General features: G+C 69.4%; 194 protein-coding genes, 2 tRNA genes, 1 pseudogene and 1 riboswitch (2 of these 198 cut by a window edge). Of the genes and pseudogenes, 98 read left to right on the top strand and 99 right to left on the bottom strand.

Annotated elements, in window-relative coordinates; all coding sequences use genetic code 11:
• The 4 genes in view from U9J66_RS14025 to U9J66_RS14010 are tightly spaced (at most 22 nt apart) and all read left to right on the top strand, a layout consistent with a single transcriptional unit that may run on beyond the window.
• Window positions 1-763 carry the 3' portion of an ABC transporter permease gene (locus U9J66_RS14025; protein ID WP_041561815.1) on the top strand. 227 nt of this gene lie to the left of the window's left edge, so 763 of the gene's 990 nt are visible here — the last part of the coding sequence; the start codon falls outside the window, past its left edge; its stop codon occupies window positions 761-763.
• A gap of 22 nt (window positions 764-785) precedes the next feature.
• On the top strand, window positions 786-1820 hold the full coding sequence (locus tag U9J66_RS14020; RefSeq protein ID WP_014909579.1) for an iron chelate uptake ABC transporter family permease subunit: 1035 nt from the start codon (window positions 786-788) through the stop codon (window positions 1818-1820).
• The gene (locus U9J66_RS14015) at window positions 1817-2572 is read left to right on the top strand and encodes an iron ABC transporter ATP-binding protein (protein WP_017534471.1); all 756 of its coding nucleotides are present in this window, start codon (window positions 1817-1819) and stop codon (window positions 2570-2572) included. Before U9J66_RS14020 ends, U9J66_RS14015 begins: the two co-directional genes overlap by 4 nt.
• Before the next feature lie 19 nt (window positions 2573-2591).
• Complete coding sequence (locus U9J66_RS14010) at window positions 2592-3464, top strand: aminoglycoside phosphotransferase family protein (RefSeq protein ID WP_326337891.1); 873 nt, start codon at window positions 2592-2594, stop codon at window positions 3462-3464.
• A 16-nt stretch (window positions 3465-3480) separates the two neighbouring features.
• Here U9J66_RS14010 and U9J66_RS14005 read toward each other — a convergent pair whose 3' ends face one another.
• Window positions 3481-4398 (bottom strand): alpha/beta fold hydrolase, encoded by a 918-nt coding sequence (locus U9J66_RS14005; RefSeq protein ID WP_017534469.1) that lies wholly within the window; start codon window positions 4396-4398, stop codon window positions 3481-3483.
• Between the two features lie 332 nt (window positions 4399-4730).
• Between U9J66_RS14005 and U9J66_RS14000 the strand changes: the two genes are divergently transcribed.
• From U9J66_RS14000 to U9J66_RS13965, 8 genes are all read left to right on the top strand, one after another.
• Entirely contained in the window at window positions 4731-4901 is a 171-nt protein-coding gene (locus tag U9J66_RS14000; protein ID WP_014911087.1) for a hypothetical protein, read from the top strand.
• A 113-nt stretch (window positions 4902-5014) separates the two neighbouring features.
• Window positions 5015-7912, top strand: a complete 2898-nt coding sequence (locus tag U9J66_RS13995; protein ID WP_326337890.1) for a DUF4040 family protein — start codon at window positions 5015-5017, stop codon at window positions 7910-7912.
• A complete protein-coding gene (locus U9J66_RS13990; protein WP_014912702.1) occupies window positions 7909-8217 on the top strand; it encodes a sodium:proton antiporter in 309 nt (102 codons plus the stop codon). Before U9J66_RS13995 ends, U9J66_RS13990 begins: the two co-directional genes overlap by 4 nt.
• Window positions 8214-9737, top strand: coding sequence for a monovalent cation/H+ antiporter subunit D family protein (locus tag U9J66_RS13985; protein ID WP_161111086.1), 1524 nt, complete (start codon window positions 8214-8216; stop codon window positions 9735-9737). The genes U9J66_RS13990 and U9J66_RS13985 overlap by 4 nt, the downstream gene beginning before the upstream one ends.
• Window positions 9734-10111, top strand: coding sequence for a Na+/H+ antiporter subunit E (locus tag U9J66_RS13980; protein WP_014909985.1), 378 nt, complete (start codon window positions 9734-9736; stop codon window positions 10109-10111). Before U9J66_RS13985 ends, U9J66_RS13980 begins: the two co-directional genes overlap by 4 nt.
• The gene (locus U9J66_RS13975; RefSeq protein WP_014913592.1) at window positions 10111-10368 is read left to right on the top strand and encodes a monovalent cation/H+ antiporter complex subunit F; all 258 of its coding nucleotides are present in this window, start codon (window positions 10111-10113) and stop codon (window positions 10366-10368) included. The genes U9J66_RS13980 and U9J66_RS13975 overlap by 1 nt, the downstream gene beginning before the upstream one ends.
• Window positions 10365-10727 (top strand): monovalent cation/H(+) antiporter subunit G, encoded by a 363-nt coding sequence (gene mnhG / locus U9J66_RS13970; protein ID WP_161111085.1) that lies wholly within the window; start codon window positions 10365-10367, stop codon window positions 10725-10727. Before U9J66_RS13975 ends, mnhG begins: the two co-directional genes overlap by 4 nt.
• A gap of 114 nt (window positions 10728-10841) precedes the next feature.
• Window positions 10842-12065 carry an MFS transporter gene (locus tag U9J66_RS13965; protein WP_161111084.1) on the top strand — a complete coding sequence of 408 codons (1224 nt, stop codon included), beginning with the start codon at window positions 10842-10844 and terminating at the stop codon, window positions 12063-12065.
• A gap of 146 nt (window positions 12066-12211) precedes the next feature.
• Here the strand turns inward: U9J66_RS13965 and U9J66_RS13960 are convergent, their stop codons facing one another.
• On the bottom strand, window positions 12212-13774 hold the full coding sequence (locus U9J66_RS13960) for an SLC13 family permease (protein ID WP_326337889.1): 1563 nt from the start codon (window positions 13772-13774) through the stop codon (window positions 12212-12214).
• 257 nt (window positions 13775-14031) lie between these two features.
• On the opposite strand from U9J66_RS13960, the gene U9J66_RS13955 reads away from it, so the two are divergent.
• The gene (locus tag U9J66_RS13955; RefSeq protein WP_161111082.1) at window positions 14032-14982 is read left to right on the top strand and encodes a TAXI family TRAP transporter solute-binding subunit; all 951 of its coding nucleotides are present in this window, start codon (window positions 14032-14034) and stop codon (window positions 14980-14982) included.
• 10 nt (window positions 14983-14992) lie between these two features.
• Here the strand turns inward: U9J66_RS13955 and U9J66_RS13950 are convergent, their stop codons facing one another.
• The 4 genes from U9J66_RS13950 to U9J66_RS13935 form a co-directional block, all read right to left on the bottom strand.
• A complete protein-coding gene (locus tag U9J66_RS13950; RefSeq protein WP_326337888.1) occupies window positions 14993-16396 on the bottom strand; it encodes a sensor histidine kinase in 1404 nt (467 codons plus the stop codon).
• 1 nt (window position 16397) lies between these two features.
• Complete coding sequence (locus U9J66_RS13945) at window positions 16398-17066, bottom strand: response regulator transcription factor (protein WP_017534458.1); 669 nt, start codon at window positions 17064-17066, stop codon at window positions 16398-16400.
• A 182-nt stretch (window positions 17067-17248) separates the two neighbouring features.
• A complete protein-coding gene (locus U9J66_RS13940; RefSeq protein WP_161111080.1) occupies window positions 17249-17683 on the bottom strand; it encodes a DoxX family protein in 435 nt (144 codons plus the stop codon).
• Between the two features lie 189 nt (window positions 17684-17872).
• Window positions 17873-18379 carry a MarR family winged helix-turn-helix transcriptional regulator gene (locus tag U9J66_RS13935; RefSeq protein ID WP_326337887.1) on the bottom strand — a complete coding sequence of 169 codons (507 nt, stop codon included), beginning with the start codon at window positions 18377-18379 and terminating at the stop codon, window positions 17873-17875.
• 609 nt (window positions 18380-18988) lie between these two features.
• Between U9J66_RS13935 and U9J66_RS13930 the strand changes: the two genes are divergently transcribed.
• Window positions 18989-19231, top strand: a complete 243-nt coding sequence (locus tag U9J66_RS13930; protein ID WP_014913016.1) for a hypothetical protein — start codon at window positions 18989-18991, stop codon at window positions 19229-19231.
• A gap of 92 nt (window positions 19232-19323) precedes the next feature.
• On the opposite strand, the gene U9J66_RS13925 is transcribed toward U9J66_RS13930, so the two are convergent.
• Both U9J66_RS13925 and U9J66_RS13920 read right to left on the bottom strand, forming a co-directional pair.
• A complete protein-coding gene (locus U9J66_RS13925; protein ID WP_014908885.1) occupies window positions 19324-20145 on the bottom strand; it encodes a hypothetical protein in 822 nt (273 codons plus the stop codon).
• A gap of 173 nt (window positions 20146-20318) precedes the next feature.
• Window positions 20319-21605, bottom strand: coding sequence for a L,D-transpeptidase (locus tag U9J66_RS13920; protein ID WP_014911396.1), 1287 nt, complete (start codon window positions 21603-21605; stop codon window positions 20319-20321).
• 328 nt (window positions 21606-21933) lie between these two features.
• Between U9J66_RS13920 and U9J66_RS13915 the strand changes: the two genes are divergently transcribed.
• Both U9J66_RS13915 and U9J66_RS13910 read left to right on the top strand, forming a co-directional pair.
• Window positions 21934-22257: a DMT family transporter gene (locus U9J66_RS13915; protein ID WP_017534454.1), complete on the top strand. Its 324-nt coding sequence runs from the start codon at window positions 21934-21936 to the stop codon at window positions 22255-22257.
• A 31-nt stretch (window positions 22258-22288) separates the two neighbouring features.
• A complete protein-coding gene (locus tag U9J66_RS13910; protein WP_014912109.1) occupies window positions 22289-22912 on the top strand; it encodes a TetR/AcrR family transcriptional regulator in 624 nt (207 codons plus the stop codon).
• On the opposite strand, the gene U9J66_RS13905 is transcribed toward U9J66_RS13910, so the two are convergent.
• From U9J66_RS13905 to U9J66_RS13880, 6 genes are all read right to left on the bottom strand, one after another.
• On the bottom strand, window positions 22892-24934 hold the full coding sequence (locus U9J66_RS13905; RefSeq protein WP_017534453.1) for an ABC1 kinase family protein: 2043 nt from the start codon (window positions 24932-24934) through the stop codon (window positions 22892-22894). The genes U9J66_RS13910 and U9J66_RS13905 overlap by 21 nt on opposite strands.
• Window positions 24935-25117: 183 nt before the next feature.
• Entirely contained in the window at window positions 25118-26725 is a 1608-nt protein-coding gene (dacB, locus tag U9J66_RS13900; protein WP_014909165.1) for a D-alanyl-D-alanine carboxypeptidase/D-alanyl-D-alanine endopeptidase, read from the bottom strand.
• A 234-nt stretch (window positions 26726-26959) separates the two neighbouring features.
• A complete protein-coding gene (locus U9J66_RS13895; RefSeq protein WP_017534451.1) occupies window positions 26960-29185 on the bottom strand; it encodes an ABC transporter ATP-binding protein in 2226 nt (741 codons plus the stop codon).
• Entirely contained in the window at window positions 29182-30108 is a 927-nt protein-coding gene (locus tag U9J66_RS13890; RefSeq protein WP_014911617.1) for an ABC transporter permease, read from the bottom strand. The genes U9J66_RS13895 and U9J66_RS13890 overlap by 4 nt, the downstream gene beginning before the upstream one ends.
• The gene (locus U9J66_RS13885; protein WP_014911460.1) at window positions 30101-31111 is read right to left on the bottom strand and encodes an ABC transporter permease; all 1011 of its coding nucleotides are present in this window, start codon (window positions 31109-31111) and stop codon (window positions 30101-30103) included. The genes U9J66_RS13890 and U9J66_RS13885 overlap by 8 nt, the downstream gene beginning before the upstream one ends.
• Before the next feature lie 82 nt (window positions 31112-31193).
• Window positions 31194-32900, bottom strand: coding sequence for an ABC transporter family substrate-binding protein (locus U9J66_RS13880; protein ID WP_202421506.1), 1707 nt, complete (start codon window positions 32898-32900; stop codon window positions 31194-31196).
• 639 nt (window positions 32901-33539) lie between these two features.
• Between U9J66_RS13880 and U9J66_RS13875 the strand changes: the two genes are divergently transcribed.
• Window positions 33540-34013: a hypothetical protein gene (locus U9J66_RS13875; RefSeq protein ID WP_326337885.1), complete on the top strand. Its 474-nt coding sequence runs from the start codon at window positions 33540-33542 to the stop codon at window positions 34011-34013.
• Between the two features lie 145 nt (window positions 34014-34158).
• Entirely contained in the window at window positions 34159-34773 is a 615-nt protein-coding gene (locus tag U9J66_RS13870) for a rhomboid family intramembrane serine protease (RefSeq protein WP_014912491.1), read from the top strand.
• 77 nt (window positions 34774-34850) lie between these two features.
• Here U9J66_RS13870 and U9J66_RS13865 read toward each other — a convergent pair whose 3' ends face one another.
• From U9J66_RS13865 to dcd, 5 genes are all read right to left on the bottom strand, one after another.
• Entirely contained in the window at window positions 34851-35783 is a 933-nt protein-coding gene (locus tag U9J66_RS13865; protein WP_017534449.1) for a glycine betaine ABC transporter substrate-binding protein, read from the bottom strand.
• 584 nt (window positions 35784-36367) lie between these two features.
• Entirely contained in the window at window positions 36368-37297 is a 930-nt protein-coding gene (locus U9J66_RS13860; protein ID WP_014912923.1) for a glycine betaine ABC transporter substrate-binding protein, read from the bottom strand.
• Between the two features lie 49 nt (window positions 37298-37346).
• Window positions 37347-38567: an ABC transporter permease gene (locus tag U9J66_RS13855; RefSeq protein ID WP_017534448.1), complete on the bottom strand. Its 1221-nt coding sequence runs from the start codon at window positions 38565-38567 to the stop codon at window positions 37347-37349.
• A complete protein-coding gene (locus tag U9J66_RS13850; protein ID WP_014910182.1) occupies window positions 38564-39592 on the bottom strand; it encodes a quaternary amine ABC transporter ATP-binding protein in 1029 nt (342 codons plus the stop codon). Before U9J66_RS13850 ends, U9J66_RS13855 begins: the two co-directional genes overlap by 4 nt.
• Window positions 39593-40009: 417 nt before the next feature.
• The gene (dcd, locus tag U9J66_RS13845; protein WP_014911499.1) at window positions 40010-40600 is read right to left on the bottom strand and encodes a dCTP deaminase; all 591 of its coding nucleotides are present in this window, start codon (window positions 40598-40600) and stop codon (window positions 40010-40012) included.
• Between the two features lie 136 nt (window positions 40601-40736).
• On the opposite strand from dcd, the gene U9J66_RS13840 reads away from it, so the two are divergent.
• Window positions 40737-40810: transfer RNA gene (locus tag U9J66_RS13840), tRNA-Gly, on the top strand.
• Window positions 40811-40921: 111 nt separating this feature from the next.
• On the opposite strand, the gene U9J66_RS13835 is transcribed toward U9J66_RS13840, so the two are convergent.
• The 6 genes and pseudogenes from U9J66_RS13835 to U9J66_RS13810 form a co-directional block, all read right to left on the bottom strand.
• Window positions 40922-41938 (bottom strand): tyrosine-type recombinase/integrase, encoded by a 1017-nt coding sequence (locus U9J66_RS13835; protein ID WP_326337883.1) that lies wholly within the window; start codon window positions 41936-41938, stop codon window positions 40922-40924.
• Window positions 41939-42074: 136 nt separating this feature from the next.
• Window positions 42075-42299 (bottom strand): excisionase family DNA-binding protein, encoded by a 225-nt coding sequence (locus tag U9J66_RS13830; protein WP_326337882.1) that lies wholly within the window; start codon window positions 42297-42299, stop codon window positions 42075-42077.
• Window positions 42299-43994, bottom strand: a pseudogene (locus tag U9J66_RS13825) (replication initiator). Before U9J66_RS13825 ends, U9J66_RS13830 begins: the two are co-directional and overlap by 1 nt.
• Window positions 43995-44235: 241 nt before the next feature.
• Window positions 44236-45666 (bottom strand): FtsK/SpoIIIE domain-containing protein, encoded by a 1431-nt coding sequence (locus U9J66_RS13820; RefSeq protein WP_326337881.1) that lies wholly within the window; start codon window positions 45664-45666, stop codon window positions 44236-44238.
• Entirely contained in the window at window positions 45666-45926 is a 261-nt protein-coding gene (locus U9J66_RS13815; protein WP_326337879.1) for a hypothetical protein, read from the bottom strand. The genes U9J66_RS13820 and U9J66_RS13815 overlap by 1 nt, the downstream gene beginning before the upstream one ends.
• 92 nt (window positions 45927-46018) lie before the next feature.
• Window positions 46019-46420, bottom strand: a complete 402-nt coding sequence (locus tag U9J66_RS13810; protein ID WP_326337878.1) for a plasmid replication, integration and excision activator — start codon at window positions 46418-46420, stop codon at window positions 46019-46021.
• A 290-nt stretch (window positions 46421-46710) separates the two neighbouring features.
• Here U9J66_RS13810 and U9J66_RS13805 point away from each other — a divergent pair, with 290 nt between their 5' ends.
• Both U9J66_RS13805 and U9J66_RS13800 read left to right on the top strand, forming a co-directional pair.
• Complete coding sequence (locus tag U9J66_RS13805; RefSeq protein ID WP_326337877.1) at window positions 46711-47448, top strand: DUF5919 domain-containing protein; 738 nt, start codon at window positions 46711-46713, stop codon at window positions 47446-47448.
• 14 nt (window positions 47449-47462) lie between these two features.
• Entirely contained in the window at window positions 47463-47936 is a 474-nt protein-coding gene (locus tag U9J66_RS13800) for an NUDIX hydrolase (protein ID WP_326337875.1), read from the top strand.
• 705 nt (window positions 47937-48641) lie between these two features.
• Here the strand turns inward: U9J66_RS13800 and U9J66_RS13795 are convergent.
• Window positions 48642-49193 (bottom strand): HD domain-containing protein, encoded by a 552-nt coding sequence (locus U9J66_RS13795; protein WP_326337874.1) that lies wholly within the window; start codon window positions 49191-49193, stop codon window positions 48642-48644.
• 10 nt (window positions 49194-49203) lie between these two features.
• The gene (locus U9J66_RS13790) at window positions 49204-49689 is read right to left on the bottom strand and encodes a GntR family transcriptional regulator (protein WP_326337873.1); all 486 of its coding nucleotides are present in this window, start codon (window positions 49687-49689) and stop codon (window positions 49204-49206) included.
• A gap of 1306 nt (window positions 49690-50995) precedes the next feature.
• Here U9J66_RS13790 and U9J66_RS13785 point away from each other — a divergent pair.
• A complete protein-coding gene (locus tag U9J66_RS13785) occupies window positions 50996-51730 on the top strand; it encodes an XRE family transcriptional regulator (RefSeq protein WP_326337872.1) in 735 nt (244 codons plus the stop codon).
• Here U9J66_RS13785 and U9J66_RS13780 read toward each other — a convergent pair.
• Together U9J66_RS13780 and U9J66_RS13775 are read right to left on the bottom strand one after the other, a co-directional pair.
• Window positions 51727-52809, bottom strand: coding sequence for a helix-turn-helix domain-containing protein (locus U9J66_RS13780; RefSeq protein ID WP_326337871.1), 1083 nt, complete (start codon window positions 52807-52809; stop codon window positions 51727-51729). The genes U9J66_RS13785 and U9J66_RS13780 overlap by 4 nt on opposite strands.
• A gap of 27 nt (window positions 52810-52836) precedes the next feature.
• A complete protein-coding gene (locus U9J66_RS13775) occupies window positions 52837-53511 on the bottom strand; it encodes a hypothetical protein (RefSeq protein ID WP_326337870.1) in 675 nt (224 codons plus the stop codon).
• Window positions 53512-54500: 989 nt separating this feature from the next.
• Here U9J66_RS13775 and U9J66_RS13770 point away from each other — a divergent pair.
• The 3 genes from U9J66_RS13770 (at window position 54501) to U9J66_RS13760 (ending at window position 56215) form a co-directional block, all read left to right on the top strand.
• Window positions 54501-54680, top strand: a complete 180-nt coding sequence (locus tag U9J66_RS13770) for a hypothetical protein (protein ID WP_326337869.1) — start codon at window positions 54501-54503, stop codon at window positions 54678-54680.
• 746 nt (window positions 54681-55426) lie between these two features.
• Window positions 55427-55750, top strand: coding sequence for a MerR family transcriptional regulator (locus tag U9J66_RS13765; protein ID WP_014911489.1), 324 nt, complete (start codon window positions 55427-55429; stop codon window positions 55748-55750).
• A gap of 156 nt (window positions 55751-55906) precedes the next feature.
• Window positions 55907-56215 (top strand): hypothetical protein, encoded by a 309-nt coding sequence (locus tag U9J66_RS13760; RefSeq protein ID WP_017534445.1) that lies wholly within the window; start codon window positions 55907-55909, stop codon window positions 56213-56215.
• Between the two features lie 7 nt (window positions 56216-56222).
• Here the strand turns inward: U9J66_RS13760 and U9J66_RS13755 are convergent, their stop codons facing one another.
• On the bottom strand, window positions 56223-57143 hold the full coding sequence (locus U9J66_RS13755; RefSeq protein WP_326337868.1) for a nucleoside hydrolase: 921 nt from the start codon (window positions 57141-57143) through the stop codon (window positions 56223-56225).
• A 337-nt stretch (window positions 57144-57480) separates the two neighbouring features.
• Between U9J66_RS13755 and U9J66_RS13750 the strand changes: the two genes are divergently transcribed.
• The 8 genes from U9J66_RS13750 to U9J66_RS13715 all read left to right on the top strand — a co-directional run bounded on the left by U9J66_RS13750 (window position 57481) and on the right by U9J66_RS13715 (window position 63661).
• Entirely contained in the window at window positions 57481-58101 is a 621-nt protein-coding gene (locus U9J66_RS13750) for a hypothetical protein (RefSeq protein WP_326337867.1), read from the top strand.
• A gap of 311 nt (window positions 58102-58412) precedes the next feature.
• The gene (locus U9J66_RS13745) at window positions 58413-58667 is read left to right on the top strand and encodes a hypothetical protein (protein WP_238543887.1); all 255 of its coding nucleotides are present in this window, start codon (window positions 58413-58415) and stop codon (window positions 58665-58667) included.
• Window positions 58668-59077: 410 nt separating this feature from the next.
• A complete protein-coding gene (locus U9J66_RS13740) occupies window positions 59078-59371 on the top strand; it encodes a lactococcin 972 family bacteriocin (RefSeq protein ID WP_017534441.1) in 294 nt (97 codons plus the stop codon).
• Between the two features lie 16 nt (window positions 59372-59387).
• The gene (locus tag U9J66_RS13735; RefSeq protein WP_014912390.1) at window positions 59388-59690 is read left to right on the top strand and encodes a lactococcin 972 family bacteriocin; all 303 of its coding nucleotides are present in this window, start codon (window positions 59388-59390) and stop codon (window positions 59688-59690) included.
• 19 nt (window positions 59691-59709) lie between these two features.
• Window positions 59710-60012, top strand: a complete 303-nt coding sequence (locus U9J66_RS13730) for a lactococcin 972 family bacteriocin (RefSeq protein WP_326337866.1) — start codon at window positions 59710-59712, stop codon at window positions 60010-60012.
• 57 nt (window positions 60013-60069) lie between these two features.
• The gene (locus U9J66_RS13725) at window positions 60070-62121 is read left to right on the top strand and encodes a bacteriocin-associated integral membrane family protein (protein WP_326337865.1); all 2052 of its coding nucleotides are present in this window, start codon (window positions 60070-60072) and stop codon (window positions 62119-62121) included.
• A gap of 19 nt (window positions 62122-62140) precedes the next feature.
• Window positions 62141-62827: an ABC transporter ATP-binding protein gene (locus U9J66_RS13720; protein WP_017534438.1), complete on the top strand. Its 687-nt coding sequence runs from the start codon at window positions 62141-62143 to the stop codon at window positions 62825-62827.
• A 96-nt stretch (window positions 62828-62923) separates the two neighbouring features.
• Complete coding sequence (locus tag U9J66_RS13715) at window positions 62924-63661, top strand: hypothetical protein (protein ID WP_017534437.1); 738 nt, start codon at window positions 62924-62926, stop codon at window positions 63659-63661.
• A 24-nt stretch (window positions 63662-63685) separates the two neighbouring features.
• Here U9J66_RS13715 and U9J66_RS13710 read toward each other — a convergent pair whose 3' ends face one another.
• The 4 genes from U9J66_RS13710 to U9J66_RS13695 form a co-directional block, all read right to left on the bottom strand.
• The gene (locus tag U9J66_RS13710; RefSeq protein WP_014913090.1) at window positions 63686-64807 is read right to left on the bottom strand and encodes a PQQ-dependent sugar dehydrogenase; all 1122 of its coding nucleotides are present in this window, start codon (window positions 64805-64807) and stop codon (window positions 63686-63688) included.
• Between the two features lie 34 nt (window positions 64808-64841).
• Complete coding sequence (locus U9J66_RS13705) at window positions 64842-66005, bottom strand: FUSC family protein (protein ID WP_161111067.1); 1164 nt, start codon at window positions 66003-66005, stop codon at window positions 64842-64844.
• Window positions 66006-66074: 69 nt separating this feature from the next.
• Window positions 66075-66668, bottom strand: coding sequence for an O-methyltransferase (locus U9J66_RS13700; protein WP_017534434.1), 594 nt, complete (start codon window positions 66666-66668; stop codon window positions 66075-66077).
• A gap of 275 nt (window positions 66669-66943) precedes the next feature.
• Window positions 66944-67645 carry a Crp/Fnr family transcriptional regulator gene (locus tag U9J66_RS13695; protein WP_014912800.1) on the bottom strand — a complete coding sequence of 234 codons (702 nt, stop codon included), beginning with the start codon at window positions 67643-67645 and terminating at the stop codon, window positions 66944-66946.
• 367 nt (window positions 67646-68012) lie between these two features.
• Between U9J66_RS13695 and U9J66_RS13690 the strand changes: the two genes are divergently transcribed.
• Entirely contained in the window at window positions 68013-69317 is a 1305-nt protein-coding gene (locus U9J66_RS13690; RefSeq protein ID WP_326337863.1) for a hypothetical protein, read from the top strand.
• A gap of 54 nt (window positions 69318-69371) precedes the next feature.
• On the opposite strand, the gene U9J66_RS13685 is transcribed toward U9J66_RS13690, so the two are convergent.
• Genes U9J66_RS13685 through U9J66_RS13665 form a run of 5 tightly spaced genes read right to left on the bottom strand, consistent with a single transcriptional unit; the run spans window position 69372 to window position 76742 of the window.
• Window positions 69372-70553: a vWA domain-containing protein gene (locus U9J66_RS13685; RefSeq protein ID WP_326337862.1), complete on the bottom strand. Its 1182-nt coding sequence runs from the start codon at window positions 70551-70553 to the stop codon at window positions 69372-69374.
• Window positions 70550-72865, bottom strand: coding sequence for a DUF5682 family protein (locus U9J66_RS13680; RefSeq protein ID WP_326337861.1), 2316 nt, complete (start codon window positions 72863-72865; stop codon window positions 70550-70552). Before U9J66_RS13680 ends, U9J66_RS13685 begins: the two co-directional genes overlap by 4 nt.
• Complete coding sequence (locus U9J66_RS13675; RefSeq protein ID WP_014910453.1) at window positions 72865-73995, bottom strand: ATP-binding protein; 1131 nt, start codon at window positions 73993-73995, stop codon at window positions 72865-72867. The genes U9J66_RS13680 and U9J66_RS13675 overlap by 1 nt, the downstream gene beginning before the upstream one ends.
• Window positions 73996-75498 (bottom strand): DUF5691 domain-containing protein, encoded by a 1503-nt coding sequence (locus U9J66_RS13670; RefSeq protein ID WP_326337859.1) that lies wholly within the window; start codon window positions 75496-75498, stop codon window positions 73996-73998. It abuts the gene before it with no gap.
• Window positions 75495-76742 carry an SWIM zinc finger family protein gene (locus tag U9J66_RS13665; protein ID WP_081536565.1) on the bottom strand — a complete coding sequence of 416 codons (1248 nt, stop codon included), beginning with the start codon at window positions 76740-76742 and terminating at the stop codon, window positions 75495-75497. Before U9J66_RS13665 ends, U9J66_RS13670 begins: the two co-directional genes overlap by 4 nt.
• A gap of 560 nt (window positions 76743-77302) precedes the next feature.
• Between U9J66_RS13665 and U9J66_RS13660 the strand changes: the two genes are divergently transcribed.
• Both U9J66_RS13660 and U9J66_RS13655 read left to right on the top strand, forming a co-directional pair.
• Entirely contained in the window at window positions 77303-78685 is a 1383-nt protein-coding gene (locus tag U9J66_RS13660) for a cytochrome P450 (protein ID WP_017534426.1), read from the top strand.
• Window positions 78686-79335: 650 nt separating this feature from the next.
• Entirely contained in the window at window positions 79336-80520 is a 1185-nt protein-coding gene (locus U9J66_RS13655; protein WP_014908254.1) for a carboxylate-amine ligase, read from the top strand.
• A 105-nt stretch (window positions 80521-80625) separates the two neighbouring features.
• Here the strand turns inward: U9J66_RS13655 and U9J66_RS13650 are convergent, their stop codons facing one another.
• Window positions 80626-81621, bottom strand: coding sequence for a carbohydrate kinase family protein (locus tag U9J66_RS13650; RefSeq protein WP_326337858.1), 996 nt, complete (start codon window positions 81619-81621; stop codon window positions 80626-80628).
• Entirely contained in the window at window positions 81618-82889 is a 1272-nt protein-coding gene (locus tag U9J66_RS13645; protein WP_326337857.1) for an AGE family epimerase/isomerase, read from the bottom strand. The genes U9J66_RS13650 and U9J66_RS13645 overlap by 4 nt, the downstream gene beginning before the upstream one ends.
• 179 nt (window positions 82890-83068) lie before the next feature.
• On the opposite strand from U9J66_RS13645, the gene U9J66_RS13640 reads away from it, so the two are divergent.
• Complete coding sequence (locus U9J66_RS13640) at window positions 83069-83917, top strand: SDR family oxidoreductase (RefSeq protein WP_014912361.1); 849 nt, start codon at window positions 83069-83071, stop codon at window positions 83915-83917.
• Here U9J66_RS13640 and U9J66_RS13635 read toward each other — a convergent pair.
• From U9J66_RS13635 to putP, 5 genes are all read right to left on the bottom strand, one after another.
• The gene (locus U9J66_RS13635) at window positions 83910-84743 is read right to left on the bottom strand and encodes an alpha/beta fold hydrolase (protein ID WP_014909098.1); all 834 of its coding nucleotides are present in this window, start codon (window positions 84741-84743) and stop codon (window positions 83910-83912) included. The two genes, U9J66_RS13640 and U9J66_RS13635, sit on opposite strands and share 8 nt — an antisense overlap.
• Window positions 84744-84828: 85 nt before the next feature.
• Complete coding sequence (locus U9J66_RS13630; RefSeq protein WP_442789853.1) at window positions 84829-86190, bottom strand: acyltransferase family protein; 1362 nt, start codon at window positions 86188-86190, stop codon at window positions 84829-84831.
• A 561-nt stretch (window positions 86191-86751) separates the two neighbouring features.
• Entirely contained in the window at window positions 86752-87582 is an 831-nt protein-coding gene (gene nadE, locus U9J66_RS13625; protein WP_017534421.1) for an ammonia-dependent NAD(+) synthetase, read from the bottom strand.
• Between the two features lie 108 nt (window positions 87583-87690).
• A complete protein-coding gene (locus tag U9J66_RS13620) occupies window positions 87691-88275 on the bottom strand; it encodes a putative glycolipid-binding domain-containing protein (protein WP_026124985.1) in 585 nt (194 codons plus the stop codon).
• A 123-nt stretch (window positions 88276-88398) separates the two neighbouring features.
• Window positions 88399-89973: a sodium/proline symporter PutP gene (gene putP, locus U9J66_RS13615; RefSeq protein WP_326337856.1), complete on the bottom strand. Its 1575-nt coding sequence runs from the start codon at window positions 89971-89973 to the stop codon at window positions 88399-88401.
• Between the two features lie 395 nt (window positions 89974-90368).
• Between putP and U9J66_RS13610 the strand changes: the two genes are divergently transcribed.
• Window positions 90369-90548, top strand: a complete 180-nt coding sequence (locus U9J66_RS13610; protein ID WP_014912394.1) for a hypothetical protein — start codon at window positions 90369-90371, stop codon at window positions 90546-90548.
• 87 nt (window positions 90549-90635) lie between these two features.
• Here the strand turns inward: U9J66_RS13610 and U9J66_RS13605 are convergent, their stop codons facing one another.
• From U9J66_RS13605 to U9J66_RS13580, 6 genes are all read right to left on the bottom strand, one after another.
• Window positions 90636-91856, bottom strand: coding sequence for an acyl-CoA dehydrogenase family protein (locus tag U9J66_RS13605; RefSeq protein WP_326337855.1), 1221 nt, complete (start codon window positions 91854-91856; stop codon window positions 90636-90638).
• Window positions 91857-92124: 268 nt separating this feature from the next.
• A complete protein-coding gene (locus tag U9J66_RS13600) occupies window positions 92125-93201 on the bottom strand; it encodes a ribonucleotide-diphosphate reductase subunit beta (protein WP_014908832.1) in 1077 nt (358 codons plus the stop codon).
• A gap of 104 nt (window positions 93202-93305) precedes the next feature.
• Window positions 93306-95846: a ribonucleoside-diphosphate reductase subunit alpha gene (locus U9J66_RS13595; protein ID WP_326337854.1), complete on the bottom strand. Its 2541-nt coding sequence runs from the start codon at window positions 95844-95846 to the stop codon at window positions 93306-93308.
• 144 nt (window positions 95847-95990) lie between these two features.
• Window positions 95991-96190: riboswitch (cobalamin riboswitch) on the bottom strand.
• Between the two features lie 319 nt (window positions 96191-96509).
• On the bottom strand, window positions 96510-97082 hold the full coding sequence (locus tag U9J66_RS13590; protein ID WP_014908700.1) for a hypothetical protein: 573 nt from the start codon (window positions 97080-97082) through the stop codon (window positions 96510-96512).
• 26 nt (window positions 97083-97108) lie between these two features.
• Complete coding sequence (locus U9J66_RS13585) at window positions 97109-98809, bottom strand: NYN domain-containing protein (protein ID WP_017534417.1); 1701 nt, start codon at window positions 98807-98809, stop codon at window positions 97109-97111.
• A gap of 187 nt (window positions 98810-98996) precedes the next feature.
• Window positions 98997-101906, bottom strand: coding sequence for a sigma-70 family RNA polymerase sigma factor (locus U9J66_RS13580; RefSeq protein WP_326337853.1), 2910 nt, complete (start codon window positions 101904-101906; stop codon window positions 98997-98999).
• Window positions 101907-102136: 230 nt separating this feature from the next.
• Between U9J66_RS13580 and U9J66_RS13575 the strand changes: the two genes are divergently transcribed.
• Window positions 102137-102898, top strand: coding sequence for a hypothetical protein (locus tag U9J66_RS13575; protein ID WP_017534416.1), 762 nt, complete (start codon window positions 102137-102139; stop codon window positions 102896-102898).
• A gap of 2091 nt (window positions 102899-104989) precedes the next feature.
• Here the strand turns inward: U9J66_RS13575 and U9J66_RS13570 are convergent.
• The 5 genes from U9J66_RS13570 to U9J66_RS13550 all read right to left on the bottom strand — a co-directional run bounded on the left by U9J66_RS13570 (window position 104990) and on the right by U9J66_RS13550 (window position 108959).
• A complete protein-coding gene (locus tag U9J66_RS13570) occupies window positions 104990-105862 on the bottom strand; it encodes an ATPase (protein WP_326337851.1) in 873 nt (290 codons plus the stop codon).
• An 11-nt stretch (window positions 105863-105873) separates the two neighbouring features.
• Window positions 105874-107199: a type VII secretion integral membrane protein EccD gene (gene eccD / locus U9J66_RS13565; protein WP_014913391.1), complete on the bottom strand. Its 1326-nt coding sequence runs from the start codon at window positions 107197-107199 to the stop codon at window positions 105874-105876.
• Between the two features lie 84 nt (window positions 107200-107283).
• Window positions 107284-108261, bottom strand: coding sequence for a TNT domain-containing protein (locus tag U9J66_RS13560; protein ID WP_014910336.1), 978 nt, complete (start codon window positions 108259-108261; stop codon window positions 107284-107286).
• Between the two features lie 49 nt (window positions 108262-108310).
• Window positions 108311-108604 carry a pore-forming ESAT-6 family protein gene (locus tag U9J66_RS13555; protein WP_014912421.1) on the bottom strand — a complete coding sequence of 98 codons (294 nt, stop codon included), beginning with the start codon at window positions 108602-108604 and terminating at the stop codon, window positions 108311-108313.
• A 25-nt stretch (window positions 108605-108629) separates the two neighbouring features.
• A complete protein-coding gene (locus U9J66_RS13550) occupies window positions 108630-108959 on the bottom strand; it encodes a hypothetical protein (RefSeq protein ID WP_014909589.1) in 330 nt (109 codons plus the stop codon).
• Between the two features lie 463 nt (window positions 108960-109422).
• Here U9J66_RS13550 and U9J66_RS13545 point away from each other — a divergent pair, with 463 nt between their 5' ends.
• The 9 genes from U9J66_RS13545 (at window position 109423) to U9J66_RS13505 (ending at window position 122615) form a co-directional block, all read left to right on the top strand.
• Entirely contained in the window at window positions 109423-109692 is a 270-nt protein-coding gene (locus U9J66_RS13545; RefSeq protein WP_326337850.1) for a hypothetical protein, read from the top strand.
• Window positions 109693-109724: 32 nt separating this feature from the next.
• Window positions 109725-110066 (top strand): DUF6507 family protein, encoded by a 342-nt coding sequence (locus U9J66_RS13540; RefSeq protein ID WP_326337849.1) that lies wholly within the window; start codon window positions 109725-109727, stop codon window positions 110064-110066.
• Window positions 110067-110207: 141 nt separating this feature from the next.
• The gene (locus tag U9J66_RS13535) at window positions 110208-112757 is read left to right on the top strand and encodes a hypothetical protein (protein WP_326337848.1); all 2550 of its coding nucleotides are present in this window, start codon (window positions 110208-110210) and stop codon (window positions 112755-112757) included.
• Window positions 112750-113457 (top strand): pentapeptide repeat-containing protein, encoded by a 708-nt coding sequence (locus U9J66_RS13530; RefSeq protein ID WP_326337847.1) that lies wholly within the window; start codon window positions 112750-112752, stop codon window positions 113455-113457. The genes U9J66_RS13535 and U9J66_RS13530 overlap by 8 nt, the downstream gene beginning before the upstream one ends.
• Window positions 113458-113554: 97 nt before the next feature.
• The gene (locus U9J66_RS13525; protein ID WP_326337846.1) at window positions 113555-114322 is read left to right on the top strand and encodes an immunity 49 family protein; all 768 of its coding nucleotides are present in this window, start codon (window positions 113555-113557) and stop codon (window positions 114320-114322) included.
• Between the two features lie 276 nt (window positions 114323-114598).
• A complete protein-coding gene (locus U9J66_RS13520) occupies window positions 114599-115486 on the top strand; it encodes an immunity 49 family protein (RefSeq protein WP_326337845.1) in 888 nt (295 codons plus the stop codon).
• Window positions 115487-115594: 108 nt separating this feature from the next.
• A complete protein-coding gene (locus U9J66_RS13515; RefSeq protein ID WP_326337843.1) occupies window positions 115595-117040 on the top strand; it encodes a DUF6177 family protein in 1446 nt (481 codons plus the stop codon).
• Window positions 117041-117206: 166 nt separating this feature from the next.
• A complete protein-coding gene (locus U9J66_RS13510; protein WP_017534406.1) occupies window positions 117207-121190 on the top strand; it encodes a type VII secretion protein EccC in 3984 nt (1327 codons plus the stop codon).
• 852 nt (window positions 121191-122042) lie between these two features.
• Complete coding sequence (locus U9J66_RS13505; protein ID WP_017534404.1) at window positions 122043-122615, top strand: hypothetical protein; 573 nt, start codon at window positions 122043-122045, stop codon at window positions 122613-122615.
• 21 nt (window positions 122616-122636) lie between these two features.
• Here the strand turns inward: U9J66_RS13505 and U9J66_RS13500 are convergent, their stop codons facing one another.
• Genes U9J66_RS13500 through cutA form a run of 3 tightly spaced genes read right to left on the bottom strand, consistent with a single transcriptional unit; the run spans window position 122637 to window position 124266 of the window.
• The gene (locus tag U9J66_RS13500) at window positions 122637-123293 is read right to left on the bottom strand and encodes a GNAT family N-acetyltransferase (protein ID WP_161111046.1); all 657 of its coding nucleotides are present in this window, start codon (window positions 123291-123293) and stop codon (window positions 122637-122639) included.
• 53 nt (window positions 123294-123346) lie between these two features.
• Complete coding sequence (locus U9J66_RS13495; protein WP_161111045.1) at window positions 123347-123928, bottom strand: hypothetical protein; 582 nt, start codon at window positions 123926-123928, stop codon at window positions 123347-123349.
• The gene (gene cutA / locus U9J66_RS13490) at window positions 123925-124266 is read right to left on the bottom strand and encodes a divalent-cation tolerance protein CutA (RefSeq protein WP_326337841.1); all 342 of its coding nucleotides are present in this window, start codon (window positions 124264-124266) and stop codon (window positions 123925-123927) included. The genes U9J66_RS13495 and cutA overlap by 4 nt, the downstream gene beginning before the upstream one ends.
• A gap of 123 nt (window positions 124267-124389) precedes the next feature.
• Here cutA and pyrE point away from each other — a divergent pair, with 123 nt between their 5' ends.
• Window positions 124390-124923 carry an orotate phosphoribosyltransferase gene (gene pyrE, locus U9J66_RS13485; protein ID WP_017534400.1) on the top strand — a complete coding sequence of 178 codons (534 nt, stop codon included), beginning with the start codon at window positions 124390-124392 and terminating at the stop codon, window positions 124921-124923.
• A gap of 59 nt (window positions 124924-124982) precedes the next feature.
• On the opposite strand, the gene U9J66_RS13480 is transcribed toward pyrE, so the two are convergent.
• Window positions 124983-125369, bottom strand: coding sequence for a RodZ domain-containing protein (locus tag U9J66_RS13480; protein WP_026124979.1), 387 nt, complete (start codon window positions 125367-125369; stop codon window positions 124983-124985).
• Window positions 125370-125784: 415 nt separating this feature from the next.
• Between U9J66_RS13480 and fbaA the strand changes: the two genes are divergently transcribed.
• The 8 genes from fbaA to U9J66_RS13440 all read left to right on the top strand — a co-directional run bounded on the left by fbaA (window position 125785) and on the right by U9J66_RS13440 (window position 134914).
• On the top strand, window positions 125785-126807 hold the full coding sequence (gene fbaA / locus U9J66_RS13475; protein ID WP_014912124.1) for a class II fructose-bisphosphate aldolase: 1023 nt from the start codon (window positions 125785-125787) through the stop codon (window positions 126805-126807).
• A 140-nt stretch (window positions 126808-126947) separates the two neighbouring features.
• Window positions 126948-127364 carry a DUF3151 domain-containing protein gene (locus U9J66_RS13470; RefSeq protein WP_014909881.1) on the top strand — a complete coding sequence of 139 codons (417 nt, stop codon included), beginning with the start codon at window positions 126948-126950 and terminating at the stop codon, window positions 127362-127364.
• A gap of 204 nt (window positions 127365-127568) precedes the next feature.
• Window positions 127569-128852 carry an adenylosuccinate synthase gene (locus U9J66_RS13465; protein WP_014912392.1) on the top strand — a complete coding sequence of 428 codons (1284 nt, stop codon included), beginning with the start codon at window positions 127569-127571 and terminating at the stop codon, window positions 128850-128852.
• A 45-nt stretch (window positions 128853-128897) separates the two neighbouring features.
• Window positions 128898-130148, top strand: coding sequence for a phosphoribosylamine--glycine ligase (purD, locus tag U9J66_RS13460; RefSeq protein WP_326337840.1), 1251 nt, complete (start codon window positions 128898-128900; stop codon window positions 130146-130148).
• A gap of 85 nt (window positions 130149-130233) precedes the next feature.
• Window positions 130234-131139, top strand: a complete 906-nt coding sequence (locus U9J66_RS13455) for a phosphoribosylaminoimidazolesuccinocarboxamide synthase (protein ID WP_042282528.1) — start codon at window positions 130234-130236, stop codon at window positions 131137-131139.
• A 373-nt stretch (window positions 131140-131512) separates the two neighbouring features.
• Window positions 131513-132808, top strand: a complete 1296-nt coding sequence (murA, locus tag U9J66_RS13450; protein WP_014911077.1) for a UDP-N-acetylglucosamine 1-carboxyvinyltransferase — start codon at window positions 131513-131515, stop codon at window positions 132806-132808.
• Window positions 132809-133058: 250 nt separating this feature from the next.
• The gene (locus U9J66_RS13445) at window positions 133059-134324 is read left to right on the top strand and encodes a hypothetical protein (protein ID WP_026124978.1); all 1266 of its coding nucleotides are present in this window, start codon (window positions 133059-133061) and stop codon (window positions 134322-134324) included.
• An 80-nt stretch (window positions 134325-134404) separates the two neighbouring features.
• Complete coding sequence (locus U9J66_RS13440; RefSeq protein WP_326337838.1) at window positions 134405-134914, top strand: hypothetical protein; 510 nt, start codon at window positions 134405-134407, stop codon at window positions 134912-134914.
• A 17-nt stretch (window positions 134915-134931) separates the two neighbouring features.
• On the opposite strand, the gene hisC is transcribed toward U9J66_RS13440, so the two are convergent.
• Window positions 134932-136014 carry a histidinol-phosphate transaminase gene (gene hisC / locus U9J66_RS13435; RefSeq protein ID WP_326337837.1) on the bottom strand — a complete coding sequence of 361 codons (1083 nt, stop codon included), beginning with the start codon at window positions 136012-136014 and terminating at the stop codon, window positions 134932-134934.
• Between the two features lie 114 nt (window positions 136015-136128).
• Between hisC and U9J66_RS13430 the strand changes: the two genes are divergently transcribed.
• Window positions 136129-136830, top strand: coding sequence for a hypothetical protein (locus tag U9J66_RS13430; RefSeq protein ID WP_014909434.1), 702 nt, complete (start codon window positions 136129-136131; stop codon window positions 136828-136830).
• Window positions 136831-136860: 30 nt separating this feature from the next.
• Here U9J66_RS13430 and U9J66_RS13425 read toward each other — a convergent pair whose 3' ends face one another.
• Both U9J66_RS13425 and U9J66_RS13420 read right to left on the bottom strand, forming a co-directional pair.
• A complete protein-coding gene (locus U9J66_RS13425) occupies window positions 136861-137856 on the bottom strand; it encodes a MauE/DoxX family redox-associated membrane protein (RefSeq protein ID WP_014912118.1) in 996 nt (331 codons plus the stop codon).
• 3 nt (window positions 137857-137859) lie between these two features.
• On the bottom strand, window positions 137860-138822 hold the full coding sequence (locus tag U9J66_RS13420; protein ID WP_326337985.1) for a hypothetical protein: 963 nt from the start codon (window positions 138820-138822) through the stop codon (window positions 137860-137862).
• Window positions 138823-139209: 387 nt separating this feature from the next.
• Between U9J66_RS13420 and U9J66_RS13415 the strand changes: the two genes are divergently transcribed.
• The 3 genes from U9J66_RS13415 (at window position 139210) to U9J66_RS13405 (ending at window position 142175) form a co-directional block, all read left to right on the top strand.
• Complete coding sequence (locus U9J66_RS13415) at window positions 139210-139737, top strand: SigE family RNA polymerase sigma factor (RefSeq protein WP_017534394.1); 528 nt, start codon at window positions 139210-139212, stop codon at window positions 139735-139737.
• 301 nt (window positions 139738-140038) lie between these two features.
• A complete protein-coding gene (locus U9J66_RS13410; RefSeq protein ID WP_326337835.1) occupies window positions 140039-141982 on the top strand; it encodes an ABC transporter ATP-binding protein in 1944 nt (647 codons plus the stop codon).
• A 106-nt stretch (window positions 141983-142088) separates the two neighbouring features.
• Window positions 142089-142175: transfer RNA gene (locus U9J66_RS13405), tRNA-Ser, on the top strand.
• A gap of 82 nt (window positions 142176-142257) precedes the next feature.
• On the opposite strand, the gene U9J66_RS13400 is transcribed toward U9J66_RS13405, so the two are convergent.
• Together U9J66_RS13400 and U9J66_RS13395 are read right to left on the bottom strand one after the other, a co-directional pair.
• Window positions 142258-142512, bottom strand: a complete 255-nt coding sequence (locus tag U9J66_RS13400) for a hypothetical protein (RefSeq protein ID WP_161111040.1) — start codon at window positions 142510-142512, stop codon at window positions 142258-142260.
• Entirely contained in the window at window positions 142509-143357 is an 849-nt protein-coding gene (locus tag U9J66_RS13395) for a hypothetical protein (RefSeq protein ID WP_161111039.1), read from the bottom strand. The genes U9J66_RS13400 and U9J66_RS13395 overlap by 4 nt, the downstream gene beginning before the upstream one ends.
• 281 nt (window positions 143358-143638) lie before the next feature.
• On the opposite strand from U9J66_RS13395, the gene U9J66_RS13390 reads away from it, so the two are divergent.
• Window positions 143639-144028 carry a DUF2267 domain-containing protein gene (locus U9J66_RS13390; RefSeq protein ID WP_014912504.1) on the top strand — a complete coding sequence of 130 codons (390 nt, stop codon included), beginning with the start codon at window positions 143639-143641 and terminating at the stop codon, window positions 144026-144028.
• 69 nt (window positions 144029-144097) lie between these two features.
• Here U9J66_RS13390 and U9J66_RS13385 read toward each other — a convergent pair whose 3' ends face one another.
• A complete protein-coding gene (locus U9J66_RS13385) occupies window positions 144098-144901 on the bottom strand; it encodes an aminotransferase class IV family protein (protein ID WP_326337834.1) in 804 nt (267 codons plus the stop codon).
• A 25-nt stretch (window positions 144902-144926) separates the two neighbouring features.
• Here U9J66_RS13385 and U9J66_RS13380 point away from each other — a divergent pair, with 25 nt between their 5' ends.
• The 5 genes from U9J66_RS13380 to U9J66_RS13360 all read left to right on the top strand — a co-directional run bounded on the left by U9J66_RS13380 (window position 144927) and on the right by U9J66_RS13360 (window position 148628).
• Window positions 144927-145304, top strand: coding sequence for a MerR family transcriptional regulator (locus U9J66_RS13380; protein WP_326337832.1), 378 nt, complete (start codon window positions 144927-144929; stop codon window positions 145302-145304).
• 82 nt (window positions 145305-145386) lie between these two features.
• Entirely contained in the window at window positions 145387-146460 is a 1074-nt protein-coding gene (locus tag U9J66_RS13375) for an NAD-dependent epimerase/dehydratase family protein (protein WP_326337831.1), read from the top strand.
• Between the two features lie 70 nt (window positions 146461-146530).
• On the top strand, window positions 146531-147289 hold the full coding sequence (locus U9J66_RS13370) for a glycosyltransferase family 2 protein (protein WP_042282549.1): 759 nt from the start codon (window positions 146531-146533) through the stop codon (window positions 147287-147289).
• Window positions 147286-147951, top strand: a complete 666-nt coding sequence (locus tag U9J66_RS13365) for a TIGR04282 family arsenosugar biosynthesis glycosyltransferase (protein WP_326337829.1) — start codon at window positions 147286-147288, stop codon at window positions 147949-147951. The genes U9J66_RS13370 and U9J66_RS13365 overlap by 4 nt, the downstream gene beginning before the upstream one ends.
• Complete coding sequence (locus tag U9J66_RS13360) at window positions 147948-148628, top strand: class I SAM-dependent methyltransferase (protein WP_326337827.1); 681 nt, start codon at window positions 147948-147950, stop codon at window positions 148626-148628. Before U9J66_RS13365 ends, U9J66_RS13360 begins: the two co-directional genes overlap by 4 nt.
• Before the next feature lie 49 nt (window positions 148629-148677).
• Here U9J66_RS13360 and U9J66_RS13355 read toward each other — a convergent pair whose 3' ends face one another.
• Both U9J66_RS13355 and U9J66_RS13350 read right to left on the bottom strand, forming a co-directional pair.
• On the bottom strand, window positions 148678-149124 hold the full coding sequence (locus tag U9J66_RS13355) for a hypothetical protein (protein WP_326337826.1): 447 nt from the start codon (window positions 149122-149124) through the stop codon (window positions 148678-148680).
• Between the two features lie 8 nt (window positions 149125-149132).
• Window positions 149133-150464 (bottom strand): molybdopterin-dependent oxidoreductase, encoded by a 1332-nt coding sequence (locus tag U9J66_RS13350; protein ID WP_326337825.1) that lies wholly within the window; start codon window positions 150462-150464, stop codon window positions 149133-149135.
• 186 nt (window positions 150465-150650) lie between these two features.
• Here U9J66_RS13350 and U9J66_RS13345 point away from each other — a divergent pair, with 186 nt between their 5' ends.
• Window positions 150651-152045, top strand: a complete 1395-nt coding sequence (locus U9J66_RS13345; RefSeq protein WP_326337824.1) for a hypothetical protein — start codon at window positions 150651-150653, stop codon at window positions 152043-152045.
• 63 nt (window positions 152046-152108) lie between these two features.
• On the opposite strand, the gene U9J66_RS13340 is transcribed toward U9J66_RS13345, so the two are convergent.
• The 11 genes from U9J66_RS13340 to eccD (U9J66_RS13290) form a co-directional block, all read right to left on the bottom strand.
• Window positions 152109-155393, bottom strand: a complete 3285-nt coding sequence (locus U9J66_RS13340; RefSeq protein ID WP_326337822.1) for a right-handed parallel beta-helix repeat-containing protein — start codon at window positions 155391-155393, stop codon at window positions 152109-152111.
• Between the two features lie 94 nt (window positions 155394-155487).
• The gene (locus U9J66_RS13335) at window positions 155488-157101 is read right to left on the bottom strand and encodes a hypothetical protein (protein WP_326337821.1); all 1614 of its coding nucleotides are present in this window, start codon (window positions 157099-157101) and stop codon (window positions 155488-155490) included.
• Between the two features lie 92 nt (window positions 157102-157193).
• Complete coding sequence (locus U9J66_RS13330; protein WP_326337820.1) at window positions 157194-168668, bottom strand: WXG100-like domain-containing protein; 11475 nt, start codon at window positions 168666-168668, stop codon at window positions 157194-157196.
• 11 nt (window positions 168669-168679) lie between these two features.
• On the bottom strand, window positions 168680-169042 hold the full coding sequence (locus tag U9J66_RS13325; protein ID WP_161111032.1) for a hypothetical protein: 363 nt from the start codon (window positions 169040-169042) through the stop codon (window positions 168680-168682).
• 81 nt (window positions 169043-169123) lie between these two features.
• Complete coding sequence (locus U9J66_RS13320; RefSeq protein WP_274517537.1) at window positions 169124-169429, bottom strand: YbaB/EbfC family nucleoid-associated protein; 306 nt, start codon at window positions 169427-169429, stop codon at window positions 169124-169126.
• A complete protein-coding gene (locus U9J66_RS13315) occupies window positions 169350-172487 on the bottom strand; it encodes a hypothetical protein (protein ID WP_326337819.1) in 3138 nt (1045 codons plus the stop codon). The genes U9J66_RS13320 and U9J66_RS13315 overlap by 80 nt, the downstream gene beginning before the upstream one ends.
• Before the next feature lie 87 nt (window positions 172488-172574).
• Window positions 172575-172976 carry a hypothetical protein gene (locus U9J66_RS13310; RefSeq protein ID WP_161111030.1) on the bottom strand — a complete coding sequence of 134 codons (402 nt, stop codon included), beginning with the start codon at window positions 172974-172976 and terminating at the stop codon, window positions 172575-172577.
• 106 nt (window positions 172977-173082) lie between these two features.
• The gene (locus tag U9J66_RS13305; protein ID WP_017534384.1) at window positions 173083-173379 is read right to left on the bottom strand and encodes a WXG100 family type VII secretion target; all 297 of its coding nucleotides are present in this window, start codon (window positions 173377-173379) and stop codon (window positions 173083-173085) included.
• Window positions 173380-173447: 68 nt separating this feature from the next.
• Window positions 173448-173777, bottom strand: coding sequence for a WXG100 family type VII secretion target (locus U9J66_RS13300; protein WP_014911019.1), 330 nt, complete (start codon window positions 173775-173777; stop codon window positions 173448-173450).
• A 25-nt stretch (window positions 173778-173802) separates the two neighbouring features.
• Window positions 173803-175254 carry a type VII secretion protein EccB gene (eccB, locus tag U9J66_RS13295; protein WP_326337818.1) on the bottom strand — a complete coding sequence of 484 codons (1452 nt, stop codon included), beginning with the start codon at window positions 175252-175254 and terminating at the stop codon, window positions 173803-173805.
• A gap of 25 nt (window positions 175255-175279) precedes the next feature.
• Window positions 175280-176677, bottom strand: coding sequence for a type VII secretion integral membrane protein EccD (gene eccD, locus U9J66_RS13290; RefSeq protein ID WP_326337816.1), 1398 nt, complete (start codon window positions 176675-176677; stop codon window positions 175280-175282).
• Between the two features lie 355 nt (window positions 176678-177032).
• Between eccD (U9J66_RS13290) and eccCa the strand changes: the two genes are divergently transcribed.
• From eccCa to U9J66_RS13270, 4 genes are all read left to right on the top strand, one after another.
• Window positions 177033-180980 (top strand): type VII secretion protein EccCa, encoded by a 3948-nt coding sequence (gene eccCa, locus U9J66_RS13285; RefSeq protein ID WP_326337981.1) that lies wholly within the window; start codon window positions 177033-177035, stop codon window positions 180978-180980.
• 69 nt (window positions 180981-181049) lie between these two features.
• On the top strand, window positions 181050-182186 hold the full coding sequence (locus tag U9J66_RS13280; RefSeq protein ID WP_014910055.1) for a S8 family serine peptidase: 1137 nt from the start codon (window positions 181050-181052) through the stop codon (window positions 182184-182186).
• A 158-nt stretch (window positions 182187-182344) separates the two neighbouring features.
• Complete coding sequence (locus tag U9J66_RS13275; protein ID WP_326337980.1) at window positions 182345-183244, top strand: ABC transporter ATP-binding protein; 900 nt, start codon at window positions 182345-182347, stop codon at window positions 183242-183244.
• The gene (locus U9J66_RS13270; RefSeq protein ID WP_326337815.1) at window positions 183241-184062 is read left to right on the top strand and encodes an ABC transporter; all 822 of its coding nucleotides are present in this window, start codon (window positions 183241-183243) and stop codon (window positions 184060-184062) included. Before U9J66_RS13275 ends, U9J66_RS13270 begins: the two co-directional genes overlap by 4 nt.
• A 43-nt stretch (window positions 184063-184105) precedes the next feature.
• Here the strand turns inward: U9J66_RS13270 and U9J66_RS13265 are convergent, their stop codons facing one another.
• Together U9J66_RS13265 and U9J66_RS13260 are read right to left on the bottom strand one after the other, a co-directional pair.
• Window positions 184106-184711 carry a response regulator gene (locus U9J66_RS13265; RefSeq protein ID WP_161111025.1) on the bottom strand — a complete coding sequence of 202 codons (606 nt, stop codon included), beginning with the start codon at window positions 184709-184711 and terminating at the stop codon, window positions 184106-184108.
• Window positions 184708-185901, bottom strand: a complete 1194-nt coding sequence (locus tag U9J66_RS13260) for a sensor histidine kinase (protein ID WP_326337814.1) — start codon at window positions 185899-185901, stop codon at window positions 184708-184710. The genes U9J66_RS13265 and U9J66_RS13260 overlap by 4 nt, the downstream gene beginning before the upstream one ends.
• A gap of 508 nt (window positions 185902-186409) precedes the next feature.
• Between U9J66_RS13260 and U9J66_RS13255 the strand changes: the two genes are divergently transcribed.
• From U9J66_RS13255 to xdhC, 3 genes are read left to right on the top strand one after another with little or no spacing between them, the layout of a single operon-like run.
• On the top strand, window positions 186410-187873 hold the full coding sequence (locus tag U9J66_RS13255; protein ID WP_326337813.1) for a xanthine dehydrogenase small subunit: 1464 nt from the start codon (window positions 186410-186412) through the stop codon (window positions 187871-187873).
• Window positions 187870-190257: a xanthine dehydrogenase molybdopterin binding subunit gene (gene xdhB / locus U9J66_RS13250; RefSeq protein ID WP_326337811.1), complete on the top strand. Its 2388-nt coding sequence runs from the start codon at window positions 187870-187872 to the stop codon at window positions 190255-190257. Before U9J66_RS13255 ends, xdhB begins: the two co-directional genes overlap by 4 nt.
• Window position 190258: 1 nt before the next feature.
• The gene (xdhC, locus tag U9J66_RS13245; protein WP_326337979.1) at window positions 190259-191068 is read left to right on the top strand and encodes a xanthine dehydrogenase accessory protein XdhC; all 810 of its coding nucleotides are present in this window, start codon (window positions 190259-190261) and stop codon (window positions 191066-191068) included.
• A 312-nt stretch (window positions 191069-191380) separates the two neighbouring features.
• Here the strand turns inward: xdhC and U9J66_RS13240 are convergent, their stop codons facing one another.
• From U9J66_RS13240 to U9J66_RS13220, 5 genes are all read right to left on the bottom strand, one after another.
• The gene (locus tag U9J66_RS13240; protein ID WP_014908989.1) at window positions 191381-191548 is read right to left on the bottom strand and encodes a BldC family transcriptional regulator; all 168 of its coding nucleotides are present in this window, start codon (window positions 191546-191548) and stop codon (window positions 191381-191383) included.
• Window positions 191549-191634: 86 nt separating this feature from the next.
• Window positions 191635-192138, bottom strand: coding sequence for a helix-turn-helix domain-containing protein (locus U9J66_RS13235; RefSeq protein ID WP_326337810.1), 504 nt, complete (start codon window positions 192136-192138; stop codon window positions 191635-191637).
• Between the two features lie 140 nt (window positions 192139-192278).
• Window positions 192279-193112 (bottom strand): SAM-dependent methyltransferase, encoded by an 834-nt coding sequence (locus U9J66_RS13230; protein ID WP_326337809.1) that lies wholly within the window; start codon window positions 193110-193112, stop codon window positions 192279-192281.
• On the bottom strand, window positions 193102-193440 hold the full coding sequence (locus U9J66_RS13225; protein ID WP_326337808.1) for a hypothetical protein: 339 nt from the start codon (window positions 193438-193440) through the stop codon (window positions 193102-193104). Before U9J66_RS13225 ends, U9J66_RS13230 begins: the two co-directional genes overlap by 11 nt.
• Window positions 193437-193811 carry a hypothetical protein gene (locus U9J66_RS13220; protein WP_326337977.1) on the bottom strand — a complete coding sequence of 125 codons (375 nt, stop codon included), beginning with the start codon at window positions 193809-193811 and terminating at the stop codon, window positions 193437-193439. Before U9J66_RS13220 ends, U9J66_RS13225 begins: the two co-directional genes overlap by 4 nt.
• A 459-nt stretch (window positions 193812-194270) precedes the next feature.
• Between U9J66_RS13220 and U9J66_RS13215 the strand changes: the two genes are divergently transcribed.
• The 3 genes from U9J66_RS13215 to U9J66_RS13205 all read left to right on the top strand — a co-directional run bounded on the left by U9J66_RS13215 (window position 194271) and on the right by U9J66_RS13205 (window position 195733).
• Window positions 194271-195092 carry a helix-turn-helix domain-containing protein gene (locus U9J66_RS13215; protein WP_326337807.1) on the top strand — a complete coding sequence of 274 codons (822 nt, stop codon included), beginning with the start codon at window positions 194271-194273 and terminating at the stop codon, window positions 195090-195092.
• Between the two features lie 12 nt (window positions 195093-195104).
• Window positions 195105-195293 carry a DUF397 domain-containing protein gene (locus tag U9J66_RS13210; protein ID WP_161111019.1) on the top strand — a complete coding sequence of 63 codons (189 nt, stop codon included), beginning with the start codon at window positions 195105-195107 and terminating at the stop codon, window positions 195291-195293.
• A 254-nt stretch (window positions 195294-195547) separates the two neighbouring features.
• Window positions 195548-195733 (top strand): DUF397 domain-containing protein, encoded by a 186-nt coding sequence (locus U9J66_RS13205; protein WP_326337806.1) that lies wholly within the window; start codon window positions 195548-195550, stop codon window positions 195731-195733.
• A gap of 226 nt (window positions 195734-195959) precedes the next feature.
• Here the strand turns inward: U9J66_RS13205 and U9J66_RS13200 are convergent, their stop codons facing one another.
• Complete coding sequence (locus tag U9J66_RS13200; RefSeq protein ID WP_161111017.1) at window positions 195960-196181, bottom strand: hypothetical protein; 222 nt, start codon at window positions 196179-196181, stop codon at window positions 195960-195962.
• 339 nt (window positions 196182-196520) lie between these two features.
• Here U9J66_RS13200 and U9J66_RS13195 point away from each other — a divergent pair, with 339 nt between their 5' ends.
• The 7 genes from U9J66_RS13195 to U9J66_RS13165 all read left to right on the top strand — a co-directional run bounded on the left by U9J66_RS13195 (window position 196521) and on the right by U9J66_RS13165 (window position 201944).
• A complete protein-coding gene (locus U9J66_RS13195; protein WP_161111016.1) occupies window positions 196521-197033 on the top strand; it encodes an RNA polymerase sigma factor in 513 nt (170 codons plus the stop codon).
• An 836-nt stretch (window positions 197034-197869) separates the two neighbouring features.
• Complete coding sequence (locus U9J66_RS13190; protein ID WP_161111015.1) at window positions 197870-198376, top strand: flavoprotein; 507 nt, start codon at window positions 197870-197872, stop codon at window positions 198374-198376.
• Between the two features lie 14 nt (window positions 198377-198390).
• Window positions 198391-199602, top strand: a complete 1212-nt coding sequence (locus U9J66_RS13185; RefSeq protein WP_326337804.1) for a helix-turn-helix domain-containing protein — start codon at window positions 198391-198393, stop codon at window positions 199600-199602.
• Window positions 199603-199875: 273 nt separating this feature from the next.
• The gene (locus U9J66_RS13180) at window positions 199876-200028 is read left to right on the top strand and encodes a hypothetical protein (RefSeq protein WP_161111014.1); all 153 of its coding nucleotides are present in this window, start codon (window positions 199876-199878) and stop codon (window positions 200026-200028) included.
• An 80-nt stretch (window positions 200029-200108) separates the two neighbouring features.
• Window positions 200109-201209 (top strand): cyclophane-forming radical SAM peptide maturase AmcB, encoded by a 1101-nt coding sequence (gene amcB / locus U9J66_RS13175; RefSeq protein WP_326337802.1) that lies wholly within the window; start codon window positions 200109-200111, stop codon window positions 201207-201209.
• Window positions 201210-201212: 3 nt separating this feature from the next.
• Window positions 201213-201380 carry a multiple cyclophane-containing RiPP AmcA gene (gene amcA / locus U9J66_RS13170; RefSeq protein WP_202421497.1) on the top strand — a complete coding sequence of 56 codons (168 nt, stop codon included), beginning with the start codon at window positions 201213-201215 and terminating at the stop codon, window positions 201378-201380.
• A 9-nt stretch (window positions 201381-201389) separates the two neighbouring features.
• A complete protein-coding gene (locus U9J66_RS13165; protein WP_161111013.1) occupies window positions 201390-201944 on the top strand; it encodes a pentapeptide repeat-containing protein in 555 nt (184 codons plus the stop codon).
• A gap of 478 nt (window positions 201945-202422) precedes the next feature.
• Here the strand turns inward: U9J66_RS13165 and U9J66_RS13160 are convergent, their stop codons facing one another.
• Window positions 202423-202725: a hypothetical protein gene (locus U9J66_RS13160; protein WP_161111012.1), complete on the bottom strand. Its 303-nt coding sequence runs from the start codon at window positions 202723-202725 to the stop codon at window positions 202423-202425.
• A 207-nt stretch (window positions 202726-202932) separates the two neighbouring features.
• Here U9J66_RS13160 and U9J66_RS13155 point away from each other — a divergent pair, with 207 nt between their 5' ends.
• From U9J66_RS13155 to nshR, 3 genes are all read left to right on the top strand, one after another.
• Window positions 202933-203496 (top strand): RNA polymerase sigma factor, encoded by a 564-nt coding sequence (locus U9J66_RS13155; RefSeq protein ID WP_161111011.1) that lies wholly within the window; start codon window positions 202933-202935, stop codon window positions 203494-203496.
• Complete coding sequence (locus U9J66_RS13150) at window positions 203484-204563, top strand: CU044_5270 family protein (RefSeq protein ID WP_326337801.1); 1080 nt, start codon at window positions 203484-203486, stop codon at window positions 204561-204563. The genes U9J66_RS13155 and U9J66_RS13150 overlap by 13 nt, the downstream gene beginning before the upstream one ends.
• A gap of 165 nt (window positions 204564-204728) precedes the next feature.
• Window positions 204729-205550 (top strand): NshR/TsnR family 23S rRNA methyltransferase, encoded by an 822-nt coding sequence (gene nshR / locus U9J66_RS13145; protein ID WP_014913237.1) that lies wholly within the window; start codon window positions 204729-204731, stop codon window positions 205548-205550.
• Window positions 205551-205592: 42 nt separating this feature from the next.
• On the opposite strand, the gene U9J66_RS13140 is transcribed toward nshR, so the two are convergent.
• Both U9J66_RS13140 and U9J66_RS13135 read right to left on the bottom strand, forming a co-directional pair.
• Window positions 205593-207560, bottom strand: coding sequence for a M3 family metallopeptidase (locus U9J66_RS13140; RefSeq protein WP_042284708.1), 1968 nt, complete (start codon window positions 207558-207560; stop codon window positions 205593-205595).
• A 223-nt stretch (window positions 207561-207783) separates the two neighbouring features.
• Window positions 207784-209334, bottom strand: a complete 1551-nt coding sequence (locus U9J66_RS13135) for an ABC transporter substrate-binding protein (protein ID WP_326337799.1) — start codon at window positions 209332-209334, stop codon at window positions 207784-207786.
• Between the two features lie 380 nt (window positions 209335-209714).
• Here U9J66_RS13135 and U9J66_RS13130 point away from each other — a divergent pair, with 380 nt between their 5' ends.
• Window positions 209715-211376, top strand: coding sequence for an ABC transporter ATP-binding protein (locus tag U9J66_RS13130; protein WP_326337976.1), 1662 nt, complete (start codon window positions 209715-209717; stop codon window positions 211374-211376).
• The gene (locus U9J66_RS13125; RefSeq protein ID WP_326337798.1) at window positions 211373-213115 is read left to right on the top strand and encodes an ABC transporter ATP-binding protein; all 1743 of its coding nucleotides are present in this window, start codon (window positions 211373-211375) and stop codon (window positions 213113-213115) included. The genes U9J66_RS13130 and U9J66_RS13125 overlap by 4 nt, the downstream gene beginning before the upstream one ends.
• 56 nt (window positions 213116-213171) lie before the next feature.
• Here U9J66_RS13125 and U9J66_RS13120 read toward each other — a convergent pair whose 3' ends face one another.
• Window positions 213172-213573 carry a glyoxalase gene (locus U9J66_RS13120; protein WP_014908709.1) on the bottom strand — a complete coding sequence of 134 codons (402 nt, stop codon included), beginning with the start codon at window positions 213571-213573 and terminating at the stop codon, window positions 213172-213174.
• Between the two features lie 91 nt (window positions 213574-213664).
• Entirely contained in the window at window positions 213665-214231 is a 567-nt protein-coding gene (locus U9J66_RS13115; RefSeq protein WP_326337797.1) for a GNAT family N-acetyltransferase, read from the bottom strand.
• Window positions 214232-214372: 141 nt separating this feature from the next.
• Between U9J66_RS13115 and U9J66_RS13110 the strand changes: the two genes are divergently transcribed.
• Window positions 214373-214942 carry a DNA-3-methyladenine glycosylase I gene (locus tag U9J66_RS13110; RefSeq protein WP_041561793.1) on the top strand — a complete coding sequence of 190 codons (570 nt, stop codon included), beginning with the start codon at window positions 214373-214375 and terminating at the stop codon, window positions 214940-214942.
• Window positions 214943-214988: 46 nt separating this feature from the next.
• Here U9J66_RS13110 and U9J66_RS13105 read toward each other — a convergent pair whose 3' ends face one another.
• Window positions 214989-216629 carry an ABC-F family ATP-binding cassette domain-containing protein gene (locus U9J66_RS13105; protein WP_017534352.1) on the bottom strand — a complete coding sequence of 547 codons (1641 nt, stop codon included), beginning with the start codon at window positions 216627-216629 and terminating at the stop codon, window positions 214989-214991.
• A gap of 151 nt (window positions 216630-216780) precedes the next feature.
• Here U9J66_RS13105 and U9J66_RS13100 point away from each other — a divergent pair, with 151 nt between their 5' ends.
• From U9J66_RS13100 to U9J66_RS13085, 4 genes are all read left to right on the top strand, one after another.
• The gene (locus U9J66_RS13100) at window positions 216781-217413 is read left to right on the top strand and encodes a TetR/AcrR family transcriptional regulator (protein WP_026124969.1); all 633 of its coding nucleotides are present in this window, start codon (window positions 216781-216783) and stop codon (window positions 217411-217413) included.
• Between the two features lie 154 nt (window positions 217414-217567).
• Complete coding sequence (locus U9J66_RS13095; protein WP_326337796.1) at window positions 217568-218545, top strand: ATP-binding cassette domain-containing protein; 978 nt, start codon at window positions 217568-217570, stop codon at window positions 218543-218545.
• A complete protein-coding gene (locus tag U9J66_RS13090; protein WP_326337795.1) occupies window positions 218542-219405 on the top strand; it encodes an ABC transporter permease in 864 nt (287 codons plus the stop codon). The genes U9J66_RS13095 and U9J66_RS13090 overlap by 4 nt, the downstream gene beginning before the upstream one ends.
• 358 nt (window positions 219406-219763) lie before the next feature.
• Window positions 219764-220534 (top strand): TetR/AcrR family transcriptional regulator, encoded by a 771-nt coding sequence (locus U9J66_RS13085; protein ID WP_041562160.1) that lies wholly within the window; start codon window positions 219764-219766, stop codon window positions 220532-220534.
• A gap of 31 nt (window positions 220535-220565) precedes the next feature.
• Here the strand turns inward: U9J66_RS13085 and U9J66_RS13080 are convergent, their stop codons facing one another.
• The 4 genes from U9J66_RS13080 to zwf form a co-directional block, all read right to left on the bottom strand.
• The gene (locus U9J66_RS13080; protein ID WP_014908675.1) at window positions 220566-221072 is read right to left on the bottom strand and encodes a thioredoxin; all 507 of its coding nucleotides are present in this window, start codon (window positions 221070-221072) and stop codon (window positions 220566-220568) included.
• A gap of 200 nt (window positions 221073-221272) precedes the next feature.
• Window positions 221273-221911, bottom strand: coding sequence for a bifunctional 4-hydroxy-2-oxoglutarate aldolase/2-dehydro-3-deoxy-phosphogluconate aldolase (locus U9J66_RS13075; protein ID WP_017534347.1), 639 nt, complete (start codon window positions 221909-221911; stop codon window positions 221273-221275).
• Between the two features lie 79 nt (window positions 221912-221990).
• Window positions 221991-223811, bottom strand: a complete 1821-nt coding sequence (edd, locus tag U9J66_RS13070; protein ID WP_326337794.1) for a phosphogluconate dehydratase — start codon at window positions 223809-223811, stop codon at window positions 221991-221993.
• Window positions 223808-225289 carry a glucose-6-phosphate dehydrogenase gene (gene zwf, locus U9J66_RS13065; RefSeq protein WP_326337793.1) on the bottom strand — a complete coding sequence of 494 codons (1482 nt, stop codon included), beginning with the start codon at window positions 225287-225289 and terminating at the stop codon, window positions 223808-223810. The genes edd and zwf overlap by 4 nt, the downstream gene beginning before the upstream one ends.
• A gap of 207 nt (window positions 225290-225496) precedes the next feature.
• On the opposite strand from zwf, the gene U9J66_RS13060 reads away from it, so the two are divergent.
• The 3 genes from U9J66_RS13060 to U9J66_RS13050 all read left to right on the top strand — a co-directional run bounded on the left by U9J66_RS13060 (window position 225497) and on the right by U9J66_RS13050 (window position 229823).
• On the top strand, window positions 225497-226684 hold the full coding sequence (locus tag U9J66_RS13060; RefSeq protein ID WP_326337792.1) for an ROK family transcriptional regulator: 1188 nt from the start codon (window positions 225497-225499) through the stop codon (window positions 226682-226684).
• 274 nt (window positions 226685-226958) lie between these two features.
• Window positions 226959-227648, top strand: coding sequence for a hypothetical protein (locus tag U9J66_RS13055; RefSeq protein WP_326337791.1), 690 nt, complete (start codon window positions 226959-226961; stop codon window positions 227646-227648).
• A 465-nt stretch (window positions 227649-228113) separates the two neighbouring features.
• The gene (locus tag U9J66_RS13050; RefSeq protein WP_326337790.1) at window positions 228114-229823 is read left to right on the top strand and encodes an LCP family protein; all 1710 of its coding nucleotides are present in this window, start codon (window positions 228114-228116) and stop codon (window positions 229821-229823) included.
• Between the two features lie 240 nt (window positions 229824-230063).
• Here U9J66_RS13050 and U9J66_RS13045 read toward each other — a convergent pair whose 3' ends face one another.
• Window positions 230064-230686, bottom strand: the 3' portion of a protein-coding gene (locus U9J66_RS13045; RefSeq protein WP_017534342.1) for a hypothetical protein. It continues 424 nt past the right edge of the window; only the last 623 of its 1047 coding nucleotides appear in the window; its start codon lies off the right edge, out of view; it ends in the stop codon at window positions 230064-230066.

The raw sequence follows: 230686 nt of genomic DNA, 5'->3' as shown, positions 1-230686 counted from the left end.
CCTGGTCATGCAGCTGCTGACGCAGAACCGCTTCGTCGAACCGACGACCACCGGCACCACCGAGTGGGCCGGGCTCGGGCTGCTCACGGTCATGATCCTGGTGCCGGGCGCGAGCATCACCACACGCATGTTCGGCGCGGTCCTGGCCGCGTTCATCGGCACGATGGTGTTCTTCCTCTTCCTGCGCCGCGTCACCCTGCGCTCCTCGTTGATCGTCCCGATCGTGGGCATCATGCTGGGCGCGGTGGTCAGCGCGGTGTCGACCTTCATCGCGCTCCAGACCGACATGTTGCAGAACCTGGGCGTATGGTTCGCCGGCAGCTTCACCTCGGTCCTGCGCGGCCAGTACGAACTGCTGTGGATCGTGGCCCTCGTGGCGGTCGCCGTGTTCGTCATCGCGGACCGGTTCACGGTCGCCGGCCTGGGTCAGGAGATCTCGACCAACGTCGGTCTGAACTACAACCGGATCATCCTGCTGGGCACCACGCTCATCGCGATCGCCACCGGTGTGGTGACCGTGGTCGTGGGCAATCTGCCCTTCCTCGGGCTCATCGTCCCCAACGTCGTGTCGATGCTGCGCGGCGACGACCTGCGCAGCAATCTCCCCTGGGTGTGCCTGCTGGGGATCGGGATCGTCACCGTGTGCGACCTGATCGGCCGGACCATCATCATGCCCTTCGAGGTCCCCGTCTCCCTCATCCTCGGGGTCGTCGGGGCCGCCGTCTTCGTCCTTCTCCTGTTGAGGCAGCGTCGCCGTGGCTGAGATGACCGCTTCCCGCTCTCGCGTGACCGAGCCGCCCGCCGCGGCGCCGTCCCCCGCTCGAACCTCCCGCACCCTGTCCACCGGGCGTGCCCGCCGCCGCTACTGGACCATCGTCACGGTCCTCTCGATCCTCGCGGTCGGCTTCGCCTTCGGGCTGCTCGCCTGGAACAACCCGATGCCCGTCGGGTCGGACGGCTTCTGGCGCATCGCCGAGATGCGCTCCACCAACCTGGTGGTCATGATCGTGGTCGCGATCTGCCAGGCCGTGGCCACGGTGAGCTTCCAGACCGTCACCAACAACCGCATCATCACCCCCTCGATCATGGGGTTCGAGGCCCTCTACATCGCGATCCAGACCACCGCCGTGTACTTCCTCGGCGTCGCCGGGATCATCGCGATCCAGGGGGTCTCGCAGTTCCTGCTCCAGATCGCGCTCATGGTCGGCCTCTCGATGCTGCTGTACGGCTGGCTGCTGTCCGGCAGGTACGGCAACCTCCAGGTCATGCTGCTGATCGGCATCGTCATCGGTGGCGGCCTGGCCTCGGTCTCCACCTTCATGCAGCGGCTGCTCACCCCGAGCGAGTTCGACGTGCTCGCCGCCCGCCTGTTCGGCAACATCGCCAACGCCGACGCCTCCTACCTGCCGATCGCCGTCCCGCTGTGTCTGGGCGCGACCGCCGTGCTGCTGTGGAGTTCGCGACGGCTGAACATCGTCGCGCTCGGTCGTGACGCCAGTGTGGGTCTGGGGCTGAACCACCGCCGCGAGACCATGCGCGTGCTGTTCCTGGTGTCGATCCTGATGGCGGTCTCGACCGCCCTCATCGGCCCGATGACCTTCCTCGGGTTCCTCGTGGCCACCCTCGCCTACCAGTTCGCCGATACCCACGACCACCGGTACGTGTTCCCGGTGGCGGTGCTGACCTGCTTCGTCGTGCTCAGCGGCGCGTACTTCGTCATGCGGAACATCTTCTACGCGAACGGCGTGGTCTCGATCATCATCGAGCTCGTCGGCGGTCTGGTGTTCCTGTTCGTCATTCTCAGAAAGGGCCGGCTGTGATCACGCTGAAGGGTGTGCGCAAGGACTACGGCGGCGAGGTCACGATCGGCCCCGTGGACCTGGAACTCCCCAAGGGCGGCCTGACCGCGCTCGTGGGCCCCAACGGTGCGGGCAAGTCGACCCTGCTGACCATGATGGGCCGGCTGCTCGGTCTCGACGAGGGCACCATCGAGATCGCCGGGTACGACGTGGTCGAGACCGCGTCCAAGGATCTGGCCAAGATCGTGTCGATCCTGCGGCAGGAGAACCACTTCGTCACCCGCCTGACCGTGCGCCAGCTGGTCGCCTTCGGCCGCTTCCCCTACTCCAAGGGGCGCCTGACCGTGGCCGACGAGGAGATCATCAGCCGGGCGATCGACTTCCTGGACCTCACCGACCTGGAGCACCGCTATCTCGACCAGCTCTCGGGCGGCCAGCGCCAGCGCGCCTACGTGGCGATGGTGCTCTCCCAGGACACCGAGTACGTCCTGCTCGACGAGCCGCTCAACAACCTCGACATGCGCCACTCGGTGCAGATGATGAAGCACCTGCGCCGCGCGGCCGAGGAGCTGGACCGCACGATCGTGATCGTGCTGCACGACATCAACTTCGCGGGGCACTACGCCGACCGGATCTGCGCGGTCAAGGACGGTTCCGTCGTCGAGTACGGGACCCCGGAGCGGATCATGACCGACGAGGTTCTGACCCGGGTGTTCGAGACCCCGGTGACCGTCGTGGACGGCCCCAACGGCCCCCTCGCGGTCTACTACTGAGCCCGGTGACACTGGAACCATGCGCACCCCCGAAGCGGAGGTCGACGTCACCCCCGCGCTCGTCCGTTCCCTCCTCCACGACCAGCACCCCGACCTGGCCGACCTGCCGATCGAGGCCGTCGCCCACGGTTGGGACAACGTCCTGCTGAGGCTGGGCGAACGGTTGTGCGTGCGCATGCCCAGGCGCGAGGCCGGCGCCCGGCTCATCGTGAACGAGCAGCGATGGCTTCCCGAGGTCGCCGCGCGGGTGGGCGCGCCCGTTCCGGTCCCGCTGCGCACGGGCTCACCCGGTCGGGGCTACCCCTGGTCCTGGTCGGTCGCCCCATGGTTCGAGGGACGTACGGCGGCGGAGGCCCCGGTCGGCGAACGCGGCGCCTTGGTCGAACCCCTCGCGCTCTTCCTGGAGCGGTTGCACGTGCCCGCGCCGGAGGAGGCGCCGAGGAACCCGGTCCGAGGCGTCCCCCTGCGCGATCGCCACGCACGGATCGTCGAACGTCTCACCGGGTCCTCCCACCCTCGAGCGGTCGAGCTCCTCGACCTGTGGAACTCGCTGGTCGACACCCCGGCCTGGAAGGGGCCCGCCCTGTGGCTGCACGGCGACCTCCACCCGGCCAACGTCCTGGTCGACGACACGGGACTCGCGGCCGTACTGGACTTCGGCGACCTCACCTCGGGAGACCCCGCCACCGACCTGGCGACCGCGTGGACGACCTTCGGCCCCGAGGACCACGCACGGCTGCGCGACCGGATCACCGGAGTGGACGACCACACCTGGTCCCGGGCCCGTGCCTGGGCGGTCGTCTACGCCTCGGTGCTCATCACCACCACCGACGACCACCCTCTCCTGGCCGCCATCGGCGAGCACACCGTCGTTCGCCTCCTGGACCGCTGAGGCGCGCGGAGTCCCCTCAGGGGGCGGTGGCCTCGTCCTGAGCGATCCCGTCCCCTCGACCGTCGGCGTGGGTGACCAGCTCCCGGACCTCCTCCGGGAACTCGTAGGGGGCCAGATGGCCCGCGCCCGGCAGGACGCACAGCTCGGTGTCGAGGAACCTGCGGGCCGGAGCGTGCAGCCGGGACGGCGGGAAGAACGTGTCGTCCTCACCGGTGACCACGGCGACGTTGTGGCCCTGCCAGGCCAACAGCGCCTCGGTGGACAGCGGCCCCGGCGCCAGGCTGGTACGGCACTCACGGCCCACCATCGTCATCCACCCCGCGAACGGATGGACGGGGTGACGGAAGTCCGGTCCGCTCATGAGGTTCAGCAGCCTGCTGCTCTTGTCGTCGCGGGGGCCGACCATCCACGGAAGGGCGACGCGCATCAGTTCGGGCGAGGTCGCGGCGTGCGTCAGCCCCGCCGGGCCGACCAGGACCAGCCCCTTGACCAGCGCGGACGGAGTCCCGGCCAGGGCCACGGCCGCGCCGAGGGAATGACCGAGCACGATCGCGGGGCGGTCCACCAGCGTGGGCAGCACCTCGTCGAACCAGGCGCCGTAGGCTCGGGCCCGGTGGCCCTTGGGGCGGACCCCACAGCTCAGCCCAGGCTGGCCGGGCAGGTCGACCAGGACGACGTCGCGTTCCTCGCTCATGTCCGAGGCGGGGGAGGCGCTGAGCGCGCTGTTGAAGTTGGTGCCACTGAGCACCACCACCGGCGCGCCGCGACCACCATCGAAACGGAAGGCCCGCGTGGGGCCGAGCGAGGTGGGGATCTCGGGGAGGGAGCGCAGATCGGGGTACTCCGAGAGCCGGTCCTCGCACCAGCCTCGGATTCTTCTCTCCGCCGACTCCGAGCGGTAGACGCGCGCGCCGTGAACGGTGGTCTCCGACATGGGCACCTTGGTTTCGGGTAGGGGACAACGCCTTCGCCGACCAGTCTTCCCGGCACACCTGAACAGGACCATATGCCCTCGAAGCTCCGGTGTACCCAGGTTGAGGCCATCCGATGCCGAGTCGTGGGCGAAGGGTTATTTTACCTGTTCAGGGGTTATATTGAAGGGAACGCCCACGCGTTGACGAGGGATTTTCCCAAAGAGAAACCATCTCGAACTGGACATACTCCCTCGTATCAACGAACATGGGCGCGGCGTCACTCGCCGCTCAAGGTGTGCCGGGAAGACTGGTCGGCGTCCTGACCGACCCATGTCACCGGAGCGACCAACGCATGACGCCCGACCTCTCCGCGCCCCGCCGCGCCCTGCGGCGAAGCCGCTTCTCAGAGCCGTCCGTCCTCCCGGACCAGCACGGCCTTCCCCTCGGCACCAACGGATACGTGACGTCCTGGGGCACCAACGCCCACGGCGAGCTCAGTGCCTGCCCGCCGGGGTCCGTCTGACGTCCAGACCCCCCGAGAACCACCTTCCGCTCCGTCACACCGCGTCCGTCGGCCGGGCCCTCATCGGCTCCCCCGGCCCGCCTCGTGGTGCTCAGCCGTGAAAGGACAGTGGCGTGGTGCTGCTGCTTCTCCTCATCGTGCTCGCCGTGACCGTCGCGAGCACCCCTTTACTGAACAGGTACCTGGGGCGTGACTCCGGATGGCCCATAGCCGCCGTGTTCCTCGCCCTGACCGTGCTGGTCGCCCTACAGGCGCCCCAGGTCCTGGGCGCGGGCACTCCGCTGGAGTTCTCCCGCCCCTGGATGCCACAGATCGGGGTCGAGTTCAGTCTGCGGATGGACGGCATCGGTTGGCTGTTCACCATGCTCGTGACCGGTATCGGCTCGCTGATCATGGCGTACTCCACCCGGTACTTCCCCTCGGGTCCCAGGCTCGGCTTCTACTTCCTGATGTCCCTCTTCGCGTTCGCGATGACGGGACTGGTGCTGGCCGACGACATCGTGCTGCTCTTCGTGTTCTGGGAGCTCACCACGATCGCGTCGTTCTACCTGATCGGACTGTCCGGCCCCTCCGCGAGCCGGCCGGCGATCCGCACCTTCCTGCTCACCGCCATGGGCGGGCTGGCCCTGCTGGGCGCGGTCGTCCTCTTGGTCGTGCGCACCGGCACCACCAGCCTGAGCGAGATCCTCGCCGACACCTCGTGGACCGGTGACACCGCCTTCGTCTCGGTGGTGGCCCTGCTGGTGATCGTGGCGGTCTTCACCAAGTCCGCCCAGTTCCCCTTCCACTACTGGCTTCCGGACGCCATGGCGGCCAGCACCCCCGTCAGCGCCTACCTGCACGCGGCCGCGATGGTCAAGGCCGGCATCTACCTGGCGATGCGGTTCACCCCGGCCTTCGGCGACGTCCTGCTGTGGAACGTCGTGCTCATCACCGCGGGTCTGATCACCGCTCTGATGGGCGCGATCTTCGCCCTCCAACAGACCGACCTCAAACGGTTGGCGGCCTTCTCGACCGTGAGCCAGCTCGGTCTGCTGGTGGCGGTCATCGGTGTGGGCACCCCGGCCGCCCTCGTGGCCGCCGCCGTGCACACCGTGGCGCACGCCCTCTTCAAGTCGGCCCTGTTCATGGTCGTCGGTCTGGTGGACATCCGAACCGGCACCCGTGACCTGCGCAGGCTCGGCGGCCTGCGGCACCGTATGCCGGTCACCGCGACCGTGGCGACGCTGTCGGCCCTGTCGATGGCGGGCATCCCGCCGCTGCTCGGCTTCATCAGCAAGGAGAACCTGTTCGAGTCGTTCCTGCACGCCCCCGGACCGGGCTGGTTCGGCCCGCTCGCCGGTGTCGTCGCGGTCGGCGCCTCGGTGTTCACCTTCGCCTACTCCTTCCGCTTCGTGTACCGGACCTTCTTCGGTACCTCCCGTAGCGAGGAGGGGAGCAGGGAGGCCGCCGCCACGGAGGCCGGTTCCGGCTTCTGGCTCCCGGCGGTCATCGCCTCCTTCGGCGGTCTGCTGCTCGGCCTGACCGTCCCGGCGCTGGACCCGATGGTCGACGAGGTGGCGTTCAACGCCACCCACCAGGCGGCCGACGCCCACCTGCTGCTGTGGCACGGCTTCAACGCCGCGTTGTTCATGTCGATGGCCGCCATCGGTATCGGCGCCCTGGTCTCCTGGCGCCTCCGCGTCGGCGACACCGTGGCGGGCCGGGACCTCATCCCCTTCACCGGGGTGAACGTCTTCGAGGCGATCCACAGTGGGATCATCCGCCTGGGCCGCCGCACCGGCGACCTCACCCGCAGCGACTCGCCCGCCTTCCACCTGGGCGCCCCCACCGTGCTGATCGTCGCCCTGGCCGCGGTCGTGGCGGTGTTCGGTCTGGACCTGCCGTCGCCCGCCGGACAGACCACCATGGGCCTGGACTGGGTCCTCGTGGGCCTGATGGCCGTCGCCGTCCTGGCCGCGACCATCACCCGCTCCCGGATGGCGGGTCTGACCCTGGTCGGCGTCGCCGGCTTCACCGTGGCGCTGTGGCTGTTCTTCCTCGGCGCCTTCGACGTGGCCCTCACCCAGTTCCTCGTGGAGATCCTGACGGTGGTCGTCGCCGTCCTGGTCCTGCGTCGACTGCCCCGCCGGTTCCACCCGGTCAAGGCCGGACGCAAGGCCCTGACCGCGGTCATCGCCATCGCGGCCGGGCTGAGCGCCGGTGTGGCGGCCTACGCGATGACCGGACGTCGAGAACTGTCCGCCGTCGCGGAGTACATGCTGGAACACGCCCCGGCCGACACCGGCGGCACCAACGTCGTCAACACCATCCTGGTCGACTACCGTGCGCTGGACACCTTCGGCGAACTGGTCGTCCTGGGCGTGGCCGGGCTCATCATCATCGCGGTGCTGCGCTCCAGCGACCTGCTGCCGGTGCACGCCTCCCGCCAGGTCGTGGTGAGCACCGACAACGCCGCCTACCCGGCCGCCGACAACACCGTCCTGATGCGGACGGTCGGCCGTTACCTGATGCCGCTGCTGGTCGTGTGGTCGCTGTACCTGCTGTTCCGTGGACACAACGAGCCCGGTGGCGGTTTCATCGCCGGTCTCGTGGGGGGTTCGGCCTTCGCGCTCCTCTACCTCGCGGCGCCCAGCGACGCCAGGGCCCGTATCCGACTCGCCTACCCGGCGATCATCGGTGCCGGTGTCGTGGTCGCGGCCTTCTCCGGGTTCCTCGGTTTCGTGGACGGTTCCTTCCTCAAGCCGCTGCACGCGGAGATCCCGCTGGCCTGGGGCGACTACTTCCACTTCACGACCGCCTTCGTGTTCGACGTCGGCGTCTACCTGGCGGTCATCGGTGTGCTGCTCACCGCGCTCAACGAACTCGGTCTCGAACGCGGCACCCCACCGGGCCGCTCCGGGACCACGACGGCGCCGTCGAAGGACGAAGGCGACGACGAGGAGTCCGCTCCCGCGGTCGAGAGCGACGCCACCGTCCTGAACGGCTCCACCTCCGGAGGTAAGCGATGACCCTCGCCATCACCATCGGGATCATGGTCGCGGGGGGCGTCTACCTGATGCTCCAGCGCGGCATGGTCCGCATCGTCCTCGGCCTCCTCCTGGTGGGGCACGCGGTGAACCTGCTGATCATGTCGGCGGGCGGCGTGTTCCGCCGGGACCAGCCCCTGGTCGGGTCCGGGACGACCCCGTTCATGGCCGACCCGTTGCCCCAGGCCTTCGTGTTGACCGCGATCGTGATCGCCTTCTCCATCGCGATCTACATGCTCACCCTCGCCGCCTCCGGTAGCGACGACGACACCGAGGACGCCTCATGAATTCCGCGTTGCTCCCTCTCTTCGTCGCGGTCCCCCTGGCTTCGGCGGGGCTGCTGACCTTCCTACCGGGGCCGCTGTGGTTGCGCAGGACCCTGTTCCTCGCCCCCAGCGCGTCCGTCATGCTCGCGGCCTCGTGGCTGATCTGGCTGACCCGTGACGGCGCCGTCTACGCCCACAACGTGGGGCTGTGGCCGAACGGGATCGCGATCCCGTTCGTCGCGGACGTCTTCAGCGCGCTGATGCTGTGGACCACCTCGCTGTTGGCCCTGGTCTGTTCGATGTTCGCGGTGGCCACCGGGGACGACAGGAAGACGTTCTTCGCGCCACTGGTGCTGGTGCTCACCGCCGGTGTCTCCGGCGCCCTGCTCACCGGCGACATCTTCAACATGTTCGTGTTCATCGAGGTCATGCTGTTGCCCTCGTACGGACTGTTGGCGATGCTCGGCGCGTTGGGCCGCCTGCGCGCGGGCCGCATCTACGTCACCGTCAACCTGCTCACCTCGACGATCTTCCTGGCCGGCGTGGCCTTGGTCTACGCCGCCGCCGGCACCGTCCACCTGGGCGAGCTCGCCGGAGCCGCCAAGGAGTCGCCCATGGTCGCGGTCGGCATGGGCGTGGTCATCCTCGCCCTGTCGATCAAGGCCGCGGTCGTCCCGGTGCACGGCTGGCTGGCCCGCACCTACCCCTTCGCCTCTCCGGCCATCACCGCCCTGTTCTCCGGGCTGCACACCAAGGTCGCGATCTACGCGATCTACCGCCTGTACGCCCTGGTCTTCGACGGCGACTCCAAGTTCCTGTGGATCGGCGTCGTCGCCTTCACCCTCACCATGCTCATCGGTGTGCTGGGGGCCGTCGGCGAGAACACCACCCGCTCCATCCTGGTGTTCCACATGATCAGCCAGATCGGCTACATCCTGCTGGGCGTGGCCCTGTTCACCGAGATCGGCCTCATGGCCGGTGTGTTCTACCTGATCCACCACATGATCGTGAAGGCGTCCCTGTTCCTGTCGACGGGGGCGATCGAGCACACCCACGGCACCGGGGCCCTGGATCGATTGGGCGGGATCGCCAAACGCGAACCCCTCCTGGCACTGGTGTTCATGGGTGCCGCCTTCTCCCTGGCCGGGCTGCCGCCCTTCTCCGGCTTCGTCGCCAAGCTGACGTTGGTCATCGCCGCCGTGGACGACGCCCAATGGACCGTGGCGGTCGTGATGATCGGGGTCAGCCTCATCACCCTGATGTCGATGCTGAAGATCTGGGGCGGTGTCTTCTGGGGCAAGGATCCCCAGGAGGAGAACGGTGACGGGACCCCCGTCGCCGTCGGCTCGAACGGCTCCACGGTCACCGAGACGATCGCCCGACCGAAGATCAAGACCTCCCTGATCATCCCGGGCCTGATCCTGACCGCGACCACCCTGTGCATCGGCCTCGGCGCCCAGGTCCTGCTGGACCTGAGCGCGCAGGCCGCGGCCGGACTGATGGACACCTCCGGATACGTCGAGGCGGTGCTGGGACGATGACCTACCTGACATGGGCGCTACGGCTGCTCTGGTTCCCCTTCTACGCCGGAGGGGAGATCGTGAAGACCACCTTCCAGGTCATGTGGGACATCGTGACCCCGGGCAGTTCGGCCACCCCGGCCTTCGTCGAGGTACCGATCCGCGCGACCGGCGATCTGGAGGTCACGATGCTGGCCAACCTCATCTCCCTGACCCCCGGGACGGTGACGGTGGCCGTACGGCGCGACCCCTCCACCCTGTGGGTGCACGGCCTCTACGTGGAGGACCGGGAGTCCTTCCAGAAGGAGATCCACGCCATGGAGGACCGCATCCTGGCGGTCACCCGTCCCAAGGGCGCCCCCGAGGGCGCGAAGAGCAAGGGGGGACGTAGCTGATGGAGATCATCGACATCGGTATCGGCGCGATCGTGCTGGCCATGGCCGTCGCCACCTACCGCATCCTGATCGGCCCCTCGGCCGCCGACCGGGGAGCCGCCTCCGACGTGGTCTTCTTCGGGTTCGTCGGCCTGGTCGCCATGATGGGCATCCGCCTGGACACCGACCTGGTCGTGGACATCGTGGTGGTGTGCTCCCTGATCGGGTTCCTGGCCGCCCTCTCCCTCGCCCGACTGATCACCGGAGGCAAGCGATGAGCGTGCTGAACATCCTCGCGGTCGTCTGCATGATCGCCGGCGCCCTGGTGTTCCTGGTCGGCGCGATCGGCCTGCTCCGACTGCCCGACTTCTACGCGCGGCTGAGCGGGGTCACCGTCGCCGGCGCGCTGGGCACCGCGCTCCTGCTGCTCGGGCTGTTGCTGCACTACCCGTCGGTGGAGAACACGATCAAGATCGGCCTGGCCCTGCTGATCCAGTTGGCCACGGCGGCGGTGGGCGGCAACGCCATCGCCCGCGCGGGCTACCTGACCAAGGTGAAGCCGACCGAGATCACGAAGTTCGACGATCTGGCCGGATCCTCCGCCGGAACCCCGGCCGAGGGCGACGGCAAGGCCTGAGACGGCCGCCACGAGGGCCCCACCCCGTTCCCGGGGGTGGGGCCCTCGTCCCGTTCTCCACGGTCGGGGCTAGCCTTCCGGGGAACCCTCTCCGCCCCTCCCCGACGAGGTCGTATGCGCAACCCCTCCACCGATCGCTCCGGGCCGCAGGCCGTCCTGGCGCTCGTCGCCCTGTTCATGGTCGCCGCCTCCCTCCGTCCCGCGTTGACCGGCGTGGGCGCGGTCCTGGAACAGATCGGGGACACCACCGGTCTGTCCTCCTCGGCCCTGGGCCTGCTCGGAGCACTGCCACTGCTCGGTTTCGCGATCGTCTCCCCCCTGGTCCACGGTCCGGCGAACCGGTGGGGCGTGGACCGGCTGGTACTGGTCGCGTTGGTGGTGTTGTGCGCGGGGATCGCCGTCCGTTCGCTGCCGCCGATGCCGGCCCTGTGGATCGGCACCGCGATGATCGGTGTCTCCGTGGCCGTGGGCAACGTGCTCGTTCCGGTCATCATCCGACGCGACCGGCCCACCCACATCCCCCTGCTCACCGGGGTCAACACGGCGGTGATGAACTCCTCCGCTGCGCTGGCCGCGGGGCTGGCCTTCCCGCTGTCCCTGGTCCTGGGCGGTTGGCGCCCGGCCCTGGCATTGTGGGCGGGTCTGGTCGCGGTGGCGGCCCTGGTCTGGGCGACACGGATGTACCGCTTCCCCACCCCGGCGATGTCCGTCCCCGCCCCCGTGGCGGGGCGGCCGGCGCCCGCCCCCGAACCCGAGGCGTCGGTATGGCGTTCGGCGAAGGCCTGGCAGGTCACGCTGTTCATGGGGTTGCAGTCGACGAGCTTCTTCACCCTCATCAACTGGCTGCCGACCGTCGAGGCCTCGCGTGGGGTCGCCCCCGCCACCGCGGGCTGGCACCTGTTCGGTTTCCAGATCGCGGGGATCCTCGCCGGGCTGGCCGTCACCGCGGTGATGGGGCGTCGGGCCGAACAGACCCCCGCCTGCCTGGCCGTGAGCGTGCCCATGGTCGTCGCCATGGCCGGCCTGCTGTGGCTGCCCCAATGGAGCCTGGTGTGGATCCTGATGGCCGGTGGGAGCACGGGCGGAGCCATCGTGGTCTCGCTCGCCCTGATCGCGCTGCGCGGAGGCACCCACCTGCGCACCGTCCGACTCTCCGGGATGGCGCAGTCCATCGGCTACCTGTTGGCCGCCGGCGGCCCGGTGGCGGCCGGCGCCCTCGGACAGGCCACCGGCCGGTGGGAGACCGTCCTGCTGCTGGTGGGAGCGGTGGGCCTGGCCCAGACGACGGTCTCCCTGGCCGCAGGACGTCCCGAGCGGACCGAACCGTCCCGGACATGAGGAGGGGCGCCCCGCCCGCCCCCGCCGGACGGAGGCGGAAACGGGCGGAGCGCCCCTGAGGTCCCGGGGGGTGTCGGTGCGGAGGGGGACACCACCCGAGGCGGGCCGCCCGGCTCTCTCTTCCGGGCGGCCCTGGTTCGCGATGGCTACAGGGAGATCCCCAGAGCCCAGGTCATCAGGCCGTACATCGTGCCGAGGACCAGGAAGAGGGCGGTCAGGTTCAGCCACAGGCCGCCCTTGATCATCTCGCCGATCTTGACGTAGCCCGAGCCGAAGGCGATCGCGTTGGGCGGCGTCGCCACCGGGAGCATGAAGGCCATCGTGGCGGCGAGCGCGACCGGCACCACCAGGGCGAGGACGTCCATGTCCATGCCCATCGCGACACCGCCCATGATCGGCAGGAAGGTCGCGGCGGTGGCCGTGTTGCTGGTGAGCTCCGTCAGGAAGAGGACCAGCGCGGTGACGGCGAGGATCAGCACCCAGGTGGGCACCCCGGACAGGAAGGAGACCTGGCCACCGACCCAGGCGCTCAGCCCGGACTTGGTGAACTGGGCGGAGATCGCCAGACCGCCGCCGAACAGCAGCAGGATGCCCCAGGGCAGCTTGACCGCGGTGTCCCAGTCCAGGAGCTGCGTCTTACGGTCCACCGGGATGAGGAACAGCAGGACCGCGACGGTCATGGCGATACCGGCGTCGCTGACGCTGCCCAGCCACGGGGCGACCGAGGCGACGGCCCCGATGTCGGCGATCATCGGAATGAAGATCCAGGACAGGGCGGCGAAGGCGAAGACCGCCAGGACCAGCTTCTCGCCACGGGACATGGCGCCCATCTTGTCCAGCTCTTCGCGGATGAGCGTCTGCGCGCCCTCGACCTTCTTCACCGACGGCGGGAAGAGACGGGTCAGCACGAACCAGGCGATGAGCATGAAGACGGCGGCCAGCGGCACACCGGCCATCATCCACTGACCGAAGCCGATGTTGATGTCGTGGTTGTCGGCCAGGTAGCCGACCATCAGGACGTTGGGCGGGGTACCGATCAGGGTCGCGACCGAACCGATCGACGAGGAGTAGGCGATACCCAGCATGAGCGCGGTCGCGAAGTTCGCGTCCGTACGACCGCCCCGGAACTGGGCGATCAGCGCGATGACGGAGAGGCCGACCGGCAGCATCATCACGGCGGTGGCGGTGTTGGACACCCACATGGTGATGAACCCGGTGGCGATCATGAAGCCACCGATGAGACCGACCGTGTTCGAGCCGACCTTGGAGACGATCGTCAGGGCGATGCGCTTGTGGAGGTTCCACTTCTGCATCGCCAGGGCCAGCATGAAGCCGCCCATGAACAGGAAGATCGTGTCCGATCCGTAGGAGGAGGCCACGTCGCCGATGGCGGCGCCCTCCACCATGAGCGGGAACAGCACCAGCGGCATCAGCGAGGTGACCGGGATCGGGATGGCCTCGGTGGCCCACCAGATCGCGATCCACGCGGTGATCGCCGCGACGACACTGCCGTTCGCGGACAGGACCGGCTCGCCGCCGTCGTCACCGATCGGCAGCAGGATGTCCGGCATCGCGAAGTAGATCGCGAGACCGAGCAGCGGGCCGAGGGCGAGTCCGACCAGACGGGTCCGGTTCATGCCGGTGGAGGACTGCTCCTCCTGTGTGTTCGACGATGCTTCCGGAGCATCGGCACCCTGCTGGGTGGCCATGGATCTTCCTCCTGGTGGGGCCGGGGGGATGCGCCCTTAGCCGGAGGCCGTCATGGGGCAAGCGGGTTGCCGCGTGGTCTCCTCCGGGTGACTTCCATTGATCGACCACATGGTGTTCATCCCACGGCAATGTGCGCAACGCCACTGGGGGAGAGTTGGGATTCCTCTGACATAGGGCGACCGTCGGTGTAAAGGAGGGGACGCAGTGTGAGGCGTAGGCCACAACATCCACTCGCCCGGCTGTCTAAGCTGCGAGTATGCGATCGACCGGACCGAGTAGACGGGCCGCCCTCCTGGGCGCGGCCGGAGCCTTCGTCGTCGGCTCCCTGAGCGGTTGCGCGCGCGACCCCGCCCCCGGCGTCGACCGACTCGTGATCGCCACCGGCCCGCCGGGGGCCGTCTACCGAGAGATCGGCGGGGTGCTCGCGAGCCTTCTCGACCGGCGTCTACCCGACCAAGAGGTGGTCACCGTGGAGACCGGCGCCTCCCACGACAACCTGATCCTCCTGGACCGCGGAGACGCCGACCTCGGCCTGGCCAACCTCGACTCGATCCTGGACACCGACATCGCCGTCGAAGGGTCACGGGTCAGCGCCGTCGGACGGCTCTACGACAGCTTCGTGCACCTGGTCGTCACCGCGGACTCGCCCATCCGCTCGCTCGGGGACATCGAGGGGGCACGCGTATCCATGGGGACGGTCAACTCCGGAACCGAGTTCACCGCCGGACAGATCCTCGACGTCCTCGACGTGCGTCCCGAGGAGATCCGGCTCGACCAGGCCGACTCCGCCGCCGCCCTGGCCTCGGGAGAGATCGACGCGATGTTCTCCCTGACCGGGCTGCCCACACCCGCCATCGCCGACCTGGCCGAGGAACGGCCCCTGCGACTGGTCGACCTGGCCGACGCGGCCCACACCATGGTCAGTACCTTCCCCGAGGCCTACTTCCCCGCGACCATCCCGGCCACCACCTACACCGGGATCCCCGCCTGCCCCACCATGTCCATCCCCAACCTGCTGCTCTGCCGCGAGGAACTGCCCGACGAACTCGTCCGACGGATCACCGACGCGGTGTACACGGGTGCGAGCCGCCTCGCCGAACAGCGTCCCGAGGCCGCCCAGATCAACGTCCGCACCGGCATCTCCACCGGTATCGTGCCCCTGCACCCGGGCGCCGAACGGTGGTACCGGGAGAACAAGCCGGCCTGACCCCGCCCGATCACGAGGGCGAGGGCGGATCGGCCGGAGGCAGGGTGATGACCACTCCGAAGCCGCGCCTGCCCTCGTCGGCCAGGCCGTCCCCGAGGGTGAGTCGACCGCCCGCCTCACGGACCAGATCGGCGACGATCGCCAGACCGAGCCCCGTCCCCTCGGTGTTCTGATGCCGAGGCGAACGCCAGAAACGGTCCAGGGCGGCCTCCCGTTCCTCCTCCGTCAGCCCCGTCCCGTTGTCGAGCACACCGATCCGCACCTCTTCACCGTCCTCGGCGCGGACCTCGATACGGGTCCCGCCGGACAGCCGCAGGGCGTTGCTGAACAACTCGTCCAGGATGCTGCCCAGCCCGCCCGCCGGGGCCAGCGCCCACACCAGGTCCGGCAGGTCCGTGGTCACCTCGATCCCCCGGGCCTCCCCCAACGCCCGCCACCGGGCCTCCCTGGTCTCCACCACCCCGGTGACCTCGACCGCCTCGGTCCCGGTGACACTCTCCAACCGGGTGGCGGCCAGCAACGAGTTCAGCATCCGGTGCATCATCGTCGTCTCGTCGATCGCCACCTCGTGCGCCTCTCGCGCCTCCGTCCCCTTGAGGTAGGGTCCCAGGTTCTCCACGGCCAGACGCAGGCTCGCCAGGGGGTTGCGCAGCTGGTGAGAGGCCTCCGAGACGAACGAGCGCTGCCGGTCGAGGGCCCGCCGCACCACGTCCACCATCGTGTTGAAGGACTCCGTGAGCCGACGCAGCTCCGGAGGCCCTCGCTCGGCGTCCACCCGCACGTCGAGATCGCCCGAGGCGACCGCCGTGGTCGCCTCGTCCAGCCGCCGGATCGGCTGGAGCACCCACCGCGACAACGGCATCGCCGCCGACACCAGCAGCGCCAGCGGCAACAGACTGATCAGCGCCATCCATCCCCAAGAGGTGAGGACCCCCGCGCTCAACCGATCGGTGGGGGCGACCAGCACCACCGCCCCGGCCACCTCGCTGTCCCGACCGATCGGCTCGGTGATGACCAGCGGATCGGTGTTCCACGGCCATACGGTGGTCGGCGGTTCGGGGCGTTCACCGGCCAGGGCCGCGGTGACCCCGCCGGTCGCGGTGGCGATCTCCAGCACCGTCTCCATCCGCGCCCGGTCGCCCGACCCCGTCACGACGGTGCCGTCGGGCGCCACCACCACGGCGGGGATCCCGTACAGCTCCTCGTAGCGGGACATCTCCTGGACCAGGGCGTTGCGCCGTTCGCTCTCCAGCGCGGTTCGGGCCAACGCCGCGAACCGGCCCGCGTCCGCGAGCCGGTCGACGTAGACCTCCTGGGTCTGCTGCTGGGCGATGACCGCCCCCAGGGGGGCCAGCACCGCGCCGACCATCACGAACGCCACCGGCAGCAGGATCGCCAACAGACGCCGGAGCACGTCAGACCCCGTCGAGCATGTAGCCGACCCCGCGCACCGTACGGATGCGCACGGCGTCGCCGACCTTGCCGCGCAGAGAGGCGATGTGGGTGTCCAGGGTCCGGGAGGAGGCCTCCCAGGCCGCGCCCCACACCTGGTCGAGGATCTGGTCCCGGGCCACCACCCCGGGGGAACGCGAGACCAGGAGCCGGAGCAGGTCGAACTCCTTACGGGTCAGCTGCAGGACGCGGTCCCCCACCCGGGCCTCACGCGAGGCGACGTCGACGACGAGGTCGCCCACGCCGAGCGGCGGATCCTTCGGCTCGGGTTCGGCCCGCGCGTTCCTGGTCCGGCGCAGCACCGCCTCGATCCGCGCCAACAGCTCGGCCACCCCGAAGGGTTTGACCACGTAGTCGTCGGCTCCGGCACGCAGCCCGCGCACCCGGTCCCGTTCCTCGCTCCGGGCGGTCACGGCGATGATCGCCGTCTGCGGACGTTGCCGCAGCCGGCGCAGCAGGTCGATCCCGTCGGCGTCGGGCAACCCGAGATCCAACAGGACCACGTCGGCGGCGGGCGCCGAGAGAGCCCGCTCCGCGGTCGCCACCCGCTGGACTTCGAAGGAGGCCGACCGCAGCGCGGTCACCAGACCACGGGCCACACGATCGTCGTCCTCCACCACGAGAATGCGCATGGCTAGACATAGTAGGCACAGTTCAGACCCCCCGCCCCCGCCCACGCCCCGTCACTTCAAGGGGATATGACGGACCGCCCTCGCCCGGACCGCTCTCTTGGGGGACCGCCGGGCGTGTGTTCCGGTGGAAACGAGGGCGGCCGCCCACCCGGTCCGTGGACGGCCGCCGTTCGACGAGAAGGTCAGGAGACGGACACCGTCTCCCGCGTACGCCTGCGGTTCCAGGGCAGAACGGTGTCGAGGGCGTAGCGACCCCCGGAGAAGCCCAACGCCAGGGAGACGACGCCCAACACCAGGAGCAGCTCAAAGCCGCCGAGCAGGGGGTCGCCGACGTGGGCGAAGTAGTAGGCGTTGCCCATCATGGCGGCGAGGAGCACACCCGCGAAGGGGAGGAGGAGACCGATCATGAGCGCGGCGCCCGCGCCCACCTCGATGGCCACGGCCAGCGCGGCCGAGAAGCCGGGGAAGGGAACGCCCATGGCGTCGAAGCCCGCGGTGGTCCCCGCGAAGTCCGTGGTCTTGGCCATTCCGTGGGCGATGAAGACGGCTCCGACGCAGACCCTGGCCAGCAGGGCGGTCAGGTCACCGATCCTGTTCCTGAGTGTCGGTTCGTTCATGATGGGTTCCTGTTCTGTAGCGGGATGGCCCCGGCGTCGTGGTCCGTGTCGAACAGCAACACTTGAGCTCACAACCTTTTGCCGGGAAGTCAGATGCTAATACGCATCCGCCCGAACACCTAGAGTGCGTGCGGATAAGTTGAGAACGCCACACGATCGCCCAGGTCGGAACGGTCGACGGAATCAGGGTCAGTCGGTGGCCCGAGGATCTTCCGGGTCCGGGTACCGGGGCTCCTCCCCCTGAGGGTCGAGCGCGCCCAGCATCGACTCCGAGATCTCACGGAGCTGGTGGACCTGCTCATGGGTGAGCGTGTCGAAGACCAGCCGCCGCACCTCCCGCACGTGACCGAAGGCCGCCTCCTCCAGGGCCTTCATGCCGGAGTCCGTGATCTCGACGATCGTCGTGCGCCGGTCCTCCGGACGTTTGAAGCGACGGATCATCCCGTCCGTCTCCAAACGCGCCGCGGCATGGGACAGACGGCTCGGCGAGGAGCGCAGCAGTCGCGCCAGCCGGGTCATCGTCAGTTCCCGCTCAGGGGCCTCGGAGAGCATCGCCAGGATCTGGTAGTAGGCGTGCGGTATCCCGGCGTCATGTCTGAGCTGCCGGTCCAGGGCACCGTCCAGCAGATGGACGGCCATGAGGAAGGTCCGCCAGGTCCGCTGCTCCTCACCGTCGAGCCATCGTGTCTCGATCATCGGACCCACGCCCTCCCACAGAATACTTGAGCGTTCAATTGTTTTCGCGCTTCCGATCGCCGACTCCTCAAGCCCGGGCGACCACCCAGAAGGCACACCCGTGGCAGGACTCGAACCCACCACGAACCGAGGCGCGAACCCGGTCGACCGCCCACTCGGTCGTCACCGGCCCGCCTCGACGCGGACGATCCTCGCCCTCTCCGCGCACACGAGGGCGCTCCTCCCGCCCTCGACCACGCCGCGGCTCCCACCCCGCCGACCCACGCTCACCGGGGGTCTCCGCAACGCTACTACGACGTAATGTCCCCTATCCCGGGCGTTCCGGAACCCTCCGACACACCCGAAGATCCCGGCACCGTGCCAGGTGGGAGACACCGACCGGGCCACCCGGCCGGCCGAAACGAGCCCCGTAAGACCGTTTCGTCCGTTACCGATCCAGTGTTCTCTCTGATTTCACCGCCGATCCGCGCCGTTCACCCCTTACAGCGCACCTCACCGCCATAGAGTTCCGGCACGCGGAGAGACACGGAGCTCCGACGCCACGGCCGCGTTCTCACTCGCGGCACGGAGCCGCACCCTCGTGTCCTCCAGGACCACGAGGAGGCTCCTATGGCCTATTACCGCATCCGACTCAACGACGGCACCTCCCACACCCTCCAGGCGGCACGTATGCGCACCGACGCGCGCAGCCTCTACCTGGAGGAACCCGTCGCGGGAGACTGGCGCGAGGTGTTCAGCAACCCGATCATCGATATCGACGCGATCCAGCGCCGCTTCACCGAGAACGACGGAAGCCAGACCTGGCTCCCCGAGTACCTACCCGCCCCCGTCGGCGGTGTCCGCGCCTGGTGAACCCACCACCCGCGGGTCGATCTCCCGCGGAGACGGTGAACACCCGGGGCGGCGCCTCGGAAAGCGTGAACGCCCGTCGAGACGCGCCTTGTTCAGAGCAGAGAACGGGCGAGGGAACGGGCTCGAGGGGCCAGCCGGGCGTGGGTCGCGTCGTCGCGCTCGGCTCGGACGACCCGCGCACAGGCGATCAGGTGCGCGATCCGCCCCTGATCGCCTTCGAGAAGGTCACGGAAGACCGTACGGACCCGGGCCGCCGTCCGAGGCTGGGTGAGCGCGTAGACGTGCAGGGTGGCGGCGTCCAGCCCTCGGGGGGCCACACCCCAATCGTTCCAATCGACCAGACCCAGCGGATCGGTCACGTTGGCCCAGTGCAGCCCTCCGTGGGCGCTCTCCCAGACCTGGACCGTCAGATCGACCCCGCGCGCCTCCGGCAGTACCTCGGGGATCGCGAGGATCTCCTCCCGGGTGACGCTGCGATGACCGGAGGGGCTGGGAACCCGGCTCAGCCGGTCCAGACAACCGCGCAACCCCCGCCACCACCGGGCCCCGAGTTCGACCGGCCGTTCCAGGGCCCGGGTCGACGAGACGGGACGGCCGCCGAGACGTTCGGTGAGCAGGGCGTGAAAGGGGCTTCCCGCGACCGACGTGTAGTCGACCAGCAGCCTCGGGTGCGGGATCTCGTCGCCGATCAGGTCGTCCAGGACCCAGGCGCTCATCCAGCGTTCGAAGTCCGGTTCCGGAGCGGTGACCACGCGCAACCAGGCCGGTTCCCCCTCCGCGGTGACCACGGGCCCGCTGAGCGTGTGTCCGGAGAGCCCTCGATGCAATCGCGCGCCGCGTGCGGGGGTGACGTCCAACTCGCCCAGGGCCTCGTACCAGGCACCGGTGAGCCGGGTGATCGCGGTGGTGTCCACTCCCCTATCCTGCCCCGGAGTCCGTGTGGGAAGGGCCGTTTTCGGTCAACTCGTCGCGGAGGCCACGAACCGGGTCGCCGGGCCCGCACACGCGAAGGGGCGCCGCGATGCCGTGGCACCGCGACGCCCCTCACGTCGTTCCGATCCGGGCCCGTGGGCCGGGGATCCGGTCGTTACAGGTCCTCACCGTGAACGGAGCCCGGGGTGCCGTAGGTGGTGGTCTGCGGCGTCTCGGTCACGCTGCCCTCCATCCACTCGTCCCAGGACTTCTGCCAGTAACCCCAGCCGTTGTCCCACTCGAACTCGCGGTCGGTGCCGGTGGTGTCGAGGATGTCGCCCATCAGGGTGTTGTCGAAGAACCAGCGGGCGTCGTCCATGCGCAGGTTGGTGCACCCGTTGGAGGTGTTGGCCGAACCGATGTTGCCGTTGTAGGAGGCCTCGTGGACGAACTCACCGCTGTTGGAGGTACGGACCGCGTACTGCACGTCCACCAGATAGGAGCCCGGGGCGTCGGAGGGGATGCCCACGGTGCTGGAGTCCATGGTCAGCTGCTCATAGCGCTCCATGAGGACGTGCGTGCCGGTCGTGGTGGTGTCGAATCGACGGTTGGCCGCGCCGTTGCTCACCTCGATGGTGCGCTCGTGCTCACCGTCGATCTCGACGACCATCTCGTGGTCGGGCACGTGCATGGTCGCGATGAGCTCACGGCCGATCTCGAAGTTGATCTGGTAGTTGCGCACGCCGTAGACGCCGTCGGAGGCCTCGACGCCCGCCAGGTTCAGGTCGACGGAGACCTGCTGGTAGGGGTCCCAGTACTCCTCGGGGCGGAAGACCGCCATCTGGTCGGTGACCCAGTTCCAGGCGCCGGAGATCTCCTGCTCGGCGACCACGTTCATGGAGTTCTCGACCTGGGCCTTGTTGGCGACCGGCAGGTCGAAGTTGATGACGATGGGCATCCCGACGCCGACGGTGTCACCGGAGCTCGGGAAGTTGGAGACCAGTTCGAGGCTCTGGCCGGGGGTCGCGGCCAGGGTGGTGAACTCGGCGGCGAACTCGTCCTCCTCGCCGGCCTCGTTCTCGCCGGTGGCGGTGACCACGATCTCGGCGCCGGGCCGCAGGTTCCAGTCACTGACCCACTCGGTGCCGTCCTCGTTGAGGGTGCCGGTCATCTCGTACAGATCGGCGTCCTCGGAGTCCTCACCCTCCTCGTCCGGCACGACCTGGTCGATCTTGACGTCGGTGATGGTGCCGTTCTCGGCGTTGACCCGAACGGGGGTGTTGGGCGCGATCTCCTCGCCGCCTTCGCCGGGGGTGATGCTCAGCTCGACCGGATCGGCCGTGCTGTCGGTGGTCCCCTGCGTCTCAGCGTCATTGGACGTACAGGCGGTCGCGGCGAGCGCGAGCGCTACAAGTCCGATACCGAACCGGCGCGTCATCGCCGACTGGGTCATGCCCGTCACGTCTGAACCTCCATAGCTGAGAACTCGAACCCGGCCCACGCCCTGCTTAGATGCACGAGTTCGGAAAAGGTTCTGGAAACTCGCGTATCGGTCTGGTGCGGTTATCGGATGGTGTCCGCCCACCTTGCCCGGAACCGCCGAGAATACAGCCAGGGGGTACATGGCCGGTCCGTCGGGGGGTGAGGTTCCGGCCACCCGAAAGCCGCTCCTCTTGCCCTTCCATGATGCCCCGCATAGAATCTTGTTCGTTCGCTCAGGTTTCTGGGGGCGAAAAGTTGTTCACTTGACCAGGTTTCTCTGAGGCAATCGAACGAGAAGGAGCACGGATATGCCGTGGATGTGGCTGGCAGGGGCGATCGTCCTTGAGGTGCTCGCCACCACCTCGCTGAAGCTCTCCGAGGGGTTCACCCGTCTGGTGCCGTCGATCATCGTGGCCCTCGGATACATCGGCGCCTTCTACGCCCTGGCCCAGGCCCTCGATAGAGGTATGCCGCTCGGGGTCGCGTACGGGACGTGGGCCGCGATCGGCATCGCCCTCGTCGCCATCATCGGAACCGTCGCCTTCGGTGAATCGCTCACCTGGGTCCAGATCGGCGGCATCGCCCTCGTCCTCGCCGGGGTCATGGCCCTGGAGTTGGGAGGACAGCACTGAGACCCACGACCTTCCGGCAGGATGGGATGCCGTGAACACCGCATATACCTCCGATGATCCGGAGAACATCAGCGACGGCCGGCTGCGCAAGGGAGAACAGCGACGTCGGCTCCTGGTGAACGCCACCATGGACGTCATCACGAACGAGGGCGTCACGGCGGTCAGCCAGCGTCGGGTGGCCGCCGAGGCCGGGGTGCCGCCGAGCACCGTCACCTACTACTACGCGACCATCGACGACCTCCTCGTCGACGCCCTCACCCGGGTCAACAACGCCTACGTGGCGGTGGTGGAGGGTCTGCCCGAGGACCCCGACGAGGCCCTGCGCGGCTTCGCGACGCTCATCGCCGAGGGCGTCGGCCCCGACCGGGCCCACGCGCTCGCCGAGATGGAGCTCTTCCTCCTCGCCGCCAGACGGCCCGCCCTCGGCGAGCAGGTCGACTGCTGGTACGACGCCGTCGACGCCTTCTTCGCGCTCTACCTGCCCGATCCGGCCGCCCGTGCCGGGGTGATCGCGGCCTCCGACGGTTATCTCCTCCGTTGCTGTGTCATGGAGCCCCCGCCCTCCGCCGATGAGGTGTACCGGGCGCTGCGTCGCCTGATCGACCGGGAACGCGACGCCGGGACGACCCCGGCCTCACCCTCCGCGCCGGTCTGATCGGCGCCGGGCCCCCTCCGCGCCGTCCTGGACCATGTCCACCAGCAGACGCAGCACGAACATCGCCGTGGTCGCCAACAGGACCCAGGCCAGCAGGTTGAGCGCCTGAGTGTGCGTGGCCAGCTCCTCCCAACGCACCCCCGGACGCTCCGTCACGTTGAACAGCCCCACCGACATGAACCCGGTGACCACGGCCAACACGGTCATGACCGCCCGCCGCACCACCGAGCGCAGCAGTCTCCGGTCCTCCGGATGGGCGAACATCCTCGCCTGCACGGTGAACCGGCCCTTGTGCAGTTGATCGGTGATCCGGTCCAAGCGGCGCGGCAGTCGGCGCAGCGTCGGCATCAGCGCCAGCAGTTCGCCGACGGCGGCCTCTCTCAGGTTGTCGGTGCCCAACCGCTCCGACATGTGCGCTCCGGCGTACCGTTTGGCCTCGGAGACGGTGTCGAAGCCCGGCGCCAGGAACACCAGGGTCCCCTCCAGGGTGGCCAGGGCGCGGAACACCCCCGCCAGTTCGGACGGCAGGACCAGACCGAACCGGGCGACCAACAGCAGCAGCTCGGTGAACATGCGCATGCTGGTCGTGGTCCCGCTGTGCAGGTACCGCGCCATGAACTGCCCGAGCGACCGGCGCAACCGCTCGGCGTCGATCTCCCCCGGGTCGTCCACCACGTCCAGAAGGGTGTCGGTGAGCAGTACGGCGTCGCCCCGGTCGATGGCCAGGAGCATCATCTGGAGCGCCTCGCGGGTCTGGGCGTCCAGCCGCCCGACCGAGCCGTGGTCGAGCAGCCCCACCCCGCCGTCGTCGAGCAGCAGGATGTTGCCCGGGTGCGGGTCGGCGTGGAAGATCCCGCTGGCGAGGATCTGCTCCAAGAGGCAGTCCAGGAGCGCCCGGGCCACCTCCTCGCCCTGTTCCTCCGGCAGTTCGACCCCGTCGATCTGGCGTCCGTGCAGCCGTTCCATCACCAGGACCCGTCGGCTGGTGTAGGCCTCGTACACCTGGGGGATCCGCACCGGGGAGTCGGCCGCCGCCTCGGCGACCGCGACGATGTTGGCGGCCTCCACCTCGAAGTCGAGCTCCTCCAGAAGCGCCTCACCGAACCCCTCGGCGAGGTCGCGCACCCCGATCGCCGGTCCCCAGTCGGTGTGCTCGTCGACGCGTTTGGCGAGTCTGCGGATGATGTCGAGGTCGCGTCGGACCACCGGGCCGATCCCCGGCCGCTGGACCTTGACCACCACCTCCTCTCCCGTGCGCAATCGTGCGGCGTGGGCCTGGGCGATGGAGGCCGCGGCGAGGGGTTCGGGGTCGAACTCGGCGAACACCTCGTCGATGTCCCGGCCCAGTTCCAGTTCCACGCAGTCGCGGATCCGCTCGTAGGGGACCCGGGCGGCCTCGCTGTGCAGCCGCCCCAGCTCCTCGATGAACACGGCGGGCAGCAGCTCTCTGCGGGTGGCCAGCACCTGCCCGAGCTTGACGAACACCACCCCGGCCTCCTCCATGGACCGGGCCAGGGAGCGGGCCGACCTGCGCTGGGCCGAGGTGTCCTCCATCCCTTCCCTGCGGCCGATGACGTAGCCGCCGAGGCCGTGCCGGACCAGGATCCACACGATCCTCCGGTAGCGGCCCAGGCGACCGAACAGGTCGGTGGCCTCCCGGACCATGGCGACCGGCCGGACCCGGGTCCCCCGCGGCAGCAGCAGTTCCAGGGCGACGAAGGCCAGCATCGAACCGACGGCCATGCCGAAGAGCATGAGCGCCAGAGAGCCCGGCTGTTCCATGTCCATCGGGTGGTCGCCGGTGAGCACGTCCAGGGACCCGTAGTAGGCCAGGATCGCCCCCACGGCCCCGACCGGGGCCCCGAACAGCGCTCCCAACGCCAGCCGGGGCAGGTTGAACGGCACGTTCATGAGCCTGCTGGCGATCTTGCCCAGCCCGAACAGGACGAGGACCAGCACGGCCAGGGAGACGACCTGTTCGATGATCATGCCGAAGACCGAGGCGACGGTCAGTGGTTCCATGACGCCTTTCCTACTGACGAGGATCGAGAAGGGGGAGGCGGGACGACGGGAGGGGTCGCGTCGGGGTCCCAACAGTGCCGGCTTCTCCGGCGGGACGGTACCCCGCGTTCTCAGCCTGTGGACAAGTGGCACACGAAGGGCCCGCCGGTTCGACCGACGGGCCCTCACCTCGATGTTCGTCCGTTAACAGGCGGCTTCCCAGGAGCATTCCAGGTCTCCGCCGACCGTCACGGGGACGTCCTGCCGGAGGGTGGCCGCCCGTGCCCCGTCATGGCCCAGGTACTCGGCCAGGCGCACGACGATCGCGTCCTGGACGTGGAGGGGCGCCGACCCGGCGTGACCGTTGTTGACCACGCTGAAGTACAGCTCGCCGCCGTCCGGCCCTTGGACGTAGCCGGACAGGGCGCTCACCCCGCTCATGGTGCCGGTCTTGCCCTGGGCGACCCCTTCGGCCGGCGTGCCGCGCATCCGGGAGGCCAGGGTCCCGCCCACGAACGGGTCCTCGTCCCCGGCCACCGGCAGGGAGTGGTGCCAGACCTCGTACCACGGAGCGTCCTGGACGCGGTCGAGCAGGTCGACCACGGTCCCCGCGGTGACGCGGTCGGTCCTGGACAGCCCCGAACCGTCATTGAGCACGAGGCCGGAGGTGTCGACGCCGATCCCGCGCAGCGCCTCGTCCATCCCGGCCAGCCCGGCCGCCCACGTGCCCTCGTCGGCGGTGTGGCGACCGATGCTCTTGATCAGCATCTCCGTGTGGCCGTTGTTGCTGAACTTCATCAGGGGGACGAGCACCTCTTCCAGCGGCATGGAGGTGTGCTCGGCGACCACGCCGGGGTCGTCCCACTCGGCGGGGACCTCGCCTTGGGCGATCTCCCCTTCGACCGTGACGCCGTTCTCCTCCAGCGCGCGGGCGAACACGTGGCCGGCCATGCCCGCCGGTTCGTCCACGGTGCGCAGCGCCACCGAGGGGGCGGCGTCGGCCGGCAGGGTCCCGGTCACCGTGATGGTGTTGGTGCCCACCGGGCGGTCGATCGAGAGGGTGTTCCCACCGCCGGCCGGTCCCGTGACCGCCCGGTTGTCGACCTCCACGTACCCTTCGGCGGCACCGGGGGCGACCTCGACGGGCTCTCCCTCACCTCCGGCGGTGACGGTCACCTCGGTCACCCCGGTGTCGTAGCGGTCGCCGTGGGCCACGGTGAGCGCGGAGATCTGGGCCGAGTACGCGTACGGCTCGTCCTCGGGCCACCAGTCGTCCACGAGCCGCTCGTCGTCGAACCAGGTGTCGTCCGCGTACAGGTCGCCCACGGAGGTGACCCCGGAGGCCGCGACCTCGGCGGCCATGGAGTCGAGGTCGTCGGCGCTCAGCGTCGGGTCGCCGCCGCCGACCAGGTACAGCTCGGGGACGTTCGGGCCCTGTTCCTCCGCCACGACCTCGGTCTCGAAGGTGTGGTCGGGGCCGAGCACGTCCAGGGCCGCGGCGGTGGCGAAGAGCTTCATGTTGGAGGCGGGCAGCAGGGAGGCGTCGGTGTCACGCGAGTACAGCACCTCGCCGCTGTCCGCGTCGGTGACGACGACGCCGGAGGTCGCCCCCTCCAGCGCGGGGTCCTCCAGGATCGCGTCGATGTCGGAGCGCAGTTCGTCCACGAGCTCGTTCGTGGCGTGCTCCGTCGCCATCGCCGGGGCGGCGGAGGCGATCACGGAGAGGGGGATCAAAGGGACGGTCACCAGTGAGGCGGTCAGCCATCCGACGTCGCGTCGTCTGGCCCGCCGATGGGGGTTGGCCGGTGCCACGGGGTTCTCCTTCACAGGAAACCGATCAAAGAACAGGAGCCGGGTCGAAACTAGCCGAACCGGACCCCTCACACCAGAGCATTCCCATTACCCAGCGTGTCGCAACATGTACTATTTGTTGTTATTTCTGTGGAACGTAAAGCTCAACGGGCCGGTGCCCGGAGAAGGATCTCTCCGGGCACCGGCCCGTTCTCATGGACGGTTCACCACCGGACGAACCGGTGGCGAGGCGGGTCAGATCAACTCCACCGCCTGGGAGTAGTGGCAGGCGTCCTGGTGCCCGGTCCCCCGGTCCCGCAGCTCCGGAGGCTCCTCCACGCACTTGGTGCGCTCCGCCTCGGACAACTCTCCGGCGAACTTCGGACAGCGCGTCCGGAAGCGACAGCCCGAGGGGGGATCGGCGGGGCTGGGGATGTCACCGGTGACGATGATCCGCTCCCGGGTCCGCTCCTTGACCGGGTCGGGCAGCGGGATCGCCGAGATCAGCGCCTGGGTGTACGGGTGCGCCGGAGCACTGAACAGCTGCTCCGTCGTGGCCGTCTCCACGATCCCGCCGAGATACATCACGGCGACGCGGTCGGCGATGTGCTTGACCACCGACAGGTCGTGCGAGACGAACAGGTAGGACAGCCCCAGTTCGTCCTGAAGGTCCTCCAGCAGGTTGATCACACCCGCCTGAATGGACACGTCCAAGGCCGAGACCGGCTCGTCCAGGACCAGGACCTTCGGGTTGAGCGACAGGGCGCGGGCCACACCGATGCGCTGCCGCTGACCGCCGGAGAACTCGTGCGGATAGCGGGAGCCGTGCTCGGGGTTGAGCCCCACCAGCTCGAGCAGCTCCTTGACCCGCCTCCCGGCGTCCTGACGCCCGCTCCCGTGGATGCGCATCGGCTCGGCGATGATGTCCGTGACCGTCATACGCGGGTCCAGCGAGGCGAACGGGTCCTGGAAGACCAATTGGAGGTCCTTGCGCAGCGGACGCATCCGCCGATCGGACAACCCCTGGATGGGCCTCCCCCGGTAGCTCACCTCACCCGAGGTGAGCCGGATGAGGTTGAGGAGCAGCCGGGCCGTCGTGGACTTGCCGCACCCCGACTCGCCGACCAGCGCGAGGGTCTCCCGCTCGCGCAGATCCAGGGAGACGCCCGAGACGGCCTGCACCGCTCCGACCTTGCGTCGCAACAACCCCTTGGAACGGATCGGGAAGTGCTTGACCAGGTGGTCCGCGCGGAGCAGGATCTCGGGCTCGGCGGAGGTGTCGGCGGTCTCCGCCGCCCCGTCCTCGTCGAGGTAACCGTCACGGGCCTCCGAGACCAGGGCCTCGGCCCGTTCCACCTCGGCCACGGACTCGGCCCCCTCGGTGTCCACCGAGGTGACCTTGAACAGGTCGGTGGCGTCGACCTCGATCAGTTCCTCGCTGAAGTGGCAGGCCGCCGAGTGGAGATCGACCTCCCCTTCTCCGGCGGGACGCCTCTCCTCCCCCTCCTCGACGAGGAGCAACCGCGGCTCCTCCTCGTGGCACCGGTCCCTCGCCATCGGGCAGCGCGGGGCGAACCCGCACCCCGAGGGCAGATCCCGCAGCGAGGGCGGGGCGCCGAGGATGGGGGTGAGCCGGTCGCCCCGATCTCCGTCCAGACGCGGCAGCGAGCCGAGCAGGCCCAGGGCGTAGGGCATGCGCGGCCGGTAGAAGACCTCCTCCACCGACCCCATCTCCATGATGCGACCCGCGTACATCACGCCCACCCGGTCGACCTGGCCGGCCACCACGCCGAGGTCGTGGGTGATGAGCACCAGGGCGGCCCCGGTCTCCCGACGGGCCCGCTGGAGGGCGTCCAGGACCTGTGCCTGGACGGTCACGTCGAGCGCCGTCGTGGGTTCGTCCGCGATGATCACGTCCGGGTCGTTGGCCATCGCGATCGCGATCACCACGCGCTGGCGCATACCGCCGGACAGCTCGTGCGGGTACTGCTTGAGCCGCTGCTCCGGCGAGGGGATGCCCACGATCTCCAGAAGCTCCAGCGCTCGTGCCAGAGCCTCCTTCCTACTCACCTTGCGGTGTGCGTGCACCGCCTCGGCGATCTGGTATCCGACCGTGTAGACGGGGTTGAGCGAGGTCAGCGGGTCCTGAAAGATCATCGCGATCCTCTGCCCCCGGACCTCGCTGATCCGCTTGTCGTCGAGCCCGATGATCTCTCGGCCCAAGAGCCGGGCGGACCCCTCCACCTTGGCGTTCCTGGGCAGCAGACCCATGATCGCCATGGATGTCACGGACTTGCCCGACCCCGACTCCCCCACGATGCCCAGGGCCTCGCCCCGGCGCACCTTGTAGGAGACCTGTCGGACCGCGGGCAGCGGGCCGTCGTCGGAGGGGAAGGTGACGCTGAGGTCGCTGACCTCCAGCACCACGTCGTCGGTGTCCGCCACGGCGGTGTGTCCCTTGTTCTCGTACTCAGTCGTCATCGCCGCACCCTGGTCTGTCGGGGGTCGAGGGCGTCCCGGAGGCCGTCACCGATGAAGTTGATCGTCAGACAGATCAGCACCAGCAGCACGCCCGGCGGATAGAACAGCCATGGACGCGTGGACACCGCCGTGCGCGCGCTGCCGATCATCTGGCCGAGGGAGATGTCCGGCAGCTGGATGCCCAGCCCGAGGAAGGACATGCCCGCCTCCGCGAGGATGGCCACCGCCACCAGAAGGGTGGCCGCGACGATGATCGGTCCGGCCGCGTTGGGCAGCAGGTGGCGGAGGATGATCCACGGCGCCGAGGCCCCCGACGCGCGGGCCGCCTCCACGAACTCCTGTTCCCTCAGCGACAGGACCACGCCGCGCACCACTCGGGCGATGGTGGCCCACGAGAAGATCGAGATGATCAGCGCGATCGCGGACCAGGAGGTCCCGGCCCCGCTGTTGCCCGCGATCGCCGCGGCGGCCACGAGCAACGGGACGATCAGGAAGATGTCCACGACGCGCATCATGAACGCGTCCACCCGGCCGCCGTAGTATCCGGCGGTGGCGCCCCACACGGAGCCGAAGGCCGTGGACAGCAGCGAGACGGTGAAGGCGACCTTCAACGTCTGCTGGGCACCACGCATCAGCTGGCCGAGGACGTCGTGTCCGGCGGCCGAGGTGCCCAACGGGTGGGTCCCGGAGGGCGGCTGGTTGCTCGGGATCTCCTTGTAGACCGTGTGGTCCCAGGTCCAGAGGAAGGGCCCGAGGAACGCGAACAGGGCGATGATCCCCAGGAGCACCAGGCTGATCATCGCGGGCCGGTGTCGGCTGAACCGGATCAGGATGGTCTGGAGCTGGGTCTGGTCGGCGCTGCTCTTCTTCCGCTTCTTCGCCGGGTCACGGCGCGCGCTCTTCGACATGCCGTTCTCACTCATAGCGAATCCTCGGGTCCAGCACGGCGTACAACAGGTCGGCCACCAGGTTGGCCAGGATGACGATGGTGCCGCTGAGCAGCAACCACCCCATCAGCGCGAAGGAGTCGTTGTTGTCCACCGCGGTGATGAAGAAGTCACCCAGACCGCGCCACTGGAAGACCACCTCGGTGAGGATGGCGCCGTCGATGACGCCCGCGACACCGATGGCCACCACGGTGGTCAGCGGGATGAGCGCGGTGCGCAGCGCGTGACGCCGGATGACCGTGTGGTTGCGCAGCCCCTTGGCCCGGGCCAGACGCACGTAGTCGCTGTTCATCACCTCCAGCATCGAGGTGCGCTGGTAGCGACTCCACGAGGCGAAGCTGATCAGCATGAGCACGATGGTGGGCAGCGCCATGTGCGCGAAGGCGTTCAGGAACTGGTCCCACAGCGGCGCGCCCTCGGCTCTGAACCGCCCGTCACCGATGGTGGCGAAGATCTGGTCGCCCACCAGCTGGTTGAACTTGACGCCGGCCGCCTGCATGATGCCCGCGAACCAGAAGGTCGGCAGGGCCAAGGCGAGGAAGCCGACGAAGGTGAGGGTGTAGTCGAGTTTCGAGTACTGGCGCAGCGCGCTGATCACACCGGTGATGATCGCGAGGCCGAGCGCGAAGACCATGGCCGCGCCCACCAGGCGCAGGGTGGTCCACAGGCGTTCCGCGATGGCGGCGCCGATGTCGTAGTGGGGGCCCTGGGTGGAGGGGCCGAACTCCCCCTGGAGCAGGCCGATGTCGCCGTTTCCACCGATTCCGGTCACCCACAGCCAGTACCGCTCCGGCATGGAGCGGTCGAGGTAGAGCCGCTCCTCCGCCTGTTGCAGTACTTCCTCTGTGGGCGGTGGCTGGGCCATCCGGATGTCGGCGAGCGGGTCACCGGAGACGTCGATCATCACGAAGGTGAGGATGGATGCGAGGACCAGGACGGGAAGAGCGCCCAGGACGCGCCGCATCGTGTAAACGAGCATGGGAGTGATCCTTCAGGGGTGGACGAGGACCGGCCCGGCCCCGGGAGGGTGTCCCGGGACCGGACCTGGGTGGTTCGCCGAACTAGCCGGCGACGTCCCACTCACCGATGTTGTACGTGGCTCGGTAGCTGGACTGAAGGTTGTCGTGGACGTTCACGAGGCGGTCGGAGTTGGCGAAGAAGTAGTTCGGCTCCGCCATGATCGGGAGGACGTAGGCCTCCGGGACCAGGATCTCCATGGCCGCGTTGGCGTGCTCGGCCGCGGTGTCCAGGTCGGGGGCGTTGGCCACCTGGTCGGCCAGGTCGTCGACCTCGTCGTTGGAGTAGCCGCCGAAGTTGCTGCCGCTCTCGGAGTGCCAGAACTGGTCCGGGTTGCCGGTGAAGTACGGGGAACCCGACCAGCCGTACTGGACGATGTCGTACTCCGCCGCGGCGAGCATGCCGCCCAGGTCGTCGGTCATCTCGATGTTGGTCGTGATGCCGATCTCGGAGAGCTGGGCCTGGATGAGCTGGACCGAGGTGTTGCGCACGGTGGAGTCGGTGCTGCGCAGACGGAACGGACCGATCTCCTCGCCGTCGAGGGTGAGGGTCCCGCCGTCGAGCTCGTAGCCGGCCTCCTCAAGGATGCTCTTGGCCTCGTCGATGTCGCCGGTGCCCTGCGTCTCGCCCTCGAAGTGGTCGACGTAGTAGGGGCTGTCGCTGCCGAAGACGTGGTTGTTCTTCAGCTCGTAGTCCGGGTAGCCGGCACCGAAGTTGCGGTTGGCGATGTCGTCGCGGTCGATCGCGGTGAAGATCGCGCGGCGCAGCTCGACGTCCTGGAGCGTCTCGTTCTTCAGGTTGAGGTCGACGTGCTCCCAGGTGGCGCCCTCGGCGATGGTCACCTCGGCGTTGGCGACGTCCTGGAGCTGGAGGATCACGTCCTCGCTGTAGTCCGCCGGGTTGCCCCCGTCGATCTCACCGTTGATGAAGGCGTTCACGAAGGTGCCCTCGTCGGTGTTGTACGGCATGGTGATCTTGTCGAGCAGGGGCTCCTCACCGAAGTAGTTCGGGTTCGGCTCCTTGACGACCTCGTTCTCCAGGTCACCGGCGGTGATCATGTACGGGCCGCCGGACCACTCGGGGCGCTCGGCGTGCAGCCAGTCGTAGTACTCGCCCAGCTGGTCGGCGTCGTCGACGTCCCAGCCGTTCTCCTCCGCGAGGTGGGCGGGCAGGAAGCCGCCGGACTGGCTGTGGGCGTCGAACAGGCTCATCCACTCCGGGTCGGCGAGCCCCTCCTTCAGTCGGAAGGTGGCGGTCTTGCCGTCGGCCTCGACGGACTCGACCTTGTCGAAGCTCGCGGCGGCGCGGGGGTCGCAACCGCCGCAGTAGCCCTCGTCGGGCGAGGTGCCGAGCATCCAGGAGACGCGCAGGTCCTCACCGGTCATCGGCTCGCCATCACTCCACACGGCGTCCTCGGCGAGGGTGATGGACCACTCGAACGGACCCTCGTCGGGGTCGTCGTTGATGAGCTCGGGCTCCTCCGCGAGGACGTTCATGTCGTACTCGTAGGTCCCGTCCGGCTGCCACTGGCCGGTGTAGGGGAGCACACCGGAGAGCATCTGGACGACGTAGACACTGCCACCCGCGAGGCTGGTGGCCTGCCAGGCGCCGGGGAGGCTGTTGATGACCCAGGTGACCTCCTTGGGCCCACCGTCTCCACCTCCTCCGTCACCACTACCGCAGCCACCGACCACCAAGACCGTCGACGTCGCCGCGGCGGCGAGTGCCAACGTCTTTCGACGTTCGAACATGGTCACACCCTTGATCACTCATGCGAACAGGACACGGGGTGACACCTCACCGGCACACCCCACAAAAATAGGCGATTGGTCGATAAGAAGACCATTGAGTGAAATATATGTACAGCCCCACTGCCTATTTCGTGACACATCCGCAACCGGTCCGCCTCCACCACTCCCGCCCATGATTCACACATCCTTGACATCCCGGCAACACTCGATATCGATCGACGTCCCCGCAGGCCAGGAGTGACCAAGACGACCGGTAAAACGCCGGGGATTCGGACAGCGGAGAAAGGATTTGCGGCCGAATCTCGACATCGAACTGCCACGACTTAAAAGTCAACAATGTTTAACTACAGGCCAGACAGAACCGATCACAAAGAGAGAAACAGACAGAACGCATCTTTTGCGACAGAAGACAGCAGACAAGGATCTTTCACCACCTCATGTCGGCCCGATGAAACATGGGATGAGCCGATCATTAACCCTTCCAGCACCTGGAACCCGCAGCCCGAGCCCCCGGCCTGTCCTGAACCCCGGTGACGGGATGACCGAAACCGAGGCCCCCATACCCGCGAAGCGGATAGGGTTCCGTGTGACGACCTCCGTCATCCTCAACGCCCCGCCCAAGCGAGAGAGGCATCCGCCGTGTCCGAATCAGTCCGCCTGGTCTGCCCCGCGGGCCGCAAGTACGTGGAGACGTGGGCTGGTTACGCTCTGGTGATCCTGGGCCTGGTGACGGTGATCGTCGACCCCGGCCACTGGGCCAACATCACCCTCGGCGTCCTGCTCGCGCTCGGAGGCATCGCCTCTGCCGTGCACGGCCACATGATCAAGAACCCGGTCTTGGAGTTCGACGGCGAGGAGCTGCGCTACGAGCGTGGGAACTACGTCGTCGAGGTGGCCTTCCGCGACATCGGCTCCTACCACCTGCTGCCCGGGCGCATCCGTTCCCTGGGCCTGTACGACCGCACCGGACGCCCCAAGCTCTTCCCCTCACTGGCCGGCCGCCGCACCGCGCGCCGCTACCTGCCGCTGACCGGCATCACCAACCCGGCCAAGGTCGAGACCTTCATGTCCGCCGCCGGGATCCCGCCCCACCAGCGTTCCCTCTCCGGCTGATCGCCCGCCTCGAAGATCCGGGAGATCCCGCGTGACCCCTCAGAGCCACTGAGCGAACGCGGATCGATCGGACATTCGTCCTCAATCGCCACACACACCGCGCAGGACATACCACCACAAGAGCTGTTCCTTTACGCTCAACAGTGTGAAGCAGTCCAGAATCACCGCCATCCTGACCGTAGCGGGGATGCTCGCGGCCATGTGGGTCTTCGAGATCCTCGACACCCCTCTCGGGGGCCGACTCGACCAGCAGTTCGGGGTGCGCGCATGGGACATGGGCGCACCCTGGACCGTGCTGACCGCGCCGTTCATGCACGGTAACTTCGCCCACCTGATCGGTAACTCCCTGCCCTTCCTGGTCCTGGGGTCCCTGGTGGCCTTCAGCGGCCTGGGCCGGTTCCTGCTCACCACCCTGATCGTGGCCGTCGTCAGCGGCGTCGGCGTGTGGCTGCTCACCCCCTCCGGGGTCGTCACCGTCGGAGCCAGCGGCCTCGTCTTCGGCTATTTCGGCTACACCGTCCTGCGCGGCATCATCGAACGCAGGACCGTCGACATCGTCATCATGATCTGCGTGGTCATCTTCTACGGGACCATGATCTGGGGCGTCCTGCCCCAGCATCCCGGGGTCTCCTGGCAGGCCCACCTGTTCGGCTTCCTCGGCGGCCTCCTGGCCGCCTACGCGCTACCCAGGCGCGAGAAGCCCGGGCGCCGGGTCGACCAGTGGAACACCGGGGCCCAGGGCGGCTACTACGCCCCCTGATACCGACCGCGCCTTCGAGCACACGACGGGGCCCTCTCCAGAGCGGAGAGGGCCCCGTTCCCGTTCATCGAGGTCCCCTAGAACTCCAGGCCCTCGGCGTCCTCGCCCAGGGTGCGCTCCAGGAACAGGGGGTTCTCCGCCAGCCAGGCGCGGGCGCCCTGCTCCGGATCGGTGACGTCGGGGCCGACCGTGAACGCCTCCAGCGAGGCCAGCTCGTCGTCGGTCATCGTCCAGTCCTCGATCCAACCCGACAGCTCCGGATAGTCCGCGCCGAAGCCCTCACGTCCGAGCGCGTGCAGGCTCTCCACCCCGCCCATCAGCCCCTGGGGGTCCTCCAGGTCCTTCAGGCCGTACTGGGCGTAGGCCGGATGCGGACGCCACAACGTCACCACGATCGGCTCCCGCTCCGCGATCGCCGCGTCCAGTTCGGCCATCATTCCGGCGCCCGAGGAGGTGACCAGTTCGAAGTCCTCGTCCAGGCCGTAGCCCGGCATGGTCTCCTCCCGGGTGACACGGGTCAGACCGGCGCCCGGGTCGATGCCGACGATCCGATTGTCCAGCTCGTCGGCGATCCCCGGCAGGTCGTCGATGGAGTAGACGTCCTCCATGTAGTCGGGGACCGTGAGGGTGAGCACGGCGTTCTCGTACCAGGAACCGAGGCTCTCGGTCCGATCCCGGATCTGTTCCATGTACTCGTGATGGGTGACCGGAAGCCAGACGTCCAGGTAGAGGTCGCTGTCCCCCTCGGCCACGCCCTCGAAGGCCGCCTCCACGTCGACGTCGGTGATGGTGACGTCGTAGCCCTTCTCCTCCAGGATCGCCCGCCACATGTGGGTGACCGCGACGTCCTCTTCCCAGGCGATCATCGCGATCTCGATCTCGTCGAGGTCCTCGGGCCCCGAGCCGAGGCCACCGATGAGGTTCCCGTCCCCACCCGAGCAGGCGGTCAGCAGGAGCAGACCGGTCAGACCGGCGGCGACCGGACCGACCACACTCTTACGGCCGTACATCGTGGGTTCTTCCTTCCCTCGTGCTTGTGCGGCACCGGCCCATGCCGAGGGACGACCCGGATACACGGACGCACGACGACGGCCATGGTCGGGGTCGACTGCGGGAACGGGGGCCGGGTTCCAGCGGACCAACTCCCACCGGTGCGGGCCGGAGCACACACCGGTGACATCACGAACACGGCGGCCGTGACCGCCCGAACGGAGATCGATTCATCCTAATCCGGACTAAAAACCCAAAAAGCCCTATAGCTCCGGGCCTTCGACGTCATCGGCCGAAGCGGGCCCCGTGACCCCGGCCCTTTGAGGGGCGACAACCGGTCCCCCATCTCTGGAACACCGCCGTACCCGTCGATGACCTGGTCCGACGTTCCGGAGGACCACCCCTACGCCCCTGATCGGGCTCACCGTCGATCCGCCCGACAGTGCGCAAAAGCACGCCGGGGCGTGCCGACCTCCACTCCGCCGCGGAACCTTCCAGGTTCCACGAACGGAGGACGCGATCGGCACACCCCGGCGGGATGCGATGGACCGGGCGGCCACGGCCGCTCCGGGAGAGGCGGTCGCCCGGTCCGAGAGGAGAACTCCTAGAACTCCAGACCCTCGGCGTCATCGCCCAGGACACGCTCCAGGAACTCGGGGTTCTCCGAGAGCCACACGCGGGCACCCTCCTGGGTGTCGTCGGCGTACTCCTCCAGGGCGAGCGCCTCCAGCGAGGCCAGCTCGTCGTCGGTCATCGTCCAGTTCTCGAGCCAGCCGGACAGCTCCGGGTAGTCCGCGCCGAAGCCGTCGCGGCCGACCGCGTGGATGGTCTCGGCGTCGCCCATCAGGCCCTCGGGGTCCTCGAGGTCCTTCAGGTCGTGCTTGGCGTAGGCCGGGTGCGGACGCCACAGCGTCACGACGATCGGCTCCTCCTCCGCGATGGCGGAGTCGAGCTCGGCCAGCATCGCGGCGGTGGAGGACTCCACCAGCTCGAAGTCGTCCAGGCCGTAGCCCGGCATGGCCTCTTCCTTGGTGACGCGGGTCAGACCGGCGCCCGGGTCGATGCCGATGATCTGGTTGTTCAGCTCGTCCGCGTACTCGGGGAGGTCCGCGATGCTGTTCACGTCCTCCATGTACTCGGGGACGGTGATGGTCAGCACCGCGTTGTCGTACCAGGAGCCGAGGTCCTCGAGCTGGTCCCCGTAGTCCTCCCAGTAGTCGGCGTGGGTGGTCGGCAGCCAGGTGTCCAGGAACAGGTCCACGTCGCCGTTGGCGGCGCCCTGGTACATCGGGGCCACGTCGACGTCGGTGACGGTGACGTCGTAGCCCTTCTCCTCCAGGATGACCTCCCACATGGCGGTGGTGGCGATGGCCTCCTCCCAGGCGATCAGCGCGATGTTGATCTCCTTGTTGTCGTCACCGCCGCCCTCGGAACCGCCGGTCAGGTCCTCACCGTTGCCTCCGCACGCGGTCAGCAGGAGCACACCGCTCATGCCGGCGGCGGCCAGGCCTGTCATTCGCTTACGGCTGTACATCGTGGGATTCCCTTCCCTAGTGCTTCTGTGGAACCGGCCTGCCTCGGGATCAAGCACCGACGCGGGCCTGCGGGCTGTTACGGGTGACGGCGGCGGTGAGGCGGTCCAGGAAGATCGCCAGGATGACCACGGCGATACCGGCCTCGAAACCGAGCGCACCGTCGTTACGGGTGATGCCCTGGTAAACCTGGCTGCCCAGGCCGCCCGCGCCGACCATGCCCGCGATGACGACCATGGACAGGCCCAGCATGATGACCTGGTTGACACCGGCCATGATCGTGGGCAGGGCGAGCGGCAGCTGGATACCGGTCAGGATCTTGTGCCTGGGGGCGCCGAAGGACTCGCCCGCCTCCACCAGCTCCTTGTCGATCCCGCGGATGCCGAGCTCCGTCAGACGCACGCCCGGGGGCATCGCGAACACGATGGTCGCGACCACACCGGGCACCGTGCCGATGGAGAAGAAGAAGATCGCGGGGATCAGGTAGACGAACGCCGGCAGCGTCTGCATCAGGTCCAGGACCGGCTTGACGATCTTGCTGAGAACGTCGTTGTAGGCGGCCAGGATGCCGATCGGGATCGCGATGACCACGGCGATGAGGCTGGCCACCAGGACCAGGCCCAGGGTGTCCATCGCGTTGGACCACTGGCCCACCGAGGCGACGACGGTCAGGGCGATCAGCCCGAAGAGACCCATGCGCCAACCGGCCACCGAGAGCGCGAGCAGGCTCAGCAGCAGGATCATGAGCAGGGACATCGGGTTGGTGACCAGCATCGGCAGGAACAGCCAGCCGAGCAGCACCAGGACCAGCCAACCACCGGCGACGATCCCCGTACGGACGCGGTTCGCGCGGTCCACGAGCCCGAGCGCGGTCACCGCGATCAGGAAGACCAGAGAGATCACGAAGTAGGGCTCGACCGTGGTGTCGAACAGGTCCATCGCCCACAGGAACAGCATCGGAACGCTGTTGATGATGGTGGTCGCGAGCTCGAACTGCGCCTGACAGATGTACAGGGCGGAGACCACACCGATGATCACCATCAGCGGGATGCGACGCGAGCGCACCAGCGGCACCGCGATGATCACCGCGGCGATGAAGGCGAGCTGGCCGGCCGCCGGGTCCACGAAGAACCCGGACAGGACGGAGACCGCCCAGCGGATGAAGTCACCGGTCAGCTCGAAGAACAGACCGAAGTTGGACTTGAGCCAGGCGTTGAACGCCTCGAAACCGGCCCCCAGAGGAAGGCTCGGCGGGAAGTCGACGGGTGTCACTTGTTCTCCTCCCCGTTCGCGGTGGCGCCGAGAGCGGCGAGCACGGACTCACGGGTCACCATGCCGAGGACCTCGTTCTCCTCGGTGACCACACGAAGGCGGTCGGCCGAGGAGACGCTCGGGTACAGGTCGGCGACCAGCGTGTCCGCGGTGACCGCGGGCGCACCGGAGTCGACGGCGATGTCGGCGTCGATGACCGACGAGGCGGTGAGCACCCGTGTGCGGTCGACGTCCTCGACGAAACGCTCGACGTACTCGTTGGCCGGAGCGTTCAGGATCTCCTCGGCGGCGCCGATCTGGGCGACACGGCCGTCACGGAGCACGCAGATCCGGTCGCCGAGGCGCATGGCCTCGTTCAGGTCGTGCGTGATGAAGATGATCGTCTTGCCCAGGCTCTTCTGGAGTTCCAGGAGCTGGGTCTGCATGTCGCGGCGGATCAGCGGGTCGAGCGCGCTGAAGGCCTCGTCCATGAGGATGATGTCGGTGTCGGCCGCCAGGGCGCGGGCCAGGCCCACGCGCTGCTGCATACCACCGGAAAGCTGCTGTGGGAGCTTGTCCTCCCATCCCTCCAGCCCCACCAGGGCGAGGGTCTCCTTGGCCTTCTCGAAGCGCTCGGCGCGCGGGAGACCGCGCAGCTCGAGGCCGTAGGCCGCGTTCTCCAGCACCGTGCGGTGCGGAAGCAGGGCGAAGTGCTGGAAGACCATGCTGATCTTCTCGCCCCGCAGCTTGAGCAGGTTCTTCCTGTTCAAGGCGGTGATGTCCACCCCGTCGACCTCGACCGTACCCGCGGTGGGTTCCAGGAGGCCGTTGAGCATACGGATCAGGGTCGATTTACCCGATCCGGAGAGTCCCATGACGACGAAGATCTCGCCGGGTCGGACCTCGAAGGACACGTCGATGACCGCAGCGGTCACGTCGAGGTCGGCGATGGTGTCGCGGTGACTTCCGTCGGCGAGCCGTTCCACGGCCGCCTTCGACTGTCTACCGAACACCTTGTACAGATGGTCTGCGCGTACTGCTGGCACGGTCTCCTCTACGGGGCTTTCCCAGCCGCTAAGGCGCGCTGGGGAAGTTCACCCCCACCGTCTGCCTGGCGGTTCCCACAGGTGAGTGGTCCGCGCAGAGCCCCCCGTGCGCGCCCAGAACGGGCTAAACCACCACCTGGTTCACGTCGGGAGGCAACCTTACCGAGATATGAACGCACAGCTCGGGCCGCATGTCACTAGCAGATAACATGTTTAAGCAAGGTAAAACGTGTCTTCCGACCTATGACACGGGTTGCAGAGCCTGCAAGATGCCGCAATGTGATCTATGCCACAGCACTTTTTCGGGCGATGAGGGTCACAATCGGGTGACAGGCATGATATGCCACAGAAAGTGTCAGCCCATGACCGTACCGTAAGGCCTTCTCGGGGGCCGGGGCGCCCCCGATCCGGCCTCGATCAGGCGTTCTCGCCGTTGACCTTCGTCCGCACGAAGTTCTGGAACGAGCGCGACGGCGTGGGACCGCGTTGCCCCTGGTACCGGGACCCGTAGGCGGCGGATCCATAGGGGCGTTCCGCGGGAGACGTCAGCTGGAACATGCAGAGCTGTCCGATCTTCATCCCCGGGTAGAGCTTGATCGGCAGCGTCGCCACGTTGGACAGCTCCAAGGTGACGTGCCCGGAGAATCCCGGGTCGATGAAGCCGGCGGTGGAGTGGGTGAGCAGCCCCAGACGCCCCAGGGAGCTCTTCCCCTCCAGACGGCTCGCGATGTCGTCCGGCAGGGTCACCACCTCGTAGGTGGAGGCGAGCACGAACTCCCCCGGGTGCAGGATGAAGGCCTCGTCCCCATCGGTCTCCACCAGCCGGGTCAGGTCCGGCTGTTCCGCCGAAGGGTCGATGTGCGGATACTTGTGGTTCTCGAAGACCCGGAAGAACCGGTCGAGCCGAACATCGATACTCGACGGCTGGATCAGAGAAGGGTCGAAGGGATCGATCCGGACCCGCCCGGCGTCGATCTGCTTGTTGAGGTCACGATCGGAGAGCAACACGCTCCGAACCTACCGCCTGCGAGAACGGCCGGGACGGGCTTCCCCCACGGCCACCGTCTCGCGCCGACTTGCCCAGTCGCCCCGAAGTTGGGCTAGGATAGCCATCGTTGGCCGCCACACCCCCGGCGCGACCCACGCGGATGTAGTTCAATGGTAGAACTTCAGCTTCCCAAGCTGATAACGCGGGTTCGATTCCCGTCATCCGCTCCACGACACACAAGGCCAGGTAGTTCGAGGCGACTCGGACCCTGGCCTTTCGCGTTCCCGGGGGTCTGCCCGAGGCGCCGTCCCACACACGTGCCACACGCGCGGACGCCGACCTCAGCGACGGGCACCTGTGGAGGACGGTTCCTCGCCGTCGTCCTCGGCCCGGTTCGCCCTCAGCTCCTCGGCCACTCTCTCCCCCAGCCGGTCCGCGATCTCGCGTTCGCGTTCGTCCCGTGCGTGGAGGTAGATCATCGCGGCCCGCGTGCTGTAGTGCCCCATCCTCCGCATGAGTTCGCGCACGGAAGCCCCCGCCTCAGCCGCGTAGGTGTTCCCGGTGTGCCTCAGGTCGTGGAGGTGGACGTCTTCCAGGCCCACGGCAGCGCAGGCGTCCGCCCAATACTTGGAGAAGTTGCCCCGCCGGAGCTGGTTGCCGCGCACACCCACGAACACGAATCCGTTCGGCCCCGGGGCAGCGAACTCCTCCAGGTGGCGCCGCAGGTCCGGAACGATCAGCTCCGGGAGTGACACGGTCCGGTATCCCGCCTTGGACTTGGGCTTGCCCTTGTACAGCCCGCCCACGTCCGAGACCGTCTCGCGCACCCGCACCGTCCGAGCTTCCACGTCCAGGTGCCGACGGCGCAGACCAGCCAGCTCGCCCCACCGTATACTGCCGAACGTCGCCAGCAACACCAGGGACCGGTACCGCGGCTTGATAGCATCCGCCAGTTCGAAGACCTCCGAGACCGACAGCACCGGGCGTTCCTCGGTGTCCTCCAAGCCCGCGCCGTCGATCTGGCAGGGGTTCTCGCGGATCAGCCTGTCCTTGACGGCGGTGTTGAGCACGGCCCGCAAGAGCCGGTACGCCTTGGGCACCTGGGCCTTCCCCCGCTTGCGTCTGAGCCGGGAGGAGCGCCAGCGGCGGATGTCGGCCTCCTTGATCTCGCTCAGGAGTATGTTGCCGAACGTCGGGACCAGGTGGAGGCGGAGCAGGTCCTCATAGGTACGGCGGGTCTTGCGCGTCAGGTCGCGGTGCTCGATCCACTCGGCCGCGTACTCACCGAAGGGCAGGGCACCGACCTCGGGGACGAACCAGTCCCCTGGGCGACCTCCGCCTCCTTGAGCGCCAGCCAACGCTGTGCGGCCTTCCTGGTCTCGAAGGTGATCGGGGCAGGCCTCAGCTGCCCGTCGGGGCCCCGGTAGCGGACTTGGAAGCGCCCCGAGGCCAGGGGACGGATGTTGCCGAACGCGCGCTTCCTCTCCCCCGCCATCACGCCGCCCTTCCGGCCCACAGGCGGACGGGTTCGACCGTCCCGGAGGCGATCAGTTCGTCCAGGCACGAATCCGGGATGCGGACGTGTCGGCCGATCTTGACGAAGGTGATGCGCCGCTCCTCGATCAGGCGACGGGGGTAGCGCTCGGAGGTGTTGAGGCGTTCAGCCGCCTGCGCGACGGTCAGGAGACGGCCGGTCGGACGGGTCTTCTTGCTTGTCATCAGGCAGCCCTTTCCGTTGCCGAGGGGACGGGGGTTCGTGCGGCGGCGAGTTGGGCGCGGCGTTTGAGGGCTTCGCCCACCGCGCGGAGGAGGCGTTGTTCTCGGGGAGCCACGTCGGGGTCGGTGGGGCGTGCGAGTTCCCAGGCGTAGTCACCGGAGTCGACCGAGGTCAGGGCCGGGGGACGCGGGTGTTCGTTGTTGCCCCGGTCCTCGTTGGTGGGTCCGCTCTTAACGCCGTTAATTCCAAGCGCTTCCAGGACCCAGGCCAGGCGGTCCGCCTTGTGGTCGGCCAGGGTCTTGCCGGACCACTTGCGGGAGACCAGGACGCGGCGGCCCGCGTAGCCCCAGGTGTTCGCGGCGATGGGCCTTGGAGCGGCAGAACCCCGGACGAAGGCCCGCTTTGGGGTCTTGGGGCTGAATGCCGTAGCGAAGCCAGTTCGAGCACCGCGGTGAACAGGGTTCGAACCGCAATGTCTCCATGAGCCGATCCACGTGCTGTTCCTGCCGGATGGTCTCGGCGGCGTGGCAGTCGGCGATGTCCTTGGTCAGGTACTTGGCCAGGTAACGCACACACCGAGCGGCGTCCTCGGTTCCGGCCACGACCCCCTTGGCGTCCACCTGCCTTCCGAAGCGGACCACGTGGAAGGGTTCAGGATCGGGATCGGCGTCGATCTCGTCCAAAGCCTCATCCCAGGTGGGCAGGATCTCCCCCGTCCCGGGATCGAGAAAGGTCCCCGCAGTCTCGTCCCAGACCGGCAGATGGTCACCCTCGAAGCGAACCGTGTCGGCGTTGGGCCACCACACCTGGTGATAGGTGGCGGCGGCGATCTGACGCAGTTCGGCCCGGGGCAGGGTGCCGCGCGTGGCCATGTGCAGGTGAGGAGCCAACCGGCGTTGGGGTTCCACCGAGGCGAAGTACTGGACGTCGAACCCGGCGACGCGACGCAGGTTCTGCACGAACCGGTCGATGAGCTTGGAGAAGTGCAGGGTGTCCCGTGCGGCCCGGCGGTAGTCGTACGTGGAGGGATCGACGGGGGTACCGTCCGAGAACACTCGCCCGTACGAGGCGAGGGTGAGCGTCAGGAACAGAGAAGGGCGGAACACCTTTCCCGAGGAAGGATCGGTGAACGCACGACCGACCGTCTTCCTCGTCATCGGCCGTCTGGGCAGGTCGGGAACGTCCTGGCGGCGTTTGGTGGAGCGCACCCGACGCGGCCCCGAGGTCGCCGAAGCGGAGCGGGTGACCGAACCACGGAGCCCGGAAGCGGTGATCTCCTCGTCCAGATCCGCGATAGCGGCATCCAGGGTGGCGAGCTGTTCGGGATCAGCCGTCCCGGTAGCGGCCAGGCGATCGCGTTCGGCGGTGACCATGGCCCGCTGCTCCACCCACCCTTGTTGTTCTTCGGTAGGCGGGTCGGGTTCCACCACGGGTTCGGTGGTCAGGTGCCAGCCCTCTTCGCACTGGGAGCGGCGCAGGGACCGCTTCCTCTTCGCGCACGCCGGACAGCGCGATTCCAGAGTGGAGCCGCACGGGACGTCGATCACCTCGGTCCGACCGGTCCCGATGTCGGTACGCCGAAGAGAGACCGGCCGGATACACACACCATGGTCGGCGGCGACCTGTTCGGCCACCTCACGGGCCAAGGGTTGCGCGAGTCGTTCGGCCCAGGTGGACTTACCGGTAGGAGTCGGCATCAGATCACCTCCACAACCGAAGAAGAGGAACCGTTCAGAGCATGAGTCCACAAGCGCCTAGACCTGGTCTGCTTTTCCATTGGGTCGGGTGCATGGTGGCCATCCCACCGTTGGGCTGGTGGTTGTGGAGTTGGCAGAGTCCCGCGTGGTCGGTGCTGCCCCTGGTGTTCCTTCTCTTCGGCTGGTACACGATCCGTGACGGGCGTTCCTACCTGCACGAATTGCGGGAGTATCGGGCACATCAGGCAACATCTCCCACTGATGAAGAGCCCCCCGTATAGCCGTCCACCATCGCGGTGATGTCCTCATCGGAGATGAACGTGGCCCGCACCCGTACCGGGGACGGTGAGGTCTCCAGACGGACGTAGGCCACCCCGGGAAGGGTGGGGTCGATCAGGTGCGCCTCGGCCCCGCGTTCTCTCGCTCCCTCCCCGAGGACCATGTCCACTTGTGATGCCTCATCCAGGCGCAGGACGATCTTGTCCGGGAAGAGGTTGCGCAGGTTCATGACCTCCTTCCGGGGATCCTGGAGCGCGGCCAGGACGCAGAAGCCGACCGAGCGCCCCTGAGATGTGAGGGTGGCGATGGCGTTCTCCGAGCGGCGACGGATGTCCCGGGCAGGGTGGTAGGCGGTCAGGAACGCGACCTCGTCCAGGACCACGACCACGAACGGATCAGCCGTGGTGGGGATGTGCGAGCGCTGCTTACCGGCGTAGCGTTCGGCACGTTCTTGCATCTGGGATACGGCGTGTTCGAGGAGTTCCACCGCGGATTCCCCGGTGTCGGCGTAGTGGGTGAACAACTCGCGCCCGTAGGCCAGCTCCATGCGTTTGGGGTCGATCGCCCATACCTGTGCCGTGCCTTCGGAGAGAGCGGGGAGCATGGCGCGGATCGCCGACCAGAGCACGGAGCCCTTTCCGGCCCCGGTGACACCGACGATGAGCACGTGAGTGTTGTGCAGGCGGAGCTTCCACAGGGTGCCGTCCTCGCGCTTGCCGACCGGGAGCGCGCCGAGTTCCACGTGGTGGGTCATCGGGAAGGCGTCGAGGGGTTCGGCCAAGGTGTCGTGCCGGGGGAACTCCAACGTGATGTCACGGGGTCCGTTGACCGTCACACGGCAGGAGGGAGCGGCGAACCCGTGCGCCAACTCCACCACCCGGTGTTCGAAGTCGGTCGGTGAGGTGCCGGCCACCAGCGAGACACGGACGTAGTCGGCACGGGCGTTGCAGGCGACCCGGCGGATACGCGGAAGGTAACGGTGTTCCTGGTAGGACTCGGCCAACCCGGAGATGACCAGCACCGGTTGCCAGTGACGCCGATACACGGCCAGGTACCGCCACCACGCCAACAACCGCCAAGTGACGCAGTACCGGTAGGAGTCGGGCCAGGTCCGCCACCAGATGAGGGAAACCACCGAGACCCCACAAGCGAGCACGGCCAGACCGGCCCACCCCGAATACCACCAGCAGAGGGAGACGGTCACCGTCGAGGCGACCATGACAGGGAAACGGAACGGCAGCAGCACCAGGAGCCGCACGAACCGGTAGATCCACGACCCCAGCACGACGATGCCGGGGGTCTCCACGATCGGGGTCGTCCACCGCACGCCTTGCGCCGGGGTCGGGAGGGTCGGCGAGGACTGAGAGGCCCCGATCCTGGGTTGGCGGGTCATCACCGAACACCACCGTTCAGAGCCTCCGCCGCAGCGACCTCGGCCCACAAAAGGTCGGAATCGGCTTTGGCGCAGGCGGCGAATCGGGCGGCGTCGGGGTTGCCGTCACGCATGGCGATCGCGGCGAAGACACGGGACTTGAAGTCGAAGAACTCCGCTCGTTCCTGCGGGGTGGTGCGGGACTTGTCGTACTCGGCCAGGAGGATCCGGACCAGTTCGGGCCCGGTCAGGTAGGACAGATCGGTTCGCTTCTCGGACATACTGGGGGCACCTCTTCTGAGATTTCGCAGTCCAGCAGGGGGTTCAGGGGCGGCTAGGTGTTGGAGCACCAGGCCGCCCCGCTTTCGTCAGGTCAGGCGGCGTCCTTGAGCGGGGTCTTGCGTCCCGAAGGGCCGGGAGCCTTCACGCCCCGAGCCCGCAAGGAATAGGCCACCCGAGGTCGGCGACCGGAGTCGTCGATGTAGGGCATGACCGCCATCGCCTCGAACTCGATCGGGCGGAACGGTAGGCCCGGGACCTCGTCCGGCAGGGACGGGCACACGTCGGCGGCGACCTTGACCTTCACTGACTTGGCCTTGCCTCGTGCTTCCGGATCGGCGTCGATCACGTCCACCGCCCACAGCGGAAGCCCGGAGTCCTTGTCCGTTTGAGGGCGTTTGGTCTCGAAGTCGGTGATCGCCTCGACTCCGAGCGCGAACGCACCGTGGGGGAAGACCGTGCCGAACTCGATCGGCAACGCACCCTGAATAGCCATCTGACCAGCCTTTTCTCATTGTTCGTGCAGTTCAGAGCGGTGATCCCGAGCCGATGAGGTCACTCTGATCAGAATTCGATACATGTATAGCATGTATCGAATTTATTGGTCGAGGTTCACCGGATGCCCGCTGTCCGCTCCGGCTTCTCCCCGCCCTACCTGGGCAGGTTCTCGGTACGGTTCCAATGTGGCCCGAAGGGCCGGGACAGGATCACTACATGGCTGGACGTGTTCAGGACGTCTCGATACTGTGAGCGCGTCCCCACACGTCCTAACGAACCCCGAGGTCCATGGCGAACGAGAGGTTGCGAGCCGCGCTGCTCCAGCGTGCTGCCACCCCGGCCGATCTCGCCCGACACATCGGCGTGGACGCCAAGAGCGTGGAGCGTTGGATCACCCAAGGGCGCACTCCCTACCGACGGCACCGGTACGCGGCCGCGGCCTACCTGGGTGTGGAGGAGAACTATCTGTGGCCGGAGGCGTTGCCTCCCGAGCAGCACAAGGCCGCGTCGCAGAGCGAGATCGTCGAGATCTACCCGCATCGGTGGAGCGTGCCCACCGACCTGTGGAAGCGCCTGTTCTCCGAGGCGCGGCAGGAGATCTCGATCCTGGTGTTCAGCGGATTCTTCCTGGCCGACGACCCGGGCATGCTCAAACTGTTGGCGGACAAGGCCAAGGCCGGAGTCCGAGTACGGATCATGCTGGGCGATCCCGACAGCGAGGCCGTCGCCCAACGAGGTCGTGACGAAGGCCTGGACGAGTTGCTCGCCGCCAAGATCAGGAACGTGATCGTGCTCTATCGGGGATTGCGCCAGGTGGAGGGCGTCGAGTTCCGTCTACACGGGACGACGCTGTACAACTCGATCTACCAGGCCGATGACCAGGTGATCGTCAACACCCACGTCTATGGCGCTATGGCCTCAGAGGCCCCGGTGTTCCACCTGCGCAAGATCCCCGGTGGGGGCATGGTGAATACCTACCTGGAGAGCTACGAGAAGGTCTGGCAGCTCGCGACCCCGCTCGACTGAGGAAGGCCGCACCCATGGGCAAGCGGATTGACTACTACGACGACCCCCAGGCCCCGGCGGCCAACAGCCTCGTCCCCTCGGTGAACGTGTTCGTGGTCAACGAGCGCGACGAGGTCCTGATGATTCGGCGCACCGACAACGACAACTGGGCGGTCCCCGGAGGCGCGGTGGACCTGGGCGAGTCCGTGCCCCAGGCCGCGGTACGCGAGACCCTGGAAGAGACCGGGGTGACGTGCGAGATCACCGGCATCGCAGGGATCTACAGCGACCCGAAGCACATCATCTTCTACACCAGCGACGGCGAGGCCCGCCAGGAGTTCTCGTTGGTGTTCACCGCCCGGCCGCTGGCGGGTGAGCCCACCCCGAGTGACGAGTCCAAAGAAGTCGTCTGGGTACCCAAGGCCGAGCTGACCGGGTACCGGATGGACCGGTCCATGCGCCTGCGCGTGGATCAGTTCCTCAGCGGAGGCCCCGCCCACATCGGGTAGGAGGATCAGGGCGCCATAGTCGCCAGATGTGGGCCCATGTAGTGGTGCTGGCGACTATGGCATGGGCCTACCTCTTCCCAGGGAAACCTCGAAGAAGATTTAGGACCCTCTCCGCCGAGCGGCGCCGCTCAGGGCGTCCCGACCATACGGCCGGGTACACGACACCCAGGATGAGCAGTACAGCTACCACCAGAAGGGTGACAACGATCGACGGCGACCCAAAGGCCAACAGGTGCCCGAGCCACTCAGTTGGCTCACTCAGGTTCGCACTGACATGGCGAATCCCCTCACTCTGCACTACGATGGCCATCACCTTTGCCTCTCCGTTTCATGAAGCAGGGTTTTAAGCGGCCTCTCGACGCCACGAGAGGCCGCTTTTTGCTGCAATACGCAACATTCTCAAAATAGTGCAATCCAGGCGAGGTGCACCTCATCCCCGCGTGCGCGGGGAGCACAATGGACGGAAAACGCCGTAGAGGACCATCCCCGCGTGCGCGGGGCAACGAAAGGTTTGAACCTACGTCGTTTACCTGTCAGGCACGCTTTCTCTTAGCGTACAGCAGTTTTCAGATCGAAGTGCAGCGCAAAGAAGGTGAGGTGTGACAGGAAGGAGGCTTCAAGGGGATTGTGTAACTCAATGTACTTATTGGCGATAAGTGCATAGAAGTCGATCTTTATCGTTGTTGCGATCATGAACGAGTGGGTTCAGTCCGCTTCACCGAGACGCTGTTGCACCGAGTAGACCGAGGCCGTCAACAGCGGTGAAGCTCGAGAGATGGAGCGGTGCACCAGATGCTCAGGCGGGTAGCGGTCCAGGATCTCCGACAACCGTTGCTCCACTGGTACGTGGGTTCCATCCGGACCGGTGGTCATGTCCGAGTAGGTGAGCGCGTCCAACAGGTCGCCCGGAGGCGGAGCGAACTCCTCCTTGAGCACCTCTAGCAGCCCACGTTCCTCGGCCTCCACCACCGCACAGGAGTGGTAGGCCACCAAGGACACGAGGAGTTCGTCCGCCTCTTGGACGTCGCGTAGGTAGCGGGCCCCGTCGAGCGGGTGAAAACCCGTGATCGCCAGGTCGGGTGAGTATCCGATGTCGTGCAGCCAGGCGGAGGACTCCACCAGGTCGGCATGTTCCTTGAGCACTGACCGCAGAGACCGTGCCTGTTCGGCTACCCCCTGGGAATGAGCCCAGCGACGGGGAAGCGGTCCTTCGAGCAGTTCTCGCGCGAGCTCCCGCGCCCAGTGAACATGTCCCACATGTACCAGGCTAGCCTGTGGGTTTTTCCGACCCTTGAACGAACCGGCCTTTCCCGTGAACGGCGACGACAAGCCCGGTCCCTTCCAGCTCGGACAGGGCTTGCCGCGCCGTCCCGCGGGAGACGCCGTACTCGCGCACCAAGGCGGCCTCACTGGGCAGGGCATCCCCCAGGGAGAGGTCACCGCCGGCGATCTTCTCCCGGAGTTCCGCGGCGATGCGCCGGTACTGGGCAAGCGGGGTTCCGTCGCCCGAAGGGCTCTTGCGTTCCTCGACGGTGCACACGACGCGCCCTGTCCCCGGAAGCGCCCTGATCAGACGCTCCGACTCCAGTTCAGCCAGAGCCCGGCGCACCGTCGTGCGAGCCACCCCGAACTCCTGGCCGAGAGCGGCCTCGGAGGGGAGCGCGTCACCCGGCGCCAGGTCCCCGCTGGTGATGCGGGAACGCAGGGCGTCTGCGATCTGGTGGTACGTCCCCCAGGGGGTGCGCGGACTCAAGCGTGTTCCTCCTGGATGGAATCTGGCGAGCTACTATGCACACGCCTCACAGGGGAGCTTCGTGGTGTGCGTGCATGCACCGCAAATTCAACGTCCTCAAGTTGCATGCATGCAAGTCGCCCTGCATGGGCGTGAGCTTCTTAGTAAGCCTCTGAAGTCCGTGCTGATCCCCTGGTTACGACCAGAGCCATGTGTCTGGCGTCTGGGCTGAGGTCCGCAGGCATCGTCCGCAGACAACATCGGCAGTAACTCGCTCACGTGCTCGGGCTGCCATCGGCGGCCTCAGGGCTTGAGAGGCGGGTATGGCGCGGGTGCCGTGCGTCCTGTTCGGTCTGCCAGGCCATGTAGCGTCCCTGACGCTCCACAGCCGCCACCTCCTCAGCCGTCAGGGGTGCGTCATCGGGATCGATCAAGTCGGCCTCCGAGGGGTTGGAACTACGGGGCTAGGAATACTTCGAGTACGCAGGCGCTCTTCCAGCTGCGCTGGAGTGGGTTCGATCTCGGTGCGCCAAGGAGCGGTTCGAGCGCGAGCGGTGGCGACCCACAACGACCCTGTCCACGAGATCCGGTGCGTAGCACCCCAGGTCTGGTTCAACCGGGCCTACGTCAGCCGTGGGGGTTCCCAGCACTCTCCCTTGCGGTCCTGGTGATCGCCTTCATGGCCCTGATCGAGTACACAGGTGCAGCGGTATCCGTGTACGTCTAAACCGTTCTCGGAGCACTGCGGCAGCATCAAGGGACCTCCAGGCTGCGCAGGCCGTCCAGGACAGCCCGCAGGAGACCCTCTGTGGGAGCCGCAGGGAGCACCGGATGGGGAAACGAACCGGAGCCTGCTGTCAGTGCCGAACTTCTTGGACTGATGTAGGTGCGCACTCGGGAGGCCTTGCGAGGCCGGCGGTGGCGCAGTGCCTCCGAGGCCAAGTAGCGGACAGCCATCAGGGCTGAGGAGCTGAGGTATCGCGCACTCATGCTGCTTCGACCTCCGGACCAGAGGTCTTCAATAGCGTCTTCGGGATGGGCGAGGACGGATCAACTGGCCTAGCCACGTTCCGAGTCTTCGGGTGGCAACTCACCGGGGGCATGGTCGGTCCACGTGTCCACAGGTGTGAGGTCTGGTTCCACGTGGTGCTCCCTGCTCAGGTCAGGTGAGGCTCACACCCACGCCGAATGGCGTGCCGGAGCCTGCTTACATGCGGAAACGATGCTCTGAGTGAGCGGACATGTGTACCACGCATCAGACAACTTGAGGGAGGTCTAGGGACGTCTTCTGTTATCGTCGGGTCCCCGCACACCGGAGGACACTGACGTGAACGCTGCACTGCGCAAGGCGCTGGCCGCAGCCCAACTCACCGAGACCGACGTGGCTGCACATCTCGGCGTAGACCCCAAGACCGTCCGCCGCTGGTTCTCAGGGCAGCGCCCCTACCCCCGTCACCGTTGGGCACTGGCCGACCTTCTCCAGGCCAACGAAGCCGACCTTTGGGCGCAGGAAAACCAGACCGCTGCGGCCCAGGCCCCCAGATCAGAACATGTACAGAGCGTCTATGCGCATCGCTGGCAGGTGCCACGAGAAGTGTGGTGGGACCTGTTCAGTTCAGCGAAAAAAGAGATCGGCATACTGGTATACAGCGGTCTATTCTTGGCGGATGACGCAGGAATTCTTGGGTTACTGGAGCAGCGTGCACGAAGCGGAGTGAAAACTCGAATCCTCCTGGGCGACCCAGCGTCAAAAAAACTCGCGCAACGTGGCAAGGAAGAGGGCGTGGGAGAAGCAATATCCGCAAGAGCCAGAAATTCGATGCTTCTGTTAATGGCTCTTGCGGATGGTATTGAAGTTAGACTTCATTCGACAGTTCTATACAGCTCCATATTCCTGCCAGAGAGTCAGGCAATCGTCAATCATCATGTATATGGAATTCCAGCTTCGAAGTCTCCATTGGTACTTGTTGACAAGCACGAGAATCCAGAAATTTCAAAAATTTACCGGAGTAGCTTCTACGGTGTTTGGGATTCTTCTCCAGTCTTCCACGGCTGCCCTTAGACGAGCCGAAGATGATCCCTCTTCGATGATGTTGACTCTCCTGATCCCTGGACAGGGAGTGGGACTAGTCCGAAGAAATATTTATGGATCTCTGTTTCATGCAAATTGACATCTTCTGCCATTTCTCCAAGGCGGATACCCTCTTGGCGCAACGCCGACATCACCTTTTGGAGGAGTTGAGAAGTTTCTCTCGGTATCCCCCCTGGCTCTGCAGACCGGTATCCAAGTTGCGAAAGGCGTTTAACTGACGATCGGTAAGACCATTCAGAAGCCAGCTCCAAATCCTTCAAGCGATACGCTAGGGCAAGTGCTGAAACTCCCCATTTTTTCTTTGCGCGTATTATTCGCTCAGAATCTGCATTGCGCAACATTTGGGCCAAGATCCCTGACCGTGGCATCAGGAATGCACTAGCGAAGCGATTGGCCTCTTGTTCGGCGTTGGGGCCACTGGGGATCCTGTGCTCCGAGTGCATTATCAAATGACCAAGTTCATGCGCGGCGTCGAACCTGCTTCGCTCGCTGCTTTTTTTTTGCGAAAGCACAACGAACTTTGCGCCAGATGAAGATGAGAAAGAGAAAGCATCGACTGATTCACAGTTGGCAGGTAGAGAAAATACCCGTATGCCTTTTGATTCCAACAAGTGAATCATATTTGGTATCGGCGCTTCTCCCAGGCCCCAGGCCGACCTTACTCGAAATGCAGCCTCTTCAGGAGGGACTCTTGGAAGCGTGGGAAGGGAAGGCTGAGGAAGGTTAAACCTGTCTTCTAGCCAAGCATTAATCTCGATGCAAATGTCGCTTACTGACCGGGCGGATTCCCTCTCTGAGGCGCTCATCTTGGAGAGGGCCCTGAAGCTAATTGCCTCGGTGGGGATATTCTCTGCATCGGGCGCTGTAAGGAAACCAGTTGGCACGGAAAGTGCTTCAGCTAGAATCTGCAGAGTTGCTGGCGTAGGGACCTTGCTGCCATTCTCATAAGCTGTGATGCTCCGAGAAGAAATGCCAGACATTTCAGCAAGACGTGCCAAAGTCATGCGACGCATTTTTCTTGCTAGAACCAAACGTGTGGGCGTCAACATGACTTTGGCACTCCTGCTTCTTAAAGTCTAGACTGCACGGCGGAACTCAACCTGAACCTCGGGCGACTCCGGAGAATCGTCAGGCTTGTCGAGGTCATCGTGAATCCCGTTCGGGAATCCCTCTTCGGGCAAACTGACGAGAATTCTCTCGCTGAATTTGTCAACGTAGCCTCCTGTCATCTCGACAGGCATCGACAATTCGCAGCGAATCTCCCCCTTTTCTCTCTTGAAAAGAAGGAACCACGTTGGAACCAGATCGACAGCCGGGGACCGATCTTCGATTCCGGAAACTCTGAAAAGAGGAAGCTGATTGTATTCCAGCATCTTCTTGATGGCTTTGCCTTTGGGGTTCTTTGCCTTGATCTCGCCGTTTTTGGCGCGAGATTCCCCGATTCTGCCCGAGCCGCTCATGACGGTGATTGCAAAATCATAGGAAGGGTGGATGCAGCGCAAGATCTGGTTGCGGTTACTGAATCCCCATCCTTGTGCGATCTTCTGTTCCCGGAAGTTTCGATTGCTCCGGGACCACATAAGGAAACCAGCCGTGGCATCCCCGTCCAGCTCCGTACACGTACGTGCTTCAGCGAGGCCTTCATGAAGTGCGCGCCAAAGCTCTTCAGGCGTGACATCGAGCTGCCGCAGCCGTTCTTCTGCTGCCGCTCCAACGTGGCAGATCGGCTCAGGCCAGGACTCGGGTTCCAAGGGGGGCCTCCCATCATCGGTTCCTAGAACTTTACCTCAGATGAGGGCCGATTTTTGGAACCGGCCACATCGAACACTAGTACGACTGTGCGTGTATGTCAAGGCAGATGGCTCATTCTGGCACGATATGCTTGTCAAGTGGTGTCCATGCAAGCGAAACGGGTTCAATCTCACCTAAAAGAAACGAAAAGTTTTTGTTGCGGATTGCCGAATAAGGCTGTATGGGGTCAAGGCGACGGCGCAAGCGCCGTCGCGGCGGCTCGCCGCCCGGCTCGGGCTGCGGGCTCACGCCCGGTCCCTCGCACGGTCGGCAGCCACACCGTCCCAGTTCCACGCAGCAACCCCACACGAGCGACGGAGTCGGTCAAGGACCAGTGGTACCAAGGGGCTCGCGCCCCCTGGCCCCCCCCGGGCCCACATGGAACCTGGCGCGGCACAGGACGTGCGGGAGTACAGACCGATCGCGCCAGAACCCATGCGGGACCAAACCCGTGGTTAAGCACCGCCGGGGTTACTGGGGCGGTGGAGCACGAAAACGCGAACGGACCCGGTTCCGGGAATCCAGCTCATCCCGTCCGAGGCATGCCACACACGTGCCACACGGTGCGGGCAACTGCGGGGAACCACGGGGACTCGCGGGCAGCCAGATCACGTCAACGCAGGTAGGCGAGTCGCAAGGTCAGCCACCAGAGGCGTTCTCGGCTTCCCAAACTGATAACGCGGGTTCGATTCCCGTCATCCGCTCCACGACACACAAGGCCAGGTAGTTCGAGGCGACTCGGACCCTGGCCTTTCGCGTTCACGGGGTCCCGCTCCGGTCGCCGTACCGTCTCTTGGGCCAGGGTTCACGCGAGTCGTTCGGCCCGCGGCGCCTTACCGTTAGGAGCCGACATCGGTGCCACACCTGACCACAGAGCGGGAGCCCCCACCTCATGTCTTTCTCTTGGGCGTCACGACCTTGGTTTCTGGCTGTGAGTGTCCTCCTCACCATGGCCGGAGCCGTAATGCTCTGGCTGGATCCCGACATCATGGTGCCGTTCCAAATGTGGATGTTCACGATCGTGTGGGCGATGAACGTGGTGGGCTGGGTCGCCCTGTACGTGCTCCATCGAGTTCGTTCCCGGGATCGTCAGCAGATCTCGTCTTCCAGCGAAGAGCCTGATCTGTAGCCCTCGGCCATGGCGGTGCCATCGATGCCCGACGGGGTCGTGACGAACGTCTGGACGAGTTGCTCGCCGGACGTGTTCCGGTCGCCCCCGCCGACGAAGCCGAGTGGATCACGAACGGCACTCCCCTTCGTCGACCGTGCGCACGAAACGGGGCGGACCCGGGAGGGGTCGGCGCCCCGGGCAGGCCGGACCAACGGAGAACCGGTCTCGACGAGAACCGAAAACCTACAGCGGCCACAGTAGACATAGACCTTCCGCCCCGGTATATTTTCTGTCGTAGCCACAGAGATACACGGCTTGACCACCGGATACGCCGGTGGAGAGCAGGACGGCTCGACGGTGTGCACGTGCTTCAAGACACCGGGGCCGGTAGTACCGGTCTCTCGCTCGCACAGGGGGGACCACAGCAGGAGAAGTACGCGGTAGGGCTCGACCGGCGCACGGTTGTCAGGCGTCGGGAGCCGGTAGGACCGCAGTCGAAAGTAACGCACGAAGTGAGAAGCGAGAGGAGTAGATGCCATCAGGATCGCCCGGGCGAGGAGAGGTTCCGCTCGGGTACCGCAGGCCCCTGATTCGGAAGAAGGTGGTCCACGGTCACACAACCGCGATCCCCGCGATCCCGTTTCGGCTTTACCTCGGGAAGCGGAAGACCGGCAGCGACCGGTAGGTGGTATTGAACTCTCGGGCCCCGGTGCCGTACGGCACTGGGGCCCTCGACGTGCGTTCAGGAGAAGAAGGACACGCACTTGCCCCGTCCCGAGACCGGTAATCGGTTCGACGATGACGACTATCCCGCTTACACCGTGGGCGCAGCGGCGGAGATGATCGGCGCCACGCCGGCCTTCCTACGCGCCCTAGGCCAGGCCAAACTGATCGAACCCCTGCGTTCGGAGGGCGGCCATCGCCGCTACTCCCGCTACCAGCTCAAGATCGCCGCCCGTGCCCGCGAACTCGTGGACGAGGGTACGCCGATCGAATCCGCCTGCCGCATCATCATCCTCGAGGACCAGCTGGAGGAGGCCCGGCGCATCAACGAGGAGTTGCGCGCCACCGACCCGCCCCGGACGTGAGGCCGCACCGAGGCCTGCGGCGGAACGGGGATCACAGAGGTTCTCGCCCGGAGATCGTGCCATATGCCCTGGTCCGGGACGTTCAGGTGCGGCTTCGGGGGGAACAACCGTGGAAGAGACCACGCTGGTGAGTTCTTCGGGAAGGAGGGCCACGCCATGACCCTCTCCATCACCGCATACGTCGGATACAGCCACCTCTTCCCCGGGGCCCGGTTGTGGCTCGAGACCTCCGGAGAGAGACTCGAACACATGCCGGAGGTGTTCGCCTTGGAGTTCTCCGACGGCTCCTGGTCGAGCGCGCACCTGTTCCATGAGCCGGGCGACGGCTCCTGGGAACTCATCGTGGAGGGCTATTCCACGAAACGGGGGACCCCGGTCGACGAACGGGTCTGGACCGTCACGGCGGCCGAGGCCCTCGAAGGAGGCCTCGAGCTGAAACTCGGCTCCCGCCTCCCCTCGGGGTGATCGCCCACTACCATCGCTCGGCCCCGACCGGTTCTCCGGCGGGGTCGAGCCGTGTGTACAGCCAGGACATGAAGGCGCGGTAATCGGCGGACGCGCTGACGCGCACCGGGGTCCCCCGCTCGGCCTCGGTGGTGCGACCGATGGCGTCCACGGTCAAGGGCATGGGGGTGAAGTCCACGAAGGGCTCCCCCAGGGCGACGCTCAGGGTCAGGGCGTCGTGCTGCCTGGTGGACGGGTGGAACCCGGCGAACCATCGGTCGAGGTGGTCGACCAGTAGGGACGCCCAGGCGGGGGTGTTCGGCGCGCTCAGCGCACGGTACAGAGGATGGTCGGCGGCGATCTCGGTGTCGGGGACGAACGTGATCTCGGAGGTGACGAACTCCGGGGGTTCCAGGCGTCCGTCGGCGGTGGCCCCGAAGACCGTGTGGACCGCGGCCACGTCGAGCCGGAAGTTGTGTTCGGCGCGTTCGGGCGCTCGGTAGCGCAGGGCTCCGCCCATCTGGGTGACCCGGAGTCTCGGGGCGACCTCGGGGGCCCGTTCGAGCAGGAGGGCGAGGTTGCTCAGAGGCCCCATTCCCACCCAGCGGATCGGACCGGGGCGGGTGGCGGCGATCGCGCGGACCGCGGCCACGACGTCGGTGTCCTGGGGCGGGATCGTGTCGGGGACGAGGTCTTCGACGCAGTGGTGGCGGGTGGGCGAGAGCGCGGCTCCGGCGACGACCGGAACGTCGGCTCGACCGATCTCGTTCAGCAGGTGCCGGGCGAACCTGGCCCGGCCTCCCTCCCCTTGATCCCCCGTGGTCTCGTCCGAGGTGAGGATCAGGGCCAGGTCGGGGACGTGGCGGGCCGCCGCCGCGACCGCTATGGCGTCATCGGCGTCGCCCCCGATGTCGGTGTCGATGATCAGGGCACCTCGTCGAGACCCCATCGCGCTCTTCTCCATCCGTTCCCTCCTCATGGTCGCTTCGTCGTTCTCCGGTCGGGACGGGCCCAGGCGACGATCGTGTGGACGGGCCGGGGCACGGGGATCTCTCACGCCGGGGGTGTGATCCGTGGTCACCCTAGAACCCGGAGTGTCACGTGGGGCAGGCGGGGTTCGCGACCCCGGACGCCCCGCACCCTCACCGGAGAATCGGCTGGTCACGAACACGCGAAGCGACCGTCCGCCACCACACCCCGTTCACCAGCGCAAACGCCGTAACCCCAGTTGAGCGGCGTTTCGCGCGGGGGCCCGGGGGCAGAGAAGGTCGCAGGAGGTACCCCCCGTGGAGACCCAGACCGTCATCATCGTCGTGATATCCGTCCTGGTCGTCCTCGCCGGAGGAGCCGCGTTCCTCCTCGCGCGCAGGCTCCTTCCCGCCCGGCGGACCGCACGGCTCAGGGAGCGTTTCGGCGCGGAGTACGACCACGCCGTCCGAGCCCACGGGGACCTCGCGGAGGCCGAGCGTGACCTCTCCGCACGTCTGGACCGGAGGAGGGGGTTCTCCCCGCGGCCCCTCTCCGACGAGGAGAGACGGGACCACGGAGACACCTGGTCCGTGATCCAGCAGGGTTTCGTGGACGATCCGGTCGGCGCCGCGCGCGACGCCCGAGGTCTGGTCGAGACCATCATGACGGACCTCGGGTACCCGGGCCTCCCCTCTGGAACCGATGACGACGCGGGGTTCGAACGCGTGGCCAGAGCCTTGTCCGTGGACCATCCGGAGGCCGTGGCCGTCCTCCGGCGGGCCCACGCGGCCGGGCGTCCGACCATGGACGACCGGGAGCGCACCGAGAACCTCCGTGAGGTGCTGATCGCCTACCGGGGGCTGGCCGACGCCCTGCTCGGAGGCCTGCCGACCACAGGAGACGCATCGCGCGGAGAGCGGATCGAGGAGGCGGATTGAGCGGTTTCGACGATACCGATCAGACGGCGCCGGAGCGGCGTGAGGTCCGTTGGACCCTGCGCGCTCGGGAACCTCGTGTGCCCGGGCAGAGAACGGACCCTTCCGCTCCGTCCGAGAGCCGAGGGCCACGGGACACCGGAGTGGAGCGGGAGGCGGAAACGGTGGAGCGACCCACGAGTGCGGTCCGGGACGACGAGAGTCCTCGGCCCGGATCGAAGGAGGCGACCCGTCCTCGTGAAGGTGAACGGGCCGACGATCGGAGAACCCCCGCACCCGACTCCACCGGCTCCCGATCTCTCCGGCCGCACGGGATGGACGCGGCAGAGGTCCGGAGGCGTTGGCGAGAGATCCAGGGCGGCTTCGTCGACGGTCCCGGAGAGTCCGTGCTGGAGGCCGACGCTCTGGCCGCGGAGATCACCGAGGCCCTGGTCACCGCGTTGGAGCGGCGACGAGCGGCACTCCGCGCCGCCTGGGACGGCGACGAGAAGGCCGATACCGAGACGCTCCGGCTGGCCCTGCGCGAATACCGTGCCTTCATCCAACGACTGAACGGCGACGAGGGCTGACCTCTCTCCTCGGAGGGCCCGTGCCTTGGAGCGCGGGCCCTCCGACCGTTGCCCGCTTTCTCTTACCGGGGTGAGGGGCGTCGTACCCGACCGGTGCATCGGGCGGATGCTCGTGGTCGTCCTTCCCTCTCCGGGGCCGTTGGACGCCTTCCCTGAGTGCTGCTCAGATCGACGCCCTCTGCCCAGAAATTCCTGTTTTCGCGATGATTAACCCCTTTTCACTCGCCGCTTTTACCTTGAACACGGACCCGCTTTTTGATTCTGGCCGCATACGGCCAGAAAAGAGAAGTAGCGAAAATCCATGGCAAGACTGGTTTTCAAGGGAGGGCGAGAAGGGGTCCTCATCGACGGTCCCCTTTCACACCTTCTCGCACGATTCCACAGGCGACCATCACGGAAGGAAGACCGCCATGAGGAGGAGTGTCCTCGGAGGGTCGATCACGGCCCTCCTCACCACCGGAGCCCTCGCCGGCGCCATGGGCGCCGCCCTCGCCGCCACCTCCATCGGAGGCGGAACCTGGCATCACGGTGTCACGGAGACCAGCGTCTACTCGAACTATCACCACCCGTACAACTGCCACGGCTCCACCGCCGTGGGCACCTACACGGACCGTTCCCGGAACACCGAGCCCGGACGCACCTCCCACGCGGGAGCCCCCAAGGCCTGGACCAATAACCAGTCGTACTACCGCAACGGTTGTTGAACCGAAAAGGGACGCCGTGAAAAATCTCGAGAACCTCCTCCTCGTTCTCCTTCTCTCCATCGGAACCCTCATGGGGGTCTCCGGAACCGCCCACGCCGCCTATTCCCTCATCGGGGGTGGGGAATGGAGCCGCGGGGTCACCGGAGCCCCCGGCGCCGGCACGGTCTACTCCCGCTATCTCCACGGCACCGCCTGCCACGGGGCCACCGCCGTGGGCACCCGTACCGTCCGCGTCGACGAACAACCCGGCCGCTGGGCGCACGCCGTCGCCCCCAGGGCCAACGCCAACAACCAGACCTACTGGCGTAACCACTGCTGACCCGCGAAGGGGTACCTCCGTGTCCACCCTCGAACGTCTCGTCATCGCCGTACTCGTCACCGCGGGGATCACCGCGGGCTCCGTAGGCACCGCGCACGCGGCACGCTCCCATGTCGGAGGCGGGGTATGGGAGCGCAGCCTCACCGGCGTCCCCGGCCAGGGCCTGGTCCGCTCGCACTACCACCATCCGAAGAACTGTCACGGGGCCACCGCCGTGGGCACCCATACCGAACGTGTCGGCGCCCCGGCCGGCACCTGGGCCCGGGCCGAGGCCTCCCGCGCCCTGGCCAACAATCAGCAGTACTGGCGTAACGGCTGCTGATCACGGAGGCATCCGCGGCCCTCGACCCCCTCCCGCCCCCATGAACAGGACCGCCAGGTGCCCGACCGGACCCTCTCCTTCGCCTACACGGCGTGCGTCGTGTTCGCCGTACTCGTCGCCTTCCTCCTGGCCGCCACCGCCGAACGGACCATCTACGTACTCGACGACGCCGAACTGATCTGGATCACCGAGAACGACGGCACCCACGCGACGGACGAGGTCGCGCGGACCGTCCAAGAGGTCGCCGACGCCCATGGGGCCGCGATCGGCTACAGCGTCCTCGACGTGGACGAACCCTCCTCGAAGGCCCACATGTACCTGGCCGTCTCCGACCCCGACTCCCGCTACGCCGACTGGCTGCGCGACGGCTACCCGTCCTTCGGCCGAGGCTTCACCGTCCAGACCCACCCCATCACCGACTTCGGCCGGGTCGGCCCCAACGGCTACTACCTGTTGTTCGGAGCCCCTGAGGCCGAACCGGCCCTGCGCGCGGCCTTGGCCGAGCACGGTCTCCACGAGGCTCCGGGCACACGGACGACCCGGCTGTGGCATTTCTTCTCCGGCGGCCCCCTGCTCCACCTCGTGGTGATCGCGCTGCTCGGCACCATGACGGCCACCGGCGCCGGGGTACTGCTCGGCTCACGTGAGCACGCCGTCAAGCGGTTGCACGGGTGGTCGCGAACGCGCGTACTGCTTTCCGAACTGGTCCGGATCGCCCGCCTGTGGGCCGTCGTCCTCCCGGTGACGGCCGTCCTCACCCTGATCCTGCTGTGGTTCTACAACGGGGGGAACCAGTTCGGCTTCCACGCCCGCCTCACGGTGCTGTTCCTCGTCGTGTTCACCCTGCCGTGCCTGGTGGTGCACGCCTGCGCGCTCGCCCTATCGCGGACGGTCGGGATCCTGCCCGCTCTGGAGGGAAGACTCCCCGTCCTCGGCGCCCTCGTGGCGATCAACGCGGTACGGATCCCCGCCCTGGTGCTGACGCTGGTCGTCCTGGGCACCGTGGTCTCGACCGCGCAGAGTGTCCGCGACCAGCGTTCGGGGCTGGAGGTCTATGAGAGGTACGGCGACACCTCGCGCCCCGCGCTCAGCGCCGACTACGGCTGGGCCGACGCGGAGGCGGTCGACGGGTTGCTCGGTCCGTGGCTGCGGCGGGTCGACGTCACCGGGGACATGGTGTTGTCCGTGCTCCTCTCCCCCGGGGAGTTCCTCCCCGTCGGGACGGACCCTCCCGTCATGGACACCCCGATCCTCGTGGTCAACGACGGCTATCTACGCGCGGAGGAGGTCCTGTCCCCCACCGGAGAGCGTTACGGCCCGGACGAGAGCGTGCGGCTGCTCCTGCCCGGTCCGGCTCTCGAGCACGAGGCGGACCTGCGCCAAGGGGCGGCCGGTTGGCTCGCCATGAACGGCGAGGAGGGTCGGGAGCCACCGAGGATCGAGACGGCGCCCCTCGCCGACGATCGGAGCGTATTCGTCTACGGGGCGCAGGAACGTCTCGGTGGTACGAGCCCCCTGGTGGAGGACCCGGTCCTCGTCGTGCTGCCCGCCGGAAGGGTGCTCTCCGACAGCGGCTACGTCGACCACATGTCCGCCCGGCAGACGATCTTCCCCGACCCGGACGTGGTGGAGACGTTCCGTTCCGGGGACCCGTGGGCGGCCCGCTACATCTCCATGGTCGAGACGCTGGCCACCAGCGCGCACAGGACGTACGACCTCACGTCGGGGATCCTGCGCGACTCCCTGCTCAACCTGGTCGGAGCGGGCGCGATCCTGCTGTTGACCGCCATGGCCGCGTGCGTCGTCCACGTCCGCGTCCACGCGCAGAGGATCTTCGCCCGGCACCTCTGCGGCCACTCCTTCCTCACCACGCACCGACGCCTGTTGGCGGTCGAAACGGCGATCGCGCTGGGTTTCGTGGGCTGGACCGTCCTCGATGCCCTCCGTACCGGTGCCGGACCGCACGACCTCGCACCTCTCTCGGCACCCGACGGAGGCGCCGGACCGCTCCACGCGGTGGGCATCGTCCTGCTCTCACTCGCCCTCACCCTGGGCACCCTCCTCCTCTTCCACCGACGCATCGTCCGCGAAGGCTCCTCCCAGGCCTGACCCGACCCGAGGGAACGACATGATCACCCTGGAAGCTCTCAGCAGGTCCCACGGCTCCCGTGTCCTGTGGAAGGACCTGGATCTCGCCGTCGAGGCGGGGCGAACACTCGCCCTGGTCGGTGCCAGCGGGTCGGGCAAGACCACCCTGCTCAACTGCATGGGGCTGTTGGACGAACCCGACTCCGGGCGGATCCTGTTCGAGGGCACCGACCTGACCCGGGCCGGCCCCGGACGGCGGCGCCGGTTCCGCCGCGACCACCTCGGCTACCTGTTCCAGGACTACGCCCTGGTCGAGAACGCCACCGTCCGAGCCAACCTCGACATCGCCCGCCGGCGGGGTTCGGGCCTGGATCACGAGCGGGCGTTGGAGCGGGTCGGTATGGCCGGACGCGCACGAGAGCGGACGCACCACCTGTCCGGGGGCGAGCGTCAACGTGTCGCCCTGGCCCGTCTCCTGGTCAAGGACCCGTCCCTGGTACTGGCGGACGAACCGACCGGGGCCCTGGACGAGGGCAACACCGGCGCGGTCGTGGAGCTTCTCCACCGGATGAGCCGAGAGGGCCGCGCGGTGGTCATCGCCACGCACGACGAACGCGTGCGCGACGCCTGCGACACCGTCCTCGATCTGGGCCCGTCACGAAACACCGTCGTCGGGGCCGGTTCCGGCAAGCCCCTGAAAGGTGGGGATCACGGCTCGGAGGGGTAGCATCGGGGACGATTCTCCCCCGTCCGCGTGCCCCCGGCCTCCGGAGCCGGCGGGAGCCGTGCGACGGATCGACCCCGGGACACGGAAACGGACGGCATGGACGCTGAAGAGACCCAGGTCATGGCCAGGACCGCTGAGTTCACCATCACCACGAGTTGGGAGACCCAGGTCCGGGGGCGTGTGGCCGCCGCCGTCGACCGGTTCCGCGGCCCTCTCACCGAGCTGGTGGAACGCGACGCAAACGACGGTGACACACGACTGCTCGTCGCCGACTTCTTCGATGTCGGGCTGAACTTCAGCAAATACCAGGACCTGACCACCGAGTTCCGCACCAGCGGCGACTCGATCGACTACGCGATCGTCCTGGAGGGCGAGCTCTTCGCCCCCATCGACGTTCGTCGGATCGGGCAGGAACTGGACCTGCGCAACATCCAGATGTCGCGGCGCCTGGCGGCCGAGCGGGGCGCGGAGTGGGTCTTCCTGACCAACGGTCGGGTCTGGCGGGCCTATCACCTGCGTCCCGACGGTGACGGTCACACCCCGATCCCGATCATCGACGTCGACATCCTCGACGAGGAGGGCTACGACCGCGCCGTCGACGGACTGTTCCACATGACACGCGAGTCGGTGGAGCACGAACGTCTGGAGGCGCTGCGCCGTTGGCGGGAGGCGGTCGAGGCCGCGCCCCTGGCCGAATCCCTGGTGAGCGACGAGGTCGTGGCCGCGATACGTTCCCGGCTGCGCGAGGACTCCGGGCACCGCGGCCACCTGGGCGAGGACGAGGAGATCCGACGCGTCCTCACCGAGGAGGTCGTCTCACGCGGCCTGCTCTGACCTCGCCGCCCTTCGGTCTCCGCCTCATTCCAGGGGTACTCCCAGGACACGGTCGTCGCCCTCGGCGGGCGTGCCTCGGGAGTCCCGGTTGCTGGTGGTCACCCACAGGCCGTCGCCCTCGGGGGTGGCCACGACGGTGCGCAGGCGTCCGTACTCCCCGACGAGGTGGTCGCGGGGTTCGCCGACCGTCCCGTCTCCGGTGAGGGGCACCTCCCAGAGGCGTTGACCGCGCAGGGCCGCGACCCAGAGCGAGTCGCCGGCGACCGCCGCCCCGCTCGGAGAGGCCTCGGACGGTTCCCAGGTGAGCAGCGGGTCGGTGTACTCGTCACCGCCACCGGGACCCTCGACCACCGGCCAGCCGTAGTTGTTCCCCGGTTCGATCAGGTTGACCTCGTCCAGGGTGTCCTGACCGAACTCGATCGCGTACAGGTTCTCCTCGTCGTCCCAGGCCAGGCCTTGGACGTTACGGTGCCCGTAGGTGTACACGAGGTCGTCGAACGGGTTTCCGGGGGCGGCCTCCCCGTCCGTGGTGATCCGCAGGATCTTCCCGGCGAGCGAACCGGTGTCCTGGGCCGCCTCTCTGTCCTGGGCGTCACCGGTGGCGACGTACAGGTGGCCGTCGGGGCCGAAGGCGATCCGTCCCCCGTTGTGGGTGGAGGCCGCCGGGACACCGTCGAGGATCACCTCGGCCTCGCCGAGTCTCCCGGTGTCCTCGTCGTAGTCGACCCGGGCGACCCGGTTGTCGGATGCGGCGGTGTAGTACACGTAGACATGGGGGTTCTCGGGGAAGTCCGGGTCCACGGCCAGTCCGAGCAGTCCGCCCTCACCTCGGGGCGAGACCCCCTCGACCGTTCCCGCCTCCGAGCGTTCCCCCTCTCGGTCGACCAGGGCGACCTCCGCGGAGTCGCGTTGGGCGATCAGCGCCGAACCGTCGGGGAGGAAGTCGATCCCCCACGGTACTTCGAGGTCGGTGACCAGGTCGCTCGGTTCACCGAGCGAGGTGCTCCCGCCTTCGGTGCCCTCCCCCGTGCCCGTCGTGACCGCCTCGTCGGTGGAACAGGCGGTGAGCAGGAGTAGGGATCCCAGAACGGCGAGGGGGCCGGTCGCACTTCGTTTCGTCCGGATGCGCGTTCCTATGCGTGTCATGTCGCAGATCTGCCCACTCTGCGCGCGCGTACCCTCACTCGAGGTCGCCGCGTTCCCCTTCCCGGGTGGTGTTCTCGTACCCCTGATGGAGCTCCTCCAGCAGACGTTCGGTGTCGGTGAGCAGGGCGCTGTACACGGGCCAGCAGGCGTCGTCCCACCTCTCGCGCACCTGCTCATGGTTCTCGTCCACCCCGCGCAGCGTGTCCTCGATCAGGGACCGTAGCTCCTCGGAGACGACCCGATGTTCCGGCTCCTCCTGGTCGTGGACCAGCCGGAAGATCTCGGAGGCCCGCTCCAACAGAGGCGCGAGCTCACGAAGGAAGGCGTCGTCGGGCGCGGGGAAACGGGAGCCCTCGCGCACCGTGGTGCGCAGTGTCCGCACCAGCGACTGCACGTGACGAGAGGACCTGCTCAGCGCCTGGATCCAGTCCCGATAGACGTCCAGACCTCCGTCCGGGATCCGCCGGGGGGCCACGAGGCGTCGTGGGTTGAGCCGGAACCGGTCCTCCTGCCTGCGTACGGATTCCAACGCGTTGCTCACGACCCCGTCGAGCCCCTCGGCGGCGTCGCTCCATTGGTCCAGGTCCAGCCCGTCCTTGCCCTTGGACAGACCGTCGGCGATCTCGCCCGTGAGGGAACGTAGGCTCGACGCGAAGTCCAGCACGGCGTTCTCGGCGTCCTTGAACCTGATCGCCGGGGCCAAGAAGACGTTGGTGAGCAGGGCGCAGACCGCGCCCACGCAGACCATCGACAGGAGGGAGCCCAGATCCTGGGCATCGGTGGCGGTGCCGCCGGCCAGGGCGAAGGCCGCGACCACCGGGATCTGGGTCCCCTGTTCACCGAAGAACCGCACCTGCCCGAAGGCCAGCGCCACCAGGACGACCAGGGCGAACGACCAGACGGTGGCACCGACGGTGAGGCCGGTGAGCCCGGCGACCAGGGCGCCCGCGAACACCGCGGCCACGTACCGACCGGACTGGAGCACCGACCCGTACACGCTGGGCCGGACGACCAGGAGGGCGGTGAAGGGCGCGAAGCCGATCTGGGTGGACGCGCCCAGAAGGTAGGCCACCACGTAGGCGAGCGTCGCGGCCACCGCCGACTTGAGGATGATGACCGCGGTCTCGCGCTCGAACCCACGTCTGCTGTAGACCCGGTCGAGCCTGCGCCGCAACCTCCGCAATCGTGTATCGATCATGCTTCTCCCGACCGCACTCGGATCCGGACGGGAGGACCCGCCCGGTACGCTCACGAACGTTCGAAGGCGTTACTTCCGCACCATGACCAGCACGCCGCAGGACCAGCCGAGCAGAGGAAGGCGCTCCCAGCCGGCGCGCGACTCCAGGTTCTCCAAGAGCCCTTCCACCGCCAGGCAGTGGTCCTCGGGCTCGGAGGTGCGCTCGGGCTGCCTGGCGAGATCGTCCACCACGTAGAAGCCGCCCCGGTCGACCAGGGAGAGGGCCTCGTCGAGGTGGGTGAACTTGCCCGGGCCGGTATTGGCGAACACCATGTCGTATCCGGGTCCATCGTCGGTGGCCCGATCGGAGAGCCAGGTGCCGCCGTCGGCCTCGAAGATCGTCACACGAGGGTCGGCGGTGTGGTGGCGACGCGCCACGCCCAGGCACTCGGGGTCGTTGTCCAGGGTGTCCAGCCGGGCCCGCTCGTCCATCCCCGCCAGAAGCCACGCGGTGCCCACCCCGGTTCCGGTCCCCAGTTCGAGCACCCGGCCTCCGGGCTTGGAGGAGACGAGGGCCCTCAGGAGGTGACCGACGGCCTCCTCGCAGGACATCCCCAGGCCGAGACCCTCGGTGTCGACCTCGATGGCGTCCAGGGTGCGGGGTCGCGGAACGGACTGTGTCATGGACACGAGGCACTCCCTGGTCGGTGCGTGCAGGTCCGTCCAGGCTAAGCCCGACGAGCCCGATGATCCAGGAGGTGGGGGCCGCCGGAATGGTGCCGTCCTCACCACTCCGGCGACCGTCACCACTCGGATCCCCCGGGTAAGCGACGCCGGAGGACTGAGCGCTACCCGAACGGGGGTGAGAGGTCGGGCATGGTGCCCGAGAGCATTGTGCCCGGTTCGGCGGCGGGAAACCACCGACCAGTCCGCAATTCGGACATGAGGGCCCCGGACCCTCACGCGTTCTCGTAGACCCCGTTCAGCCTCTCCATGTCCACGATCACGACATTGCGGTAACTCGACACCAACAGCCCCTCGGAACGGAACCGACGGATCGCGTTGCCGACGGCGTCGGTACGGGCCCCGATGAGCTTGCCCAGATCCGTGTGCGAGAGCCGAACGCCCAGGTCGGTGCCGAGAGGGGTGGACGTGCCGTGCCGCTCGGCCAGGTCGACCAGCACCCGGGCCAGTCGGGCCTCCACCTCGTAGCCCACGAACTCGGCCCGATGCCGGTCCGCCCACTCCAGACGCTCCCCCACCATCGCCAACAGCGCCCGCCAGGCCTCCGGGTGCTCCTCCAGGAACGACTCGAACACCGAGTGCGGGAAGACCCGGACCGACAGGGCCGAGCACGAGGTGACCGTCGCGATGGCCGGGGTGTCGCGGAACATGCTCAACTCACCGACCAGGTCGCCGCGCAGCCGGATCCCGAACATCGCCTCCGTGCCGTTGCGCAGCACCGAGGTGACCTTCACGCAGGCCGCGTCTCCGGGTTCGTCCTCGGGAGGTCCCAGCAGCATGACCTGCTCGTCCTCGTCGCCTTGGGCGATGAGGACCTGGTTCGCGGGCAGATGGCGCGGTGGCGCCAGTGAGAGCAGTCGGGAGGCCGCGAGGTCCCCGACTCTGGACATGAAGGTGCCCGCCGGCCAATCGGTCATGCGTCCTCCCCCTCGATCCCCCCTTCATCATGCCCGTGTGTCCCCCGAAGCCACGGGAGGGCGCGGAAAACACGAGAACTCGTGACTTTGGTCCGGAATCCCCAGGTCAGGACTTCGCATCGACCATCGGGGAGAAAGGGGCGAACCTCTGGGGGCAGGGCGGGGACACCTCCATCGATCCCTCGCCCGCGAACGGTGGCCGCGCCCGGGGAGTCGTAGGCTTCCCCCGTCCCCCAGCCGACGAGGTTCGTACATGCGTTTCTTCCCCATCCGTCTACGACCGCGGAACATCGCTCGACAGCCCGGGCCGCCCCCGCCACCTTCCTCTGAACCGTTGCAGGGGGAGTTGCCCCCGTACCACGACCACGTGGTGCGTATCGGAGTGGAGGTCGAACCTCGGGACGAGGCCCACTTCCTGGCGACGGTGGGCGGTCGACCCTGGCAGTACCGACGCCTGGACGAAGGCGAGTACGACGTGCACATCGCGGTCTCCGGCGCGACGTTGGGCTCCACCGGAGCGGCCCTGGCCGAGATCCACCACGTGTTGGCCCGGTCCGGCGTGAGCGCCCGGGTCGTGTTCGCGACCCGACTGCGCCCCCGCCCCACGCCGTTCCGCAGGTACCGGGTCCTGCCCCGTGGATGGTCACCCGCCCGGGAATGGCTCGCCGCCCCGATTCGAGGGCTGATGTTCTGGAGGTCCAAGGGAACACTTCAGGCGACGTCGCTCACCGAGGCACGATCCCGGTTGGACGACTTCGTGGCACGCAACCCGCAGGTCGGACGAGCCGACCGTCTCATGGTGGTCGGTCCACCGGGCCCTTCCGGCGTGACGGGCGCGAGCGCCGACCGGGCGGAGGATCCGATGGACGGTCTGCTCCTCCCCTCGGCCATCGTTCTTCTGGTCGGGGCCGGAGCGGTCTTCATCGGCCTGTGGGCGACCCTGTGGCGGCCCGAGGGATCGTCGACCCGGCACGCCGTCGCGTTCCTGATCTCCCTTCCCTGCCTGTTCGGTGTATGGCAGATGTTCCGCCGGATCCCCGAAGGGCGCATCAATACCTGGCTCCCCTTGGGGTTGACCGCCTTGGCGGCCCCGTTGACGATCGGCCTGAGCAACTTCAGCCGGGACGTCTACCTCCAGGCGTTCGGGATCTCTCCCGGGGACGTCCCGCTCTCCGGCCAAGGTCGGCTCTTCGCCGTGGCGGACACCCTGCCACTGGTGATGTTCTCCCTTCTCCTCTCCCTGGGGGTGTTCGGGCTCCTCCGGTACTTCCACTTCACCGTTCGTGGCGACCTTCGGCTACTCCAGTGGTCGATGGCCCTCCTCGCCGTCCTCCTCTACGGACTCACCTCCGTGACGGTCCTCCTGGAACGGGACACCCGGCGAGGCCTGGACCATGTCGCCCACTACCAGGCCGAGGGCGGTCCCGCCCGAGGACATACCGGTCTCACCCCGTCCGTGGTGTGCGTGGAGACCGGCACCGACCCGGTCCATCGGATCGGACCGCCGCTCACCACCGATCGCCCGGTGCTGTACTTCGACGGGGCGAACAACGTCGATCTCCTCTGGGACCGTGAACACGGTCTGACCAAGGTCACCCGCTTCTCGGTGAGTCTCACACCGGTGCCCGATCTGAACGCGGACTGTCCCGAACCGGGATCCGCCGACGACTGATCGCCATGGAGGGTGGGCGGGGCCGCGGAGGATCCGGCCCCGCCCTGGAGCGGTCTACTCGTCGAGGTGTTTGTCGACCCAGGCATCGAGGGGACGGCCCTGGATGGCCGCCGCCATGAGCTCCGGGAACATGTCCGGAGTGCAGGCGAACGCCGGCACGCCCAGCTCCGCGAGGGCCGCCGCGTTGCGGCGGTCGTAGAACGGCGCGCCCTCGTCGGACAGCGCCAGCAGGACGACCACCTGCACGCCCGCGGACTTCATGGCCGAGACCCGCTTGAGCATCTCCGCGCGGACCCCGCCCTCGTAGAGGTCGCTGATCAGGACGAAGATCGAGTCCTGAGGCCGGTCGATCAGCCCCTGGCTGTAGGCGATCGCCTTGTTGATGTTGGTCCCGCCGCCCAGCTGGGTGCCGAACAGCACCTCCACGGGGTCGGTGAGCTGGTCGGTCAGGTCGACGACGGCGGTGTCGAAGACGACCAGGGAGGTCTTGAGCGTGCGCATCGAGGCGAGTACCGCCCCGAAGACGCTCGCGTAGACCACCGAGGAGGCCATGGAGCCGCTCTGGTCGATGGCCAGCACCACGTCCTTCTGCACCCCTCGGCTACGGCGCCCGTGCCCGATGAGGGTCTGCGGGATCACCGTGCGGTGCTCGGGCAGGTAGTGCGCGAGGTTACGGCGAATCGTGGCGTTCCAGTCGATGTCGGAGACGCGACGCGGTCGGTGGGTCTTGGTCGAGCGGTCGATCGCCCCGCCGATCTCCGAGCGGGTCTTCTGCGCCACCCGCTTCTCCAGGTCCTCGACGACCTTGCGCACGATCTCCCGAGCGGTCTCACGTGCCTCGGCCGGCATCACCCGGTTGAGGGAGAGCAGGGTGCCGACCAGATGCACGTCGGGTTCGACGGCCTCCATCATCTCGGGCTCGAGCAACAGTTGGCCGAGCCCCAGCCGTTCCATGGCGTCGGTCTGCATCACCCGGACGACGGACGTGGGGAAGTACTCGCGGATGGCGCCCAACCATCGGGCCACACGGGGCGCGGATCCGCTGAGGTCGGCACCCCGTTCACCATCGCCCACCCCGCTGCCGGTGGTCCGGGAGCCGCGGTTGTACAGGGCCGCGAGGGTCGAGTCCATCGCCTGGTCGCTCCCGCTCAGGGTGGCGCAGTCGGCGTCCCCGCCCAGGACCAGACGCCAGCGTCGGGCCCGTTCGGTGTGGCCGACCTCGGTGGTGGCGTTCACGCGCCGCTCCTTTCGAGCAGTCCCAGTACGGCGGCGACCGCCGGAGCGGCCCGCCTCTCGTCCACGGGTCGTCGTTCCCGGACTCGAGTACCGCCGCCGGTGTCGAGCCTGGTCACGGCGGTACCGATCTCCTGACGTTCGCCTCCGCCGAAGGCCCCGAAGGTACGGCGCAACAACGGCAGGATCGCGACGAATCGCTCCTCGGAGAGCCCCAGGAGCCAGGTGTCGATCAGACCCAGCAGTCGGTCGTCGTGCACCAGGATCAGCCCGCTTCCCTGAAGGAAGCCCTCCAGCCAGGCGACCGCCCGGGTGGGTTCGACGCCCGGGGACATCACCAGCCCCAGGCGTCGACGCAGTTCCTCGGCGTCGACCCGCCCGGCGTCGGTGAGGATGCGATTGACCCGACCGGCGATCCGCCCGGGCACGTTCTCCCGTACGGCCAGGTCGGCGAGGGTGTCGAGCCATTCGGCCAGGTCGTCGCCGAGCAGGGTGGCGGCGCCGTTGGTCTCGTCGATCGCCTGGACGAAGCGGCCCGCGGCGTCGTCGTCCAGTCCGCGTACCGCGCCGACCAGACCGATCCGTACACGGGTCAGGATCTCGCGGGCGACGGAGCGCAGGTGGCCGCCGTCGGTTCCGCGCACGTCGCCGTAGCGGGTGGAGCGGGCCAGCGGTGGCAGCGCCGACATCAGGTGGGTGATGTCGGCGTCGGTGGCCGCCCGATCGGTGAGCCGGGCGAGCACCTCCGGCAGGGCCTCGCCGAGATCGGCGAACAGGCACTGTTCGGTGAGCTTGGTGAGGGTGGGCAGTTCGGCCGCCTCGGCGATCTCCACCGTGCGCGCGACCGCGGCGGAGGAGACGGTGGTGCCCCACCGCGCGGCCTCGATGAGGGCGACGTCCATCTCGGGGTGCCAGCGCAGTCGCCAGCTCTCCCGGAAGGTGCCCCGGCCTCCGCCTCCGTGCGGGGTCGGGATCCCCCACTCGACCCCGAGCAGGCGGAGTCGGTGCAGCAGCACGCTACGTGCTCGGTGGCTCTCCTTGCGCAGGTCCAGGTCGAGGTCGCGTTCGAAGGCCTCGGGCTTGAGGCGCAGCCTCTTCTGTTCGGCGATGAGGTCGCGCTGGAGCGGCACCATCGGGGTCTCCGGCGGCACCGACCCGAGTCGTTCCCCGATCGCCATCCGGCCGTGCACCAGGGCGGCGCGTGTCCCCTCGCCCTCGCACAGGACCGCGGTGACCGCCTCGGAGACCTCGTCGAGTCCGGCGAGCGGGCGCCCGCGCAGCACGGCGAGGGTCTCGGCCAGCCGCACGCCCTCGATGACGTGGGAGGAGGACACCTGCTGCCCCTCCTCCCTCAGCAGCCGGGCGGCCTCGGTCAGCCACCGGTGCACCGGACGATCCGGAGCGGTGAACAGGTGGTGGTACCAGCCCGGGGAGGTCACCCCGGCCCCGTATCCGCCGGCGGACGCCAGACGTCCGTGGGTCCACGGCACCCAGGTCGCCGCCGTCTTCACCTTGGGCAGCCCCTTGAGCAGGGCGACGTCGTCCTTGACCTTGTAGTCCGCCAGGTCGCGCAGGGCCGGGGCGTGCCAGGCTCCGCAGACCACGGCGATCCGCTCGTGCCCCTGTCGGAGCGCGGCGCGCAGGGTCTGACGCATGTGGGCCTCGCGGCGCGCCTCACGGCCGGTGGCGGGCCCGGCCTCGGCCCGGACGGCCGCCATGGCGTCGGCGATCGCGGGGAAGGGAGAGGGCTCCCCGTCTCCACGCTGTTCGACGACGTCGTCCCACCAGCGTTCGGCGTCGTCGTAGCCGGCCGCCGAGGCGAGCACTCCGAGGGGGTCGACCCGTTCCCGTGGGGGTTCGGTCTTCTCCTGTTCCTCTTCCTCGCCGTCGGTCGTCTCGGCCGCGGCGAGCCGTTCGGCGAGGGTGTGGGAGGCGGGCAGGTCGCAGAAACGCACCGGCACGCCGTTCTCGTGGGCGTGGCGCAGGGCCGCCCACTCGGGCGAGAAGCTCGCGAACGGCCAGAACGCCCATCCGTCCGTGGAGCGTCGGCGCGCGGTCTCGGCCGCCTCGGCGTCCCGTTCGGCGTCCTTGCCCTTCGCCTTGGGTGTGTCGGCCAGGTGCACCAGCAGTGCCACCGGCGGCTCGAGGCCGCCGACCAGGGAGGTCAGGGCGTCGGCCTCGGGCGGTCCCTCGATCAGGACCAGGTCGGGCTCGATCTCGTCCAGGGCGGCCACCACGGCCCGGGCCGAACCCGGACCGTGGTGGCGGACTCCCAGGACACTCACCTTGGAGGTGTCCGTACGGGACGATCCCATCAGGCGCCCACCTCGCGGCAGGCACGGTAGAAGTCGGTCCAACCCTCGCGCTCGCGGGCGACGGTCTCCAGGTACTCGCGCCACACGACCCCGTCGGCGACCCGGTCCTGGACGACGGCGCCCTGAATGCCGGCGGCGACGTCGGCCGGTCGCAGGATCCCGTCGCCGAAGTGCGCGGCCAGGGCGATCCCGTTGGTGATCACCGAGATCGCCTCGGCGGTGCTCAGGGTGCCGCTGGGGGACTTGAGCTTCGTGCCGTTGTCCTCGGTGACTCCGGAGCGCAGCTCGCGGAAGACGGTCACGACGCGCTGGATCTCGGTGAGGCTGGTCGGCACCTCGGGCAGTTCCAGGGAACGGCCGAGCTGCTCGACCCGCTGGGTGACGATGCGCACCTCGTCCTCGGCGCTGTCCGGCACCGGCAGCACCACGGTGTTGAAGCGGCGGCGCAGCGCGCTGGACAGGTCGTTGACGCCCCGGTCGCGGTCGTTCGCGGTGGCGATGATGTTGAAGCCACGCTGTGCCTGGACCTCGATGCCGAGCTCGGCGACGGGCAGGGCCTTCTCCGACAGGACGGTGATGAGTCCGTCCTGCACGTCGGAGGGCATGCGGGTGAGCTCCTCGATGCGCCCGATGGACCCGCGGGCCATCGCGGTCATGACGGGGCTGGGCACGAGGGCGGCCTCGGAGGGGCCCTCGGCGAGCAGCCGGGCGTAGTTCCACCCGTACCGGACCGCCTCCTCGGAGGTACCGGCGGTGCCCTGGACGAGCAGGGTGGAGTCACCGGCGATGGCGGCGGCCAGGTGCTCGGACAGCCAGGTCTTGGCGGTTCCGGGGACACCGATGAGCAGCAGGGCGCGGTCGGTGGCCAGGGTGGCGACGGCGACCTCCACGACCCGGCGCGAGCCGATGTACTTGGGGGTGATCTCGGTGCCGTCGTCGAGGGTGGCGCCCAGCAGGTACCGCGTGACCGCCCACGGGGACAGCTTCCAGCCCGGGGGACGCGTGCGGTCGTCGACCTCGGCCAACGCCTTCAGTTCGGCGGCGTAGGTCTGTTCGGCGTGGGGGCGCAGAGCGGTACCGGCCCGGGCGGCGGACTCGGTGTCGGCGGGGGAGGCTTCGATGGTGGTCAACTAGAGCTCCTTGTGCATGTCTTGGCGAAGGCGGAGGGTCTCGCGGAGGCGGAAGTAGACGTCGGCCTCCTTCTCGTACGGCGCCTGCTCCGGGAGGAGCGCCAGGTGTTCGGGGGGCATGTGGGCGGCGATGGTCTCGTAGAGCAGCCTGTGGCCGCGTACTCGGCGCCGTTCGGTGGTCCGGGCCGTCCATCGGGCCACGCCCTCGGACAGCCCGGGTGTCCAGGGGGCGTCGATGGCGAGGAGCAGCCGGCCCAGGGCCTCGGGGTAGGTGATCCCTTCCAGGAGGGCGAGGACCCGGTCGCAGCGTTCGGCCGCCGGGAGCGGAGCGAAGAGTACGCGCAGACGCTGCCGTCCCCGTCCGTCGGCGTCGTCGCCCGCCACGGCTGCCAGGCCGATCTCGGGGTCGTCGAGTACCGCGCGGGACCAGTCGGCGTCCCCTCGCAGACAGACGGCGTCGACGAGCGCGTCCCTCGTCTCGGGGTGGGCCGCGGCCAGGGCCAGGACCCCCGCCGGGTCGGTGTCGAGCCGTTCGGTCCACACGTCCAAGGGGGTGTGGACGATCAGGACCTGGACGCGTTCCCGGCGCTCTCTCGGGCTCTCCTTCGTCTCCGTCGGCACGGCCAGGGCGAGGTCGCGGAACAACCCGGTCTCCGAGGCCTCCGGGGTGTCGACCTCGAACACCCACGAGGTGCCGCGATCGACTCTCAGCCGACGCCGCAGATGGTCGCGGAGCCGATGGGCGTGGGCGCTGTCGGGCAGGCGGGAGAGGAGGGCCAGGGCACGACCTCGGACACCGGCGCCGCGGTCGTCCAGCGCCGTCTCCAGCAGAGGTTCGTCGTCCGGCCCTAGATGGGGTTCGAGGGCGTCGAGGAGGGCCTGCCGGACCTCGACCTTGGACTCTCCAGGCCAGGCCTCGGCGAGCAGGGTCCCGGCCGTGGCCGGGTCCTGGGCCCTCAGCGCGAGCAGGGTCCTGCGACGCTCTTCCGGCCCACCGGCCTTCCAGGTCTCCTCGTCGAAGGTGTCGCCCGGCAGGGGTTCGGCCGTCACGAACGACCAGACCGGGTTGAGTCCGGCCAGCCAGGCGCCCCGGGGGCCCGCGGCGGCGGCCACCGCGGGGCGCAGAACCGCGGTGCGGTAGGCGCGGTCGAGCAGGTCGGGAAGCCGCTCGTAGGGGACGCCTCGTCCGGAGCGGGCCGCCAGCTCCAACCATTCGGGCAGAAGGTCGGGGTGGGAGGACAGGACGAGGTCGAGGAGTCGGGCCGCCGTGTCGCCGACCCTGGGCCGAGGGTCGGGCGCGTCGGGAGCGATGGGGGTGGCGGCGTGCGCCGTGTACCCGGCCTGCCGGCGGATCGTGTCCAGGGCGGCCAGGTCGAGCAGGGCCTCGGCGTCCTCGTCGCGAGCGGGCATGCCGGCCACGGTGGCGACCGAGCGTCGGGTGGTGCCGATCAGGGCGGTGGAGACCAGGTGTTCCCAGTCGGGGGTCTCGGGGGCGGGGTTCACAGGACGGTCGCCTTTCCGTCTTCGTCCCACAGAGTCATGGGGGTCAATCCGGTCCTGGGGGACCATTCGGCGGCCACGGTGGCGGGACGCCCTCCGGTGACCGCGAGGTGGCTCCACAACGTGGCGGTGTCCATGGGCAGCGCGGCCCCGTTCCGATCCGCCAGATACCAGCGCTCCTCTCGGGCGGGCGCGGCGGCCTCCAGCACGACCGGCCACGCCTCCAGCCACGGATCCGCGGCCAGGGCGAGGGCGTAGGAGTCCAGAGCGGCCTCCACGTCCCCTCCCTCGGGGCACGAGACGGGGCGCTCGGTCATGGCGTCGGTCCGGACCGCTCGGAGACCGTCGGGGTGGAAGGCGAGCTCTCCCTCGACCTCGATACCCCCTCGGAAGGGGGGCTCCGGGCTCTCCCCGGGACGGAAGAAGGTGAGGGTCAGGGCCCACCGGTCGCTCTCCGCCCCGCGCAGCCAGGTCCGGAGAAGACGCATGCCGTCGGGGGTGAGCCCCTCGCGGTGACCCAGGACCCGCCAGGTGTCCTTCACCCGCTCACCGGATGACAGGACCTCCTCGGTACGGGTGCTGATACCCACGCGTGAGCGCAGCACCGCCCGGGTCCGCTCGTCGACGCCGTCCCTGGAGAGGTAGCCGTCGACCAGCAGGTGGAGCAGGCCGAGTCGTTCCAGCACACGGTCGGGCCAGTGCTCGCCGCCGCCCCGCTGGGGCAGCATGGTGACCAGACCGGCCGCGCCTCCGGCCTTGGCGTCCACCAGCCGTTTGGCCATCCGGTCCCAGTGGCCGTACTCCAGTCGGGGCACCTCGGCCAGGCCGCTGTCGACCTGGTCGTTCAGCCACACGCGCAGTTCCTCGATCCCCGCGGCGACCGTCTCCTCCCTGGCCCGCAGGGTGGCGGCGGCCTTCTCCGGGTCGACGGGGGTGGCCGCGGCCACGGCCGCGCGCTGTTTCCGCGCCGCCCTTCCGGAGAGCCAGGAGTTGACCCATTCGGGCTTTTCGTCCCTCTTTTCGACCTCTCCTCCACTCCACAGAGCGAGGAGGGCCAGAACGTGTTTGCAGGGAATCTTCCGGCTGGGGCAACTGCATTTATAGGCGGGCCCCTCACCGCCGTCCAGATGTACGGCTGCCAGGTACGGTTTGGACCCGCTCCCTTTACACTCACCCCACACGGCGGAGGTCCCGCCGCCGTCGGCGGCGACCGTTCCGCACTCGGGCCAGGAACCGGGCCGGGCCACCTTGAGTGCCGCCTTGTGTGATGAGGAATCCGGGGCCAGAGCCCACACCTCGTCGGTAGTCCATCGATCGCTCACACAGACGACACTAGAGGGCACCACCGACATTCCGGCGGTTCGCGGACCGCCCCCGCACACCTCTTCCGACGCCCTTTCGCGGGCGCTCCGACCGGCGAGGTCTCGACGTCCGCGCCACCCACCCCGTCCCGCCCGGTACGCCGTACGCCGCCCGTCACCGTCCGTGGGCGTCGAAGCGTCGGACGTCACGGCCGCCCCCGATCGTCCCGGAAAACGGAGATATCACCACAGAGGCCGAGAAGAACATACTTGTAACACGGCGACCCATAATGCAATCACGATAAATGAATGTCTGAATTGCTGAACGACCCTCATTAACTTAGAATGAGCCACCCTCGGCCGCATATCCCTACACGAACGCACAACCGAACATCAGAGGCCGGTTCAACCCCGTTTCCCCCTTCACATCACCATGGCATCACCTCGTCTTCTCGAAGGGAGCGAAGCGGACCACGAATCCTCATTCCGGTAGTCCGCGCACCCGTATGACCACCACCCGAAACGACGGCGAGACCCCCGCGTCCGTCTCCGGTTGCCCTGCCGACATCACCCGCCTGTACGGGAACTCTCCGCCCGGCGGCCGCGACGACCTGTGGAAGCGCCTGCGCGAACGACACGGCCCCGTCGCACCGGTCGAACTCGAACCCGGTGTTCGCGCCTGGCTGCTGCTCGACTACCAGGAGAACCTCACCCTCCTCCAACAGCCGCACCTGTTCTCCCGGGACACCCGCCGTTGGCGCGAGGCCATCGAAGGCCGCGTCGATCTGGCCAAGACCCTCCCGATGATGTCCTGGCTCCCCAACGCCCTCTACGCGGACGGCGCCGAGCACACTCGACTGCGCGCCCCGATCATGGACGGTCTGGCCAAGGTCGACATGACCGCGACGGCCCGCATGGTGCGCCAGATCGCCGACGAACTGGTCGACGCGTTCGTGGCCCGGGGCAGCGCCGACCTGATCGGCGAATACGCCTCCCCACTGCCGACCCTGGTGATCAACCGGCTCTTCGGCCTGCCCGACAGCTACGGGCACATGCTCGGCGACCTCACCACCTCCGTGTTCGGCGAGGACGCCGAACGCGCCGAGGAGGCGGTCGCCCGCATGCAGCAGTACTTCGCCGGTCTGGTGGCGCGCAAGGCCGACAAGCCCGGGCCCGACCTGGCGAGCCGAATGCTCGAACACCCGTCGGGCCTGTCCCCGAACGAGGTCGCCTACCAGGCGGCTCTCATCATCAGCGCGGGCCACATGCCCACCACCCACCTCGTCGGCAACGCCATGCGCACCCTGCTCACCGACGAGGTCATCCGCGCCGCCCACGCCGACGCGCGTCTGCCCACGCACGATCTCCTGGACCACGTGATGTGGACCAACACCCCGCTCCAGGTCCTGGCGGGGCGGATCGCGCTCCGGGACGTGCGGATCGGCGAGACCCAGATCCGCGCGGGCGACGCCCTGCTGCTGGCGATCGACGCGGCGCACCGCGACCTGACCCTGCGACGCGGGCAGACCGCGCCCGACACCGGCCTGGCCGCCGGAAGCCGCGCCCACCTGGCGTTCGGCGCGGGTCCGCACAGTTGCCCCTCGCGCGACCTGGCCAGAATGATGGCCTCGATCGGGGTCTCCGTACTCCAGGAGCGCCTGCACGGCCTGCGGTCGGCGGTGCCCCCGGAGGAGCTGCGCCTGATGCCCTCCCCGTTCCTGAGGGGACTGCGCGAGCTTCCGGTCACCTTCCAGCCCGACACACCGAAGGGCGCTCCCGGGCCCCTGACCCAGGAGATGGAGCCGGTCCAGGCCGTGGCGGAGGAGGAGACCCCTCCGGAGGACCTGCTCGGACGACTGTTGAGCTGGTGGCGCGGCCTGCGCGGCTGACCCCGGCGCCCACCGGCCCTCGAGGACCGGTGCTCACGACGAACGCCCCCGTACCGGGGCCGTGTTCGCGATACGAACGGGGCGAACCGGAAGGATCCCGGTCCCCCGACACCGAACCCTCCTTCGACGAGGGCCCTGACCCACGACGGCCGCGCCGTCCGTGGACCACCGCCGTCCGAGCCGGAGGAAGACCCCGCTCCGAAACCCTCTTCCCCTCCCGTTCCCCGCCGCCGACCGGACATCGAGGACCAGGGTCGACAGACGGGCGCGCACTCGCCGCCCGGGGAGAAGGGAAGAGGGGCCTTTCGGAAGGCCCCACGTGCTCGCCCTGGTGAACGAGGACCCTTGTGAGAGAGGGGAGAATTCGAAAGCCCGGTGTGGAAGGCGTTTCCTTCGGCCTGGAACACGTCCCCGAAGAAACGTGATGACGATCACCACCGCTTTCCCATCCTCCTCCGATCCGCCTTTCGTCACCCCTTTTCCGGAGGATCACGCTCCGACGCTGCACCGACACCTCATCGATGAATGCGGCAAACGCGACATACAACTCTCTGGATAGCTTTTTCTTCTCTTCTGGACACTGTCGTGGCCTCTCGGCACGGGATATCCAGTGCGGGACACCCCAGGACGGAACGGCAGAGAGGACCCGCATGAAGAACCACTCCCTGACCGCGGTCGACCACCGTGCCCCGGTCGAGGCCGCGGACCGACCCCTCACCTTCGGTGTGGAGGAGGAGTTCTTCGTCGTCGATCCGCGCACCCGCCGGATCCTGTCCCGAGCCCCCGACGTCCTGGCCCGCGCACGCGGCCTCACCGACCGGCTGTGCGGGGAGTTCACCGACGCCCAGGTCGAGGCCAACAGCCCCGTGTGCGCCACCGCGGAGGACGCCCGCGACTTCCTGACCGCCGCCCGCGAGGAACTGCGTCGGGCGGCCGACGAGGTCGGGCTGGCCGTGGCCGCCACCGGAACACCGATCCTCGGCGACCCCGCGTCGGCCCGGGTCAGCAAGGGCAGGAGGTACTCCGACATCTCCGCCCGCTTCGGCACCCTGCGCGAATCCCACGTGGTGTGCGGCTGTCATGTTCACGTGGGCATCCCCGACCGGTCCACGGCCGTGTCCGTCAGCGATCACCTGCGCCGTTGGCTCCCGTTCCTGGTGGCGCTCTCCGCCAACTCCCCCTTCCACGACGGCCACGACAGCGGCCACGCCAGCTGGCGAACGGTCACCTGGAACCGGCTCCCCTCGGCCGGACCGCCCCCGCTGTTGCGTTCTCTGAGCGAGCACGAACGCGCGGTCCACGAACTGTCCGACACCGGGGCGATCCTCGACCGCCACATGGTCTACTGGGACATCCGCCTCTCCGACCACCTGCCCACTCTGGAGATCCGGGTCGGCGACGTGGCCGCGACCGCCGAGGAGGCCCTGCTCTTCGCCACCCTCACCCGCGGTCTGGTCGGCCGGGCCCTGATCGAGGTCGGGGACGGTGCCCCGGCCCCCGATATCTCGGGCCAGACCCTGCGCGCCGCCGTCTGGCGGGCCGCCAGGGACGGACTGGAGGGGTTGATCCCCGATCCGTTGACCGGCGAGACCCTCCCCGCCGCCACCGCGATGGAGCGGCTGCGCCGGGCCGCCTTACCCGGTTTGGCTCTCACCGGGGACACCGACCTCGTCTCCGAACTGCTCGAACGGGTTCTGGCCGTGGGTTCGGGCGCCGCCCGCCAGCGTGCCGTGTACGCCGAACGGGGGCGGATGAGCGACGTCGTGGACCATGTGCTCGCCCAGACCCGGGAAGGGCTGGCGGCCGCCCCCCGTCGCGGACGTCCCCTCCTCTGAGCCTCGGGACGCCCGAGGGCCGAAGACCCGCCGGCCCCGGGCTTCGAGGGTCGTCGGCGGCCCGACCCGGGGCGGGCGTCCTCCGCGCCCGCCCCGGGTCCGTCCCTAAGAGGCGACGCCGTTCTCCGAGAGAGCGGCGTCCAGCTCCGCACGAGTGGGCGGGTCGGCCCCTTCACGGGTGACCGTACGCGCCGCCGCCGTGGCGGCGTGGGTCAGCAGGGAGACCAGATCGCCCTCGGTCAGCCCCGAGAGCCGTGCGCGCGGGTCCTCCCCCAGACGTCCGTCCAGGTCGAGGCGGTGCAGCAGGGCGCCCATGAACGAATCGCCGGCGCCCACCGTGTCCACCACGTCCACCACGGGAGCGGGCACCGAGGCCGACACCCCGTGCGAGAGGGCGAAGGCGCCCTTCCCGCCCAGGGTGACCACGACCAGAGCCGGACCCAGGGCCGCCAAGGCCTCGGCCGCCTTCTCCGGGGAGCGGTCCGGGTAGAGGAAGTCCAGGTCCTCGTCGCTGGCCTTGACCACGTGCGCCCGTGCGACGTGCCGCAGGACCAGGGACCTGGCGGTCTCCGGATCGCCGATCACCTCACGCCGGATGTTGGGGTCGAGGGAGACCGTCACCCGTCCCCGAGAGTGCTCCCGGCTCAACAGCCCCTCGATGAGGGCCGCGCCCGGCTCCCGGAACAGGGCGATCGAGGCCGCGTGCAGGGCCACGACCTCGGTGTCCAGTTCCCTCGGCAGTTCCTCGGCGCGCCAACGCCAGTCGGCGGCGTCGTCCATGCGGAAGTCGTACACGGCGGCCCCGTCCGCGCCCAGGGTCGCCAACGCCAACGCCGAGGGCTCCTCGGCGTCGATCAGACCGGCCGGGTCCAGCCCCTCGGACAGCAGTCGCTCACGGATCATGGCGCCGAACCCGTCGGAGCCGATCCGGGCGAGCAGCCGGGTGGGGATCCCCAAGCGGGCCGTGGCGACCGCCGTGTTCGCCGGCCCCCCGCCGGGAGAGGCCTTGAGGGTGCCCGGACCCCGCCCCGCGGGCAGCAGGTCCATGACGTTCTCCCCGATCACCACGAGGCGGGGCGAGGCCCCCTGTCGGTCGCTCATGTGTGCTTCCTGTTCCGTCCGTCGGCCGGCAGCGCGGCCGCGATCGAGGTGGACAGGCCGATCTGCGGCAGGAGAACGGCCTGATAGGGGTGGTAGACGTCGGGTTTGCCCGCCCACACCGAGGCGGCCGGGCTCCCGTCCGGATCCAGTTCGTGTCGCCAGCCGCCGTGTTCACGGTCGACGTGGAACCGGTCGGCGTAGGCCCACCAGCGTTCCAGATGTTCGCCGTAGGAGGCCTTCCCGGTCCTCTGACCCAGGGTCCAGGCGGTCATGGCGGCCTCGGCGATCACCCAGTGCATGCGCTGACGCACCACCGGACGGTCCTCCCAGTCCAGGGTGTAGACGAAGCCGTCGGTGCCGTCGGTGGCCCACCCGCGCCGTACGGCGTTGTCGAAGAGGAGTTCGGCGTCGGTGAGCGCCCAACCCGGCACCGGCTCCCCCGCTCGCTCCAACGCCTTCTCCAGATGGACGAGCAGACGGGCCCATTCCAGCAGGTGGCCGGTGGTGCTGCCGAACGGCCGGAAGGGGTGGTCCGGACGATCGCGGTTGTAGTCCGGAAGCGGTTCCCAGTCGGGGGTGAAGTGCTCGGGAAGCCGCCAGTCGTGGGCGGCGGCGACACCATGGATCAGACGCTCGGCGATGGCGGCGGCCCTGCGGACCCACCGTGTGTCACCGGTGACGTCGGCCGCGGCGAGGAAGGCCTCCACACAGTGCATGGCGCTGTTGGCCCCGCGGTAGGACTCGGTGGTGGTCCAGCCGGCGTCCCAGCTCTCGCGGACGCAGTCGGCCGAGGGCTCCCAGAAGTACTCCTCGATCACCCCGAGGGCCTCGTCGAGCAGCTCCCGGGCCCCCGGACGCCCCGCGTGCGCGGCGCTCGCCGCCGCGAGGACCACGAAGGAGTGCGGGTAGGCGGCCTTCCCCGGAAGGGTTCCGGAGCGCTCTCGTACGCTCGCGGCCCCGCCCTCGGGAACCTCGTCGAACCAGCCCCCCGCCTCGGCGTCGCGTAGCGGCCCGGTCAGGGCGGCCACCCCGTGGTCCGCAAGAGCCGCCGCGTCCGCGTCTCCTCGCAGATGAGCCAGCGAGAACACATGCGTCATCCGAGCGGTGATCCAGGTGGCGGTCGGCCTCCCCGACTCCACCCCGCCCCGCGCGTCCAAGTGGCCGAACCCGTCGGGGACCACGGACCCGGCGGCGAAGCGGACCAGACTCCGCTCCTGCTCCTCCAACCATGCGGCCCCACCCGGAACCGGGCGTGTCGATGCGCTCAAACCAGTGCCTCCTCGGGGGTCGTTCAGCGCGTAACGCTATCCCCCGCCGGCCGCCCCGGGAAAGCCCTCACGGCGCCGTCTCGGATCCCGATCGGGTACACCCTCGAAAAACCGGTCGCCCGACGCCGACCGGGCCGGCAGGATCCTTGCGACCGAGCGGCGCGAACCGAGGAGACCACATGACCCAGCAGGAACGGCCGGACCGGGAGGACACCGCGGCCGCCCCGCCGCTCGCTCGGGATCCGCTCCCCCTTCGAGGAAGGACCGCGCTCGTCACCGGCGCGGGACGGCGCGGCGGTATCGGCTACGCGGTGGCGCGGCGACTGGCCGCCTACGGGGCCTCCGTCATGCTCCACCACTTCCGCCCGCACGACGAGGCACAACCCTGGGGCGGGGACGACATCGACGCGGTGGTCGAGGGGGTACGTTCGGTCCTGGCCTGCCCCGAGACCGGGGTGGAGCAGATCGAGGCCGACATGGCCGACCCCCGGACCCCCGAACGGGTGGTCGAGGCGACCATCGCCGAGTTCGGGCACCTGGACATCCTGGTCGCCAACCACGCGCGCAGCGGAGGGGACGGCTCTCTGGCCGAGGTCACCGCCGAGATGCTCGACGGACACTGGGCCGTGGACGCCCGATCGCCGCTGCTCCTGGCCAAGGCCTTCGCCGAACACCACGACGGTCGCCCGGGTGGCCGGGTGCTGTTCATGACGTCGGGACAGTCGCACGGCCCCATGCCCGGCGAGGTCGCCTACGCCTCCGCCAAGGGCGCTCTGGCGCAGATCACCCCCACCATCGCCGCCGAGTTGGGGCCGAGGGGCATCACCGTCAACACGGTCAACCCCGGACCGGTGCAGACCGGCTACATCGAGGGCGACCTGCTGGAACGGGTGGTGCCCATGTTCGCTCTGGGACGTTTGGGAGAGCCGGACGATCCGGCTCGTCTGCTGTCCTGGCTGGCCACCGACGAGGCCGCGTGGATCACCGGTCAGGTGATCAGCTCCGAGGGCGGCTTCCGGTTCACCTGAGCGGTCGGAGCCACGGGTGTTCGTGCGGTCCCCGGTCGGCGGCGTTGCAGGTCCAACGGATGTGCTCGGCCACGGTGAGGGGGTCGTCCGCCATCGGGATGTGACCGACCCCCAACATCGACACCATGCGCGCGTTGGGCACGCGCTGATGGGCGTGTTCGGCGCTGGAGGGCAACAGGGTCCGGTCGCGGTCGCCCCAGGCGATCGTGACCGGGCAGCCGATCGGGCGGGCGGAGAAGTCGTAGTCGGCGATCTTGGGCACCATGCGCACGTACGGGGCTCCGGGTTCGAGCCCCTGGACACCGAAACGGGTCGCCTTGGCCTCGGGCGAGGAGGGGTCCCCCCGCAACGCGATCCGGGCCGCCGCGCGCGCCGGCGGTGTGTCGGCCAGACGCTCCTTGAGCGGCATGGGAAGCCGGGTCGCCAGGTTGGCGACCATTCCCACGGTGCGCATGCCCCAGCGGGCGAGGGTGTCGGAGAAACCGGCCGGGGAGAAGACCGTGACCGATCCGGCCACCCCTTGGACGCCCAGTTCCAGCGCGATCGAGCCGCCCAGGGAGTTGCCCGCCAGGTGGGGGCGCTCGATGCCGTGCAGTTCGCAGAAGTCGCGCACGACCCGCACGAGGCTGTACACGTCGTAGTGCTCCTTGGGCCCGGGGGCCGGGGACTCCCCGAACCCCGGCAGGTCGAGGGAGAACACCTCGTAGTCGTCGACCAGCCGGGGCGATACCGACCGCCAGCTCTGTCTCCGATCACCGAGCCCGTGCAGCAGAACGACCGGGCGGCCGTTGCCGTGCCGCTCGAAGGCGATGCGTCCGGGGTCCATCAACCCTGTCTACCCCCTGCCGTCCGCAACGCCACTCGACGTTGGGACGAAACTGAACAAAAGGTGACCTTCGCTTGACCCGGGATCACACTCCGAGCGGAACCCGGGCCCGTCGCCGAGGCGCCGCCGTCAGCAGCAGACCCACCACGATGGCCGACAGACCGAACACCGGCGCGGAACCGAAGCCGAGCCCGGTCACCGTCAGGGTCAGCAGTCCCCCGCCGAGCAGCGCGGCCGCGATCAGCACCCTCGGCAGACCCGGGTCCCCGCTGAGCACCCGAGGCGGTTCCTCGAAGCGCACGGCCCAGTGGGCCAGCGGAAGGATCAGGGGCACCAGGACCACCAGTCCCAGCACTCCCCACAGCAGCCACAGGCCGGTCATCGGCTCAGGGGTATCGATACCCAGTCCGAACACCACCACACCGGCGACCACGCTGATCGGCAGCATGTGCCACAGGTACACCGTCATCAACTGAGGACACACACGGTCCAGCATCCGGGCCGGTCCGGGACGATTCGACCAGGCGACGATCAGGTCGCGGAGCAGCACCGCCACCCCGATCTGCACCGCGCCCAGAGCCGCGAGGACCAGGGTCGGCGGGGCCACGTTCGAGGTCTCGGCCGCGAACACCCCGGTCATGTTCAACGAGTAGGGGCCGAACGCGGCCAGGGCCAGAGCGGCCACGGCCCCGGTCGCCGCCAGACCGAGCGCGTGCGGGCGCCCGATCGCACCCGTCACGTAACGGAGACCCAACTGGTGCACGCCCAGCCAGACGAAGGCGATGTTCAGGTAGCCGAACCACTCCACACCGAAGTTGAAGCGGACCGTGTCCACGACCACGGCCCCCGCGAGCAGCGCCGCCGGAACCCACCAACCGAACCGTTCCTGCGCGGCGACCAACAGCGGGGTCGCCATGACCACCAGCACGTACACCGCCAGGAACCACAGCACCATGCCCGCCGCGCCCGCGCCGACCAGGACCGGCTGGGCCGGGGCGCCGCCCAGGACCGCCAGGTGACAGGCGAGGATCCACACCACCGCCAGGGGCACGACCGGCCAGGCCAGCCGGCGCAACCGCTTGGCCCACCAGATCCGGGCCGGAACCCCCCGCTTCGAGGCCGCCCGCCAACTGATCAGATTGGCCGCGCCGCCCACGAAGAAGATCAACGGCATGACCTGGGAGATCCAGGTCAACGCGAACCCGCCGTCGGAGCTGAGCACACTGCCCGCGGCCAGTTCGCCCTGGGTCTGCACGCTCAACACCGGCAACCACCAGTGCTGGACGACCACCAGGGCCATGACGAACAGGCGGAGCACGTCGAGGAAACGGTCCCGGGCGGGCTTCGAGTGGGCGGCGGGCTCCACGGCCGGGGCCGCGGAGGAGGTGGGCGGCCGGTCTCCCACGGGGTCGACGGTCACGGTCATCGGCGGTCGCTCCTTGGTCATCCCGAGAGCGAACGGCCGCGCGAGGGCGCCTTCGGTCACTCCGAACGGGAACAGAAGTGTCGACACGTCCCCGTGTTCCCCGGGGATCGGGACCACGAGTGGCAATCGATGACGCGTCGTCGATCATGACCCTAGGCGTGACGGCCGTTCGGCCGCGATGGCGCAGGATCCCCTCCCGAAGGGTGGCCGGCCCACCTTGGTGGGGTAGTGCCGGCACCACCATCTACTCGGAGGGGCGAGTGACGGGAGGGCTTGGTGTGCAAGGTACCGGATGCGGTACTCCCCCCGGGACCGGGAAGCCGGCACACCCGGCCTCCTACACCGGCCACGGGGGGTTGCCCGTTCGGGCGCCGGCGGGGTTCTGGAGGTGCCGCAGGTGGGGTCGCGAGGAACGAGTGACCACACCGTAGGTGCCGAAGGTTCCCGCCTCCCCTGGCGCCCGAACACGGCCCGAAGCGCCGGCGGAGGGCCAAAGCAAACACTTTCGGACCCCGACCACAGCAGGGAGTAACCCGCACCCGCCATCCCACCTCAACCCCCCGGGGGGGGCACCCGAACCGCTCAGGGCGCGGTGGGCAGGGCCCGCTTGTGGGCGGTGACGCGGTAGCGGTCGATGAGCGCTCGGGCGACCTCGTCGTCGACGGGGCGACCCTCCAGGAAGGCGTCGATCTGGTCGTAGGTGACGCCGAGCGCCTCCTCGTCCGGCTTCTGGGGGCTGAGCGTCTCCAGATCGGCGGTGGGCACCTTGTTCACCAGGTCGTCCGGGGCGCCCAGGGTGGCGGCGACGGCCCGCACCCTGCCCTTGGTGAGGCCGCTCAACGGGATGACGTCCACGCCTCCGTCGCCGTACTTGGTGAAGAAGCCGGTGATCGCCTCGGCGGCGTGGTCGGTGCCGACCACCAGCCCGCGGAACCCGCCGGAGACCGCGTATTGGGCGATCATCCGCTGGCGGGCCTTGACGTTGCCGATGACGAAGTCCTCGGCGGCGTGGTCGGTGTAGGTCATGCCGCCCTCGGTCAGGGCGGCCGCCATGGCGTCGGTGGCGGGGCGCACGTCGACGGTCAGGCACCGGTCGGGGGCGACGAAGTCGACGGAGCGGGCGGCGTCCTCCTCGTCCTTCTGTGTCCCGTAGGGCAGGCGCATGGCCACGAACTCGGCCTCGTATCCGGCCTCGCGGGCCCGGTCGACGGCCAGGCGGCACAGGCGTCCCGCCGTGAGCGAGTCGACGCCGCCGCTGATGCCCAGGACCAGGGCACGGGACCGGGAGGCGACGAGCTGATCGGTGAGGAAGGAGACGCGACGCTCGATCTCCGCGGCGACGTCGAAGTCGGCGGTCACACCGAGGTCGCGGATGATCTCATCGCGGGCCCGGCTCTGTTCGGTGTCGCTCACGTGCGCTCCCTCTGTGTACTGCGTGTGCCCCTCCGATTATCGCCTGCCCTGGTCGGTGGGGTGCTACGGCCGTGTGAACTCTACGCTCCCGCCCCGCCGTCGTCCCGCTCAGGGGTCGGGGCTCCAGCGTCGGACGAAACGTTCGTAGTCGACCACCACCCCGTCCCCGTCGACGGAGATCCGGTACTCGCCGTGGAGGGGGTCGCGGTAGGTGTACAGCTCCAGCCCGTTCTCGGCGTGATGGCGGGTGTAGCGCTGACGGACCCGGCGGATCCGCAATGAGGGGATGTCGATCCACACCACCGCGATATCGCGGTGTTCGCCGGGGCGAAGGCCCAGGCGGCGGATGGGGAGGGTGTTGGTGAGGGGGGTGGCGGCGATGTCGACGTCGAGGCAGCCGACCAGCTCTCTCAGTTCGCCGCCCTTCCCGTCGCTCCAGTGGCCGCCCTGGGCTTGGAGGGTGACCGTCTCGGTGCCCGCCGCGGACAGCACCTCGGCGTGGACCCGTGTGGTCGCCCAGGCCAGGTCGGTCCACACGGTGAAGCGGGTGAGGAAGCGTTCCTCCCGTGCGAAGACGGTCTCCCCCGCCTCCAGCCGGAAACCGTCCGGTTCGGGAAGGAGCGTGCCGATCCCCATCCCTTCCGGAACGTCCGTGCGGGCCCACGCTGTCGGGTGTTGCGGCGGTGACGACATGTCACCGTTCTACCGCTACGGGGCATGCGGGCGCCAGAACGCCTTCCGGGCCCGTGCGTTGACACGCACGGGCCCGGAAGGCGTTGAGCGGCGGGGAGAGGGACTTTCTCCCCACCGACGGGGTCAGACGGCGGCGGTGGGCTTCTCGTCGTGTCCACCGGACTTGAGCTCGGCCTCGACACGGTCGAAGTCGGCCTCCATCTGCTCGCTGACCTTGCCCAGGCCGTTGAAGAGCAGGATGGACAGGAAGCTCAGGGCGACCGCCGGGACCATCGCGTACAGGCCGGTGCCGAGGTAGGCGCTGTCGAGGATGTCCCAGAGGATGGCGGACGAGCCGCCGACGATCATGCCGGCGAGAGCGCCCGCCCAGGTCATGCGCTTCCAGAAGAGGGCGAGCAGCAGGACCGGACCGAAGCCCGCGCCGAAACCGGCCCAGGCGTAGCCGACCAGGTCCATGACCGAGCTGTTGCCGTACAGCGCGACGAGGGCCGCGATGACGGCGACGGCGACGACGGTGCCGCGGCTGATCCACAGCAGCGAGCGGGGCGACGCCTTCTCATCGACGAAGGCCTTGTAGCCGTCCTCGGTGAGCGCGGAGGCCGCGACCAGGAGCTGGGAGTCGGCGGTGCTCATCACGGCGGCGAGGATCGCCGCCAGCAGGACGCCCGCGACCAACGGGTTGGTCAGGGACGCGATGAGGCTGGGGAAGACCTGCTCGGGGTCGCCGAGCGGGGTGTCGAAGTAGGCGATGCCGATGAAGCCGACCAGGACCGCGAGGATCATGGCGCTGACCGCCCAGGCGACGCTGATACCGGCGGCCTTGGGGATGTCCTTCACGGAACGGATGCCCATGTAGCGGGCGAGGATGTGCGGCTGACCGAAGTAGCCGAAGCCCCAGGCCAGGCCGGAGACGATGACGACCGCGCCGAGGGTCTCGGTGGTGAGCCAGGCACCGGTGTCGGCGTCGAGGGAGGTACCGCCGAACGCCGACATCAGCCCTTCGGCCTTGTCGGACACACCATCGGTGAGGCCGCCGAAGCCACCGAGCACGCTGATCGCCATGATGGGCACCACGAGCAGCGCGATCCACATCATCACCGCCTGCACCACATCGGTGTAGGAGACGGCGAGGAACCCGCCGAGCACGGTGTAGAGCACCACGATGGCCACGCCGATGGCGATGGCCGGCGCCGGGTCGAGTCCGAAGACCATGTCGAAGAGCGAGGCCATCGCCACGAGGCCGGAGGCCACGTAGAAGAAGTAGAAGACGATGATGAGGATCGCGGACACGGCGCGCAGCAGGCGCGTGCGGTCGTTGAAACGGTTCTCCAGGAAGGAGGACAGGGTGAGGGAGTCGGATTCGGCTCCGGTGCGGGAGTCGGTGACACGCTCGGTGTAGACGCGCAGGCGCGGGGCGATGATGAGCCAGCTGCCCGCGAAGCCGGAGGCCAGACCGACGGCGATCCAGGCCTCTCCCAGACCCGACACGTAGATGGCGCCGGGAAGCCCCAGCAACAGCCAACCGCTGAAGTCGCTGGCGTTGGCGCTCAGACCGCTCACCCAGCTGTTGAGGCTACGACCGCCGAGTACGAAGTCGGCCTGCGAGACGGTGCGCTTGTAGACCCAGAGCCCGATACCGACCATGCCGGCGAGATATACGCCGAAGATCACGATCGACCCGATCGAGGAGTCTTCCACCCGTCACTCTCCCTTCCCTGACAAGCGCATTCCTGACTCAACGCGCTCTTTACGAACTTTGACCGCGATCATGGAGCCTTGTAGCACCGGACACAATGCCTTGTGTGCGGAACAACATCTGTTCGAGACCCCACCGAGTCATTGACCAGGCATGATTGTTCGGATGGCCAGCGCCTTACACTCCTCTTTGTCGTATCGGACATAAGAGGAGCGGATCGTGACGAGGCGTACGCTCCGCGACAGATCGCGTTCTCGCGCCGGACACCTCCACCGCGCACCCGCCACGCTCCCCGGAACACCCGGCTCCGGACGGCGACGAGAGGGAGCCGAGGATCGATCCACCGCGACGATCCGTACGAGTAGTGGGAAGAGCCCGAGCGGGCTACCGTGGCCGCATGGACGCACAACCCGCCGCCATCCGCGCCCGCAGCATCGGCCCCTCGGGGATCTGCCCCCGGGGCGAGCACGACTGGAAGCCCTCCGCCCCCGGCTCGGCCCGCCACCTGTGCACGAAGTGCAATTCGATGATGACCCGCAACTACGAACCCGAGGTCGCCGAACCCGCCGCGGACTGACGGCGTTCGTCGCCCGGCCGATCCACACGGGCACGGCGGAGACGTGTACGCCCCTCCCGGCTCCGCCGCCCCGTTCCTCCCTCGGCCCTACGCCACGAGCGGTGCCGCCACGGGCCCCGACTCGGAGACGGCCACCCGATCCGCGAGTCGCTCGGACCACTGGCCCCGGTCCACGCCCAACGCCGCCTCGCCCAGCCTGAGCAGCTGCACGTCCGAGGTGCCCGCCGGGGCGAAGATGTGGTGGGCGTCGCGCAGATAGCGCTCGATCGGACGATCCGTGTACAACCCGCGGGCCGCGTGGATCTCCATGGCGTTGCGCGCCGTGTCCAAGGCGTACTCGACGTTGACGAGTTTGGCGTTGATCAGCTCGTGGTCACAGGCCGCGCCCCGGTCAAGCAGGGACACCGCGTGGTACAGCGACAGCGTCGCCATCATCAGTCGGGACTGCATCTGCCCCAGTTTCAACTTCACCGAGGGCACCTCGCACAAGGGCCTGCCGTAGCGGTGCTGTTCGGAGGCGTAGGCGCAGGTCTCCTCCACCAGGGCCCGATGGATGCCCAAGGCCACCGCGGCCAGGTTGGCCCTGCCGTACAGCACGCTGGACGAGTAGGCCACCGCCAGCCCGTCCCCCTCCTCCCCGAGCATGTTGGCGGCGGGGACACGGCAGTCCTCGAAGATCAACTCCCCGAAGCTGAACCCGTGCAACCCCATCGTGCCCTCGTGCGGGCCCAGGGAGAAGCCGGGCCGATCCGACTCGACCAGGAACGCGGACAACCCCCGCGACCCCTCCCCGGTCCGGACCACCACACCGTGCAGATCGCCGACGTGGCTGTTGCCCACGAAGACCTTCCGCCCGTTGAGCACGTAGTCGTCACCATCGCGAACGGCGCCGCCGGTCATCCCCAGGACGTGCCCGCCGGAGCCGTACTCGGTCACCGCGATCGTGGGCAGACACCGCCCCGCCGCGACCCTCGGCAGCCAGGCCGCGCGCTGGGCCGCGTTCCCGAAGTGCACGATCTTGGCCACCCCCAACTGGGAGGCCTGGACCATCGCGCCCATCGCCCCGCTGACACGGGACATCTCCTCGATGATGATCGTCTTGGCCAGATGCCCCGCGCCCATACCGCCGTAGGCCGGGTCCACGGTCACACCGATCCACCCCTGCTCCGCGATGAGCCGGGACAGTTCGTGGTCCACATGGCGGCGCCGCTCCATCTCGGGGATGCGGGGGGCCACCTCGTGCTCGGCGAACTCACGTACTTCAGCACGCAGTCGCCGGTGCCGCTCGTCTCCGAAAACGTGATCCATTGCGGGTTCTCCCTCGGTATGGGGGGACTACCTGGTCGCACCCTGGTCCGATGCCTTCGGAGGGGATTCGTTCACGCTCTGGCCTGCCCCGGCCATGACCTGGCCGGAAGCGGTCGGCACCCCGATATCCATGCGACGGAGGAGTCGGGGGTGGCCGAACGCGAAAGAGGCCCGGGGCGCGCGCCGCCCCGGGCCCCGGCAAGGGAGAGAAGGAGGAAGAGGATCCGTCCTACGGATCACGGCGGAGGCGCCGAACGCCCCCGAAAGGTCAGTCCCAGTCCAGACCGCCACCGGTCTGGTACTCGATCACCCTCGTCTCGAAGAAGTTCTTCTCCTTCTGGAGGTCCATCATCTCCGACATCCACGGGAACGGGTTCTCCGTCTCACCGAAGATCGGGGCCAGACCGATCTGCTCGGCGCGGCGGTCGGTGATGAAGCGCATGTACTGCTCGCACAGGTCGGCGTTGAGCCCCAGGACCCCGCGCGGCATGGTCTCGCGGCCGTAGGCCACCTCCAGCTCGCAGGCCTCCGTCAGCATCCGCCGGACCTCCGCCTGGAACTCCTCGCTCCACAGATGCGGGTTCTCGATCTTGATCTGGTTGATCACGTCGATGCCGAAGTTCAGGTGGATCGACTCGTCGCGCAGGATGTACTGGTACTGCTCGGCGATACCGACCATCTTGTTGCGACGACCCAGCGACAGGATCTGCGCGAAGCCGGTGTAGAACCACATGCCCTCGAAGATCACGTAGAACGCGACCAGGTCCCGGAGGAAGGCCTGGTCGGCCTCGGGCGTGCCGGTGCTGAAGTCCGGGTCCTCCAGGTTCTGGGTGTACTTGAGGGCCCAGGCGTCCTTCGCCGTGATCGAGGGGACCTCCCGGTACATGTTGAACAGCTCGCCCTCGTCCAGGCCGAGGCTCTCGCAGATGTACTGGAAGGTGTGGGTGTGCACGGCCTCCTCGAAGGCCTGACGCAGCAGGTACTGGCGGCACTCGGGGTTGGTGAGCTGACGGTAGACGGCCAGGACGATGTTGTTCGCGACCAGCGACTCCGCCGTCGCGAAGAAACCGAGGTTGCGCTTGAGCATGAGCCGCTCGTCCTCGGTCAGCCCGTCCTTGGACTTCCACAGGGCGATGTCCGCCTGCATGGCCACCTCGGTGGGCATCCAGTGGTTGTTGCAGCCGGCGAGGTACTTCTCCCACGCCCAGGTGTACTTGAGGGGAAGAAGCTGGTTGACGTCCGCGCGGGCGTTGATCATCGCCTTGTCGTCGACGTTCACACGGGCGGCGTCGCGCTCGATCTCGCCGAGGCCGGTCGTGTCGTTGTTCTCGGAAACCGTGGTCATGCTCGGTACTGGTCCGTTCTCCGGTCGAGCCGGGTCTTCTCTGCGGGGGCGGAGTGCGAGGAAGGAGGGGCGTCCGCGTCCGCGCGCGGACGCCCCCGACCGGATTACTGGCAGGCCTCGCACTCGGGGTCGTCGATGGAGCACGCCTGGTCCTCGACGATCTCGAACTCCTCCTCGGCCGCCGTGGGCTCGGCCACCGGCACCGGGGCGGGACTCGGAGAGGGAGCGGGCGCGGGGGCCGGAGCGGGCGCCGGGGTCGCCGACACCGCGTTCAGCCGGCCGTCGGTGCCCTTGAGCGTGCTCTTCTCCACGTGCGTGGCGCTCTGCGCGCGCAGGTAGTACGTGGTCTTGAGCCCCGAACGCCAGGCCTTCCTGTACAGGGCGTCCAGCTTCCTGCCGCTGGGGGCCGCCATGTACAGGTTCAGCGACTGGGCCTGGTCGATCCACTTCTGACGACGCGAACCGGCCTCCACCAGCCAGGACGGGTCGACCTCGAACGAGGTGGCGTACAGGTCCTTCAGGTCGTCCGGCACCCGGTCGATCTCCCCCAGGCTGCCGTCGTGACGCTTCAGCTCCGCGACCATCTCCTCGTCCCACAGGCCGCGCTCCTTGAGGTCGCGGACCAGGTGGTCGTTGACCACGGTGAAGTCGCCGGACATGTTCGACTTGACGTACAGGTTCCGGTAGACCGGCTCGATCGACTGGTTGACGCCCGTGATGTTGGCGATGGTCGCGGTGGGGGCGATCGCCATGACGTTGGAGTTGCGCATCCCCGTGGTGCGCACCCGCTCGCGCAGCGAGTCCCAGTCCAGCGTCTCACCGCGGTCCATGTCCAGGTCGCCGCCGCGGGCCTCGGCCAGCAGCCGCAACGAGTCGATCGGCAGAACGCCGCGGCTCCACAGGGAGCCCTCGAAGGTCTCGTAGGAACCGCGCTCGGCGGCCAGCTCCATGGACGCCTCGATCGCGTAGTAGCCGATCAGCTCCATGCTCTCGTCGGCGAAGCTCACCGCACCTTCGGAACCGTAGGGCGTGCGGAGCTCGAACAGGGCGTCCTGGAACCCCATGAGCCCCAGCCCGACGGGACGGTGACGCATGTTCGCGCGTCGGGCCTCGGGGATCGTGTAGAAGTTCACGTCGATGACGTTGTCGAGCATGCGCACGGCGGTGCGGACGGTACGGCGCAGCCGCTCGACGTCGATGCCCTCGGCGCTCACGTGGCGGGCCAGGTTGACCGAGCCGAGGTTGCAGACCGCGACCTCGTCCTTGTCGGTGTTCAGCGTGATCTCGGTGCACAGGTTGGAGGAGTGCACCACACCGACGTGCTGCTGCGGCGAACGCAGGTTGGACGGGTCCTTGAAGGTGATCCAGGGGTGGCCGGTCTCGAACAGCATGGTGAGCATGCGACGCCACAGGTCGACGGCGGGCAGCGTCCGGTGGACCTTGATCCGCCCGGCCCGCGCCTCGGCCTCGTAGCGCTCGTAGGCCTCGACGAACTCCAGACCGTACTTGTCGTGGAGGTCGGGGACCTCGTCCGGGGAGAACAGGGTCCAGCTCCCCTGCTCCTCCACACGCTTCATGAACAGGTCCGGAACCCAGTTCGCGGTGTTCATGTCGTGGGTGCGGCGGCGCTCGTCGCCGGTGTTCTTGCGAAGGTCGAGGAACTCCTCGATGTCGATGTGCCAGGTCTCCAGGTAGGCACAGACCGCGCCCTTGCGCTTCCCGCCCTGATTGACCGCGACGGCGGTGTCGTTGGCGATCTTCAGGAAGGGGACGACGCCCTGGCTCTTGCCGTTGGTGCCCTTGATGTGGGAGCCCAGGCCGCGGACCGGGGTCCAGTCGTTGCCCAGACCGCCCGAGTACTTCGACAGCATCGCGTTGTTGCCGATGCCGTGGAAGATCTCCTGGAGGTCGTCACCGATCGTGGTGAGGAAGCAGGAGGAGAGCTGCGCGCGGACCGTGCCCGCGTTGAACAGGGTGGGTGTGGAGGCCATGAAGTCGAACGAGGACAGCAGCTCGTAGAACTCGATCGCGCGGGCCTCACGGTCGTCCTCGTTGAGTGCCAGGCCCATGGCGACGCGCATGAAGAAGGCCTGCGGCAGCTCGTAGCGGACGTCGTCGCTGTGCAGGAAGTAGCGGTCGTAGAGGGTCTGGAGGCCCAGGAAGGTGAACTGCTCGTCGCGATCGGCGTGCAGGGCCCGCCCCAGCACGTCCAGGTCGAACCCGGCCAGGGCGGGGTCGAGCTGGCCGAGCTCGACACCCCGGCGCACGTAGGCCGCCAGGTAGCCGGCGTAGCGGTCGCCCATCTCGGTCTGCCCGGCGGTCTCGTGGGCGTCGAAGACGAAGCTCAGCGCCTCGGTGCGGAGCTTGTCGAGCAGCAGACGCGCGGCCACGTAGGAGTAGTCCGGGTCGACCTCGACGAAGCTGCGGGCGGCCATGACCAGGGCGAGCTCGACCTCGGAGTCGGCGATGCCGGGGTAGAAGCCGCGCCGCGCCTCGTCGAGGACCTTCTCCGCCGAAACACCGGTGAGACCCGCGCAGGCCTCGGCCACCACGTGTTCGATCCGGTCGATGGCGGTGCCAGGGCCACCCTCGTGGGTCTGCGTGGGCCGAACGGATACGGGCGCGGCCTCGACGTCAAGGGTCATAAAGCGGCTCCAACCTCGGTAGAAGAGTCCCCGGGGGCACACGAGTGAGCACGCGGCACGCAGCAGTGGAGGTGTACGTCGAACCTGTACGGTCCACCGGTGGGTCGCGGCGGCTCTCCCTCGAAGCCCCGTCGTCGTACGCACCTGAGGTGCGTGCGGGTGGCAGGTCTTCGGACTCGTGGGCTTCCTACTCCACCGTCGCTTCCCAGGGCCTGAACGGCTCCCAGTGCCTATGACGGCTTTCGTTCCCACTCACCGCTGCGGGGCAGTCCCGGATTCGCACCGGGTTCCCTCTTGCCTCACCCGCCCCGGAGGGCCGGTGAACCACCAGCGGGAGCGATACTACATCTAGGGGATGGTGGGTTGGTACACCGCAAGATGATGGCGTGTCGCGGGTTCTTCGGACGTATCGACCGTGGCCGGATCCCGCCGCCGAACATGGTATGAGGGGGGCGAGACGGCCCCGCCCGGGGCCGCTCTCACCCGGCGGGATCGATGCTCCCACAGGGCGCGGGGCGGTCGGGACCACGCCCGAGAACCCGCCGCAGGCCCCCTCCTCCCCCTCGCGTCGCTCGGGGCGGGGAAGGAAAGCTCACACGAAGCCGGCCGCCTCCGGTCGCGGGCCCGGGGTCGTCGACGCTCCGGGCCGCGGATCGGCCGGGTTCACACCTCGTCGAGGATGAGGTCCAGGTCGTCCTCGGGCCTGCCGAGGTCGGATCGGATACGGAACCGGATTCTCAGCAGTTCGAGGAAGAGGTCCTCGACGTAGGGGCTCCGCGAGCATCCGGCGTGGAAGCGCGCGCCCGCGGTGGCCCAGCGTTCGGCCCCCTCCAGGTCGTCGTGCGCGTACAGCGCCTCGGCGACGTGGATGAGGGTGGGCAGCCCGGCGGGACCACCCGACTCCAGGCGTTCCAGGTGGTACTCGGCCTGGCGGCGTTCGTCCAGTTGCAGGAGGGCGCCCGCGCTCAGGGCGTGCGGGTCGATCACGGTGACGCCGCCGTCGTCGATCGCCCGCTGGTAGGCCGAGCAGGCACGCTCGAACTCTTGGGCGATCTCCCACTGTTCGCCCGCGCGCACGAACAGTTCGGCGCGGCCGACCTCGCTTCCCGCGTCGACCCGGTTGGCCAGGTCCAGTAGTTGGGCGGCGATCCGACCGTGCTCACCCGACCGGACGGCGTGGAATTCCAACCGGTCGAGTTCTGCCGTCGTCACGTGGGTCAACCGCATCGCCCCCATCCCCTACTCGCACTCCCGCGCGCCGATCAGGTCCTGGCACGCTCCAGGGCCTGCCAGAACCCTTGGCGCAGTCCGTCACGGACCTCGTCGCGCAACAGGTGGTCGATCGGGAGCGAGGAGCCCTGAAGCAGGCGGGCCTCCAGGTCGGAGGGCATTCGTGGCCGTCTGGCCAGAACCGCCTCCACCCATAGGGCCGGAGCCTCGCGTGCGATCGACTCCGCGAAGTCGTTCCCTTCCCTGTGCGCGACATGCACCGCTTCATCAACGGTATGCGGGGCGGGGCCCGTCTGCTGGGCATATCCAGGACTGGGGGCGGATTCCTGGTGTCCCCTGGGGCCGAATCGGTCGTCGTACTCGGGACCAGTAGGCCGCCGCTCCCCGAAACGGGGGTCGGCGCCACCGCGGCGTGCGGCGTCAGCTTCCGTACTGGTCCCATAGGTAGGGTTTGGGTCCGACCCACCTCCGAAACCCTGGTCCTCGCCGGGGCCGCCCCCGTATCTGGGGTCGGGTGCGGGTGGGGTTCTGCGGGGCGGAGGTCCCTGGGGGGCGTCGGTGGCGAAGGAGACCTGCGGGCCCGTTCCGGGGTCGAAGGCGGCCTGGGGGCCGGTACCTCCGAAGGCCGGTTGGGGTCCGGTGCCACCACCGAACCCGGGCTGGGGTCCGGTGCTGTCGTAGCCGGCAGGGCCCGTACCGAGGCCGGGGGCCGTGCCGTTCGGGGGCGCCGAGGGAAGGCCGTAGCCGTTCGGTTCGGCGCCGCGCATCGACTGGTGGGCGCCGGTGCTCGGGGGCGGGTAGGGGGTCTGGCCGTTCTGGCCCGCGGGGGAGCCCGGGTAGGCGGCGGCGCCGTTGACCGGCTGTCCCCCGGTGGGGAAGCCGTTGGCGTCGATGCCCCCGGAGGCCCTGTTCTCTCCGCCGGAGCCGGCCAGGTGGTCGCCGCGTTGCTGGGCGAGGGAGCGTCGCATGGCGCGCAGTTGCTCCATGGCGCTGCCCTGGGGGACGGACTGTCCGCCGGTGCCGGCGAACATGGCCTCCAGTCCGCCGGTGGAGGTGTCGGCGGGCTGTTCGGGCTGGGCGCGACGCCCTCGTTCCGCGGAGCGGGGGCGGGCGGGCGCCTGCTCGGGGACCGGTGTGGCGCGCCCGTTGGCGAAGGGGGTGGTCGTCTTGGCGGCGTTCTCCTGGGTGGATCCGCCGCCGGAGAGCAGTTCGACGTGGGGGCGCAGGTGGCCCGCGCCGATCTCGATGAGGTCGTCGCACTCCTGGCGCAGGGACCGGGAGATGGTCCAGTTGCCCTCCACCGAGATGTGCACGACGGTGACGCGCACGCCCATCTCCTGGACGTCGGCGACCACCGGGGCCATGTCCTCGTCCCCGCTGACCAGGACCGCGTCGCACAGGACACCGGTCCGGGCGAGTGTGGTCAGGTCGCGTTGGACGTAGCTCTCCACGCCCTCGCGGCGCCCCGGGCGGATCCGGGCGGCTCTGAACTTGATGCCGGGGATGTCGGCGATGCCGTCCTGTTCCTGGGTCCTCCGGTCGTCGGCGATCGCCTCGTACCAGTAGCAGCGCAGGAGCGGCAGCCCCGTGCGGTCTCGCGCGACCTCGTTGAGGAACTGGACGAGACCGGAATAGTCCCAGGCGACGGAATCCCGGTTACGGGTTCCGTGTACGGCCATCGCGCCGTCGGCGAGAAGGTATCCCGCGTCGACGAACAACGCGCAACGGTCCACGTGACACCGCCCCCTTCCCTGTCGATCTCTGGGGCCATATCCATGACCGGGGCACAGCCTAGCCAAATCCGTCTGGTTTTGCGTTCCGCCTGTGAATACCCACGGTTATGGTCTTGCTACTCAACGGCGATTCCCCTGGATGTCCGTGGTTTTCCGAGCGCTGTGAACAGCGCCTCGATAACCGGGATCAGGTGCGCATAGGGGCCGCGAGTGCGATGACCCCCACCAGTAGCGCGTCCTGTTCGGAGAGGATTCGGATTTCCGATTCCCTGCCGAGCACCGCGTCGAATCGCGTCACGTCGGTACCGAAGGTCATCGGATCCCCGTCCGCTCCACGCGCGGAACCCACGAAGGCGTTGTCGACGGTTCCCGGCCCTTCGGAAGGGGCGTGGGGGACACCGTCGATCAGGACACGGTCGCCGCCCAATTCGGCGTCCCCTTCCCAGGCGACCACGTCGACCCCGGTCCGGACCGCCGTCGGGAGCAGCCCCGAGACCGGGAAGGCCGCTCCGTTCGAGTCCTGGAAGACCGCCGAGGTCTCGTCCAGGACCATCGCCTGCTGGTACCCCTCCACGGCGGGGTCCTCCAGGACCAGGACCAGGCTCCAGCCCGCGTAGACGCCGCGCCCCTCTTGGGCGGGGACGTCGGCGACCCACCACTGCCCGCCGCCGGAGGCGCGCACCAGGTCGGTGACGTCGGCGAACGACTGGTAGGCCGAGTAGGCGGGCAGGTCGGCGGAGCGGGTCTCGGTGGCGGTGACGGTGGTGTAGGCGGCCATGCCCGGCCCCTTCACCCGCGCGGTCGGCACGCCCGGGTCCCCCGAGGCGGAGAAGTACAGCCCGGCCCAGCGGACCGAACCGCCCTCGGGAAGGGACCAGGTGGCGGAGCTGGAGGAGGTGGTCGTGGGGTCCTGGTCGCGGTCGAGCGGGGCCATCACCCAATTGTCGTTGTCGATGCCCTCCCCGGAGCGGGCGCGGGCCTGGGCGCAGTCGCCCTCCTCGTGCTCCTCCGGTTCGTCCTCGTCGTCCTCGTCCCGGTGGTCTTCGCCCGGGTCGGTGGGTTCGACGGTCTCCCCGGGAAGCTCGGGGGGGTCGGGTGTCAGGGGAGGTCCGGTCGGAGCGGGGTCCTCGTCCTCGGGGGACGGCGCCTCCGGGGTCGGGTATCCGGGCGGTCCGTCGGGTGTGCCTTCCTCGCCTCCGCCGAGCAGGTCGTCGAGGGCCTCGCCCGCGTCCTCGGGAGAGACGTGGTCGGCGGGGGCCCGCCCGAGGTCGGCGTCCTCCTGTTCGGGGAGCGGGAGGGTGGGCCCGGGGTCCTCCGTCGGGGCGGGAGGGGTCGGCCCGGGAAGGGCCTCGGGGGTCTCCGGGATCCCGGGGGTGCCCCACCAGGGCCACGGCCAGGTGGGCTTTTTCGACTCCTCGGGTTCGGTACAGGTCATGAGGGAGTTGCCGACGGCCTCCGTGCGTACCTGCCCCGCCGTGGCGTACCGGGCGGGGATCCCTTCGGAGGTGACCCCGCGTTCGCCGGTGGCCCGATGGCTCACGTTCCCAGAGGAGATCACGACCCCGGCGGGCACGTCCACGTCGGCGTCGGGGGCCACCCGAACGTCGAGGAAGTGGGTGCTGCTCTCTCCCGCGGCCATGCCCGAACGCACGCATTCACCGCCGCCGCTCCCGGCCGAACAGCCCCAGTCACCGTTACCGGAGGCCATCGGGACCGCGTTGCCGGCTCCGCCGGAGGAGATCATCTCCACTCCGGGAGGGAGGGTGATCTGGGCGAGGACGTCCTCGGCCGTGTCCTGCCCGGTGTTGAGCACGTCGAGGACCATGATCCCCTCGCTGCCCGGCACGAGCGACCCGACCGGGTCGATGCCCACGGCGAACTCGGGCAGCGGTTCCTCGGGGGCCGGTTCGGGTTCGGGCTCCTCGGGGGCGGGCGGCGGGGGCGGCGGGTCCTCCTGGGGGTCCTCCGGTGCCGGGGCGTCCGGTTCCTGGGGCGCGGGCGGGTCCGGGACCTCCTCCGGGGGAACGTCGGCGGGCGGGGCCGGTACCGGAGCGGGCTCGTCCGGCGTGGCGGGCGGCGGGTCGTCGGGGGTGTCCTGGGCCGGGGGCGACGGGTCCTCGGCGGGGGCGTCGATCGGCGGTGCCGCGGCCGGGGACGGCTCCTCGGGGATCGGTGTGTCCCCGCCGACCAGGGCGAAGGCGACGGCGACCGCCATACCGGCGGCCGCCGCGGCTCCGGCCGTGGCCTGCTGCCCTCTTCGGGACATCCGATTCCACCAGGCGCCGCCGGCCGTCGCGCCGGGGACGGAGGCCAGGTAGCCCGTGGCGCCGAAGCCGACCACCAGGGGCAGCATGACCCCGCGCAGTCCGACGTTGACGTCCATCAGCTCCGCGTACACCTCACGGCACTCGCCGCAGTCGTCCATGTGCCGGTCGACCTTGGTGGTGTCGCGTTTGGACAGACCTCCGCGCACGTAGGCGCCCAGAAGGCCGATGGTGGGACGGCAGGCCTCCGCGGTCCCACTGCCCGCCAGGTGCATCTGGAGGTAGGCCTGGCGCAGCCCCTCTCGGGCGCGGTAGGCCAGGGCCGCCACCCCGTTGGGGTTCATGCCGAGGATGGTCGCCGCCTCGGCGGGTTTGACCCCTTCGATCTCGGTGTGCCACAGGACCGACTGCCAACGTTCGGGCAGGGAGAGGAAGGCGCGCGCGATCAGCGAACGTTCCAGCCCCTCCAGTGCCGGGTCGACGAAGGGCTCTCCGGCGTCGAAGCTCTCCATGTCGTCCGTGACGACCTGGCGCTTCTCGCCTCTCCCCCGGTCGTAGGCGGCGTTGCGCACCGCCGTGAGCAGGTAGGGGCGGAAGGCGTCGGTGGGCCCTCCCCCTCGCTGTATGACGCTGAGCACCTTGGTGAACGCCTCGGCGACGGCGTCCTCGACCTCGGCCTCGCCTCTCAGGAGCTGTCTGGCCAGCCCTCGGGCCGCTCCGGCGTGACGCTCGTAGAGGGTTCCGAAGGCCGCGTTGTCACCGGCTTTGACCTGTCGGATGATCTCGGCGTCCCCGAGAAGCGTCTCTGTGTACTCCCCATCGGCGTCGGTCACCCCGCGGCGCCCTTTCAACTCTTGGGCCGCCCCCGCCACACGCCGGAACCGGGTTCGGGGGGCGGGGGTTATCGGCGTCCGAAAACACGTGCTCGAAAAAATATCCCGTATCCGCGTCATGGGCGCCACCGATCTCCGTGATTAGGGGTGAGGGCGAACGGAGACGGCCCGTCGCGGGGGCGCGGGCCGACTTCGTTCACCTGGGAGAACGACGACCGGGAGCGGAAGCAATGGGCGAGACCGAGGTGGGTTCCGGAGCGCGGGACCGAATGCTCCATCGTGCCCGGGAGCTGCGTGCGCCGTGGAGACGTCGATCACGTGAGGTGGGTTGGGGCCGGTTCGAGGACTGGTGGACGCCTTCGGTGGACGCCCTGTGCACGGCTCATGTGGCCGGTGACGACCTGTCCGGTCCCTGCGCCCGTCTCGGAGAGGCGCGGGCCCGGGCAGGGTTCGGTATCGGTCCGTCCTTGGAGGATCTCGACGCCTTCGCCCGGGCCGTCGGCTGGGAGCAGGTGCCGCTCCCCCTGGCCCGTTCGCTGGCGGAGGGCTGGGAGCGGGGCGGCCGTAGCCGGGGCGACTGTCAGGACCCGTTGACCGGTCTGGCCAACAGCGAATACCTGCGCACCCGGGTGGGGGAGCTCTATCGGGGTGTCGAGGACGGGGTCCCGGCCGCGTTCGGGCACCACCTGGTCGTGGTGGCCCTGGACCCGGCGCTCGACCCCTGGCGGCGGACGGCACGGCTGATCGTGCTCGGCCACGAACTACGTCGTTTCTTCACCCGTGGAGAGTCGGTGTGCCTGGTCAATCGGGCGCGGATCGCGGTGATCGCCACCGAGGACCCGGACGCGAACGGCTCCCTGACCCGGTTGAGGGACGAGGTCTGCTGGGAGCACGGGGCCGCGGTGTGGTCGGCTCCGCTCCCCTCGTCCCACCGTGAGGCCTCGGCTCTGCTCGACTCCCTGGACGGCGGGGGTGACCGCGCCGACGTATGACCTTCCGACCGCCGTTCGGCGCGTGAGGGCCCTCCTCGAGGGGGAGGCGCCCGTGCCGAGCGGCACCGCCGACCGCCGCGCGACGCTGAGGGGACGGAGCGTGGCCGGTCGGCGGCCCCGTCCGACGGTGATCCTCGGGTCTTCTGGCCCCCTCGAGAGGGCGGCCCGGGACACCGTCGGACGGTGGGCGCGGACGTCCGCGCCCCAGGGGCGCGTTCGCACAGGGGAGGCGGACGCGCCCCGCCCGTTCACTCGGGCCGAGGCGCTCCCGTGCGGTTCAGCCGACCTTCAGGCGTCCGAGGCTCGCTCGGAAGAGCGTCCTTCCGACGAAGGACGTGGGGACCGGAGGCACGTTCGCCACGCGCTCCTCGAAACCGCCCGGTATCGGCGCGGATCGGTCCGTCTCAGAGGCGGGGCCGGTCCACGACACGAGACCCGGTTCGTGGAAACCCGGGACCGCGGCCTCTCCGTCGGGGGCCGGGGTCCCCTCGACGAACGGGGCCGGAGGCTCCACCGGGGCGGGGGCCGGGGCCGTCTCCGGTGAAGGCGCGGGTGGGGGCGTGACCGTCTCCGGTGCGGGGGACGGCGGAGACGCGAGCTCCTCCCGTGGAGGGGTCGCGGGAGCCGCGTCCGCCTCTCGAGGAGGGGACGGCGGGTCCGTCGGCCGCGGGCCCGCGGGGGTGACGGCCGGCTCCGGTGTTCCCGGCGTGGCCGGAGGGACCGCAGGGCGGGGCGTCTCGGAGGGCCCCGGTGGTGCGGAGGGTGGCGTCACCCCTCTGGGAGGCGTGGGCGGGGGCCCGTGGTGCGGTCGAGGCGTCTGGGGCCCGGTGTCCGGCCGCTGTTCCGGTGGGACGTCCCTCGACGGCCCGGTGGGCGCCGTGGGGGCGACCGGGGTTCCCATGAGGAAGGCCTCGGCCATCGTGTCCAGAGAGAGGTCGCGTGCGGGCCCGGCGGGGCTCTGCGGACCCGACGGGGCCTGGGCCTCGGGCGGCCCGGGAGGTCGCTGCGGCCCGGACGGCGCGGAGCCGGCCCCGGGCGGCCCGGCGAGCGGACGTCGGGGACCCGAGGGCGGCTGCGCGGGGAACCGACCCGGAGGGTTCTGCGGACCGGAGGGCACGGAGGCGGGGCCGGGCGGCCCGGCCTGGGGACGTCGCGGACCTGGCCGAGGAGGTCCTGGAGGGTTCTGCGGACCCGACGGGGCCGAGGCGGGAGGGACCGGCCCGGCCGGAGGACGCTGCGGACCCGACGGGGCGTGCTGCGGACCCGACGGGACGTGCTGAGGGAACCGGCCCGCGGGGTTCTGCGGACCGGACGGCGCGGAGACGGGACCGTGCGGGCCGCCGGGAGGAGGCTGCGGACCCGACGGAGCCGAAGCGGGAGGGACCGGCCCGGCCGGAGGACGCTGCGGACCCGACGGGGCCTGGCCCGGAGGGGGCCCGGGAGGCCGTTGAGGGCCCGAGGGCGCCTGGGCCGGAGATCTCCCCGGAGGGTTCTGCGGACCGGACGGCGCCTGCGAGGACGGAGGACGCTGCGATCCCGAGGGGATCCGAGGGCCGGAGGCCGGTGGGGAAGGGGGCCCGGGGTGCGGTCGAGGACCCGAGGGCGCGCCGGCGGGACCGTGCGGCCGTTGCGGGCCGGACGGCGCCTGCGGCGGCTGAGGTCCCTGCCGTTCGGAGGGGCCCGACGGGGTCCGCCCCGCACCGGGAGAGGCGCTCGGAGGGCGCTGGGGACCCGAGGGTTCCGGTGCGCGCTTCGGTCCCTGCGGCTTCTGCGGTCCGGACAGGGGCAGGGCCGGGCGCTCCATCCGCACGGTGACGTCGTCGGCGTCCGGTTCCTCCGGGGAAGGCGGCGTGGCCGAGGGCTCGGGGTCCCGCTTCGGCCCCCGCGCCTCCCGAGGGTCGGACAGGGGCAGGGCCGGCCTCTTCATGTGGACGGTGGTGTCGTCGGGGTCCGGTCCCTCCACGGGGTCCTGCTCCCCGGAAGGAGCGGAGAAGGAGGTCGGGAACGTGTGCCAGTGCCCTCCCTCCGCGTTCTCGGAGGTGGCCGCCCCCTCTTCGGGGCGGTCGTCCTCGGGCGTGCGCTCGTCCGCGCTCATCGTCCACCCTCCGTGCTCGATCCACCGTCGACGGCCCGGGCCAGCGCCTCTACCGCCACCGCCTGCACCAGCCGGTGCGTACTCTCCGCGATCCGGTCGGGCAGCGCCTCGATCCGCTGCTCCAGATGGCGATCGGGCGGTAGGACGATCACCGCCGCCCCGCTCTCCTCGATGATCCGCGCCGTGCGCGTCACGTCGAGGTCCTGTCCCGTGTCCTGTTCCCGGGCCAGGACCACCACGGTCCGAGCGAGTTCGGCCGCGTTCTCGCCCGAGGCCACATCGTCGAGTTCCCGCCCCAGGCGCACCACCGCCTCGCGGGTCGCCCGCACCACCCGGACCCGGGAGTGCGCGCGGGCCGCCATCGTCTCCAGGAACCCGCCGCCCCGTTCACCGGCCACCAGGGTCACCCCGAAGAACCGGGACACGGGCAACAACCCCGAGGCGTACGTTCCGCCGTCCTCGGGGTCGGTGCGCGCCGTCCACAGCCGATCGGTGACCTGCCCGAGGCCGTCACGGACCGTTTCGAACGCGGCCGCGTCGGTCGCGCCCAGGTCCCCGGGCTCAGAGGCTCCCAGCCGGGTCGCCAACGACGGCTCCCCTGTCTTGGCGTCCACCACCAGCACCCGGTCGTGCCTCAGGTGCGCGAGCGCCCGCGCCATGAGCGCGGCCACCACGGTGGCGTCGGCCCCCGTACCCACGTCGTCCACGGCGATCCGGCGTCCGGTCACCGTGGACCGCTGCAACCCGGATCCGAGTTCGACCGCGCGGGCCACCCCGTCCACCGGCCCCAGCGGCCGGAACAGGAGGCGCCCGACCCGCCGGGCCCACCCGTCTCCGAAGACCGGCCTCACCCTCTGTTCGACATCCATCGTTCCCCCGCTCAGAACGTCTCGAGGAGACGCTGGTAGGTCCCGAAGGCCCCCACCGCCAACGGCACCAGCACGATGACGGCGACCGCCTCGCATCTGCTGGTGATCCCGCGCAGGCGGGCCCGCACGTGTTCGGGCTGTTCGACCGACAGCACCACGGCGGGGATCGCCGCGACCGCGGCGACCGTCCCGAGGGCGGGCCAGATCCCCCACGCGTACGTCTGGGTCAGGGCCAGGAGGAAGGCTCCCGCCACCACCAGGCTCGCCACGACGAGCACGGCCTTCTGCACGGTCAGCGGGAAGAGCCGGGAGCGGCTGGCCACGACCACGGCCAGAGCCACCGCCAGCCCCGCGGTCCACGGGTCGAGCTGCGAGGCCAGCCCGACGCCGGCGGTGACGGCCGCCGCCGCCACGGCCACTGTGGCGATCACGAGACTACGGTGCGCGTCGGCCACGGAGGAGAGCACGTCTCCCCTGGCCACGTCCTCGCCCGCGTTACGCCGATCGTCGAAGACCGCCAGGCCCGAGAACATCAGGGCCAGCCTCAGGATCGTGCTCAGCAGCACCACGCAGGCCACCGTCATGACGGCGGCGACCTGATGGGCCGGAAGGCCGAAGGCCGCCGCGCCCGACCAGACCACGGCCAGGGCTAGCCCGGTCCCACCGCCGATCAGACCGCCCCGGCCCAGGCCGGAGGTGAGCCCGAGCATCAGGACCAGGCCGGCGACCAGAGCGACCGATCCGCCCCAGCGCGCCCACTCCGGCCAGCCGAAGAGATCGCAGGCGAGCCACAGGGTGAGTACACCGACCGCCGCGCCCGCCATGGACAGCGCCGTGCCCAGCGGTTCCCGCCAGAAGGCGCCCAGGGCCGCGCCCGCGACCAGGAGCAGGGCCGCGACCACCGCGAGGCCGGTCATCCCTCCGGTGGAGGGAGAGTGCAGATGACCGAGCCAGGCGCCGAGGACCGCCAACGCCACCAACGCGGCGGTGGCGGTCCAACGGGCCGCCGACGGGGTCCATCGCCCGCTGTGGTCGTCGATGGCCTGGGAGACCGCTTCGGGCACTTCGTGCACGACCGGGGCGGGAACCGGGTCCTCGGCCCGCACCAGCCGCAGCACCGCGCCGTCGGCCACCTCCCGCTCGGCGAGGGTGGTCTCCCCCACCAGGGCGGTCCCCGATGTGGTGACCAGGTGGCGAGACCGGGCCGGGTTCTCCACCGGGTCGCCCAAGAGTTCGAGTACCTCGGGCATGAGGGCGCCCACAGGCTCGTCGGCGGGCAGAACCGCGTCGACCCTGCGCTCCTCGCCCACGAGCGTCACGCGGCTCCAAGCGGTCATGGTCCTCCTATCCTGCGGGATCGTCATGGTCGTGTCGGGGGTCGCGGCTCCGGGGCGGTCCGACCGCGCCGCCCCGGGCCGAGGTCAATCGGGCACTTCGGTGACGGCGACGCGTTCGACGTAGCCGTTCCCGATGAGCCAGCGCAGGGTCGGCGCCGGCGGGGTCTCGCCGAAGCCGGCGGTGTCGAGGGTGAAACGGATGCCGCCCCCGGGCAGGTCGCCCTCGGCGGGCGCCGTCGTGGCGGTCACCTGGAAGGGGTGGATCACCCGGTAGCGGTGGTAGAGGGGTTCGCCGTCGGGGTCGGCCCGCGCGTGCTCGGGAAGGCCGCGCTCGGCGAAGGGCGTGCCGTCCGGGCCGAGGTGACGTCCGCTCTCCTGGCCGAAGGCGTCCACCAGGTCCCCGGGTTCAAGGGTGTGCAGGTAGGAACCGCCGCTGCGCTGCTCCAGCTCGTCGCGGACCTTGTCGGCCAGCGCGGTGCTCGCCGCGGCGGCCTCCGTCTCCTGCGAGGAGGTGAGGGGCGCGGGGTCGGCCTCGACCGTGGCCAGCTCCTGGTGGAGCCAGCGCGCCGTCTCGTCCTCGGTACGGAACTCCGCTCCGGGGCGGCCCTGGTCGTGGTCCATGACGGACACCGAGAGGTAGCCCTCGGAGTCCTCGGTGATCAGGTAGTAGCTGTCCACCGTGCCGGGGTCGGGGCGCGGGTCTCCGGGGAGCACGTAGAGGCTCGGCGCCACCCCGGCCTCGTCGAGTTCGGCGCGCAGTTGGTCGAAGGTGACCTCGCTGCCGACCCAGTTCCCCGGGGTGGGCGGAAGGGCACGGGTGGCCGGGCCGGAGGCGGCCTGCTCCTGCTCGACGCGTTGCGTGCCGAGCCGGTGGTCGATGAAGGACCAGCCGACCGATCCTCCGCAGACCACCGCGGCCAGGCAGACGCTGCCGATCACCTTGGCGATGTTCTCGTCCAGGCGCCGCCGCGTGCGTCCGCCTCCGAAGAGCACGGCCTCGCGCAGGCGTTGTCGGCGTACGGCGACGGACTCGAGCAACTGACTGTCGTAGTCGCGTGCCACCCGTGCTCCTCGCTACCTCTCGTCGCTGAATGCCCTCAGGGGGCGGGGGTCAGATGCTCTGGACCGCGCTGTTGGCCCGGCTCAGTGTCTCCTGGGCGGTGGAGTCGTTGGTCTCCAGGGTCTCGCGGACGAGGCGGATGATCTCCCGAACCTCGTTGGCCGCGTTGTGCCACTTGAGTTCCTTCTCGCTGTACTCCTCGGAGACCCCGGTGGCCTCGAACTCGGACATCGCGGTGCTCACGTCGGTGTCGCGCTCGCCGATGATGCCTTCGAGTCGGTTCATGATGGTGTTGATGTTGCCCTGGGCCTCCTGGGAGGCGCCGAGATCGTAGGCGTTCTTCATCTGGTCTCTCCTGTGGGGGTGAGGATCAGCGGAACTTGGCGCCGTCGAAGTTGGCCGCGCCCATGTTGGCGTTGGCGTCGTCGGCCATGGTGTCGGCACCGCCGACGAAGGCCGCGTTCATACCCTCCTGGCCGACCTGGATGGAACCGAGGCCCGCGCGCAGGTCGGACGCGATGCCGTCGGCCCGCGCCTTGAAGGAGTCGAAGGCGGCCTTGCCCGCGCCGTCGAACTTGCCGGCGAGCGGCTCGGCGGCCTGGACGAGTTGCTGGACGAGCGAGCTGAGTTCGTCACCCGAGCCCGCGGTGTTCTGTCCGAGAGTGGTCAGCGTCGCGTCGCCGACTTCCCAGCGTGACATCCGTTCACCTGTTCTTTCTTCGGGGGGTCTTCGCGAGGCCGTCGCCTCCCGTACCAGGGATGACGCGCGCGAAGCACCGACGGTTCGGAAGAACAACAAAGCCGTACAAGAAACACGATGCCCCAGAGAGGGAGAAACCGCATCCTACAAGTGGGCGGTGACGGAAAAGGAGACGGGCCGGCCCCGTAACTCGGGAGGCCGGACGAGGCCGGTGATCACCGAAGAGACATCCGGCGACTCCTGAGACGAACGAAGAAAGGCGGAGCGAGATGCACGCCACCTCTCCCCTATTCGCGCAGGTAAGAGCGGGTTTTGGAAACTCCCCCCTCGTACCGGCTTCTCCCGTCTTTCCTGGTTGTGCCAACATCGGCGACGAACCTTCCTCCCACTTCGCCCGGATGCCCCTCGAGGACGAGGGAGGAACGAGAACCGATCCGTCCTGTCACACGTCTGAGAGAACATCGTGAAGTTCGAGTTGATCGATCTCCCAGAACCGACGCCCTCCTCATCCGACGAACCCACCGAGCACGAGCCGGGCCTCCCCCCGGTGAGGGTCGTCGCGGAGCGGGCCCGCGGGCGTGTGCGCGCGGAGTCCGAGGCCCTCCGCGTCACCCTCGACCGGATGTGGGAGACCATCGCCTCGACCAGGACGGAGCGCTCCCCCGCGACGACCACCCCCTCGGTGGTACCGACCGGCTTCCGTCCCGAGGCCTTCTCACGCCGCGATGACTGAGGCACCGCCACGTACACGAGAGGAAAGATTCCGTGTCCCAGTGGAACATCCAGCCCGAGGCCGTGGGCGGCGTCCTACAGACCGTCATCGGCCACTTCGGTGAAGAGGGAAGCGGGGAGGGCTTCGTCGGCATCTTCGACAAGCTCCAGGACAACCTCGAGCAGGCCGGCGAGGCCTCCGCCGACGCCGCCGTCAACATGGCCCTGATGGAGTTCGCCGGGCACTACTTCGGCATCCTCGGCGACATGGCGTCCCTGACCATGTCCGCCGTCTCCGGGGCCAGTGAGGCCACCACCCACTACGTCAACGGCAACCTGGAGATGGCCGAGGAGGCTCAGGAGAACGCGGGTGTGATCCCCGACCCCGAGCCCTAGCCGAAACCGCCCCGTCCTCCTCCGGGGTCCCCCACCCCGCCACGAGTCCTCCCTCTCCGGACCGGCCGTCCCGCCCCGTCGGCCGGGCCCCTGTCCCGGGAGCCCCACGGTCCTCCCCTGAACAGATGATGGTGACCCCCTTTGTCCGATCTGATCGATCCGAGCAGCTTCCCCATCCCCGAGACCAAGACCTACACACTCGACTACGTGGCGGGAAAACTCACGCGCCAAGGCGACGAGGTCACCACCGTGACCGGGGACATCACCAGCGCGTGGAGCGGCCTTGAGGACTGCTACTCGGCGCCCGAGAGCGCCGATCTGTACACCGTCCTCAGCCCGCTCACCGGTGACGCCGAAGAGGTCGCCACCGCCCTCTCCACCACGGGCGACGCCCTCAGCACGTTCGCCGAACGCGTCGCCGAGATCAAACGGGACTGGTACGCCCTGCGGACCGAGGCCCGCGAGTTCCTGAGCAGCATCGACTACGGAGAGAAGGAGGGCTGGCGCGACGGCAGTGGGATCTGGTTCTGGAAGGAGGAGAGCCCCGACGTCGTCAAGCACAACGAGCTGATCAAGCGCGGAAACGACCTGGTCGAGGCGTACGAGGAAGCCGCACGCGACTGCGCCAACGCCATCACCTCGCAGTTCGACGGCACCGTGTTCGTCCCCAACTCGGCCGACGGCACCCCGCCCGGAGAAGGCCAGTTCGCCTACGGTTTCGACGGTTCAGTCGACGTACCCACCGAATGGGGAAGCGCGCAGAAGACCGACCACGCCTGGTACAACGACGCCGGCGACGCCGTCGGCGACTTCGTCGTCGGGATCGGAGAGGACCTGGGCGGCGCGATCGGCATCCACAGCGCCACCAACGGCTGGTTCGGCGCCAGCTGGGGGGACAACCTCGCCGAATACTGGGGGGACGCCTTCTACGGCGCGGCCGCCATGGCCGGTTTCAGCCGCGATGAGGAGGGCTGGGGCTGGTCCGGTTCCACGATGAAGGACTCCTGGCGGGACGCCGCGCACGCGATGGTGCCGTGGGAGGAATGGGGCGAGCGGCCCTGGTACACCATCGGCACCGCGGCGCTCAACATCGGCTCGGTCGTGGCCGGTGTCGCCCTCAGCGCCACCGGCGTGGGCGCGGTCGTGGGCGCTCCGTTGCTGGCCTGGCGGGGTTCGAAGGTGCTGAGCTCCGTGGGCGGCGGCCGCACACCGGACCTGGACACCCCGGACACCCCCCGACTCAGTCAGGCCGAACTGGCACGGATACCCCGCTACGGCGACGGGCCCGTCACCCCGGTGGACCTGAGCGGAGTGGACGCCGCCAAACTCGACACCTCCGCGCTCGGCCGGATGAACGAGTCCCTGGAACGGCTCTCCGCCGCCCGCAGCGGTGGCGGCGACGGCAGCGGCTCGGGGAGACCCGGCGGTTCCGAGACCGACACCCAGGGGACCGGCGCCCGCCCCACCACCGCGGGCAACACACCCGACACGGAACGCACCGAGCGACGCTCCCCCACCGGCCGCAAGGACGACGAGACCGAGAACCCCACCGCCGGACAGCTCGAGGACACCCAGGACTTCCTGGACGGCATCGACCAGGAGTCGACCAACTCCGTCCGCGAGGGCGCACAGCGGGAACAGGACAAGTGGGTCGCCGAGCAGACCGTCCCCGACGACGCGTCGAGCCTCTACGACACCCCGGTGCAGCGCTACGAGAGCGAGCCCTCTCGGGTCGAGGCACCGGTTCAGGAGAAGGTCGCCGTCGACAGCGCGGGCAACGAGATCAACGCCCACGACAACAGCCGCGTCACCAACAGCACCGACACCAACGGCTCCCCCATGGACACCCCCCGCACCGGCGGTAGCGGTGGCGGCGGACACCACCTTCTCGGCTCCGACTCCGGCCGCGGCGGCACCCTCGGCGGCAACGGGGGCAACGGAGGAGGCGGCGGTACCGGCGGCCCCGGCAACGGCAACGACGGCGTCCCCGGCGGCCGGCTCCCCGACGACCCCAACTCCTCGGACCGCCCCAACGACCGGTCCGACGCAGAGGACCGACCCAACGACCGGTCCGATGCAGATAAGCCCGGGGATCCAGATCGATCGGAAGCGGGAACAAAGCCATCAGAGTCTAGAGACGGGGATGACTCTGGAAGCGAGGAAGGGTCATCAAACCACAATGACCAGACCAACGACACCAACACATACCAAAGCCCAGAACCAGGAAGCCTCGAATATGAGCACAGAATAAATGAATTGTCAGAAGACCCGGCAAGCGGACCAGCGAACACAGAGCACAAAAAAGCCGCCAACAACAGAGAAGCCGAAGTGGGGCTTGCAGCAGAAAGACAAGGCCTGGTTAAGCCGCCGATCAAAAGAGGAGACGTAGAACACTCCAATGGAATCACAAAAGACAGGGGTGATTTTATTGACGCAGAAGGCCAACCCTGGGACGTCAAGGGATTCAGAGACACAATCCCCCACGGACCCATGGCAGGAAAACCCACAACAGGGAAGAGTGCATTCACGACAGCCAAGGCGGAACAATCGATCAACCGAGAGCTAGAAGGAGGAAAAAATGTGATACTAGACATGAATGCACTCTCCGACCCCACAAACAGGGAAATACTAAAGAACTTCGTTGAATCAAACCCAGACTGGGACGGAAAGGTCATCTTTATCTATGTTTGATTACCACGGAGAGCGACTCCAAAATCCCACCGCATGGCCAACAGACCCCACGGCAAAAGAAATTCTTAGAGAATACGTAGTATTCATAAACAGCAAAGATGGCAGCCATGGAAGTGAACTGAGTGGCCCCTACGATTTTCGCGGTGCAGACCTTCGGAAATTCCAAATGCAGTGGCAGTTTCTCTGGGGATCCAACTTCTCGGGAGTAATACTGGATGGAGCAGATCTCTACAAAGCAGAAATGGTCGAAGTGGTTCTTCGTGAAGCTTCCCTCAAGGATGCAAACCTACATAAGGCAGACATTAGTGCCTGCGAAGCACAGCGGGCATCCTTCGCCGGGGCGAACCTCTTGAACACCGATCTCTCTGAGTCCGATCTCAGAGAAGCAGACTTCAAGGAGGTTTGGGCAGGCGGCACACTGTTCTTTAACTCCGACCTAAGGGGTGCAGATTTCCGGAGGGCGAGGTTCGGCACAGAAAAAGCCGGAGTATGGACAGACTTCAGTGGAGCAAAAATCGGAGGCGCTCTATTTTCAGGGGTGGAGGGGACAGTCCTCGGACCGATCGATGTCGGCGAGAAGAGCAGAAGCATTCTGGACGGCCTCGACCTTGAAAAGTGGTTCGCGGACCAGGGTGCACCCGAAGTGAGAGTCAGAAAACTCAAAAAAAGGATGACTCCCGATCGACATCCCCAAGCATGACACCGGAAAGCCGCATTTCTGGGACTACATGGAGTTCTTTGAAAAAAGGATAGAAAAAAGAGTCTCTTGGCTGATAAATAGCCCAATGATGGCCGGTATGGCCATGGACGCCGTCGGCCTAGAGTCCTTGAATTATCTGTCCGTCGACCGCAGGGCCTCAGAGATTACGACTTGGGAGGCCTGGACCACCTGGATGCAGGTCGCCGAAGCACCCTTCGCCATGTGCACTCTGGAGCCGGGGCAGACCACAGAACGCCTCATCAACCAGAAGACCCGCACCCTGAAATACCTCCCACCCAGCAACGCATGCGATGCCGGAGGTTGGTTGACCGCCTTCTTTCTCGCCGTCACCTGCCGGGATGAAAAGCGCGTCTTCTCCCTTTGCCAGATCTCTCCAGAGTTCCTACGTGAGGCCTCCGAGATCGAGGGAGGAGGTTACGACGATTACATCTATCCCTGGATCGCAGCGGTTCAAGATTTCATCCTCGATCGCCCCACTCTGGGCGAGAACCTCTACCAGGCCATGGATCTTTCCCAGCCGCAGAATGCCACCATCAGCAGGGCCGAGGTTCTGGATTCACTGGTCTTTCCGGTGATGAACGCCTTCTATCGATTTGTCCAACAGGACACCGCTAAGTTCAACGAGGCCATGGAACAAGGCCTACGCCTCTTCCACTCCTACTACACCGCCGATGAGGAACGAGCCGAGAACATCTACGGCACCATCCCGACCCACCTCTTCGGAATCGCCTGCCTGGCCTACGACCTCGCCCAGGTAGTGCCCGACTTCAACCCCGACCTCGACACCCCCTACTTCCCCGTACATATCCTCCACCGAACCCGCCGCAACGACATTCCTATCTGACCCGAAATTCCGAAGGAGTGAAAGCACCGGCCAACACGAATTAGCCCCTATGGCTTGACTGAAATCAACGAAGCCTCAAAATACCCGAGACATCCTTGATGGATGCCTCTCCCACCTCGACCCCGCTCTTTCACCAGAGGAATCGGGAGACGCCTCCTGGTGTCATGCCATGGCATGACACCAGGAGGCGATCATTATTTTCTATTGCCATCGAATCTTTATAATGGGGAGAATACAATGACGAGAGCCCCTCCCCTCCTCTAGGAAGAGACCGAATTGCTAGCCGACATCCCCAAGCGTGACACCGGTATGCCGCACTTCTACCGGCTCATGGAAGGTTTCCCAGAAGAAGCCGAGGGCGAGGTACAGAGCCTGATCGGCAAGCCCTGGCTGGCCGGCATGGCCGGAGACCTACTCCGCTCGAACGCCATGACCTGTCTGGCGATGGACCCCAGGGCTGCGGAGATCCTGACCTGGGAGACCTGGACCACCTGGATGCAGATCGCCGAAGCACCCTTCGCCATGTGCGTCCTGGAACCGGACCAGACCACTGAACGCCTCATCAACCAGAAGACCCGCACCCTGCACCACCTACCCCTCGGCTACACCTGCGGCGCGGGCCCCTGGCTGAACGCCTTCTTCCTCGCCCTCACCTGCCGAGACGAGCAACGCGTCGACTCGCTCTGCCGGATCTCCCCGGAGTTCATCCGTGAGGCCAGTGAGCACAACGGCGGAGCCTATGACGAGTACGTCTATCCCTGGATCGCCGCGTTGCAGGACTTCATCCTCAACAGGCCCACCCTGGGCGAGAACCTCTACCAGGCCATGGACCTGTCCCGACCGGAGAACGCCACCATCAATGACGCCGAAGGCCTGAACTCGCTGGTCTTCCCGGTGATGAACTCCTTCTACCGGCTCGCCCAACAGGACACCGCCAAGTTCGACGAGGCCATGGAACAAGGCCTACGCCTCTTCCACGCCTTCTACACCGCCGACGAAGAACGAGCACGCAAGTCGGAGGGCACCATCCCGCTCGCCCTCTTCGGAATCGCCTGCCTGGCCTACGACATGGCCCAAGGCACCGACTTCGACCCCGACCTCGACACCCCCTACTTCCCGAAACACATCCTGGAACGCTCCCGCCACGGTGAGATGCCCATCTGACCCTTCGGCCACCGATAGCGCACGCGGTCGCCGAGGGCGGAGGGGCAGGCGTTAGCGTGAGCGTTCAGCCCCTGTCCTCCCACCCCGCCGAGCCCTGAGGAGCTCCCTTTGAGCCGTAACGTGGTCGCCTTGGTGCCCACCGCCCCCGACCGACGTGCCCTGATCCACGCGCTCGCCGCCGCCGACCGGGATCTGCGCGTGCGGATGGTCGCCGACGGCGCCCTGGTGGAGCTCCTCGACGAGGAGGGCCGGGTGGTGGCGAGTATGCAGGCCGCCCAGCGGTTGACCCTGGCGACGGAGGCGGATCGTCTGCTCGCCTCGGAGATCGCCGACGATCTGCCCGCGCAGCCGTACTGGGTGGAGGCGCGCGGGACGCATCTTCCCGGGGTGGACCCCACCGGTGTGGTGTCCCGTTTCGCGCGTTCCCTCACCGATCGGCTCGGTGGTGTGGTGTGGACGCCCGAGCCGGCGCTGCCGTCCCCGGCCCCCTTCCTGACCGGCTCTTCCGAGCGGCCGGCGATCGCGGCGGTCACCGAGCGGGCCGCGGTGATGGTGGAGGACCGTCCCCTGGTCCCGCTGTCCCCCTGGGTGGTGGACGCCATGTCCCACCACTCCCAGGAGGAGACGGGGTTCCAGCTCCTCACCCCGCATACCGCCCGTCTCACCCACGCCCTGGCCAGAACCCTGCGTTCGCCCGCCGCCCGTTGGGTGGTCCAGGCCCCCGGGAACCGCTACTACGACGGTTTCTCCGGGCTTCCGCTGCGTTGGGACGAGCGGGAGGCGTTCGTCGTGGACCGGGAGGCGGCGGAGGAGGGCCCGCTCGAGGAGTACCGGCCCGACCGGGCCGATCACGCCTCCCAGCTGCTCGTGGATCTGACCGTGGAGCATCCCGCCGAGAACGGGCTGGTGTTGGGCGAGGCGGTGGAGCTGATCGGCGAGATCCTCGCCGGGGCCGGCCCGGCGGTCTGGGGTACGGCCGAACCGCTCACCCAGGAGTGGCGCCGCGCGGTGTTCACCCGGACCGTCCGGATGAGGGCGCCCCGCCCCACGCTGGCCGTGTTCTCCGGGCTTCGGGGTGAGGGGGTCCGCCCGTTCGAGGGGACGGTTCGGGTCAGCCGGACCGCCTCGGGGGTACGTGAGGCGATCTCGTGCGTGATCGGTTTCCCCGAGGGTGAGGAGCACGACCCGTCCGCGCTTCCCGCTCTGGTCAAGGCGCTCACCGAACGGGAGCTGCTGCGGACCTTGACGGTGCACCGGCTGCACGGCCGGTCCGACCTGACGTACGCGCCGCACTGGGTGGGGCCGCCCATCCCGGTGGGGATCGCGTTGGGGGTGGAGGCGGTGTCCGAGGTCGGCACCGAGCACGCGGTCAAGGCCCCGGTCCGTCCGGTCCCCTTCGGTTCTCCGATGGCCCCGGCGCTCTGGTACTCGGTGGGCACGGGGATCGAGGAGGAGTCCTGGCCGCGGTTCCGGGCTCTGATGACGCATCTGACCCCCGACTCGGTCTCCTCGCCCGGGTCCTCCTCCGAGAACGCACCCGCTCCGGGGGACTGATCCCGGGCGCCGTCGGCCGTGCGTCCGGGAGAACGCTCCGCCCGGCGTCTCCCCTTCCATGACGGAAGGCCCGCGGAGTCCTGTTCGGTAGGGTTCTCACGAACCCCCGGGCGCCGCCCCGTCTCAGCCCGCCCACCCCCGTCAGGCACCGCCGAGAGGAACGCCGATGAGCCTTCGCGTCGTGCACCGCCCAACACGCACCGTGCACCCCGCACCGGCGCAGGAGCCCCACGAGGTCGAGGCCCCGCCGACCCTTCCCGACGGCAAGGCGCAGGGGAATCCGCTGATGACCATCATGCCGGTGGTCGGCATGATGGTGTCGATGACCGTCATGATGGTCATGCGCAACCCGGCGTTCATCGCGCTGGGCGGTGTCATGTTGGTGGTGGCCCTGCTCGCGGCCGCCGCCATGTTGTTCTCGCGCCGTGGACAGGTCGGCCGTCAGCGCCGTCAGCAGCGGGATCTCTATCTTCAGTACCTGGAGGAGCTGCGCGAGGAGCTCACCGGGTGGGAGCGGTCGACCCGTTCGCACGCCCGACTGTTGGATCCGCCGCCGGAGGCCCTGTACGACGTGGTCCGTGATCCCACCCGGTTGTGGGAGCGTCGCCGTAGGCACCGCGACTTCCTGCGCGTGCGAGTGGGGACCGGTCTCACCGAGGGGCGTCCGCTGCGGCTGGCCGAGCAGGGCACCGCGCTCACCCCCACCGACCCGTTCATGCTCTCGGAGGCTCAGACGGCGATCCGGCGGTTCGAGACGATCCCCGACATGCCGCTGACGTTGCCCTTGGACATGGCCGGGGACGTGAGCGTGGTGGGTGAGCGCGAGGACGTCATGCGGCTGGTCCGGGCGCTCATGGCCCAGTTCGGCGCCTTCCACGCGCCCGAGGACGCCGGGCTCGCGGTCTCCTATCCCGAGGAGCGCGCCGAGGACTGGGCGTGGCTGCCCTGGCTGCCTCAGGTGTTGGACCCGCAGCGGCGCGAGGGCGGGGCGGCGGTCCGCCTCATCGCCCCCACCCCGGCCGAGCTGGGCGGTCTGCTCGCCGACGAGCTGCGCGCGCGCACCGACTTCGCGTCCGAGGTGCGACGGGGTATGGGCAAGCGCGAGGCCTATCAGATGATGCGTCGTCTCCTCGTCGTCCACGACACCCACGGCGAGGTCGCCTCCGAACTCGTGCGCCCCGATGAGGCGGTCGACCCCGGTTCGCTCGCGGTCACCGTGCTGCACCTGGTGTCCCGACAGGTGGACGAGCCCGGGGACGTGAACGTGCGGATCACCGTGGAGGGCGACCGGATCCGGATGGAGGAGCTGCGCGGCTCCGACCCCGTGGTGACCGTCGGCACCCTGGACGATGTCTCCGACGCCGTGCTGACCGGTCTGGCGCGCATGCTGGCGCCTCTGAGGCTGTCCCCGGAGTCGGTGGAGGAGACCGCCCAGGAGGGCGGCTCGGTGGACTTCCCCGCGATGATGGGCGTCCAGGATCCGGGTGCGATGGACGTTCCGAGGATGTGGTCGCCGCGGAGCGAGCGGGCCTTCCTGCGGGTGCCCATCGGGATGGACGACATGGGGCGCCCGGTCATCCTGGACCTGAAGGAGTCCGCCCAGTTGGGCATGGGCCCGCACGGGCTGTGCGTGGGCGCGACCGGTTCGGGTAAGAGCGAGATGCTGCGCACCCTGGTGCTGGCGTTGGCGGCCGGGCATTCGCCGGAGCAGGTCAGCATGGTGCTGGTCGACTACAAGGGCGGTGCCACCTTCGCGCCGTTCGAGAGCATGCCGCACGTGGCCGGGGTGATCACCAACCTGGAGGACGACGCGGCCCTCATCGAGAGGGTGTACTCGAGCCTGTCGGGCGAGGTGCAGCGCCGGCAGCAGGTCCTGCGCGACGCCGGGAACGTCCCCAATATCGGCGACTACCTCTACAAGCGCCGGCACGATCCGAGTCTGCCGCCTCTGCCGCATCTGCTGGTGATCATCGACGAGTTCGGTGAGCTGCTGACCGCCAGGCCCGACTTCATCGACCTGTTCCTGTCGATCGGCCGGATCGGCCGCAGCATCGGTGTGCACCTGTTGCTGTCCAGCCAGCGGATCGAGAGCGGGAAGCTGCGCGGTCTGGAGACGTACCTGTCGTACCGGCTGGGGTTGCGCACGTTCTCCGAGGAGGAGAGCCGCACCGTCCTCAACACTCCCGACGCCTTCCATCTGCCCTCACTGCCCGGCTTCGGGTATCTGAAGGTGGACACGAGCGTGTACCAGCGGTTCAAGGCCGGGTACGTGTCGGGGGCCTACCGAGGCCCGGTGGCCGAGGAGGAGCCGGACGAGGGGCGACCGTCGGTGCGCCTCTACACCGCCTACAACGAGGACCCGGAGGAGGCGGTGGACACCGGGGGCGGCGCGCAGGAGGAGAGCCCGATGCCCTCGCGCACCGTCGGCCCGACCCTGCTCGACGTGATGATCTCGCAGTTCGGCCGACACGGGGATCCGGCACGGTCGATCTGGCTGCCGCCGTTGCCTCACGCCGCGGCCCTGGACACGCTCGTGGGGGCTCCCGAGCGCGGCGACTCCGGGCTCCGGCTGCCCGGGGACCGCGAGGCGCTGCACGTGCCGATCGGCCTGTTGGACGACGCCACCAAGCAGTGGCAGGGCGTGTGGGAGCTGGACCTGACCGCCTCGGGCGGGCACGTCGCCGTCATCGGTGGTCCGCAGAGCGGTAAGACGACGTTGCTGCGCACTCTCGTGCTGTCGCTGGCGATGACCCACACCCCGCAGCAGGCCGCGGTGTACTGCCTCGACCTGATGGGCGGCGGTCTCCAGGCGTTGTCGTCCCTGCCGCACGTGGGCGGGGTGGCCGCGCGGACCGACGGCGAGCGGGTGCGGCGGACCGTCGAGGAGGTCCAGGGCATGCTGGAGCACCGTCAGGAGGTGTTCCGGGAGCGGGGCATCGACTCGGTGGCCCAGCTGCGTCGCAGGCACGCGCGCGGTGAGGTGCCCGAGTTGACCAGCGCCGACGTGGTGCTGGTCATCGACGGGTTCGGTGCGCTGCGCAAGGACTTCGAGGACGTCGACACCATCGTCAACGATCTGCTCCAGCGCGGTGGCGGGTACGGGGTGCACGTGGTGGCGGGCATGTTGCGCTGGAACGACGTGCGCATCGCCGTGCAGTCCAACTTCGGGCAGAAGCTGGAGCTGCACCTCAACGACGCCTCCGAGTCCACGATCGACCGCAAGCTCGCCGAGACCATCAGTGCGAAGGCCCCCGGGCGGGCGCTGTCCGACTCGGAGTTGTTCGGTCAGGTGGCGTTGCCCCGCATCGACGGGGTGGACACCGACGACGAGCTGGGCGAGGCCGTGGAGAGCGCCGTCCGGGAGATCGACGGCGCCTGGGCGGGCCGTCGGGCGCAGAGCGTTCGGGTGCTGCCGCACCGTCTGTCGGCGCGGACCCTGCCCACCCCCGAGTCCGAGTCGCGTCTGGTGCCGATCGGGGTGGACGAGCGGGCCCTGGATCCGGTGATGCTGGATCTGTTCGATCGGGATCAGAACCTGCTGGTGCTGGGGGACGGCGAGTGCGGCAAGACCAACCTGCTGCGGCTGATCGCGGAGGGGCTGGTGGCCCGCTACTCGTCGGACGAGGTGGTGTTCGCGGTGATGGATCCGCGGCGGACCCTGCGCGAGGTGGTGCCCGAGCCGTACATGGGCGGGTACGCGAGCAGCCCCAAGGTGTGCGCGGGGCTGGCCGCCGGTGTGGCCAAGGAGGTGGAGGCGCGGGTTCCCGAGGACGGCGACCTGGACGCCTTGGAGCCGGGGTCGATCAAGGGGCCGCGCATCGTGGTCCTGGCCGATGACTACGACGTGCTCACCACGGCCGGTCAGAAGCCGCTGGCCCCGTTCGTGCCGTTCGTGTCCAACGGACGCGACATCGGCCTGCACTTCGTGGTGGCCCGGCGGGTGGCCGGTGCCGGGCGGGGGATGTTCGACCCGCTGGTGCAGGCGGTCCGGGAGATCGGGACGAGCGCGCTGATCATGTCCGGCGACCGTTCCGAGGGCCAGCTCCTGCCCCGGCTGTACGCGAGCGCGCAGCCTCCCGGCCGTGGCCGGTGGGTCCGCCGCGGTGGCAGCCCCCACCTGATCCAGACCGCTCTTCGCGACGAGGACTGAGGAGCGGGTCGACGCCCCGGGTTCAGGCCTGGCCCCCGGGCCTGTCTCCGGGGCCGAAGGTGCGGTAGGGGTCGGTGGCGTAGGAGGGGGCCGGGATGTGGAAGGGGCCGTTCGGCGGCATCGTCGGACGGGCGGGTTCCGGCCGTTCTCGGGGCGCCGAGTCCCACGGGGCGGCGACCGGTCGCTCGCCGTACCGCGTATCGGCTCCGGGGCCGGTGTTCCACCGGTCGGACCGGCCCGCAGTGGGTGCGGGCCGTCCCGGAGGGTTCTCCCCGGGGCGAGGCCGCGCGTTGAGGAAGGCGTCGGCGTAGACGTCGCCGGCGATGACCGGTGGCCGCCGGGGCGGCGTGGGGGCCGATGGCCGGGGAGGCAGAGGTCGTGCCCCCGATACCGAGGGTCCGGTCGGGAACGAGGGGGGTCCCGAGGCCGGAGGGCCCGGCGGGACCGGGGCCGAAGGGCGTGGGGCGGCGGGCGCGCCGGGGTTCCACGCGGGGTGGGCCCCCGTGGGCCCCGTGGGCCTCGGGGGGTGGGGCCGGGGAGGGAGCCGAGGTTCCGGAGGGGGTCCGGGATAGGCCGGCCCGGTCGGAGGAGCGCCGATCCCGGGCCCGTTCTCGAAGGCGACCGGTGGTCGGGGGCCCGGGTCGGCCCGGACGTGCGGAGGCCGGGGTGCCTCATCCGGTTCTCCGGCCCTCGACCCCCGCGTCGCGTGTTCGCTCATGGGCTCTCTCCCTCGTCAGCCCTCACTTCGTGTGAGCCTCCCCAGGAAAGCACACCCGTGTTCGTGTTCGACAGACGGTCGACCTGACCCATAAAAGGATCAAAACGTACATTTCGGGTCGTTATTATCAGTCAATGTTCACACGATTCTCGGGGTTCCTCATCGGGTCGTTCTTCGGCCTGGTGTTCGTTCTGGTCAACGTCGGACCCCCGCTATCCCCCGCCCTGATCTGGGGGATCCGCGTTCTCGCGGTGACCATGGCCGCGGCCGTCATCGTCCTGATCATCCTCATCTCCCGCCGAGAGTCCACTCAGAACGCACAGCCCCCTTCCGACGCCGAACCGGAGGAACCGCGGTTCGGCCCCTTCTTCGGCGTCGTCGTCCTCATCGAGTTCGCCCTGATCTTCGCCGGGGCCACTCTGATCGGCCGTCTCGGTCTCCCTCCCGAGACCGGGGTCGCCTGGGTCGCCCTCGTCGTCGGCCTGCACTTCTTCCCGCTGGCCTGGAAGTGGCGACAGCGTGAGCTCGTCTTCGTCGCCTGGTACGCGACCGTGCTCGGCGCGATCGGGCTGGCCCTGGTCGCCGCCGGTCTCCCCGCCTGGGCCCCGCTCGTCAGCGGCGTGGTGACCGGCTGCGGGATGCTGCTCGGCTGCCTTCTCGGGATCGTCCCCCTCTACCGGCGGGCCCTCGCTCCCTCCGAAGCCTGACGTCCGCCCGCCGGCCCCGTCCTATTCGGGGAGTTCCCCCACCCCGAAGTAGGGCAGGGCCGGCTCCAGTCCTTCGATCTCGACCGGGACCGTGCGGTGCTCCTCCCAGTCCCGCCGGGTCAGCCGGTAGCGCAGTTCTCGGACCCGCCGCCCACGCACCTCGAGGTGGTCGATCCCGTCCGGGCGATAGCCCAGACGCCGGGACACCCCGATGGAGGCCGCCGAGGTGTCGAAGGCCTCGGTGACCGCGTCCAGCGCGCCGAGCCCCTCGAAGGCCAGATGCAGGATCGCCGCCCGCATCTCGGTGCCCAGGCCCCTGCCCTGATACTCCCGGGTCAGCCAGGATCCGCTCCCCACCTGGCGGGTGACCGCGAAGTCCTTCGCGTTCATCTCCTGGAGCCCGATCACCCGCCCCTCGAAGATCACGACGGCGTTGAAGGCCCACCGTTCGGGGGTCCAGGCCGCCATGGTGCTCCAGTTGTGCTGGATCACCGCCCGTCCCAGCCGCTCCGGGCCCTGGTCCGTCCAGGGTTGTCGGAACGGCATGGTCTCCGGGTCGTGGACCCCTCGGAGCGCGGCGTCGGCCAACGCGGAGAGGTCGGCGTCGGTGGGCATGCGCAGACGGAGGCGGGGCGTGCTCAGACCCACTCCGAGCGGCGGGAAATGGTCGCTGATCATGCCCCCGCATTCTTCTGCCCTCCGCCACCGGATGTCACCCGGTTTATCGGTGCTCAGCGAACGAGTTCGTCGATGAGCGCCGCCAGTTCCGCGGCCGTCCGCCCGGGTTCGGCGACCGCGTCCCGTACCGCCCATCCCCGCATCCCCGCCAGATGGGCGGGGTGCGCGTAGGCGGGATCGGTGAGCAGGTAACCGCAGGGCGCGTCCGGCCAGTCCGGGACCGTGGGCAGACGTTCGGTGCGGTAACCGGCGGGTTCGTCCGCACCGGCCGGGATCCCCGTCAGATCCTGGTCTCGGGAGATCTCCTCACGTGTGGGGCTGCCGGGACGCGGCAACGGGGCGTCGACCAGCACGTAGCCGAGGACGGGCCGGTGGGCCGCCCGTTGGGCCGCGCCGACCGCTCCGAGCAGGGGGCCCGAGTCGCCCCGGGCCACCAGGACCGTGGGCTCGTCGGTCGCGACCAGGCGGTTGATCTCCAGGCTCGCCCGGGCCACGTAGCGCGCGGCGTGGGGCGCTGTGAAGTCGTCCGTCACCTCGGGCAGGACCGCCGCGCGGCCGAGCGCGTCGAGGTCCCGGTCGATCCCCGGCGGGGAGAAGGGGGCGCCGAGGGTGGGGGGTAGAAGGACCGTGATCACGCGGGTCCGCCCCCGCGTGTCTCGTCCCGGACCCAGGCGAGGTAGCCGGGGTTGCCCCCGACCACCGGCAGGGCCACGACCTCGGGCACGTCGTAAGGGTGGATCTCGACCAGGTGGGCGACCAGGTCGTCCAAGCGGTCGGACGCGGTCTTGATCACGACCTTCCACTCCTCGTCCGCCCGGACCTCCCCCTCCCAGCGGTAGAAGCTGCGGTGCGGACCGCTGACCTGGGCACAGGCCGCCAGTCGGTTCTCGATGACCGAGCGGGCCAGCGCCTCGGCCCCTTCCCGGTCGTCGATGGTGGTCTCCACCCTGACGACATCGGCACGTTCTGACATGGTCACCCCATCGGGACGGTGTTGTTCCGGGTCGGGCGGGGTCGTGCGAGGTCGCCGGTTCGACGCCCCGCCCCTCGTCGTCCGGTCCGAGGGGCCCCACCCGGTGTTCTAGGCTCACTGATCATGAGCGAACGTGATGAACTCCTGCGTCAGATCAACGATAAGGCGGTCGTGCGCGGGAAGGTGACCCTGTCCTCCGGCCGGGAGGCCGACTACTACGTCGACCTGCGCCGGATCACCCTGGACGGGGAGGCCGCGCCGCTGGTCGGCTCGGTCCTGTTGGACACCGTCGCGGACCTGGAGTTCGACGCGGTGGGCGGTCTGACCCTCGGCGCGGACCCGGTGGCCACCGCGATGCTGCACGCCGCGCACGCGCGGGGACGGCGCCTGGACGCCTTCGTGGTGCGCAAGGCGGGCAAGGCCCACGGGTTGCAGCGCAGGATCGAGGGTCCGGACGTCAAGGGGCGGCGTGTGCTGGCTCTGGAGGACACCTCCACGACCGGTGGCTCGGTGATGACCGCGGTCGAGGCGTTGCGCGAGGCGGGCGCCGAGGTGGTGGCGGTCGCGCTGATCGTGGATCGCGGCGCGCGGGCCCGACTGGAGGAGGAGGGCCTGGAGTACCGGCCGATCTTCGAGGTGTCCGACCTGGACGTGTGAGTCCGGCCTCTCGGTGCGGGCGGGGTCGATGCCGGCCCCGTCCACCGGGGTCCCGGGACTCAGGGGTTCAGGGTGAAGGAGTATCCGGGGTCGCGGTCGGAGACGTCGCGCGGTTCCCCGTTGACGTAGAGCTCGACGGCGGTCGGATCGCCGATGGCGACCTCCAGGCCGTCGGTGTTCTCCCGGTAGTGCACCGAGTCGCCCTGGACGACCTCCTGGTCGAGGAGGACGTCACCACCGGGCACACGGACGAAGACGCTGGTGGACTCGCCCACCACGTCGATGTACAGGGCACCGGTCTCGGTGGTGTCCACCGGTTCGGCGGCGACCTCGGACGCGTTGACGCCCTCGGAGGCACTGCCGGTTCCCGGGATCGAGCGGTACAGGAAGTACCCGCACAACGCCACGAGGGCCACCAGGAGCGCGACGGTCCCGACGATGGCCATCACTTGGCCAACGCCCTTCGGATCATTCCTATGCCGTCCCACGGCGATGAATGTAGCGCGTATCACGGCAAAAAGCGACAGCAGTCGTCCTGAAGACCCGCTTCCACCACTGGAAACCACAAAACGGTAGGTAAACCGCTTTTCTTCCCGACCCCTCCGTCGTCCTCTCCGACACCCCTCGTAAGCTGCGGGTACGTCGACATTCCCGGCCGTTTTGGTCTAGACCTTTCAATCGGCTCCGGGGATTCGAGATACTTGAACGACACCTGGTGGACACCCCGGACGAACGGCCCGCCTCCCGGGCCTCCCCTCACGACCGGTCCCTCCACCGGGGCAACGCACACGGGGTGCCGTCGGCACGCAGAGTAGGCGCCGGCGGACGCTCGCTCCAGGCCGAACCAGGGAGAGTCAAGCCATGCCCATCGCCAGCCCCGAGGTCTACACCGAGATGCTGAGCCGCGCGAAGTCCCAGGGCTTCGCCTACCCGGCGATCAACGTGACCTCCAGCCAGACGCTGCACGCCGCGCTGCGCGGCTTCGCCGAGGCCGAGACCGACGGCATCGTGCAGATCTCCACCGGTGGTGCCGAGTTCCTGTCCGGCGCCTCGGTGAAGGACATGGTCACCGGCTCCGTCGCCTTCGCCGAGTTCGCTCGCGTCGTCGCGGACAAGTACCCGGTGAACGTCGCCCTGCACACCGACCACTGCCCGAAGAACAAGCTCGACGGTTTCGTCCGTCCGCTGCTGGAGATCTCCAAGGAGCGCGTGGCCAAGGGCCGGGAGCCGCTCTTCCAGTCCCACATGTGGGACGGCTCCGCCGTGGAGCTCGAGGAGAACCTCCAGATCGCCGAGGAGCTCCTGGCCGCCTCCAAGGCCGCCCGGACCATCCTGGAGATCGAGGTCGGCGTCGTCGGCGGTGAGGAGGACGGCATCGTCGGCGAGATCAACGAGAAGCTGTACACCACCCCGGAGGACGCCCTGCGCACCGCCGAGGTCCTGGGCCTGGGCGAGAAGGGTTACTACATGACCGCCCTGACCTTCGGCAACGTGCACGGCTCCTACAAGCCCGGCTTCGTGAAGCTGCGCCCCGAGGTGCTCAAGAGCGCCCAGGAGGCCATCGCCGAGCGTTACGGCAGGACCAAGGCCTTCGACTTCGTCTTCCACGGTGGCTCCGGCTCCACCCTGGAGGAGATCCACGAGGCCATCGACTACGGCGTCGTGAAGATGAACATCGACACCGACACCCAGTACGCCTTCACCCGCCCGGTCGTCGACCACATCATGAAGAACTACGACGGTGTGCTCAAGATCGACGGCGAGATCGGCAGCAAGAAGGCCTACGACCCGCGCGCCTACGGCAAGGTCGCCGAGGCCGGCATGGCCGCCCGCGTGGTGGAGGCCGCCCAGCACCTCAAGTCCGCCGGCAACAAGATGAAGTAGGACCCGGAGTCCTTCGCGGTGCCCGGTGGCCTCGGCCGCCGGGCACCGTTCGTCTCCCCCCTTCCCCGGGCGCCGACCGGGCTCCGACGTGGACCGGACCGTCCTCCGGAAGGGTCTCGTCCCGGTGGCAGGATGGAGGCATGAACCTGCACCGGAACCTGCTGAACGAGCCGCCCGAGACGCGCCTGGCCGACGACGCCGAGGCGCGCGAGGCCCTGGCCGCCTCCGACGACCCCACCCCGGTCGCCGGCCGTTTCCCGTCCTACTCCGCCGCGTGGGCCCGTCTGGCCGAACTCGCCCTGGCCGACGGCCGGCCGGTCGCCGCCTACGCCTACGCCCGCACCGGGTACCACCGGGGCCTGGACCAGCTGCGTCGCTCGGGCTGGAAGGGCCACGGCCCGATCCCGTGGGAGCACGAGCCCAACCGGGGCTTCCTGCGCGCCCTGCACTACCTGGGCAAGGCCTCCGAGGCCATCGGCGACACCGAGGAGGCCGAGCGCTGCTCGACCTTCCTGCGTGAGTCCAGCGCCGAGGCCGATCGGGCCCTCAACGGCTGATCCGCTCCGATCCTCGCGTGCCGGGCGTTCCGGGAACGCCCGGCACGGTGTGACACGGGCACCCCACGGCCGCTCTCAACCGAGATGCGCAGGTCGTGTACGCTCAATACGCAACGGCCCCTGTCGCTGCCTTGCGCCAGGGGTTGATCCATGTCCGGGGTGGGAAAAGCCCTGTTCAGGTGTCGAGCGAAGAGGTAGAGACCAATGCCGGCGATCACGCTCGTGGGTGCCCAGTGGGGCGACGAGGGCAAGGGCAAGGCGACCGACCTGGTCGGTGAACAGGTGGACTACGTGGTCCGCTACCAGGGCGGCAACAACGCCGGCCACACGGTGGTCATCGGAGACCAGAAGTACGCCCTGCATCTGCTGCCCTCCGGCATCCTCTCCCCGAACGTCGTTCCGGTCATCGCCAACGGCGTCGTCATCGACCCGGGGGTGCTGTTCGAGGAGCTGCGCGGGCTTCAGGACCGGGGTGTGGACACCTCGCGTCTGCTGGTCTCCGCCAACGCGCACCTGATCATGCCCTACCACCGGGCCCTGGACAAGGTCAGCGAACGCTTCCTCGGCAAGGGCAAGATCGGCACCACCGGTCGCGGCATCGGCCCGGCCTACGCCGACAAGGTCTCCCGCCAGGGCGTGCGCGTTCAGGACATGTTCGACGCCAAGATCCTCACCAAGAAGATCGAGTTGGCGCTGCACGACAAGAACCAGCTCCTCACCAAGGTGTACAACCGGCGCGCCCTGGAGGCCGGGCCCATCATCGAGGAGTACCTGGGCTACGCCGAGCAGCTCCGCCCCTACGTCGCGGACACCTCCCTGATCCTCAACAAGGCGCTGGACGAGGGCAAGACCCTCTACCTGGAGGGGTCGCAGGGCACGCTCCTGGACATCGACCACGGCACCTACCCGTTCGTCACCTCCTCCTCCCCCACCGCCGGCGGCGCCGCCGCGGGCGCGGGCATCGGCCCCAACCGCATCTCCAAGGTCGTGGGCATCCTGAAGGCCTACACCACGCGTGTGGGTTCGGGCCCCTTCCCCACCGAGCTCCTCGACGAGCAGGGCCAGTGGCTGCGCACCCAGGGCGGCGAGTACGGCGTGACCACCGGTCGCGACCGCCGCTGCGGCTGGTTCGACGCCCCGATCGCCCGCTACGCCACCCGGGTCAACGGCGTCACGGACTTCTTCCTGACCAAGCTCGACGTGCTCACCGGCCTGGAGCGGATCCCCGTGTGCGTGGCCTACGACGTCGACGGCGTGCGTCACGACGAGATCCCGATGACGCAGACCGACTTCCACCACGCCACCCCGATCTACGAGTACTTCGACGGTTGGACCGAGGACATCACCGGTGTCCGGGAATTCGACGATCTCCCCGAGAACGCGCGGGCCTACGTGCGTACTCTGGAGGAGATGGCGGGCGCCCCGATCTCCGCCATCGGCGTCGGACCGGGCCGTGAAGAGACCCTCGAACTGCGTCCCCTGGTCTGACCCGGCGACCACCGTCCCTCCAGACAGAAGAAGAGGCCCCCTTCAGTGAAAGCCCTCGTTCTCGGCGGCGGAGGCCGCGAACACGCACTCGTCCGCGCCCTGTCCCTGGATCCGGGCGTCACCGACATCCACTGTGCCCCCGGTAACCCGGGCATCTCGGAGATCGCGGAGAACCACGTCCTGAACGTGACGGACGGGTTGGCCGTGACCGAGCTGGCCGCGCGCATCCGCGCCGAGCTGGTGGTGATCGGTCCGGAGGCCCCGCTGGTGGCGGGCGTGGCCGACGCCCTGCGCGACCGGGGCATCCCGGTGTTCGGCCCGGACCGTGAGGCCGCCCGTCTGGAGGGCTCCAAGGCCTTCGCCAAGGAGATCATGGAGGCGGCCGGGGTCCCCACCGCCAAGGCCCGCGTGTGCCGCACGCCGGGTCAGGTCTCCGACGCCCTGAACGAGTTCGGCGCCCCGTACGTGGTCAAGGACGACGGACTGGCCGCCGGTAAGGGCGTCGTGGTGACCGAGGACCGCGGCGCGGCCGAGAGGCACGCCCGCGAGTGCGGCCGTGTCGTCATCGAGGAGTACCTGGACGGCCCCGAGGTGTCGCTGTTCGTGCTCACCGACGGCGCCCACGCGCTGCCGCTGCTGCCCGCGCAGGACTTCAAGCGCGCCTACGACGGCGACCAGGGCCCCAACACCGGGGGCATGGGCGCCTACGCCCCGCTGCCCTGGGCCCCTCCGGGTCTGGTCGACGAGGTCATGGAGACCGTCGTGCGACCGACCGTCTCGGAGATGAACCGTCGTGGGCTCCGCTACCAGGGCCTGCTCTACGTGGGTCTGGCGCTGACCTCCCAGGGGCCGCGCGTGGTGGAGTTCAACGCTCGGTTCGGCGACCCGGAGACCCAGGTCGTGCTGGACCGTCTGGCCACCCCGATCGGCGCGGTCCTCCAGGCCACCGACACCGGCGGGCTGGGCGCGATCGGCTCGCTCCAGTGGAAGAAGGGCGCGGCGGTGACCGTCGTGGTCGCGGCCGAGAACTACCCCGGTGACCCGACCAAGGGCGACCTCATCGGCGGGCTGGACGCCGCCGGGTCCATGGAGGGCGCCTACGTGCTGCACGCGGGCACCGCCTGGGACGGGGCACGCGAGGTCAAGTCCAACGGCGGCCGCGTGCTGAGCGTGGTGGGTACGGGAGCGGACCTGCGTCAGGCCCGCGAGCGCGCCTACGAGGCGGTCGGGAAGCTGGACCTGCGCGGTTCCTTCCACCGCACCGACATCGCCGAACGCGCCGCCGCCGAGCTCTGACTCGTCGACTCCGACAGGGAGGGCCCGGCCTCGTCGACCCATGGGGCCGGGTCCTCCTTCCAGGCAGAAAGCCGGAAGGAACATCATGAGCGGTTTCGTCACCGTGCCCGAGCCCGTCCAGGTGCCCGGACTGACCCACCTGCACACCGGTAAGGTGCGCGACCTGTACGCGACCGCCTCCGGCGACCTGGTCATGGTGGCCAGCGATCGTATCTCGGCCTTCGACTGGGTCCTGCCCACGGAGATCCCCGGTAAGGGGCGTCTGCTCACCCAACTGTCCCTGTGGTGGTTCGAGCGTCTGGGCGATCTGGTCCCGAACCACGTGGTCTCGGACACGCCGCCCGAGGGCGCCCCGGCCGACTGGGCCGGCCGTACGCTCGTCTGCGAGCGGCTGGACATGGTCCCCGTGGAGTGCGTGGCCCGCGGCTACCTCGCCGGTTCCGGACTCGCCGAGTACTCGGTCGACCGCACGGTCTGCGGGGTTCCGCTCCCCGAGGGGCTGACCGACGGTTCGGAGCTGCCCGAGCCGATCTTCACCCCGGCGGTCAAGGCGGCGGTCGGCGATCACGACGAGAACGTCTCCTTCGACGTCGTGGCGGCCGAGCACGGTGAGAGGCTCGCCACGGAGCTGCGCGAGATCACCCTGCGTGTCTACGGGCGCGGTCGGGACGTCGCCCGGGAGCGAGGGGTGATCCTCGCCGACACCAAGTTCGAGTTCGGACGGGATTCCTCCGGCGCGCTGGTCCTGGCCGACGAGGTGTTCACCCCGGACTCGTCGCGTTACTGGCCGGCCGACGAGTGGAGCCCCGGACACGCTCAGCCCTCGTTCGACAAGCAGGTACTGCGCGACTGGCTGACCTCGGGCGATTCCGGTTGGGACCGGGCTTCGGAGACCCCTCCGCCGGAACTTCCGGACGACGTGGTGGAGCGCACTCTGTCCCGCTACAAAGAGATCCATGAGCGCTTGACCGGGACAAAGCCGGTGCTCTGACACGCGGCGCGCGAGTGATTCAGCGCACGCGGTCACCGAATGGGCCGCGAAAGCGCGTATGGTGGTGGAGTCGTGCGCAATGCCGGAGTAACGGTCAGCCATACGCGCGACCCTTGGTCTCTCCCTCAGGCGTAACGCCACTTTGGTCGTTTGGCGGGACTCTATCCGCGATCTGCGGGTATACCACGTTCTGGGCCGGTATGCGCCGGCGGTTGCTATAGAGTCTTCGCGAACCGAACGGTTCAATGGCCGCGCAGGTCACACGCAAGATGGTCGCAACGTTCCAGGGGAAACCCGCGTCTCAACCTCACATAGGCGAAACCCGACGAGGGTGACCTTTTTTCACATCTGCCTCACAAAGGAGCACATGAGCATGGGCCAGGAGGTTCGTTACCGCGTCCGCGGCGGACGCCCCCTCAGTGGAACGGCGTTCATCCAAGGCGCGAAGAACGCCGTCCTGCCGATGATCGGGGCCGCCCTGCTGGCGGCCAAGGGCCGTACTGTGCTGCGGAACGTTCCGGTCATCGAGGACGTCTACCGCGCACTCGAGCTCGCCGAACACGTGGGCGCCAAGGTCGCCTTCCACGAAGCGGAACGCACCGTCGTCATCGACGCCTCCGGCCTCAACGACCCCGAACTCGCGGTTCTGCCCGCCGAGATCGCGGCCCGCTTCCGCGGCTCCGTGCTCTTCGTTCCGGCCCTGATGCACCGCACCGGCCGTGCGCGCATCGAGGGCGTCGGCGGATGCAACCTGGGCAGCCGGAACCTGGACTTCCACTACCGCGGCTTCGCCCGTCTGGGCGCCGAGGTGACCGAGGACCCCGAGCGCAACCACATCAACGTGGAGGCGAGCAGGCTCCGCGGCGGTCGGCTGTACCTGGACACGCCCTCCCACACGGGCACCGAGAACCTCATCATGGCCGCCGTGCTCGCGCCCGGCACCACCGTGATCGAGCACGCGGCCCTGGAGCCCGAGGTCCTCGACGTCATCGCGTTCCTCAGCGCCATGGGCGCGAAGATCAGCGGTGGCGGCACCGGTCTGATCACCGTCGAGGGCGTCGAAGAGCTCACCGCGGTCGAGCACACGATCATGTCGGACCGCATCGACGCCGGTGTGTTCGCGATGACCGTCGCCGCGACCGGTGGCGAGGTCAGCCTGGTCGGCGCCAACCTGGACCACCTGGGTGTCGCCCGCTGGAAACTGGAGCAGATGGGCGTCGGCTTCTCGCAGGAGGGCGCCGTCCTGCACGTCCAGCGGGACCCGTCCGTGCCGCTGCGGCCGATCAACGCGGTCACCTCGCCCTTCCCGGGCTTCGCCACCGACCTTCAGTCTCCGCTGATGGCCCTGGCCACCCTGGCCGAGGGTGAGAGCTACATCCACGAGGCCATCTACGACGGCCGCTTCGCGCTGGCCGACGAGCTCAACAAGATGGGCGCCAAGATCGAGGTCGAGGGCACCCGCGCCATCGTGCACGGTTCCACGAACCTGCGCGGCGCCGAGGTGATCGCCCACGACCTCCGTACCGGTGCCGCCCTGGTGCTCGCCGGACTGGTCGCCGAAGGTGAGACAATCGTTGCGCCTGGTTATCTGGTGGACCGCGGTCACGCCCAGTTCGCGCAGCGTCTCGCCACGCTAGGCGGCGACGTGGAGCGCGTCACCGTCTCGTAGCTGTCGTAAGCGCAGTTCAAGCCGGGGTGGGAGGCCTCCTCCCACCCGGGCTTTCGGCGTTGATATGGAAAACGATCTTCTTTGGCCCCGCACAATGGGTACGATCTCGGCAATCATGCCGTGACAGAGATCGGGTCGGGAAACCAGTGGGCGCACATAGTGAAGAGCGTGGAATGGTAGCGGGGAGCAACCCGAGGTGAGTGCCCAGCGTACTGGCGATTTGACGATCGGCGTCATAGGACCCCATGAGGTGGTCGAACGGGTCATGCTCATGGGTCCTGGGTCAACAGGACCTCTCAACGCCAGACTCATCGCCGCCGCGTACCGAGATGAGCAAGAGGCGACGGACAAGGTCGTCAGGCTGGGTTCGGCGATCGATGCCTATCTGTTCGCCAGCCCTGTCCCCTACGAGTTCGCACGGAAGGCGGGCGTGTTGACCATGCCCGCGACCTTCGTGCCGCTCGGCGGGGCGAGCCTGCACGAGGCCCTGCTCCGAGCGACCCTCGACGATCGCTACGACCCCACCAGAGCGAGTCTGGACGTGCTCGGCAGGGCCGACGTGGTGGAGGCCTACTCCGAGGTCGACCTGCCGGTGGACGGTATCCACGTGCACGAGGAGCTGACCAACACCGCTCAGCTCACCTCGTTCCACGAGGGGTTGTGGCGGCGCAAGGCCACCAGGATGGCGATCACCTGCGTCCGCGGTGTCGCCGAGCGCCTGGAGGCGATCGGGGTGCCGGTGATCCGGCTGCGCCCCACCAACGCGGGGGTGCGCAGCGCTCTACAGACCGCCGGTCTGCTGGGTGCCCACCACCGCCTGGAGGAGGCCCAGCTGGGCGTCGTCGTGGTCGACGTGCCCACCCTGCGCGACTCCTCTCGCCGCTCCACGCCCCGTTACTGGCGTGAGGAGCTGCGACTGTCCCTGCACCGTCTGCTGCTCCAGGAGGCGCACCGGATCAACGCGACCGCGCACCGCCTGGACGACCACTCGTTCATGATCACGGCCACCCGCGGTTCCCTCGTCACCGCGACCGAGGGGTTCCGGCAGCCGCCGTTCGTGGAGCGGATCAAGGCGGAGCTCGGGATCGCGATCGAGGTCGGCATCGGCATGGGACGCACCACCCAGGACGCGGAGTCGCACGCTCGCGCGGCCCTGAACCGCGCCCAGGCCTCGCGACAGAGCTTCGCGGTGGACCGTGAGGGTCGTTCCCTGGTCCCCGCCCAGCGCGCGCCCGCACGGCAGTCCTCCGAGCCCCTGCGCACCAAGGGACGCGAGACCCTCATCCGTCTCTCGGAGAAGATCGCGGAGGAGGACGGTCCTCTGGTCGTCGACGCGGAGAACGCCGGGCGCATGCTCGGGGTCACCTCCCGGACGGCCCGACGGCTGCTGCGCACCCTGGTGGAGGAGGGGTTGGCCTGGCCGCTGCCGCCCAACCGCACCCTCCAGCCGGGACGCCCGCGGCAGCTCTACCGGCTGATCGTGGAGAAGTTGGACAAGGACGCGGCCGGCAAGTAACCGGTCGACCACGTGGAAGGGCGGTCCCCATCGGGGGCCGCCCTTCGCGCGTCCTCGGGCCGTCGGAAAGAATCGCCTCCATGACGCGACGACGGCTCACCACGCTCGCGATTCTGGAGACCGCCAACGTCTTCTGGTTCGCGCTGCTGTTCTTCGGCCTGCTGGGAACACCGACCACCGGTGCCAACCTGGCGGGTTTCGCCGTGTGCTCGGTGTTGTTGATCCAGGGTTCGGCCTACTGGTACCTGAAGTTGCGGCAGCTGGACCGGGGCGAGCGGCTCCCCGCCGGGATGGCCGTGTTCGGGGTTCTGCGCGTGGTCAACCCGATCCTGCTGCTCGTCTCGGGCGCCTACATCGGATGGACGCTCCTGGGCGGGGTCTCCTGGTGGACCGAGGTGCTCCTCGGGATCGTCCTGTGGGTGCTCGCCGTCCTGGAGCAGGTGAACTACTTCCACGTCCAGTTGTCCTACGACAACCGTGCCGACCTGAGCAGGCTCATGCGGACGCGACGGCTGCGCCGCTCGCACCTGGCCCGTGATCTGGGTCGTGCGCGACGGGCGCCGGAACCGGTCGGTCCTCGGCGCCCGTGACGAGATCCTTCGAGGGGTCAGCGACGGCCGGGGAAGACGGTCGCGACCGCGAGGAAGGCGTCGTTCTCCTCGGGTGAGGCGATGGTGACGCGGGCGCCCTCCCCCTGGAAGGGGCGAACCGCGACACCCACCTCGGCGCAGGCCGCGGCGAAGTCCAGGGTCCGCTCTCCCAGACGCAGCCACACGAAGTTGCCCTCGGTGGGGGGAACCGTCCAGCCGGCGTCCAGAAGGGCGCCACGGACGCGCTCGCGCTCCGCGACGGTGGCCTCCACGCGCTCCAGGAGTTCCTCCTCGGCGTTCAGGGAGGCGATCCCGGCCGCCTGGGCCAGGTGGTTGATCGCGAAGGGCACGAGGGTCTTGCGGACCGCGCCGGTCACCTGCGGGTGCCCGACGAGGAAGCCCAGACGCACGGCGGCCAACCCGTAGGCCTTGGAGAAGGTGCGCAGGACGGCGACGTTGGGCCGGTCCCGGTACAGGGAGATCCCGTCGGGGACCTCCGGGTCGCGCACGTACTCGCGGTAGGCCTCGTCCAGGATCACCAGGACGTGGTCGGGGACCCGGTCGAGGAAGTCGACGAGCTCCGCCTCGCGCACGGTGGTTCCGGTCGGGTTGTTCGGGTTGCAGATCAGCACCATGCGCGTGTTGGCGTTGATCGCCTCCAGCATGGCCTCCAGGTCGTGCCCCTCCTCCTTGAGCGGCACCTTGACCGAGGAGACCCCGGCCAGTTCGACCAGCAGGGGGTAGGCCTCGAAGGAGCGCCAGGCGTAGACGACCTCGGTTCCCGGCTCGCCGACGGCCTCCAGGAGCTGCTGGAGCATGCCGACGGAGCCGGCGCCGAGGGCGACGTGGTCCTCGGGCACGCCCAGACGTTCGGCGAGGCGGGTGACGAGGGCCTCGGCGGCCGGGTCCGGGTAACGGTTCAGGTCGGCCGCCGCCTCGGCGATGGCCTCACGGACGGACGGGAGCGGACCGTAGGGGCTCTCGTTGGAGGACAGCTTGATGGAACGACCGTCGGGCCCGACGATCTTGATCCCCGCCCGGTAGGGAGGGATGGACTCCAGTACCGCCCGCAGATATGGCGATTTCGACTCCGACACCATTGTCCTTCCTCAATACTTTGTGCTAGCCCCGCGACACTCTCAGCTATGACAGGTCCGGGTCGGTCACCGCTCCAAGTGGAAATATCGCACGAACCAGGAGATATCACCATGCCTATGTCCCGCACCGCCCCCACCACGCGAGCCGTGGCCGCGGCCGTCCCCCTGGCGGTCCTCCTGGCCGCCTGCGGCGGTCCGGAACAGGAACAGAACGACGGCCCCGACACGGAGGCCGCCTCGGCACTGCACGAGGCCCAGCCGTTGAACGTCAGGGACGCGACCCCGATGCCCGAGGGCAGCGAGAGCGGCACCTACTCCGACCTTGTCACAGTCCAGTACTCCGAGGAGGTCCGGGCCGCGACGGTGCTGGACAAGCCCGAATGCCTGGACGCCGCCAACCGGTGGGGGGAGTTGGACGCGGTGCGCGAGGCGCCCGCCTCCGTGGCCGCCTACGAGTGGGAACCCGGCACGATCTCGCACATCCTCGTCCAGCTGGACGAGGGGGCCGCGACCGAGGCGCTCGCCACCGAGCCCCCGGAGAGCTGCTCGGAGTACACCGCCACCTACGAGGACGGCACCAGCTCCGATTACGGGGTCGCCGACCTGGACCTGCCCGAGGTGGGCGACGGCTCTCGGGCCTTCACCGTCCAGGTGACCGACGACAGCGGGGAGAACCACATGTACACCGTCATGTACCGCAATGGTGGTCTGCTCGGCACGGTCTCGATCATGGGACAGGGCGACCCCGCCGAGTACGAGCGGATGCTCATGGACTTCAGCGAGGCCGCCATCGACCGACAGGAGCAGATGCTGGGGTGAGGCACCGCCGAGGGCGGGCCCCGCCCCCGCTCAGGCCCCGGCGCCCTGGATCTCCTTCGAGGGGCCGCCCGGCATGCCGCGACCGGCCTCGCCCGGAGGCTCCTCCGCCAGGGTTCCGGGCTTGGGTCCGCCACGCCCCTCGGCCTCGTCCCTCTTGGCCGCCTGACGCGGCTTGGGCAGCCTGCGCGGCGGCCCCTGGAGGTCGAGGGTCGTGACCGCTCCGAAGGTGGCGATCACCGCGCCGCTCTCACGGTCCACCAGGGCCGCGCGCACGCCGGTCCGGCGCGGTCCGCCGATACGGACCGCGTAGACGACGTCCACCCGACGCCCATGACGCATCCCGTCGTAGCGCAGGAATCGCCAACAGCCGTGACGCCAGGTGTCCTCCGGCTCGTCGGCCAGCATCACCTTGGCGTTGGTCCGCCAGACGTCGCTACGGCGCAGACGCCTCAGGGAGCGACGTGGAGACCCCTCCCGCAGTGCGCACGGCTCGCCGGTGGTCGCGCGCGAGAACACCTCGCGCAGCTCGGGGCTGAGCAGCCCCAGCAAGAGCAGCTCCACCCCGAGGACGATCCCGTGGGTCACGGTGGGTTCCGAGGCCGACGTCCATCCGTTGGGACCGAGACCGATCGTGGTCGCCGCGGCCACCGCGAGCAGGGACGCCCGGGAGAGCGTCCGCCACCCGATCGGTTCGCGGCTCAGCCCGCCGAAGCAGCCGCAACCGGCCTCCGGGTCGCGCCGCCGGACCACGAGCAGAACCCCGACGGACACGGCGAAGAGCAGCACGGTGAGGCAGCGGACCACGTCGGCCGCCGGCCCGGTCAGGGTCAACAGACCGACCGCGAGTCCCACCTCCGCCAGACAGGTGGCGAGGGTGACGGGACGGCGCAGTCGCTGTGGAACCAGGAGCGCGGCCCCCGTGCCCGCGGAACGCGGAGAGGCCTTGGCCGCCGCGCCGAGCAGGAGCAGCGCCGCCAACAGGGGCGCCTGCACCTCTCTGATCGCTTCGAGGATCTCCGGGAACATCGATCATCCCTCCTGGTTCGCGACGGTCATGGTCGCGTTGAAGCAGCCGACCTCCAACAGGCCGCCCAGGGCGACGAAGGAGGTCATGGTGAGAGAGGCGATCCGCCCCGCCGCCCGGGTCCCGCAGGCCGGGCACAGGTCGCAGAACCAGCTGTCGGAGGCGGCGCAGTCGATGACGGGCACGACCGCCGTGTCCCGGGTGCAGTCGTTGCGCAGGCTGAGCGTGGCCCCCGTCGACAGCAGCGGCAACGGCAGACACGAGGTCCTCCGGTCGCATCGGCCCTCGTGCCCCGACCGGTCCAGTGCGGGGTAGGCGGCGCCCGGTGCCTGGGCCCGGGGGTCCAGGTGGGACGAGCGGCCCCGGGCCGGGTCGTACCAGCTCACGATCCCCTCGACCGTCGTGGAGTACTCGCGGACCGGCGGTCTACGTGGAGAGGCGTCCAGCGGGTGGGGCGGCTGGGTGGTGGCCGGGCGGGCCGCCCACACGGCGCCGTCCTCCCAGATACCGACCGCGTCGAACAGGTACCCCGGCTCCAGCCTGGGGTGACGGACCGTGATCCGCCCCGAGGTCCGGTAGGGCAGGACCACGGTGGCCCGAGGGCGGCCATGGCCGGGATCGAGGGTGAGCGTGTCCCCCTCCCGTTCCACGATCACCCCGGTGGCGCGGGCCACCCGCGCCCAGACCCGTTCGGCGATCAGGCGGCCGTCCTGCGAGCACCGGACCACAACGTCGTCGCCGGGGCGCAGTTCGGTGGCGAGGATCTCTCCGCCCCGCCAGAAGGTGGTGCTGTTCTCGTAGAGGAAGCGTTCCTCCCCTCGCGGGGTGGCCAGGCAGAACATGTACCGGGTCGCGTCCACGACCACGCCGCGTACGACGCGTTGGTGGATCGGGGTGGGTTCGGGTGCGGCCGCGGCTCCGAGCACCGTCGACGTGAACCGACGGCGTTCCCGACCACTGTCCGTCATCACTGACATGTCCTTCGCGCCCCCTGTCGCCCGACTCGTCCATCAGTGCCCATTGTGACCCTCGATTTCACGAACACTCGCTCACACGCCGTGACGACACGGTTCGTGCCGGTGACATTTCCCGGGTATTGCATGATCGCGCCCTTTTCCCCACATCGCCACCACTCTCGGTGACGACATGAGCATCGCGCACCGACCGAAGAGACTTCGCGAAGGATGTCGCTTAGGAGAGTGTCCAACGCGTTCGCGCGGTTTGTCGGCACGTGGTCGCCAGGTGCCCGGACGTTTGCGTTCGCTGTGTGACAGTGAGAATCAAGGGCGGCGACCGAGGCCGCAGGGAACACGACGATGTCGCGTGACGGGAGTCGGCGCGACCTGTGAAGGTCGGTGGTCGGCGTGACGGGAACCACCCGTACCCCCAACTCCGAGGAGTTCGGCCGCTACGTGGCCGAGCGCGGCCCCGCGCTGCTGCGCATGGCCCGATCCCTCACCAACAGCCACGCCGACGCCGAGGACCTCCTCCAGGCGGCGCTGGTCAAGACCTTCCTCGCCTGGGGCCGCATCGCCAACCCCCGGGCGCGCGACGGCTACGTCCGTCGAGCCATGGTCAACACCCAGATCTCCGAATGGCGCCGCGCCCGACTCGACGTCTACCCCACCGACGAGATCCCCGAGCAGCGCGTGGACGACCCCACCTGGCGCAGCGATCTGGCCGACGTCGTGACGCGGGCCATCGACCGCCTGCCCGACCGTCAGCGCACGACGGTGATCCTGCGCTACTACGAGGACCTCACCGAGGCGCAGATCGCCGAACGCCTCGGCGTGACCATCGGGACCGTGAAGAGCACCCTGTCCCGCTCCGTCGAGAAACTGCGCCGCGACGCCGACCTCATCATCGAACGCACCACCGGCTGACCGACCCGGCCACCAGGCCCCCTCCCCGTTTCGAGGACGCCGACGCGCCGCGGACACCGGACCACCGGCCATCGGCGCCCCACCGCGCACTTCGCGCGGGACCGATTCGCACGGGGAATCGGATCGCGACTATCCCACCGGATTCCCCACCGACATCTCCCACGACCCTCCCAGGGCAGGGCGACCGCATCGAACTGGAGTGCGATCCGGACCGCCCGCAACCCTCCGGCGCCCTTTCGAACGACACCCCTCCCGGTCATCATCGGCCCTTCCGATCCGCCGAGCTCCAGGAGGAACCCCCGTGCGCACCCGCCACGCCGTCAAGGAACCCGCCCCGGACGACGGCCTCGACCTGCCCGAACTCGCCCCGCCCCAGTGGAACCGGCACGGCTCCACGATGCTCGACTCCTCCTGGATCCGGATCGCCCGTCACATGCCCTCGCTCCTCGGCCGGGCCACCACCCTGGCCTGGCGGAGCGGCCCCGGCGACGTCGTCGCGACCGTCCTGTTCAACCTCGGATCCGGCGCCGCCACCGCCTGGGCGCTGGTCGCCACCACGGCGGTGCTCACCGAACTCTTCGCCGAGGTCCCCACCCCGGAGCGGATGGCCTCGGCCCTGCCCTCCCTACTCCTGTTGCTCGCGGCCCTGGTCGCGCGGGGAGGCTGCGGCGCCCTGGCCGGACGTGCCCAGGCCCGACTGGAGCCCAAGGTCGTGCTGACCGCCGAACGGCGCCTGCTGCGCGACGCCACCGCCGTGGAGCTGCGCTCCTTCGACGACAGCGACTTCCACGATCACCTGTTCCGCTCCCGCACCCGCGGCTGTGACGAGGCCGGCGCCCTGGTCCGCCAGAGCGCCGACGTGCTCACCGGACTGGTCGGCATCGTCGCCGCGGCCGGGGTGCTGAGCGCCCTGCACCCCGTCCTCGTCCCGCTGCTCCTCCTGGCGATGGTCCCCCAGTGGTGGGGCGCCTCCGCCTCCGCTCGCATGAGGTACCGGATGCTCCTGGCGTTCACGGAGGGCCACCGCCGCAAGTACATGCTCGAACAGCTCATGACCTCCCGGGACAGCGCCGCCGAGGTCCGGTCCTTCACCATGGAGCGCCGTCTGCTCACCGAGTTCGACCGGGTGGCCCGCCGGGAGCTGGACGTCCACCTGGGCCTGGCCACCCGCCAGTCCATGGTCCGCCTGGCCGGCGACGCCGCCGGAGGTCTGGTGACGGCCGGCGTGTTCGCGGTCCTCGCCCTCCTCCTGACCCAGGGGGTCGTGCCGATCGCGGTCGCCGGGACCGCCGTCGTGGCCGTCCGTGTCGCCCAGGGAGCGCTGGCCAACGCCCTGCACGCCGTGACCCGGGTGTACGAGTCGGGCCTGTACTTCTCCGATCTCGTGGCCTTCCACCGGCAGGCCCGGTCCCTCCTCCCCCGCCCCGGCCTGAAGCCCGCCCCGACCGGGTTCGAACGGATCGAACTGCGCGACGTGACCTTCGGCTACCCCTCCGGAGAGGGGACGGCCCTGAAGGACGTGACGCTCACCCTCCATCGAGGCCGGACGATCGCGCTGGTCGGCGAGAACGGCTCGGGCAAGAGCACCCTCGCCAAACTGCTGTCCGGTCTGTACACGCCGCAGAAGGGCGTCGTGCTCTGGGACGACACCGACCTCTCCGAGGTGGACGGGGTGAGCCTGCGCGAACGGATCTCGGTGATCGCCCAGGACCACACGCACTGGCCGCTGACCGCGCGCGGCAACACCGTCATGAGCAGCCCGAACGACGCCGAACGTCTGACCCGCGCGGCCACGGCCGCCCAGGCCGATCGTGTCGTGGCCCGCTTCGAACACGGCTGGGAGACCCTGCTGGACAAACGCTTCCTCCACGGCGTCGAACCCTCCGGCGGCCAGTGGCAGAGGCTGGCGGCGGCCCGCTCCTTCTACCGGGGCGACGACGGCGACGCGGTTCCGCTGCTGATCGCCGACGAACCCACCGCCGCCATGGACGCCCGCGCCGAGCACGGCTTCTTCGCCTCGGTGCACGACCACGCCCGACGTACCGGCGCCGCCGTCGTGTTGATCACACACCGTCTGGCCTCCGTGCGCATGGCCGACCACATCGTCGTCCTCGAACGCGGACGTGTGATCGCCCAGGGCACGCACGACGAACTCATGGCCGGCGACGGCCTGTACCGGGAACTGTGGGAACTTCAGGCGAGCGCCTACCGGGCTCCGTCGGTCCCCCACCCACGCGAGCCCTGACCTGCGCCGGGAGGGGGCGAGTCCGGTCCGCCCCCTCCCGGCCCACGCCGCCGCGCGAGATTCGTTTTGCGCAGGGACCCCCCGCTCTGTAGGCTGGTCGCAGCCAGGAGGATTCGCCTAGAGGCCTAGGGCGCCGCACTGCTAATGCGGTTGGGGGGCAACCCCCTCATGGGTTCAAATCCCATATCCTCCGCCGGTCAGAAGGGGTTCCTGCCCACGTGGTAGGGGCCCCTTCGTCGTGTCCGGCCCGGCTGCGCGCGAATGAGCGTTCCCGCTCACTCCTCCTCGATGCCCTCCTTGGGCGTACGGAGGCGTGAGGCGAGCCGGTAGTCGACGCGCACGTCCTCGTAGACCACGCCGGTCTCGACGGGGCGGGGCAGACCCGAGCGGTCGCCGCTCACGGTGCCCTCGGCCCCCGGTTCTCCCCCGTAGCGGGACTCGACCTTCGATGTCTCATGGAACGTCAGTTCGTCCGCGGAGAGCGACGCGCCGATCTCGACGTCGTACTCGGACGGCCTTCGGGTGTTCACTTTCCGCTCCCGCTCTTGCCGCCGGAGCGTCCGGTCTTCCGTTTCGCCGTGCTCCCGGCGTTCTTGCCGGCCTCCTCTGCCACACCGCGGGCCGCCTTCGAGGCGTTCTTCGCGGTGTCCCCGGCGCCCTCGCCGACGTCCTTCACCGCGTTCTCGGCACCCTCTCCGACGTCCTCCACCGCGCTCCCTGCGCCTTCGCCGACGTCCTTCACGGCGGTGCCCGCGCCTTCGCCGACGTCCTTCACCGCGCCTCCGGCGCCCTCGCCCACTTCCTTCACCGCGCTTCCGGCGCCCTCACCGACGTCCTCCACGGCGTTCCCGGCACCCTCGCCCAAGGCCCCGACGGCGCGGCCCGTGCCGCCCGCCACCTCTTGGATCCCGGCCCCCACACCCCGGGTCACCTGCTCCAGGATCTGCGGGTTCGCGTCGATGGTCTGGAGAACACGAGCGATGATCTCCCGAACGTTGTCGAGCCTGACCTTCAGCAGCGCCTGGGCCTCGACCCCCTTGATGCCGAGGTGGACACGGCCGAGTCCCACGTCCGCCCCCACCTTCAGGTTGAGCAGGTCCAGCACTTCGGCCTGGAGAGAGACGGAGGCCGCCAGGTTCTCGACCTCCAGCTCGATCTCGTCGACCTTCAGGGTGGGGACGTCGAGGAGGACGTCGGTCTCCCCGCCGTCTCCCGAGGCGCCGACGGGCTCGGGGGCCTTCTCCGGCCTCTCCGGGCGTGTGTTCTCCGGGTTCTCCGTGTTCTGGTCCGGCCCGCGTTCCTTCGCGGAACCCCTGGTTCCCCCGCTCTTGGTCCGGCTTCCGGTCTTACCGGTCTTCGGAGTGTTCTGGTCCACCTTCCCCGCACCCTTCCGCGTGGTCCGACACACCCCGCGGTGTCCACGCCCTCCCGGGAATGTGTCGCGTCCGACCGGCCGCGACCCGGACCCCCGTACCGGATGTCCGGTTCGTAGCCGTTCACGAATATCGAGGGCGTGTCCGCCCCATGTACCCGAGCTCGGCTTCGGGAAACGATCCTGCCTGGTGAGAGCCGGTTTCCAGGGGGCCGTGATTCACCCGGCGCCCGTGGGCAGGGTGTTCATCGAAGGCACTCGCAGTCCACGCACGAGGGGGAACGATGCGCTGCGACGAGTTCCTGGCCGAGGTCCGTGATGTCGGGGAGTACGAGGATCAACGCGAGGCCGAACAGGTGACCCGGGCCGTGTTCTCGGTCCTGGCGGAACGGCTGCCGGGCTCCACTCTCGACCATCTGGCCGCGCAGATCCCGGAGCCGCTGGACGAGGCGCTCGACCCCGGGGACCGGCCGGAGGCCGAGCCGTTCGGGGTGGAGGAGTTCTACGGTCGGGTCGCCGAGGAGACCGGGGCCCTGCCCCTGACCGCGCGCCGGGATTCCGGGGCGGTGCTGAGCACCGTGGCCAAGGCGGTGTCGGGGGGTGAAATGAACCAGGTCCTGAGCCACCTGCCCTCGGGATACGCGGTGATGTTCGGCAAGCCCGATCTGGCCTGAACGGGGAGGCGGTACCCCGGCCGCGAAGGGGCCCTGCCCACGTGGCGTGGGCCCCTCCGTCGTTCTCCGTCACAACCGGACGGGCGACTCGGACGCGAAGGCCTCGTGCAGGAGCTTCGCGAAGGTCGGGTCCTCCGACAGGTTCCGGTCACCGACGCGCGACACCGGGATCGCCGGACTCCAGGAGTTCATGACCACGGCGGCGAGCTCGGCGGAGAGATCCTCCTTGCGCACCTCCCGACGCAGGCGGGGGACGCCCATGGCCTGGAGTCTCCGGTCGAGGATCCTCATGGTGATCCCGGTGAGCATGTCCGCCTCGGGCCAGATGACGGACTCCCCGTCCCAGAACGCCAGGTTCCAGATGGTCGCCTCGCTCAGCCGCCCTTGGCGGTCCTCGAAGGCGGCGTCGTCGAACCCTCGATCGTTCGCCAGCCTCAGGTAGTGGGTCTTGGCGATCTCACCGACGTGCTTGACCTCGGGAACCTCCCGTTCGTGTCGGGCCACGTCCAGAGCGAGCGGGCCCTCGGGCGGTGTCGCCGGGTCCGTGACCTTCACCAGCATGTCCAGCCCCGCGTCGGGGTCGGCCGCCTGGAACTCCCCGGAGCGCGACGTGACGTAGGCGGTCACCGTGGCGTCCGGTGTCGCGTTCTCCACCGCCGAGCGCAGGTATCCGAGCACCGTGTCGTCGGACAGGTGACGGCCGAAGAGCCGGTCGCTGGCCGTACGCAGGCGGTCGAGGTGGAGGTCGAGCCCCCGCACCGCGCCGTCGCGCACCTGCATGGCGGTGAAGTGGACATAGCCTGCGAAGGCCATCGGGGCGAGGTCCTGGGCGGTGGCCTCACGGTCGTTGATTCGCGTGATCGAGTTCGTCATACGGGGACTGTAGGAGTTGACACCAGTGACAAGTGCAAGTCGGGACGAGATGGACCTTCTCCGGGTCGGTGATCTCTCCGAACTGACCGGGGTGAACACCCGCCTGCTCCGCTACTACGAGAACCAGGGGCTCATCCGCGCCGAGCGGTCCACCGGGGGCCATCGGCTCTTCGACCCGGCGGTGGTCGAGCAGGTCCGCAGTGTCCGTCTGCTCTTGGCCGCCGGGCTGCCGACCCGCGTCATCGGCGAGCTCCTGGAGTGCATCAACGACCCGGACCGGCTCGAACCGTGCGCCGTACCCACGCTGATGGAGCACCTGGTGGACTACGACGAGCGGATAGCGAGCCTGGTCGGCACGCGGGACACCCTCCAACGACTGATCGACGCCTCGGTCACCACCTGACGGACGGCCGAGGGCCTCTCACGGCGACACGGGGCTTCGGGGAATCCGGTGACGGACCGTGTGCGCGGCGTAGGTTGACCCCATGCGCGTACTTGTCACCGGCGGGGCCGGGTTCATCGGATCGCGGGTGGCGGAGGAGCTCCGCCTGGCCGGGCACGAGGCGGTCACCCTCGACGCCTATCTGCCCTTGGCGCACGGAGAGCACGACCCTGGCGAGACCGTCGACGTCGTGGTCGACGTCCGGGACGGCGAGGCCGTGGAGCGGGCTCTGCGGGGGGTGGACGCGGTGTGCCACCAGGCCGCGATGGTGGGCCTGGGATCGGCGGACTTCTTGGACGCGCCCGACTACGTGGGCTGCAACGACCTGGGGACGGCGGTCCTACTGGCGGCCATGGCCCGCTCCGGGGTCCACCACATCGTGATGGCCGGCTCCATGGTCGTCTACGGGGAGGGCCGGTACACGTGCCCCGAGCACGGCGACGTCCGGCCCGGGCCGAGGGCGGAGGCGGACCTCGCGGCCGGGATCTTCGACCCTCCGTGCCCCCGCTGCGGCACCGCTCTCCTCCCCGGCCTGGTGCGGGAGGACGCGCCGAGCGATCCCCGCAACGTGTACGCCACGACGAAACTGGCGCAGGAGCACCTGTGCGCCTCCTGGGCCCGCGCGATCGGTGGTCGGGCTCTGTCACTGCGCTATCACAACGTCTACGGGCCGGGCATGCCGCGCGACACCCCCTACGCGGGCGTGGCCTCCTTCTTCCGGTCGGCGTTGGCCCGAGGCGAGGCTCCGCGCGTGTTCGAGGACGGCCGCCAGCGACGCGACTTCGTGCACGTGCGGGACGTGGCCCGGGCCAACGTGGCGGCGCTGGAGGCGCTGCCGGACCGGGAGGAGGGCGGACTGTCCGCGTTGAACACCGGCAGCGGTACACCGCACACCATCGGGGAGATGGCCCTGGCGCTGGCGGACGCGCACGGCGGCCCCGCGCCCGTGGTCACCGGCGAGTACCGGCTCGGGGACGTCCGGCACATCACCGCGTCCTCGGACCGCTTGAAGCGGGAGCTGTCCTGGCGACCGAGGATCGGCTTCGCCGAGGGGATGGCGGAGTTCGCCCGCTCCGACCTGCGTGGATCGGTCGGCGGTGGCGTTCCGGCGGGGTGATGACCGATACGCCCGCGTGTCGTGAGCGCCTTCACAGGCAGTCCCTTTATCGCTTCGTAACGTGATCAGCGTGATCAACGAACCTCACGGTAACGAACAGGCGTGGGAACGCCCGGACACGACCGAGGTCGGTCCGCTCTCGGTCGATGTGGTGCTTCCCTGCCTGGACGAGGCCGCAGCGCTCCCCTGGGTCATGGAACGCGTTCCGCCGGGTTGGCGGGCGATCGTCGTGGACAACGGCTCGACCGACGGCTCGGCGGCCGTCGCCGAGAGTCGGGGGGCCGTCGTCGTCCACGAGCCCCGGAGGGGTTTCGGGGCGGCGTGCCACGCGGGCCTGTCGGCAGCCACCGCCGAGTACGTCTGCTTCTGCGACTGCGACGCCTCCCTGGATCCGGGTCTGCTCCCCAGGCTGGTGGACCGGGTGCGACGAGGGGAGGCGGACCTGGTCATGGGGCGGCGGCGCCCCACCCGGCGGGGCGTCTGGCCGGCGCACGCGCGGGTCGGCAACGCGGCCGTCGCGCGGATGCTGCGCTCCCGAACGGGGGTGCGGGTCCGTGACATCGGTCCGATGCGGGCCGCCCGCAGAACGGGGCTGCTGGGGCTGGGGATGACCGACCGACGCTCGGGCTACCCCTTGGAGACGGTCGTGCGGGCCGCCGACGCGGGCTGGCGCATCGCGGAGGTGGACGTCCCCTACCTGCCGAGGTCCGGGGCGTCCAAGGTGACCGGGACCTGGCGCGGGACCTGGACCGCCGTGCGCGACATGACCGCGGTACTGCGTGAACCACCGACCGGCGCGCACGCCCGCGCGAGGGAGGGGAAGCGATGAACCGTCCCTGTCGGACCGACCCGCGCGCCACGACCCTGCTGGTGATCGCCAAGGAACCCGTCCCCGGCCGGGTCAAGACGAGGCTGACGCCGGGGTACTCGCCGGAGGAGGCGGCCACGATCGCCGAGGCCGCGCTCGCGGACACGCTCGACACGGTGCGCTCGCTTCCGGCGCGTCGGCGTCTGCTGGTCCTGGAGGGGCGGACGGGACCCTGGATGCCGGACTCGGGGTTCGAGGTGGTCCCGCAGTCCGGCGGCGGACTGGACGAGCGGATCGCGAGCGCGTTCTCTCTGTGCTCGGGGCCCGCCCTGCTGATCGGTATGGACACCCCCCAGGTCACCGCTGGACATCTGGCTCCCGCCTTGGCCCCGGACGCCTGGGAGCGCGCCGACGCGTGGTTCGGCGCGAGCGAGGACGGCGGGTTCTGGGCGCTCGGCATGGCCGCCCCCGACCCCGACCTGGTGCGCGGCGTGCCGATGTCCACGTCTCGCACCGGGAGCCTCCAGCGTGCGCGACTGGTGGAGGCCGGGCTGCGGGTGGGCGACCTGGACGTGCTCAGCGACGTGGACACCCCACAGGACGCGGCCGCCGTGGCGCGACTGGTACCGAGGAGCCGCTTCGGCAGGGTCGTCGGGTCGGGGAGAGAGGGGGCCCGGGCATGAGCGCGCCGGAGACGGGTGTGGGCACGCGGGCGACTCCGTGGCTGTGCGACCCGTACTCCCGGGCGCTCGCCGACGGCCACGGCCCCCTGTACCTGCGCAGGACCGACGGGTGGATGCTCCCGCTGGAGGTCGAGCGGTGGTGCGGAGCCACCGACGTCGCCGACGAGAGCGTGCTGGAACGATCCGAGGGCGACGTCCTCGACGTGGGCTGCGGTCCCGGCCGGATGGTCCTCACCCTCACCTCCAGGGGGCACCGGGCACTGGGTGTGGACACGAACCCGGTGGCCGTGGCGCGCGTGGTCGAGGCGGGCGGACGGGCGGTGCGCGCCTCGGTGTTCGCCCCCCTGCCGGAGGAGGGCCGCTGGCACACCGCGTTGTTGATCGACGGCAACATCGGGATCGGCGGGACCCCGTCGGCCCTGCTCTCGCGGATGCGGGAGCTCGTTCGGCCCCGGGGGCTGCTCATCGTCGAGACCGCCGGCCGAGACGTCCACGAGTACGTGACCGTACAGGTCACCGATGGTCGAGGAGAGCCGGGCGCCCCCTTCACGTGGGCGCGGCTCGGGCTCCCGGCCCTGCGCTCCTACGCGGAGGACACGGGGTGGCGGTGGTCGGACTCCTGGCGGACGCGGGGGCGCTGGTTCGCGGCCCTGCGCGCCCCCTGTCGACCCCGGTGACCGTGGTGCGGACCTTCCCGGGCGGTCTCCCGCCCGGGAGAACCCGCCATCAGGCCGGGCCGCGGCGACGCCCGGCCCGCCGGTACCTGACCGCTCCCACCACCGCCGAGGCCGCGAACAGGGCCGCGCCGACCAGGAGCCACCGTGCGGCGAACGGCGACCCGGTCAGGCCCGTCTTCGAGACGTAGGCGGCGGAGGGCCCGAGGATCGACGGAAGGTAGACCAGGAGCAGCAGCCCGGAGGCGACCGAGGGGACCAGTACGAGGTCGGGCAGGCTCGCGTTCCCTCGACGCCCGACCCACCGGATGGCACGTCCCGTCAGTGTGTACGCCGGGACGAACACGAGGTCGTGCAACAGGGCGGCACCGACGAACCAGACCGCGATGCCCCACGGGTCACCGCCTCCGAGCAGCCGCGCGCCCGCGTAGGCGACGACGGCCAGCACGCCGACCATCAGGGTCAGGTGCCATGGCGAGGCGCCGTACACGCGACGCACCGGAGCCGTCACACCGCACCGAAGCCGAGTCGGGTGACCCACTTGGTGTTGTGCACGCCCGGGCAGGCCGGAACGATCACCCGCGCGGGGTAGCCGTGGTCGATCGACAGATCCGCCCCATTGACGCGCAGGGCCAGCAGCGACCGGGGATCCGCGACCTGGTTGTCACGGAGCGAGGCGCTGCCGAAGGAGCCCGAGGTCTGCGCCGACTCCACGAAGACCCCCGGCGGCCCCTGGGCCCCGACCAGGTCGGCGAGGTCCGCCAGGCGCACCCCCTCCCAGTCGAGGTTCCGCGTGGACCATCCCTCCACGCAGGCGATGGGCAGGGAGGAGCGGTGTTGGGGCAGGTCGAGCAGGTCTTGGCGGGTGAGCACGACCTCCCGGCCCTCCCCGCTCACGGTCAGCCGCCAGTCGGGGCCGGTATCGGCCTCGGTGATACCCGCGTAGGCGGCGGTCGTGTTCACCGGAAAACCGTCGACCCCCGACCGCCCGTGCGGTGCCAGGAGCGCCGTCGGCCTCAGAGAGCCGCCCAGGCTCTGCCCGACCGTCGTCAGGAGGAGCGCCAGCGAACCCAGGCCCACCGCGCCCAGGAGGGTGCGGCGCGAGGCCGCCCCCGGGTCCGGATCCGGCGCGACGAGTTCGCCCCGCTCCGTGTCCCGTCCCCGATCGCTCAGGGCCTCGCGGAGTCCGCGTGCGCGCAGCTCCCGCACCATGGTCGGGAGCTTCAGTACGACATGGGAGAACAGGGCCGCGACGAACACCCAGGCGCCGTAGAGGTGCAGAGGGTAGAAGGAGCCGGGGAAGACGTACTCCAACTGGATGTTGAGGATCCCGGTCGCGAAGACGAACAGGGCCCCGCCCACCAGGAACAGGACGGTCAGGCGTTCCAGGGCCCGGGCGACGGAGTCGGCCGCGGGCCGGCGGAAGAGGAGCGGTACGACCGACCACAGCTTGGCCAGGAGCACGGGGACCAGCACGATCCCGAGTGTGACGTGCACGCCCTGGGTGAGGCGGTAGAGCCACGGGGGGTCGGTGGGCCAGGGGAAGAGGTAGAAGCCGAGCAGGCCCTTGTCCGGGGTCTTGTCGTTGGACGCCAGGTCGGGGTTGTAGGCCGCGTAGGAGAGCAGGCCGGTGACGAACAGGACCGGGAGGCCGACGAGCAGGATCGCCCCCAGGAGGGATGTCAGCCAGGGTCCGCGTGCGGGGCTGCGCCAAAAACCCGGCCGGGCGGGTCCGAAGGGCGGCCCGCCTCGCAGTGGTCCCCACGCCCGTGTCCCGGGCCCACCGGCGGCGCCGTCGGGCACCGGAGGCGTCTTCCCGTCCTGATCGTCCTCGTTCACGCGATCGGTCGCCTCTCGGTCCGATGGGCCGGCTCGCGGTCATGCTAGGACGCCCTCCTCCGGTCGGGTCGCACCGTCGCCCCCACGGTGTGTCCCCGAGTCGCCGGTCGGCCCGCTTCCCCCCGGTCCGCGCGACACGCCCCGGCGCGACCGGCCACGGGGGCGCGCCTGACCTACGGTGACGGCGTGACGCAGCCCGAACTCCACAGGAGGGTCCGGGGCGGGACCGACGAGGACCGCGCCCCGATCCGCGCCGACCTGCTCATGGCCGCCCTGGCCGTACTCCTCTTCGCCACCGCCGCCGTGGTCGGTACCCGTATCCAGAACGCCCACGGCGTCCTGTACGTGGCCTGGCCCCCGCTGTACGCCTCCTGGCTCCCGCACGTGGGCCCCGGCACGATCCCCGCCCTCGCCCTGGCGGCGGTGGTGATCCTCCAGGGGCCCGCGGTGACACGGGCCCTGCCCTGGCGTGCCCTGCTGTGGTCCGTCTGGGGCGCCTCCGTCCTGTGGATCACCGCCCTCGCCCTGGTGGACGGCCTACGGCGCGGGATCACCGACCGTCTCCTCTCCCCCCACGAGTACTTGAGCTCGGTCGACCGCTTCCAGGACGTCGGAGCCGCCCTGAGCACGTTCACCCGGCACATCCTGGTGGGGCAGCCGGACAACTGGCCCACCCACGTGGCCGGGCACCCGCCGGGCGCGGTCCTGACGTTCGTCGCCCTCGACCGGATCGGCCTGGGCGGCGGAACGTGGGCCGGGATCTGGTGCATCGTGGTCGGTGCCTCCGCCTCGGCGGCGATCCTGGTGGCGATGCGCGCGCTCGGAGCGGAGGAGTCGGCCCGCCGGGCGGCACCGTTCCTGGTGCTGGTGCCCGCGGCCGTCTGGGTGGGGGTCTCCGCCGACGGCTACTTCGCGGCGGTCACCGCGTGGGGACTGGCCCTGCTCGCCGTCGCGGCCTCCCCCGGGGGCCGCGCGCCGCGTTCCACGGCGCTGGCGTCAGGGGTGCTCCTGGGATGGTCGGTGTACCTGTCGTACGGCCTCGTGCTCATCGGTGTCCTGGCGGTGGCCGTGCTCCTGTGCGCGAGGAACGCGCGCGCACTCCCCTACGCGCTGGTGGGCGCCCTCGCGGTGGCCGCCGCCTTCACCGCCGCCGGCTTCTGGTGGTGGGAGGGGTACCGACTGCTCGTGGAGCGCTACTACCAGGGGGTGGCGGCGGTCCGCCCCTACGGTTACTGGGTCTGGGCGAACCTGGCCACCGTGTGCGTGACGGCCGGGACGGCGGCGGTGGTGGGGGCGCGCCGGGCTCTGGCCCGGATTCCGGACGCCGTGCGCGGGTTGCGACACGGGCCCGCGCGGGAGACCACGACGGTGGCCCTGCTGGTGGCCGCCGCGCTCTGCGCGATCGCCGCCGCGACCCTGTCCGGGATGAGCAAGGGAGAGACCGAGCGCATCTGGCTGCCGTTCGTCCTATGGGTCGTCCCCGCAGCGGCGCTCCTGCCGGCCCGCCACGCGAGGGTGTGGCTCGCCGTACAGGCGGCCACGGCCCTGCTGGTCAACCACCTGCTCCTCACCGGGTGGTGAGCGCTGTGACCGGCGCCCGGGCGTGACGTCCACCCGCTCGGGGCGGGTGGACGTCGGGGAGGGTCAGGGCACGTCGGCGGGGGTGAGCAGGGTCAGGTCCTCGCGCGTGGGATCGGTCAGGGCGATGGTCCGGCCCGCCTGTCGGGTGATCATGCGTTCCAGGACCTGGCGCGCGTACCGGGCGTTACCGAAGGACTCGGTGCGCGGGACCCCGGCGAAGTGCTCGCCCAGCGCGGCGGCGGTCTCGTCCGGGACGGTGAACCCGCCGGCCGCGGCCATACCGCCCACGATGGAGACCAGTTCCTCGTCGGAGTAGTCCTCGAACCGGACGTGGTGGGAGAAGCGCGAGGCGAGTCCCGGGTTGGAGTCGAGGAAGCGTTGCATCTCCGCGTTGTACCCGGCGACGATCACGACCACCTCGTCGCGGTGGTCCTCCATCAACTTGACCAGGGTGTCCACGGCCTCCTGGCCGAAGTCGCCGTTGGCCCCGACCGGGGTGAGGGTGTACGCCTCGTCGATGAACAGGACGCCGCCGCGCGCCTTCTCGAAGGTCTCCAGGGTGAGCTGGGCGGTGTGTCCGATGTAGCGTCCGACCAGGTCGGCGCGGGCGGCCTCGACCACGTGCCCCTGTGGGAGCACGCCCAGGGCGTGCAGCAGTCGACCGTAGAGTCGGGCGACGGTGGTCTTACCGGTACCCGGAGGGCCCGCGAAGACCAGGTGGTGGCTGAGGGTCGGGGCGGGCATCCCGATCGCCCTCCGACGCTCGGCGGCGACCAACACGTTGACCAGGTCGTTGACGGTGGACTTGACGTCGGACAGGCCGGTCAGCGCGTCGAGTTCGGCGCGCAGGCTCGCGACGTCGTCCCCGCCGGGCCCGGACGCCTGCGCGGCGACGGCCCCCAGGTCGTCGGGGGTGAGGATGGTGAGTTCGGCGGGGTCGGCGGGCGGGTCCTCTCCGAGCCGGTGCGCCTGGCGGTCCACCATCTCCTCGAAGACCTTGCGCGCCTCACGGCCGTTACCGAACGCCGGGCCCTTGGGCAGGGCCTCGAAGTGCTGGAGCAGCAGCGGGCGCAGGTCCGGGGAGAGCGTGTACCGGTGGACGGAGCCCAGACGCTCGACGATGCTCACCAGTTCCTCGGCCTGGTAGTTGGGGAAGGTGATGGTCCGCGCGAAACGCGAGGCCAGGCCGGGGTTCGAGGAGAGGAACCCCTCCATCTCGGCCGCGTATCCGGCGACGATCACGACCACCTCGTCGCGGTGGTCCTCCATCAGCTTGACCAGGGTGTCGATGGCCTCTTGGCCGAAGCCCCCGTTGTCCTCGGAGGAGAGCGTGTAGGCCTCGTCGACGAACAGCACGCCGCCGCGGGCCTTCTCGAACACCTCGGTGGTCTTGATGGCGGTGGCGCCCACGTACTGACCGACCAGGTCCGCGCGGGCGGCCTCGACGACGTGCCCGTAGCGCAGGACGTCCAGGTCGGCCAGGACCCGACCGTAGAGGCGGGCCACGGTCGTCTTACCGGTGCCCGGGGGGCCCGCGAAGACCAGGTGGCGGGCGACCGGCGGTGAGGGGAGCCCCATCTCGGCGCGGTGGCGGGCCATCTTGTTCCGGTTGATGAGGGTGGTGACCTCGTCCTTGACGCTGTCCAGACCGATGAGGGCCTGGAGCTCGGCCAGCGGCCCCTTCTCCTCGTCGTCCTCGGGGTCGTCGGTGGCGGCCCCGCCCGATACGGCGTCGGCGGGGACGGCGTCCGGTCCGTACAGGTCCTCGGCCTGGTTGCCCTCGCTGGTCAGCGCGTTCACCTGGATGTCGGCGTCGGCGACGGTCTGGCGCAGCCCCGCTCGGGTGTTGGCGCGCACCGTGCACCCGTCGAGGACGACGTTCTCGCCGCTGCCGACGAGCACTCCGTCTCCGCCGTTGCCCACCAGTTCGCAGGAGCGCAGCACGGCTCGGCCGCCGGCCGCCACCAGGACGCCGTTGCGGGTGTTCTCGTGCGAACGCACGCGCAGTGCGGTGATCTCTCCTTCGGCGTGGACGGCCACACCGTCTCCGCCGCATTCGGAGGCCTCGCTGTCGCGCAGGTCGAGCACGGCGCCTCCGGTGGCGGCGAGGCCGTTCTCCCTGGCGTCGATGACGCGTACCCCGCTCAGGGAGGCCCGGGCCCCGGCCGCCGCGTACACGCCGGTCCGGCGGGGGCGGGAGACCTCGAAGTCCTCGACTCGACCACCGCCTCCCTCCCAGCGCACACCGTGGCCACGTGCCCCGGTGACCGTGCCGTTGCGGAGGAAGGGGGCCGCGCCGGAGAGGATCTCGACACCGGTGCCGGCGGTGCGTTCCACGATGACGCGGTCGAACTCGGCGGTGGAGTCCTCGGTGACGTGGATTCCGGCGGCCTTCGTACCGTGCACGGTCAGACCGCTGAAGAGGGTGGAGGAGCGGCCGGTCACGGCGACCCCTTCGGCTCCGGCGTCCCTGATCTCGCACTCCCGGAGGTGGCCGCGGGCCTTGTCCTCGGCCGCGATACCCGTGCCGCCGCTGCCGGTGACGCGGACCCGCTCCACACGCGGGTCGGTTCCGGCGCGCAGGACCAGGCCGCGGCCGGCGGGCCTCTCGATGACGAGGTCCTCGACGGTCACGGAGGAGCGGGTGGAGATCACGACGCCGTCGTCGGCGACCGAGTGCACGCGCAGGCCGCTCAGGCCGGTGGCCGCGTGCTCGTCGATCACGACGGCGGCCTTGGTGGTCCCCGAGACCGTGCAGTCGCTGATGTGTCCGGCGCCTCCGCCGGCCGCGTAGATCCCGTTGGCTCCGGCGTCGCGAATGGTGCACCGACGGACCTCGGGGGCGCCCTTGTCGTTGATGACGACGCCGCTGGTGCCGACGTCCTCGATCACGCAGTCCTCGATCACGCTGATCTGTTCGGAGGTGACGACGATGCCGGCGCCCTCGCCGCAGCGCACCGTGCAGCCCCGCAGCGCCAGGGCCCCGCTGTCCCGGGCGAGCACCGCCGCCCAGGCGGACCCCTCGACCTCGCAGTCGGCCAGTTCGACCTGTCCGGCGGCGACGTCGACCACCGGGGCCTCCTTGTCGCGGCCGCGCAGGACGAGACCGGTGAGCTTGACCGCCTCGGCCACCGAGGTGACGGCGGTACCGGAGGAGCACAGGATCTCGACGGTCCCGGGGCCGTCGGCCGCCATCAGCGTCACCACGCGTGAGAGCACGAGCTGTTCGTCATAGCGGCCCGGGGCCAGGGACAGGACGGCACCGTCACCGGCGCCGGCGAGGGCTTCGCCGATGGTGCGGAACTCGGCTCCGCCGGAGGGGTCGACCGCGCGCACGTGACGGTTCATCGTCTGTCGTCTTCCTTTCTGTGCCCGCGGGCCGGGGCGGCCCGCGGGCTTTTCCTACTGTGCCGGTCAGGGGTCACCGGCGGCTACTCGTCGGTCAGCGGCACTCGGTCTCGACCACCGAGATGGGCAGCTGCGGGGCCTCGCCTCCCTCGGGGATGGCGCCCCGGTTGCGTGCGCGCAGCGTGAACGAGTTCCCTTCGGGCTGGAACTCGGTCAGCGCCCAGTACCGGCCGCCATCGGGCTTGGTGACCTCGAAGCCGCCACGGAAACCGCCGTCGGTGTTGTCACCGTCGAACAGCTCGTAGTGCATCGGGACGCCGTTGGCCCAGAGCGGTTCGGAACCGTTCTGCACGAGGATCTTGACCGTGCAGGTGGAACCGGGTCGGTTGGGCCAGAACGTCCACTCCGCGGAGGTCCCGCCACCGTCGGGGTCGCCGCTCACGGACATGACATCGTAACCGTCGACACATCCGCGCTCGGTGTAGCCCGAGGGGCCCGAGCGCCAGACGCCATCGCCGTGCACGCGGTAGCGTGCGCCTTCGTTGCTGCAACCGGGGCCGGAGACGGCGAAGAAGGACTCGGGCTCGGGCTCGGGCTCGGGTTCCGGCTCAGGCTCGGGTTCCGGCTCGGGCTCCTGCGGGGGCTCGGGCTCCCGCCGCTGCTGCTCGTCGGCCTTCTCGTTCTCCTGCTCCCGGGCCTCGGTGCCCTCGGCGCCCGGCTCGGTCTTCGATCCGGCCTGCGCGGTGAGCGGCTCGGCGACCACACCGTCGGGCGCCTCGCCCTCGGCGTCGCCCTCGTCCTCCTTCTCGGTCTCCTCGTCGGAGTCGGTCTTCTCGGAGCCGGGCTTCTCGGACTTCTCGGAGTCCTCGCCCCCACCGTTCCGCTCGTTCAGCAGGATGTCGAGCAGCGAGCCCTTCTCGACGGTCACGCCCTGGGGTTCGCCGGTGACACCGCCGCCCTCGCCGTCGAGACCGTCGGTCCCGGCGCCGTCCTCGTCATCGTCGTCGGCGCCTCCGCCCGGAGGAGCACCCTGGGGGCCTCCGGACGAGGGGTCCACGGGACGTTCGGGAAGGCCGCCGCCGCTCGAGCCCTCGGCACCACCGCCCCCACCGGAGGAGGGGTCGGACTCGGTCTCGTCGCCCGCTCCGGGGAGGACCGGGCTGTTCGGCTGTACCTCGGGGACGTACCCCTGCACGCCCGTGCCCGAGGACGAGGCGGAGGCCGAGTCCGAGGCCAGGCCCGAGGCGGAGGAGGAACCGGACGCCTCCGGGAAGGCCCCCGAGGCGAGATCGCCCTGGAGCAGCATCTCGTTCTGGTGTTCCTTGGCGGCGGACAGCCCGAACGGGGCGGCCACCAGCATCAGGCCGGCGATGGCCGCGACCGCGAGGACCGGGCGGCCCGGGCGATAGCGGTCCTCCTCGGCCTTCTCTGCGCCGTCGGCGGCCTTGGCGGCGTTGCCTCTCAGTGTCAGGGCCGAGAGCAGCGCACGACGGCCACGCTCGTTCCCGTCCACCGCGGTCTCACTCGCGGCGGAGGCGGTCGGGGCGGGGGTGGGAGTGGGTGCGGTATAGGGGGCGGTCTGGCCTTGGCCTTGCTCGGCCGGGGCCCCGATGGCGTCCCTGGCCTTGGCCGAGGGCGCCTCCCCCGTCGAGCTCAGCACGGGCCCCGTGCGGTGGGGACCGCGCGGTGCCTCGTTGTTGTCGGTCATTCTTCGTTTCTTCCTTTCGGAAACCGGAAGTGCTCCGGCGTTTCGGGGGCGGCCGCGAAAAGCGACTCGTGTGGAGAGGGTCTGTGGGCCCGTCAACTCGATGAGGACGGGGAGAGGGCCTGCATGAAGTGCTGGAGCATCGCCGGGTCGACGCCGCCGGAGGTGTCCGTGGGCGAGAGGGTCGGGGTGGACGGAGGGACCGTAGGGGCGTAGGCCGGGTGGGTCTTGCGCAGGGCCTCGAAGTAGGTGTCGAGGGTCTCACGGTGTTCGCGCAGTTTGGAGAGCAGGTCGGCGCGGCGCTCGATCAGGCCGCTCAGGGCGTCCACCGTCTCCTTGGAGAGACCGTGGGGGGTCCCCTGGTCTTCTCGGAGCCCCTTCAGCCCCTCCTGCGCCGCCTCGTTCGCCTCCTTGTCCTGGTCCTTCGAACGATCCCAACCGGGACCCTCGGCGCCGAGGCCGAGGTAGTCGCGGATGGCCTCGACCCCGTTGGAGGTGCGATCCGACCAGGCGCTCGGTTTCAGCGAGGGGTCGAAGGACAACAGGTCCATGGCCTTGCGGGCGTTCCTCCGATCCTCCTCCGACCGGTCCAGCCCCAGTTCCTTGTCGACCGCGCCGTTGAGCTCCTTCTCGGATTTGGCCGCAGCGTCCTGGCGGTCGGCGACACCGTCCCACGCCTTGATGGAGTCCGCGCTCACCCCACCGGCGAGCTCCTTGACCTGGTCCAGGCTCAGCCAGACGTCGACGGTGGTCGTGGTCGTCTCGGCCTTCGGGGCGTCGGACCCGGTGTGCTGGGCGACGAGCAGGGCGTCGACGGGGAACCGCACCAGGTATCCGCGTCCCTTGACGGGGGCGTCGGCGACGGTGTGCACGGTGGAGGCCGACTGCTTGCCTCCGCCCGCCGCCGTACTGGCGGAGCCGGCACCGGTCGTACCGCCGCCGATGAGGGCCGACCCCTCCTGGAAGTCGGAGACCGGCTGGTCCACGGCCTTCATGCCCGAGAGGTCCGCCCCATGGGTGAGGGCGGTCGATCCGGAGTGGGACACGGAACGCTCGTCGCGGTGGACCTCCGTGGACTCCTTCCCGGTCGACAGTTCACCGGTGGCCCCGATGATGGTGGCGCCGTCCGGGTCGATCTGGGTGAACAGCTTCGTCTCCAGCCCGGGCACGACGAAGGGCCCGTACGGGTCCTTGCCGACCAGGGTCGCGCCGTCGCCCCCGGACGCGTGGCCGAACAGCCCTCGCAGCACGTGCCCGTCCACGGCGGCCCCGAGCATGGGGCCGCGGGATCCCGCCCCGTTCCGGCGGAGGTGTTCGACGGCGTCGGCCACGTTGTTCTGCCGAGAGGCATCCGGGTTCCAGCCCATCGCCTTCGCCTCGGCGATCAGCGCCGCGTCGGCGATGGGCCCCTGACCCACCGCTTCGACCATGGGCAGGATGGTCTGGTCACGGCCCAGCCCGTTACGCCAGTCGGTGGCGAAGGAGGAGATGTCCTTCGCACCGTCCGTGGTGGGCGTGAACGGCGTGGGTACCCGGGGGGTCTCGGTCTGCGGGGGCGGGGTCGACGCCGAGGGGCCCTTGGGCGGGTCGGGGAGGAAGGTCCCCGTCTGGAACACCTCGGTGCGCGGGCCCACGTTGACCGACGAGCTGAAGGCCGCGCCCCGCGAACCGCTTCCGTACCAGTGGTCCAGGGACAGGGTGAAGTCGATCTTCATCGGCGTGGTGGCGGTGATCCCGGGGGCCTTGATCGTGCGCGAGGTCGTCTTCGTGTCGGTGTCGGAGGTCAGCTCCGTGGAGGTGGTCGCGCTCTCCCAACCGGTGCCGGCGCTCAACGTCTTGGTCTGGTAGCGGTCCTTGGGGAAGGTGGGGGCGCCCTTGTCGTCGGTTCCGGTCGCCGCGACGGGGTTCCATCCCCCGTCCAAACCGGCGGTCACGCCCTTCTTCTTCTGCTTGCCTTTGGACTCGTTGTGCTCGGAGGACTCCGAGACGGAACGTTCCGAGGACAGCCCTGCCTCGACCGAGTGGAGGTCGGAGTCACCGTCCCGGCTCAGCCCCAGGCGCAGCCAGCCGCTACTGCTGAAGCGCTGCCCGCCGAGCGTGCCCTCGCGCACGTTGACCGGCAGGACCAGACCGCCCGTCTGGAGCCGGAGGTTGTCCCCTCGTGTGTAGCCGGCCGAGAGGGCGGCGCGGATGTCGCTCTTGCTCTGTTCGGTGAGTTCGACCCCCTGGTCCTTCACCTGTTGGAGGATCCCGTCCACGGCCGCCTTGGTGTCGATGCCGTTGAGGGCGTATCCGGAGGTCTCGTTCCCGGGGACGAACGTGATGTCCTTCGGGATCTCCCGGGCCTTCCCCAACGCCCCGTCGAGCCCCTCCGGGGAGGGCAGAGCGTTCTTCTGGGCCAGGTCGAGGACGCGGTAGCGCGACTCGGTGGTGCCGGACTCGGTGTCGTCCCGGGTCTGTTCCCGGGTGCCGTCGTCCTGAGTGTTCTCGGACCGATCCCGGTTCTCCCCGTCCCCTTCGTTCTCGGCTCGCTCCCGGTTCTCCCCGTTCCGGTTCCGGTCACCGCCGTTCTCGAGCGGGGTCTTCGAGGTGGACCCGTTCCCCTCCGTCGTGGAGGTGATCGGCACCGAGACGAAGGCGTTCCACTGGGTGCGGATCTTGCTGTGCACCTGGAACTCGTCGGAGGTGGTCACCTTCACGGTGCTACCGCCGAAGGAGAGCTTGTCCTCCCCTCCGAACGAGTTGGTGTCGCCCTTCGTCGTCGTCTGTTTCGAGGCGTAGGGCGTCGCGCCCGCCGAGCCGCGCAGGCGGTTGTTCCTGCTGTCGCCCTGGTTGAGGACCGCCTCGCCCTTCAGGCCGGCCGTGACGTTGTGCCCGGAGCTATCGCTGCTACCGGTGATCCGGTCGGACTCGGACTTGTAGGTGAGGTCGATGCCGCCGTCGAGCACGGCGTCGGAGGTGTGCATCGACTTGCGTTCGGCGCTGATGTCGACGTTGACGTTGGAACGGCGGATCGTACCGTCCTCGAACTGCGCCTTCAGGGGGAGCCCGCCGTCGTGGACGTCCATCGTGTGGGCGGCGAGTGCCTTGGGCGAACTGAGGACGTTCCAGTGGCCCATGACCGCCTCACCGGAACGCGAGGCGGCGGTGTAGCCGGGGGCGGAGCTCACGGCGTTGTGGATACGGTCCTTGAGCCCGGGCGACGTGGAGTGCTTGGGCGCGTGCGGCAGACCGTCGAGGTCGAGGTCGGCCCGAGAGCGGTGCGGCCGGTTCTGGTCCTGGTCCTGACGTTCCTCGTTCCGCTCCGGCGGCGGACGCAGACGGGTGTCGCGGTCTTGAGCGAACCGGTGGTCCTTCTCGCGTCCCTGCGCAGTGGCGGCCTCGTCGTGCCTGAGCCGTTCCTGCTCCCGGGCCCGGGTGAGCCGTTCCTCGCTCCCGGGGATCCTGTCCCGCGCGGCCACCGACTCGTTCCGGTCGTTCCGGGCGGTCTCGACGTCCCGCGCAGCCTGCCGGGCGTCCTCCGCGGATTCGTCCGCCCGCTGTCGTCCGGTGTCGGCCTCACTCCGCGCGCCGGCGGCGCCCTCCTCCTTCGCGGTCGCCTCGTTCTCCTTGCCGGAGGCCTTCTCGCTCTGGGCGTCGGCCTTGTCCTTGAGGTCCCGGGTCTCCCGTGCCGTCTCCTCCGACTTCGTTCGAGCGTCGTAGACCTCGGAGGACTCGGGGGTCGGCCGTGGCGTCGGTGTGCCGGACGCGTCGCCTTCCTTGGAGGAGGGCCCCGTGGCATCGGCGTAGGCCGATTCTGCGTCCCGGACCGCGTCGGCCGCCTGCCGTTCGGCGTCGTTCAGAGCGTTCCAGTTGTCGAGCGCCCTGTTCCAGGCCTGGTCGGCGGCGTTCCGATCGGGGTTCTCGCCGAGCGCGTCCACCCCGGTGTCGAGGAGGTCGGGCAACGGCGGCGGGGTGCGGCGTTCCCCCGGAGGCGGTGTCCCCTCTCCTTCGGGACGGTTACGGGAGTCCGTCTCCGTCTGAAGCGCGTCGACGTAGGCCCACGCGTCCTCGATCGCCTCCCGCCTGCGTTCCGCGGCGTCCTTCAGATCCTGGGCGGCGTCCGCGCGTTCCCGGGTCGCCTCGGTCCTCAGGTCGCCGGCCTGTTTCTCGGCCTCGGCGGCCGTGTCCTCCAGGTTCCGCGCGTTCTCATCGTCCTGGGAGGCCTTCTTCTCCCTGCTCTCCAGCTCCTTCTCGGCCTGGGTCAGGGCGTTCTCCCGCTCTCCGAGCCGGCCGGCGAGATCGTTCAGACGGTTCAGTTCGGCGCGGGCCTCCTCGGTCTGTCGGCGGGCCTCGCGTGCCGTTTCCAGGGCCTCCCGGGCCGCTTCCCGGGCCTGGGTCGCCTCCGCGTCTCGATCGGTCGTCGGGGTGATCGGGGCGCGTTCACCGGACACGGGCACCGTCTTGGGCCCCTCCAACAGGATCCGAGGCCTCTTCGGATCCGTGCCGGAGCTCTCCGGGGTCACGTCGACGAGATCGGAGTCGGTCCCGAGCCTCATCTTGAGTTCGAGCTCGTAGGACCACGTCTCCAGATCCCCCTTGGCGCTGGAGGAGGCCTCGACCCCGGCCTTGCGGTTGCCGGACAGGGGCGTCGCGTTCTCGTTCTCGTAGGAGTATCCGCCTCCGACCTCGAAGATGCCCTTGGGCAGACCGGCGGCCGTCGATCCGACACGGGTCTGGATCATCGCCGTGGCTTCGGCACTGTAGGTGGTGGTGTTCTGCTTGCCCGCCGCCTGCGCCGTCGACGCGTTGAGACCGGTGCTCAGGGATCCACCGCTTCGAGAGCCCTCGAACCGCGCGTCGGTCAGCTTCCCTTCCAGGTGGAGGGTGATGAAGTCGGCGCCGTCCCGGTCGTCCTTCTTGATCGACGACGTTCCGGGCATCTTCTCGACCAGCGAGCGCCACGTTCCGGGGGCGGGCGTCAGGGCGTTGCCCAGGCCACCGGTGCGCAGGTGGATCGGGGTACCGTCACCGATCAGGTTGCCGGTCTCGTCGATCGCCGCGCCGACCATCTCGTAGATCTTCAGCGTGTTCTCGACGCGCAGGTCGGCCCCCTGCCACAGCGTCCTCCAGAAACCCCGACCCTTCGGTTTGGCCCCTGAGGGGTCGGTCACCAGCTCGGGGTGGGCGTCGAAGACCTGCTGGTGGATCTTCTTGGCCGCGACGGTCGAGGGCGATTCACCATTGGAGTCGCGCAGGCGTCCATCGCTCCATTCGGACCGTAGAGGGACCGCCTCGCTCACGTTGTCCACGCGTTCGCCGTTGAGACCGGGTGTGGTGGGCTCGGCGGGGGTGTTCTCCGTGCTCCGGTCCGTGTTGTCCGAGGCCATGGCCAGGGCGTCGGCGGTCGTCACCTGGTCCAGGGTGGTCAGGTCGAACGTGCCCGACCGTACCGTGGGTCGGTCCTTGGACGATCCACCACCGTTCTCGGTGTCGTTCGTACCACCCGTGTTCTCCGAGGCGGCGGTGGTGGTGTTCGTGTTGTTCGTGTTCCCGGTGGTGTTGTTCGTATTCCCAGCGGTGCTCGTGGTGCCCGTGTTCCCCGAGCCACCGGCGGTGGTGTTCGTGTTCCCGGTGGTGTTCCGAGTGGTGGAGGGCTGATCCTCGGTGGTCGTGACCGTGTAGGTGCGGTTCACCCGGTAGAAGGCTGAGTCGCCCTTGCTCCCGGGGCTATAGATGCGCTCACTGCCGTGTTCGACACCGCGCGTGTACTTCTGGGTGCCCTTGACCCCTCCGGTCACCTCGGGCCCCACTCGAAGGATCGACGACCCGTCCCCGGGGATGATCGTGCCGATGAAGGCGGCCCCCGCCTTGAAGTCCTCCTTGTTGGTGCGCCCCGCGCTGTTCTGGGCGTTGTTGGAGAACTTGTCGGTGTCGGAGAAGGAGGAGTCCTTCATCTCCGGCCCGACCCGCTCATAGGAGACCGGGCCGCCGCTGATCTCCACGTACTGGGTGTTGCCCTTGTCGTCCTGGTAGGGGAAGCGCAGGACCTTCCCCTGGTCGGCCTTTCCGAGGTTGTCGCGCAGGGTCCGCATGTCGATCGGAAGGTCCTTGGGAAGACCGCCGTCGAGGATCCCGATGGTGCGCGAGAAACGGGGGGCCTTGACCGGAGCTCCGGTGCCATCATCGGTGCGGAACCGCTCCGGGGGCCTCTGGCGTTCGGGGGTGGGGCTCTGGGCGTCCGTGGAGGACCCCTCGCCGTTGGAGGACTCCGTGGTGGACGGGTCGGCGTCCGCGTCGCGCACATGGCCCGCCAGGACCACGTCGACGACATCGTTCAGTCGGTCGGAGAACTCGACCCGGGTGGGCGGCCCCGCCGGCGGCCCCTCCTGTTCGTCCGTCCCCTGCCTCCGGTCATCGGCCCCCCGCTGATCGGAGGTGGTCGTGGACGGTGAGGGAAGTGGAGAGACCTCCAGGACCGCCGAGACGGTCATGTCACCGGTGAAGCGTGAGGGGTCGTCCCCGTCGACGTCGACCTTGCGCTTGTGACGACGTTCCGCGCTCATCTGGAACTCGTTGCCGCGCTGGCGGACCGCGAAGGACGTCTTCAACTTCGGGGCGACCATGGCCACCTTGCCGAAGATCTCTCCGATGACGGTGATGGGGAGCCCGGGGTTGAAGCTCTTGCGCCCCTGTTGGGCACCGGTGCCGACGTCCTTGGCCCGGTTCTCGGTCGCGTTCCCGGCGTTGAGCCTCCGATCGGGGGAGCCGGTGGTGTCACGCCATTCTCGATCGACGGTCAGCCTCACCTCGCCGCGCGGGGGCGGTGTGGTGCCGTTCCCGTTGACGCTGACGCCGGTGGAGGCGTCGTGGACGGGGATCGTGAACACGTCGTCCGGACGGGCACGTCCGCTACCGATGAGATCGAGGGCGTTGGCGAGGGCCTCGGCGTCCGGCCGCACCCCGTTCTCGGCGAGCTGATGGGTCAGACGCCGGCGCAGTCCCTGAACGTCGACGTCCGGGTTCACGTGCAGGCCGGAGTACCCGTCCCCGTTGGAGATGGGGCCGATGTCGGCGAGCATGTCGAGCATCCGACTCGTCTCCGGGGAGACCGGCTTGGGCGGGGTCTCCTCACCGGTGGTCTCAGCGGTCACCTCAGGAGTGACCTCGGGAGTCACCTCAGGGGTCACCTCAGGAGTGACCTCAGGAGTGACCTCAGGGGTCACCTCGGCGGTGACCTCGTGCGGTGGCCCCTGCGGCTCGGTCGTGCTCCGGTCCTGATTCGCCGGCCTCTCCCTCTGCGGGGTACCGGAGGACTCCCCAGAGGTGTCGTCGGTACCGCGGCCGCGGCCCTTCCAGAGGTCCTTCAGAGGGTGGCTCTCGGGCTTCTTGCCGCTGCCGCCACCGTTGTCCTCTCCGCCCCCGCCCTTCTGCTTGAACAGATCGGAGAAGGGTCCGGCCGCGCGATGGTTCCCACCACTCTCGGTGGTCACCGGGGTGGGACCGTTCGGCATTCGGGACAGCGGGGACTCCATACCGGCCCCGCGCGCCCGGTCGAGGGCGCCGTCCCAACGGCCGTCCGAGGTCCACTCGCCGACGACGCGGTCGAAGTCGCCCTTCAGCCGGTCCGGCAGGTCGGCGCGGACCTGGTCGTCGCCGCGACCTCTCACGCGGTTGTCGTAGGCCGCGCCGAACAGGGCGATGGTGTCGTCCTGGTTCCGTGTCCCATCGGGGTCGAGCAGGGCGGCCAGGTCGCGATGCACGGAGTTCGGAAGATCGCCCAGCCGGGTCGGTCCGTCGTAGCGCGACGCCCCGTTCACCTGGTTCTCGATCTGATCCAGGTAGTGGTTCAGGATCTGCGGGGGCCTGCCGTCGCGTCCGCCGGGGGCGTCCATGTAACCGCCGACCTCGTGGACCGCGCTGGAGTCCGGTGAGGCCCGGAACACGGCCGGGGGGCGGCCGGATCGTTCCTGGGAGGGGTCACGGTACTCATCGTCGAGCCCGACCCTGTGCAGGGCCTCGTGCAACCAGACGTCGACCCCGTCGTCCAGCCGCCAGTTGGCGGTGTCGCTGCGTCCGGGCAGATCCGGGTTGTCGTGGACCCAGGTGACGCCGGAGTGCGGTCGTCCGTCGGGCCCGACCTGCTCCACACGGATGTGGAGCTGGTCGCCGCTGCCGGGCAGCCGGTAGCGCTGGTTGACGACCTCGTCGAGACGGTCCATGAAGTTCCGCCGGGCCGTGTCGGCCTGTTCGGGGGTGACCCCGGGGCCGGTGTCGAAGTTCATCCGGATCGTCAGCTCGGTGACGTGCGTCGGGCCGTCCGGGTCGGGGTTCGGCAGAGGTATACGACGCACGTCGAAGCCGCGTTCGGCGATCGAGACGATCGGATCGTCCTTGCTCGACCCGTGCAGGATCTCGACGCCGTCGGTGTCGACACCGGAGCGGTCCCGGTTCGCGCCGACCCTCGTCGGTTCGACGTCGTCGCGAAGGTTCTGCCAGTCGGTGGGCGGGCGCAGCCCTTCGGAGACGGTGGCGGGGGCGTCCGGGTCGGGGCGCGGCTTCGGTGCCGGCGGGGTGCCGGCCGGTCCGCGCCGTCCGTCCCCGGTGGTCTCGGGGCCGCCCTGCGCGTGGGGGGTGTTCTGGGGGGCCATCACGACGGGCGCGGGCCCGCCTTCGGGGTGCGGGGTCGTCCCGTTCCCACCGTCGTTCTGGTGCGTGGTCGCGCCGGAGTCGTCGTGGGTCGACGCCCCCTGGTCGTCGGGGTGCCGGCTCACGGGGGTGTCGGAGTCCGAGGACCGGGTGTTCTCGTCGCCGGTGTCGTCCTGGAACGGTCGGGTCTCGGGGTCCGTGTTCTCGGAGCCCGTGTTCTCGGGGTTCGCGGTCGCCTCGGAGGCGCCCTCGTTCCCGGTCCCGTTCGGGCGGTGGGTGGACGCGCCGCCGTCGTTCGCGCCCTGCCCGGCCGGGTTCGTCGCGGGCGGGGGTTGCGTGTGGGAACCGGTGTCGTCGTCGCGGCCCCGATCTCCGGTCGTCTCGTCCCGGTCCGGTGTGTTCTGGTTCGGGGGTTCTTGGCCGGGGGCCTCCCGGGAGCCCCGGTCCGGCGTGTTCCCCGCCGTCTCGTTCGCGTCGGGGGTCGCGTTCGGATTCGGGCTCGGGTTCGGGCTCGGGTTCGGGGACCCCTGAACGGCCTCGTTCGGGTTCGGGGACTCCTGTGCCTGCGGCCCCTCGTTCGGGTTCTCCCGGACCGGCGCGTTCCGGTCCGGGGTCCCCTGGTTCGGGGATTCCTGTCCCGCCCCGTTCGGGTTCGGGGTGACGTTCGGGTTCGAGGTCTCCTGATCCGGGACCTCCCGGACCGGCGCGTTCTCGGAACCGTTCGGCTCCCGCACCGCGCCGCCGCCCTCGGACCCCTCCTGAAGCGGGGCGTCCTGGGAGGGGGGCCTCTGGGGGTCCTGGTCCGGAGCCCCCTGGCCCGGGTTCTCCTCGACCGTCGTGTTCGGGTTCGAGGTGTCCTGGTTCGACGGATCCTCGTTCGGAGCCCCCTGAACCGGGGTCGCCGGGTTCGACGTCTCCTCGTTCGAGGGCTCCTGGCCCGGGGTCTCCTGCCCGGTCTCGTTCGGGTTCGAGACGTCCTGGGGCGGCGTCTCTCCGGTCCCGTTCGTGTGACCGGCCCCCTCGGGTCCGCTCGGGTTCGACGAACCCTCACCGTCCCCGTTCTCCTCGGTGGGGCGCTCCCGATCACCGTTGTCCTGGTTCTGGTCACCGATGACGGGGGCGTCGCCGGCACCCTCGTTCTCCGAGGACGTGTTCTCCCGATCGCCCCGGTTCAGGTGGTCGGAGTCGTTCTCGTCCGGGGTGTTGACGGGCCGGTCGGAGGACTGCTCCGAGGTGTCGCCCGTAGTGGAGGACTCGTTCGAGCCGCCGCCGTCGTCGTTCGGAGGCGCGGCGGGGCGATAGGTGCCGTTGTCGGACCGGTCGCTCGTGTCGGAGGACTCGGTGGTGACCTGCTGGGGCGGCGGGGGCGGCGGAGGCGTCGAGGTCTGGTCGGACGAGGCGCCGTCGTTCTGGGAACCGCGCGAGTCTCCCCCGCCCTCGCCGGTCGAGGAGGAATCGTTCGACGAGGTGGAAGTGGACGAGCCGTTCGTCGAGGAACCGGATTCCGACGGCGGTCCACCGGCCGGGTTCGAGGAGCCCGGTCCTTCGCCCGTCCCGACCTCGGGAGCGCCCGTGGTCGGCGGGGGCGGGGTGGGGACGCCGGGCGGCGGGCCGGCGTTCTTCAGTTGGTCGATGAGCAGCAGGCCGCCCTGGGTGAGGCTCTGCTGGACCGCTCCGGAGACCAACCCCGAGACCCCGGAGAGCCACGTGATGGAGAAGGTCTTCTCGTCGCTGAAGAGCAGGTTGAACAGGCCCTCGCTGAGCATCCCCTGGGCCGCGTTGGCGATGCCCCCGCCGCCGAGCTGCGCCAGGAAGTTCTTCCAGTGCGACCCCACGTCGGAGAGACCATTGCGCACCCCGTTGGGCACACCGTTGGTCAGGAAGTCGCTCAGCTTCGGGTCGATGCCGCGGCCGTACTTGCTCACCACGTCGCTCAGTGCGTCGTTGAGCCCGTCCCTCCCCCAGTGGCGGGAGAAGGCGTCGGCGTAGCGTTCACCGAACTCTCGGGCCTGGTCTCGACTCATCGAGTCGCCCAGGGAGTCGGCGAAGCTGTTCCCCATGTCGTTGCGGAAGCGTTCGGCGTCGATCGGACGGTTCCACCCGGGCCGGTTGTCCATGCCGTAGGGGCGCAGCAGATCGTCGCTGTTGCGGCCCATCACGTCGCCGATGCCCTCGGGCAGCCCCTTGCCGGGACCGCCCGTAGGGAAGTGGTCATCGAGTTGTTTGGTGATGGCCGGGCCGGAGGTGTTGTTGAGCAGCTTGTTGAACTGGTTGGACAGCGCGCTACCGCCGAAGGCGGCGGCGGTGCCGAGGAAACCGTCCAGCATGGCGCCCTTGGCGGCGTCCTCGGTGAGCTTGTGGTCCCACTCGTCGCGGTAGCCGTTGTCGATCTGGATGCGCTGGATGAGCGCGTCCAGCGTGAGCGCGAAGAACTGGCTGATCGCCATCTGCTGGAGCAGTTCGGCGAACAGTCGGAACAGGACCCGCCCGATGACGGTCTTGGTGATGGCCTTGAAGATGGGGATCTTGGCCAGGGAGGCGCCGAAGGTGTACGGCGCCATCGCGATCGCCCAGGCGATCTCCAGGGCCAGCTGCACGAGCTGGCCGATGATCATCCACTTCGCGTACTGCACCTGGGTGGCCGCGTTGTGGACGTACTCCTGGAGACCCCGGGCGACCGCCGTGCCCTCGCCGAGGTAGTTGCGCTCCCCCGCCGTGAACTGGTCCACCGACTCGTCGAAGAAGTCCGCCGCCGTGGCGTCGAAGTTCTCCCGCACCTTGTTCTTGATCCGGATGACGAGCTGGGGGAGCTCGACCTCCAGACGGTCCGCGGCGGTGCCGTAGACCTGGGCGAGTTCCCACAGCCGCGTCTCGTCGGCGGTGGGCCACTCCGACCCGGTCAGGACCGAGAACAGGTTGCGGAGTTCGGGGGGCAGTTCCATTCCCATCGGGGTCAGGGCCTCCCGCTGCCGCCGCCGGTCACGCGGGTGTTCTGGGTACCGATCAGACGCGTCGCGCTGTCGATGCCGTACTGCTCGGAGCGTCCGAACTGCTTGGCGGTGTCGATCGTGGCCTCGGCGGTCTTCTCGAAGGCCTTGCCGAGCGTCGTCAGGAAGACCCCGAACCCTTCGCGGTTCGGGACGTAGTTCTTCTCGAACGACTCGGCCACGGCGTCGCCCTCACCCCAGCATTTGCCCAGGGCGTCGACCGAATCGTTGAACCACCGGTCGATCGCGCGTACCTCGGCGGCGAGTTCGTGGATATCGGCGCCGTCCCTGGCGACCGCCTCCGGGTCGATCGAGATGCGATCCGACATGGCCTCTCCTTCCTCCTATGTCGTCGTGGTGTCATCACGGTGTGGGCGGGCGGAGGGGACGTGTCCCCTCCGCCTCGTCGGTCAGGTGGGCGGGTGCACCCTGCCCAGGCCGAGCTCCTCCAGCAGGGCGGTGGGGTCTCCCGCCACCGCCTGTTCCCGGGCGGCGGAGTCGCCCGGGATCAGCCCGCCCATGGCGTCGGAGACCTGTCGGGCCACGTCGCGCCGGGCGCGTTCGACGACCTCGACGATGGCCGAGGCCAGTTCGGCGGGCGCCATCATCCGGTACTTGTCGGTGTGGAACCTCAGCTCAGCGATCTCGCCTCTGGCGTTCACCGTCACGCTGAGCATCCGATCCTTGGACACCGCCTCTGCGGTAACCGACTCCAGGTTTGCGCTTGCCTCCGCCAGGCGCTCCTGGGTCTGGCGAAGTTGTTCGAGGGACCTCTCCATCTGCCCCTGTAGGGACATGTCCAACGCCGCTCACTCCCTTGTCTTTTCGGGTTCCGGGCCGTCCCAACGAGGCGGGTCCGCCCCGTGCGGTGGTGCCCCACACCTTCTCGTCCTCGGCGAGCCAGGTGGTACGGGTGCGTTCCTGCCCGCCGGCGCCACCACCGGCGCCGCCCGCTCCGCCCGGAGGCATCATGGGCATACCGGGGGTGCCCGGGGTACCGGGTGCACCGGGGGTGCCGACCGACCCCGGCGAGAGGGAACCGTCCGTTCCCTGACCTCCACCGAAACCGCCCCAGGGGCTGGTTCCGCCGGGTCCGTTCCCCCGACCGCCTCCGTTGCCCTCGGACGAGCCTCCGACGGAGCCCGAGTCCGGACGGGCGGTCATGCCGCCCCCGTCCGAGCCTCCCAGGGAGCCGCTCCCGGGGGGCGGTGTGAGCACGGATCCGCCGCCGCCTCCTCCGATCGAGGAGCCGCCCGAACCGAATCCGGATCCCGAAGAGGAGTTCAGGTCGCCCGATCCGCCGAGGCCGTTGGATCCGGGGGACGGGTAACCACCGCCTCCACCGCCCGGAGCGTCGAGGACCGGGGGGTCGGGGAGTTTGATACGGTCCCCGCCCAGATCACCGGAGCCTCCCGAGCCGCCGAGGCTCGGGCTGTCGGGAAGCCCCGGACGGTTCGTCCCGCCCGGGCCGCCGAGGCCATCGGAACCGCCCGGGTCGCGGGAGCCGACCGGGGTCTGGGAACCCTCGCCTTCATCGGCGTTCGACCCGCCCGAGGACGGGTCCAGGCCTCCAGGACCCTCCAACCCGGTGGGAACGCGGACCGGAGGAGGCGGGACGGAGCCGAGCCCTTCACCGTCCGTGGAGGATCCGAGGTCCCCGTAACCACCCTGAGGCGGTCCTCCGATGGTGGAGGACGAGCCACCACCCTCGATACGAGAGCCGTCCGGACTCAGGACGGTCCCGTCCGGAAGCCGGGTGCTGCCATCCGGGAACAGGGTGCTGCCGTCCGAAAGCCGAGTGCTGCCATCGGGAAGCACGGTCCCGTCCGGAAGCCGGGTGCTGCCGTCCGGAAGCCGGGTGCTGCCGTCCGAAAGCCGAGTGCTGCCATCGGGAAGCACGGTCCCGTCCGGAAGCCGGGTGCTGCCGTCCGGAAGCCGGGTGCTGCCATCGGGGAGCAGGGTGCTGCCGTCCGAAAGCCGAGTGCTGCCATCGGGAAGCACGGTCCCGTCCGGAAGCCGGGTGCTGCCGTCGGGGAGCAGGGTGCTGCCATCGGGAAGCAGGGTGCCGCCACCGGGGAGCGGAGTTCCCTGGTCCCGTCGCCCGGTGCCGGCAGGCCCACCTCCCGTACCGCCACCGGATCCGCCGGGCCCCATGACACGCATACCCGGGGTGAGCGGCGGAGGGACCAGGCCTCCTCCACCCGACCCTCCCCCTCCGTCTCCCGACGAGGAGAGGTCGCCTCCGAGCCCATCGAACGTCCCCCCGGAGCCGGGCCCTCCGAGGCCGTCCCCCGAACCGCCGAGGTCACCCGAACCGCCGAGGTCGCCCGAGCCGCCCGTGATCTCCTGGCCTCCGGAACCACCGGGGATGTCGCTTCCACCGCTCTCGGGGGTCTGGTTCCCCAGATACTCGTCGATGATGTCCTGAGCCGTACGGTCACCACCGGGGCCGTTTCCACCACCGCCGCCACCGTCGTTACCGCCACCGTCGCCGTTCCCCCCGAGGTCGCCGCTGCCGCCGTCACCGTTGAGGTACTTGTCGAGGAGATCCTGGATCGAGTCTCCGCCACCATCCCCGTCGTTGTCGCCGCCGCCGTTGAGCAGGTCGTCCAGGCGCGTCCTCAGGTCGGTCTCGTCATCGCCGCCGCCGTTGAGCAGCTCATCCAGGCGCGTCCTCAGGTCACCGTCCCCGTCGTTGTCGCCGCCACCGCCGAACAACTCGTCGAGGATCGACTTGAGGTCGTTGTCGCCGGACCCGCCCGGCCCGTTGCCACCGGTCGTGTCGTTGGTGACCGGCGGCGGGACGTAGGGCCTGATGGACGAGGAGGAGCTCGAATAGGCACCGGAGACCGTGGTGATGCCGTCCAACACGACCTTGCGCAGGTCGGCCAGGCTGTTCCACCACCGGTCCTTGATCTCCGTCTCGAAGGTCTTCCACGTGGATTCCTGGTCGGTCGGCAGATCACGGATCCTGATGTTGCTGCCGGTACCGCCCACCGTGGTGACGTGGGGACGCTGCTCCTCCCACCAGGTACGGATGAGTCGTCGAGGACTGTGGTTCGGATCGCCGATCCACTTGTTGTACTCATCGATCACCGCGTCGATGTAGGTGGGGCTGACGGCGGCGCGCGCCGAGCTCACGGCGTCGGCCGCCGGGTCGAGCATGTTGCCGAGGCTCCGGAATTCGAGGGCCAGGCTCCTCATGTACTGGCCCAGGGCGGTGGCCCCCGCGCCCTCGAACTTCTCGTTGCCCGGGTCGAGTTCCTTGTACAGCGTCCAGAGTTCGTCGTAGCGGGCGTTGGCGAAGTCCCGGTAGTCTCCCAGGTCGGTCTGGATCCGGGTGAGAACGCTGTTGTTGTAGCTGGTGCTGCCCCTCTTGGAGTCGGCGGCGGCGTTGAGGATCGTGGGGAACCGGTCGATGAACCTCCCCCACACGGTGTCCCCGCGCTCCTTGATCGCGTCGTTGAGGTGGACGCCCGTGTACACGGCGAAACCCCGCTCGAAGCCGCCGAGCAGGTCGGCGTCGGAGGATCTGCTGTCGAAGCCGAACCACTCGTCCGCGTCCTTGGGGTCACCGACGTCCCAGAAGTAGCTGGCGAACCAGTTGGTGTCCTTCACCGCCTGGGCCGTGCCCATGGGAGGGACCGAACCGTCGCCCTCGAGATCGGCGAAGACGTTGATGGCGTGGGCCAGCTCTTCGCTGTCGGTGACGCCTTCTGCCTCGGGGACAGCGGGATCTGTCCCCTCCTTCTCTGGAAAGTCCTCGTCTGCCATGGAAGTTCCTCGGGGCGGAGTGGTGGAGGGATCCGGACGGTGAGCGGAGGACGGTGACGGGCCGCCTCCGCACGGGGCGTCCCGGGTCTACTTGGTGGGGTCCGTGGTGGTGTCCCCGGTGGTGGAGCCGCCGGTGGTGGAGCCGTTGTTCATGATGGTGTTGACCTTCGAGGCGTCCAGCTCGGCGTCGGACTCCAGCTTCTCGAAGAAGAGGTCACTGTCCTGGATTCCGCTGTGCATCACGAGCAGGCGTTCCTCGAGCCTCGTGATCTCGGCGTGGAACTTCGTCAGGACACCGCTCACCTCGGAGGCGAGCACGGCGGCCGAGCCCATCAGTTCGCCGTTCCCGAAGGGGACGTTGATGGACTCCTTTCCGTAGTGTTCGGCGGAATCGCTCTTCTTCTCCGACACCGCCTGCTGCATCGGTCCGATGCGCTGCGAACCCAGGTTCTGGAGGTAGCCCTTGGTGACCTTGGTCTTCTCTGACACGTCCTGCCCCGTCCTCTCTCGTCCTGTCCGTCGTCGGACCTTCCACCGACCCGTCCCCGGCCGCGGCGCGGCCCGAGCGGACCCTCACCGCGGCCGAGGGAGACGGTCAGCGGCGGGAGTTCCAGTTACCGGCTTCCTGGAGGTCGCCCCGGCGGTAGCGTTCGGTGATGTCGCCCAGGGAGACCTGCGCGTGGCCGAGCAGCGCGCGCATGTCGGCGACGTTGCGGCGCCAGGCCAGCAGGCGCTGGTCGTACTGGTCGGCGGCCTCACCGACCCAGTCGGACTTGACCGCCTGGACCTTGGCGTCCAACTCGTTGATGGCCTGCTCGATGATGTCGGTCTGCTTGCGCAGGTCGATGCCGGCGTCGTCGGCACCGCTGTACTTGATCTCGAATCCGTCCATGGGTATGGCTCCGGTTTCTCTCGATGGTGCGCCCCGGTCGTGGGACGTTCGGGTCGGGTCGGATCGGGTCAGCGGGAGACGTCGGACTGGTTCGGGTTGAGCTGGCTGATCCAGTTGGCGGTCACCATGTTCTCGTCCTCCATGGCGTGGAAGTTGCGCTCGGTGCCGCCGAGGATGCCGATCATGTCGTTCATGTCGTTGGTGATCAGGCGCAGCTCTTCGAGCCACTTGACCAGCGCCGTGTCGTACTGACTGGCGGCGCCGCCCTGCCAGTTGCCGCCGAGCAGGTCCCGGACTCCGTCCACGCTGGTGTAGACGCCGTTGCAGGTGGTGTGGGCCGTCTCCATGGCGTCGCGGCCGGTCCGCATCGCCTGGTCGGTACTGCGCATCATCGACATGGGAGTCTCCTGATTCTGTTGGGGGTCACTGGGAAAGGCACCGGGGCTCCCCCGGTTCCGCGAGGGCACCGGCGGGTTCGGCGGCGTCCTGCGGGGTCAGATCGGGCCCGGTCGGGAGAAGGTCCAGTAGGGCGGTGGAGACCGCGGGGGCCTCACCGGGGGTGTAGCCCAGCATCCCGGCGGCGTCGGCGTCGGGCACCGGGTACTTGCTCCCGGTGTCGGTGATCAGGAAGTACGAGCCGCGCAGCGCCGACCCTCCCGCCGGGGTCGCCCTGACCAGACCGCCCTCCCCGGACGGGATGTCGATGAGGTCGGGGGCGGTGCAGGCGGCGGTGCTGCCCACCGTGGGCCGTGCGGCCCGGCCACCGATATCGGCCGGAGAGGTGAGCGCGAGCGCGAGCGCGCCGTCCCCCTGGTCGATGACGCACAGTGCCGCGCCCTGGGGGTCGGTCAGCGGGGGCGGTGTGGCGGGCAGACCGTCGCCGGTGATCGCGTCCTCGCCGGACAGGTGCGGGCGCAGCTCGTTGACGGTGAGCTCGATCGGTTCGGCTTCGCCGCCCCCGTAGGCCTCCTCCGCCGTGAGCGGGTGTCCCAGCAGCAGACGGGCGTGGGTCGGATCGGTGGGGGTGAGGCCCTCCCCGGTGAGGACGTAGAACTGCTCGGAGCCGCTCTCGTTGGCCGGGACGGTGAAGACCTGTCCGATACGGGTGTCGGCGCCGCCCACACGCGGGCCGTCCTCGCCTCGTCCCTCGACGTCGAGCGCGGTGAGCCCGGGGCCGGCGGGCACGCCGTCCAGGACGGCCGCCGCGACGGGGTGGGGCACGACGGTGCCGTATCCCAGGGATTCCAGGGCGCCGTTCTCCTCGTCGACGGCCAGTCGGGCGCCCTGCCACAGCAGGTGGATCCCACCGCCGGGTCCTCGGACCAGGACACCGTCGTCCTCCCCGACGGGGGAACCGAACGGCGACCGGCCCAGGGTGAGCGAGGTCAGGGTCTCGACCCCTTCTCCGGTGTCGACGGTGGTCGCGCACACCTGCCAGACCATGGATCCCTCGGCGTCCGTGGCGGGAAGCCCGTCGGGCGCGCCGGGGATGCCCAGCGGGGATCCCACCGGGGTGCCTTCCAGGGAGTCGGCGTCGACCCGGACCGGGGTGGGGTTGGACGCCAGCAGCAGGGCCGAGGCCTGGTTGGTCACCGGCCAGAGGACGCCGTCCGAGAAGACGTACCGGCCCGCCCCGTCCTTGACGACGACGAGGGTCCCCTCGTTGCGCCACGAGGTGGCGCCGCCGGGGAAGATCAGGCCGAAGACGAGGAAGCCCACGCACAGCAGCACCGCGAGGATGAGCCCGATGAGGGTGCCGTTGCGGGTACGCCGTAGGGGCGCCTCGACGGCGTTCGGGTCCGCGGCGGCCATGGCCGTGGAGAGCCGGCGCACCATGAACGAGTGCGCCTGTACCTGATCGCGACGGGTCTGCATCAGACCACCCGCCTTCCGGTACGCGTCATCCGCCGATCCCCCTCAGCAACGCCAGCAACCCCAGGTTCGCCGGGACCAGGCACACCAGCACTATCGCGGCGAGGCTCTGGAAGAGTTCCCCGGCCCGTCCCCAGTGCGGGATGGGCCGGTTCCCCGGCACGGACCAGGCGGCGAGGAGCAGCCCGAGCGCCGCGACCAAGAGCAGACCGAACAGGACCATGCGGGCCGTGTCACCGCCGACGAGGCCGCCACCGACCGCCATCGTCACCAGCCCGTACGCGCCGGCGCCCAACAGGCACACCCGGTGCCACAGGCCGCTGAGACCGCGCGCCTGGAGCAGCAGGATCAGCGCGACGCAGACGCCCGCCGTGGAGGCCAGGCCTCCGGGGTGGGCGGCCAGCACGGTCATCGAGGCGGCGCACACCACTCCGACGACGGCCAGAAGGCCACCGAGGTAGTGGTCCGCGCGCTGGGCGCGGGCGCGCACGTCGCGGGCCGGGTGGGGGTCGATGTACTCGCCCAACTGGTCGACACCGTCGGGCAGCGGGGGCAGACGCATCCCCGACAACCGGAAGGCCAGGGCCGGCGCGAACGAGCAGAGCAGCAGGACCAGCGCGGCGGCGGAGACGGCCACGCCCTGCGGCGGGGCGTTGTCCCAGAACATGAGCAGGGCGCCGGCGGCCGCGGTGAACAGGGCCGTGCCGATGATGGCCGTGAAGAAGGGCAGGCAGGCGGCCACGGCGGCGATCGCGAGGACCGCCGCGCCGGTCGCCGTCGACGCCCCCGAGAGCATCCGCGCCCCGATGAGGGCGTTGCCGGGGTCTCCGCCGGGCAGCGTGGCCCCGGCGAAGGCCATGAACAGCACGGCGGAGCCACCGGTGACGGCTCCGGCGACGGGCGCGTCGAAGGCCCGGGCCGCGGCTCCGGCCGCGAGCAGGAGAAGCAGCCCCGTGGCCGCGGCGGTGGAGCCCGCGAGCCAGGTGGGGCCGAGCAGTGTCAGCAGGGCGAGGGCTCCGAGGAAGCCCACGGCGGCGGCGCCGGTCAATACCCGCCTGGAGACGACCGGCCCCCACCCGTCCGAACGCTCGGACAGCGTGTCGGCCACGCCGTCGACGAGGTCGTCGAAGTGGATCTCCGGCATCTGGTCGGCGCGCTCGCGCAGGTAGAGCGTCTCGCCATCGGTCAGGCCGAGCGTCTCGACCGTCTCGGACTCGTCCAAGGGCGGCGACCCCAGTCGCTGGAGCACCCAGCCGCCGTGTTCGAGTCCGCTCTCGTCGAGGTCCTCGGTCTCACCCTCCGCGTAGAGCAGGAACGTGGGCAGCAGCTCGGCCAACGGCAGGTCACAGGGGACCGCGATCTCGAAGGAGGCGTTGGGAGCTCGTACGACCAGACGGCACAGATCGGCGGCGACGACGTCCGACATCGGTCCTCCTCGCTGGACGACGGTGACTGGGCCGGTTTACGGGCATGGATAAACACACCCGTGGAGGGGACTCGACCGGGGGCACCATTCCTTTGCGGAACGGCTTGGGACGGCGCTCCCGTTCGTGAAATGCTGGGCTAGACTAGCACCACTTCCGGAATTCCGGACATGATGTTTCGGAAACTCCACCATCGGGATACCGGCGCTCATTTGAGCATCCGACACTCACCCTCCGGTAACCGAATCCGACTCTAGGGTTCGACCATTCACCCCCGCCGCAATTACACCGGGTCGGTCCGCCCGACACCCCCGCAGCGGACCCCGGCCGTCCTGGGGCAAGAGAAGGGATACGCCGATCAGCACCATCCTCGTCCGCAGGCCGGCCCGTCGCCCGGGCCCCGAACCGCCCGAGGGCGAGCTCTCGCTCCAGGAGCCGCCGGTCCTCCCCGAGCAGGAGAACAGCATCTCGGGGGTCTTCATGTACCTCCCGATGGCGCTGAGCTCCCTCGCCATGGTGATGATGTTCCTCCGACCGTCCGGGGCGGGCGCCCTGGGCACGGCGATGCCCTTCATCGCCGGTGGAATGATGCTCGTCGGGGCGGTGGCGATGGTCGGCGGCCAGATCCTGCGCGTACGGATCGAGCGCAGCCGCCGGATCTCGGGGGATCGCCGGGACTACCTGCGCTACCTCGGCCAGATGCGCCACCGCGTTCGGGACGTCGTGGTCGCCCAACGTGAGGCACGGGCGTGGAACGGCCCCGACCCGGACGCCCTGTGGTCGCTGGTGCGCACCAGCAGACTCTGGGAGCGCCGCGGGGCTCACGACGACTTCGCGGAGATCCGCATCGCCGTGGGCGAGCAGCCCCTCCAGACGCGCATCGCCCCGCTGTCGACCAAGCCGGTGGAGGATCTGGAGCCGCTCTGCGCGCACGCGCTGCGCCGGTTCATCAACGCCTACGGCACCGTCGCGGACTTGCCGGTATCCCTTTACCTCAGGGGGTTCGCACATCTCGGACTGTCCGGGGAAAGCGAATCCATCCGATCAATGGTGCGCGCGCTCGTGGGTCAGGTCACAGTTTTTCACGCGCCGGATGAATTGCGCGTGGTGGCTTGTGTGAACGACGAGCGAATGGCGGACTGGGAATGGATGAAATGGCTCCCGCATTGCATGCACCCGACGGAACGGGATGGAGCCGGTCCCGTCCGTCTGATCGCCTCCGACGCCATTGAGCTGGAAAGACTCGTCGGTCCGGAGCTGGCGGACCGTCCGCCCTTCGACCCTCAGGCGGTACCCGGGCGTGACGAGCCGTTCACGGTCATCATCGTCGACGGCGGAACCGTGCCGCAAGGGTCGAGATTGCTCAGCGGAGGCTTTCGCAACGCGATCGTGATCGAAGTGGGAACCGAGCGCATGTGGGATGGAGCACCCCATACCCTCTCACTCCGGGTCGAAAAGGACTCCATGGAGATGTGCGAGTTGGACCGCTCCGGACGCGAATCCTTCTCACATTTGGGTCGCCCCGACACCCTGGACCTGCACCGGGCACGCGCCCTGGCCCGGATGATGGCGCCCTATCGGGTGAGCGTCTCCGCCGACGTGGTGGAACCACTGACCACGGACTTCGATCTCACCACCCTGCTGGGCATCCCGAACCTGCACACCTGGGACGCCGCCCGCGAGTGGGAGCGCGAACGTCCGGAGAGCCGGCTGCGGGTGCCCATCGGCATCGCGGCCTCGGGCGCCCCCTTGGAGTTGGACCTCAAGGAGTCGGCACTGGGCGGCATGGGCCCGCACGGAATGCTGATCGGCGCCACCGGTTCGGGCAAGAGCGAACTGCTGCGCACGCTCGTGCTGTCCCTGGCGCTCACCCACTCCTCGGAGCGGCTCAACTTCGTCCTGGTGGACTTCAAGGGCGGCGCCACGTTCATCGGTCTGGACGGGCTGTCCCACACCTCGGCGCTGATCACCAACCTGGCCGACGAGACCTCCCTCGTGGAGCGTATGCAGGACGCCCTGCACGGTGAGCTCGTCCGCCGCCAGGAGCTACTGCGTTCGGCGGGCAACTTCAGCTCGGTGCACGAGTACGAGAAGGGCCGCAGGAGCGACCCGACCATGGAGCCCATGCCCACGCTCTTCGTGATCGTGGACGAGTTCAGCGAGCTGCTCGCCGCCCACCGGGACTTCATGGAGCTGTTCGTCATGATCGGCCGCCTCGGCCGAAGCCTGGGCGTGCACCTGCTGTTGGCCTCCCAGCGACTGGACGAGGGGCGCATGCACCAGTTGGAGAGCCACCTCTCCTACCGGATCGCGCTGCGCACCTTCTCGGCGATGGAGAGCCGGGGCGTGCTCGGCGTGGCCGACGCCCACCAGCTCCCGCCGGCGCCCGGTTCGGGCTACCTCAAGTCCGACACCGAGGAGCTGACCCGGTTCAAGGCCGCCTACGTGTCGGGCCCCTACCGCGCCAAGCGCCGCGCGGCCCGATCGTCGACCGCCGCCCGTGAGATCACCCCGTTCCTGCCCGGTTACGTGGCCGGTCCGCCCGCCGTCGTGGCGGAACCCGAGCCGGAACCGGCGGAGGAGACGGACACGACCCTCCTGGAGACGGCGTTGGAGGCGGTGCGCGACGTCGGTCCGCCCGCCCGTCAGGTGTGGCTGCCGCCCCTGGGCCAGGCCCCCACCGTGGCGGAGATGCTGCGTTCCGAAGGGGCGACCGCACTGCCCGCCTGGGGCGCGGAGCCGGTACTGACCGTGCCGGTGGGCCTGGTCGACCGCCCCTTCGAGCAGCTGCGCACCCCGCTCACCGCCGACCTGCGCGGCGCGGGAGGGCACACCGCCGTCATCGGCGGACCGCAGAGCGGCAAGAGCACCCTCCTGGTCTCGCTGATCACCGCGTTGGCGCTCACCAACACGCCGGAACAGGTGCAGTTCTACATCCTGGACTTCGGTGGCGGCACTCTGCGCGGGGTCGCCGACCTGCCGCACGTGGGCGGGATCTGCGGCCGTATGGACGTCGAGAGGGTCACCCGTACCGTCGCGGAGATGACCGCGCTACTGGGTCGCCGCGAACAGTTCTTCGCCGATCACGGCATCGACTCGATCGGCGCCTACCGACGTCGAAGGGCGGCCGGGGAGTTCTCCGACCAGCCCTACGGCGACGTGTTCCTGGTCATCGACGGCTGGGCCACGGTGCGCTCGGACATGATCGACCTCATCGCCGACATCACCCAGATCGCCCAGCGCGGCCTCAACTACGGCATCCATCTGATCGTGGCCTCGCCCCGTTGGGCCGACGTGCAGTCCAGCCTGCGCGACCTGCTGGTCACCCGGTTCGAGCTCCGTCTGGGCGACGCGGTGGACTCGGCGATCAACATGCGCCAGGCCGAGAAGGTCCCCCGGATCCCCGGACGCGGTCTGACCGCCGAGTTCAAGCACTTCCTGTCCGCCCTCCCGCACATGGAGGAGGGGCCGGAGGCGTCGGTGACCGATGTCGTGGAGACGATCAAGGAACGGTGGGACGGGCCGTCCGCGCCCCAGGTGCGGCTGCTGCCCCTGTCCCTTCCGGCGTCGGAGCTGCCCTCCCCCGAGGCCGGCCCGAAGATCGCGCTGGGTCTGGAGGAGCGGCGTCTGGAACCGCTGTGGCACGACTTCTCCGTCCTGCCGCACCTGCTCGTGGTCGGGGACAACGAGAGCGGCAAGACCAACATCCTGCGGCTCGTCACCCGCACCATCCGGGAGCGGTACAGCGCCACCGAGGCGCGCGTGGTCGTGGTGGACCCCCGTCGCGGCCTGTTCAACGCGATCCCCGAGGAACAGCGCCTCGGTTACGCGGTGACCGGCGAGAGCGCCCGCGAGATGATGCAGGCCGCGGCCCAGGCGCTCAAGCCGAGGTTGCCCGGACCGGAGGTCACCCCCGAGCAGCTGCGCGAACGCTCCTGGTGGACCGGTCCGGAACTGTTCGTGATCATCGACGACTACGACCTGTTGAGCTCCGGCGGTGGCGGCCCGCTGACGCCGCTCATGGAGATGCTGCCCCACGGTGCCGACATCGGCTTCCACCTGATCCTGGCGCGCGGCGCCGGTGGTTTCAGCCGCGCCATGGGCGAGCCGGTGCTGCGGATGCTCATCGACGCGAACACGCCCAGCATGGTGCTGTCCTGCCCGCCCTCCGAGGGTGTGCTCTTCGGGTCGCTGCGCCCGCAGCGTCTGCCTCCGGGCCGCGCGCTGCGCTTCGACCGCCGCGATCCGGTGAAGGTGCAGCTGGCGCTGGACCCGGAGACGGAGGAGGCGGCCGCCCGCGACTGACGGACGCGGGCCCGGTGAAGAGGAGACGACCGCTCGAGCGGTCGACGCTGGAGAGGAAGGGAAGGCCCCGTGTCGAACGGAGCGGAACGCGAGCGGCTTCGGTTCGGGGCCGGGATGGGTCTGACGGCCGCGCTGTTCCTGGTGGCGTCCGCACCCGCGGCGGCGGACGAGGTCCCGCCCGCGCTGTCGCAGGTGACACCCGAGCTGCCGGGGGACGCGTGCGCGCCTTCCTCGGAGGAGACGGTGGATCAGGAGCTGTGGACCGAGAACGCCCTGGGGCTGTCCCGAGCCCGTTCCGTCTCCTCCGGGGCCGGTGTCACCGTGGCCGTCGTCGGTTCGGGGGTGGACGATTCCTCGGCCGCGCTCGACGGGGCGGTGGAGGGGGCCGGTGAGGACTGCGTCGGGTTCGGGACCTTCCTCGCCGGGGTCGTCGCCGCCCGTCCTCTCCCGGACAGCGGTCTCGTGGGCGTGGCCCCGGAGGCCCGTGTGCTGGCGGTGCCCATCACCGGCGCCCGGGGCGGTGCCGACGCCGACGCGGTCGCCGAGGGCATCACCGACGCCGTGGACGGCGGGGCGGACATCGTCCTCGTAGGCGTCGCCGTCCCCGTCGGGAGCTCCGCGCTCGAGGCCGCGGTGGACACCGCCGTCGAGGAGGACGTGCTGATCGTGGCCCCCTCCACCGCGCTCGTCCAGCGCGAGGCCTACGCGGCGGTCCCCGCCGCACGCGGCGAGGTCCTGGGGGTGGCCGGTACCGACACGGACGGCTCTCTCCTGGTCGGCGGGGCCTCGGCGCCCGACCTCACCGCCCCCGGACAGTCGGTGCTGAGCCTGGCCCCCGGCGGTGACGGACACGCCGTGAGCGAGGGGGACACGGTCGCGGCGGCGTTCGTGGCCGGTGTGGCGGCGCTGGTGCGCTCGCACGACCCCGAACTGAGCGCGCCGCAGACGGCCGAGCGGCTGGTGCTGTCGGCGTACCCGCGTCCCGGGGCCGGTTTCGTCGACCCCGTGGGCGCTCTGACCAGGTCCCTGGGCCCCCGGTCGGGGGACGGCGTCGAGGAGGAACGGTTCGCGCTGGACCTGCCCATGGAACCCACGAAGGGTCGTGTCATGGCCGTGGTCGGGGCGACCGCCCTGCTGGTGACGGTCTGCGCGGTCGGTGCCGCCGCGGTCCGCCGTCGCAAGGCCAAGGCGGCCGCCGCCCTCTGAGCCCCACGGTCTCCTCCGTCGACAAGGGCCCCGAGCACGTCTCAGGGGCCCTTCCCTCTCTCCCACCCCTGACATTCGTCACGGCGGTTTCATGACTCCTGATCCGGGTCCTCGAGCCGTGTCCGGTCCATCGTGGAGACATGACGACCACTACTCCGGTGATCGAGGTCCGCGCGCTCACCAAACGCTACGGAGAGGTACTCGCCGTCGACGATCTCTCGTTCACGGTGGAGAGCGGCCGTATCACGGGTTTCCTCGGCCCCAACGGCGCGGGCAAGTCGACGACCATGCGCATGCTGCTCGGTCTGCACGCCCCCACCTCGGGTGACGCCTTCATTATGGGAAAGCGTTACCGGGAGCTCCGTGATCCGATGCGCGTCGTCGGCGCCCTGCTCGATCCCAAGTCCGCCCATCCCGGCCGTACCGGGCGCGATCATCTGCGCTGGCTCTGTAGGGGTGGGCGCATCCCACTGAAGCGCGCCGACGAGCTGCTCGGCCGGGTGGGGCTGGAGCACGCGGCCGACCGCAGGGTCGGCGGCTATTCGCTGGGCATGTGCCAGAGGTTGGGCATCGCCGCGATGCTCTTGGGCGACCCGGGCGCGCTCCTGTTGGACGAACCGCTCAACGGCCTGGACCCCCAGGGCATCGTGTGGCTGCGCGGCCTGTTGCGCGGACTGGCCGACGAGGGTCGGACCGTGTTCCTGTCCAGCCACCTGATGAACGAGATGGAGGCCACGGCCGACCACGTCCTCGTCGTACGTTCCGGACGGCTGGTCGCCGACGTCTCCGCGGCCGAACTGTCGCACCGTGCCGGCGGAGAGAGCGTTCGTGTGAGCAGCCCCGACGCCCGCGACCTGGAGACGCTCCTGCCCGCGTCGGCGACGGTCACCTGGAAGGAACCGGACACGTTCACGGTGACCGGCGTGCCCGCCGCGGCCATCGGAGACCTGGCCGCCGCGCGGGGTATCGCCCTGCACGAGCTGGCCACCGATCGTATGCGGCTGGAGGACGCGTTCATGGAACTGACCGCTCGGCCCGAGAAGGAGGGACGGCGATGAGCACGAACGCACGGACCGAACACGTGTCACCGGACACGGGCACCGGTAGGAGCGCGGGTTTCATCACGGCGTTGGCCGCCGAGTGGACCAAGCTGACCACGCTCCGTTCGATGCGTCGGGCTCCCGTGGCGTGCGCGGTGACGGGCGGGCTCGTGGCCGCCCTGTTCCTGCTGACGCTCGAGGCGACCGTGGGTACTCCACTCGCCATGCAGAGCGCGACCGAGGTGGCGAGCACCAGCGCGCTGGGGGCGGACGCCGCCGCGCTGCTGATCATCGTCCTCACCGCGGCCTTCGCCACCTCCGAGCACGGCACCGGGCTGATCGCCTACACGTTGACCGTCACCCCGGGGCGTGGACGGCGGTTGGCCGCCGCCGCGACGGCCGTCGGAGTGTGGGGCCTGCTGTGCGGTGTCCTGGCCGCTCTGACCGCCTACGCGGTCGGACAGGCCGTGGCCCTGGGGGCGGGCGCGCCCGTGGTCGGCCCGACCGACCCCGCGACCGCGAGGATGCTGGCGGGGGCGGCTCTGATGTCCCCGTTCTACGCCGTCGTGGCCCTGGCCGCCGCCGAGGCGACCCGTTCCCTGCCGGGTGGTGTCGCCGGAGCGCTGGCCGTGCTCGTGGCCCCCACCCTGATGTCGTGGGTTCCGAGCGGGGCCCTCGATCCGCTCCTCCCCTTCACCCCCGCCGAGGCCCTGCACGCGGTGGGCGGTGTGGGCGGCCCCGACGCCCTGGGGCCGTTCGCGGGGTCGGCGGTCCTGGGTGTCTGGCTCGTGGTGATCCTGTTCGCCACCCGGTTCGCCGCGAACCGCGACGTCTGATCGGGTCGGCGCCGACCTTCCCGGCGCCGACCCGATCACCCGCTCACAACCAGCCGCGTTCGTCGGCCACCATCGCCGCCTCGGAGCGGCTCCGGGTCCCGGTCTTGCCGATGGCCGAGGACAGGTGGTTGCGAACGGTGCCCTCGCTCAGGCACAACCGGGCGGCCGTCTCCGAGACGACCCGACCGGCCAGGACCTCCCGGAGCACCTCCCGCTCTCGCGGGGTCAGCGGGTTGACGCCGTACGCCAACGACTCGGTGGCCAGCACCGGGTCGACCACCTTGAACCCGGCGCCGACCCTGCGCACCGCCTCGACCAGCTCCTCCGGGGGCGCGTCCTTGACCACGTAGCCTAGAGCGCCCGCCGCCATCGCGCGTGCCAGATAGCCCGGCCGGCCGAACGTGGTGCAGATCAGGACGCGACACTCGGGTACGCGGCTCCTGATCTCGGCGGCGGCCTCCAGCCCGTCCTTGCCCGGCATCTGGATGTCGAGCAGCGCCACGTCGGGCCGGGTCCGGCGGGCCTCGGCCACGGCCTCGTCGCCGGTCCCGGCCTGGGCGACGACGGTGATGTCGGATTCGAGTTCGAGCATGGAGGCGAGCGCGCCGCGCACCAACGCCTGGTCGTCCGCGAGAAGAAGCCTGATCACCGTGTGTCCTCGTCCTTCGCTCCGTCGTCGTGGGCCGCCGGGAGTTCGGCCCTCAGGAGGAAGCCGCCGTCGGGTCCGCGTCCGACGCTCAGCGTCCCGCCCTTCTCGGCCATCCGTTCCTCCAGTCCGCGCAGACCGTTGCCCTTGCGGATCGGCCCCCGGCCGGGGCCGTCGTCCTTCACGACCACCCAGTCCCGGCCCAGGCGCACTTCGAGTTCCCGGGCGCCGGAGTGGCGCACCGCGTTGGTGATCCCCTCCCGCACCACGTATCCGAAGAGCTCCCGCGCCTCGGGGTGGACGTCGTCCACGGCCCGGGGAAGCCGGCCCTCGATCCCGGCCGAACGCAGTACCGTGCCGGCCGCGGCCAGCTCGCCGGCCAGGGTCGTCACGCGGTAGCCCGACACCGTTCCGCGAACGTCCGCGAGCGCCTGCCGGGCGATCAGCTCCACCTCGCGCGCCTCCGCCGCCTCGGCCTCCCTACCGGATTTCTCCAAAATCCTGCGCAGGAGCCCCGTCTTGACCGTGATGGTGGTGAGGCTGTGGCCGAGGATGTCGTGCAGGTCCCGGGCGAACCGCTCGCGCTCCTCGACGACGGCGAAGGCGGCGATCCGGTCGCGGGCCCGGCGCAGCTCGGCGTTGGCCTCGACCAGCCGGATGAAGAGGATCATCGCGACCCCGACCGAGGAGAGCAGCAGCAGCTCGGACAGGGTCTCGCCGATGACGCCGGTCGTGAACGCGGCGACGGCGAGCGCGGCCACCACCACGACGACCACGCTCCCCGCGAACGCGGTCCGGGTGAACGCGATGATCACGCAGAGCGCGAAGACCAGGACCCAGGCGTTCTGGAGCCCCATGAAGAGGACGAGGGCCGCTCCGAGGGCCAGGAGCGTCACGCACATCGACATGCGCGCGATCCACGACCTGGTCTCTCCCAGGGCCACGAAGAGGAGGGAGAAGGCGACGTAGGCGATCCCGATCCCCTGCGCCCAGGCCCGCCGGTCCGGGGCCAGGTCACCGATCACGACGAACGCGTAGGGGAGCATGAGCAGGCCGAACACCAGGCTCAGCCCCGCCGACGCCCAGAGCACACGGCCGCCGCGCAGGTAGGACGGCGGCTCGAAGAGGCGCCGGACGGACCGTACGGCCCGTCGCCCGCCGGCCACGTGGTCCCTCGTTCCGGAACTTGTCATGGGAGGGGTCGTTCAGGTTCGGGCCGGGTCATGGCGGGGACGCCGGACGACGGCCGGGGAGAGTACGACGGCCCATGCTACAAGCACCCCCACCACGAGGATCGTGTCGACGCTCGATGGACCGGCGAGGTCCTTCTCCACCGCGTTCGGAGGCGGCCCCGGCTCCGGGGCCCTTGACCGATGAGACGTGAACCACTACTTTGCGGGGAACGTCGACCCATGGCCATCGAAAGGAGGCGACCCGCCGATGCACACCGGTCAGGATCTCGGTCGCCTCGCCCGGCGCACGGTCTGGGTTCCGGGTCGAATCGCGCACGGCTGCTGAACGCGCCGTCCTGAGGTGTCCCCTCATGGGCACCCGTCTGTTCTCTTCCTTCTTCGCGGCGCCCCGCCGCCGTGTGCCCTTCCGCGCCCGTCCCCCTCCTGTGGCGCGCCCGAACACAGAAAGCCACGTGACAATGGCGAACACGACGTATCGACCGAGCGCTCACCGAAACGACGGCCCGTCATGGTAGCGGCGAGGATCACGGTCAACGGGGAGGAGACACCGCTCTCCCCGGCCCCCGCGCACACGACGGTGTTGGACCTGCTCCGCGAACGCGGTCTCACCGGGACCAAGGAGGGCTGCGCCGAGGGCGAGTGCGGGGCCTGTTCGGTCCTGGTCGCCCGCCCCGGCGTGGACCGGCCCACCGACTGGGTGGCGGTCAACGCCTGTCTGATCCCGGCCGCCGCCCTCGATGGTCAGGAGATCGTCACCTCCGAGGGTCTGGCCACCCCGGGTGAGCCGGGAAGGCCGCCCCGGCTGCATCCGGTCCAGGAGGAGATGGCGGTCCGCGGCGGCTCCCAGTGCGGCTACTGCACGCCTGGCTTCGTATGCAGCATGGCCGCCGAGTACTACCGGCCCGGCCGTTGCGCGCACGCGGACACCTCCACCTCGGACGATGCCGAGCACGGTCCGAACGGTTTCGACCTGCACGCGTTGAGCGGGAACCTGTGCCGTTGCACCGGCTATCGTCCGATCCGCGACGCGGCGTTCGCCGTGGGAGAGCCCGCCGACGAGGACCCTCTGGCGCGCCGCCGGGAAGAGGAGCCTCCCGCTCCGGTCGCCACCGAGTACGTCCGGGAGGGCCGGGAATTCCTGCGTAAGGAGACCCTGGCCGAGACGGTGCGGGCCCTGCGCGAGCTACCCGAGACGGTGCTGGTCGCGGGCAGCACCGACTGGGGTGTGGAGGTGAACATCCGCTCCCGCAGGGCGGACCGCGTGATCGCGATCGACCGGCTGCCCGAGCTGCGGGAACTGCGCGTGGAGTCCGACCACATCGAGATCGGGGCGGCGCTGACGCTCACCGAGGTCGAACGCCGGCTCGACGGCGCCGTCCCGCTGCTGGCGGAACTGTTCCCGCTCTTCGCCTCCCGGCTCATCCGTAACAGCGCGACCCTCGGCGGGAACCTGGGCACCGGCTCCCCCATCGGCGACGCTCCGCCCGCGCTCCTCGCGCTGGAGGCGTCGGTGCTGCTCACCGACGCCGACGGTGAACGCGAGGTGCCCTTGTCCGACTACTTCACCGGCTACCGGCGGAGCGTGCGCCGCCCCGACGAGCTGATCCGCGCGGTGCGCGTCCCTCTTCCGCTGTCGCCGGTCGTGGCCTTCCACAAGATCGCCAAGCGCCGCTTCGACGACATCTCCAGCGTGGCGGTCGCCTTCGCCCTCGACATCGAGGACGGGATCGTCCGCAAGGCGCGGATCGGCCTGGGCGGTGTGGCCGCCACCCCGATCCGGGCCCTGGCCGCCGAGGCCGCTCTGGAGGGCGGGTCCTGGTCGGTGGAGAACGTCGAGGCCGCGGCCCGGGTGCTCCAGGGCGAGGGCACCCCGATGAGCGACCACCGCGCCGGCGCCGAGTACCGCTCGGCGATGCTCGGCCAGAGCCTGCTGAAGCTGTACGCGCGGACCACCGAGGCGGTGTCGTCATGAGTCATCTTTCCGAACGTCCCGAGAACCCCGTCGTCGGTCTCTCGGTGCCCCATGAGAGCGCGACCCTGCACGTCACCGGCGCCGCGCTCTACACCGACGACCTGGTCCACCGGACCAAGGACGTGCTGCACGCGCACCCGGTCCAGGTCATGACCGCCCACGGCCGGATCACCGCTCTGCGCACCGACGCGGCACTGGCCGTGCCCGGGGTGGTCCGGGTGCTGACCGGCGCCGACGTGCCCGGGATCAACGACGCCGGGATGAAGCACGACGAGCCGCTGTTCCCCGACGAGGTCATGTTCCACGGCCACGCGGTGGCCTGGGTGCTCGGCGAGACGCTGGAGGCGGCCCGGCTCGGCGCGGAGGCCGTCGATGTGGAGGTCGAGGAGCTGCCCTCCCTGGTGACGGTGCGGGAGGCGATCGAGGCCGACAGCTTCCACGGTGCCCGTCCCGTCCTCCTGAGCGGCGACGTGGACTCCGGGCTCGCCGACTCCGCCCACGTGTTCTCCGGCGAGTTCTCCTTCTCCGACCAGGAGCACTTCTACCTGGAGACGCACGCGGCGCTGGCGCAGGTCGACGAGGCCGGGCAGGTGTTCGTGCAGAGCAGCACCCAGCACCCCTCGGAGACCCAGGAGATCGTCGCGCACGTGCTCGGGCTGCACAGCCACGAGGTGACCGTGCAGTGTCTGCGCATGGGCGGCGGCTTCGGCGGTAAGGAGATGCAGCCGCACGGGTTCGCGGCGATCGCCGCGCTCGGCGCCGTGCTGACCGGCCGTCCGGTGCGGCTGCGTCTCGACCGGACCCAGGACCTGACCATGTCCGGCAAGCGGCACGGGTTCCACGCCGAGTGGCGGATCGGTTTCGACGACGACGGCCGGATCCGGGCCCTGGACGCCACCCTGACGGCGGACGGCGGTTGGAGTCTGGACCTGTCCGAACCGGTGTTGGCCCGCGCGCTGTGCCACATCGACAACACCTACTGGATCCCCAACGCGCGCGTGGCCGGCCGGATCGCCAGGACCAACAAGGTCTCCAACACGGCCTTCCGCGGTTTCGGCGGCCCTCAGGGCATGTTGGTGATCGAGGACATCATGGGTCGCTGCGCCCCGCTGCTCGGGCTGGACCCGATGGAGCTGCGGGAGCGCAACTTCTACCGGAAGGGGCAGTCGACGCCCTACGGGCAGCCGGTCGTGCGGCCCGAACGGATCACCGCGGTCTGGGATCGGGTCAAGGACGACGCGGACCTCGACGGACGTCGGCGTGAGATCGCCGCCTTCAACGCCGCCCACCCGCACACCAAGAGGGCGATCGCGGTCACCGGCCTGAAGTTCGGGATCTCGTTCAACCTCACCGCCTTCAACCAGGGTGGCGCGCTGGTGTTGATCTACAAGGACGGTTCGGTCCTGATCAACCACGGCGGCACCGAGATGGGGCAGGGCCTGCACACCAAGATGTTGCAGGTCGCCGCGACCTCGCTGGGGGTGCCCCTGGAGAAGGTGCGGCTGGCGCCCACGCGGACCGACAAGGTGCCCAACACCTCCGCCACCGCCGCCAGCTCCGGCACGGACCTCAACGGCGCGGCGGTGAAGAACGCCTGTGAACAGCTCGTCGAACGGCTGTCCCAGGTGGCCGCCACCCGGCTGGGCGTGAACCCGTCGGACGTGCGCATCGTCGACGGAGTCGCCCGGGCCCTGGGTGTCGACGAGGAACTGGCCTGGAACGATCTGGTCCGCACCGCCTACTTCCAGCGGGTGCAGCTGTCGGCGGCCGGTTTCTATCGGACCGAGGGGCTGCACTGGGACGCGAAGACGTTCAAGGGCTCGCCCTTCAAGTACTTCGCCCACGGCGCCGCCGCGACCGAGGTCGAGGTGGACGGTTTCACCGGCGCCTACAGGGTCCGACGGGTCGACATCGTGCACGACGTCGGCGACAGCCTCTCCCCGATGATCGACATCGGGCAGGTCGAGGGTGGCTTCGTGCAGGGCGCGGGCTGGCTGACCTTGGAGGACATGCGTTGGGACACCGGTGACGGACCGAACCGGGGCCGGCTGCTGACCCAGGCGGCGAGCACCTACAAGCTGCCGAGCTTCTCGGAGATGCCCGAGGAGTTCAACGTGGCGCTCTTGGAGGACGCCACCGAGGAGGGCGCGGTCTACGGTTCCAAGGCCGTGGGCGAGCCCCCGCTGATGTTGGCGTTCTCGGTGCGGGAGGCGTTGCGGCAGGCCGCGGCCGAGTTCGGGCCGGGCGGGGTCGGCGTCGAACTGGCGTCGCCCGCGACGCCCGAGGCGGTGTACTGGGCGATCCAGGCGGCCCGCCAGGGCCATGACCTCCTCGCCGACGAGGGCCGTGTCGGCGACGACGTGGAAGCGCTGAGCGGTGCCTGACATGACGTGGATCGCCGCGGTCGCGGGGTTGCGGGAACGCCGGGAGTTCGGCGTGCTCGCGACCGTCGCGACCGTGCGCGGCCACGCCCCGCGCGACGCCGGGGCCAAGCTCGTCGTGGGACGGACTCAGACGTGGGGGTCGATCGGCGGCGGCAACGTCGAGGCGGTCGTGATCGACCGGGCCCGGGAGATGATCGCCGCCTCCGGTTCGGAGCCGGAGCTGATCGACTTCGCCCTGAACGACAAGGTGACCGGCCCGCACGGGGTGCAGTGCTGCGGCGGTACGGTCTCGGTGCTGCTCGAACCGTTGCCGACGGTACGGGCGGTGGCGATCTTCGGTGTCGGTCACGTCGGCCTGGAGCTGGCGCGCGTCCTGGCCCGGCAGGATCTCGACCTGCACCTGGTCGACAGCCGCTCCGAGATGCTGACCGAGGAACGGCTCTCCGTGCTGGCGGACGCGGTGGCGCGGGTCCGCGCGCACCACACGCCGCTGCTCCCCGAGGAGATCCTGGAGGGTCTGCCGCCCGGGACCCACGTCCTGATCATGACCCACGACCACGCCGAGGACGCCGCGCTGTGCGACGCCGCCCTGCGCACGACCCACCTCGGTTCCATCGGGTTGATCGGCTCGTCGGCCAAGTGGGCGCGGTTCCGCCGACGCCTCGCCTCCGAAGGCGGTCATGACGAGGAGGTCATCGATCGGATCAAGACCCCGATCGGGCTGCCCGACGTCACCGGCAAGGATCCGGCGACGATCGCCGTGAGCGTGGCCGCCGACCTGCTGCGGACCTTCGAGGCCGAGACGGACTGAGCCGGATCGAGGAGGGCCCCGCCGCACACCCGTGTGCGCGGCTGACCCACCGTGGAGGTCGCTCTCGGGCCGCCGCTTCGGGGTTCTCGGTGGTCAGGGGCCGCACCCGAGGGGCGATGCCCTTCGGGTGCGGCCCCTGCGGAGGGCCCCGATCGGAGCTGGCGGGTCTCCAGTCCCGCGGCTCCGACATCCAGCCGGCCCTCACGTTCTACGCCGCTCCGCATCCGGGTCTCGGACGTTTCGGGAACGTCACCGCCGATGCGTGCGTGAGCGGCACCGACACCCCCTCGCCGAGGGTGTCCGTTCACGTGGTCATCGTCCGGGCTCGGTGAGCAGGCGTTGCACGTCGGCTTTGAAGTAGCGGCGGTGGCCGCCGAGGGTGCGGACCCAGCGCAGTCTTCCTTCCTGGGCCCACAAGCGAACGGTCTTGGGGTCCACCCGGAAGGCCTGGGCGACCTCTTGGGGGGTGAGCAGGTCCATGGGGTCGACATCCGGCTGCGTCATGTTCTTCTCTCAAAGGGGGTCGTTGTCGGGGGTCGTCGGGGGTCGTGGAAAAACGTGGTCGTTCAGCGTTCTCGTAGTCGTGTCCGGGCAGCGTGCAACGCTGCTAAGACCTGGACCAGGCGTCCTTCGGCGTCGTCCAGCAGGGCATTTCTGCGGGCTTGGCTGTTGCCCGCCCACTGCGCACGGGTGAGGTAGCGGGCGGCATCCTCGGCCGCGCTCGCCCCGGCCAGCAGGGTGGGACCGTAGGCCGGGCGGGCGGCCTGGTCCCACGCGGGACGCGTTCCCTCGACCTGGCGGCGTCGTGTCTGGAGGGGAAGCTGGGCCTGGTCCCAGAGCAGGTAGGCCTGTTCCCGTCCTTCTTGGTCGGCTTCGTAGGCGTCGAGTAGGCGGATCATCAGCTCGTGGGAGGGGCGGATGCGTCCGGTCTCGATCCGCGAGACCGTCGACTGATCCACCCCCGAGAGTCGGTATCCGCTCAGCCCGGCCGCCTTACGCAACCGCTTCAGATGCACCCCCAGCGCCTTCTTGGACTCGGCGCAGAGAGAGTCCGCGTCATGTTCGTTCACTCGAAGACTCCAGATCGGAGAAGGGAGGCGGGTGATCGAGCCAGGCGGGCGGGCCCCGGAAGGGCGCTCATGAGAGCGCCCCTCCGAGACACCGGCCCGGTGTTCCGCGGTCTGCGGCACAGGGCTTTTCCACAGCCGCATCAGCAGGGCCGAGTGGTTCCGGTAAGAATGGTCAGGGCGGCGATCGGCGGCTCTCCCCTGCCCGGATCGTTCGGCGGCGAGACGTGCCACCGCCACCCTGCGGTCTCGAAGACCTTTCGCAGCCCGTCCGGCTCGCGTGCCACCAGCCGGGTATCCGCGCCTTGTTCTTGGGCTTGGCCGGTGTAGATGTCGGCGGCGCCGACCATCCCGGACAGGTGCGTGATCCCCCAGCCGCTCCCCGGAGCCAGCCTCGCGGCGAGCGCCTCCACCAGGCCTGTGACCTCGGAATCCTCCAAGTGGTCCAGGGTCAGGGTGGAGAGCACCCCCACCGGCACCGACAGATCCAGATGCTCGCCCAGTGCCGAAGCGAGGATCTTCGGGTAGCGCAGATCGAGGTTGAGGACGTGCACGTTGCCTCCCCGGACCCGGGCCGGATGCTCCCACCAAGCACGGGCGGCGGCCAGGGCGGCGAGGTCGTGGTCGACATAGACCGTCCTCGCCCGCGACCCCCACAACACCCGACCGCGTTCGTGTGGAGCGCGGCGCATCGTCGGCAACCCGCATCCCAGATCGATCACCTGGGGGAAGGAGTGACAGACCGCGTCGACCACGCCTTCTCGGGCTTTGCGGTGCACCAACATCTGCCCCGCCAGACCGGGTGAGGCTTCGGCCATGCGCACGGCGACATGGCGGTCCTGGCTCCAGGAGTCCTTGCCGTAGTCCAGGTAGTCGAAGGTGCGGGCCGCGTTGGTCAACGCCCATTCCTCACGATCCAACAGGGTTCCACTACGGGCCACGCCCCAAGACGGAGGCTTCTGCGTTTCAGGGAACATCCCGCCTCCTCTGGGTGCGCTCGACCGGCGGGCCGGGCGGCATCCCGTAGTGGGCACGCAGGCGGGACTCCAGCATTTCGGGGGTGGGTTCGATCTGGCTGCGCCACGGGGCGCGAGGGTGATGATGGGTGGCCAACCAGAACCGACCGGTCCAGGCGATCTTGTGCGTACGCCCCCAGCGGGCGGTGAGTTCGGCCAACACCTGGGCGGGAGGGGCCCAGGTGTCGCCGTACTCGTCCATATGGACGCCCTCGTGTGTGCGGGCGCGGACGCAGCGGCGGGTGCGGCCGGCCGAGGTCAGGTGGGCTTCTAAGCAGGACCTGTTCACGAGACGGCCCCCTCGGTTTCGGTGAGCCGGTCGAGCATCGCGAGCGCCGCCGCGAGGTCACCGGAGGAGAGAGCCACCGACAACGCGGCCCGCGCCTGACACACCCGCGCCCGGAGAAGAGCCGGGTGGTGCTCACCCAGATGTACGGCGGGGGCGACGGCCGGGGTGGAGGAGAGAGAGGAAGCGGAGGAGCCGGCGGGCCCGGTACGAGAACGCGAACAGAGGGGCACCGAAGAGCTGGACGACCCGAGTGCGCTGGTCTGCCGGGACGATCCGGAAGTGCCGGCGGACCTGTTGGTCGTGGCGGGAGCGGGGAGGCGGAGCGCGTCGCTCAGGGCGGACAGGAACGCCTCGGTCTGGATATCCATCATCGTCACGCCACCTCCGGCAGGTTCCGCAGCCCGGTCAACACCCGCTCCAACAACGGGACCTCCGTTGTGCTGAGGGCTTCAAGAGGCCGACGCGGCCGAGGCACGAACACCGGAGTCAGAGAGGGAGCACGTGAGGGGGCAGGGGTCGAGGCGAGCAGGTCGAGAACGTAGCTCCTCACCCGCCGCGCCGCACGGCGATGTCGTCGGACGGGGGGCTTCAGGGAACGGGGCGCCATAGCGCACACCTCTTCTCAGGGAGCCGGATGGGAGGTCCGGCAGCTGCATTGGGTGCAACCATCATCACCATTGGCGGCCAAATTTGCAATGCCAATGAGAAGATCCTGTGCACAATGTCTCCTAGAGCCTCCAGAAAATAGATTGGTGGACGGTGAAATGTCCAAGGGTGCGAAGATCGACGTAGGATCTGCTCGTAGGAGTCGACCCCGAAGGAGCCCTGACGTGTCCGGATCACCAACCGTGCGCAGAAGGCGTCTCTCGCACCTCCTGAAAGAACTGAGGGAAGCGAAGGGGTTCACCGCCCAGCACGTGACAGACACTCTCGGCTGGTCACGCGGAAAACTCACCCACATCGAACAAAACCAGTGGAAGCGACCCAACCGGCGAGACATCGAGGACCTACTCGACATCTACGAGGTCACCGACACTGAACGGCGCGACGCAGCGTTGTCCTTGGTTCGCCAATCACGCCAACAGGGCTGGTGGGTCAGTTACAGCGACGTGTGGGGCGGAGGAACGTTCGTCGGGCTAGAGGCTGAGACCCGCAGTATCCGCACCTTCGAAGCGCTGGCCATCCCTGGCCTACTTCAAACCGAGGAGTACGCCCGTACGGTCATCAAATCGGGTGGGTTCACCGACGAAGACGAGATCGATCGTCGCGTCCAAGCTCGTATGATCCGCAAGCAAGTCCTTGCCGGTCCGGATGCGCCGCTGTACTGGGCGGTCATCGATGAAGCCGCGCTCCGCAAGAGCCCTCTCGGGCAACTTGAGCATCTTCTGGATGTGCAGAGCCCTCGGCTAGGGGTACAGGTCCTTCCCGACAGCGCTGGTCCACACGCAGCGCTGACCGCACCGTTCGTGATCCTCGACTTTCCTGAGCCCGACCCCGCAGTGGTGTACGTGGACACTGGAAGTGATGAGCTGTACCTGGAGAAGCCTCCGCATCTTGCACGCTACGAAAGCCTGTGGAGGCACATCCAAGCGACCGCGTTGTCTGTCGAAGACTCTCGGTCGCTCATCCGATCACTGATCGACCTGAAGTAGAGAAGGCAACCCATGAGTGTTTCCCACACCAGCCCCCAAGCTTGGCGCAAGTCCAGCTACAGCAGCTCCCACGGGCAAAACTGCGTCGAGGTCGCCGACTTGCCGTCCGCCGCAGCTGTGCGCGACACCCAGAACCGCGATGCCGGCTATCTGACCTTTGCCGCTTCGGAGTGGACTGCGCTGCTTGGCACCATCCGCTAGTAGGCCCCACAGACACGAAGAGGCCCCCGGTCCTCGGACTGGGGGCCTCCCGTATGCATTACCCAATGCATTTCCCACGACCACTGTACCCGGCTACGTTCACACCGGGGAAGGATCAAGGTCTTCTCAGGCCTCCTTCTCCTGCTGGCCGAGCTAAAGCATCTGGGAAGTCCGGTCGCGACTGTTCTCTATTGTTCCTGGACCAGCGGGTTACCCTGAGGCTCCCCCAGCACCCGACTCAGGAGCGATGGACGATGCCACTCCCCCAGGCCGAAGCCCTTACCTTCCGCAAGTCCAGCTACAGCGACCGGAACAACTGCGTCGAGGTCGCCGACTCCCCCGGCGTCTCCGCCATCCGCGACACCAAGCGAAGGTCGGACGGCCACCTGCCCTTCCCCACCAGCGAGTGGGCAGCCTTCCTCGCCGCCCTCTCCCGATAACCCCCAAAACCAGCCAGGCCCCGGAAGCACCAGCCCCCGGGGCCGCCCCACGCCCAAAAACAACCCCACATGCATGGGGAGCAGGTACCGGATTCCTCTGAGGCGACCAATGAAATGGGTCTACCCCCGCGGCGTGTACGCGTCGGCAACCTGTTCTGGCGTTGCGTGGCCCCAGTCCAACGTGCTTCTCGACCGGAGCCCAGGGGTATGAGGGGGAGTGGTGGATTCACTCCTCTCGTCTTGGGGCGCTCGGGCCGAACGTGATGTCGATGCCACTGCCATCCGGCAACTGCTCGCGCACCGTGCTCCCCGGGGGCAGTGAGCGCGCCATCTGAACCCGCCGCACAAGTCGCTGGTGCTCGATCCACGCTTGAAGGCACTGGCGGACCAGGTACAACACCGGTGCGACCAGCACGGCTCCCACCACCTGTACGAGCTCTACCTGCATCGGACCCTCCCTTGTCGTTCGTTGGGAGGACCTGCTCCGGGGTGACTTCGTGACAGGAAAAGCCCCACAAGAAGAGTGACTCAGGCCACATGAATTCGGTGTCACGGAACACCACAGTCCAGAGTCACCCTTGTGCACCCCGAAATTCGAAAGGAGCTCGCTTATGGGAGCACGATCTCGTCCGTCCCTCGGGGGAAGAGTAGGAGCTCATCCCCCTTAGGGCCGGAATTCCTGGCAACGGTTGACCTCTCCCCGTACCGATGCGGGGTTCGACGTCAGGTTGAGAACAGTCGTGCCCAGAACACGGCGTTCGAGGCAACCGTCAGATTGGAGTTCATCGTGCCCCAGCCCCCCGCCCCCACCTCCTTCTACGCCGAGGTTCAACAGACCTTCGTCGAGTTCGCTCTCCCTATACGACGCTCTCTGATCCACCTGGGGGCCACACCTCAGGAAGCGGAGGACGCGATGCACAACGCCGTGGTCGCTATCTGCGACAACCGCCCTCAGATGGAACGTCCCGCGGCCTACATGATGAAGGCCGCCCGCAACCAGTGGTTGACCATGCTGCGGTCGAGCTCTCGGCTCACCGAGTTGAACGGCGAGGACGTTCCGATGGTCGCCGACTGCACGACGAAGACCCCTGAGAACCAGGCTCTCTCGCACGAGTACCAGCACCGCGTGGTGGTCGCGCTCAAGCGGCTTCCGGTGGCCCAACGGGAGGCCTTCGTACTGCGTGCGGACGAGCGGTTCTCCTACAGCGAGATCGCTGAGATCACCGGCCGTAAGGAGAGCACCGTGCGTCAGCAGTACAAGCGCGCTGTGGCAGAGCTCAGGTCGCTCCTAGAGGAATGAGCGAGGAAATGGCGATGCCAGACCCCGAGGCCTTGTACACACAGGCCGCCCACGAGAGTGAGGACCAGTGGGCCCGCCAGCTCGCAGGGAGCGAGGGCCCTGTTCCTGAACCCGTGAGGCAACAGCTGTTGCGCGAACTCCTCGAACGGTGGACTCGAGAACACCATGAAGGTCGTCCTCCTACGGAGGAGCCGACCATCTGATCCGGAACACCGTGGAAGAGGCGCTTCCTGCTCGAAGACGAGAAAGGCCTCGTCGCTCTGAGGAGAGGACGAGGCCTTCGCGTTCTAGAGCTGCGGCAGACTCTGGATCGCATCCCGGGCTCAGGACTGAGCTCCCTCGGACGCTCCGGCCTGGAGGTCCATCCCCGCGTGCGTGGGGTTCAGGCCCGCGCGTCTCTTTCCCTGGAGCTGGTCGAAGGTCCATCCCCACGTGCGTGGGGCTCAGGGAAAATGACCTGTGAAAACAGAGGCCGTTATCTTCCCGCAACCTTCACCCCGAAGCGACCTTCGTTCCTCGCTCACACCTACCACACCCCATGCGAAGCCGGCTGAAACTCACGAACACCTCAAACGAGCCCGACGCCCGTGGTGGGCTGGAACGACCTCGGTACACGATCGCCTCGGCGAACGGACTCCATACTCACCATGATCACGGAACACCCTGCTCAGCGCACTCCCCAAGAACCGAGCCCTTCGGTCGACGGCCGGAGCCTCGGGCGCCACCCTCCCCCACAGCGAGGGGAGCGAGACCGACCTTAAGCCTTCCTCGGTGCTCAAGGCAGACGATCTCAAGGCGACGGTTCCTCTGTGCGCCATCCCTCTAGACTCGGGCGCATGCCGAGAACCCTGTACCTGGTGTTGTCCGGAGCCCCCGCGCCGGAAGGGATGATCGACCTCGTCCAGGCCCTCCACGGCCACGACTGGCGGGTGACCGTGTTGTCCACCCCGACGGGCACCGACTTCCACGACCAGAACCGGCTCGCGGAGCTGACGGGCGAACCGGTCCGCGTCACCTTCCGTAAGCCCGGGCATGGCAGGTCCCTACCACCCGCCGACGTGGTGTTGGCCTGTCCACTGACCTTCAACTCCACGAACAAGTTCGCCCAAGGCCTGGCGGACAACTTCGCGATCGCCCTGCTGTGCGAGATGGTCGGCTACGGAGTGCCCACCGTGGTCGTGCCGCACTGCAAACCCCAACTCGCCTCCCACCCGGCCTTCGTCCGCTCCCTGGAGACCCTGCGCGGAATCGAGTCGGTCACCGTCCTGCACGACCCCGACGCCCCCTACGAGAACCGTCTTCCCTCCTGGCAACAGGTCATCGACACCCTCAACAGCCTCTGACCGGAAGGCACAACGTGGACCCCACCACCCGAGGCCAGACGATCAAACGTGCCCGACGACGACACGGTTACTCCCAGAGTGTGCTCGCCGGACTGGTGGGGCGCTCCGAGTCCTGGCTCTCCCAGGTCGAACGCGGCATCCTCACGGTGGACTCCCACGGAATCCTCACCCGGTTGGCCCATGTCCTGCGCCTGGATCTGGCCGAGTTGACCGGAACCGAAACCGAGGCGGCCACCGATATGCGCTATGACGCCGCCTCCACCATCGAGCGGGCCATGATGCGTTACTCCACTCTGGAGACCATCGTCGCCGAGACCGGCACCGAACCTCGTGTCGACCCTGCTTCACTCTCGGTCCAAGCACACCAGGCTTACACCGCCTACCAAGCGGCTCGCTATGACGAGGTCGGGCGACGTCTGCCCTGGCTCATTCGAGAGGCCGAAGCCGCCGCGCACACCCCTGGCTCGGACCGGCCCGCCGTGTGCTCTGCCCGAGCCATGGTCTACAACACCACCGCAGCCCTGCTTCGCCGAGTCGGAGAGAAGAATCTGGCCTGGCAGGCCGCCGACCGTGCCATGTCGGCCGCCGAGTGGGCCGACCAGACGCTTCTGTCCGCGGTCGGTGCTTACCGGCTCGCCTATGTGTTCATCTCGCGCGGGCGTCCCGTGGAAGCAGCGGAGCTGGCGATGGGCGCGGCCGGTGCGCTAGAGCTCCGAATGCGCCCAGGAACCCCCGAAGAACTGAGTGTCTACGGCGGACTCCACCTCGCCGCGGCCACGGCCGCCGCTGCGGAGTTCGACCGTGCGGCGATCCCGCGCTTCCTGAACCAGGCACGTCGGGCCGCGACCCGCCTAGGCGGTGACCACAACCTGCACGGGACCGCCTTCGGACCTACGAACGTGGCCATCCACACCATCAGCACCGCCGTGGCAATCGGTGACGCTCGCACCGCAGTGGACACGGGAGAGGCTCTGGACGCCGACACGCTACCTTCGGGGCTGGTCGGCCGACGGGCCCAGGTCTGTCTTGACCTGGCCCGTGCTTACACCCAGCGCCGCCAAGACGCCGCAGCGGTCCACGCCCTCTTGGACGCCGAACGACTCGCTCCTGAACTCATTCGCTACCACTCGGGAACAGCCAGGGTGCTCACCGAACTGCTGCGCAGGGAGCACAAGCGTTCCACTCCGGAGCTACGCCCTCTGGCGAGTAGGGCCGGGGTGGCCTGAGCCGACCCGCAGATTCCTGCGGGTTTTTTACCCTTCCGCAGCTGCGAGAGCGTGCACCGGCTGCGGTTTACGGTCACCACATGTCACTCTCCGACCACGTTCGCTCCGGTGAGCACTCACCGCTACCCTGCCGATCTCCCAGCAGCAACACCTCGGCTGGCACTCGCCTCACCAGGTCGAACCCCATCACCTCCTCGATCGGTCGGACGTGTACCTCCCGTTCGATCCGTGGGAAGTAGGGACGTGACACGGAGGAGCTTGTGAGGAGCGGGAGTGAGACGCTTTCAGGTCTTCGCCCACAGAGCCCTGTTCCCGCTGTTCCTGTCCGACCCCACGCTCGAAGAGCTCCTCCAGCAGGGTCGCGGCGTCGACCATCGGCCGACGTGCCCGACCCTCGCCGCTGTGCACACCTTGGAACCCACGTAAGTCGCCCCGGCGCTCCCGACCACCGACCCGGCCTCGTTCGTCCTGGCCCACCTAGCCGCCCCCTTCGGAGAGAAGGTGCCGTGATAGCCCCCCGCTTCCACTCGGTGATCCTGCAACCCACCACTCTGTGCAACCTCAATTGCTCTTACTGCTACCTGCCGGTCAACGAACGAAGGACCCGTACCGAGATGCCGATCGAGGTCGCCCAAGCCCTCGCCGCCGGCATCGACACACAGAACACGAGCGAGGCCGTGGACGTGGTCTGGCACGGAGGAGAACCCCTCACCACACGCCGTGAGCACTTCCACGACCTCGTGGAAGCGTTCGAGCCTCTGCGCCGAGAAGGCCGGATCCGTCACTGCGTGCAGACCAACGCCACCCTCATCGATGACGCCTGGTGCGACTTCTTCACCGAATACGACTTCCGGGTCGGGGTGAGCATCGACGGCCCGGCGGCGGCGAATCTGTCCAGAGTGGATTGGATGAACCGACCGGTCTTCTCCCGCGTGGAACGCGGCATTTCACGTCTTCGGACCCACAGGATCGACTTCACCGCCATCTGCGTCGTGACCGCGCAGACCATCTCCCGCCCCGATACCCTGCTCGACTTCTTCGAGGATCTGGGGGCCAAGAGCATCGGGTTCAACATCGAGGAACTCGAAGGCGCCAACGACACTCGCCAGAACATCGACCCCGCCCATGTCCGTCGCTTCTGGCGTGCGATGTTCGATCGCGTCGCCAACGGCAGCACCCTCCGCGTTCGTGAGGCCGACCGGCTCCTGGGCTATCTCGCCGACGTCAGAGCCGAGCGCAAAGAGCGGTGGGAGAACGCCCTGATCGATCCCATCCCCACCATCGGCACCAACGGCGACGTGGTCGTGCTGTCTCCGGAGTTACTCGGCGTCAAGGACGCCCGGTACGACGACTTCGTCCTGGGCAACGTCCTGACCGAGCGGCTTCCCGCCATCCTCGCCCGTGCTCCACACACCGCCTACGTCCGCGAGCACTTGGAAGGCGTACGCAGGTGCCGTCGAACCTGCGAGTTCTTCACCTTCTGCCAAGGCGGCCAAGCCTCCAACAAGTACTTCGAGACCGGCAGCTTCGCCACCACCGAAACCACCTATTGCCGCAACGCCAAACAGGAACTCGTCCGCGCCTTGGGCGAGAAGATGGGAGTGTGACCGATGACGACGATCCTGACCGGGCTTGAAGCATCCGATCGGGCCGCCGACCTGATCGACCGGCTCCAGCCGACGACACCCGTGGGGTTGTTCGACAACCGGGACACCTGGGACAACGTCGGCGGAGGGCCCTGGGACAACCGTTCGACGTGGGACAACTGGAAGAAGTAGGGGAACCCTGTGCAGACCGCCGAGATCCGGGGCGCGAAAGTGCTCCTGCCCAGCGATGACGAGCCCGCGGTGCACGCTTGGCCCTACTCCGATCCGTTGGAGGAGGAGAAGGTGGCCAACACCCACTTCACCTCCCTCGATCTGACCTCACATCGCCTGGTGGACATCAACCTGAATCGGTGCCGGTTCACGGGCTCGCGGCTGATGGGGGTGTCCTTGGCGCGGGTTTCGATGTCGGATGTGCTCTTCGAGGGCTGCCAGTTCGACTACGCCACATGGGAGCAGGTCAAGGTCACCGGTGATGTGGCCTTCATCGGTTGTTCCTTCAAGGAGGCCGAGATCATCGGGAGCGATCTGCGGGGTGCGGTCTTCGACGACTGCGCCTTCGCCGCGGACATCAAGAGCACCAAGATGTCCGGTGTCGACCTACGCGGCAGCGACCTGTCGGGCCTGTCCGGGCTGGCCTCGCTCCACGGAGCGCAGGTGACCGAGCTCCAGCTCCGCCAACTGAGCGAGGTCATGATCCGCGACCTCGACCTCACCATCACGGAACTCCCCCTGTAGGAACGATCGACCCGACCGGAGCGAGGGGTCTCGGCCAAAGAGGCAGGACGAGGCCCCTTTTACCGCACGGTGTTCAAGACCGGCACCGTCTCTATGGATGCTCGACCGAGCGCCAAGCCGACCCCCGTTCCACAGACCAGCCCATCCCCACGTGCGCGGGGCTCAGGCCGGCTACACGGTCAAGGAGACCGCCGAGAACGGTCCATCCCCACGTGCGTGGGGCTCAGGGCAAATGAACTGCGGAAACAGAAGCCGTCGTCTTCCCGCAACCTTTGGTTGGAAGCGGCCTCCGCTTCTCACTCATCCTTACCACAGCCCCACAGAGCCGACCAGAACCCACCAACGCCCCACCGACTTCAGCCGATCCCCGCGTCCGCCCCGCCCAGGAACAACGGCCGACGCCCCCAGGCCGAAGCCCTCGCCTTCCGCGAGTCCGACTACAGCCTCCTGCCGAGCGCATCGCCTGGCACGCCGACGATCACTTGGAGCGTTCCAGGCGATGGGCGTTGAACGAGAGCACCAACAGCACCGCCCCCATCACGAGCAGCGCGATCGCCCACGAGGCCACCGGCGCCGTGGCGGTCGCGCATCCGGAGATCCCGAATTCCCTCGGAGGCGTGGAGATCTCGGTGTAGGCGAACCAGCCGAAGGACGCCGCCCCATGGGCTCCGTCCGGGCTCCACCATCCCGCCCCGCACGGCCCACCGGGGACCAGCCCGAGAACGGAACCACCGGCGATCAGCGTGACGGCGGCCGCTCGAACGATCTGGACAGGGGTCATCGGCTCCTCCTCTGGAGGGGACAGGGACGGACGAGAGGTGCGGCGGCGAGCATAGCCTTCGAGAGCGCGATGGCCCCACGTCGAGGACCGGAACGCCCGAGACCCCGTGTCCCGGCCTGCACGAGAAGCCTCGAAAAAAATCTCCTCCCGACCGAACACACACCCCCTCCACCGACATAGAGGGGTGAGAGAACGGGAGGAACGCCGATGCGACGAGGCCGGGCCGGAGACGATCACTCCGACCAACGCGACTTCAACGCCTTGTTCGAAGAGCACTACGACGCCGTCTATCGCTACGCGCGACGGCGTGTGGGGCCCGATCAGGCCGACGACGTCGCCTCAGAGGCTTTCGTGGTGGCCTGGCAACGCCGCGACCGGCTCCCTCCGGGCCGAGAACTGCCCTGGCTGTACGCGTGCGCACGACGTATCGGTCTCGCGCACCACCGTCTGGAGCGGCGCCAGGGATCGATCGCCGCGTCCTTGGAGCGAGAGACCGACACGACCCACCACGACGACACCGATCGGGTCCTCGACCGCGACCGGGCCCTGGCGGCCCTGGCCCGGTTGACGGAGATCGAACGTGAACTCGTGATGCTCGTGACCTGGGAGGGGCTCGACTGTCGGCAGGCCGCGAAGGTGGTCGGCTGCACCCATGTCACCGCTCGCGGACGCCTGCACCGGGCTCGAAGGAAATTGACCGCGTACATGAAGGCGGACGCCCCCGAACCCGCTCGGGTCCGCGTCCCGAAGGAGGTCTCGTGGACGACCTGACCGCTCTGCGCGCCGCGTTCGACGGCACCGACCCCGCCGCGGACGCCCGCCCCACCCCCGAAGCCCGCCAGAGGGCACGCGTCGAAGCCATCGCGAGATTGAAGGAGCACGAGACCATGACCCGCCGCCCCCTGTGGAAGCGCGTCCCCGTCCTGGTCGCCGGAGCGGCCACCGCCGCCCTGGCCGTGGGCGCCGGAGTGATCGTCCTGCCCGGCGACGACCATGTGGGCATCCCGCTCGCGTACGCCGCCCAGCCGGAGCCCATCGAGGTGACCGGAGGCGACCCCGTCGACGGGACGGAACGGCTGACGGAGCTGGCCGACATCGCCGCGGAGCGCGGCGCCGCCCCCGGCGAGGGCGACGTCGCCTTCGTCTCCACCAGCGACGTCCAGCTGCACCGGCTCACCGCCAACGCCGGTGACGAGGACCCGCCGGAGTCCTACGGCTACCGCTTCGTCCCCTACGACCGGACCGGCTGGGAGGCGCCGAACGGCGACGTCCGTCGGGACTCCGACCCGAAGCCGCCGTTGGAGGCCGGTGGCGCGGAGGCCGACCACGAGTGGTTCCTGGAGCAGGGGAGCGAGTCCTACGAGGACACCCTGCACGAGAGCCTGGTGTGGCCCGCCGATCTGCCCACCGACACCGAGGGCATGCTGGAGGTGCTCGCCGACTACGGCGAGGGCCCCGAGGACGAGTCCCTGCCCGCGCTGACCAACGCCGTCGACAGGCTGTACGAGTCGCGTCCCCTCTCCGGTTCCGAGGAGGCCGCCGTGCAGCGTGTGCTCACCGAGGTCGCCGACGTGTCCTACCTGGGCTCGGCGACCGACTCCCTCGGCCGTGAGGGCGAGCTGTTCTCCTTCGAGGTGGAGGACGAGGGTCTGGTGACCGAGGTCCGCTACATGTACGACGCCGAGGACGGCGCGCTGCTGTACCGCGACGCGACCCTGCTGGAGGAGGCCCCCGAGTACGGCGACGCCGCCGACTTCGGGCTGGAGTACCCGCTCCTGACCGAGCAGGTCGGTTTCGTCTGGTCGGGCTGGGTCGGCGCGATCGGCGAGCGCCCCTGACCCCTCCCCTCTCCCCTCCCCCGAGGCCCCGCGCGGTCGACCGCGCGGGGCCTCGCCCTTCCCACCCCGGGAGGGCGGGACGGGGGGACGTGGCAGACTGGGGACCTCGGTCGACGCCTCGGCGCACCGTCCCCGAACACCACAGCCGCAGACGAGAATGGGCCCATGGACAACCTGGAAATCATCGAAAACGCTTCCGATCCCGCGGTGCAGAGGATCCTCGATGTCACCAAGAGCTCCAGGGCCAACATCAAGACCACGCTGATCGAGGACGCCGAGCCGCTCACGCAGTGCATCCGGGCGGGCGTGGAGTTCATCGAGATCTACGGGATCGAAACGCAGCCGCCGTCCGAGGAGCTGCTGGAGCTGTGCCGTGAGCGCCGCATCCCGGTCCGGCTGTTCGCCACCTCGGTCGTCAACCAGGTCTTCAAGGGCGAGCGCAAGCCCAAGACCTTCGGGATCGCCCGGGTGCCGCGCCCCTCGCGGTTGAGCGACATCGCCCGCAGGGGCGGCGACGTCATCGTCCTCGACGGGGTGCGCATCGTCGGCAACATCGGCGCCATCACCCGGTCCGCGCTGGCGCTGGGCGCCTCGGGCATCATCCTCGTCGACAGCGACCTGACCAGCGTCGCCGACCGGCGTCTGATCCGCGCCAGCCGCGGCTACGTCTTCTCGCTGCCCATCGTGCTCGCCGAACGCGAGGAGGCCATCTCCTTCGTGCGTAAGGAGGGCATCCCGCTGCTGGTCCTGGACGCCGACGGCGACGTTCCGCTCAAGTCGCTGGGCGACAACAAGGAGCGGCTGGCCCTGCTGTTCGGAAGCGAGAAGGGCGGCCCGTCGGAGATGTTCGAGGAGGCCTCCTCCGCGTCGATCTCCATCCCGATGATCAGCTCCACCGAGTCCCTCAACGTGTCGGTCTCGGTCGGCATCGTGCTGCACGAGCGGATCGGCCCGAACTTCGAGGCGCGTCGGTCCGACCCGAGGTGAGCCGGGCCCGCCCCGACGGTCGACCGTCGGGGCGGGCGTCGGTCAGTTCAGACCCTTGCGGGCGAGCAGCGGCTCCATGCCGGGCTCGCGCCCGAGGAAGTCGCGGACGGCGTCCATCGAGTCGACGCTGCCCCCGACGGCCAGCACCTTCTGTCGGAAGCGGTCTCCGCTCTCGCGGCGCAGCCCGCCGTTCTCCTTGAACCAGTCGACGCTCTCGGCGTCCAGCACCTCGCTCCACACGTAGGAGTAGTAGCCGGCGCTGTAGTCGTTGGAGAACACGTGCATGAAGTACGAGGTCCGGTAGCGCGGACGCACCAGCGGGTGGAGCGCGCCCACCCGCTCCAGGGCCTCGATCTCGAAGGCCTCCGGGTCCTCGACCACGGTCCCCGGCGCCAGCCGGTGCCAGGACCAGTCGAGCAGGGCGGCCGCCAGGTACTCGAAGGTCCCGAAGCCCTGGTTGAACTTCTCGGCCGCGGCGAGCCGGTCCAGCAGCTCGGTCGGGACCGGCTCGCCGGTCTCGTGGTGCTTGGCGTAGTTGGCGAGGATCTCCGGCCAGGTCGCCCACATCTCGTTGACCTGGGAGGGGAACTCCACGAAGTCGCGCGGCACGCTGGTGCCCTCGACCCGGGGGTAGCGCACCGACGACAGTAGGCCGTGGAGTGCGTGCCCGAACTCGTGGAAGGCCGTCTCGACCTCGTCGAAGGTGAGCAGGGTGGGGCCGGAGACCGGCTTGGTGATGTTGAGGTTGTTCACCACGACCGGCTTCTCGTCGAGCAGGAAGGACTGTTCGACGAGGTTGTGCATCCACGCGCCGCCGCGCTTGGTGGGACGGGCGTAGGGGTCGAGGAGGAACAGCCCCAGGGCGGTGCCGTCGCCGTCGAAGACCTCCCACACCCGCACGTCGTCGTGGTATCCGCGCAGGTCGGAGCGTTCGGTGAAGGTGATCCCGTACAGGCGCGTGGCCGCGTACAGGACGCCGTCCTCGATCACACGTCCCAGCTCGAAGTAGGGGCGCAGCTCGCTCTCGTCGAGGTCGTAGCGGGCCTTGCGGACCTGCTCGGCGTAGTAGGGCCAGTCCCACGGCTCGATGTCGTGGCCGGCGTGCTCGGCGAGCGCCGCGGCCTCGCTCTCGACGTTGCGGCGGGCCGGGCCGACCAGACGTCCCAGACGCTCCTCGACCGCCTCGACGGTCTTGGCGGTCTGGTCGGCGACCTTGAACGAGGCGTGGTCGGGGTAGCCGCGCAGTCGGGCCTGCTCCGAGCGGATCGCGGCGACGCGCACGGCGATCTCCCGGTTGCGCGGGGCGCGCTCCACGCTCAGGGTGTACAGCTTTTCGCGGGTGGCCCGGTCGGTGAGCTGGGCGAGGGCGGGCTGCACGGTGGTGTTGAGCAGCGGGAGCACGTACTTCCCGTCGCTCTCGATCGCCTGGATCTGCGCCTCGTCGAGCCCGTCGAGGTCGGAGACGTCCTCGGTGACCAGCGCGGACTCGGTCGAGGCCCGGACCAGGTTTCGGGAGAACTCGGTGCCGAGCTCGGCCAGTTCGGCGTTGAGTTCGCGCATGCGCTCCTGGCCGGCCTCGTCGAGGTCGGCACCGGCCTTGATGTAGTCGAGCCGGTAGCGCTCCAGGAGCGTGGCCTCCTCGGGGTCGGAGGTGGTGACCCGCTTGATGCGGTCCCACAGGCCCCGGTCGAGGTAGATCGCGTCCCGGTGCCGGGTCCCCTTGGGCGAGAGTTCGCGCTCCAGTTCCTGGACGGCCTCGGTGGCGTCGGAGCCCGCGAGGGTGTGCAGGACGGTCTCCACCCGGTTCAGGGTCCGACCGGAGCGCTCCAGGGCGGCGATCGTGTTCTCGAAGGTGGGGGGTTCGGGGTCGGCGACGATGGCCGCGACCTCGGCGAGGTGTTCGGCCACGCCCTGATCGAAGGCGGGCCGGAAGTGCTCCTCGCGAATCGCCGCGAAGTCGGGGAGACCGTAGGGCAGTTCGCTGGGCGTCAGGAACGGGTTGTCGGTCAAGGATCGTGCTCCTCGTTCGTCGGCGCGGACCCGGCCCCACCACGCTGTTCTCGTGGCGAGGGCCCCGTGGCGGGTCCGTCTATGGTGCGCGTCGGTGGCGCGTGCCCGGTGCGTGGAGTGATCCGCCGGGACGGGTCCACGGTGTCCGGGGTGCTCGTGCTGTTCTACCGTGCGCCCCGTCACCTGTCACCCGCCCGCCCCCCGTTCTCCGTTCGGGTCGTCCCTACTCGTCACCGATGACGTGCGGGTCCGGGGCCGGGGCGTCGCCCGGCTCCAGGGGCATCTCGACGATGGGGACGAAGCGTCCGGTGGCCTCGCCCGCGCCCTCCGGGCTGTAGCCGAGGGTGCCGCCGCCGGCCCGGACCTCGTGGGCGGTGTTGAGCAGTGTCATACGGGCGCGGACCTCGTGGGCGGTCGGCGGTCCGTCCGCGTCCCCCAGTTCGTTGGTCATCCTGATGGCCTGCGCGGCGACGGCCACGGCGTCGTGGTTGACCAGCGCGTACCCGTTGCGCAGCCCTTCGGGGTCGTGTTCGGTGGAGGGGAAGTGCTCGATGTAGGCCTCGCGAAAGGCCCGGTAGCCCTCGGGGGCGTCGGCGGAGCCCTGGGGGACGAGGTTCCATCGTGTGTCGATGCCCGAGGCGTAGACCAGGGTGAGGTCGTTGTCGGCGAGGAAGGCCATCCGCCCCTCCTCGTTGAGCACGCTCAGTCCGGTGGCGACGAACATGATGCGCATCGGCCGGTCGCAGGTGGAGGCGGCCAGGCTCTCCATGAACTCGTCGAGGTCGGGGGCGCGTCCGGCGAAGAGGACCGTGTCGGCCCCGGAGACGCAGACGTTCATGGTGACCTCGGCGAACAGCCCTCGCACCGGGTCGTCGCCGACCGTGGTCCCCTCGTACTCCTGGACGGGTCGACCGTCGATGTAGGGGTCGAGGTGTTCGGTGTAGGCCTGTTTCAGGGAGGCGACGAAGAGGTCGGGTTCGGTGCGGTCGTAGACGATGATGGCCCGCGCCCGTTCGTCGAGACCGTCGAGGTGGCCTCGGAGCGCCTTGATGTACTCGGTGTTGCTCGGGGCCACGCGGAGCACGCCGGGCAGTGTCGGGTTCTCCTCGTCTCCGGCGTCGTCGATCCCTCCGGGGCCGTGCGCGAGTCCGTCCGCGGTGAGCGCGGTGGAGACCATGGGGATGCCCTGAGCGTCGAGGGTCCGGGCGATGTCCCTGGCCGAGGCGATGCTGACGCCCATGCCGGTGACGGCGACGAGGGGGCGTTCCTCGTCGCGGGCCATGTCGACCAGGTCGTCCACCACGGGTTCCCACTGGTGTTGGCGGCTGCCCATGTTGGCGACGACGAGCTGGATCCGCGGCGTCCGATCTCCGAAGTCGTGGGTGTCGTTGGCGCGTTTTTGAGCCGTATAGGCGCCTTCCAGGGACCTGAGCATCCGTCCGGGGTCCATGGGGCTGACGGGGTCGAAGGTGAAGGTTCCCAGAAGGGCGACCCGCACGACGGGAAGGTCGTCCCCGAGCGCGGTGACGCGTTCGTTCTCCTCCCGGATGAGTTCCTGCACCCGGGTGAAGTCGTCGTGGAAGACGTAATCGCCCTCGGTGACGCCGACGCATTCGTCGGCGATCTCGCGGACCCCGTTGTTCGGGCCGCCGCAGGTGAACCGGTCCCACATCAGGAGGGTGGTGGCCACGACGGCGAGGACGAGTGCGGCGGCGGTGCCCAAGAGCAGGCTCCTCTTCCGGTCCGCACCTCTCCAGCCGGCCGGATCGGCCATCCCGTCACCTCTCTCGCTCGGCGGCCCGTCTCTGGGTGATGCGCGTTCTCCCCCGTTCTATGAGCGTGCTCGCCATTCGCAACAGATGCGTTATAAGAATTCCGCGAGGAATATCCCTGAAAATCACCTGAATCACTTTTGAACCCTTAAGTAATGTTCCGAGATCACCAAGCGTGCCCTTCCCGCTCGCTCTCCGCACTCCCCCGAAACCCGCTGGAGACCGGGCCGCTCTCCCTGCTCTCATGAAGGGGAGAAGAGACCTTGGGAGGCCTCGCTTGGTTCAGACGTCGGATGTCCCCGGCCCCTGGGGGACACGCCCCCTTCCGCGTTCGGCCCTACCGCCCACCGGCTCGCCCGATACGCGCGGTCCGCTCCGCTTCGTGTGGTGGCTCATCACCCGGCAACCGGGACGGATCCTGACCGGCACCCTCTACGGGACCCTGTGGATGACCACCGTCATGGTCCCGCCCTATCTGATGGCCCGCGCCATCGACGACGGGCTACGAGCCGGACGGCCGGGCGCGCTCGTCCTGTGGGTGGCGGCCATGGCCGCGGTGCTCCTGTTCAACGTGGCCGTGTCGGTCCTGCGGCACCGCACGATGACACAGGTGCGCATGGACGCGGCGCACCGGACCATGCGCGTGGTCAACGGACACTCCACCGTGCTCGGATCATCCCTGGCCCGTCGGGTCTCCTCCGGCGAACTGTCCACCGTCCAGGCCGCCGACGTCATGCTCATCGCGCACATCCTCACCATGACCGGGCCCGGGGTGGGCGCGGTCATCGCCTACGTCGGCGTCGCGGTGCTCCTGGTGGGCATCTCCCCCTTGCTGGGCGCGATCGTGGTGATCGGCGTCCCGGTCCTGGCGGTGGTGATCGGCCCGCTGCTCGGCCGGCTCCAGGATCGGGAGCGGAGCTACCGCGAGCACCAGGGCGAGACGACGGCGCTGGCCGCGGACATCGTGTCCGGGCTGCGGGTGCTGTGCGGGATCGGCGGCAAGGACCACTTCGCGCGACGGTACCGGGACCGCTCCGGGGAGCTGCTCCACCAGGGCTACCGGGTCAGTGAGACCACGAGCTGGTTCCAGGCGGTGACCTACTGCCTGCCCGTGATCTTCCTCGGCGCGGTCACCTGGGTGGCGGCCCGGTTGACGCTGGACGGACAGATCACCGTCGGCGAGGCCGTCGCGGTCTACGGGTACGTGGCCCTCCTGATCATCCCGATCCTCTTCCTCATCGAGGGCGCCACCGGGCTCGTCCAGGGCCTGGTCTCGGTCCGCCGGGTGCTGCGGGTGTTGACCCTGGAGCCCCCGCTCGCCGGCAGCGGGATGAACCGCCCCGGTCCCGAGGAGGACGCGGAGCTGGTCGACCCGGCCTCCGGTGTGACCGTGCCCCCGGGACGGTGCACCGCGCTCGTGTCCGCCTCTCCGGAGGAGGCCGCCGCCGTCGCCGACCGGTTGTGCCGCCACACCGACTCCGACGTCCTCTGGGGCGGGATCCCCCTGCGCGACGTGGGGCTGAACGAGGTGCGCGAGCGTCTGCTGCTCTGTGACAACGAGTCGTACCTGTTCGCCGGCTCCCTGCGCGAGGTCCTCGACCCGCACGGCCGGTTCCCCGACGAGGAACTACGTGCCGCGCTGCGCACGGCCGGGGCGGTCGACGTCCTCACCTCGCTGCCCGACGGGTTGGACTCACGAGTGGAGCCCCAAGGGCGCAACCTCTCCGGAGGGCAGCGTCAGCGGGTCCGGCTGGCCCGCGCCGTACTCGCCTCGCCCGAGGTCCTGGCGCTGGTGGAACCCACCTCGGCGGTGGACGCGCACACCGAGGCGGCGATCGCCGAACGGCTGGTCGAGACCCGCATCGGACGGACCACCGTGGTCGTGGGCACCTCACCCCTGCTGTTGGACCGCGCCGACCGGATCGTCCTCCTGGTGGACGGGACGGCCGTCGCCGTCGGCACCCACGGCGAGCTGATCGCCTCTCGAAGGGACTATCGCGCGCTGGTCCTGCGCGGCGCGGACGAGGAGGGGGAACGAGCATGAGCGAACGTCTTCCGGTGGCCGACCGGGCCCGGGTCCGCCGCGACCTCGGTCGCGTCCTGAGCGACGAGCGCGGACGTGTGGCCCGGTTGGTGACGCTGACCCTGATCTCCGGGGCGGCCGGGCTGGTCGGCCCGTACCTGCTGGGCCGGATCATCGACATGGTGGAGGCCGGCACCGCCACGGCCGGAGCGATCGACCTGATGGCCGCCGGCGTGGTGATCGCGGCCTGCGCCCAGTTCGTGTCGACCCGGTACGCGCGGCGGGCCACGTACCGCTTCGGCGAACACGTACTGCTCCGTCTGCGCGAGGACTTCGTGGGCCGGGTGCTGTCGCTGCCCACCCGGGTGGTGGAGCGTTCGGGGACCGGCGACCTCACCACGCGCGCCTCGGCGGACGTGGCGACGGTGGGACAGACCCTGCGGAGTTCGGTCCCCGACATCGCCCTGTACGGCCTTCAGGTCGTGGTGCTGTTCGCGGCGATCTTCTGGATCGACCCCCGTCTGGGGCTGTGCGCCGTGGTCTCGTTCCCGCTGATGTACCCGGTGACCCGCTGGTATCTGCGCCGTTCCCGTGAGGCCTATCTGGCCGAGGGTTCGGCCCTGTCCGGGGCCTTGGAGAACGTATCGGCGACGGCGGAGGGCGGCCGCACGGTCGAGGGTCTGGGGATCCAACGGGATCGGATCGAGGCCACGGAGCGGGACGTGGAGCTCCTGTACCGCGCGCGGCGCGGCACACTGCGGCTGCGCTCGGTGCTGTTCCCCTTCACCGAGGCCGTCTTCCTGCTGCCGACCGCCGTCGCCCTGCTGGTGGGCGGCCTGCTCTACCTCGACGGCGGGATCGCCCTGGGTGCTCTGGTGACCTGCCTGCTCTACCTCGAGCAGGCGTCGAGCCCGCTGATCCGGCTGACCCAATGGTTGGAGGACATCCAACGCGCGGGGGCGTCGTTCGCCCGCCTGCGCGGGGTGCAGGAGCTGCCCGAGGAGTCCGCGGAACCCGGCCCGGAACCGGCGGACGACCGGATCGAGTTCGTGGACGTCCACTACGCGTACGTGCCCGGCCACGACGTGCTGCGCGGGGTCGACCTGGAGGTGCGGCCCGGAGAACGGTTGGCTGTGGTGGGCCCCTCCGGCGCGGGCAAGACCACGATCGGTCGGCTGTTGTCCGGAGCCGACGTGCCCGGTTCGGGACGGGTGCTGGTGGGCGGGGTCCCGATCGGCGCTCTGGCGCCGGAGGCCCTGCGCGAACGGGTGGTCCTGGTCGACCAGGAGCACCACGTGTTCACCGGGACCTTGCGGGAGAACCTGGAGCTCGCCGCCCCGGGCGCCGACGACGAACGGCTGACCGCCGCCCTGGAGTCGGTGGGCGCCGATTGGCTCCGTGACCTGCCCGAGGGGCTGGACACCGCCGTGGGATCGGGCGGGGCCGCGTTGGATCCGGCACGGGCCCAGCAGGTGGCGTTGGCCCGGGTGGTGCTGCTCGATCCGCGCACGGTGGTGTTGGACGAGGCCACCTCGCTGCTGGACCCGCGTACGGCGCGCGCCGCCGAACGTTCCCTGGCGGCCGTGCTGGAGGGCCGGACGGTGATCGCGATCGCGCACCGTCTGCACACGGCGCACGACGCGGACCGGGTCGCGGTGGTGGAGGACGGCCGGATCGTCGAGCTCGGTCCGCACGAGAAGCTCATCGACGCGGACGGCGCCTACGCCGCGCTGTGGGCCTCCTGGCACGGGACCGACTGAACGGAAGGGGCGGGGCGTGGTCTTCCCGCCCTCGCCCCTTCCGGACCGTCGAACGGCTACTCGCCCGACGGGCTGAGGAACTCCAGGCGGTTGCCGTTGTTGTCGAAGAGGTGGAAGCGGCGGTATCCGGGGAGGTTCTCGTCCCAGACGAGTTCGTGTCCGGCCGCGATGATCCGTTCGGCGAGAACGTCGATCTCGCGGACGAGGATGCCGGGGTGCGCCTTGCGCTGCGGCACGAACCCCTCCTCCACCCCGAGGTGGAGTTCCAGGTCGTCGGCGCGGACCCACAGTCCGCCGCGGGCGGCCAGGGCCGGAGGCTTGGGGACCTCCACGAAACCGAGGACGTCGACGTAGAAGGCCCGGCAGGCGTCCTCTCCCCCCGGCGGCAGGGGGATCAGTACGTGGTGGAGACCGAACCCGAGGTCGGTGGTGGTCTCGGTGGGGTGGGGGGTGGTCATGGCTCCTCTTTCAACGTCGTCGTGGAACCGGCCCGGGCCCGGGGTCGGGCGCACCGGGCCGATATCTCGATGTCGAGGTACTTGAGGAAGACTACTCGCCCGACGGTGCGGGCGAAGGGCGTTCGTAGATGTGCTCCAGACCGTCGCGCTCGTCCCACTTCTCGCCGACGCGCTCGAAGCCGAAGCCCGCGATGGTCGCCAGCGACCCGACGTTGTCCGGGCGGATCGAGGCGAGCACCGCCGCGACCTCCGGAGAGGCGTCGGCCTTGCGGAGCAGCTCGGTGAGGGTTGCCCGCGCGTACCCTCGACGGCGCTCCTCCGGGGCCACGGAGTAGCCGACCTCCACACGGTGATCGCCGTCCGGAGGTCCGTGGAAGCCGGCGAACCCGACCACCCGGCCGTCGTCGGCGTCCACCGTCACGTTCGTGAGCCAGCCCGCGCACGCCGGATCGGCTCGGAGCTGCCCGAGGCGGTGGTCGGTGACCCAGCGGACCTCCTCGGAATCGAAGTGATCCCCCAACTCCAGGTCCAAGAGGCGGCCGGCCGCCGCGACGTCCCCCTCGCTCAAGGCGACGAGGACGGGTTCGGTCATCTCCACCAGACGCACCCGAGGCGCCCGGCGTCGGTCCTGTTCGAAGTCCGTGTTCGTGTCCGTCACCGCCCCATCCTTTCTCCGGGGCGGTCGGGGGGACAAGGGGTTTTCACACGCCGCGACACGGCCTTCACGGTGAGGTCTCCGGATCGTCGCCGGCGTCGGGGACGATGGACGGGACCCCCTGCCACGGCTTCGAGGAGACCCATGTCCGACGACGACCGCCGCTGCTCCTGGGCCCGGAACGCCTCCGAGCCCATGACCGCCTACCACGACACCGAGTGGGGCCGCCCCTCGCACGAGGAGCGGTACCTGTTCGAGATGCTGATCCTGGAGGGGGCCCAGGCCGGCCTGTCCTGGTCCACCGTGCTGCACAAACGGGAGAACTACCGGCGGGCGATGGACGGTTTCGACTACGACCGCGTCGCCGAGTACGGGCCGGAGGACACCGAACGCCTGCTCGCCGACCCCGGGATCATCCGCAACCGCCTCAAGATCGCCTCCGTGGTGCGCAACGCCCGCGCCTTCCGGAAAGTGCGCGAGGAGTTCGGGAGCTTCGACGCCTACCTGTGGGACCGGGTGGACGGGACCCCGGTGGTCGGCCACTGGACCTCGCCCGACCAGGTGCCCGTCACCACGGACCTGGCGGACCGGCTGAGCCGGGACCTCAAACGGCGGGGCTTCGGTTTCGTGGGAGGCACGATCGCCTACTCCTACCTCCAGGCCACCGGCGTGGTCGAGGACCATCTGGTGACCTGCCCGGCCAAACCGTCCTGACCCCGGGGCCGCCCTCCGTCTCCGATGGGACGGCCCCGGGCCCGGGTCAGCCTCCCTCGACCGGTGGCCGGCCCCGTTCCAGGGACCACCGGCGGGTCGCCCCGATCTCCTCCAGGAACCGGTGGTCGTGCGAGACCACCAGCAACGCGCCCCGATAGGCGTTCAGGGCCTCGACGAGCCGGTCCCGGCCGTCCAGGTCGAGGTTGTTGGTCGGCTCGTCCAGGATCAGCAATCGCGGAGGAAGGTCGGCGAGCAGGAGGCGGGCCAACGCCACCCGGAACCGCTCCCCTCCGGAAAGGTCGGCCGCCCTCTGGTCCACCCGGTGCCCTCGGATCAGGAAGCGCGCCAGCCCGGCCCGGAGGGTCCGTGTTCCGGCCGAGGGCGCGGCCGCGCGCAGGTTGTCGAGGACGCTCGCCTCCTCGTCCAGGACGTCCAGCCGTTGGGGCAGGTAGCCGACCCGGCCGGTGACGTGCGCGACCCGGACCGGAGGGCCGTGGCCCGTCTCCGCGGCCGGTTCCCCCGAGGCCCGGGCGACGATCGCCCGGAGCAGCGTGGTCTTGCCCGAACCGTTGGGTCCGGTCAGGGCCACGCGTTCGGGGCCTCGCAGGTAGAGCGCCCCGGCCTCCGGCCCCGGCACGGTGTCGCGCAGTTCGAGGACGTCGTGACCCGCGGGGACCTCGGTACCGGGCAGCGTGATGCGGATGGTGTCGTCGTCCCGTACCGCCTCCTCGGCCCGTTCCAGCCCTTCGCGCGCGGCCTCGAGCCTCTCCTCCTGGGTGATGCGGTGGAGGCCGGCCGAGACCTGGGCCTCGCGTTTGCGCTGGTTCATGATCACGCGCGGTTCGCGCTTGGTGTCGTACTTCTTCTGTCCGAAGCGGACCCTGCGGGCGAGCTTGATCCGTGCCTCGGCGAGTTGGCGGCTCTCCCTGCGCACGTCGGCCTCGGCGGAGCGCACCGTCCTGCGCGCGGCCTCCTGTTCGACGGCGAGCCGTTCGGTGTAGGCGGTGTGGTTCCCTCCCCAGGTACGGACGCGTCCGTGACGGAGCTCGGCGATGCGGTCGACCCGGTCCAGGAGCTCCCGGTCGTGGGAGACGACGATGAGCACCCCGTGCCAGTGTTCGACCGCCTCATAGAACCGTTCCCTGGCGTCGCGGTCGAGGTTGTCGGTGGGTTCGTCCAACAAGGTGACGTCGGGGCGACGCAGGGCGATCCCGGCCAGGGCGGTCAGCACGGTCTCGCCCCCGGACAGGGTGGCGACCCGCCGGTCCAACGGGTGCCCTTCCGAGGCGGAGAGGTCGACGCCGAAGCGTTCCAGTCGGGCCAGGGCCCGTTCCTCGATGTCCCAGTCGGAGCCCACGGCGGTGAAGTCGGCCTCCTCGCCCCGCCCGGCCTCGATGGCGAGGAGGGCGTCGCGGATCCGATCGACCCCGAGCAGTGCGGCGACGGTGGTGTCGGTGGCGAGGGGGAGCGCCTGGTCGAGGAGCCCCACCTCCCCGTCGACCGCGACGGTGCCGGAGGTCGGGGTGAGCCGTCCCGCGATCAGGGAGAGCAGGGTGGACTTACCGCTTCCGTTGCGGCCGATCAGTCCGGTGCGTCCGGCACCGAAGGCGGTGGTCAGGTCGGCGAGCGGCGTGGTGCCGTCAGGCCAGGAGTAGGTGAGTCGGTCGCAGACGACGGCGAAGGTCACAGGGCCTCCCGAGAAGGTGGGTGAACGGTCGGGAACGCGGGGTCCTGCGCTGTTCGCCCATGATGATCTCCTCCTCGGGTCGACTATTGCGACTGTTGTCGCATGAACAGCATCGCACAAGAATGCAGGCAAATGCAACTACAGTTGCGTTATGACTTCTCAGCACCCCACTCCGGGAGACGCCCGCCCCGGAGGCCGCACCGCCCGCAACACCGCCGCCGTCCTCCAGGCCACCCTGGACGAACTGGGAGAACGCGGCTACGGAGCGATCACCGTCGACTCCGTGGCCGCCCGATCGGGGGTGCACAAGGCCACCGTCTACCGCCGGTGGGGCGGAGTGGACGGACTGGTGCGCGCCGCCTTGGAGCACTCCACCGAACGCCACTGGGAACCCGAACTCACCGGCTCCCTGTACACCGATCTACTGAGGCTCGTGGAGACGGTGACGTCGGGCTTCACCGAGGCCCCCGAACGCGAGGTGTCGGCCGCGGCGGTCGCGGCGGCCTTCGAGTCCGAGGAGGTCGCCGAGGCGCTGCGCCGCTTCATGTCCGACCGACACCGGCGTGCCGCCGTGATCGTGACCGAGGCGATCGCCAGGGGCGAGGCCCCTCGGGACACCGATGCCGAGGAGGTGATCCGTTCGGCGATCGCCCCGGTGTACTACCGACTCCTCATCAGCCGTGAACCCGTCACCGCCGACGACCTCCGCCGGGCCGCCTCGATCACCGCCGCCGCGGCGGCGGCCGGGACCTTCACGGGAACGCCGGGACCGCCCACCCCCTGACCCCTCGAACCCCGACGCCACCACATCCCCCCTCCGACCAGGCACGACGATGGCGAAGAAAATTCTTTATGGCATAAGGAAATAACTCCGAGGGGTGGGCCGTTCCCAGTTCCGTACGCCGTACTGTACGTAGTACGCCAACTGGGAGGGATCCATGCCCACACCACGGAGAGCGATCACCGTCCGAGGACTCGGCCGAAGGTTCAAGGACCGTTGGGCCCTGCGCGGACTCGACCTGGAGGTCGATCGGGGCACCGTGCACGGCCTCCTCGGGCCCAACGGGGCCGGTAAGTCGACGACCGTCCGCGTCCTCACCACCCTGCTCCGCCACCACGAGGGCACCGCCGAGGTCGCCGGCCACGACCTGGCCACCGAGGGCGCCCTGATCCGGCACCGGATCGGGCTGGTCGGCCAGAACGCCGCCGTCGACGAGGTGCTCGGCGGCCGTCAGAACCTGGAACTCTTCGCCCGACTGCACCACCTGGGCCGCCGGGACGCCCGCCGAAGGGCCGACGAGCTCCTGGAACGCTTCGACCTCGCCGACACCGGCCGGCGGCCGGTCTCCACCTACTCGGGAGGGATGCGTCGCCGTCTCGACCTGGCCGCCGGGATGATCCTCGCCCCGCCCCTGCTGTTCCTCGACGAGCCCACGGTCGGCCTCGACCCCCGCGGACGCGAAGAGGTGTGGTCGGCGGTCCGCGGGCTGGTCGACGACGGCACCACCGTCCTGCTCACCACCCAGTACCTGGAGGAGGCGGACCGGCTGGCCTCGCGGATCTCGGTGATCGACCACGGCCGGGTGATCGCCGAGGGGAGCCCGAGCGGTCTCAAGTCGCGGATCGGCGGGGACCGGATCGACGTGGTCCTCACCGACGAGGAATCCCTGGAACGCGCCGCCGCGCTGGTGGAGCGGGCCACCGGCTCCCCCGTGCGCACGCTCCGAGAGGAGCACCGGATCAGCGCCGAGGTGGAGGACCGCGCGGCCGCCCTGACCCGTGTGGTCCGGGCCCTGGACGACGAGGGACTGCGCGTGGCCGACGTCCTCCTGCGCCGTCCCACCCTGGACGAGGTCTTCCTCCATCTGACCGGCACCGAGGAACACTCCCACCACGGAACGGAGGTCGGCCGATGACCGCGACCGACACGCACACCGGTGACCGCCCGTCGCCTCTCCTCGCGCCCGCTCCTCCGTCGGGCCCCCTCCCCCGCCTGGGGTGGGCCCTCGCCGATGGCTGGACGGTGGCCCGTCGCGATCTCCTCCATTGGGCCCGCGGCCCTTGGGAACTCGGCTTCGGTCTGCTGTTCCCCGTGCTCATGGTGCTGATGTTCGTCTACCTGCTGGGCGGATCCATGTCGGTGCCCGGCGGCGGGGACTACACCGAGTACCTCATGCCCGGCATGTTCGCCATGGTCATGGTGTTCGGGCTCGGGGAGACCGTGACGGCGGTGAGCACCGACGCGAACCGGGGCATCACCGACCGGTTCCGCTCGATGCCCATGGCCTCCTCGGCCGTGGTCGTCGGTCGCTGTCTGGCCGACATGATCCGTTCGACGCTCACCCTGATCGTGCTCATCGGTTTCGGCCTGGTCGTCGGCTGGCAGTGGCACGGCCCGTTCGACCGGGCGCTGCTCGGCTTCGGGCTCCTGCTCCTCTTCCGTTTCGCGCTCGTGTGGATCGGTATCTACGTCGGACTCGTCGTCCGAGGTCAGGGCGGCATGGCCGTCATCCAGACCCTGGAGTTCCCGTTCGGTTTCCTCTCGAACGCCTTCGTGGCCACCGCGACCATGCCGGTGTGGCTCGGGACCGTCGCCGACTGGAACCCACTGTCGTCCACCGTGGCGGCCGCGCGGGAGCTGTTCGGCGGCCCGAGTGTGATCGGTGAGGGGTGGATCGCCCAGAACGCCCTTCTCATGGCGGTGGTCTGGCCGCTGCTCCTGGTGGCGGTGTTCGCCCCGCTGAGCGTGCGCCGCTATCGAGGTCTCGGCGGCTGAACCCGAGCGGGCCGTGGCCCCGCCCGCTCCCCTCTCCCCCACGTGAAGGTCATGGGGCGTGACCGTCGACGGGCGTACACTGACCCGTACGCTCTACGGACCGGGGAGTGTTTTCTGGATGCTTTCGCCTGGCATCGGCGGAGCCGATCCTCGGCGAGCGGCCGCCGGGCGATCTCTCGCCAGACGACGAGCGAAGGTTCCCCTACTGTGCCCTGCTACGCAGGCTCCGCAGGATCGCACAGCGGGGGCCCGCCCGGGTTTGGCTGTCCGAGCGACGTCGGCGCCGCGAGAGGAAGCCCGGCCACGCGAGCGAGGAATGATCCACGAAAGCACGACCCGGCAGTACCAGGACGGACCGATGCCCCCGCAGCCCAGCAAGAGCGGTGATCCCGCGCGCAGCCTGTCCCTCCTGTGGCGCACTCAGGAGCCCGCGCCACGTCGTCGGGGCGGACCCGGCCTGAGCGTCGACCGGATCGTGGCGGCCGCCACCGAGATCGCCGACTCCGAGGGGTTGACCGCGCTGTCCATGCGCAGGGTCGCCGAGTCCCTCGAGGTCGGCACGATGTCGCTCTACACCTATGTCCCCGGCAAGGGCGAACTCATCGACCTCATGGTCGACGCCGCCTACGGGGACCTGGACACCCGGGACCGGACCGGGCACTGGCGTGAGCGGCTGCGCGGGATCGCGTACGCCAATCGGGAGTTGTACGTCCGCCATCCGTGGATGTTGCAGGTGGTGACCATCCGCCTGTTGGGGCCCAACCTCATCGCCAAGTACGACCACGAACTGTCCGCCGTGGACGGGCTGGGGCTGAGCGAGGTCGAGATGGACTCCACCGTCAACCTGATCGACGGCTATGTGGAGAGCGCCGTCCGACAGGCCCTGGGCGCCGAACAGGTGGCCCGCGAGTCGGGCATGGACGACGCGCAGTGGTGGCGTACCTACGACCCGCTGCTGACCGCGCTGGTCGACGAGTCCGCCTACCCGACGGCCTCTCGTGTCGGCACCGCCGTGGGCCGGGCCCACCAGGCCGTCCACGACCCGGAACACGAGTTCTCCTTCGGGCTGGAGCGGGTCCTGGACGGCGTGCAGGTCCTCGTGGACTCTCGTTCCACGAACACCGGCTGAGCGGCCCGGGACCCGCTTCGGGCCCGGGTCCTCACTCGAGCTCTTGGGCGATGGTCTCGTCCAGTTCGGAGACGGTCATGGCCCCGGAGACGGTCGTGTGGGTGCCGTCCGAGCGCAGGAAGACGAACGAGGGCGGGCTGATCACCTCGAAACCGCCCCAGATGGTCCCGTACTCGTCGATCAGGGTGGTCATGTCCTCCAGCCCGTTCTGCGCCTCGAAGGCCTGGATCTCCTCCAGTTCCGCGCGTCCGGCGACACCGTGGAAGTCGATGTTCTCGTAGGCCTGGTCCGTCGCCGCGACGACGGAGGCCAGTCCGGAGCACTCGCCACAGTCGGGGGTCCAGAACCACAGGACGGCGGTCGCCTCCGCGAGGGTCTCTCCGTCGAACTGCTCGCCGTCGGTGGTCTGGGCCTGGAAACGGAGGGCACGGTGTACCTCCGGGGAGGGCTCGGTCTCGGCCTGAGCGGGGCTCACGGCCTCCTCCGGCTCGCTCGCGCAGGCCGTGAGCGTCAGGCTCAGGGTCGCCGCTATGGTCATCAAGGTTCCACGACTCGCGGTCGCGCCCATGTCTGCACCTCATTGTGGGGGGTATGCGGGGGGTGATCACAGAAGCGCACGTGTGCGACCACTGTGACGACAGTGCAGTATGCCCGCTAAGAGCTCCAAGGTCACCCCTTTCGGACGCCCCGAGCACTTTCGGCTTCACCCTCCCGATTATGGCGCATGTCACATGGGGTTCAGGTGCGCAGGGAGGAGGCCTCCCGGGCGAGGCCGGTGATCTCCTCCCAACGCCCGGAGGCGATCAGGGCGGCCGGAACCGGCCAGCTCCCGCCCACACAGCCCACGTTCGGCAGGGCCAGGTAATCGGGGGCGTTCCGTCGGGTGATGCCCCCGGTCGGGCAGAGTCGGGCCTGCGGCAGCGGGCCGGCGAGGGACTTCAGGAACGCGGTCCCGCCCGCGGCCTCCGCCGGGAAGAACTTCATCGAGGTCGTCCCCCACTCCATGAGGGCCATCGCCTCCGACACCGTGGCGACCCCGGGCAGGCACGGCAGACCGGTGTCGAACATGGCCCGGAGCAGGTCGGGGGTACTGCCCGGGCTCACCAGGAAACGCGCCCCCGCCTCGGTGGCCGCCTCGACCTGCTCGGCGTTGACGATGGTGCCGGCGCCGACCACGGCCTCCGGCACCTCGGCCGCGATCCGCTCGATCCCCGACAGGGCGGCCGGGGTCCGCAGGGTCACCTCGATCCCGGGCAGGCCGCCCGCCACCAGGGCACGGGCCAGGGGAACGGCGTCCTCGGCCTCCTCCAGTACGACCACCGGCATGACCGGGGCCAGGGCGAACAGGTCCTCACCGGAGCGGGGGACGGTCCTCATGATGTCGTCTCCAAGATTCGTGCCGTATCGATGGACGCGTGGGGGCGGCGCGCGGAACGCCGCCCCGTGACGCGGTGGTTCACAGGCCGAAGACGCCGGCCCCGGCCTCCGCCGGCCCGACCGCCCCGCGCAGGACGGAGAAGAGCTCGCGTCCGGTCCCCGCGGCGGAGGAGACCGACGGGCGGGCGTCCTCGCGTCCGTCGAGATCGGCCAGGACCTCCAGTGTGCCCCGGTTCGCGTCCAGCCGAACGATGTCGCCGTCGCGCACCCGGGCCAGCGGACCGCCCGCCTCGGCCTCGGGAGAGACGTGGATGGCGGCGGGCACCTTGCCCGAGGCCCCGGACATCCGTCCGTCGGTCACCAGGGCCACCTTCTGGCCCCGGTCCTGGAGCACTGCCAGCGGAGGGGTGAGCTTGTGCAGTTCGGGCATCCCGTTGGCCCTGGGGCCCTGGAAACGCACCACCGCGACGAAGTCTCCGGTCAGCTCTCCGGCGGCGAAGGCCTCCTGGAGCTCGGCCTGGTCGCCGAAGACCCGCGCCGGCGCCTCCACCACGTGGCGTTCGGTCGCCACGGCCGACACCTTGACGACGGCGCGACCGAGGTTGCCGGAGAGCATGCGCAGTCCCCCGTCGGGGGCGAAGGGCTCCTCCACCCCGCGCAGCACCGTCGTGTCGGCGCTCTCCTTCGGCCCTTCCGTCCAGACCGGCGCCGAACCCTCCAGACGGGGCACGCGACGGTAGCGGTCCAGCCCCCGACCGACCAGGGTCCGCACGTCCTCGTGGAGCAGCCCGGCGTCGAGCAGGGTGGAGATCAGGAAGGCCATGCCGCCCACCTCGTGGAAGCGGTTCACGTCGGCGGCGCCGTTGGGGTACATCCGGGTGAGCAGCGGCACCACCGCGGACAGGTCGGCGAAGTCGTCCCAGGTGAGGTGGATGCCCGCCGCGCGGGCGATCGCCACCAGGTGGAGCGTGTGGTTGGTGGAGCCGCCGGTCGCCAGCAGCGCGACGACCGCGTTGACGATCGCCCGTTCGTCGATCTGCTCGCCGAGCGGAACGTGGTCCTCGCCCAGGGCGGTGTTGCCGAGCACGCGCCGGGCGGTCTCGGCCGTCAGCGCGTCCCGGAGGGGGCTCCCCGGCTGCTCGAAGGTGGCGCCGGGCAGGTGAAGGCCCATGACCTCCATGAGCACCTGGTTGGAGTTGGCGGTGCCGTAGAAGGTGCAGGTCCCGGGCGCGTGGTAGGCGGCGGACTCCGCTTGGAGGAGCTCCGTACGGCCGACCTCGCCGGCCGCGAAGCGCTGTCGGACCCGTGCCTTCTCCTTGTTGGGCAGACCGGAGGGCATCGGCCCGGCGGGGACGAAGGCCACCGGCAGATGCCCGAACGACAGCGCGCCGATGAGCAGGCCGGGCACGATCTTGTCGCAGACCCCGAGCATGAGGGCGCCGTCGAACATGTCGTGCGAGAGGGCCACGGCGGTGGCCATCGCGATCACGTCCCGGCTGAACAGGGACAGCTCCATGCCCTCACGACCCTGGGTGATGCCGTCGCACATGGCGGGCACCCCGCCGGCGAACTGGGCGACGCCCCCGGCCTCGGACACCGCGGCCTTGATGATCTCCGGGTAGGCGCCGAGCGGCTGGTGCGCGGAGAGCATGTCGTTGTAGGCGGAGACGATCGCCACGTTGGGGGTGACGTCTCCGGACAGGGCGAGCTTGTCCCCGACCCCGCAGGCGGCGAAGCCGTGGGCGAGGTTGGCGCAGCCCAGCGAGGTGCGGGCGGGCCCTCGTCGCACCGCCTCCCGGATCCGCTCCAGGTAGGCCGATCGGGTCGGGGCGCTGCGTTCGGCGAGACGCCGGGTGACCTCGTCGACGACGGGATGGACGTCGGGGTGTCGTTCGCTCATCGGGGGTTCTCCTCTTCGTGCCAGGTACGACCGGTGGAGCCGACGAGCCGTCGCGCGCCCTCGGGCCCGGGGCCACCGGCGGGGTAGGGCTCCGGGGCGGGACCGAGCTCGTCCCAGGCCCGGATGATCGGGTCCACCCAGTTCCACGCGGCCTCGACCTCGTCGCGGCGGATGAACAGGGTGGGGTCGCCGGCCAGCACGTCCCGGAGGAGCCGTTCGTAGGCCTCGGGCGAGCGGGTGGCGAAGGTGTCGGCGAAGCTGAGCTCCAGGGGGACCGGGCGCAGCCGCAGCGTCCCGGCTCCGGGGACCTTGGCGGGCATGGTGAGGTGGATGCCCTCGTCCGGCTGGAGTCGTATGACGAGGGCGCCGGCGCCCGGCAGCGAGGCGGCCCCGGGGAAGATCGTGTGCGGGACGTCCTTGAACCGGACGACGATCTCCGAGCGGGCGTGCGACATGCGTTTTCCGGTGCGCAGGTAGAAGGGCACCCCGGACCATCGCCAGTTGGCCACCTCGGCCTTCAGGGCCACGAAGGTCTCGGTGTCGCTGACGGCGGGACCGCCCGCCTCGTCCAGGTAACCGAGGACCTCCTCGCCACGGACGGTGCCGCTCGTGTACCGGCCTCGGACGGTGTGCTCGGCCACGTTCTCCCCGGTGAGCGGCCTCAGGGCCCTCAGGACCTTGAGCTTCTCGTCCCGGACGGCGTCACGGTCGTAGGCCGACGGCGGTTCCATCGCGGTGAGGCACAGAAGCTGGAGCAGATGGTTCTGGACCATGTCGCGCATGGCCCCGGAGGTCTCGTAGTAGCCGCGCCGGCCGCCCACCCCGACGGTCTCGGCCACGGTGATCTGCACGTGGTCGATCCAGCGGGAGTTCCACAGGGGTTCGAGCAGGACGTTGGCGAACCGCAGGACGAGCAGGTTCTGCACGGTCTCCTTCCCCAGGTAGTGGTCGATCCGGTAGATCCGGGACTCGTCGAAGACCGCTCCGACCTCGTCGTTGATCTCCTGTGAGGAGGCCAGGTCCCGCCCCAGGGGCTTCTCCATGACCACGCGGGACTCGGGGGTGACCAGGTCGGCGTCGCGCAGCCCTCGGCACAGGGCGCCCGAGATCATCGGCGGCACGGCGAGGTAGAAGACGCGGTCGTGTCCGGGGGTGAGGGCGTCCGCCAGGTCGGCCCAGCCGGTGGGGTCTCCGCCGACGTCGATGTTCACGTGGGAGAGGCGGCCGAGGAAACGGCGCATGACCTCGGGTTCGACCACCTGGACGGCGTTGTGTCCGCGGATCGCGGCGTCCGCCTTGTCCCTCAGGTCGGCGTCGGTGAGGCCGTTCCGGGAGGCCGCGACGACGCGTGTCCTCTCCTCCAGGTGACCGTCGCGGTCCAGGAGGTAGAGGGAGGGGAGGAGTTTGCGCATGGACAGGTCGCCGGTTCCACCGAAGATCACCAGGTCGGTGGGGTGGGGCGGGGGCTGCGACTGCATTCGGTCGGCTCCTGCGGGGAGGGGAGGGGAAAAGGGGAGGAGAGGGTGGGTCGCACCGTCTCGGAGGTGGGGTGGGGGAGGCAGGCCCGCTGGACTCGTTTCGAGAGTAAGCCCGATATGGTCAAAAACCAAGCACACTTTAGAACATAACTTTACAGAAGTGCACGATCTTCGCTCCGCGCGATCGGACGAATGGTTCAATGAGGCATGGCCAGAACCCCAGGACGCCTGTCCTCCACCTCCACCAGCGGCCACATCCTGGAGATGATCCGCACCGGTACCGCCACCAACCGGTCGGAGATCGCCCGGGAGACCGGCCTCTCCCGCCCCTCCGTCGCCCTGCGCATCACCGAGCTGATCGAGAGCGGTCTGGTCACCGAGGGCACGAGGGCCGCCTCCAGCGGAGGCCGACCTCCCACGCTGCTGGAGTTCAACGCCTCCTGCGGCCTGGTGCTCACCGGAGCCCTGGGTATGGCCCGCAGCCAGGCCGCGGTGTGCGATCTCGACGGCCGGGTCCTCACGCGCACCCCCGGCTCCCCCGACATGGAGCAGGGCCCCGACACCACCGTCCCCTGGCTCCTGGAGACCTGGAGCGAACAGATCGCCTCCCTGGACCGCTCCCCCGACGAGGTCCGCGGCGTGGGGATCGGCCTGCCCGGAACGGTGGAGTTCCACGCCGGCCGGGCCGAGGACCGACCCGTCCTGGGCCGCTGGGCCGGGGTCGCCCTGGCCCCCCTGATCACCGAACGCTTCCCCGTGCCGGTGATGGTGGACAACGACGTGAACGTGATGGCCCTGGGCGAGCACATCGCCGGAGGCCACGGCCACACCGACGACATGGTGTTCGTGAAGGTCTCCACCGGCATCGGCGCGGGTCTGGTCTCCGGGGGCAACCTGCTGCGCGGCGCCCTGGGCGCGGCCGGGGAGATCGGACACATCCCGGTGAGCGACGGGGGCGGTCTGCCCTGCCGTTGCGGCAACACCGACTGCCTGGAGGCGGTGGCGGGCGGACGTCGCCTCCTCGCCCTCGCGGCGGAGGAGGGGCACGAGGTCTCCGGACTCCAAGAGCTGGTGCGCCTGGCCACGGAGGGGGACCCGGTGGCCGTCACCCTGGTCAGGGGCGCCGGCCGCCGTCTGGGCGAGGCCCTCGCCGGAGCGGTCAACCTGCTCAACCCCGAGGTGATCGTGCTCGGGGGAGACCTGTCCGAGGCCTACGACCACCTGGTCGCGGGGGTGCGCGAGGTGGTCTTCCAACAGTGCACGGCGCTGTCGACCCGGCAGTTGAGGATCGTTCCGAGCCGCCTGTGGGACGACGCGGGCGTGCGCGGCTGCGCGGCCATGGTCACCGAGAGGGTGCTCTCCCCGGACGCCGTGAACAGGCTGTTGGCCGAATAGGTCGCGGAGGTCGATCGCACCCGTCGTCCACAGCCTGTGGACGACGGACGTTCATTCGACGTTCCCCGAAAGGGCGGGACTCGCCCCCTCGTACTCCACCGTCGCCGACACGCCTTTGAGCTGCGCCGACGCCCTCCGGCGCGATGTCGGCCATGTCGTGACACTTGACAAGAAGCACCCTTCTACCGAATAGTCACGCACCCGAGTCCACCCCGCACACCCCCGTCACCCCGTGACCCTGCCCCGTGCGGTCTCCCGCCCGGAAAGGTCTCCCGTGGATTTCTTCGAGAACCCCGTCGTGCTCGTCCTGCTGGGCGCCGGCGTCAGCCTGGTCACCAGCGTCGTCGTCACCGCCCTGCACGCCCGTCAGATCCGCCGCGCCGAGCTGCGCACCGCCACGCGCGCCGCCGCCCGGACTCTCACCAGCGCGTTCATAGCCGAACGCGACGGCCACGGGGACAAGACCGAGTTCCTGCGCGAGGCCGAGCTGACCGTCATGTCGATGACCGACCGCAGGACACGCGAGCGTCTGGCCGACGTGGTCCGTCTCCTGCGCGAGCACGAACTCCCCGAGGTCGAGCAGTTGAGCGGGGTCGGCGCCGCCACCGCCAAACGTCTCCTGTGCGACCACGCCCTGGAGGTCCTGGGCTCCCACCTGCGCGCGGAGCGGCTGCCCGAGGTCCCCGCCCTCATGCGCAAGATGCTGAGCGTGGAGGAGGAGGCGCTGAGCATCCACTCGGGCGAGTCCGCGCCCCGCCCCTCGGAGCCGATCGAGAAGAGCTCGGTGACCCCGCGCCCCCGGCACACCGGAGGCGGTACGACGACCAAGGGCACCGGGGCCCGCAAGAGCACGAAGACGACCAAGAGCGCCGCCCCCAAGGCGACCGGCAAGAGCGGCCGGAACGCGAGCGCCCCCGCGGAGAAGCGGGACGCCGAGAAGGAGAGCGCCTTCTGGGACGACTGATCCCGCCGTCCGCTCCCGGCGGAACGGGTATTCGCAGAAGGGCGGAACGCCCCTCTCACGACCTACGACCCCACGGCGGGTCAGAAGTGATTTCCGAGGTCACACGTGAGAAAGTCGGGCGGGATGGCGCTCACGGGCGCGCATCCGGCGAAGGAATTGTGCGGCGCAATTGTGGTCAGGAACCTCGCGCATGGACAACCCGAACGCGCACTCGATGCGAACTTCACTTAGGATCACTGCCACACGCGGGTTCCGGCATCTTCGGCACCCCTTGTCCTGTGGTGTCCCCACCTCCCCCAAGGGCGACTCGGACCCCTTCGACGTCTTTTCGGCCAAGATTCCGGACAGCCTGCGTACAACCCCCCGCGCGACCTCCGACCTGCCCCGGACCCGGACGCGTGACCCTCTCGGGTCGGTGTCCGACGTTGGTACGCCCAGCCGTCCGCACTCACCGAGATTGTCACGATGACCGCTGACGAGAACTCCACCGAACCCGACGAGGGCCGGACGCCGGACGAGACTCCGGAGACCGGTTCCGAAACCGAGCCCCACGGCCGGGGGGATTCGGGGGATCCCGCCCCCGGAGCCGACGAGGCGGGCTCCGACCCGGTCGACGACCCGGACGGCACCGACCCCGAAGGGACCTCCGACGAGGCGGCGCCCCGTGACGGGGACTCGGAGGAGGACCCGGAGACCGTCGTCATCGATGTCGACCGACCGGTCACCACCTCCGAGGACACCGCCCGGGAGAGATCCGACGCGGATGACGACGCTCCCGAGGAAGAGGCCGGAACGGCCGAGGCCGACGACGCCTCCGCATCGGTCGAGGCCGCCTCCGCGCCCGGAGACGACGAGGGCTCCGATACGGAGAAACCGGCCGCCGAGAGCCCCGAGCGGTCCGGCGAAGCGGAGGAGACCGCCGAGGAGACCGAGACGCCCGTGGCCGGCGCCGCGGCGCCCGCGACCTCAGGAACCGGCCGCCGGAACCGCCGACGTCGTCTGCGCCGGGCCGCCGTCTGGACCGCGGCGTCCCTGACGGTCCTCATGTGCCTGGGCGCCGCGACCGCCTACGGCTACTACCGCTATCTGCGTTCGGACATGGTCCAGCACGACATCGGATCGGTGCTCAGCGACGAAGAGCGGCCGGACAAGATCAACGACGCGGTCAACATCCTCTTCATCGGATCCGACGGGTACGAGGAGGACAGCCCCGCCTACAGCCAGGAGTTCGAGGGCGAACGCTCCGACTCCCTGATGCTCGCGCACATCTCCCCCGAGAACCGGGTGTCGGTGGTCAGCTTCCCGCGCGACTCGCTCGTGCAGCTCCCCCAGTGCGACCCCTACGCCAAGACCGAGGGCACCTACGGCTACTTCGGCATGATCAACGCCGCGATGTACCACGGCGGACCGCCCTGTGTGGTGCGGACCATCGAGTCGCTCACCGACATCAGGATCGACCACTTCGTCCACCTGAGCTTCGCCAGCTTCCGCGACGTCGTCGACTCCATCGGCGGGGTGGACATCTGCATCCCCGAGCCGATGCAGGACCGGCGCTCCAAGCTCGATCTCGACGCCGGGGATCAGACCCTCGACGGCGAACAGGCCCTGTCCTTCGTACGGGCCCGCTACGACATCGGCGACGGCGGGGACATCGGACGCATCGACCGACAGCAGATGTTCATGGCCGCGCTCGCCGACCAGGTGACCGACAGCGACGTCCTGACCAGCCCGAGCAAGCTCAACGGCATCCTCCAGGCCGTGGCCCGGCACAGCGCCACCGACCGTGAGCTCTCCCTGGACCGCATGCTGTCCATCGCGGTCACCATGGCCGACGTGGACCTGTCCGACATCGAGTTCCACACCGTGCCCTGGTACCAGGCGCCCTACGACCCCAACCGGGTCATGTGGTACGAGGAGGAGGCGGCCGAGCTGTTCGAGGCGATCCGGGAGGACCGCCCGCTCCCCGCCCTGCTCGCCGCCGACGACGGCCCCACCCCTCAGGAGCCTCCGACGGCCTCTCCGACCCCGGCGGACTCCTCCGCCCTGGAGGAGGCCGAGGCGGACGTGGACCCCGACGAGTCCTCGCAGGACGTCGCCCGCCCCGGCGAGGGGCGCAACGCCACGTCCAACCCGTGCCAGGACGGCCTCGGATTCGGGACCGGCGAGGAGCACTGACACGAAAAGGTCCGGCCCCCTCCGCACCATGCGAGCGGAGGGGGCCGGACCATGAGCGACGCGGCCCCGGAACCCCCTCCGGGGCCGCGTCGTCGTCCCGGGCGGCGGGGACTCGACCCGAACCGCCGGTACACGCCGGGAACCCCCACAGTCCCCATTGGCGTCCCGATCGACGGGGGTGGTCACGCGCGCACCGCCCAGGACGGTGCGCCCACCGTGAACGGCGGGCGCACGTTCGGATCAGAGCAGGGGCAGGCCCAGCCCTTCGAGCAGGTTCAGGTCACCGGGCAGCGCGTCGGTGACCCCGCCGACCCCGGTGGCCTCGGTGGCCTCGGGGAGGGCGGCCGGCCCGCCGCCGATCTCGGGCTCGCCCAGCTCGGGCAGGCCCTGGACGCCGACCAGGTCGCCGCCGACGTCGGACGGGATCAGGTCGGTGGTGCCGTCGGCCAGGGGCAGGGTCTCGCCCTCCACGGGGACGACGGAGCCCGGCCCGGACTCGACCAGGGAACCGACCGTGTCGGCGACCCCGGCGACGTCGATGTCGCCACTACCGCTCATCGGCAGGGTCTCGTCGACGTCCGAGGGCAGAAGCGTGGTGATCCCACCGGTCAGGTCGGCGTTCTCACCGGCGTCGAGGCCGACCGGGCCGCTCATGGGAACGACCTCGCCGACCTGGGACAGGTCGGGGGCGTCCGTGCCGGTCAGGTGCGAGGAGGTGTCCTGGACGCCTCGGCCGACACCGTCGCCCAGTTCGGTGACGGTGTCGCCGACGTAGGGGAGCTTGGTGTCGGTGTCGCTCATCGGCAGGATGTCGCCGCCGCCGACCCGCGACAGGGCGTCCACGAGGGAGGAGACGGGGCTGA

The sequence above is a fragment of the Nocardiopsis sp. LDBS1602 genome (genome assembly GCF_035818715.1).
In the GTDB taxonomy this organism is placed as follows: Bacteria; Actinomycetota; Actinomycetes; order Streptosporangiales; family Streptosporangiaceae; genus Nocardiopsis; species Nocardiopsis alba.
This window is presented reverse-complemented; position numbering and strand designations above follow the sequence as displayed.

Bases quoted from the DNA above. Each gene is read 5' to 3' on its own strand.
- U9J66_RS14010 (WP_326337891.1), top strand. From the start codon at position 2,592: ATGCGCACCCCCGAAGCGGAGGTCGACGTCACCCCCGCGCTCGTCCGT.
- U9J66_RS14005 (WP_017534469.1), bottom strand. From the start codon at position 4,398: ATGTCGGAGACCACCGTTCACGGCGCGCGCGTCTACCGCTCGGAGTCG.
- U9J66_RS14000 (WP_014911087.1), top strand. From the start codon at position 4,731: ATGACGCCCGACCTCTCCGCGCCCCGCCGCGCCCTGCGGCGAAGCCGC.
- U9J66_RS13990 (WP_014912702.1), top strand. From the start codon at position 7,909: ATGACCCTCGCCATCACCATCGGGATCATGGTCGCGGGGGGCGTCTAC.
- U9J66_RS13985 (WP_161111086.1), top strand. From the start codon at position 8,214: ATGAATTCCGCGTTGCTCCCTCTCTTCGTCGCGGTCCCCCTGGCTTCG.
- U9J66_RS13980 (WP_014909985.1), top strand. From the start codon at position 9,734: ATGACCTACCTGACATGGGCGCTACGGCTGCTCTGGTTCCCCTTCTAC.
- U9J66_RS13975 (WP_014913592.1), top strand. From the start codon at position 10,111: ATGGAGATCATCGACATCGGTATCGGCGCGATCGTGCTGGCCATGGCC.
- mnhG (WP_161111085.1), top strand. From the start codon at position 10,365: ATGAGCGTGCTGAACATCCTCGCGGTCGTCTGCATGATCGCCGGCGCC.
- U9J66_RS13965 (WP_161111084.1), top strand. From the start codon at position 10,842: ATGCGCAACCCCTCCACCGATCGCTCCGGGCCGCAGGCCGTCCTGGCG.
- U9J66_RS13960 (WP_326337889.1), bottom strand. From the start codon at position 13,774: ATGGCCACCCAGCAGGGTGCCGATGCTCCGGAAGCATCGTCGAACACA.
- U9J66_RS13955 (WP_161111082.1), top strand. From the start codon at position 14,032: ATGCGATCGACCGGACCGAGTAGACGGGCCGCCCTCCTGGGCGCGGCC.
- U9J66_RS13945 (WP_017534458.1), bottom strand. From the start codon at position 17,066: ATGCGCATTCTCGTGGTGGAGGACGACGATCGTGTGGCCCGTGGTCTG.
- U9J66_RS13940 (WP_161111080.1), bottom strand. From the start codon at position 17,683: ATGAACGAACCGACACTCAGGAACAGGATCGGTGACCTGACCGCCCTG.
- U9J66_RS13935 (WP_326337887.1), bottom strand. From the start codon at position 18,379: ATGATCGAGACACGATGGCTCGACGGTGAGGAGCAGCGGACCTGGCGG.
- U9J66_RS13930 (WP_014913016.1), top strand. From the start codon at position 18,989: ATGGCCTATTACCGCATCCGACTCAACGACGGCACCTCCCACACCCTC.
- U9J66_RS13915 (WP_017534454.1), top strand. From the start codon at position 21,934: ATGCCGTGGATGTGGCTGGCAGGGGCGATCGTCCTTGAGGTGCTCGCC.
- U9J66_RS13905 (WP_017534453.1), bottom strand. From the start codon at position 24,934: ATGGAACCACTGACCGTCGCCTCGGTCTTCGGCATGATCATCGAACAG.
- U9J66_RS13895 (WP_017534451.1), bottom strand. From the start codon at position 29,185: ATGACGACTGAGTACGAGAACAAGGGACACACCGCCGTGGCGGACACC.
- U9J66_RS13890 (WP_014911617.1), bottom strand. From the start codon at position 30,108: ATGAGTGAGAACGGCATGTCGAAGAGCGCGCGCCGTGACCCGGCGAAG.
- U9J66_RS13885 (WP_014911460.1), bottom strand. From the start codon at position 31,111: ATGCTCGTTTACACGATGCGGCGCGTCCTGGGCGCTCTTCCCGTCCTG.
- U9J66_RS13880 (WP_202421506.1), bottom strand. From the start codon at position 32,900: ATGTTCGAACGTCGAAAGACGTTGGCACTCGCCGCCGCGGCGACGTCG.
- U9J66_RS13865 (WP_017534449.1), bottom strand. From the start codon at position 35,783: ATGTACGGCCGTAAGAGTGTGGTCGGTCCGGTCGCCGCCGGTCTGACC.
- U9J66_RS13860 (WP_014912923.1), bottom strand. From the start codon at position 37,297: ATGTACAGCCGTAAGCGAATGACAGGCCTGGCCGCCGCCGGCATGAGC.
- U9J66_RS13830 (WP_326337882.1), bottom strand. From the start codon at position 42,299: ATGACAAGCAAGAAGACCCGTCCGACCGGCCGTCTCCTGACCGTCGCG.
- U9J66_RS13820 (WP_326337881.1), bottom strand. From the start codon at position 45,666: ATGACCCGCCAACCCAGGATCGGGGCCTCTCAGTCCTCGCCGACCCTC.
- U9J66_RS13815 (WP_326337879.1), bottom strand. From the start codon at position 45,926: ATGTCCGAGAAGCGAACCGATCTGTCCTACCTGACCGGGCCCGAACTG.
- U9J66_RS13810 (WP_326337878.1), bottom strand. From the start codon at position 46,420: ATGGCTATTCAGGGTGCGTTGCCGATCGAGTTCGGCACGGTCTTCCCC.
- U9J66_RS13805 (WP_326337877.1), top strand. From the start codon at position 46,711: ATGGCGAACGAGAGGTTGCGAGCCGCGCTGCTCCAGCGTGCTGCCACC.
- U9J66_RS13800 (WP_326337875.1), top strand. From the start codon at position 47,463: ATGGGCAAGCGGATTGACTACTACGACGACCCCCAGGCCCCGGCGGCC.
- U9J66_RS13780 (WP_326337871.1), bottom strand. From the start codon at position 52,809: ATGTTGACGCCCACACGTTTGGTTCTAGCAAGAAAAATGCGTCGCATG.
- U9J66_RS13770 (WP_326337869.1), top strand. From the start codon at position 54,501: ATGGCCGGAGCCGTAATGCTCTGGCTGGATCCCGACATCATGGTGCCG.
- U9J66_RS13760 (WP_017534445.1), top strand. From the start codon at position 55,907: ATGACCCTCTCCATCACCGCATACGTCGGATACAGCCACCTCTTCCCC.
- U9J66_RS13755 (WP_326337868.1), bottom strand. From the start codon at position 57,143: ATGGGGTCTCGACGAGGTGCCCTGATCATCGACACCGACATCGGGGGC.
- U9J66_RS13745 (WP_238543887.1), top strand. From the start codon at position 58,413: ATGGACGCGGCAGAGGTCCGGAGGCGTTGGCGAGAGATCCAGGGCGGC.
- U9J66_RS13740 (WP_017534441.1), top strand. From the start codon at position 59,078: ATGAGGAGGAGTGTCCTCGGAGGGTCGATCACGGCCCTCCTCACCACC.
- U9J66_RS13720 (WP_017534438.1), top strand. From the start codon at position 62,141: ATGATCACCCTGGAAGCTCTCAGCAGGTCCCACGGCTCCCGTGTCCTG.
- U9J66_RS13715 (WP_017534437.1), top strand. From the start codon at position 62,924: ATGGACGCTGAAGAGACCCAGGTCATGGCCAGGACCGCTGAGTTCACC.
- U9J66_RS13710 (WP_014913090.1), bottom strand. From the start codon at position 64,807: ATGACACGCATAGGAACGCGCATCCGGACGAAACGAAGTGCGACCGGC.
- U9J66_RS13705 (WP_161111067.1), bottom strand. From the start codon at position 66,005: ATGATCGATACACGATTGCGGAGGTTGCGGCGCAGGCTCGACCGGGTC.
- U9J66_RS13700 (WP_017534434.1), bottom strand. From the start codon at position 66,668: ATGACACAGTCCGTTCCGCGACCCCGCACCCTGGACGCCATCGAGGTC.
- U9J66_RS13695 (WP_014912800.1), bottom strand. From the start codon at position 67,645: ATGACCGATTGGCCGGCGGGCACCTTCATGTCCAGAGTCGGGGACCTC.
- U9J66_RS13680 (WP_326337861.1), bottom strand. From the start codon at position 72,865: ATGGGATCGTCCCGTACGGACACCTCCAAGGTGAGTGTCCTGGGAGTC.
- U9J66_RS13660 (WP_017534426.1), top strand. From the start codon at position 77,303: ATGACCACCACCCGAAACGACGGCGAGACCCCCGCGTCCGTCTCCGGT.
- U9J66_RS13655 (WP_014908254.1), top strand. From the start codon at position 79,336: ATGAAGAACCACTCCCTGACCGCGGTCGACCACCGTGCCCCGGTCGAG.
- U9J66_RS13650 (WP_326337858.1), bottom strand. From the start codon at position 81,621: ATGAGCGACCGACAGGGGGCCTCGCCCCGCCTCGTGGTGATCGGGGAG.
- U9J66_RS13640 (WP_014912361.1), top strand. From the start codon at position 83,069: ATGACCCAGCAGGAACGGCCGGACCGGGAGGACACCGCGGCCGCCCCG.
- U9J66_RS13635 (WP_014909098.1), bottom strand. From the start codon at position 84,743: ATGGACCCCGGACGCATCGCCTTCGAGCGGCACGGCAACGGCCGCCCG.
- U9J66_RS13630 (WP_442789853.1), bottom strand. From the start codon at position 86,190: ATGACCAAGGAGCGACCGCCGATGACCGTGACCGTCGACCCCGTGGGA.
- U9J66_RS13620 (WP_026124985.1), bottom strand. From the start codon at position 88,275: ATGTCGTCACCGCCGCAACACCCGACAGCGTGGGCCCGCACGGACGTT.
- U9J66_RS13610 (WP_014912394.1), top strand. From the start codon at position 90,369: ATGGACGCACAACCCGCCGCCATCCGCGCCCGCAGCATCGGCCCCTCG.
- U9J66_RS13605 (WP_326337855.1), bottom strand. From the start codon at position 91,856: ATGGATCACGTTTTCGGAGACGAGCGGCACCGGCGACTGCGTGCTGAA.
- U9J66_RS13600 (WP_014908832.1), bottom strand. From the start codon at position 93,201: ATGACCACGGTTTCCGAGAACAACGACACGACCGGCCTCGGCGAGATC.
- U9J66_RS13595 (WP_326337854.1), bottom strand. From the start codon at position 95,846: ATGACCCTTGACGTCGAGGCCGCGCCCGTATCCGTTCGGCCCACGCAG.
- U9J66_RS13590 (WP_014908700.1), bottom strand. From the start codon at position 97,082: ATGGGGGCGATGCGGTTGACCCACGTGACGACGGCAGAACTCGACCGG.
- U9J66_RS13575 (WP_017534416.1), top strand. From the start codon at position 102,137: ATGGGCGAGACCGAGGTGGGTTCCGGAGCGCGGGACCGAATGCTCCAT.
- U9J66_RS13570 (WP_326337851.1), bottom strand. From the start codon at position 105,862: ATGGATGTCGAACAGAGGGTGAGGCCGGTCTTCGGAGACGGGTGGGCC.
- eccD (WP_014913391.1), bottom strand. From the start codon at position 107,199: ATGACCGCTTGGAGCCGCGTGACGCTCGTGGGCGAGGAGCGCAGGGTC.
- U9J66_RS13555 (WP_014912421.1), bottom strand. From the start codon at position 108,604: ATGAAGAACGCCTACGATCTCGGCGCCTCCCAGGAGGCCCAGGGCAAC.
- U9J66_RS13550 (WP_014909589.1), bottom strand. From the start codon at position 108,959: ATGTCACGCTGGGAAGTCGGCGACGCGACGCTGACCACTCTCGGACAG.
- U9J66_RS13530 (WP_326337847.1), top strand. From the start codon at position 112,750: ATGTTTGATTACCACGGAGAGCGACTCCAAAATCCCACCGCATGGCCA.
- U9J66_RS13525 (WP_326337846.1), top strand. From the start codon at position 113,555: ATGGCCATGGACGCCGTCGGCCTAGAGTCCTTGAATTATCTGTCCGTC.
- U9J66_RS13510 (WP_017534406.1), top strand. From the start codon at position 117,207: ATGAGCCTTCGCGTCGTGCACCGCCCAACACGCACCGTGCACCCCGCA.
- U9J66_RS13505 (WP_017534404.1), top strand. From the start codon at position 122,043: ATGTTCACACGATTCTCGGGGTTCCTCATCGGGTCGTTCTTCGGCCTG.
- U9J66_RS13500 (WP_161111046.1), bottom strand. From the start codon at position 123,293: ATGATCAGCGACCATTTCCCGCCGCTCGGAGTGGGTCTGAGCACGCCC.
- cutA (WP_326337841.1), bottom strand. From the start codon at position 124,266: ATGTCAGAACGTGCCGATGTCGTCAGGGTGGAGACCACCATCGACGAC.
- pyrE (WP_017534400.1), top strand. From the start codon at position 124,390: ATGAGCGAACGTGATGAACTCCTGCGTCAGATCAACGATAAGGCGGTC.
- U9J66_RS13480 (WP_026124979.1), bottom strand. From the start codon at position 125,369: ATGGCCATCGTCGGGACCGTCGCGCTCCTGGTGGCCCTCGTGGCGTTG.
- fbaA (WP_014912124.1), top strand. From the start codon at position 125,785: ATGCCCATCGCCAGCCCCGAGGTCTACACCGAGATGCTGAGCCGCGCG.
- U9J66_RS13470 (WP_014909881.1), top strand. From the start codon at position 126,948: ATGAACCTGCACCGGAACCTGCTGAACGAGCCGCCCGAGACGCGCCTG.
- U9J66_RS13465 (WP_014912392.1), top strand. From the start codon at position 127,569: ATGCCGGCGATCACGCTCGTGGGTGCCCAGTGGGGCGACGAGGGCAAG.
- U9J66_RS13455 (WP_042282528.1), top strand. From the start codon at position 130,234: ATGAGCGGTTTCGTCACCGTGCCCGAGCCCGTCCAGGTGCCCGGACTG.
- murA (WP_014911077.1), top strand. From the start codon at position 131,513: ATGGGCCAGGAGGTTCGTTACCGCGTCCGCGGCGGACGCCCCCTCAGT.
- U9J66_RS13440 (WP_326337838.1), top strand. From the start codon at position 134,405: ATGACGCGACGACGGCTCACCACGCTCGCGATTCTGGAGACCGCCAAC.
- hisC (WP_326337837.1), bottom strand. From the start codon at position 136,014: ATGGTGTCGGAGTCGAAATCGCCATATCTGCGGGCGGTACTGGAGTCC.
- U9J66_RS13430 (WP_014909434.1), top strand. From the start codon at position 136,129: ATGTCCCGCACCGCCCCCACCACGCGAGCCGTGGCCGCGGCCGTCCCC.
- U9J66_RS13425 (WP_014912118.1), bottom strand. From the start codon at position 137,856: ATGTTCCCGGAGATCCTCGAAGCGATCAGAGAGGTGCAGGCGCCCCTG.
- U9J66_RS13420 (WP_326337985.1), bottom strand. From the start codon at position 138,822: ATGACGGACAGTGGTCGGGAACGCCGTCGGTTCACGTCGACGGTGCTC.
- U9J66_RS13390 (WP_014912504.1), top strand. From the start codon at position 143,639: ATGCGCTGCGACGAGTTCCTGGCCGAGGTCCGTGATGTCGGGGAGTAC.
- U9J66_RS13385 (WP_326337834.1), bottom strand. From the start codon at position 144,901: ATGACGAACTCGATCACGCGAATCAACGACCGTGAGGCCACCGCCCAG.
- U9J66_RS13375 (WP_326337831.1), top strand. From the start codon at position 145,387: ATGCGCGTACTTGTCACCGGCGGGGCCGGGTTCATCGGATCGCGGGTG.
- U9J66_RS13365 (WP_326337829.1), top strand. From the start codon at position 147,286: ATGAACCGTCCCTGTCGGACCGACCCGCGCGCCACGACCCTGCTGGTG.
- U9J66_RS13360 (WP_326337827.1), top strand. From the start codon at position 147,948: ATGAGCGCGCCGGAGACGGGTGTGGGCACGCGGGCGACTCCGTGGCTG.
- U9J66_RS13340 (WP_326337822.1), bottom strand. From the start codon at position 155,393: ATGAACCGTCACGTGCGCGCGGTCGACCCCTCCGGCGGAGCCGAGTTC.
- U9J66_RS13335 (WP_326337821.1), bottom strand. From the start codon at position 157,101: ATGACCGACAACAACGAGGCACCGCGCGGTCCCCACCGCACGGGGCCC.
- U9J66_RS13330 (WP_326337820.1), bottom strand. From the start codon at position 168,668: ATGGAACTGCCCCCCGAACTCCGCAACCTGTTCTCGGTCCTGACCGGG.
- U9J66_RS13325 (WP_161111032.1), bottom strand. From the start codon at position 169,042: ATGTCGGATCGCATCTCGATCGACCCGGAGGCGGTCGCCAGGGACGGC.
- U9J66_RS13315 (WP_326337819.1), bottom strand. From the start codon at position 172,487: ATGGCAGACGAGGACTTTCCAGAGAAGGAGGGGACAGATCCCGCTGTC.
- U9J66_RS13305 (WP_017534384.1), bottom strand. From the start codon at position 173,379: ATGGACGGATTCGAGATCAAGTACAGCGGTGCCGACGACGCCGGCATC.
- U9J66_RS13300 (WP_014911019.1), bottom strand. From the start codon at position 173,777: ATGTCGATGATGCGCAGTACCGACCAGGCGATGCGGACCGGCCGCGAC.
- eccB (WP_326337818.1), bottom strand. From the start codon at position 175,254: ATGCAGACCCGTCGCGATCAGGTACAGGCGCACTCGTTCATGGTGCGC.
- eccD (WP_326337816.1), bottom strand. From the start codon at position 176,677: ATGTCGGACGTCGTCGCCGCCGATCTGTGCCGTCTGGTCGTACGAGCT.
- U9J66_RS13270 (WP_326337815.1), top strand. From the start codon at position 183,241: ATGAGCACGAACGCACGGACCGAACACGTGTCACCGGACACGGGCACC.
- U9J66_RS13260 (WP_326337814.1), bottom strand. From the start codon at position 185,901: ATGACAAGTTCCGGAACGAGGGACCACGTGGCCGGCGGGCGACGGGCC.
- U9J66_RS13255 (WP_326337813.1), top strand. From the start codon at position 186,410: ATGGTAGCGGCGAGGATCACGGTCAACGGGGAGGAGACACCGCTCTCC.
- xdhB (WP_326337811.1), top strand. From the start codon at position 187,870: ATGAGTCATCTTTCCGAACGTCCCGAGAACCCCGTCGTCGGTCTCTCG.
- xdhC (WP_326337979.1), top strand. From the start codon at position 190,259: ATGACGTGGATCGCCGCGGTCGCGGGGTTGCGGGAACGCCGGGAGTTC.
- U9J66_RS13240 (WP_014908989.1), bottom strand. From the start codon at position 191,548: ATGGACCTGCTCACCCCCCAAGAGGTCGCCCAGGCCTTCCGGGTGGAC.
- U9J66_RS13230 (WP_326337809.1), bottom strand. From the start codon at position 193,112: ATGTTCCCTGAAACGCAGAAGCCTCCGTCTTGGGGCGTGGCCCGTAGT.
- U9J66_RS13220 (WP_326337977.1), bottom strand. From the start codon at position 193,811: ATGATGGATATCCAGACCGAGGCGTTCCTGTCCGCCCTGAGCGACGCG.
- U9J66_RS13210 (WP_161111019.1), top strand. From the start codon at position 195,105: ATGAGTGTTTCCCACACCAGCCCCCAAGCTTGGCGCAAGTCCAGCTAC.
- U9J66_RS13205 (WP_326337806.1), top strand. From the start codon at position 195,548: ATGCCACTCCCCCAGGCCGAAGCCCTTACCTTCCGCAAGTCCAGCTAC.
- U9J66_RS13200 (WP_161111017.1), bottom strand. From the start codon at position 196,181: ATGCAGGTAGAGCTCGTACAGGTGGTGGGAGCCGTGCTGGTCGCACCG.
- U9J66_RS13190 (WP_161111015.1), top strand. From the start codon at position 197,870: ATGCCGAGAACCCTGTACCTGGTGTTGTCCGGAGCCCCCGCGCCGGAA.
- amcA (WP_202421497.1), top strand. From the start codon at position 201,213: ATGACGACGATCCTGACCGGGCTTGAAGCATCCGATCGGGCCGCCGAC.
- U9J66_RS13160 (WP_161111012.1), bottom strand. From the start codon at position 202,725: ATGACCCCTGTCCAGATCGTTCGAGCGGCCGCCGTCACGCTGATCGCC.
- U9J66_RS13155 (WP_161111011.1), top strand. From the start codon at position 202,933: ATGCGACGAGGCCGGGCCGGAGACGATCACTCCGACCAACGCGACTTC.
- nshR (WP_014913237.1), top strand. From the start codon at position 204,729: ATGGACAACCTGGAAATCATCGAAAACGCTTCCGATCCCGCGGTGCAG.
- U9J66_RS13135 (WP_326337799.1), bottom strand. From the start codon at position 209,334: ATGGCCGATCCGGCCGGCTGGAGAGGTGCGGACCGGAAGAGGAGCCTG.
- U9J66_RS13125 (WP_326337798.1), top strand. From the start codon at position 211,373: ATGAGCGAACGTCTTCCGGTGGCCGACCGGGCCCGGGTCCGCCGCGAC.
- U9J66_RS13120 (WP_014908709.1), bottom strand. From the start codon at position 213,573: ATGACCACCCCCCACCCCACCGAGACCACCACCGACCTCGGGTTCGGT.
- U9J66_RS13110 (WP_041561793.1), top strand. From the start codon at position 214,373: ATGTCCGACGACGACCGCCGCTGCTCCTGGGCCCGGAACGCCTCCGAG.
- U9J66_RS13100 (WP_026124969.1), top strand. From the start codon at position 216,781: ATGACTTCTCAGCACCCCACTCCGGGAGACGCCCGCCCCGGAGGCCGC.
- U9J66_RS13095 (WP_326337796.1), top strand. From the start codon at position 217,568: ATGCCCACACCACGGAGAGCGATCACCGTCCGAGGACTCGGCCGAAGG.
- U9J66_RS13090 (WP_326337795.1), top strand. From the start codon at position 218,542: ATGACCGCGACCGACACGCACACCGGTGACCGCCCGTCGCCTCTCCTC.
- U9J66_RS13085 (WP_041562160.1), top strand. From the start codon at position 219,764: ATGCCCCCGCAGCCCAGCAAGAGCGGTGATCCCGCGCGCAGCCTGTCC.
- U9J66_RS13080 (WP_014908675.1), bottom strand. From the start codon at position 221,072: ATGACCATAGCGGCGACCCTGAGCCTGACGCTCACGGCCTGCGCGAGC.
- U9J66_RS13075 (WP_017534347.1), bottom strand. From the start codon at position 221,911: ATGAGGACCGTCCCCCGCTCCGGTGAGGACCTGTTCGCCCTGGCCCCG.
- edd (WP_326337794.1), bottom strand. From the start codon at position 223,811: ATGAGCGAACGACACCCCGACGTCCATCCCGTCGTCGACGAGGTCACC.
- zwf (WP_326337793.1), bottom strand. From the start codon at position 225,289: ATGCAGTCGCAGCCCCCGCCCCACCCCACCGACCTGGTGATCTTCGGT.
- U9J66_RS13060 (WP_326337792.1), top strand. From the start codon at position 225,497: ATGGCCAGAACCCCAGGACGCCTGTCCTCCACCTCCACCAGCGGCCAC.
- U9J66_RS13050 (WP_326337790.1), top strand. From the start codon at position 228,114: ATGACCGCTGACGAGAACTCCACCGAACCCGACGAGGGCCGGACGCCG.